We start from the raw sequence: 165,256 nt of genomic DNA on the forward strand, positions 1-165,256 counted from the left end.
CAGTGTGCTCTCAAGGTCTTTGTTCAACATAGGCACCTCCCCTAAAAAACTGCGGTGTCCCGTTGCGGCGGGTGTTTACTTATTCCTGCTCCATGGTGCACAACAACGGATGTTCATGCATACGGGCAAACTTGTTCACTTGCGCTACCTTGGTTTCTGCGATGTCTGCGGTAAACAGACCGCAGACTCCTTTCCCCTGATAATGAACCGCCATCATCACCTGCGTGGCCTTGTCCATATCCATTACAAAGAATTTTTGCAGCACCTCCACCACAAAATCCATGGGGGTGTAATCGTCATTGTTCAGGATGACCTTGTACATAGGAGGGGGCTGCAGCGCAGTTTCTTCCACCTCTTTTAACTGATCACCATCGGACTGCTGTGTTCTCCTGCTCATACATTTACTCTAAATCACTGTTCCAAATCGCGCTACAGAAGTCGACTCCGGATTTGGTGCCGCTGCCTGCAGCCGTTCCAGGCAAGGGCCTGAGGCCGGCCAGTGTCATCAGGATATCAGGAACACGTTATCGAGTCTTTCCTTCACACTACCGCTTACGCTGCCGCTGTCAACCGTCTTTACCATGGCGTAATGCGATAACAAACAAACGCTTGACTCGCCCCGATGATTGACTAGAGTGAGCGATAGGTGACCATTGAATTAAGTGCTGCATGGCGCCTTGCATTCAGGGTCACCGCATCCGGCAGGTAACCGCCTGTCGTTGAAATTGGCTGCTGCCAATTACTCAATGTTGTTTTGGATGTTTGAGCAAAAGGATGCAGATGCATGACGACCGGTACGGTGAAGTGGTTTAATAATGCTAAGGGATTTGGCTTTATCTGCCCGCAAGAAGGCGGCGATGATGTGTTCGCACATTTCTCCACCATTCAAATGGACGGATACAGAACCCTGAAAGCGGGCCAGTTGGTACAGTATAAGATTCAGGCAGGACCCAAGGGTAACCATGCGGTAAGCATAGTTCCCTGCGACTCATAATAAACAAGCACGGATACACAGTATCTAGAAAACAAGGCGCTTCGGCGCCTTTATTGTATCTGCGGCCACGCCACCCACCTTACCCAGTCAACCACCAGTTCAGACCATAACCGAGCAATGCCATTGCCAGCAGGGTCAACCCCAATGGCCGGGCATGACGGCGAAACAGCGTCATCGCCTGCTCGCCGAACAACTGCACCAGCACCGCCAGACCGAAATAGCGAATTCCCCGTGCCAGTGTCGCCGCCAGCATAAAGCTGGTCAGCGGGTAGTCGGCGGCGCCAGCCGCCAGCATCGCAACCTGAAACGGCACCGGCGTCACACCGACCACCACTATCGCCATAAAGCCCTCATTCGCCAGGGTCTGTACAAAACGATCATAGGCATCGGTCGCATCCAGAACCTCAAGCAGCCATTGTCCCAGGCTGTCGAACAGCCAGTTGCCAAACCAGTAACCCAGCAGGGCGCCGCACAAGCATCCGGCCAGTGCGACCGAGGCCAGCAGCCAGCGCCGTCGAGGCTCCAGCAGCAACAACGGGATCAGCATCAGCTCAAGGGGAATGGGAATGATGATTGCCTCCAGCAAGGCGGCGCAGAACAGCACCGGCAGCAAATACCCCGACCCGACCATACGGCGAATCCAGCTTGGCAACTCGGCAGGGGCTGGCGTCATGGTGAACTCCAAACAGATTGACCACCGCCATGATAGCAGTGAAACGGGATTGATCGCCCCTCCTCCACCGATGGATCTGCTTCCCCACTCGAGCCGACTTTGTTAACGTAGGCCTTTACCGTACACAAGGATTTTTTTCTCTATGGATGCCAGCCTGCTTGCCCCGGCCCTGCTCGATCCCGCCGATCTGACCTTGCCCAAATGCAAGGAAATACTGGCTCGCCTGCAAGACTGGCTGGAGCAGCGCTTCAACGCCGGCGACGATATCATGGAGCTGGTGGTGACCCGCTCTCAGCACATGGACCAGCTGCTGACCGGACTGTGGCAACGGCACGAACTGGATAAAGCCTCGCAACTGGCGCTGGTGGCCGTGGGCGGCTACGGCCGGGGCGAGCTGCACCCCTATTCGGATATCGATTTGCTGATCCTGAGCAATGGTGCCCCGGATCCGGCTCTGGATGAGCGCATCGGCAGCTTCGTCACCCTGTTGTGGGATCTGCGCCTGGAAGTCGGCCACAGCGTGCGTTCGGTGGCAGAGTGCATCGAGGAAGGCAAAAAAGACATCACCGTTGCCACCAACCTGATCGAAGCCCGGTTGATCACCGGTTGCTACGATACCTTTGCCGAGCTGAACCAGGCGACGCAGCCGGATAAATTCTGGCCCAGTCAGGCCTTCTTCGAAGCCAAGCGTGAAGAACAGGAGAACCGGCACCGGCAGTTTCAGGACACCAGCTACAAACTGGAGCCGGACATCAAGAGCAGCCCCGGCGGCCTGCGCGATATCCAGACCATCAGCTGGGTCGCCCGTCGCCATTTTGGTGCCGCCACCCTGAGTGAAATGGTCAGCCACGGCTTTCTCAGCAAGGCCGAATACCGCGAGCTGCTCGACTGTCAGAACTTCCTGTGGAAGCTGCGCTTCGCCCTGCACATGTCGATCCACCGCCCCGACAACCGGCTGTTGTTCGACCGCCAACGGGCAGTGGCCACCGCGCTGGGCTTTGCCGGCGAGGGCAACGGGCCGATAGAACAGATGATGAAGCACTTCTATCAGACGATACGCCGGGTAGCCGAGCTCAACGAAATGCTGCTGCAGCTGTTCGATGAAGCCATACTCGGCCATATCGCCATGGACGTGAAGATGCTCACGCCCGAGTTCCGCCTGCGCGGACGACTGATCGATGTCATCAGGCCAGAGCTGTTCCGGGAAGAGCCCGCCGCGATACTCCGACTGTTTTACCAGATTGCCGCTCATCCCCAGATCACCGGCATCTACTCTACCACCCTGCGCCAGCTGCGGGATGCCCGCCGCCGGCTGACCGGCTTTCTGTGCGAGCGAGCCGATTGCCGCCGGTTGTTCATGATGCTGATGCGCCATCCGGGAGGGTGTGACCTGGCGCTGACCCTGATGCATCGCTACGGTATTCTCGCCGCCTATTTTCCCCAGTGGAGCAAGATCGTCGGCCAGATGCAGTTCGACATGTTTCATGCCTATCCGGTCGACGAGCATACCCACCGACTGCTGAAAAACATTTATCTGTTCCGCAAGCCAGACGCCAAACGCAGCCACCCGCTGTGCTTTGACATCTGCAGCCGGTTGCGCAAGCCCGAGCTGCTCTACCTCGCCGCGCTGTTTCACGACATCGCCAAGGGCCGGGGTGGCGATCACTCCGAACTCGGGGCGGAAGACGCGCTGGCATTCTGCCTGCAGCACGATCTCGACAAGTCAGACGCCCGTCTGGTGTCCTGGCTGGTGCGCCAGCACCTGCTGATGTCGGTCACCGCCCAGCGCCGTGACATTTATGACCCGGATGTGATCAGCGAATTCGCCACCCAGGTCCGGGACGAGCTGCGTCTGGACTTCCTCTACTGTCTGACCGTGGCCGATATCTGTGCCACCAACGATCACCTGTGGAACGACTGGAAAGGCAGCCTGCTGCGCGAGCTCTACTTCGCCACCCAGAAAGCGCTGCGCCGGGGCCTGGAAAATCCGCCGGATCTGCGCCTGCGCATCCGCGAGAACCAGCGCCAGGCCCGCCAGATCCTGGAACAGCTGGATACCCCCTTCGAACGGATAAAACCGCTGTGGGTACGCTTTACCGCCGATTATTTTCTGCGTCATACCCCGGAGCAAATCGCCTGGCACAGCCGTCATATTCTGGTCCACGACGACGACCGACGGCCCTTGGTACAAATCAGCCAGCAACCAGGCCGGGGGGGCAGTGAGCTGTTCATCTACAGCCCCGACTCCCCCAACCTGTTCGGCCGGGTAGCGGCGGCACTGGATCAGAAGAATCTCACCATTCACGATGCCCAGATCATGACCTCCAGAGACGGTTATGCCCTGGACACCTTCATCGTACTCGAACCCGATGGTCAGCCGGTCAGTGGCGATCGACTCGGCGATCTGTGCCAGAGCCTGAGCGAAGTGCTGCTAATCCCGGCTCCGCCCATGGTGCGCATCCGCCCTCCTTCGCGCCGGCATCGGGAGTTTACCGTGAATACCCAAGTGAATTTTCTGCAGCCGCTGCGACCGACCAAACGCTCCCTGATGGAGCTGGTGGCACTCGACACCCCCGGTCTGCTGGCCCGTATCGGGGCCATATTCAGCCGACTGGGACTGAACCTGCATGCCGCCAAGATCACCACCATCGGTGAGCGGGTAGAAGATTTCTTCAGCCTGACCAACAGCGAAAACCGGCCACTTAACGAGCAGGAACAGGCCTTGTTGCGAGAAAAAGTGGTCGAGGAGCTCAACCAGGACGGCAAAATATGATAAAAGATGCGTCAGATTTGAATCAATAAACAGGAAAGGCGTGTTGGATGTCTGCACGGCAAACCATTATTCAGACCGCCTTTGAGCCTCGCGATACCATTCTCGCTGAACGATTCAACAAACCGTCAGGCTCGTCCTGCAACTGATTGACACCCGGCTGGCCGCCCTGCGCACCAGCCGATTACCAATTCAAACCAAATTAACGGAGTTACCACGATGGCAAACTTTGCTTTCGGTCTGGGTGTGGGCACCAAGTCCGCCAAAAATGAATGGCTGGAGGTTTACTACAACCTGCCGCTGCTGAACGCGGATGACGCACTGATTAACGCAGTTGCTGCCAAGATCGGTTACGAAGGCGGCAACGCGGCAATCGAAATCGGCACGGCACAGCTGAACGATCTGCAGGCGGCCTTTCTGTCCGTGGGCGCCGCAGATCAGGCCGAGATCGCCGACACTCTGGCCGGCACCAGCCAGCCATTGGTGGTGACCATTCTGGAAACCGATGCGGCACCGGCAAGCACTGCCGAGGTTTACCTGAAACTGGCGCTGCTGTCTCACCGTCTGGTCAAGCCGCACGGCCTGGATCTGTCCGGTATGTTCGGCCTGCTGCCCAACGTGGCCTGGACCTCTGAAGGGGCCATCGCGGTAGACGAACTGGCCAAACGCCAGCTGGCCGCCCGAGCACAGGGTCGTACCATCAGCGTCAACTCTGTCGACAAATTCCCGAAAATGACCGACTACGTGGTACCGGCCGGCGTGCGTATCGGTGATGCATCCCGCATCCGTCTGGGCGCTCATGTGGGCGAAGGCACCACCGTCATGCACGAAGGTTTCATCAACTTCAACGCCGGTACCCTGGGCGTCAGCATGGTTGAAGGCCGCATCTCTGCCGGTGTGGTGGTCGGTAACGGTTCCGACCTGGGTGGCGGTTGTTCCACCATGGGTACCCTGTCCGGCGGCGGTAACATCGTCATCTCGGTTGGCGAAGGCAGCCTGCTGGGCGCAAACGCCGGCCTCGGTATCCCGCTAGGCGATCGCTGCACCATCGAGTCGGGCCTTTACATCACCGCCGGCGCGAAAGTGACCGTGCTGGATGATCAGAACCAGGAAGTGCAGACGATTAAAGCCGCCGAGCTGGCCGGTAAATCCGACCTGCTGTTCCGTCGCAACTCCCAGAATGGCCGCATCGAGGTGAAAACCAACAAGTCTGCCATCGAGCTGAACGCCGAGCTGCACAAACACAACTAAATTCGTATCAGCCAGTCTCGCACCGCCGAACAAGCGCGAGGCCAGGCTTCACCAGTTAAAACGGCGCTGTCTGGTACAGCGCCGTTTTTTGTTGCTCCTGCATCGGGCCAAAAAAACGCCACCCACGCCGCTTTTCTGCTATGATGCGGCCCCGCCTGTGAGCGACCCTATTTATCTGATATCAAGAGCTTCTCCGTGACCAACACCGAATTTTCCACCCTGTCCCTGGACCCGTCCCTGATCGCCAACCTGACCAGCCTGGAATACACCCGGATGACCCCCATTCAGGCCCAGAGCCTGCCGTTAATGCTGACAGGCAAGGACGTCATCGCCCAGGCCAGCACCGGCAGTGGCAAAACCGTGGCCTTTGGCCTGGCTCTGCTGGCCCGGCTCGACGTCAACCGGTTGGGCGTACAGACCATGGTGCTGTGCCCCACCCGCGAACTGGCCGATCAGGTCGCCCGCGAGCTGCGTCGTCTGGCCCGGGCCATGGCCAACGTCAAGCTGGTGGTGCTCTGTGGTGGCTCCCCCACGGCGGCACAAACCGCCTCGCTCGAATTCGGTGCCCACATCGTGGTCGGCACCCCGGGCCGCATGCTCAAGCATCTGGAACAGGGCAGCCTGGTGCTGGACGATCTGAACACCCTGGTGCTGGACGAAGCGGATCGCATGCTGGACATGGGCTTTACCGACGACATTCAGCGTGTGGTCGCCTTTGCCCCCAAACAGCGCCAGACGCTGCTGTTCTCGGCCACCTATCCCGAAGGCATCGCCGACCTGAGCCGCGGCCTGCAGCAACAGCCGGAGCGGGTATCGGTCGCCGATGAGTTTCGTGCCGACACCATAGTGCAATTGCTGTTCGAAGTCGTACCCGCTCAGCGCAAACAGGCGCTGGCCACCCTGCTGGCCCACTATGCGCCGCGCTCGGCGGTGGTATTCTGCAATACCAAACGCGCCTGTCAGGAAGTGGCCGATCACCTGACCACCCTCGGCTTTGCCGCCCTGGCACTGAACGGTGATCTGGAACAGCGGGAGCGGGATCAGGTGCTGGTACGCTTCGCCAACGGCAGCGCCAATATTCTGGTGGCCACCGATGTGGCGGCCCGCGGCCTGGATATCAAGGAACTGGCGGCGGTAATCAATTACGACATCACCCAGGATCCGGAAGTACATGTACACCGGGTCGGCCGTACCGGTCGTGCCGGCCAGCAGGGCCTGGCGCTGAGCCTGTACAGCCCGCAGGAAGCCTACCGGGTCAACATGATTGAAGAATACCAGCAGGCGCCCATCGTGCAGGGATCCCTGGCCGAGCTGAACGGCAACATGGCGCCGCTGCAGCCGGAAATGGTGACCCTCAATATCGCCGGTGGTCGCAAAAGCAAGATCCGCGCCGGCGATATTCTCGGCGCCCTCACCGGCGAGGCCGGCATTGCCGGTGCTCAGGTGGGCAAGATTAATATCTCCGAGATGCAGTCTTATGTGGCGGTACACCGCGATGTAGCCAAGCAGGCGCTGAAGCATCTGCAACAGGGTAAAATCAAGGGCCGTACCGTCAAGGCACGCCTGATAGGCTGAACGATGGCATGTCCTTTTACGCCAGGCGTGAAGGGACATGACTTGTTTCAACGAGGCGGGTTCACCGGATAACGCTCAGGCATCGCCGTCGTTGAAGTGCCGGTGAATATAATCGATCTTCGCCATAAACTGCTCCTTCAGCGTGTTATTGGCATAGTCGAACCGATAACTCTGGTGAAAATTCAACTGCAGCGTGACACCACTGCCCGATAACACCACGCTGTAACCGTCAAAATCACTGCTCGCCACTATTCCTTCCAGCATATGCCCATCTTCGTGAGGCTCGCCAAAACGCTGAATCTTGTCGAACACCTCCAGTATGGTTTTGTTTTCCAGTTCGTTTTGCATCGTCGTTTCCTCATTGTCACTCGTATCTCAAAGCGGCCACACCCATAGCAGCATGGGGATGCTGACCAGCACCACCAGCAGCTCCAGCGGCAGCCCAAGACGCCAGTAGTCACCGAAGCGGAAGCCTCCCGGCCCCAGGATCAGGGTATTGTTCTGGTGCCCTATCGGCGTCAGAAAGGCGCAGGAGCCGCCGATGGCCACCGCCATCAGGAAGGGATCCATGCTCACACCCAGCTGGCTGGCGGTGCCGATGGCAATGGGGCACATCACCGCCGCCGTCGCCGCGTTATTCATCAAATCCGACAGCGTCATGGTCACCACCAGAATCAGCACCAGGGCGACAACGGCATGCCCCTGGGCCACGCCGTCCAGCAGCAGGCCGGCGATCAGCTCGGCGGTGCCGCTGGACTCCATCACATCGGCCACCGGGATCAAGGCGCCCAGCAACACCACCACCGGCCAGTCGACGGCGGTATAGACGGAACGGGGCGGCACGGTACGCAGTACCATGGACGCCAGCACCCCGGCGGCGAAAGACACCGCCGCCGGCAGCAACCCAAAGGCAGCGGTGGCGACCGAGGCTGCCATGATGCCGGTGGCCATCACCGCCTTGCGTTTATCGGGAATGCGCAGGTCTCGCTCGGCCAGAGGCACGCATCCGGTACTGGAGGCAAACTCGGCTATCGCCTCCGGCCCCCCTTGCATCAGCAGCAAGTCACCGGCCCTGAACGCCAGGGCCCGCAGCCGCTTGATCGAACGCTGGCCCTGACGGGAGACCGCCAGCAGATTGACACCGTAACTGGTACGCAACTGTATCCCTCTGGCCGTACGTCCCAGCAATTCGGAACTGGGCAGAATAACCAGCTCCATCAGCACGATTTCATCGGACGTATCGACATTGCTTGCTTCCGAGCTCTCCTCTTCCTCTGTGGCCTTCTCGACCGAACTCTCGGTCTCGACAGGCTCTTTCGTTTTTTCCTGCTGTACTTCTTCTTTCGTCGCCCTGGCCTTTTCTTTCTGTACTTCTTCTTTCGTTGCCTTGGCTTCTTCCAGTTTCAGGCCGAGGCTGGACAGCGCATGAGACAGGGTTTCTGCTTCGGCTTCCAGCATCAGAATATCACCGGCCCGGGTCCGCCGACGCGGGCTGGGTGGCATCACCCGCACTTCATTGCGCACCAACCCCAACACCTGGGCATCGGCCTCCACCAGCGCCTGCTCTATTTCTCTCAGGGTCAGGCCTTCGGCCTTGCAGCCAGCCGGCACCCGCGCTTCGGTGATATAGGCGCCGGAGTCGAAGCCCTCCACCCCGGATTGCTTGCGTCCCGGCACGATGCGCCAGCCAATCAGGGCGACAAAGCCCACTCCCAGTGCCGCCACCGCCAGGCCGACCGGAGTGTAATCGAACATGCCAAAACCGCTGCCGCCGCTGGCCTGCCGAAAGCCGGCAACAATCAGGTTGGGTGGGGTACCAATCAAGGTGGTCATACCGCCGAGTATGGTGCCGAACGCCAGCGGCATCAGCACCTTGCCCGGTGGTAATTGCTGGCGTCTGGCCATCTGAATCGCCACCGGCATCAGCAGCGCCAGGGCACCGACGTTGTTCATGAAGGCCGACAGAATGGCCCCCAGACCGGTGAGGGCGGCAATGGACAGGGTGGGACCGGCCTGGGAGGGCAGCAGATGACGGGTCAGCACATCGACGGCCCCGGAATTCTGCAAGCCTTTGCTCAACACCAGCACGCAAGCCACGGTGATCACCGCCGGGTGGCTCAGGCCGTCGAAGGCGGCGTCGGCCGGCACCAGGCCGGTCAGGATACAGGCCAGCAAGGCCCCGGCCGCTACCATGTCATGACGCCACCGCCCCCAGAGAAACATCAGGACGGTAGCAACGAGAATAACGACAATGGTGATTTGTGGCTGGTTCATGCTATTTTCGGCTCCTGAACATGGACGGGAGTAGCTGTGCGGAAGTGTGCATTGTGGCCCAGCCAGAATCACGCGTTGCGTTTCTCCTGCCAACGCGGCCGCTCAGCCCTCCGAGTGTAGCAGTCTTTTTGCTTTGTCTTGCAACACAGACCTTATAATACATTGAATTTAAAAGCTTAACTCCATATTAAGTGCCCGAAGCGCTCATGTAACAACAGTGGTCTTTGTCGCCCGGGCAGGCTAAGATCGATTCTTTTACGAATACGGTAATGCTCATGATCAAGCTTGGCGATAACAACACCCTGCCCCTGCTGCGACTGGACGATAAAGGCGGCTGGCTGGACGCCGGTGAATATGGCGAGGCGTTCATGCCCCGCCGCCAGTTACCCGCCGGTTGTCAGCCCGGTGATGAGATAGCGGTATTTATCTATCTGGACTCGGATCAGGAACCGGTGATCACCACCGACAAGCCCAAGGCGCGGGTGGGTCAGTTTGCGTCACTGAAAGTGGTCACCACCAACCGGCTCGGTGCCTTCCTCGACTGGGGCATGAAAAAAGACATCTTCGTCCCCCAGCGCAGCCAGTCCCGCCCGATGCAGGAAGGTCGCAACTACGTGGTCTATCTGTATCTGGATCATGAGGGCCGCATGGTGGCCAGCAGCAAACTGGACAGCTTCCTCAGCCGGGAGCTGCCGCCCTACCGCCCCGAACAGGAAGTGGATCTGCTGATTGCCGAGCACACCCAGCTCGGCTTCAAGGCGGTGGTCGACAACCGCTTCTGGGGTCTGCTGTTCAAGTCCGACATTTCGGGCCGGGTGCCGGTAGGTCTGGCCACCAAGGGCTATATCAAGCAGGTCCGTGATGACGGCAAGATAGATCTGACCCTGTTCAAGCCCGGCCCGGCCAAGGTGGACGCCGCCGCCCAGGCGGTGCTCGACCGACTGGAGCTGGCCGGTGGCTTCATGCAGGTCAGCGACAAGACCGATCCCGACACCATCTTTCGCATGTTCGGCATCAGCAAAGGCACCTTCAAGAAGGCCATCGGTGGCTTGTACAAGCAGGGCAAGATCCTGATAGAGGCAGAGGGTATCCGCAAGCAGTAAGCGGTAAACCACGCCATACAAACAAACACGGCGCCGTTTCTGACGGCGCCGTGTTTGTTCTGGTCGCGGGCGGTTTACTAAATCTGCGCCATCCAGCCTTTCAGCCAGGCCAGCGCCGGCTCTTCCGGCTCCAGGGTTTCGGTGGCATCCACCTGCAGCCGCGGGGTGACCGCCTGCGCCTGCAGCTCCTGCAGCAGTTCATCGACCTGGCGGCCGGCACCGCAGAAATTATCGTAACTGCTGTCACCCAGGGCCACCAGCGCATAACGCAGCTGCGGCATGGGAGGACAGCACTCTCGCATCTCTTCAAACAGCGGCACCAGGTTGGGCGGTATGTCACCCTGACCGGTAGTGGAGGTGACAAACAACCAGAAGCGGTCCTGGTCAAGATCCGCCAGCACCGCGTCCTCATGCAACCGCACCTGATGACCGGCCTCGGTCAGGGCCTGCTCCAGCGTCTCGGCCACCAGCACTGCCGAGCCGTATACGGTACCGATAATAATCTCTACTGCTGCCATTGTTACTCCTGTCAGAAAAGTCGTAAATCCAGGGACCGGGACAATTCTTCCAACGCCCAGATCCCCGCCACCGAGTTGCCGTAACCATTCAGCTCGGGTGACCAGACACACACGGTGAAGCGCCCCGGCACCACCGCCACTATCCCCCCGCCTACCCCCGATTTGGCGGGCATTCCCACCCGGTAGGCAAAATCGCCGGCCGCATCGTACAGACCGGAGGTAAACAGCAGGGCATTCAGTTGCTGGGTCTGCAACCGGGACAGCCACTGCTCGCCGGTCACCACACAACGGCCGCCGTTGGCCAGAAAACTGAGGCCCGCGCCAGATCCACACAACTCATGGACAGGGCACAGTAGCTGAAATAGGCCTTCAGTACCTCATCGACTTCGTTATGAAAATTGCCGAAGCTCTTCATCAGGTTGGCCATGGCCGCATTGCGAAACCGGTGCTCGTACTCGGAGTTGGCCACGCGATGATCGATGCGGATGGCCGGGTTGCCCGCCCGCAGCCGCATGGCCTCGAGCAAGGCGTGTACCGGCGCCGACAGCCGCGAGCTGAGCGCATCCACCACCACCAGCGCCCCCGCATTAATAAAGGGGTTGCGCGGCATGCCCCGTTCGAACTCCAGCTGCACCAGCGAGTTGAAGGCATGGCCCGAGGGCTCCTTGCCCACCCGTTGCCAGAGATCATCGCCGTAGCGCTGCTGGGCCATGGCCAGGGCAAACGCCTTGGAAATACTCTGGATGGAAAAGGACTCGGCGGCATCGCCGCTGCAGTACAGCTCGCCTTCCAGGGTGCAGATGGCCATGCCGAAGCGGTCGGCAGGCACCCGCGCCAGCGCCGGAATATAATCCGCCACCGCGCCCTGGCCAAAGCGAGCCCGGGCTTCCTGATTGATTCGGTCGAGTAGGGGCTGAAGTGTCACAGAATACATCTAACCTGCTGAAAAGGAGGATCTTAACCCGAGAGGCCCGGATGAATCGAGCGCCATACGCCAATCAAAGTCGTCGAGCAATCCTTGCCAGTGTCTGTCCAGACCGGCCTCCAGCGCCAGGGGGGCACCGCTGAGCGGATGGGCCAGCGTCAGTCGGTTGGCATGCAGCATCATGCGCTCGCAACCGTATTGCTGACGAAAGAAGCGATTATGGCGACCATCACCGTGACTGGTATCACCGACAATGGGATGGAACAGGTGAGCCATGTGCCGTCGCAGCTGGTGTTTGCGGCCGGTTTCCGGGGTGAGCCGCACCAGGCTGTAACGGCTGGTATCGTGTTTTTTCGACACCGCAAAAGGCAGTTCGATTTGCGCCAGCGTCTGCCAGTGGGTCACCGCCGGCTGGGCCGGCTTGTCCGCATCGGCAAACTTGTCGGCGATGTCATCCAGCTGGTGACTCAGGGCATAGTCCAGCGTGCCCTGCGCCGGCATATAGCCGCGCACCACCGCCAGATAGTGCTTGTCGACCCGGCGTTCGCCAAAAGCCTCGGTCAGGGTGCGGGCCACCCCGGCGCTCTTGGCAAACAGCAGGACGCCCGAGGTCGGGCGGTCGAGCCGGTGTACCGGAAATACATGACAGCCCACGGCGTCCCGGGTCAGCTGCATGGCGAAACGGGTTTCGCCCTTGTCCAGCCAACTGCGGTGTACCAGCAAACCGGCGTCCTTGTTGATCGCCACCAGTGACTCGTCTTCATAGATAAGTTCGACGCTCATGCTTCGCGCTGCACCGGCTGGCCAGACAGGCGTTCATCCAGCCGGGCGATGGCCTCTTCCAGGCCGGCCGTGTCTTCCGGCAGCGGTTTGAAGCTTTCCACCGCCATGGGGTAGATGGATATCCGGCTCGGCAGGGGAGCACCGGCATCGAGCAGCGCCTGCATCCGTGGCAGCAGCACAAACTGCAACCACTGGGGGAAACTCAGGGTATCCAGGCAAAACGGCTCGGTGCTGGCCAGGGCCCGGGCGGACGGCGGCACACTTTCCCACCAGGACAAGGCTTTCAGCTCACGCTCAATGGCATGCAACAGTATTTGGGGTTCGGCAGACATCGGCAACTTCCTCTTAAAACTCGCCGCACTATACCATCTTGGTCTTTGACTCCCTATAATTCGCCCCTGTTCGACAGGAGAAGCCGATGCAAATAGATACCTTGAGTGAATTTTTAACCCAGGCAGGCACCGAGTTTCGCCTCTACGATCTGGGCCGCCGTCTGCAGCCTCTGAGCCAGCAGGACTTTGCCGCCATCGAGGCCGGGCAACGCCCCTACCCCTGGCCGCTGCAGCGCCATGCCTGGCTGGCAGTCTGCTACTGGCAGCAACAGGCGCCGCAACAGCAATATATCTGGTTCCTCAAGATCCCGCTGGACGAACGTGGCCTGTTCAACAATGCCGCGGTCAAACACTTCCTCGCCGCCCTGGTCGAGCAACTGGGCCAGGATCCGAGTGCACCGCTCAGCGACGAGCAGCAACGGCGACTGGCCGAAACGCCTTTTACCTTTCAGCCAACCCAGGACAAGCTGGCCGCCTTTCATGCCCGGCTGGGGGTCGAGCTGGGCCTGCCGCCCTCCGCCTTCTACCAGCAGGTTCTCGACTATATTGCCGCCCCCGGGCAGCACGACTGGCAGCAACTGGGTCTGCAGGGCCTGGCCGATCTGGCGGCACGGCTGCATCAGGATCTCCCGTCAAGCGAACAGCTGGCAGCCCGGCTGTTCAGCCTGCCCCAGCCGGTTCAGCAAGCACTGCTGAGCCAGTGCGAGCACCATCCCCTGCCTTCGTCTCTGGCCGAGTTACTGCTGAGCGGCATCAACACCGAACTGGAACGGCAGAGCCCGGATGAAGAACGCATCGCCCTGCTGCTGCGTGCCACCGCCGGCTGCCCCCCTTAACGCCCGCCATCAGAAAGTCGCCACCCTGCTGACCCTGAATCCGGGGCAACCGCTGATGCTGAGCCTGGCCGCTCGCCTGTGGCAGGAGCTGACCGACGAAACCTTGCTGCTTTCCTATCTGGAGCAGCTGGCCGGCCGGCACGGCGAGCTGTTCAACGGCCTCTTTGCCGAGCTGGTGTCGATCCCGGCCTTGCGGCCACTGCTCCTCACCAACCTGCATAATCCGACGCTGTCTCCCGCGCTGAAAAGCGCCATCGGCAACCTGTTTGCGAACGACCGTGGCTGAGCTGCTGGGGCTGCTGGCCATCTGCCTGCTGGCGGCCGGCTACTGGCAAGTCCGGCGCCAGAGCGAGTTTGCCCGCCACTGGCTGGAACGCTATTGCCGCCAGCAGCAGTTTCAGCTGCTCAGCGTCTATCGCTATCGTTATGTCTGGCAGAAGGGACGACTGTTGGCACAGTTTCGATTCGAATTCAGCCACGACGGCCTGCAACGCGATGAAGGCGATCTCTGGCTGCACAGCCTGACCGTGCTGAAAGTGTCGCTGCCGGTGTTGCGCGAACCCCCGTCACCTATGCTGTAATGCATGGACGCCCATCGTTACCGGTAAAAGTTACCTGTAATAGCTACCCGTAAGCAATTTGTCGGTCAAAAAGGAGACGGTTATGGAACACATCACTCACCCTTTCAGTGAACTGTTCGAGCAGTTGGGGCTGGACGCCAGCCATGAAGGCATTGCACATTTTCTTTCTGCCCACCGCCTGCCCCCCGAGGTCGAGCTGGTGGATGCGCCCTTCTGGAGCAAATCCCAGTCCAACTTTTTGAAAGAAGGACTGCAAAACGACTCGGACTGGGCCGAAATCATCGACCAGCTGAACAGCAGCCTGAGATAACACACACGGAGACACCATGTCCCAGCAGGATATTATCAACGCCATTCACAGCCTGGTGCGGGAAGGCAAGTCCATCTCCACCGCCGCCGTCAAGGCCCGGCTCGGCGGCCCCGTCAACATGGCGCAGTTGCTGCAGCTGATCAGCCGCTATAAACAGTCACCGGATTCACTGCCACCGGCCGAGTCCGCCGCCCCCGCCATCGAGCCGCAGGCCGAAACGGATCTCGCCGGACGCGTGGCCGAGCTGGAAGCCCGAGTGGCCCGGCTGGAAACGCTGCTGGCCCAGTCGGCTGCCCGGTCACCGGAGCAACAAGGCTGATGTGGGTCTGTGAACTGAGCTTTGACTGTTATCAGGATATCGAACTGGCGGATGCCGAGCCGGCCATTCGCCAGTATCTCGATGCCCTGCGCTATAACGGCCAGATCCTGGGCCGGGAGTTTCCCACCGCCATGCATCAGGGCTGGCTCGGCAGCCGGGTGGTCTGTCCGGAAAAAGACAGCCTGCACCCCCGCAATCACAGCCGCCAGGTCACGCTTGCCATCGAGCAACTGCATAAAGTGGGGCTGACCAGCCCCAAGGTGCAGGTTCGGGGACAGGATCTGAATTCGGATACCACCGACCCTTGCGATGAACGCCGCTGGCAGCTGTTGTATACCAGTTACCTGCATACCTGCTCGCCACTGCGCTGCGGTGATCATTTCACCCCGGTGCCGCTGTACCGGATCCCCCCGGTCGCCAATGGCGACTTCAAGCAGGTGCTGAAATGGCAGGAAGACTGGGAAGCCTGCGATCAGTTGCAGATGAACGGATCCATTCTGGAACACGGCGCCGTGACGGAGCTGAGCGAGCACGACAGTCGGCTGACCCGCCGCGGTCGGGATCTGGCCAAGCGCATCGAATACCTGACCAAGATACCGACCTTTTATTATCTGTATCGGGTTGGAGGCGACAGCCTGGAAGCCGAACTGAACCGGCCCTGCCCCGGCTGTGGCGAAGACTGGCGACTGGCCGAGCCGGTACATGACATTTTCGACTTTGTCTGTGAGCCCTGCCGGCTGATCTCCAACCTGTCCTGGGATTTCAAGAATTGATATGGCGTGAGGTGTGAGGCGCGTCAGCCACAGGGCTCCAGCCGGCGCAGAAAGTGAGCCAGGTTTGGCGCCAGTACGCCGATGCGGCCCTGGCCCAGTCGTTCCAGCAACACCTCGCCGCTGCTGTTGTCCAGGGTCACCAGCCGTTGCTCGTCGCGGCAGCTGGCCAGAAACCAGCTGGCCGGCAGCTTCAGCTTCTGCAACATCAGCTGATGGCCTATCTGGTTTTGCTGCAGTCGTTCGAAATCCTGCTGATTCCATGGCTGCAACAGCGTCAGAAACAGCCCCTTGAAACAACCCGGTACATTGCCCGCATAATAATGGCCGAAAAAGGCGCTGATATCCGCATGCAGCGGCATCTTCAGGGCGGCAGCAATATTGTTGAAGTCTCCGGGCTCGGGTCGCCGCCAGGGTTGCCAGCCGACCCGACCGCCCTGAGCCGGCAACAGCTCGGCCGGAGAAGGAAAATCGGCATCATACGCCACCAGCGGAATGCCGCCGAGCCGCCGATAACGCTCAAACAGGTCGGCCAGCGCCATCACCACTTGATCTTGCATGTCAAAGTCTCACAATAGGCCTAATGCCCCGCATTCTACCAACTGGATCCCGAAATGACACCAGAGCAGAAATACCAGTCCAGCTCAGCGCTGGACGCCTTGCCCCTGGGCAAACAAAGCAGCTATGTCTGCGAGTACGATGCCGGCCAGCTGCAACCGGTGCCCCGCGCCCTTAACCGGGATGATCTGGGACTCAAGGCCGATGCCCTGCCCTTTGCCGGCGAGGATCTGTGGAACCTGTATGAACTGTCCTGGCTCAATGCCAAAGGCAAGCCCAGGGTCGCCATGGGCGAGGTACGGGTGCCCGCCACCAGCATCAATCTCATCGAATCCAAGTCGTTCAAACTCTACCTGAACAGCTTCAATCAAAGCCGTTTCGACAGCCTGGAAGAGGTCGAGGACATCCTCACCCGAGATCTGTCGTTGTGTGCCCAGGGCCAGGTCAAGGTCAGATTGTACGAGTTGCACTCGGCCCCGAGCCAGTTTGGCATGCTGCCCGGCGATTGCATCGATGACCTCGATATCGAAGTCAGCCAGTATCAGCCGGATGCCGGCTTGCTGGATGACGCCGTCCATTCCGACGACGTCAGCGAAACCCTGCACTCCCACCTGCTCAAGTCCAATTGTCTGGTCACCGGCCAGCCGGACTGGGGCAGCATCATGATCCGCTATCAGGGCCCGCGCATTCGCCGGGAAGTGCTGCTGCGCTACCTGGTGTCTTTCCGCCAGCACAACGAGTTTCACGAACAGTGCGTGGAACGGATTTTCATGGACCTGATGCAGCATTGCCGCCCCCGGGAACTGACCGTCTATGCCCGTTACACCCGCCGTGGCGGTCTGGACATCAATCCCTATCGCAGCAATGTGGCCGGCAAGGCCGCCAATGTCCGTCTGCATCGCCAGTAACATGTGAGTCCAGGTCATCAATGGCGCAGGATCGCGTCATTGACTGGACTCGCTCCGGCCAGCTCCGTAAACTGACGCGTCATCCGCATATTATCGGGTATTCATTATTGTGATTTTGTCTGTTGCCGTCCTGGTATCGCATCTGGCGGGCGCCCCCGCGCTGTCGCCGTATCAACCCGATCCCGTTGAACTGCAACGGGCACGGCAGCTGATGCTGAGCCGTCCCGGCGAATGTGTGGCACTGACCAATTTTTTCCTGCAACGCAAGGAAGTCGATCCGGCGCAGATGATCAACTCACGGCAGGACTTCGATCATCAGGAGCTGGCCAGACGCTATCGCACCCGTGAACAAACTCAGGCCGCCTGGCAGATCCAGGCCCTGTGTCAGGCCAATGACGGCCTGCCGCTGCCCGCCGATGCCAGTATCAACAAGGCCATAGAACTCGCCAGACGCTACCGTCAGGCCGATGCCGAAGCCAGCGGCCTGACCATCAAGGCCAAACTTGCCCTGGCCCGGCAGGATCCCGAACAGGCCAGAGCCCTGCTCGACGAAGCCGACGCCCTGCTGACGGAAAATTCTCCCGTTTCCCTGACCTCGGCGCTGCCCTTGCTGCAGGCCAGCGCCTTGCTGTATCAGCATCGCTTCGATGAAGCCCGCCAGGCCTTCGAACATATCCGGGTGCAGGCCCAGCAACGAGGCAGGCATCTTCAGCAGGCCTGGGCCAATTATCTGCTGGGGGGCTATTACCAGTTGCTGCAACAGGATGAACTGGCCCTGTCGCATTATGTGGAAACCCTGAGCCTGCTGGGCAAGCGTCGTCAGTACTATCTCAAGGCCATCGCCGCAGAGAAGGCCGCCAGCCTGTATGCCGCCTTGAACAAAGGCGAACAGGCGGTGCACTACGCCAACATGGCGACCACCGAGTTTGAATTACTGGGCAACCCCACCTTGTTGATTGGCTCCCTGCTCAATCTGGGCCGAGTCACCCGCGCCGGTAATGACGCCAACCTGGCGCTGGTGTATTTCTTCAATGCACTCGATCTGGTCAAAACCCAGGGCGATAGCGAGCTGATGGCTCGCCTTTATCTGGAGATAGGCCATTGCTACCGGCAACTGGACAACGCCGCCGAAGCGCGCCACTACCTGACCCTGGCCCGCACCAGCTTCAAGCGTAGTCAGGATATTCCACGCCAGATCGATACCCTGTTGCAGCTGGGGCAACTGCATCTGGAGCAGCAGGAACCGGGACTGGCGCTGCTGCAGCTCGATCAGGCCCGTCAGCTGGCAGAACAGCGGGATGACGTACCGCACCTGATTGAAAGTCATCGGCTGCTCGCCCTGCTGTTTGAAACCAGCGGTAACCCCAGCCAGGCGCTGGTACATCAGAAAGCCTTTCATGACTACTATGAGCGCGCCAGCCAACTCAACCGACTGCTGACCCAGAGTCTGGTTCAGGACAGCGATCAACAGCTGCAGCAAGAGCGGGAACTGGCCGGTCTGCGTCAGCAAAATGCACAACTGCAACAGGACAAGCAGCGCTTTACCCTGCTCGCCACCAGCCTTGGCCTGATATCTCCGCTGCTGCTCTATGGCCTGCTCCGTAATTATATTCGCAGCCGCCGCCTGCAGCATGACAATAGCGCGCTGCAGCATTCGCTGCTGGTAGAGCCCAGAACCGGTTTACCCAACTGGCGCCAGCTGATGCAACGCCTGCCTCAGGAAATGGCCAAACGTCAGCAACGCTCCGAGCAGTGGTATCTCAACGAAGCCGAAGCTCAGCCGTTTAACGACAAAATCTATTATTTGTTGCTGCATGTTCCTTTCATGGTCGACCTGAGCGAACGGATAGGACTGGCCCATGCGGCCGACCTGCAGAAAAAACTGGGCGATTACCTGCAGGGTCGTATTCACCCCAAGGCCCGGCTTTATGATCTGCGTGAAGGGCAGTTTATTTATGTAATTTCCCAGCGTCAGGTGGTCGATCTGCAGCAGACGCTTGCCAGCCTTGAACGCATGTTTGCGGAATTTCCCAGCCAATTTGAGTTGGATCAACGACTTGCCATCGGTATTATCGGACATCCATTCCTGCCCAAGGCCCCTCATGCACTGGATGATATGCGCCTGGGTGATATTCTTTACCTTGCCATGGCCGCCGCACACCAGTTAACGGAACAAACCGGAGAGCGCGCCTGGGTAGAGCTGCTGGCGGTGGATTGCCAGCAGGCAGCTTTTTTTAATGGTGACATTCGACACTGCTGCGTACAGGCTATTCTGAAAGGACTGGTCAAGGTCAACAGTTCACATAAAAAACAACAAATTGACTGGCATGCTTTGGCTCCGGAGCCAGCCGCCACACTATAATTTTACAGGCCCGCCTGCGCTAGGCTGTAATGGTGAACCATGGAAAATCTCGACGACAAACCGATGTTAAAGGAACTGGCATCCGTTATTGACAGGCTGGAAGACCTGCTTGCAGATCTGCAACAACAGGAAACTCCATCACCTGGGCGCGTTTTTTCCAGTACCACTCCCGAACCCATCAGTCGGCTGGTCAACCACTGGCAAAAGCTGTTTGTCGGCCAGTCCGGACCCGCTCCGTCCGCCCTCCAGCCAGCGGCAGCTTCCGGCACCAGCCGGTGGGTAGAAGAACTGGAGCACCTTCTGATCCGGCTACGGCACGGCCACAAACGACTGCACCAGGTACAGCAATCAACCTCGAACAGGCTGCGCCAGACGACCCTGTTGCTGCAGCAGTCGGACTTCTCTCCTCCCGAGGCCGACGCCCTGTTGAGCGAACTTGAAGGACCCGATGCCGGCCATCAGGAACAGCTGTGGAAATTGATCGATTGCTATCAGGCCGCGCTGGCACTCTGTACCGAACGGCACACCAACATCAGCACCAGCTATCACGAGCTGCGGGTCAGGCTGCAACTGCTGATCGATGAATTGCCTTTCTCCGGCGACATCGCCTCCGAACTGAACAAGATAAAACGCCAGCTGTTGCAGCTGGTAGACGATAACCTTCTGCCCGGACTCTGCCTGCAACTGATTGAACTCACCATCGAGGGCTGTCGGCAGGAGCGACATAATTCGACCCTGTTTCTGGCTCAGCTCAACAACAACCTGGGAGAAATGCACCATCACTTCGCCATTTCCCTGAGTGAAGGCGAGGCGCTGTTCGATGCCCGCACCCATCACGGTCATCACATCGCCGGCGAACTCAGGGCCATCGGCGAGCACCTGGTCAGCCAGGACAATGCGCCGCTCAAGGAAGAAATCGAGCTGCGTATGCGCAGCATCAGCCATGTGTTGGTGCAGCATGAACGCTTGCAGGAGCGGGAGCGGTCCCTGCTCAACCGGATGAATGCCATGGAGCAGCAGATCCAGTCACTCAAGCGTGAAAGCAACAATTTCAAGCAGCAGCTCAGCGCACAGAATGACAAGCTGTTTATCGACAACCTGACCCAGATTTACAATAGAGCCGCCATGGAAGAGCGGTTGGCAGTTGAATATCGCCGTTGGCTACGCTACCAGACCCCCTTGTGCGTGGCCCTCCTGGACATCGATTATTTCAAGGACATCAACGACAGGTATGGCCACCTGGCGGGAGACAAGGCGTTGCGCCTGATCGCCAGAACAATACAGAAATCCCTGCGGGACAGCGATTTCGTCGCTCGTTACGGCGGCGAGGAATTCCTGATCCTGCTGAACAACGTCAACCCGGAGCATATCCGGATCCCCCTGGAAAAACTGCGTGAGCAGCTTAAGAAAATTCCATTTCGCTTTAAAAATGAACGCGTTACCATCACCGCATCCATCGGTGCCACCCTGTTCCTGCAGGGTGATAACACCACTTCAGCCCTGGAGCGCGCCGATCAGGCCCTCTATCGCGCCAAGCACGAAGGACGCGATCAGATAATCATTGCCTGACCCCATAACCATTTTCACGGGAGTGATTATGATCACCCATATCAATCCGGTCGGCAGCATGAACCTGCTGTCGCAAGTAGAAGTCGATCACCTCAAGCAGTCCGCCTCCGGCGCCCTGTACCAGCTGTTTCGCAACTGTGCCCTGGCGGTACTCAACTCCGGCAGCAAAACCGACAGTTCCAAGGAAATACTCGAGCGTTATAAATCTTTTGATATCAACGTGATCCGCCGAGAACGCGGCGTCAAGCTGGAACTGTTCAATCCACCGGATCACGCCTTTGTGGACGGGGAGATTATCCGCGGCATTCAGGAGCACCTGTTCTCGGTGCTGCGCGATATCATCTACGTCAACAGCAAGCTGCAAAACGAAAACCAGCTGAACCTGACGTCCTCTCTGCACCTCACCGATCTGGTGTTTTCCATCCTGCGCAATGCCCGGGCCGTCAGCCCCGGCGCCGAGCCCAACCTGGCGGTATGCTGGGGCGGCCACTCCATCAATGCGCAGGAATATCAGTATACCCGCGAGGTCGGCAATGAACTGGGCCTGCGGGAAATGAACATCTGCACCGGCTGTGGCCCCGGCGCATGGAGGGCCCGATGAAAGGCGCCGCCGTCGGCCATGCCAAGCAGCGGGTCACCGGCAGCCGCTACATCGGCCTGACCGAACCCTCCATCATCGCCGCCGAGCCGCCCAACCCCATCGTCAACGAACTGGTGATACTACCGGATATCGAAAAACGCCTGGAAGCCTTCGTACGCCTGGGCCACGGTATCATCATCTTCCCCGGCGGCGTGGGAACCGCCGAAGAAATCCTCTACATCCTCGGCATCATGATGCACCCGGAAAACCGGCATCAGCCCATTCCCATTATCCTCACCGGCCCCAGGGAGAGCGCCGACTACTTCCGCAGTGTGGACGAGTTTATCGGCAACACCCTGGGCCCCGATGCCCAGTCGCTGTACCAGATCATCATCGACGATCCGGCAGAGGTGGCACGACGAGTCAAAAACGCCATGCCGCTGGTGCGTGACTATCGCAAATCGGTGGGTGATGCCTACTCCTTCAACTGGTCACTGAAGATAGAGCCGGAATTCCAGATGCCTTTTATCCCGGATCACGAAAGCATGGCCAACCTGAACCTGAGCTGGGAGCAGCCCCCGCAACAGCTGGCAGCCAACCTGCGCCGGGCTTTTTCCGGCATTGTGGCCGGCAACGTCAAGGAAGGTGGCATCAGAGCCATCGAGAAGAAGGGTCCCTTCCTGCTCAACGGCGAGCCCAAGATGATGAAGATGATGGACAAACTGCTGCAGCAGTTTGTAGAGCAACAGCGGATGAAGCTGCCCGGCTCGACCTATGTGCCCTGCTATCGCATCAACCGATAAGCCAGAGAGATAGAGATACCCCGTCAGATGCAGTTATTGATCATCGACGCCCTGAACCTGATCCGCCGATTGCATGCGGTTCAGGCTCAGCGGCATCAGCACGAACAAAGGGCCCTGGCCGCCACCGGTGCGGCTCTGAGCCACGCCGCCGGCCGACTGCTCGGTCAGTTCAAACCCAGCCATGTGGTCGCCGTGTTCGACGGCGCCCCGGTCGGCTTTCGTCATCGCCTCTATCCCGAGTACAAAGCAGGTCGCAAGCCCATGCCCGAGGCACTGGCCAATTACCTCGGCGAGTTGCAACAGCAGTTGTGGCAACTGGGTATCGATGCCCTGCTGTCCGACACCGACGAGGCCGACGATCTCATCGCCACCCTCACCACCACCCTGGCCCAGCACCGCAAGCGCAGCATTATCGTCTCCACCGATCAGGGGTTTTGTCAGCTGCTCGGGCCTCACACCCGCATCTGGGATCATTTCAATCAGCGCTGGCTGGATGAGGAGCTCGTGCAACAACAGTATGGGCTCAAGGTTAGCCAGCTGGTGGATTACTGGGCCCTGACCGGGGTATCCGGCAGCCAGATCAAAGGGGTGCCGGGCATTGGCCCCAAACGGGCAAAAGCCTTGCTGCAACAGTTCGGCTCGCTGGACCAGCTGCTCGCCGCCAGCCCGGGGACCAAAGAAGAAAACACCGTACATCATCATAAACACGATGCCTTGCTATCGAGGCAGCTGGTAAAACTGGTGGATGATATTGAATTGGGCTTTAACCTGCAGGATCTCCGTTATCCACCCCCGACTAAAGGGTCATAGAAAAAAAGTGACATAAATGGTATAAACGAGGGGCAATGACACTTCCCCTCGACCTATAACTAAAAAACGGAACGCTGCCCATGAACAAACGCAGTATTACCGTGATCCCCGGTGATGGTATCGGCCCCAGCATTATCGATGCCGCCCTGAAAATACTGGATCACGCAGGTTGTAACTTCCATTATGACTATGCCGACGCCGGCCTGATGGCCCTGGAGAAACACGGCGAACTTCTCCCCCAAAGCACCCTCGACCTGATAGCTCAAAACAAGATTACTCTCAAAGGCCCTCTGACTACCCCGGTCGGCGGTGGCTTCACCTCCATCAACGTCTCTTTGCGTAAACACTTCGGTCTGTACGCCAACGTGCGTCCTGTGGTGTCCTTTGAAGGTACCAAGAGCCGGTTTGAAAACATCGATATCATCACCATTCGGGAAAACACCGAAGGCATGTATTCCGGTGCCGGCCAGAAGCGCTCCGAAGACAACAGCAGCGCCGAGGCGATGAGCATCATCACCCGCGAAGGTGCCGAGCGCATCACCGTGTTCGCCTATGAGCTGGCCCGCAACGAAGGCCGCAAACAGGTCACCATCGTCCACAAGGCCAACATCCTGAAGTCCACCTCCGGTCTGTTCCTGGACGTGGCCCGGGAGGTGGCTCAGCGTTACCCGGACATCGAAACCAACGAGATGATTGTGGACGCCGCCTGCATGAATCTGGTGATGTATCCCGAGCGTTTCGACGTCATCGTTACCACCAACCTGTTTGGTGACATACTGTCGGATCTCTGTGCCGGTCTGGTCGGCGGGCTGGGCATGGCCCCGGGCGCCAATATCGGTAAAGAGGCAGCCATCTTCGAAGCGGTACACGGTTCGGCGCCGGACATTGCCGGCCAGAACATCGCCAACCCCTGTTCGGTGATCCTGGCCTCCATTCAGATGCTGGAACATCTGGGCATGCAGGACAAGGCCCGGCAGATCCGTGAAGCGGTGCGTAAAACCATCGCCGAAGGCAAGACCGTCACCCGGGATCTGGGCGGCAATGCCAGTACCACCGAGTTTACCCAGGCGATCATCGACAACCTGTAATCGCCGGACGAATCGATCAAAGGGCCGACAGGCCCTTTTTTATTTGACATCGGTTTCAAGTGGGACTAGACAGGTAATAACGTGACTCCGATCACTCATTCCTGACTATAGTTAGGGATATTGATGGAGGAACCGCCTCATGGAAGCCCGACAAATACTGCTGCTGGCGCTGCTTCCCTTGCCGTTTTTAATCTACATAAAGCCGAGCTCAGCCTACGAGCCGCCGATACCCGCCTTCCAACGATCCGGCACGACCAACGAACAGCCCCTGCGTTTTACCCTGCCCTCCCCCAGCATCATGACCGATCTCCCCAGCCGTTACGGGCTCGATATCGAATTGAATCCCACGGCGGACGGAAATCAGCGCCTGACGGCCTATCCCAGCCTGAAGCTGACACCACAAAGTTCGGTCAGTCTGTCACTGAAAAATTTCCGCCCCCGCCTGAATTTCGAGCGCGGAGGTCTTAAAACCTCACTGCGCCTGCGGGGCGACGGCATCAAGCTGAACATTCGTCCTTCCGACCCGGAAACCCGGCTGGAATTCGACATCAAGATCACCGACGACGAGTCCAGACTGGATTGCAAATACCGGTTTTAAACGAAAGATGACATCTCCAACAAACAGCTCCGAATCATGAAAGAGTCAACAGAGAGGACAAAGGGCTTGCTATGACAATCGAATAGAACGGTTGTTTGATGAGACAGGTATTACTCTACTTTTAAACCAGCGGTAACGAAGAAAGGGCCCGAAGGCCCTTTCTTTACTCGTTCACGTCACGAGTCCTGGTTGACCAGGCAGACCGGTTTATTCCTTGGGTTGCAGCTTGGCGACCTTGCGTGGCTGGTAAACGTGCACGGTAATTTCTTCCCTATCATGATACAGCTGCTTGGCCTGCACATGAAAACCGCCCAGCTCTGCCAGCTTGTCCTTGAGCTGCTGCAGGTTATACACCGCCTCGCCATAGCGTTTCTTCATCGGCAGCTTCAGGTTGAACATCGCTTCCTGGCAGTCTTCGTTCACCAGCCAGTCGGCCATGGTCGCCACCACCCGCGCCGGCTTCTCGACCATGTCGCACACCAGCCAGTAGGTATTCTTGCGGGCCGGGCGCCAGGTGAAACCATCTTCCCGATAATGTTTGACCTGGCCGGTGTCCATCAGACTCGGGCTCATGGGGCCGTTATCGATGGCCGTCACCATCATGCCGCGGGACACCAGCTGATAGGTCCAGCCGCCGGGTGCAGCACCCAGATCCACCGCCTTCAGGCCCGAGGTCAGGCGGGTTTCCCACTCTTCCCGGGGAATAAACACATGAAACGCTTCTTCCAGCTTGAGGCTGGAGCGGCTGGGTGCATCGGCCGGAAAGCGCAACCGGGGGATCCCCATGTGGAAGGGCGAATTATTGAAGGAATAGGAATAACCCAGAATGACGTGATTATTCGCCATAAAAAACAAGTGCAGCACGGGACGGTGCCGGGTTTCATGACGGGTCAGCAATCCCTTGCCGCGCAACGCCTGGCGCATCGGCACGGTAAACTTGCGGCAGAAACGGGACAGCTCTTTGCCGTCGTTGGTATCCGGGGTTTCGACCCGAATATCACCACACAGCTCCATGCCTTCGGCCGCCTCCAGCAAGGGGCTGATACGATCATCCAGCGGCAAATCATCCAGCTCGGCCCAGACCACCAGCATCTGGCGGGCGAAAATCAGCTCGCGGAACAGCAGCTTGCGTGCCAGCAAATCGGCATCGTCCGGCTGGAAGCACTCGTATATCACAAAGCCACTGTCGTCCTTGGCTCGAGCAAACCCCGGGCAACCGAACTGCCCTGCCCTGTCCTGAATTTCCGCTGCCGCCTCTTTCTCGAATCCGGGACGACAATATATCAATAACTGTTTCATCAAGACCTCAACCAGGTACGACCGGCCAGCAATACGCTTAACCAGCCCACCATAAAACACACTCCCCCCAGGGGAGTTAACCAACCAATACCCTTGGTGCCAAATAGCACCAAAGCATAAATACTGCCACAGAACAACAGGGTGCCCAGCGCAAAAAACGCCGCCGCCACATGCAGCGACCTGACCGGCCTGAAACGCCAGGCCAACACCACCAGCAACAAGGCCAGGGCGTGATAAAACTGATATTGCACCCCGGTGTTGAAAGCTGTCACCAGGGATGCAGACAATCCTCTGGCGGCCAGACCATGGGCACCGTAAGCCCCCAGCGCCGTGGCACTCAGCCCCAGCAGGGCCGCCAGATAGAACCAGAGATTAACGAGCAAGAATGAATCTCCTCATGCCGGTCACTATCGCCGCCAGATTACGCTCCAGCGTGGTGCCCGACGCCTTGCGCGGGCAGAAGCCGTGATCGCCGTCTTTCACCCACAAGGTGTTCACGCCCGGAGCCAGATCATAGCCGGCCACCGCCTCCCGGTTACCGAAGTTGTCCCGCTCGCCCTGCACCAGCAAGGTTGGCGTGGCGATAGTGGCCAGATGCTGACCACGAAACCGCTCCGGCTTGCCCGGCGGCGTAAAGGGGAACCCCAGCAGAATGAGACCGGCCGGTGTCAGCTCATCGGCCACCAGTGACGCCATGCGCCCGCCCATCGACTTACCCGCCAGAAACAGCCGCGGGTGGGCAAACTCGGCCACCATGGCCCGCCAGCAGTCCAGCAGTGCCGGCTCCCGATCCGGTGGTCGCTTGCGCCCGTCGGCCCGGGTTTTCTGCATATAGGGAAACTCGAACCGGACAACCTGGATTTGTTCATCGGCCAGCTCCGAGGCCAGAGTATTCATCACCGCATGTTCCATACCGGCCCCGGCTCCGTGGGCCAGCAGCACCCGATTTGGAGCGTTATCGGCTCCGTTTATCAACACATGACTCATCCGTTCAGCGCCTTCTGCTTCTCTTCTGTGATCACCAGCGCCAGCATCCACTCCCTGAAGGCCGCAATCTTGCCCAGGGCCGCCTGGGATTCATGACACACCAGATAGTAGGCATTCTTGGACATCAGCACCTGCTCGAAAGGACACACCAGCCGGCCCGCATCGATCTCCGGCTGGGTCAGAACACTGTGCCCCAGGGCCACACCCTGACCGTGAATCGCCGCCTGGATCACCATGGAAGAGTGACTGAAGATGGGCCCTTGATTGACATTGGCCGCCTGAATATCGAGCTGCTTGAACCAGGCTTTCCAGTCCCGCCGCGAGGTATCGTGCAGTAGCGTATGCCGGGTCAGATCTTCCGGCGTTTTCAACGGCTTGACGCCCATCAGCAGCATCGGCGAGCACACCGGGATCAGATACTCCGCATGCAGCTTGTCGGCCCGCAGACCCGGCCAGTTACCCCGACCATAATAGATAGCCACGTCCACATCGTCGGTGAGCGAACCTTCATCCAGATCCACCGCCTTGATACGCACATCGATATCCGGGTGCACTTCGCTGAAACGCACCAACCGAGGCACCAGCCACTGAATGGCAAAGCTCGGCTGCAGGCTCACCGTCAATGCGCCCTTGGCACTGCGCGCCAGCAGCCGCTCGGTCGCATCGGAAATGGCAGAAAAGATATCTTTTATTTCGAGAAAATAGCTCTGCCCTTCTTCGCTCAACAGCAGAGAACGGTTGCGTCGCCGAAACAGCTTGATGCCCAGGTATTCCTCCAACCCTTTGATTTGATGGCTGATCGCCGCCTGGGTAACGAACAGTTCTTCCGCCGCCCGGGTAAAGCTCAAGTTACGGGCGGCGGCTTCAAATGCCTTGAGGGCATTGAGCGGGGGGAGTCGCCGGGACATCGATACCTCGATAAGGTTTTCTAATGGCGGGGATTATAGGTGTCCGGCGAACGACAAGCCAGTGTCGCCACCATAAAGCCGGACAATTGTTACCCAACCGGGCCCACCACCGCATATCGCCAGGCCCATGTTCATTTTATGCCATCGCCTCTGCTACACTGTTCGCCGCTTTCTTTTCTCTCATTCAGGCCACCCATGACTGACTTGCTCCCTGTTTCCCTGCTCGACTGGCTGATGTTCAGCCTGGTGCTGTTGCTGGTTTTGCTGGTTCTGTTCGGCCTGCTGCGCCGGCTGTGGCGGGGAAGCCCCAAACAGCCCTATCAGCAGAAGCTGCTGTTCAGCCCCGAGTCCGCCGCCGCCCTGCGGTTACTGGACGAAGCCATGGGAACGCAACTGCGGGTCTTTGCCGCCGTCAGCATGAGCGAACTGCTGGAACTGAACCCCAAGCTGAAAAAGGCCCACCGCGAGCAGGCCTGGCACGATATCTACGGCGAAAAAATGGATTTTGTACTCTGCTCGCCCAAGGATCTCAAGGCCAGAGTCGTGGTCGCCCTGATCGACGACAGCCTGAGCAAAAGCGATGGCCGCCGACGTCAGCAGCTGCTGCAACACATTCAGGATACCGGCCTGCCGGTGGTCCACCTGTCACCCAAAGACGGGCTCTCTGCCGCCGACTTGCGTGCCGAGATCCTCGACACCCTCAAGCAGCCTCGCGCCATCACCGCCCCGACCGGGCAAGGCCGCGTAGAGCCGGTACTCAGCCTGCCGGGCGAAGAAGCGCCCGATGATCACGACGAACCGCGCTTTCGGCTCTAATCCCCATCACACCCACAGGTCGCCGATCGGTGTATCCGGGCTGAAATGATGGGCGATCTGCGCCTGCAACAGTTCGGCGGTGGCCAGGGCATCGGTCTGGGCATGATGTGGATGATAAAACGGCAGATGATAACGGCTGCGGCTGTCGGCCAACCGAATCGAGACCGGCTTCCTGCCCCGTAACCGGGCCCACAGCCCCAGCGGCTTGTGACGGTGCAGGCGGGCCTCCAGCTCCATGGTGTCCACCACCGGAAACACGATGCCTTCGTTCAGCCGCGCCTTCAGCGCCCGGTCCAGAAAGCCGCGTTCGATGGTTCTGTGATGTACGACCACGACTCGCCCGGCCAGAGCGGCGAGTAGATCGTCCAGCACCAGCAGCAAGTCCGGTGCCGACTTCACCTCCGAATGGGTAATACCATGGATCACCACCGACTCCTCCGCCATCGGCTTATGGGGATTCAGGATCCAGTGTCTGGACTCCCGGCAGCGGATACGCTGCAGATCGAAGGGCACCAGCCCGATGCTGACAATGGCGTCTTTCTTCAGGTTGAGCCCGGTCGTCTCGAAGTCCATGGCCACAAAAGGCACCTCGGACAGCGGCGTGTCGGCATTGACGGCACCGGCACGATAAAACCGCTCCAGCCGATAATCCCGGGCATGACGCGCCAGCTCGCCGAACAGCGACGGCCATTTGGGTACCTCGGTGTCCTTGCGGATATCATCGGGTCTTAAATAAAACATGATGCTTCCTTATCCCCGGTTCGGCTGATAGCGAAACTTCAGAAACTTCTGGGCATTGCTGAGGATCTGAAAGGCATCCTTCAGGTTGCGACGCTCGAAATCCGACAGATTCTCTGGCTCGATATTGTTGTCCGGCTCGGTCCCCGCCTCGACATCGAACGCCTGATGCCGAATACGCACCGTGGCGATAAATTCCATGGCATCGCGCAAGTCCGGCCCCCGCCCCTTGGGCAGGATGCCCGACTCGATGACGTCGTTCAGCCGATCGAAGGAATTGTGTGCCTTGGAGCCTACCGCCAGCGCATGCACCCGGATCAGATCCGCCAGTGGCGCCGTGCCCCGCCGCTTGAGATTGATGGAGTTGTTGTGCTTGCCATCCTGCTCCATCACGAACTCCTTGAAAAAACCGAGCGGCGGCGTACGCCCCAGGGCGTTGCGTGCCATGCTGGCCAGAAAGCGCGGGCTGCGCTTGGCCCGGCGCGAGATCAGGGCATTCAATTGCTCGGCCCACTCGGTTTTGCCATAAACCCCGTCCAGATCGAAGAATATCGAACTGTTAAGCAACGTCTGGGGGCTGGGGTTATCAATCCAGTCGCTGAAACACTGCTCCCACTGGCGACGAGTTTTCTGCCATTCCACATTGGTCGCCATGATCCCCCCGGTGCAATAGCTGTAGCCACAGGCAGCCAGACCGTCACACACCTGTTTGGCCAGGGCAGCAAAATAAGGGCCGTGCAAGGCGGCGTCGTAGCTATTATCGAGAATAATGGCGTTATCCTGATCGGTCACAATCAGCTGCTCATCCCGCGCCATCGAGCCCAACGCCAAAAAGCAGTAAGGCACCGGCGGCGGCCCCAGATCGGCTTCAGCCAGCTCCAGCAGTCGCTGCTTGAAGCTGCGACCGATACCGGCCATGGCGCTGCCAATCATCTGCGAGTTGGCGTCTTCATTCACCATGCGCACGAAGCAGGCTTTCACATCATCGGCAATGGCCGCCAGCTCGCCGGCGTTTTGCGCCCGAAAAATATGCCGCACCACAAAGAGGCTGCTGCGCGACTCGTGGCGCATCACATCCGACAGCGCAATCACACCCACCGGCTTGCCCTTGTGCAAAATGGGCAGATGGTGCAGGTTATAGCGCAGCATGAGCAACATGGCTTCAAACACGAACTGGCCGCTTTCCAGCGCCACCAGCTCCGCCGACATCACCTCCTCCACCCGGGTCTGGGCCGACAGGCCCGCCGCCAGCACCCGGGTGCGCAAATCCCGATCGGTCAGAATGCCGACCACCAGCTCTTCATCGCTCCGGGGACTGGGGTGCAACACCAGAATCGAAGACACCCCTTCTTCGGTCATCTTCTGCGCCGCCTCGAATACCGATGCCGACAGCGGTATGGTTACCGGCTCACGGGAAATCAGCTCCCGTACCGTAGAGGTCAGCAACTCATCCCCCCCGGCCTGTCGGGAAACCGCCTGCCGCAGCCGGGTTCTGTCTTCCACTTCCACGAAGTCGGCAAAGGTTTCGAAACCATCACACAGCTCGTTGAACAGGGCCTCGGGCAGGCAGTAGACCAGGGTGTCTTCCAGTGCCGTGGCCGACATCCGCACCCGGTTGTTCATCAACAGTCCCATCTGACCGAACAGGCTGCCTTCGCTCAGCCGGTTATGCAGCTCGCCGCTGCGGCGATGCATCTCGACCGCTCCGCTGCGGATCAAATACAAATCATGCACCCGCCCCCCGTAATTCAGGATCACGGTACCGGCCCGGTAATAGGCAATTTCTATCTGCCGGCGATATGCTCGAGGGTCTCCTCCTCCAGCGTATCGAAGGGGGGAAAGCGGCGAATAAACCCCAGAATCTCAAGTTGCTCTGCTTCCATAACCTGACTCACTCAACGCAAAAAACGAAAAAGGCAGACGGGATATCCCCGTCTGCCTTTATAACATGGGTTAACTCCGGGCTCAGCTTGCCCTCGGCTCCGACGCCAGTCCCTTGAGCAGGGACACACAGGATACCAGCAACACTATGGTGAAGGGGAAGCCGGTCGATACGGCCATTGCCTGCAGCGCAGTAAGGCCGCCACCCAGTATCAGCGCAATGGCTACCAGTCCCTCAAAGGTACACCAGAACACCCGTTGGGGCTTGGGCGAATTGACCTTGCCGCCCGAAGCGATGGTGTCGATAACCAGCGAGCCGGAGTCGGACGAGGTCACGAAGAACACCACCACCAGAATGATGCCGATAAAGGAGGTGATCTGCGCCAGCGGCAGTGCATCCAGCATGGTGAACAGCTGCAGCGGCACCGCAGCCTCGGCCACCGCCTGATAACCGTCGTTCACCAGCTGGCTGATGGCGGTGCTACCAAAGGCGGTCATCCACAACACACAGGCCGTAGAAGGCACCAGCAGTACCGACACCAGGAATTCGCGTACGGTACGGCCACGAGATACCCGGGCGATAAACATGCCGACGAAGGGTGACCAGGAAATCCACCAGGCCCAGTAGAAGGCGGTCCAACCCTGGGAGTAGTTGGCGTCTTCACGCTCGAACGGCATCGACAGCGCCGGCAGATGTTCCAGATAAGAGACAAGGTTGGTGAAGAAGCCACTCAGAATCAGCAGGGTCGGCCCAACGAAAATCACGAACAGCAGCAGCAAGGCGGCCAACGCCATGTTGATCTCGGACAGCCGTTTTACCCCGGCATCCAGTCCGGCCAGTACCGACACCAGAGCAATGGCGGTAATAATGATGACCAGCACGATTTCGGTGGTGACGCCCTGCGGCAGACCAAACAGATAGTTCAGGCCGGCGCTGGCCTGAGCGGCACCAAGCCCCAGTGAAGTGGCCAGACCGAACAGGGTCGCCACCACTGCCAGAATATCGATAAGGTGGCCCGGCCAGCCCCAGACCCGCTCGCCCAGCAGCGGATAGAACACCGAGCGCACCGTCAGCGGCAGGCCCTTGTTAAAGGAGAATATCGCCAGCCCCAGTGCCAGTACCGCATAAATCGCCCAGGGATGCAGCGCCCAGTGATAAATGGTGGCGGCCATACCCAGGCTTATGGCGGCATCCGGATCACCCAGCGCCGCGCCCAGCGGTGCCCAGTCGGTGCGGACACCGTTTTCGACGCTGGTACCACCAAGGGAGCTGCCAAAGTGAGACAAGGGCTCGGACACACCATAGAACATCAAACCGATGCCCATGCCGGCGGCAAACAGCATGGAGAACCAGCCGATATAGGTAAAATCGGGGGTGGCTTCGGTGCCGCCGATACGCACCTTGCCGAGAGGAGACACAATCAACCCAAGACACACCAGCACGAAAATATTACCGGCGCCGAGAAAAAACCAGTCCAGGTTGGAGGTCAGCCAGCTACGCAGGTCACCGAACAACGGCCCGACCTGATTCTGAAACGCCAGCGTCAGGAACACGAAAGCGACGATGGCCAGGCCGGAGATCATGAATACCCGGTTATGGATATCCAGCCCGAAAGGACCAATCTGCAAGGCGATGTTGTCCTGCCCCACCTGATAGTCGGTGTTGATGGGATTCACCTTGCCTTGCGGGGCGATCACATCATGATTGTCTTTGTCTGTCATTGCTCAGATCCCTTGCACCCTAATTCATTAGAGTCGTAATGAAACACCCGGTAAAGGTAACACAAAAAACCCGATAAATTCTTGAACACGGGGTTAACTGGCTACTTTACAATCATTATGGAGCGAAATATAACTTCAACGAGCCCATTCTCTTGCCGACTCGATATTGTCAAACGAGCCCTTTATATAACATATGGTTACTTCAGGATAGCGGAGAAAACAGGATCAGATTGGGTCGGCACTGGGAATTGAGCAAGATTTACCGGGGCGGGTGTCGTCATCTCCGGTACACGGCATTCTGCCGTGACCGGCAACAGACAGGATGCCAGGCGCATAAACCGGATATCTGCATGGTTTGTCGCCTGGCTTTTGCCGTTTTTACCTGTTTATTTTCGGTCGGTTGTTCAGCGTGCTTGCGCCAGAATATTGTCGATATCCGCTGCCGAATGACGCTCTGCCAGCATTTCCCCGGGCTCTCCCCAGGTGCGATTGACAATGCGACCCCGTTGCACTGCCGGGCGCTTCGCTATCTCCCGGGCCCAGCGCAGCACGTGCTTGTAGCTGGCGGCGTCAATAAACTCGGCGGCGTCATAGGCCTTGCCCAGTACCAGGTTGCCATACCAGGGCCAGATGGCGATGTCGGCAATGCTGTATTCGTCACCGGCAATGAAAGGCGTCAGCGCCAGTTGTTTATCCAGCACATCCAGCTGACGTTTGGCTTCCATGGTGAAACGGTTAATCGCGTATTCGATCTTTTCGGGCGCATAGGCATAGAAATGGCCAAAACCGCCCCCCAGATAGGGCGCGGAGCCCTGTAGCCAGAACAGCCAGTTGAGCACCTCGGTACGTTCCGTCACATCACGAGGCAAAAAATGACCAAATTTTTCGGCCAGATAAAGCAGGATGGCACCGGACTCGAACACCCGGAGCGGATGTTCGCCCGAATGGTCGACCAGCACCGGAATTTTGGAATTGGGGTTTGCCTCGACGAAGCCGCTGGAAAACTGATCCCCCTCGCCTATGGCGATCAAATGCGCATCGTACTCCGCAGCCTGCATTCCCCGGGCCAGCAGCTCCTCCAGCAATATGGTTACCTTCTGGCCATTGGGTGTGCCCATGGAATAAAGCTGAAGCGGGTGTTCACCCACCGGCAAGGTAGCCTGATGAGTGGCCCCGGCAACGGGTCTGTTGATCCTGGACCAGGTTCCACCATCTTCACCGGGGGCCACCCACACTTTGGGTACTCGGTATTCGCTGCTCATACTTGCTCCTGTTAATCGTCAAACTCTCGTTAGTTTCGCGTTGGCACCAAGGCTCAAGAATAAAGCATGATGCGGCCAAACGAGGAAACCGCAGTATTGTTATTTTTCCCAGGCAAATTTCTGGAAGACGTTATCCACCGGCGTTTGCGCCAGATGATTCACATAGTTGCTGATCACCTTTTGCGAGATACCCAGAATGATTTCCAGCAGTTGACGCTGCTCGTAGCCTGCCGCAAAAAAGGCGTTCACTTCGGCCTCGCTCAGGTGACCGCGATTGCGGACCAGAGCAAGCGTTGTATCGTGCAGTACCTGCAGTTTTTCGCTCGGCATGGGTGCCCGGGTGCGCAATGCTTCGGTCAAATCCGGATCAACCTTCATCGAGTGGGCAATGCCGGTATGCGCGGGCACGCAATAGTGGCACTCGTGCTCTACGTTGATGGTTTGCCAGACCACGGTCAGCTCTGCTTCGTTGAAGGATGAATCCATAAACAGCTGGTGCAAGTCCTGATAGGCTTCGAGCACTCCGGGTGCCTGAGCAAGGACCCCATGCAGGTTGGGGATCATGCCAAATGCCTTGAGTGACTTATCCAGCAACGGCTTGCTGTCGGTGGGGGCAGAGTCCAGATCATGAATAGTGAAAGAAGTCATAATATCTCCAGATTAAACAGTTGCTGATTTGTTTGCGGATTAAGAGCCTTCCGCGCAAGTGACCAAAACATGATGAACGATCGTTCAAGTCAGGAACAGCATAGCTGGATATGAACGACCGTTCAAGATATAATTGAACAATTGTTCAAGATCTATTCGAGGATTCCATGGCCAAAACCGCCAGGTATGAACGGCAGGAAATAGTCCAAAGGGCCACCCATCTCTTCTGGAGCAAGGGCTTTCATGCGACCTCCATGCGCAATCTGCAGGACTTTATCGATATGCGCCCGGGCAGTATCTACGCCAGCTTTGGCAGCAAGGAAGGTCTCTTCCGTGAAACCTTGCGCTGCTATGCGGATGCGAGTCTGGCCCGTTTGTCTGCCTGCGCAGAGGCCGCACCTTCCCCCTTGGCGGCATTGAGACATTTCGTGCAACTCGTTGTGGTTGATGATCAGGAGTCGGCACCCAGTGACCTCTGCATGCTGGTAAAAACCATAGCGGAATTGACCGAAGACAATGCCGAGCTGATAGCCGACGCCAGGCTGCTGTTAAAAGAAATAGAAAATGCCTTCATGCAGTTACTGGTGCAGGCACAAAACGACGGCGAGCTTGATGCCGGCAGAGATCCACGGCGGCTGGCCCGCTTTTTACAGATGCAACTGATGGGCCTGCGTACCTATGCACGAGCCAACGACAACGACGATGCCATCCATGAAATGATTGATGAGCTGTTCTTCTGCCTGCAGCAACCCGCAGAAGAGAAGGAAAGTCCCCGACAGAAAAGGTAACGCGACGACTGATGCTGGTGCACCTTCTCCGGCTCATCCCCGCAGGTGTGGAGAACACGTCATGCGGTATAACTGTCTGCCAAGAGACTCACCAGCTTAATTCATTGATTTACCGGCACATATCCCCCTTCCCTCATCAAGAGACCATGGTGTGCTCTTTGCCAGATAAAGGGCCGGCGTTCAACACTTTAATGCTGACCTCTTCCACCAGGGAGCTGACCGCCTCCTGATAGCTTTTCATGTGCGCGGTGGCCAGGTGCGCCTCCAGGTGCGCCACCGACGCCCATTGCTCCAGCACGATAAGGGTGTCTTTAGCGGGTATTTCCTGAATCGAAATATCGGTCGCAATGCTCTCGACGGGATCATATTGGTAGCATCCTTCTTCATCCAGCACCGCAGGTCGAATGCGCAGCAGCTCATTCAGCACCTTTTCCCGTTGCCCCGCCTTTGCATTAATGGTGGCCATGACATAAATCATGTTATTTGTCTCCTTGGCATAATCACCTTGTGCACCATGACAAACGGGAGCCGACGCTCCCGCGTTGTTATCAGGCTTCCGTCAGCGCTGCCAGGGTGGGGTAATCGTTATAACCCTCCACTCCCTGGCTGTAAAAGGTGGTCGGATCGGGCTCATTCAGCTCGGCACCGGCCTTAAGGCGCTCCACCAGATCCGGGTTGGCAATAAAAGGTACCCCAAAGGCAATGCCCTGTGCCTGACCGGACTGCACAGCAGCATTGGCTTCTTCACGGTCATAGCCCATGTTCAGGATCAGGTTGCCCCGATAGTGTTCGCGGGCGGGGGTGACCACATCGCCCTGCTGCAGCCCCAGCACGTCGCCGCGCATCAGGTGCAGATAGGCCAGGTTGTAGTCATTCAGCCGCTGCGCCATCCAGGTGATCAAACCGACCGGATCGCTGTCTTTCATGCTGTTGAAGCTGTTCAGCGGCGACAGGCGCACGCCCACCCGATCACTGCCCCAGACACCCACCACGGCATCCAGCACTTCCAGCAGCAGGCGAGCACGATTTTCTATCGGACCGCCATAAGGACCGGTGCGCTGATTGCCACCGTCACGCAGGAACTGATCCAGCAGGTAACCATTGGCACCGTGCACTTCCACGCCATCAAAACCGGCGCGTTTGGCATTTTCGGCGGCGATTTTAAAACCTTCAACAATGGCCGGAATCTCGTCATCGCGCAGTTCACGGGGCACCGTGTAGGCCTTTTTCCCTTCCGGGGTATGCACTTCATCATTGGTAATGGCCACCGCACTGGGCGCCACCGGCACACGGCCGTTGTTCAACAGCGGGTGACAGGCACGACCACCGTGCCAGATTTGCAGGAAAATCTTGCCGCCGCCGGCATGCACGGCATCGGTGACCTTTTTCCAGCCGGCCACCTGGGCGTCAGAATAGATACCCGGCTCACGCCTGAACGCCGAATTGCCTTCCATCGCCATGGTCGCTTCGGCAATCAGCAGACCGGCGGACGCGCGTTGGGCATAATGCTCAACGATAAGATCGGTAGGAACATGGTCGGCATCGGCGCGAATACGTGTCAGCGGGGCCATCAGCACCCGGTTATTCAATTCAACGGCGCCGAGCCGAATCGGCGTAAAGAGATCTGTCATTGGAATCCTCGCTATCGTTGCAGGCAGAGCCTGACTGGTCATGGACACGGGCGTATTGCGCCAGAACCTGCCTCGACTGTGTAGTCATGTCGGCTTTGGAATCATCATGAGTAAAAGTTGAAACCAAAGCCGATGTCACTTAGCCCAGCTCAATACAGTATTTAAGGGCCTTACGGTTGTTCTTGAACTCCAACAGGGCAGCATCAAGGCGCTCAAAGGATTCAACCAGCATGTCGGGGCCTTTCAGGCTGCCCTGATACTGCTGATGCACCAGTCGCTCACCCTCACGGGCGAAGCGTTGCCATTGGGCGTCGGAGCCTGTGCCATGAAGGGCATTGAGCGCCACTTCGTGCTGTGAAATTGCTGTTGAGAACGGCGGCACCACGGCCTTTTCCAGCCGCCCCATGATACAGATGAGGTGGCCGTTGGCTTCAACATAAGAGGCCAATGTTTCGGCATGGGCCGATCCCACGGTGTCGAATACCGCGAAATAGCGCTCTTCCAGCTGATTGGCCGACGCCACACAACGGTGGGCGCCCAGCTCCATCAGACCGTCATGTCTGGCACCGGAGGCGATGAGGGTGATGCGGAAACCACGAGCCCTGGCCAGCTGGACCAACACCCGCCCAACGGCGCCGGAGGCGCCTGAAATCAGGATCTCCGCATCCAGCTGTGCCGGAATTTTTTCAATGGCCTGCCAGGCCGTCATCACCGGGCAGGGAAAGGCAGCCGCCTCACTCCAGGACATGCGTTCAGGCATGCGAATGACGGTGCGGGCGTCAATGGCGGTATATTCGGCAAAACTGCCGTTCCTGTGCAGGGATTGGTGGTAACACACCGGTACCCCCAGCCAGTGGCGAAGAGATTCATCGCCAACCGCCACGACCACGCCGGCCCCGTCCACGCCGGGAATGTGCCCGTCGGACCACTGCTCCCCCAATGCCGCCTCAACAAACTTCCAGTCGACCGGGTTCAGTCCGATCGCCTTGTTGGCGATCAGAACATCCCCCGGGCCGGGCTCGGGCATGGCCTGAGTGGCAAGGGAGATGGCACGTTCGGATTTGGCCCAGACCCAGGCCTGCATGCTGCCGGGCAAGGATCCCATCGTGAGCATGTTGTTCAGTCCCATTGCGGTGCAAAGTCAGGGTTGGCAATGCGCTCGCCTTGCTCCAACCGAGCAATCTCGGCCATGTCGTCGGCGCTCAGCTCAAGGCGCAGGGCATTCAAGTTGGTTTCCAGATTCACCCGCTTGGTGGAGGAAGGATGGTGACCAGACCCTGCTGCAGTTGCCAGGCCAGCACCACCTCGGCCACCGACACCTCGTGGCGCTCGGCAATGTGTTGCAGCACGTCGTCCTTCATCACCTTGCCAACGGCCAGGGGCATATAACCGGTCACCTGAATATTTCTGGACTGGCAGTGTTCGATAACACGACGATTTTGCAGGTAAGGATGCACCTCGACCTGATTGGTCAGGATCTTGCCCTCACCCAGAATCTCAATGGCCTGGTTCAGCTGCGCATTGGTAAAGTTGGACACACCGATGAAACGGGTCAGCCCGCGGCGCTGGGCCTCGGCCAGCTGCGGCAGGTAGGTTTCCATCGCCACCTTGCCGCTGACATCCGGCCAGTGGATCAGCAATAGATCAACGGCCTCGACCTGAAGCTTGCGCAGGCTTTCTTCCACGCTGGCGATAAAGGCATCTTCACCCAGATTTTCCAGCCAGACCTTGGTGGTCAGAAAGAGCTCATTCCGTGCAATGCCGCTGTCGGCAATCGCCCGGCCCACTTCGGCTTCATTGCCGTAAATCTGTGCGGTATCGATATGACGGAACCCGGTCTCAAGCGCCATGCTGACCGCGTTGTAGGCATCATCCCCTTCCAGACGAAAGGTTCCCATTCCCAGAGATGGCATCATATTCATTACAGGTAACTCCTGTTATTGCGAGTGAAAGTTATTGCGAGTGAAACAAGGGCAAAACACGTTCGCCGATGTCATGAAAGGTGTCATCCAGCGACCGCTGGTTGCGACGAAAATGCAGACCGATATGATCGACCCCGGCGGATTTCATGGCTTCCAGCTCCTGGATCAGGCCGTTGACGCCGGTGCTGATCCCGAAATGATGGCGCCGTATGGGTGCATTCGGATCTTCCACCAGATCCAGGTGAATAAAGCTGACATAAGGCTTGTTGCCGGCCACCTGACGCCAGAGACCAACCCGCTTGACGTGATCTTGCGGTGTGCCCGGGTACGCCAGCCAGCCCTGCATCTGCTCCCCCACCCAAGCCGGGCTTTGTTGCGCCAGCCCCGCCACCAGCAGGGGCGGCTGCGGCGCCCTGGGCAACACCTCCATGCCGCTTGCCAGCCGGTGATCCTGCTCGCCACGGATCACGTTCACGGCATCACGAAAAAGTTCACCCCGGCCGGGAAAGTCGACCCCGAATACCGGATATTCACTGGGCCGGTCGCCGCTGGCGACCCCCAGCAACAGGCGATCGCCACTCAACGTCTGAACCGTGGCGGCGGCCTTGCGTACCAGCCAGGGCTGGCGCAGTGGCAGCACCACGGCGGCGGTGCCCAGCAGAATATTTTGCGTATGCGAGGCCAGATAACCCAGATAGGTAAAGGTCTCGAACACCTGGGCGGCATCGCCAAAGCTCGGATCGTACAGCGGCACATCGCGTACCCAGGCCGCCCGAAAACCGAGCCGGTCGGCCAGCTGGATCAGCTCGCCATGCCGTTGCATGTCCGGCACGCCAAAGGGGCGGCCATCCTGGCGGCGACGGGCATCCCCCGCGGCGGACCAGTCATTGTCGAGCGGCAATTCCACGCCGATGGAAAAACCACCTTGGGTCAGTTTTTCAATACTCATTGGAAAGTCTCCCGGGCGAAGCCTCGCTTCGCCCTTGTTGCGGTGTCAGCCTCAGGCGATCTGGGCCTGGTTTCGTTTGTCGAGGGAGCCGGACAGTCGGGTCAGTACCAGCGCCAGCAGCACGATCAGGGCACCGATCCAGGCGGTATCCATCAGCGACATGCTCTGGATAATGACACCACCAAGCACAGAGCCCAGGGCGATGCCCACGTTGAACGCCGCTATGTTCAGGCCGGACGCCACGTCCACCGCCTCCGGGGTGTATTTTTCGGCCAGTTGCACCACATACACCTGGAGCCCGGGCACATTACCAAAGGCAAAGGCGCCCCAGACCAGAATGGTCAGCACCGCGGCTACCGGATGAACGGCGGTAAAGGTGAAGGCGAGCAGGATCAACGCCAGTGCCGTGAAGATGATGTACAACGCCTTGATGGGGCCCAGACGATCCGCCATACGGCCACCCCAGATATTACCCACCGCCACCGACACGCCGTAGACCAGCATGATGAGACCAATGGCCCCGGACTCGAAGCCGGACACTTCCTCCAGGATCGGTGCCAGAAAGGTAAAGGCGGTGAAGGTGCCACCATAACCTACCGCGGTCATGGCATAGACCAGCAGTAATCGCGGCTGGGTCAGTACTTTCAGCTGCTGGGAAATGCGCGCCGGCGGCGCCTGCTTGAGGTTTTTCGGTACCAGCAAGGCACTGCCGATCAGGGCAATCAGCCCCAGTGCCGCCACCACCATGAAGGTGGCGCGCCAGCCGAAGCTCTGGCCAATCCAGGTGCCCAGCGGCACCCCAGTCACCAGCGCCACGGTCAGGCCGGTGAACATGATGGCAATGGCACTGGCCTCCTTGTCTTTGCTGACCAGGCTGGTCGCGATGGTCGAGCCAATCGAGAAAAACACCCCGTGGGCCAGACCGGTCAGGATGCGCGCCGCGATCAGCGAGTTGTATCCCGGCGCCATCCACGCCAGCAGGTTGCCAATAACAAACAGCGCCATGATGGTTATCAGCACGTTTTTACGCTGCCAGCGTCCGGTCAACGCCGTCAGTACCGGCGCGCCAATCGCCACGCCGAGGGCATAGAGGCTGACCAGCAGGCCGGCCGATGGCAGGGATACGCCCAGATCCTGGGCAATGGTGGGTACCAGTCCGACAATCACAAATTCGGTGGTACCAATTGCAAATGCGCTGAGGGTCAACGCAAAGAGGGCAATAGGCATAACAATCTCCGCTACAAGTTAAGGTTGCAGCGCAGTATGCCGACTGGTATTTTTTACAGAAACAGCAACAACCACAAAATACCTTTGCAAATATGGCAATAGTTTCCCGTACCGAAGACCTGGAGATCCTGCTGGCTGTTATTGACAGCGGCAGTTTTTCGGCCGCTGCACGCAATCTGGATATTCAGGTGGCCCGAGTATCGCGGGCCGTGAGCCGGCTGGAGCAGGAGCTGGACTGCACCCTGCTGAACCGCACCACGCGCAAACTGGAACTGACCGAGGAAGGCCGCCAGTTCAGCGAGCAGGCGCGAGCAGGCCTCGACCGGCTGGCGGAGGCGGAAGAAAACATCAGGGCATTGCGGGGCATACCGGCGGGGCGGCTGCGGGTGGATGCGGCCACACCCTTTATGTTGCATCAGCTGGTGCCCCTGGTGCCGGGCTTTCGGGAACGTTACCCGCAAATCAAGCTGGAACTGGTCGCCAGTGAAAGCATCATTGACCTGATAGAACGCCGGACCGATCTGGCCATTCGCATCGGTGCCCTGCAGGACTCCAACCTGCACGCCCGCTTTCTGGGGCGCAGCCCGCTGCATATTGTCGCCTCGCCGGACTACCTGGAAAAGCACGGCACGCCGCAAGGGCCGGAAGCACTCGGCCGGCACCAGATCATCGGCTTTGTCGATGCGCCCCACCTCAACCGCTGGCCACTGTCCCCACCGATGACGGTGATCCCCAGTCTTTCCAGCAGCAGCGGCGAAACCATTCGCCAGCTTTGCCTGGACGGTCAGGGCCTGGCGCTGTTATCCGACTTCATGATTTGTGACGATCTGGCCAGTGGCCGGCTGATCAAGGTGCTGGATGAGCGGATAACCACGCCCAACAACCGGGAGCTGGTACACGCGGTTTACTACCGCAACACCACACTTTCCAGCAGGATCACGGCATTTCTCGACTACATTGGTCCACGACTCAGGCTGGGGTGACAACCTGACATGCCAATATGCTAGATGTAGAAACACACTCGGAGTGGGCACAAACTCACGCCGAGCGTTGGCCTAATTAATTATCCGGGATTAGTTGACCACTACACTTCTCACCACTCTTTTATGAAGCCACAGAGTCCGAAAGCGCACAAGAAAAGTTACTTCGCTGGACAAACACTATGACCTCCGGTCAAAACAGCGTCCAGGTCACAAAATGGTCACGAAGGATAATTTGACAGATTGAGGAAGGTTGATTTCACTGACGATAGAAAAGCAAAAAGCCCTTAGCTTTCAAAAAGCTAAGGGCTTCTTTAAATTGGCGGAGCGGACGGGACTCGAACCCGCGACCCCCGGCGTGACAGGCCGGTATTCTAACCAACTGAACTACCGCTCCAGAGTCTGAAGCAGTTCGCTTCAGACGGGGTAAATCATAATGTCGGCCGAGTACGGGGTCAAGACTAAAACGTACCTTTTAGTACCGTTCGAGCGTTTTTTATACGCAAGCATCAATAATATGCGGTTAACCTGTCGGTTCCGAGGTGTTTTTCCGCTTGTTGAGTGCTCGCTTGCGCAAAAACCATACCGCGGCCAGTACCGCCGCCAACAGCAGGCTCAGTGCGCCCAGCAGGTAAAACAGGGGGAAGTCACTGCCGGCTGGTCGAGCCTCAAGCACGGCCGTGCTCACCGGGGGACTGACCCGGACCACCTGCTTCGCCAGATTAAGCTGGATTTCCCGCCCCTCCCGGGTAGTGGCAAAGGCGCGCCCCTGCCAGTAATAATTGCCGGACTCGAGGGCATCGGGCAGGGTAATGGTACTGCCTGTGCCCGACACGGCGATGATCTGCTGCAACGGTGTCGTCAGCTCCCCCATCACCACCAGCGAGTCGGCGACCAGCTCACCCTTGACGGCCAGCTCCAGCTGCCACTTTCTCTCGGCATCGGGGGTAGAAAATCTCACGCCGAGTGGCATGGGGTAGATCAGTACATTCTGCTCATGGGTGGGCGCCAGCACCCGATTGCTGATTTGGGCCTGAAACAGATACTCACCCGGCAAGGTATCGATGATGGCTTCCGCCGTCAGACTGCCGTCACCGGGGTAGACGTCCAGCCCGATGCCATCATCACGAAAGTCACCGACGACCAGCGGATCCGGAGCAAGCCGGGACTCGTTACCGTTATGCAGCTTAACCAGCTGCGCCTTCAGGGGTAAATCCTGCAGATAATAACCGGCGTCCAGCCGGATATCACGATGATGCAGCTCGGCGTTGAGCTTGAGTACTTCCTGCTGATAAAGCCGTTCTGGTAGCGGTGATACCTGCAATTCGAACACGCTGACCAGTGATATGCCACCGTGCTCCTTGATTTTTCCGGTCGCCTGCCAGGGGCCGGGTTCCGGCTGCCACAGGGTAATCACATCCCGGCTGGGCGTCGCAGCCCAGCTGACCTCGTCCGGATGTTGCTGGTAGTAATATTTACTGCCATCGGGACGGATCAATACCACCGGAGTGCTGGGAGTCTCCCGCTCGATAAGCAGAGTAACGGATGAAATGGACGAGTCGATACGGAAGGTGTTACTCAGCCAGCGCGCCCGCTGTTCGGTGGCCTGGGTCGCCGACACGGCAAACAGTAACGACAGCGAGAACAGGAATGCACCTATTCTCCGCGCCATAGACAACTGCCCCCTTTTTTCATCACCAGATCCAGCCGCGCCTCGTGGGCCTGCAGTTCCTGCTCACCGGCCCGGATCACTCGCAACGGTGCCCGCTCGGCACTCAGGCGACGGATGCCCTGGCCACTGTCCCCCTCCTGCTGGCCATTATCATTCTGCAGGTTGAGCTTGGTCTGGCCACCGGTCATCAGCAGATAAACGTCGGCCAGGATTTCGGCATCGAGCAAGGCGCCGTGCAGGGAGCGATGGCCGTTGTCTATGCCATAGCGGTCGCACAATACATCCAGGTTGTTGCGCTTGCCGGGAAAGATCTTGCGCGCCAGGGCCAGGGTATCGGTGATCTTGCACAGGGCGGCCATGCGTTCGGGCCGTCCCAGCAACTCCATTTCATAATCGAGAAAGCCGACGTCGAAGGGCGCGTTGTGCGCCACCAGCTCGGCACCGGCGATAAACTGGAGAAACTCGTCTACCTTGTCGGCAAAAGGCGGTTTGTCGGCGAGGTACTCATCGGTAATGCCGTGTACCCGAATCGCTTCTTCATCCACCTTTCGATCCGGTTTGAGGTAGACGTGGAAATGCCGGCCGGTCAGGCGGCGATTCACCACCTCCACACAACCGATTTCGATCACCCTGTGCCCGATATAGTGAGGACCGGTATCCATATTCATACCAGTGGTTTCTGTATCCAGCACTATCTGCCGATGATGGCTTTGCTGACTCATCGCTGCTTCCTCTACTCAATCCGGGCGTCAGTATAAATAACTGCCACCATCGGCGCCACCGGGTCCGGTCTCCTGGTGTTCCCGGGGCCGGGCCGCTGGTGGGCAAGGCTCAGCTATGGCAGACTTCCGCTTTATGTTTTTGCTCACGGGTAACGATGAAACAGATCCAGTTGTATACCGATGGTTCCTGCCTGGGTAATCCGGGTCCGGGCGGCTATGGCGCCGTGCTTGTCTACAAACAGCACCGCAAGGAGCTGAGCGGTGGCTACCGGCTGACCACCAATAACCGCATGGAGCTGATGGCAGCCATCGCCGGGCTCGCCGCCCTCAGCGACGACTGCGAAGTGGATCTCACCACCGACAGCCAGTATGTGCGTCAGGGCATTACCCAGTGGATCACCGGCTGGAAGCGCAATAACTGGAAAACCGCCGCCAGGGCACCGGTCAAGAATGTCGATCTGTGGCAGCAACTGGATGAACTCTGTCAGCGCCACCAGGTGCGCTGGCACTGGGTGAAAGGACATTCCGGCCACCCGGAAAACGAACGTTGTGACGAACTGGCGCGGGAAGCGGCACTGAACGATGCCAATCAGGACGACACCGGTTATTCGCGCTGACGTGCCATGCCCGGCTGCAGCGCAGCGGGCACCGGCTTGAGCTGGCGAATGGGGGTCAGCGGATAACGCCGTTTACGCGCCATGATGACATAGACCGCCGCCAGCGAGGGGCAATAGCGGGGGCAGAGCCGACGGCGCCATTGCCCCAGCACCGGCAAGTCGATTATGCCGCTCAACCCGAAGTAATCCCGTTCAATCACCTCAAAACCCAGCAATTTCAGCCAGTCTTCCAACCGTCCCGGCGCCAGCATTCGCTGCCAGGGGGGCAACCGACGGCGTAACGCCGGTATCAGACAGGCTAAGCCGGCGCTGCTGTAGGGATTGAAACCGGTGATGATCAGCCAGCCGTCGTCGCGCAGCACCACTTCGGTTTCGCGCAGTATGGCGTGGGGGTGTTCGCTGTAATCCAGCACATGAGCCAGCAGACAGGCATCGAGGCTGCCGGGGGCGAAAGGCATTGCAGTGGCATTTCCCTGCAGCTCCATCCCTTCGAAGCCGGACTGTCCCATCAGCACCGCATGCCGCAGCCGGCTCTTGCTCAGCGACAGCGCCGCGGCCAGGGCATCGACTTTGAGCAGATTGAAGCCGAACAATGACGGCGCCCATTCGTCCAGACGCAATTGTAATTGCCCGGCAATATGACGACCGCGCAACAGTTGTTGCCAGCTGTCCGGCGTACTGGCTGATTTCATGGCGCCTCTGATAAGCTATTGCACAACATGACCATAAGGACAGTCCCATGCCTAACATTAGTCCCATCCCGGCGTTTCAAGACAACTATATCTGGCTGATAACGAATAACAACCATGCGGTGGTGGTCGATCCCGGCACGGCGGCACCGGTTGAACGGGTACTGGCCGAGCGCCAGCTCACCCTGGACGCCATTCTGATCACCCACCACCACCATGACCATACCGGTGGGGTCGAGGCTCTGCTGGCCCGGTGGCCCCAGGCCCGGGTTTATGCCCCTGCCGCCGAGCCGATGCCGGCCGCGAACGGCATCGCCCTGCACGACGGCGACAAGGTCTCGCTGCCCGAACTGGCACTGGAGATCGAGGTGATGGCGGTACCCGGTCACACCCTGGGGCATATCGCCTACTACGCAGCAGCTCAGGATCAGGCAGCACCAGGCCTGCCACTGCTGTTTTGCGGCGATACCCTGTTTTCGGGCGGTTGCGGTCGTTTGTTCGAGGGCACACCGGCACAGATGCACCACTCCCTCGGCCGCCTTGCCCGACTGCCGGACCAGACCCGGGTGTATTGCACCCACGAGTATACTCAATCAAATCTGGCGTTTTGCCATGCTGTGGAGCCAAATAACCCCGAGTTGAAGAAATACCTGCAAAACGTGGCCAAATTACGCCAGCAGGGCGTGCCGACGCTGCCCAGTTCCATCGGCCTAGAAAAAGCCGTCAATGTCTTCCTGCGCGCCCATCTGGCGGGGGTTCGCGCCGCGGCCCAGATGCATCAGGGAGCGGAGTTGAATGAAGACATCGAGGTATTCGCCGCACTTAGGCGCTGGAAGGACGATTTTTAACGAACTTGATTAAGCTGCTCACAAAGCATACACTGGCCGCCGTTTTTGTGAGACGCAGACACCATGAGAAGACTCTGTATTTTATCCAGTGCCTTGCTCCTGGCGGGCTGCCAGGCGATGTCGACCGATTCGGCACGACATCCCTATGGCCATCAGGAAACAGCTGGAGAGCAGGCAAATAGCCAGCTCTACCCTAAATCAGCGACCTATTCGTCGCTACGGATACAAAGCAAAACCACCAACAGTGGTCGTGCCTACAGCACCGTATCCCATTCATCAACCAAGCGACAGCCTCGCCAACAGGCCGAAGCTCAGCAGCAGAACCTGTGGCTCGAACTGGCCGACAGCATGCAGCTTGATATCCCCCTGGATCATCCCAGGGTCGTGGCCCAACGGAAATGGTACCTCAAGCACCCGGCATATATGCGTTCCGTATCCGAACGCGCCAGACCGTTTCTCTATCTCATCAAGGAAGAGATAGAGAAACGGAACATGCCCATGGAGCTGGTCCTGTTGCCGGTGGTCGAAAGCACCTTCGATCCGCGTGCTTATTCCCATGGCCATGCCGCAGGTCTGTGGCAGATGCTGCAGGGCACCGGCAAGCAGTTCGGGCTGCATTACGACAGCTGGTATGACGGTCGTTACGATGTCATGGCCTCGACCCGGGCCGCACTCGACTATCTGGAATACCTGAACGGTTTCTTCGATGGTGACTGGGTGCTGGCACTGGCGGCCTACAATTCGGGCGAAGGCCGGGTGCAACGCGCCATGAAAGCCAATCGTCGTCAGGGCAAGCCGACCGACTACTGGTCGCTGTCGTTGCCGAAAGAGACTCAGAATTACGTGCCCAAGCTGTTGGCGTTGGCCGATATTCTGATGCACCCGGATCACTACGGCATGGATGTGCCACCGGTGCCCAACCGTCCGCAGCTGGCGGTGGTGGAAGTGGAAGGTCAGGTCGATCTGAACATGGCGGCCGATCTGGCGGGCATGAACCGCAAGCAGCTCAAGCACCTGAACCCGGCTTTCAAGCGCGCCGCCACCTCGCCGGCACGCAATGCCGAAATCCTGGTGCCGGTGGCCCATGCCCAGGGCTTCGAGATCGCCATGGCCGATCTGCCTGAGCAGGAACGCAAGGCCTATCAGCGTTATCAGGTACAGGGCGGTGACAGCCTGGGCAGAATCGCCCGCCGCAACGGCACCAGCATCGAGGCCATCCGGCAGGCGAATAATCTGCGCGGTACCACCATTCGGGTAGGCCAGACCCTGATGCTGCCGACGGCAGGCCGGGCCTCTGCGCCCTCGCTTTCCGACGGTGTTTATCAGGTGCAGGCCGGAGACTCCCTGTCGACCATCGCCAGCCGTTTCAGTGTCAGCATTACCGATTTGCTGCGCTGGAACCAGCTGACAGATAAAAACAGCCTGCGCGCCGGACAGAGCCTGATCGTGACCGCCAACGCCGGGTAATCAACAAGGCGTTACGCCATTGGCTTTCAGCGATGAGTGAACACCAGGAGCCGCCATCATCGAGATGGCGGCTCTTTTTTATGCTGTAGTCGCCCGGTTATGCGACCTGCGCGGTCAGTCCCATCGGAATGGACGGTCGGAATACAGATTCCACCGCCACTGAAGTTTACCCGTGCGAGTTTATCTGACCGGGTTTACTCGAGCGGGTTTGCCTTCCCGCCGCCAGCCTGGGGGGTATCGCTGCCCTTCACCCTGAAACTGACTTTGAGCGGCCCGTGATCCGAGGCCTCGGAGCGCATGCTCTGCGCCTGTTCCAGCGTGAGTCCCCGATAAAACACCGCATCCAGCGGATAGCCGATGAAACGGGTGCGATGATCCGGCGTGGGCACCGCCTCGCTCAGTTGCTCCCGTCCGGCCCAGAGCCGCAGCAGGCGCTCCCGTCGCGGGTTCCAGCGGTTAAAGTCGCCGGCCACGATCACCGGGCCGCCATAATTTTCGATGAACCCGCTGATACGATCCAGCTGCTCCTGATAGGTCCTGCCCCGCAGCGAAAAATTCACCGCATGCAGATTCACCACCAGCAGTTGCTGACTGGCCCCTTCGAGCGAGTAATAACTGAACAGCAGTGATTTGGGGATCCGTGTCGCCGGCTCCCTTATTCGTTGCCCGCAGACCCGGGAGGCCTGCCCCGTCGAGGCGGTCAGCACGCCGTTGGCTTTCTGCTCCCAGTTGAATGCGGCCACCTGAAACCAGTGATAATGCCGCTGCTGCAACCAGTGGTGCAGCTCTTCACTGCTCCGTGCTTCCTGCAACAACAGCAGATTGCTGTCACCGACCCAGCGGTTCAGCTCCGTTTGCCAGTCCCCCTGCTGCTTGTAGATGTTCCAGGTCAGCAGCGAGAAGGTCGATGGCAACGGCTGACTGCCATTCACCGAGGGATGCAGACATTCGGCGGTCATGGGGGCGAAGCCATCGCTCAGCAGCATGGTTTCCGGCACCTCGGGACAGCCGCTCAGCAGCAGCGCCGAAGCCAGCAGCCCGGCTTTAAACGGAAGCTTGAGCGGCACGGGGGCGTCCGTTCTCGTCGATGGCCACATACACAAACTGCGCTTCCGCCACCTTGTAACGAGGCCCGCTTTCCGGCACCAGCACCGGCTTGACCCAGACCTCTACCCGTACAGTCATGGAACTGCGGCCCAGTTTGACCATTTCGCCGTAACAGCACACCACATCCCCCACCTGTACCGGACGCAGAAAGGCCATGTCGCTCACGGCCACGGTACACACCCGCCCCATGGCGATCTCATTGGCCAGCAGGCTGCCCCCCAGATCCATCTGCGACATAATCCAGCCACCGAAGATATCGCCATTGGCATTGGTGTCGGCCGGCATGGCCATGGTGCGCAACAGCAGTTCTCCCCTGGGGGGTTGTTGGTCGGTCATAGCGCTGAAGTCTCCCATCGAATAAGTAAAGTGGCATAATAATCAGCCGGCTCGTCAGCCGCAATTTTCAACGTCAAAAGGTGTTTCATGAAGGTAGTAGTGGCATCACTCAATCCGGCCAAAATCGAAGCCGCCCGCCAGGCGCTGGCGCTGTTGTTCCCGGACCGGGACTGTCAACTGAGCGGCCTGGCCGTGCCGTCCGGCGTTGCCGAACAACCGATGAGCGATACGGAAACCCTGACCGGTGCCCGCAACCGGGCGCTGGCGGCCCGCGCGGCCCGGCCCGAGGCAGAGCTGTGGATTGGTATGGAAGCCGGCATCGAACGGTTGCAGCAGCAGAGCATCACCTTCGCCTGGCTGCAGGTGCTGGGTCACGGGCTGGATAACGCCGCCCGCAGCGCCAGCCTGACCCTGCCCCCTTTCGTCGCCCGGGCGGTCGCCGAGGGAGAAGAACTGGGCCAGGCCATGGACCGCTTGTTCAACCTGAGCAACTGCAAACAGCAGGGCGGGGCCATCGGGGTCCTGACACACAACCTGTTGGACCGACGCCGGGTCTACCGGGACGCCCTGATCCTGGCGCTGGCCCCCTTGATTAATCCCGAGCCTTACGCGCGGCCAGCCACGCAAACCAGTCCGTTACCCAATAATCGAGACCCAGCCAGCCACTGAGGGCACTGCCGTCGATGCACTTGCCCTCGCCGCCGCCGTCGAATTGCGGCGGCGGCAAGTCGCGCAACAAGGCCGCCTCGGTATAAAAGTCGCGCCGGCTGGGGTGATGCGGCGCACTTGCGTTGAGCACCGCCGGCCAGTCCTCACGGGCCAGAATGGCGGGGATGAAACGCAGCAGATCTTCCTGCGCCACCAGATTGACCGGCTCGTCACCGCCCTCGAAACGGCGCCCGGCCAGGAAGCGACCCGGCTCCCGGCTGCCGCCGACCAGCCCCGACAACCGCAGACACAGTACCTGTGCAATACCGCTGTGGCGTACCGCCTGCTCCGCCGCCAGCATCCGCTCGCCCCGGGGGGAGTCCGGAGCGGCATCGGCCTCGGTCTTGTTGCCGAGACCGCCATAGACCGAGGTGGCACTGGTAAACAGCAGTCGCTGCACTCCCGCCTCGGCGGCCAGGGCCGCCACCCGCCCCAGGGTGGTGGCGTAATCATCCACCTTGCCTGGCGGCACGCACAGCACCAGGGTCTGTGCCGCCAGTGCGGCCGGCCAGGCCTGCGGCAGGGGCTCGTTGATGTCCCACACCTGTACGCCGATGCCCGCTCGGCGCAGGCGTTCGGCCTTGGACTCTGAGGTGGTGGTACCGGCCACCCGATAGCCCTGGGCCTGCAGTGTCTTCGCCAGCGGCTCCCCCAGCCAGCCCAGCCCCAGAATGACAATACGCTCAGTAGACATCACCCAGCTCCTTCGGAGTCAGAAATACCTTCGGCTGCCCCAGCATATCCTGATAAATCACCGAAAATGCCAGCACATTCTGCACATAACCCCGGGTTTCCCGGTAAGGAATGTTTTCTACCCACACATCCAGCGGGCGACTGCCGCTCTCCTTCAGCCAGCGATTGATGCGGCCCGGGCCCGCATTGTAGGCGGCAATGGCCGGCACCCGGTTGTTGTTGTAACGGCCCAGCAGCTCCTTGAAGTAGCTGGAACCCAGCTGTACGTTCACCTCGGGGCGATACACATCGGCCGGATATCGATAGTCATCGATGCCGTGCTTGCGGGCGGTTTCTTTGGCGGTTGCCGGCATCAGCTGCATCAGGCCACCGGCGCCCACCGGCGAGCGGGCCTGAGCATAAAAGGCACTTTCCTGGCGGGCGATGGCAAACAGTGTGGCTTCATCCAGCCCCAGCCGCCGGGCCTGGCGCTGGAATAGTTCCCGGTATACCACCGGGAAACGCAGATCAAGATGATCCCAGGCGCGGATCTGGATGCTGGCCACGATGGATTTATCGTACCAGCCCCGACTCAGGGCGAGGCTGCCCAGCGCCAGTCCCTCGGCTTCGGTGACCCGGCCCAGCAGGTGGTACCATTCGGTGCGTGCCGCCGTCTTGTCGCCCAGCGCCAGCCATTCTTCCACCCGTGACACCGCCGGCCACTGCAAACGGGCCTGACTCGGAGACGGCGCCGACACCAGGGGTTTCTTCTGCAATGAGTACTGATGTCGCCCCTGCTGCGCCGCCAGGAAGCCATAGTAGTCCCGGTTACCGGCCGCCTGCTGCCAGGCCTTGTCGCCCTCGGCGTGACGGTTTTGCGCCTTCAGCGCCCGGCCTCGCCAATATTGCCAGCGGCTGTCCTGCTGCGCGGATGCCGGCAGGCGGTCAATCCAGCCGGGCAGGCTGCCCCAGTCCTGCTCCCAGATCGCCAGCCGGGCTCGCAGCTCGAACAAATCTGCATCGCCCACGACCGGCAGACGGCTGTCGAGCCAGCTGCGGTAATCCCGGGTGCGATTAAACATCAATCTCCGGGCCAGTTGCCGTTCAATGCCGGCAACCAGCTGCTGGCTCAGGCCGGCCTGACGCTGATATTTGGGGTAAAGGCTCATCACCAGCTCGGGTTTGCTGTCCGCCAGCCGGGTCAGGGCCGAGGCCACTGCCGTCTTGCGGCGCGTATTGTCGGCGCCGAGCAGCCGGGAGCCAGCCAGTTGCTCGGGATCCTTGTCGAGGGACAGCAGAAACTCCCCGTCTGGCCGGGCGGAGGTGCTCAACTGGCGGCCAAGGTAACTCAGCAGGCCATCCTGACGGTGCTCAAATGCCAGCAACATTCGCTGCCAGATGTGTTCATCGCTACGCCCACCTATGCTGCTCCAGGCATCAAACAACGGGTTGCAGATATCGGGGCGGGAATAGCCGTGCAACCACAGCCGCTCGGCACCGGCGATGGCCGTGGCCCGGTCACCCGTTGCCCACTTGGCCCGGTAATGGGCGCACTGCAATTCGATGCTGTTGGGCAAGGCAGGATAGAGTGCCAGAAACTCCTGCCAGCGCTGCTCCCGCGCCAGCCGGAACAGGTAGCGGCGTTCGAGTCGGTCTGCCAGCAAGGAATCGGAATGCCGACTCATGAACTGGGTGAGCTGCGCCGTGGTCAGCTGTGCCATCCGGTCATCCAGATATTGATAATCCAGATAAACCGTCAAGGGATAAGCATCCAGTCCCTGGCGCAGCCGTTTGTAGGCGGCAATGTCGTTACTTTTCAGCGCCTGCTCGGCCTGCCGGTACTGCTCGCGCAATGGCGAGGCCTGAACGCTGACACCCAGGCTTAACAGCAACAGTCCCACTCCCAACCAGCCTTTCACGGCGCACTCCCTAATATGGCGTTGTAGAGCGCTATCCTAAGGAATAGTGGCAACACTGCCAATGGGGGACGAGAAATTCTCTGTTCGGGCGGAAGATTCAGGCAAGACGGTGTCAGGCAGGACAACTATACCGGGGTAAATCGGGAGAATCCGTTGGCAGGGAGAGAGACTTATCCGATCGAGTCTGACCTGTTTCACCGCTCCCTGACAAGGGGTTTGTGGCGGTAGCGGCGTTCCGATCACAGATTTTGGCCGCGACGGGGGATGGGCCATGAAAAGTTGACACAGATCACAAAATTAAATCGCTGCCGGGTTAATCTGAAGCCGTACACAAGAAGTGGTACACATACCAAGCAACACTCAGGGGGTCTTTATGTCCATTACCATTACCAGCAACGTTATCGACATTTCTCCCGCTATCCGTGAACGGATTGAAAGTCGCTTCGAGAAGTTGAACCGGCGCCAGGTTGCGCTAATCAACCCCCATGTGATCATTCAGAAAGAGGGACAAAACTATCTGGTGGAGGCGAACGCCGGTGTCCCCAACGATACCCTCTTTGCCCAGGCAGAAGATGAAAACCTGTACGCGGCCATCAAGGAACTGGGACAACGGCTGGAACGCCAGCTGAACCGTTATGCCGACAAACCGCTGGCCCAACGTACCCACGCCGCTCAGCCGGTCGTCGTGGAAGAAGAAGAGTAACCCACCCGGCTCGGGAGCTGTGTTGCCCCTCCTGATCCGCTGATATCTGAACCGGAACCGCAATAGGCGGTAAGTGGCAAAACGACCATTTACCGCCTTTTGCCTGCCTGTCACGCCTCTTTGCCAAAAATTCCCGAAAAGGCTTGCCAGCGCCATCGCTTTTCAGTATTCCTATCAGGGTATTTACCAATTTTGAGAACTGCCGTGTCCGTATCCCTGTTTTTCTTTCGCTTCTTTTTCGCATCCTGCTTGTTTGCATCATAAACGGGGCGGCATCTGGTCTGGCAAGAGATAAGCAAAAGACGAACAGACAAGCCTCCCACCGGGAGGCTTTTTTATTAGGTGACACTTTTTCGGTGATACTTTTTTAGGTAATAAGGGAAGCCCTATTCATGAATCTGGATGAGATCAGAACCAACATCAGCCGCCTGGACAAGGAACTGCTGAGCCTGCTGGCCAGACGCAAGGCCCTGAGCCTGGACGTGGCCCGCAGCAAACTGGAGAATCCGAGACCGATACGGGATCAGGTACGTGAGCAGGCGCTGCTGGTGGAGCTGATCAATCAGGGCCGACAACTCGGCCTGGATGCCCATTACGTCACCCGGCTCTATCACACCATCATCGAAGATTCGGTGCTGTCGCAACAGGCGCTGCTGCAGGATCTGCTCAACCCGCAGGACAAGGTACCCGCCATCAGTGTGGCCTTTCTCGGCCTGCGGGGGTCCTACTCCAACATGGCCGCCCGCAACTATCTGTCCCGTTTTCAGGCGCCGCTGGTCGAACACAACTGCGAGACCTTTCAGCAGATTTTCGACACCGTCGAATCCGGTCAGGCCCAATACGGCATACTGCCCATCGAAAATACCAGCTCGGGTGCCATCAACGACGTCTTCGATCTGATGCAGCACACCAGCCTGTCCATCGTCGGCGAACTGACGCAGCCGATAGAGCACTGCCTGCTGGTGGCGGTAGATACCGATGTCAGCAAGCTGAAGACCCTTTACACCCATCCTCAGGTATATCAGCAGTGCTCCCAGTATCTGAAGACACTGCCGGGCGTCAAGGTCGAATTCTGTGCCGCCTCCTCCAACGCCATGGAGCTGGTGGCAGAGCTCAAACGCGCCGATATCGGTGCCATGGGCAGTGCCGACGGCGGTGAGTTGCACGGTCTCAAGCCCCTGGTACGCGGCCTGGCCAACCAGAAGCAGAACATGACCCGCTTTATCGTGGTGGCGCGCAAACCGGTGGAAGTGGCGGCACAAATTCCCGCCAAAACCAGCTTCATCATGTCGACCGGCCAGCAAAGCGGCGCCTGGTGGAAGCCCTGCTGGTGCTGCGCAGCCATCACATCACCATGACCAAACTCGAATCCCGCCCCATTATCGGTAATCCCTGGGAAGAGATGTTCTATGTGGACGTGGCCGCCAATGTCAACAGTACCGAGATGCAGGCGGCACTGAAGGAGCTGGGGCAGATCACCCGCTTCATCAAGATCCTGGGCTGCTATCCCAGTGCCGAGGTGGCACCTACCCGCCTCTCCTCCAAGGCACTGAGCCAGGGGAGCCTCACTCCTCCGTCGACAGAAGCTCGCCACCGGGACGACAGGCGTACGGCGGCCCCGTTGCAGGTAGGCCGCTTCTGCCTGAGCCGGCAGGAACCGCTGCTGGCAGCCATGTTGCCGGCCTGGCCCGAGCACCCTTCCCTGACGGAAGAGGCTCGTCGTCTGAAGGAACACGGCGGTCAGGTGCTGGCAGCCCCCTGTTTCGACTCGGGTGACAGTCAACAGCAACAACAGCATTTGCAGCAACTGCGCGAAACGGCGGCCCGCTTCGATCTGGCCGCCATGACCACGGTCCACACTCCGGAACAATTGGGCCGGGCGGCAGAATCACTCGATGTACTGCTGCTGCAGCCCATCGAAGGCCGGCGCGACGAACTGCTGACTGCCGCCGGCCGCTGCACCCGGCCGGTGTTGCTGCCGCTGGCAGACAGCCTGGAGCAGACCCTGGCCGAGGCCGAGCAGATCCTGGCCGAAGGCAATCAACAACTGGCGCTGCTCGATACCCGGAGTCTCGCCCTGCCCGAATTGCTGCATCTGCAGCAACAGACTCACCTGCCCCTGCTCAGCCGGCTACAAGGTCAGGACAGCCTGCTGCCCGAGCTGGGCCACGCCCTGAAAGAGGCCGGCGTCCTGGGGTTCTGCATTACCCTGAACGAAAATGACGGCATGGCCCCGTTGCAGCAACTGGCTCAACGCCTGTATCGGGATTAAGGATCAAAAACGGCGCCGATTGCTCGGCGCCGTTTTTAGTTTCAGGCTTCGGCGCTTCCCCTTACGCCTCACACCTAACCCCTCACATACCTTTCACACCTTGCACCATCAATCCGCATGATGGCGGCTGTCGTTGGCCTGGGCCAGCAACATGCGGCTTTCCTTGAGGAAGGTACCGGCATAATCGCCGAAAAACTCGCTGACGGTGGCAAACTGCTGCACGAAGGCATCGCGCTTGCCCTGCTCCAGTTGCTCCAGCAGCTCACCGAAGCGACGATGATAGCGGCGGATCATCTCCAGGTTGCCGGGCGACGACAGAATGATGTCGGCATAGAGTACCGGATCCTGGGCAAACAACCGACCCACCATCGCCAGCTCCAGCCGGTAAATGGGCGAACTCAGCCGCAACAGCTGCGCCAGATCCGCCTGCTCGGCACAAAGGTGGGCACCGTAGGCAAAGCTGGTGAAGTGGCGCAGCGCCTGTACCAGGCTCATGGCCTTGTCGTGCTCTTCGGCATTGACTGCCTGCAGGCGGGCGCCCCAGATGCGCATCTGGGCCAGCAGCCATTCATACTGCTCACCTCCGCGGCCTGCACTGTAGATGATCACCTGTTTGGCCAGGCTGGACACATCGGGTCCAAACATGGGATGCAGTCCCAGCACGGGGCCGCTGTGCACCTTCATCATGGTCGCCAGCGGCTCGGCCTTGATGCTGGTCAAATCGACCAGCAGGCAGTCGTCGGCCAACCTGGGCAGACGCTCGATCACCGCCACCGTCTGGTCGATGGGGACCGCTACCACTACCAGGCCTGCGCCGGTCAGCATCTGCTCGGCCCGCGCCCAGTCGTCTTTTTCCAGGATCTCCACCGGATAGCCGGACAGGGTCAGCAGGTGCGCGAACAGGCCACCCAGCTGACCGGCGCCACCGATCACCACCGCCTTGTTCAGTTCGGGGTTCATGCACTTGAAGCCGGTGTCTTTTTCACTGGCGTATGACTCGCGCATGGCCCGGCGCAATACATCTTCAATCAGGTCCGGCGGCACGCCCCGCGCTTCGGCTTCGGCCCGGCGTCGGGCCAGCATGGCCGCTTCCCGGTCGGGCGCATAAATCGGCACCCCCTGACGGCTCTTGACTTCACCCACTCCCGCCACCAGCTTCAGCCGGCGGGCAAACAGCTCGACCAGCTGCTGGTCAACTTCGTCTATCTGATCCCGCAGGACAGCTAATTCATCTACCATTGATCCCATCCCAATTACAAAAGCACCGGCCCTTCCCGGACACGGTGCTCCATTATGCCTGTGAACCACCAGCGGGGACAGTCACCGCTGGCCGTCAAACGGCACTATTTAATCACTCAGACACGCACAACAGAGCGGCATTCAGCCGATCCGGGCCTTCAGGGGCCCGGCCAGCTGCTGATAGCAACCGGCCAGCAGTTCGGCGGTAGTATCCCAGTCGATACAGGCATCGGTGATCGACACCCCGTAACGCATTTCGCTACGCGGCTGTTCGCTGGACTGATTGCCCTCATGCAGATGCGACTCCAGCATGATGCCGAGAATGGACTTGTTCCCTTCCTGGATCTGATGCACCACGTTTTCGGTGACCAGCGGCTGCAGGCTGTAATCCTTGTTGGAATTACCATGCTGCAGTCCACCACCAGACTGGGGGCCAGGCCGGCAGATGTCATGGCCTTTTCCGCCAGAGAAACATTGACCGAGTCGTAGTTGGGCTGCTTGCCGCCGCGCAGTATCACATGACCGTCCGGGTTGCCCTGGGTGACCAGCAAGGCGACCTGTCCTTCCTGGTTGATGCCCATGAAGGCATGGGATTCCGCCGCCGCCTTCAGAGCGTTGATGGCGGTACCCAGATTACCATCGGTCCCGTTCTTGAAGCCCACCGGCATCGACAGGCCGGAGGCCATTTCCCGGTGAGTCTGGGATTCGGTGGTGCGGGCGCGATGGCCGACCAGGAGAACAGTTCGGCCAGGTACTGGGGACTGATCGGGTCCAGCGCTTCGGTGGCCAGCGGCAGTTCCAGCTCGGCCAGCCAGCACAGCAGTTCGCGAGCCTTGTGCAGGCCCTGTTCGATGTCAAAGCTGCCGTCCAGGTGAGGATCGTTGATAAAGCCTTTCCAACCGACGGTGGTGCGCGGCTTTTCGAAATAGACGCGCATCACGATATAAAGGCTGTCACGGTAGTCATCATGCAGTTTCTTGAGGCGGGTTGCGTACTCTTTGGCTGCGTCGATATCGTGAATGGAGCAGGGACCACAGATCACCAGCAGGCGATGATCCTTGCGCTGAATAATATCTGAAATAGTCTGCCGGGACTGACCGACGAATTCCAGTGCCTGGCTGGAAATCGGCAGCTTGGCTTTCAGCTCCGCCGGGGTGATCATCACCTTCTCGGATTGGATATGGATATTATTCAGTGTGTCTTTCTGCATGATGACATCCTCACTTGTAAACAAAACATTACAACCAAATAAAAAGAAAAACAGAGACAAATTTGACATCCAGTTATTTCTTTCTTACGCAACCGCTTTCACCTTACCAAGGCCGGGCCGCCTTGCAAAGCCTGATATCACGCAAAAATCGGTTATTTTATGCGGTGGGGGCCAAGTGCGTATAAAAGAGCCAGAAAAGCACTGCCGCGGCGTATACTTGATACCAGCGAGGAGCAACCATGAACCAACACGAATACCAGCACCTGGTCACCAGCTTTCGGCGTATTCTCGACTACTACGCCGTCGATTATCGCCAGAGTCCGCCGTCCTATAATCACGACACCCTCTATGATCACCAGTGCCGGCTGATTATCGATGAGGTAGGCCAGAGCTGGGCACGGCATTATGGCTACCGGCCCAGCGCCATGCTGCTGCACAAGGCACTGTTTGCCGCCGAACAAAGCCGGAAATTCAGACCGCCCTGGCATCGCAGATGGTGGTGCTTCTTTCGTCGGCTCAACGGCGGTCGCTAACCCCCCGGCGAGGCACGACTCAGCCTGACATCAGGCCGTTATTTTCAGCTGTCATTCCTACCCGGATCTGCCATGATGCTCGCCCCTCTTGCCGGAGCCCATCGATGCAACGACTTCTCCGTTTTTTCTTTCAGGGTCTGCTGATCCTGCTGCCCTTCGTGTTGACGGTGTATCTGGTTTACCTGATTTTCACCATGCTCAACCAGACCCTGTTTTCGGCTCTGGGCTCGCTGCTGCAAACGGTATTTCCGGCACTGGAAGCCGGCTGGATCGCCGACCTGGCCGGTGGCTTGCTGACTCTGGCGGTCATTATCCTGACCGGCATGTTCGCCTCTTTCTATCTCGGTCGTTTCTTTTTGTCGCTGTTCGACAGCGTGCTAACCCGGATCCCGCTGGTCAAGATGCTGTACAACTCGCTGCGAGATCTGTTCAATGCGCTGATCGGGGATAACAAACGCTTCAACAAGCCGGTGGCGGTCAGCCTGATGAATGGAGAGGTGCAACTGCTGGGCTTTATTACCCGGGAAGACATGACAACATTCGGACTGCCGGGCAAGGTCGCCGTCTACCTGCCCCAGTCCTATAATTTCGCCGGCAACCTGCTGATCGTCGACAAGGACAAGATCCAGCTGCTGGACGTCGCGGCCAGCAAGATGACCACCTTTATCGTCAGCGGCGGCATCACCGGAAAGCCCTGAAAGAGAAGTGAGGGGTAAAGAGTGAGGGCAAGGAGTAAGGCCTGGCTTTTACCGCTTCCCCCTCACCCTTCCCCCATGTGCTTTTACCCGTCAATCTCGTCCATGAACGCATCCAGCTCTTCGTCGGAGGCGGGTTCGAATTCCTTGCCTATCTTGGAGTCCTGATACTGCAGATAGAGATCCTTGGTCAGGGCATAGGGATCCAGCGAATTATCGATAATGGCTTCACGCTCTATCAGCTCGCTGCGCTGATAGAGGCCGTCGAGCACCCACTTGCCGGTACGCAGGGCCAGACTCATCACGTCATAAGGGAAATAGAGGCTGTCGACCATGTCACCGGACAGCTGACGCAGGGTAGTCGGACCCATGGCCGGGACCATCAGGAAGGGGCCGTCGCCGACGCCCATCTGACCCAAGACCTGACTGAAGTCCTTGCTACGGCGCGACAGGGTCATTTTCTCCGCCACATCGAAATAACCCAGCACACCGACGGTGCTGTTCACCCCGAAACGCGCCAGGTTGGTACCGGCGCCGGGCAAGTCGCCGGTCACCAGATGGTTGACGAAGCTGGCCGGTTCTTCCAGGTTCAGCACCACGTTCTGCAAGCCGTCTCTGACCGGCTTGGATACGTAATCCGCATAGGCATGCGCTGCCGGGCGCACCACATAGGGGTCCAGTACATCGTAGTTGATGACCCAGCTGGCACGGTTGACCGGCTCGAAGGGATCCCGGGCATCATTCGCCGTCGATTTGGCATAATCAGCCGGTATCGCCGGAGCAAAGGGGTCATGGGTCCGTGGCACATCCACGCCCTCATGGGCGGCACAGCCGGTCAGCGTGACTCCCGCCGTCACAATCAATATTCGCCACATAATTTCAGCCTTATCGCTTTTGTTATTATCTTATTATCACTCATGACAGAGCGGCACAACCGCGCTGTTGGCGTTACAGCGGCGTGTCGATGATCACCGACAGCTGACGGTCTTCGCTGGTATCGAGTATTCCACTGCGCCCTTCCCAGGCATCGGTGGCATCGGCCACGTTGCCGCTGGGCGCGATGCGGGCCTTGATGACCACCGTATCCCGGCCGCTCAGGTTATTGCTGGCCACCATGGCGTCCGCATTGGACAGGGTCACGGTAAGCGGAAACGAGGGCTGCTCGATGCGACGGGCCACCAGCGGCATGTCGCCCCCCTGGGCGTCCACCGCATACACGAACAGCACGGCGCCCGGATGATAAGGCACGGCGCTGGCGGCATTGACCTCTACCTCGAAACGCGGGCCGGTTACCGGTGCCGCATCGGTTTCCGCCAGCCGCCGCTCGGCAAAGGCCACCGAACGTTCAATCATGGCATAGCGGGGGCTATCCGGTGACATCCGTTGCAGGATCTGCTGCCAGCGGGCAATGGCGGCGGTCAGATCGTCCTGCTGCAGCGCCATGAAGGCAAACACCGACCAGGCTTCCAGATTGTCCGGGGCCCGGGTCAGCAGTTCCTTGATCATGTTCTCGGCCCGCAGCGTCTCTCCGGTCATGGCCAGTGCCTCGGCGTAAGGCACTATCACCGTATCCGGGTTATCGGTCAGTTTGAGTGCCTTTTCCAGCGCATCGCGGGCGGTTTCACCGTCGCGCATCTCCAGGGTCAGTCGCCCCAGCAACAGCCAGCCACGGAAGTCATCACCGTCCCGATGCAACTTGGTCCGCAGAGACTGGATCAAATCCTTCATGTCCTGCTCGGTCACCTCGCCATCGGGCTCGATCAGTACCTTGCGCGACAACTCGCTCAACCGGGCGGCATTATCCTGCCATTGCACTACCTTGGGGTAGGCCCCGAGCTGCCAGTAACCCGCATAGGCCACGACCGCTGCTATCACTATCGCCGGCAGCCACAACCAGACACCGCTGCGGTATCGTTGCGGGGTTTCGGTCACCACATCATCCAGCAGGCTTTTCTGCAGCTCCTGGGTGGCCGACTCCCCTTCTTCCAGCAGGCCCTGTTCCCGGTCCTGCTCCAGCTCCTGCAGCCGTTGCCGATACAGCTGGGTATTGAGTTCGTTACGGCTGCGGCTGGACTCGGCCCGGCCACGGGTCAGGGGCAGTATTATCACCAGCGCCAGCAGCAGGGTCAGCAGGCCGCTGAGGATCCAGAATAAGGTCATATCAACTCTCTTTGTCTTTGTTCAGCAGATCCGCCAGGCGCTCACGCTCCTGTGTGCTCAGGCTCTCGTCGGCGTCGTTGCGCTTTTTCTTGCGGGTGCGTACCAGCACGATGACCAGTCCCAGCAGCATCACCAGCACGGGGCCGAACCACAGGATCAGGGTGGAGGCCATCACCGGTGGCTTGTAGAGAATGAAGTTGCCGTAGCGGGCCACCATGTAATCGATGACCTCCTCCTTGCTGCTGCCCTCGCGCAACATGCTGTAGGTCTTGTCACGCAGATCCTTGGCCAGTTCGGCGTTGGAGTCGGCAATGTCCTGGTTCTGACACTTGGGGCAACGCAGCTCCCGGGTCAGCTCACGGAAGATCTCTTCCTGTTGCGGAGAGTCGAATTGATACACATCGATGGCGGCCATGGCCGGCGGCAACCAGAGCCCCGCCAGCAATATCAGCACAAAGCACAAACGCATCGTCTTACTCCATCCGCTCGAAAATGGGTTTCAGGGTCTGTTGCCATACCTGCTCGTTCACATCGCCCACGTGGCGGTAGCGGATCACCCCCTGACTGTCTATGAGAAAGGTCTCGGGGGCACCGTACACGCCCAGATCCAGACCCAGCATGCCGCGGGGATCGTACAGATCGATGGCATAGGGATTACCCAGGTTCTTCAGCCAACGCAGCGCCTTTTCCCGCTCGTCCTTGTAGTTCATGCCCACGATGTAGATGCCCTCTTTCGCCTTCAGCTCGTTGAGGTATTCATGCTCGGCATAACAGGTCGGACACCAGGTGGCCCAAACGTTGAGCAGCATCGGCTTACCGGTGAAGATCTCCCGGGTAAACTGCCGGCCGGGATCCTGCAGCGACGTCAGCGCAAACTCCGGCACCGGTTGATCCAGCAAGGCCGACTCCAGCTTGCGCGGGTCCGAAAACAGTCCCTTGTACAGGAAAATGCAGCCCCCCAGAAAGACCAGCAGGGGAATGGACAGGATCAGGACTCGACGATTCATACGGCCTCCCGCATTTTTTTACCACCAAAACGATAGCGCTTGTCGACCATGGCGATAACACCGCCGATGGACATGAGCACGGCACCAAACCAGATCCAGCGAATAAAGGGCTTGTAATAGAGCCGCACCGCCCAGGCACCGTCATTCAGCTCCTCACCCAGCGCCGCATAGAGATCGCGGGTAAAGCCGGCGTTGATGGCGGCTTCGGTCATCGGCATGCGCTGCACCAGATAGAGGCGCTTTTCCGCCTTGAGCTTGCCCAGCTCCCGGCCGTTTTTGGTCACCGCAATCACGCCCTTGAAACCTTCGTAGTTGGGGCCATCGGCCTGACGGGTACCTTCGAAGGTAAAGGTGTAACCGGAAAAGGTGACGCTGTCGCCGGCAGACATCCGCACGTCCCGCTCTATGCTGTAGAGCTGGGTGCAGCTGATACCGATAATGGTGACCGCCAGGCCGATATGACCGAGGATCATGGCCCAGTGACTGTTGCCCAGCTTGCGGATGCCCGTGCCAAACGAATGGCGGTGGGTGGCCCGTACCCAGGTTTCCTGCAGGCTGGTGATCACGATAAAGACGCCCAGCCCCAGGCCGACCGCCGCCCAGACTTCGAACTTGTCGGCAAAATACCAGGCAAAAACGCCCCGATGGCCGCACTGGCCAGCACCGCAAACAGCAGCTTGCCGTTGATTTCCTGCATGCTCTGGCGGCGCCAGCGAAACAGGGGGCCGGCGCCCAGCAACAGGGCGAAGGGAATGATCAGCCAGGCATAGAGACTGTTGAAGAAGGGCGCCCCTATGCTGATGCTGCCCAGCCCCAGTTCCTTGTGTACCAAGGGCAGCAAGGTACCGATAAAGACCACCACCAGGCCGGCCATCAGCACGATGTTGTTGCCGAGCAGCATGCTCTCGCGGCTGGCCAGCTCATGCTTGCCATGACTCTTGACCTCGGCGCCCTTGATGGCGTAGAGCAGCAGCGAAGCGCCGATCACCAGCATCAGGAACACCAGAATAAAGAGTCCGCGGGTTGGATCCGAGGCGAAGGCATGCACCGACACCAGCACCCCGGAGCGCACCAGAAAGGTACCGAGCAGGCTCAGCGAGAAGGCCATGATCGCCAGCAACACCGTCCAGGACTTGAAGGTGGCCCTCTTCTCGGTCACCGCCAGCGAGTGGATCAGCGCGGTACCGGCCAGCCAGGGCATGAAGGAGGCGTTTTCCACCGGGTCCCAGAACCACCAGCCGCCCCAGCCCAGCTCGTAATAGGCCCACCAGGAGCCCAGTGCGATACCCAGGGTCAGGAAAATCCAGGCGGCCATGGTCCAGGGCCGGGACCAGCGGGCCCAGGCCGAGTCCAGCTTGCCGGTCATCAGCGAGGCAATGGCGAAGGCGAAGGCCACGGAGAAACCCACATAGCCCATGTAAAGCATGGGAGGATGGAAAATCAGTCCCGGATCCTGCAGCAGCGGGTTCAGGTCCCGGCCATCGACCGGAAAGAACGGCAGGGTGCGTTCGAAGGGGTTGGAGGTGATGATCACGAACAACAGGAAGCCGACGCCGATCATGCCCATCACGCTCAGCACCCGGGCTACCGCATCCAGCGGCAGTGCCCGGCTGAAGCGGGCCACGGCGGCGGTCCAGCCGGCCAGGGTCAGCACCCACAGCAGCAGGGAGCCTTCATGGGCGCCCCACACCGCAGAAATGCGGTACTCCAGTGGCAACAGGCTGTTGGAGTTGGAGGCCACATAGAGCACGGTAAAGTCGTGATCGATGAAAGCCCAGGTCAGGCAGCCGAACGACAGCAGCAAGAAGCCGAACATGGCGTAGGACAGCGGCCGCGCCAGCAACATCATGCCGACGTTGCCGCGAGTGGCGCCGAGCAGCGGATAAATACTCAGTATCAGGCTCGCCGCCAGGGCGAGGATCAGGCTGAACTGACCTATTTCTGGGATCATGAACGACTTCCTTTCAGCTGCTCCTGGGAATATTCGGGTTTGACGTGCTCTATTCCCTTGAGCGCTTCTGCCACTTCCGGCGGCATGTATTCTTCATCGTGCTTGGCCAGCACCTCGAAGGCGGTGATGGTACGCGCATCGTCCAGATGGCCCTGGGCGACGATGCCCTGCCCTTCCCGGAACAGGTCCGGCAGTATGCCGTCGAAGCGTACCGTGATCACCTCACCGCCGGCATCCACCAGGTCGAAGCTGACCTTGAGACTCTGCTGATCCCGGCTGACCGAGCCCGGTACCACCATGCCGCCGATACGCAGGCGCTGACCCACTTCCGGTTTGACCCTGGCCTCCCCCTTGCCCTGTACCAGCTCGGTGGGGGTATAGAACAGGTCGATATTCTGCTGCAGGGCATAAAGTACCAGCCCGGTCATCACCGACAGTCCGAGCACCACCGCCAGCAGCAGGGTCATGCGCTTTTTACGTCTGGGGTTCATAAGGTATTCTCCAACTTTTGGGCGGCTTTACGGCGGGCCGCCCGGGCCTGTTTCTGTTTCACTGCACGCAGCAGGCTTTTTCTGGTGGACCGGGTCGATATCACCAGTCCCACCAGCGCCAGAATGGTCACGCCAAAGGAAAGCCACACATAAAAGCCGTAGCCGCCCATGGCCCAGAATGCGGACCAGCTATCAAATTTCATCCTGTTCCTCCGCCAGTTTCAGCACCCAGGGACGATGGGATTCGCGCCGGATCAATTCGTTGCGCAGCCGCATCAGGGTCAGGGCCCCCAGAAAGCAGCTGAAGGCCAGTATCATGATCAACAGCGGCCAGAGCATGTCGTTGGAAATAGACGGCCGGTCGAATTTGGTAATGCTGGCCCCCTGATGCAGGGTGTTCCACCATTCCACCGAGTAGTGAATGATGGGCAGGTTGATCACCCCCACCAGCGCCAGAATACCGGCGGCACGGCCGGCCAGCACCTTGTCGGAAATGGCGTTGTAGAGCGCGATGACGCCCAGATAGAGGAACAGCAGGATCAGCTCCGAGGTCAGGCGGGCATCCCACACCCACCAGGCCCCCCACATGGGTTTGCCCCAGGCGGCACCGGTAAAGAGCGCGATGGCGGTAAACACCGCGCCCACCGGGGCGATGGCCGCCACCGCCATGTCGGCGGTCTTGATCTGCCACACCAGCCGATAAAGGCGGCGATGGCCATCGAGGAATAGGCGCCCATGGAGAGAATGGCGGAGGGCACATGAATATAGATGATGCGAAAGGCGTCACCCTGCTGATAATCCGCCGGCGCGAAGGCCAGCCCCCAGGCCAGGCCGACGATAAAGGACACCATACTGAACACGGCAAACCAGGGTAGCCACAGGCCGGCCAGCCGGTAGGCTTGCTCCGCCTTGGCGTAGGGATGTAACCATTTCCACATGTTGCTCACAGACCTTTTTTTGTATTAAACGTTGTTTACATAAACTTGCTTAACAAGAGCTCAAGATATCCCAAATTCATCGTTCAAGACACCTTGACGTCCGTTAGTTGACACTCACTCTCAGCGCCGATGCGATGGCAAAAGGCGCCAGGGTAATGCTGCCCACCAGCATGGCCGCCAGAATCGCCAGCTGACCGTCGTACGGCGCACCGAAGGCCGCCGCCTCTATGGCCGAAGTGGCGAAGATCAGCACCGGGATATACAGCGGCAGCGTCAGCAGACTCAACAGCACGCCCCCCTTGCCAATGCCCACGGTCAGCGCCACCCCGATGGCGCCGAGCAGGCTCAGGATCGGCGTGCCCAGCAACAGGGTCCAGAACACGGCCTGAAAACCCACCATGTCCAGGCTCAGCAGCACCGCCACCAGCGGCGACAGCAACAACAGCGGCAAACCGGTCAGCAGCCAGTGCGCCAGTACCTTGGCCAGCACCAGTACCCCCAAAGGACAGGGCATCAGCATTAATTGTTCCAGAGTACCGTCAATAAAATCGTCCCGGAACAATCGCTCCAGCGCCAGCAGCGACGACAACAACGCCGCCACCCAGACGATGCCGGGGGCGATACGGGCCAGCAGGGTCGGCTCGGGGCCGATACCCAGCGGAAACAGGGTGATGACGATAATGAAAAACCACAGGGGATTGAGAATGTCGGCTCGCCGCCTCAGGGCCGAGACCAGCTCGCGACGCAGTACGCCGGTAAACATGGATCTCATGCCGGCTCCTCCTGATAAGGGGTCAACTGCAGGGTGCGCACCCGCCCGGCACAGAGGGACAGGTCCTGATGGGTGGTGATCAGCACCATGCCGCCGGCATCGGTATGTGCCAGCAACAGCTGCTCCAGCACCCGGACGCCGTGCTTGTCGATGGCGGTAAAGGGTTCATCCAGAATCCACAGCCGGGGACCGCCCAGCCACAATCGGGCCAGCGCCACCCGCCGCTTCTGGCCGGCAGAAAGCTGACCGGCAGGCTGATCTTCCAACCCGGCCAATCCCACTGTAGCCAGGATTTCCCACAGGTTGGCGGTGCTCCGGGCATGATGCATGCGGCGGAAAAAGGCCAGGTTCTCGAAGGCGGTCAGTTCGTGTTTGATGCCGGCCTGATGGCCGAGATAGAGCAGATCCTGGTGATAGTCGTCTCTCTGCTGCTCGATATTGTCGCCCTGCCAGCACACCTCGCCGCCATAGGGCCGGGACAGGCCGGCCAGCAGTCGCAGCAGGCTGGTTTTACCGACGCCGTTGGGCCCGGCCACCTGCACCAGCTCGCCGGGCGCCACCGTCAGTGACAAGTCACTGAACAAGGTACGCTCTTCACGAACACAGGTTAAGGATCTGGCTTCAAGCATAGTGGGGATTCAGACCATTAAAAAATGGGCGCCAGTCTAGCACATGGCACCCATTTTTGCAGAAAGAAACATCGACCGGCATAAGGGGGTGATGAGTCAGATGTGAGAGGGAACCGAACAAAAAAACCGACGTCGGTATCGGGGCTGCATTTACTTTTCCCCAGACGGCTCACGCCTGCCCGTTAACGAGACATCTTATTTCCGGTGCAGGGACAGCAGCAGTTCGGCCTCCGCCCTCGGCATTTCGCACTCGGCCATGATCTCGTCGATATCGGCGCCCAGCTGCACCATGCGGGTGGCCCGGCTATAGAGCTTGCCCTGAGGGTCTTTCAGCGCCAGTTCCTGCTGTTGCTCGCTGAGCTGCCCCAGCTGACGGTGCAACTCGCTCACCTTGTTGCCGAGGCCGATATTGACCGCCTGCAGCTCTTCTATCTGCTTGCGGTAGCTGTCCCTGGTACGCGTCAGCTCGCGCATCAGGCGGCTCATGGCTTCCAGCTTGCGCTGACTCTGGCGCCACATGGTCCAGGACACCAGCAAGGCGATCATGGCCAGCATCAGTGCCAGCAGCGCCAGTATAAACGCCGGCTGCAGCCACATTACAACTGTCCCAACTCGTCCCATTCATCGTCGGACAGCAGCTTGTCCAGATCCACCAGGATCAGCAACTCCTGCTCCCGGTTACAGACGCCCTGAATGAATTTGGCGCTTTCGCTGGTGCCCACATGAGGGGCGTTTTCGATTTCTGACGACTTGAGATAAACCACCTCGGCCACGCTGTCGACCAGAATGCCGATCACCTGCTTTTCCGCCTCGATGATCACGATGCGGGTATTGTCGGTCACCTCCGCCGGCTGCAGGCCGAAACGCAGGCGGGTATCGAGTACCGTCACCACGTTGCCACGCAGATTGACGATGCCCAGCACGTAATCCGGGGCGCCCGGCACCGGTGCGATGTCGCTGTAGCGCAGTACTTCCTGGACCTGCATGACATTGATACCGTAGGTTTCGTTATCCAGACGGAAAGTGACCCACTGCAGTACCTCGCCCTCGGCAAGATTCTCGGCTACATTGCGATGACTGTTCATAGACTTACCCTTATGCCTGCTCAGACTTGTTGTCCGTCGATATTCTTACCCTGCTCCAGCAGCCCGATCAAGGCATCCACATGCAGCAGAGCGCACATTTTCTCTTTTACCATGCCCGCCAGCCAGGGCCGTGAACCCGGGATAGCGCGCCATTTTACCTGATCCCGGCTCAGCAGGGCGGTGCCTTTGAGCTGATGACAACCCAGTCCCCAGTTACTTTCACCCAGGGTCACCAGGTACTGATATTCTTCTTCGGCCAGATGCCCGGGCATGGCCCAGCGGGCGGTATCCACCACATAGAGCTGGCGCTGGCGTTCGGTCATCACACCGGCAAACCAGTCCGGTTTGCCGAACAGGCTGGTCAGTCTGGACACCTGATAGATGCCCCCCAGGTGGGTCAGCGGCACCGCGAACGTCATGCCCGCCACCTCGAAAAACAAGGCCTGAAAGCTGCTGCCGGTGTCCATGTTGCGCCAGGCGGCAGCCGCCTCCTCGGCAGCCACCGGCGGTGTGGGGGCCGCCGGGACCGGTTCGTCCACGACCGGTGCCGCCATCGGCTCGGTCGGCACCGGCTCTGGCGGCATCACAGGCGCCGGCTCGGGTTCCGCCAGCAGCGGCGGCAGCGGTTCTTCTTCTTTGTCTTTCAGCTCGGCCACCCGGGCCAGCAGGGCTTCCAGCCCCTGACGCCGCGCTGCCTCCTCCGGTTCGGCAAAGACGGTTGTCGTGACCGGTTCAGCCACTGCCGGTTGCGGCCGTGGCTGCGGACTCTCTTCTTCCAGCAGGGCGCCAAAATAATGGTCGAGTGCGTCAAATTGTCGTTGATTCATAAGGCCTGTTCTACGCCATCGAGCTGCCACAGGTAACGCAGCAGGGTCTGATAGGCGTAAACCCCCCGGCTGCCCTGGGCGAAATAGGAAGGAGGTTCATGGCGCAGGCTGGCATCGCGGAATTTGGTGTCCACTGGAATCACCGAAGGCCAGAGGCGTTCACCATACTGTTGTTGCAGGCTGTCCAGGCTTTGCACCGAGGCCCGGGTACGCTGATCGTACATGGTCGGTACCACCGTGTAGTTGAAGCCGTCTTTTCTGGCCTTGTGCATCAGTCCAAAGGTGCTGACCATGCGCTCCAGCCCCTTGAGAGCCAGAAACTCGGTCTGTACCGGCACCAGTATGCGATCACAGGCGGCCAGGGCATTGACCATCATCACTCCCAGCACCGGCGGGCAGTCGATGATGGCGACATCGAAATCATCCTGCAGCTCGGCCAGCAAGCGTTTCAATACCAGCCCCATGCCTTCCCGGCTGCTGGAGGTACGCTCCAGCGTCGCCAGAGAAATGGATGCCGGTAACAGCGTCAGTCCCTCGAAGCGGGTCTTGAGGGCCACCTGCTCGAACAAGGCCCGCGTGGGCCGTGGCGCCTGGAACAGGTCGAACAGGGTGTGCGACAACGCATCCGATTCATAATCGAGATAGGAGGTCAGGGAACCGTGCGGATCGGTGTCGATCAACAGTACCCGCTTGTGACGCTGCGCCAGCAAACCGGCCAGCGCCACCACCGTCGTGGTCTTGCCAACGCCACCTTTCTGATTTGCTACTGTCCAAACAATCACTGATTAGTCCTGTGTTGTACTGATGCGTATCCCGCCGCCGGGCAGCTCGTAGCGGCGCAACGACAGACTCTCATCGGTCGTCAGCGGCCGGGACGGCAGGGCCGTTGGGGGCTGCCACTGCTGTGCCGAGATGGCGATTTCGACCCGCCGGTTGCGCGCTCGCCCCCGCTCGCCCAGCTGCCGGTCCTTGGGGTGAAATTCGCCGAAGGCTTCCAGCGCCAGCCGCGGAGCGGCGATGCCCCGATTAAGCAACCATTCCAGCACCCCGCGCGCGCGCTCGGCAGACAACTGCCAGTTGGAGGCATAGAGTTCGTTGCTGACCGGCAGGTTGTCCGCATAACCGCGCACCCGGATAAAATGATTCACCGGTGCCAGCACCGGCATGATGCGGCTCAGTACCGGATCGGCGTTCGGCCCCAGCAAGGCGCTGCCGCTGGCAAACAGCAGCTTGCCGTCAAAGCTCAGGGTCAGCCAGTCGCCCTCGCGCTCCAGCTCCACCCGCTGTTGCTCGAGCAAGGGCGCCAGTGCCGAGGCCAGCTCGGCGTTCAGCCTGGCCAGGGCCGCCTCTTCGGGCGAGGTCGGCGGGTCGGTCACGATGGCGGCAGACGCGGCAGACACCGTCACCGCCGCCAGCACCGCCTGCTCGGGCAGCGCCTCACCACTCAGGCGCACCATCGCCTGCTGCATGCCGTCCATCAATGGCTGCTGAATCTCGGTTTTACTGGCATGAATGGCATACAGCACCACAAACAGCGCAAACACCAGGGTCATGTAATCCGCATAAGACACCAGCCAGCGATCCAGACCGGCGCTGTACTGCCCCCGGGTCAGGGAGCGCCGCTTCAATGCCGCTGCCCCTGATACTGAGCCAGCTGGCGGCCGACCGCCAGGCTGCCGTCACCGCGGGCGATGGCCAGCAGGCCGATGGCGGTCAGCTCCCGGTAGCGCAACTCCAGCCGGTAGATGGCCCGCAACCGGTTGGCCAGCGGCAACAACAACAGGTTGGCCAGTCCCACCCCGTACAGGGTGGCGACGAAGGCCACCGCAATACCCGTGCCCAGCTGGCCCGGGTCCTCAAGGTTCGACATCGCCTGGATCAGCCCCAGCACCGCGCCGATGATGCCGATGGTCGGGCTGTAGCCGCCCATGGCCTCGAACACCCGGGCTTCCAGCTCTTTCTGTTCTTCGATACGGTCCAGCTCATTATCCAGCAGTTGTTCCAGAGCCGCAGGCTCGGTGCCGTCTACCAGCCACTGCAGTCCCTGGCGGGTAAAGTCGTCCAGCGCGTCATGCTCCAGCTGGGGCTCTAGGGCCAGAAAACCTCCCTTGCGGGCTTCGTTCGACCAGCGCAGCAACCGCGCTGCCTGCTCGTGAAACGGCCAGGCCGGTTGGCCAAACAGGGCCGTCAGTGCCTTGAGCGCACTCTTGCACTGAGGCCAGGGGGTTTGCAGCAGCACCGCGCCCAGGGTCCCGCCGCAGACAATCAGCAAGGCAGGGCCGTCCAGCAACCCCCACAGGCTGCCACCGTGCCACCACTGGGCCAGGGTGATGCACACCAGAGCCAACAGCAACCCGGTCAGCGCCATATCAGTGGCCCATTTCGTTGATGATGGCCTCGCCGATAAGCGGCAACGGCAGCGATTCGGTGGCGATGCCGGCCTTGGCTACCGCCTGGGGCATGCCATAGACCACGCAGCTTTCTTCATCCTGGGCCCAGACGCTGGCGCCCTGATCTTTCAACAGCCTCGCCCCTTCGCGTCCGTCCGCGCCCATGCCGGTCAGCACCACCGCCAGCACCTTGCCACCGTAGGTCTTGGCAGCCGAGGCGAAGGTAATGTCGACACAGGGTTTGTAATTGACCTTGTCGTTGCCTTCGATAATGCGCAACCGGGCGGCACCGGGGCGACCTTCAAACATCATCTGCTTGCCGCCGGGCGCCAGATAGGCATGACCCGGGCGCAACTGATCCCCGTCTTGAGCTTCCTTGACCCGGATCTGGCACAGACCGTCGAGCCGGGCAGCAAAGGCGGTCGTGAAGGTACCGGGCATGTGCTGGATCAGCACGATGGGATGGGGAAAATTGGCCGGCAACAGGGTCAGCACCTTCTGCAGCGCCACCGGGCCACCGGTGGAGGTGCCGATGGCCAGCAGCTGATAACTCTTGCCACTGCGCCGGGGCAGACTGCGCCGCTCCAAACCGGGCACTGCCGGCGCCGGAGTGGTCGGCGCGGCAGTATGCAGAGGACGACTGCGCTCCCCCGCCAGCGCCGACAAGGGCCGACCAGGGCTTGCCGACACCCGGGGCGGCACCACGGCACGACGACGGGCAATGGCCTTGACCCTTTGCTGCAACTGCAGAATGGCCTCTTCCTTGCTGCGGGCAATGTCCTCGAAACGCTTGGGGAGAAAGTCCATGGCGCCGGCATCCAGCGCATCCAGCGTGGCCTGGGCCCCCTCATGGGTCAGGGAAGAAAACATCAGCACCGGTGTCGGGGTCGCTTGCATGATGGCACGCACCGCGGCGATGCCGTTCATGACCGGCATTTCGATATCCATGGTGATCACGTCAGGACGAACCGAACGTGCTTTTTCCACCGCTTCCTGGCCGTTGGCGGCGGTATCCACCACGGTCAGCAGGGGATCCTGCTCCAGGATCTCGCTCACCCGGCGCCGAAAAAAGCTCGAATCATCAACCACTAACACTCTAATAGCCATTGTTATTCTCGTGCTCCCTTGTTGTTACCCGGCTTAATTGTTATCTGGCCCAGTGGTTATCAGGCGTAGCGCCGGGCATAGGCCTTGATCAGGCCGGCCAGATCCAGGATCAGCGCGATGCCGCCGTCACTGGTAATGGTGGCACCGGCCATGCCGGGGGTGCCGTGCAGCAGCCGATCGAGCGGCTTGATCACCACTTCTTCCTGACCAATCAACCCATCGACCACAAACCCCACCTGCTGGTTACCCACCATCACGATCACCACGTGCCCCTTTTCCTTGCGGGCCCGGCGCGGACCTTTGAGCAGCCAGTCCTGCAGATAGAACAGGGGAATGGCGCTGTTGCGCACCACCACCGTCTGCTGGCCGTCCACCATGCTGGTGCGAGTCAGATCGAGATGAAATATTTCGTTGACGTTGGTCAGCGGCAAGGCAAAGGTCTGCTCACCAACCAGCACCATCAGGGTCGGCAATATCGCCAGGGTCAGCGGTACCTTGATCTGCAGCCGGGTGCCCTTGCCTTTTTCGGAGTCGATAAAGATGGAGCCGTTGACCGAGGTGATGCCGGTCTTGACCACATCCATGCCCACGCCACGGCCGGACACATCGGTAATTTCCTTCTTGGTGGAAAAACCGGGTGCGAAGATCAGGTTGTAGGCCTCGTTGTCGCTCATGCGGGCGGCACCGTCCGCATCGAGAATGCCCCGCTCCATGGCGATACCCTTGAGCTTTTCCGGATCCATTCCGGCCCCGTCATCCTCGATGCCGAGCAGAATATGATCCCCTTCCTGAGAAGCGGTCAGCCGGATCACCCCGGCCCTCGGCTTGCCGGCCGCTTCCCGGACTTCGGGCAGTTCCACCCCGTGATCGCAGGAGTTGCGCACCAGGTGCACCAGAGGATCGGCCAGCGCCTCCACCAGATTTTTATCAAGATCGGTGTCTTCACCGACCATCTCCAGGTTGATTTCCTTTTTCAGGCTGCGGGCCAGATCCCGTACTACCCGCGGGAAGCGGCCGAAGACCTTCTTGATCGGCTGCATGCGGGTTTTCATCACCGCCCCCTGCAGATCGCCGGTCACCGCATCCAGATTGGCGACCGTCTTGGAAATCTCTTCGTTCTCGTGGCTGGCATCCAGGCTGAGCAAGCGGTTGCGCACCAGCACCAGCTCACCCACCATGTTCATGATGTTGTCGAGGGTTCTGGTGTCCACCCGCACCGTGGTATCCGGCGGCGCACTGTGATGCGCCTGGGCCTTGGCCGGCGCCTTGTCGGTTACGGTAGTGGCGGTAGCCGCGGCTGGCGCCGCCGGTGCAGACACGGCCGCCGAGGGGCCCTTGCCGGCGCCGTGCAGTTGATCGAGCAAGGCCTCAAACTCGAGATCGTCGATCAGGTCATCGCCGCTTTTCGCCGCCTGGCCGGACACCTCGGCCGGCGGCTCCGGCTCCTGCCGGGGGACGCCGCCGTGCCGACCGGCGCCGTGCAGTTGATCGAGCAGGGCCTCAAACTCGAGATCGTCAATGGTGTCATCGTTGCCGTCCGCCGCCGTCCCGGGCACCTCGGCCGGCACCTCCTGGCTCTGCTGAGGAACGCCGCCGTGCCGACCGGCGCCGTGCAGCTGATCGAGCAGGGCCTCGAATTCATCATCGGTAATATCATCGCCCGACTGCCCGGACGCGCTGTCCGGCTCGAGCGCATTCAGCATCTGCCGGTATTCGGTTTCACCGAGGTGGGCGATGGGAGCGTCCATCTTCACCGGCTCGGGTACCGCCATCACCGGCGCCATCGGCTCGTCTGCCGTGACCGGCTGGCAATAACGCTCCAGTTCTTCGAGCAACTGCGGCTCGGCGGCCGTCGGCTCCTCCCGGTTCTGAATTTCGGCGAACATGCTGTTAACGGTATCCAGCGCCCGCAGGATCACGTCCATCAGCTCGGAGGTGACCCGGCGCTGGCCGGTACGCAGAATATCGAACACGTTTTCGGCTTTGTGGCAGGTTTCAACCAGTGCATTCAGTGACAGAAAACCGGCACCGCCTTTAACGGTGTGAAAACCGCGAAATATCGCGTTGAGCAGGTCTTTGTCGTCCGGCTGTCGTTCCAGCGTCACCAGCTGTTCCGACAACTGCTCCAGGATCTCCGATGCCTCAACCAGAAAATCCTGCAGAATATCCTCGTCTACCTCAAAGCCCATGTTCTCTCCTTAGAATCCCAGACTGGACAGCAGATCGTCGACGCCGTCCTGATCCGAGACCACATCATGACGATGCTCTTTATTGATGATCGGGCCTTCGGCGGCAATGCCCGAAGCCGGTGCGCGCGGCGGCTCACCGGACGGGTCTTCCATGCCGGGCAGGCGACCGAAGACCGACAGAATGGCCACCAGCTTGGCTTCCACCTCGTGCACCAGGTTGATGACCCGGCGGATCATCTGACCGGTCAGATCCTGATAATCCTGAGCCATCAGAATTTCGGTCAGCAGTTGCCTTAACTGATCCGCATCCTGCTCGGAGCCCTGCAGAAAATCGTCGAGCTGAAAACACAGTGTCTTGAATTTATCCAGCTCCAGCTGGCGCTGCATCAGCTCGCGCCAGCCCGGCATCACCTGCTGGATCCGCTCATTGAGACGGTCGGCAATAGGCAGACAGGTTTCCACCGCATCCATGGTTCTGTTGGCGGCCTTGTCGGTCATGTCGATGACATAACTCAATCGCTCTCTGGCATCGGGAATTTCACTTTCCGCCAGCTCGGGCAGACGGGGATCGTTGCGAAACTCCTGCAGTGCATCGTGCAGCTGACGGGTCAGCTGACCTACCTGCTCGACCAGTTCTTTCGCCTGAGGCATACACACGTCGGTGAGATAATGGTCGGCCCCACTCTGATCACCACTTTCCAGCATCGCCACCAGCTGACGGGCCTGCTCCAGGGTGATCATTCCTTTCTGTTGTGCCATCTCGCTGCCTTTTTATCCAATTCGCTCGAAAACCTTTTCGAGTTTTTCCTTGAGTGTGGTGGCGGTAAAAGGCTTGACCACATAGCCGTTCACACCGGCCTGAGCGGCGGTGATGATCTGCTCGCGCTTGGCTTCCGCCGTTACCATCAGTACCGGCAGGTGCTTGAGCTTGTCGTCGGCGCGGATGGCTCGCAACAGATCGATCCCCTGCATGCCGGGCATGTTCCAGTCGGTGACCACAAAATCGAAGTCGCCGCTCTTGAGCATGGGCAAGGCGGTGGTGCCATCGTCGGCTTCGTGGGTATTGTTGAACCCGAGATCTCTGAGTAGGTTTTTAATGATCCTGCGCATGGTTGAAAAATCATCCACGATGAGGATTTTCATGTTCTTGTTCAAGCATTTCCTCCTATCAGCCAGACCAACAGCCGCTGAACATGGCAAGTATCTTAACTATATCGACCCTGTGTGCCTTAACTTAAATCGTATATAGCGGTATCAGGGCAATAAAATATGCCTAAAGCTTCAAATTTGATTGTTTAGTAAACGCAATGACGCGGCGGACCCGTCTGTTAAGCACACGCCTTTTGTCTGGTCATCACCTGCCGAGAGGCGGCAGGGTTGCCTATTCATGCAGCAAACCGGCTCGAGCCCGTAAAGACGGGCTGCCCGCCTGTGGTTTTCCGTTAACCCTTCCATTCTTTCAGTTTGGCGCGCAGCCGGTGCATGGCCTGACTATGGATCTGGCTGACCCGGGATTCACTGACCTCGAGCACCTGACCGATGTCCTTCAGGTTGAGTTCTTCGTCGTAATACAGGGACAGCACCAGGGCTTCCCGTTCGGGCAATGATTTGATGTGGCGAGACAGCTCGCCGAGAAAACGCCCCCGGGCCATGTCTTCGAAGGGGCTGGCCACCAGGCTCCCCTCCTCGGCGTGATGGTCGATGCCGGCGTCAAAGTCGTCCATTTCCAGAATCTTGCCGTTGCTGGTGTCGCGCAGCATGGAAAAATAGCTGTCCAGGCTCACCCCCAGCTCTTCGGCAACTTCCCGGTCTTCGGCGTTACGCCCTTCCCGACGCTGCACGGCGGCAATGGCGTCGGCTATCTGACGGCTGTGTTTGTGAACCGAGCGCGGCACCCAGTCGCCACGGCGAATTTCATCGAGCATGGCGCCACGAATGCGAATACCGGCAAAGGTCTCGAAACTGGCGCCCTTGCCGGCATCGAAGTTACGGGCCGCTTCCAGCAACCCCACCATACCCGACTGGAGCAGATCGTCCAGCAGGACGCTGTCCGGCAGCCGCGCCAGCAGATGATGGGCGATGCGCCGAACCAACCACGCATGACGCTCTACCAGCTGGGCGCCTGCTGCCTGGTATATACCAGTGCCTTATTCACTCCAGACATTCTGCTCTGCCACCGGTGGATTCAACAGCTTTTCGATAAAGAACTGCAAATGCCCTCCCGCATGCTGGGGGGCCGGCCAGCTCAGCGCCTTGCTGGCGAGCAGTTTAATCGCCATGGCGGAGGGCGAGGTGGGATACTGATTCACCACCAGCGTCTGGCGGCGTACCGCCAAGCGCAGGTTGCCGTCGAAAGGCACACAGGCTACCAGCTCCAGCGCCGCATCGAGAAAACGATCGGTCACCCGGGTCAGCTTGGCAAACAGCTCCTGGCCTTCCCGCTGGCTGCGCACCATATTGGCCACGATCTTGAAGCGGAACACCCCATAGTCACGGGACAGGATCTTGATCAGGGCGTAAGCATCGGTAATGGAGGTCGGTTCGTCACAGACCACCACCATCACCTCCTGGGCTGCCCGGGAGAAACTGAGCACCATGTCGGAAATACCGGCGGCGGTATCCACCAGCAGGATATCGATGGGTGTCTGCATTTCGCTGAAGGCGCGGATCAGGCTCACGTGCTCCAGCGGCGACAGCTCGGTCATCGACTGGTTGCCGGAGGTCGCCGGGATGATCTTGATGCCCTGGGGGCCTTCCACCAGTACCTCGTCCAGGGTGCATTCGCCCCGCAGCACATGAGACAGGTTGCGCGTGACCCGAATGCCCAGCAGCACATCGACGTTGGCCAGCCCCAGATCCGCATCCAGCACCATGACCCGCTTGCCCTGGGCCGCCATGGCCGAGGCCATGTTCAGGGTGATGTTGGTTTTGCCCACCCCGCCCTTGCCGCCGGTAACCGAAATAACCTGTACCCTGCTTGTTTTTTGCATGCGTCGCAGCCCACTCGCCTGGTCCTGAAACCAATTATTCATAAAAACGCGCATCCTCTTCGTCGGACTCGGAAGATTCCCAGTAGTAGGGATCTTCCCGACGCTGCTCCATGGTGCCCAGCGCCTGTTTGACCAGCTCGAAGGCATCGGCCAGCCGCAGGTCTTCCGGCACCCGCTGTCCATCGGTGATGTAGCTGATGGGCAGGCTGTTCTGAATGCTGATATCCAGCACATCGCCCAGCGCCAGACTTTCGTCCAGCTTGGTCAGGATGCAGCCGGCAAGGGGAATGCGGCGGAAATGATCCACCGCTTCCTGCAACACCCGGCGCTGGGCCGTGGCCGGCAGCACCAGATAATTGCGGATCTTGATCTGCTTGTCGCCCACCAGGGTATCGAGCTGCTCGTTGAGCCGCAGATCCCGCTGGCCCATGCCGGCGGTATCGATCAACACCAGCCGCCGATGACGCAACTGATACAGCGCCTGGGCCAGCTCCTGATAGGTGCGCGCCTGCTTGACCACCACTCCCATGATGCGACCATAGGTCTGCAACTGTTCATGGGCGCCGATGCGGTAGTGATCCGTGGTCACCAGCGCAATCTGGTCGGCACCGTAACGAGCGGCAAATCGGGCCGCCAGCTTGGCGATGGTGGTGGTTTTGCCGACACCGGTGGGGCCCAGCAGCGCCACAGCCCCGCCCTGACGCAATATTTCGTCTTCGCCGGTCATCAGTTGCTGACTCAGGGCGGCTTCAATCTGGCTCCAGGCCTCGTGTGGCTGCGCCCGTTCGTTGACCCGCATCGCCAGCTGATCGGCAAAGCCGTCACTGAAACCCAGTCCGTTCAGTTGCTTGATCACCATGGCGCGCACCGGCTCGCGGCGCTCGACTTCCTGCCACATCAGGCCGGAAACCTGATGTTCGAGCAGGCTGCGGATGCTGGCAATTTCCTGACGCATGGCGTTCAGTTCCTTGTCCTTGGCGCCTTCCTTGCGTCGGTGCTCGCGAGCATCATGCAAAGGAGGTGGCGGTGTCAGCGGTTCCCGCTGGCCCAGACTGGGTTCTTTGCGCGCCTCCCTGGCCGAGGCTTTGTTCAATCCGGCCCCGGCCCAGCTGCCCTGTTCGGCCAGGGTCTTGGGAGACGCCTCGCTTCGGCCGCGCATCAACAGCGATTGCAGGGTCTCCGACTGCTGCTTGTCGTCCAGCGGGGAAATAAATTGACGGGCCTGCGACGAAATTCTGACATTGTCCTCCCGCAGGGGGCGTTGTGCCGGCGCAACCGGCGTGTCGTCTTCATCCACCGCCGCCACTATCTCGATGCCGCCCGAGACTTTTTTATTGGACATGATCACCGCGTCCGGGCCGAGGACGTCTTTCACCTCGGCCAGGGCGGCCCTCATGTCCTTGGCAAAAAACCGTTTTATCTTCATTCAAGCTCCACCCTGCTACTGCTGACCGACAGACGCCACAATGCGGATTTGACGGTCATCAGGCACTTCCTGATAAGACAACACCCGCAGACTGGGAATAGTGTGTTTTACAAAGCGCGCCAAGGTGGTACGCAACATGCCGGAGGTAAGCAAAATAGCCGGTTGCCCCTCCATTTCCTGATTGGCCGCCGCCTGTGCCAGCGATTGCTGCATGCGCTCGGCCAGACCGGGCTCGATGCCGCTGCCCTGAGCGCCGCCGGCCTGCAAAGAGTTCTGCAATATCTGTTCCAGTTCTGGTGCCAGGGTGATCACCGGCAGTTCGCGCTCGGTACCGGCAATCTCCTGCACCATGAACCGGCGCAGGGCGATACGACAGGCGGCGGTCAGCACCTCCGGATCCTGACTCTTGGACGCATACTCGGTCAGGGTCTGCAATATGGTGCGCATGTCGCGGATGGTCACGCCTTCGTGCAGCAGGCTCTGCAGCACCTTGGTCACCAGCGCCAGATTCATGGTGTTGGGCACCAGCCCCTCCACCAGCTTGGGCTGTGTGCGCCCTATCTGGTCGATCAGATTCTGTACTTCTTCGTGTCCCAGCAACACCGAGGCGTGATTGGTCAGCAGCTGGCTGAGGTGCGTCGCCACCACCGTGGCCGCATCCACCACCGTGTAGCCCAGGCTCTGGGCCTGTTCGACCTGATCCCGGGCAATCCAGGTCGCTTCCAGATCGAGGCCGGATCCCGGGTATCGATGCCCTGCAAGGGCCCGAAGACCTGGCCGGGATTGATGGCCAGCTCCCGGTCCGGGTAAATGTCGGCCATCCCCGAGCTCACCCCCATCAGGGTGATCTGGTATTGATTGGGTCCCAGCTCCAGGTTGTCGCGAATGTGCACGGCGGGGATCAGAAAGCCCAGCTCCTGCGAGAGCTTCTTGCGCACTCCCTTGATCCGGCTCAGCAATTCGCCGCCCTGAGCCTGATCGACCAGGCTTATCAGCCGGTACCCCACCTCCAGGCCAATGGTGTCTACCTGGGCCACATCGTCCCAGCTCAGCTCTTTCACCTCGTTGCCCGCCACCGCCGGGGCCTGCTCGTCGGTCTCGGCCTGCTGCTGCAGCCGGGCGTTGCGTTTGACGGTCCACCAGGCGGCGAAGGCCGCCAGCCCCCCCAGCAGCAGAAAGGCGAAATGGGGCATGCCCGGCACCAGTCCCATGGTAATGAGAATGCCGGCGGCAATGGTCAGCGACTTGGGATTGTCGAACAGCTGCCCCAGCATCGCCTGGCCCATGTCTTCCCGGGTATTCTGGCGGGTCACGATAATGGCGGCGGCAATCGACAGCAGCAGCGAGGGTATTTGCGCCACCAGACCGTCACCGATGGTCAGCAGGGTATAGATTTCGGCCGCCTCGCCGAACGGCAGCCCGTGCTGGGCCATGCCGATGATGAAGCCGCCGATGATATTGATGAACAGGATCATGATGCCGGCGATGGCATCGCCCTTCACGAACTTGGAGGCACCGTCCATGGAGCCGTAGAAGTCGGCCTCGCGGGTCACTTCGTCCCGGCGCAGCCGCGCCTCGTCCTGATTGATCAGCCCCGCATTCAGGTCCGCATCGATGGCCATCTGCTTGCCCGGCATGGCGTCCAGGGTGAAACGGGCACTGACTTCCGAAATACGCCCCGCGCCCTTGGTGACCACTGCGAAGTTGATGATCATCAGGATCAGAAACACGATAAGGCCGACCGCGTAGTTACCGCCGATCACCACGGAGCCGAACGACTCGATCACGTTACCGGCCGCATTGCCGCCCTCGTGCCCCTCCAGCAGCACCACTCGGGTCGAGGCCACGTTCAGCGCCAACCGTAGCAGGGTCGCCACCAGCAACACCGTCGGAAAGGCGGCAAAGTCCAGCGGCCGCTGGCTGTACACCGCCACCAGCAGGATCACCAGCGCCAGGGAAATATTGAACGAGAACAGCACATCCAGCAGCAGGGCAGGAATGGGCAGCACCACCATGCCCAGCGCCGCCAGCACCAGCAGGGGGGTCCCCAGCCCTTTGTGAAACCAGGAAGACCAGGGGCCCACCTGTACCTGTAGAAGCTTGTCCTTGAATGCCATTACCGCTGCTGTACTGCCGAAGATTGATGCATCTTGTCATGCAATAAACAGGCCAGAATAAACAGCAAGGTGCAGGGTGCGATTACACCCGGTATTCATCCGGTATCGGCAGTTCATCCTTCAGCGGCACGGGCTTGCGGCCCTGCCCCTTGCGCCAGGCGTTCAGCTGGAACACATAGGCCAGCACCTGGGCCACGGCCACGAAGAGACCGTCGGGAATTTCCCGATCGAGTTTGGTGGAGTGGTACACCGCCCGCGCCAGCGCCGGCGACGAAATTACCGGCACCTCATACTCCCGGGCAATCTCCCGGATCTTGAGCGCGATTTCATCCAGTCCCCTGGCCACCACCACCGGCGCCGAGCCGGGCTTGCCCTTGTCATACCGCAGGGCCACAGAATAGTGGGTCGGGTTGACCACCACCACATCGGCGGTGGGGACTTCTCCCATCATGCGGCGATTGGCCATTTCCTGCTGCAAGCGACGAATGCGTCCCTTGACCTCGGGCTTGCCCTCGGTGTTCTTGTATTCGTCCTTGATTTCCTGCAGCGTCATCTTCAGCTGACGGGTGTGATTCCAGATCTGAAAGGGCACATCGATGGCCACGATGGGCAGCAGCGCCATGCACAGCAGCAGGCCCATGCGCAGCAGCAGCTCGAGGGAGCCGACCATGGCGGCAGGCAGGGTTTCATCGCTCAGGCGCAGGATGTTGTCGAACTGCCCCCACAGCAGCCAGATGGCCAGAGTGGCAATCAATACCACCTTGGCGATGGACTTGAGCAGCTCCACCAGCGCCTGCATGCCGAACATCCGCTTGAACCCCTTCATCGGACTCATGCGTTCGAGTTTGGGCATCATCGCCTGGGTACTGAAGTTGAAGCCACCGAGCAGGCTGTTGCCGATCAGCGCCGCCACCAGCACGATGGCAAAAAGTCCGAGCAAGGGCCACAGCAACCCCAGCAGCGAGTCACGCAATGCCGGCATCATGGCCTCGGGATCGAACAGGGTCGCCCGCTCCACCCGGAAGTTACGCTCGAACACACGAGACATGGCCAGGCCCAGCGAGTCGCCGACCATCATCAGCCCCAGGGCCGCGCTTAACAGCACCGCGGCGGTGCCCAGTTCCTTGGAACGGGGGATCTGGCCTTTTTCTCTCGCCTGGCGAAGGCGTTGTTCCGTGGGCTGTTCTGTTTTTTCCTGACCGTCCGACTCCGCCATTCAGCCTCCTTCACAGGTCAGGTTAAGGGTGTTGCACATCACCCCCTGCAGCCGCAGCCACTGATTTTCGAAATGCCCCAGAAAGCCGCCCAGGGTCAGCCACAGAATGAAGAGGCCACACACCATGCTCACCGCAAAACCGACGCTGAAGATATTCAGCTGGGGCGCGGCCCGGGTCATGATGCCGAAACTGAAGTTGATCAACAGCATGGCGACGATGGCCGACAGCGACATGGCCACCGCCGCCTGAAACAGCAGGCTGAGCAGGCCGGCCAGGTTTTCCCAGCTGGACACCGTGATGCCGTTCATCGACACCGGCAGGGTATCGAAGCTCAGCACGATGGCTTCAATCATCACCAGGTGGCCGTTGAGGGCCAGAAACAGCAGGGTACCCAACATCAGGTACAACTGCCCCACCACCGGGGTGGACTGGCCATTGAGCGGGTCCACCATGGAGGCAAAGCCCAGGCTGGTCTGCATGGCGATGATCTGGCCGGCGGTCACGAAGGTTTGCAGCAGAAACTGGGACAGCAGGCCGATAACGGCACCAATCAGCACCTGCTGCCCGGTGATCAGAAAGCCTCCGGCGGAAAACAGCGCCACCTCGGGCATGGGCGGCAGCACCGGCGCCACCGCCAGGGTGGTGGCCACCGCCAGCAGCAGCCGGTTGTAAACCGGCGTCAGCTGAGCGCCAAACATCACCATGGTCATCATCATCCCGGCAATGCGGCACAGCGGCCACAGGTAACTCGCCAGCCAGATCAGGATTTGCTCGGTGCTGTAGTTCAAGCGTCGTTTCTCGCCGTGGTTGAAAAGCGTGAGCGGTGTTACCCAATCAACTGCGGGATCTGGGACACCAGCTCATAAAAGAAGTCCATCAGCATATCGAAGCCCCAGTGCGCCCCCACCGCCAGTGCCCCCAGGGTCACCAACAGGCGGGGCAGAAAACTCAGGGTCTGTTCGTTAATGGAAGTGGCGGCCTGAAAGATGGACACCAGCAGACCGACGGCCAGACTCGGCAGGATCACCGCCGACACCAGCACCGTTACCAGCCAGAGCGCGCTGCGGAAAATGTCGACGAAGGTTTCCGGGCTCACTATCCCGCCCCCAGACCGAAGCTGTTGGCCAGGGTGCCCATGATCAGGTTCCAGCCATCCACCAGCACGAACAGCATCAGCTTGAACGGCAGCGAAATCAGCATCGGCGACAGCATCATCATCCCCATCGCCATCAGGATGCTGGCCACCACCAGATCGATGACCAGGAAGGGCAGAAACAGCATGAACCCGATCTGAAAGGCCGTTTTCAGCTCGCTGGTAACGAAGGCCGGTATCAGCACCCGTAGTGGTACCTCGGCTTCGCTGTCGGCCTGAATGTCCGCGATGTTGAGAAAGGTATCGAGATCCTTGACCCGGGTCTGGGCCAGCATGAAGTCCCGCACCGGCAATTCGGCCCGGGCCAGCGCCTCTCTCGAGTCGATCTCTTCCGCCAGATAAGGCTGCAGGGCGTCCGCGTTCACCCGGTCCAGCACCGGCGACATGATGAAGAAGGACAGAAACAGGCTGATGCCGATCAACACCTGGTTATTGGGGCTCTGCTGCAACCCCAGGGCCTGACGCAGGATGGACAGCACGATGATGATACGGGTAAAAGAGGTCATCATGATCACGATGGCCGGCAGAAAAGACAGCGCCGTCATCAGCGCCAGCACCTGCAGCGTCAGGCTGTATTCCTGGCTGCCGTCCGCATTGGTGGTCACCGTCACCGCCGACATGCCCTGCTGAGCCAGGGCCGGCGTGGCCAGCAGCAACACCGGCACCATGAACAGCCAGCCGTTAAGGTTTCGCATCATGACGCCTCGCCAGCAAGGGGCCGGCCTGCTCCGCAACCAGCGGCTGCTCCAGCTTGCCCAGATCGGAAATCTGCTGGGCGGTGACCCCCAGCAGCCGTTGCTCCTCGCCCACCTGTACCACCAGCAACCGCTCCCGCTGCCCCAGGGTCAGCGAGGCCACCACCTTGAGCTGGCGGCTGCCGCCAAACATCTGCGCGCCACGCAACCGGCGCAACAACCAGCCCAGCAGCAGAATAACGCCGATCACCAGCCCCGACGACAACGCCCAGGAATCCCAGCGGATTTCCGGTCCCTGGGCCAGCGCCGTGGCCGGCAGCCACAGCCATACCAGTAACAGGCGCATTACTTCAGCTTTTTGATGCGTTCGGTCTGGCTGATCACATCGGTCAGCCGGATACCGAATTTGTCGTTGACCACCACCACCTCGCCGTGGGCGATCAGGGTGCCGTTGACCATCACGTCCAGCGGCTCGCCGGCCAGCCGGTCCAGCTCCACCACCGACCCCTGGTTCAGCTGCAGCAGATTGCGGATGCTGATCTGGCTGCGCCCCACTTCCATCGAGATGGTGACCGGAATATCCAGAATGGCGTCAAGTTTACGTCGCTCATCACCCGACAGCGGGGCGGCATCGCTGTCGCCGAAATCGTCCAGCTCGACCCGCTTTGCCGATGCCGGTTCTTTTTCTCCGTCCCGGGACGTCTGCTCGGCCATGGCCTCGCCCCACACATCATCCAGCTCGTTCTGCTCATCACTCATGACGCATCCTCAATGGTTCTTTCCAGTTCTTCCAGCTCGGCCTCGCCGTCGATACGCACCCCGCGGCGGGTGACATGATGCAGCTCGGTTTTCACCGTTTCCGGCTTCTTGATTTTCTCGGTGATCCGCACCGCCATTTTATCGCCGGCACGCCCCAGCTGGCCGCGGAAGCTCGGCAGCTCTTCCACCGACACCAGCAAATGCTCGGGCATATCCACCGGGATGATATCGCCGGCCTGCAGTTCCATGATGGCGCGCAGGGTCAGCTCTTTTTCCAGCAGCTTCACCGACATATCCACCCCCACATCGAGGATTTCGTCGCGCAGCGCCTTGCCCCAGCGCAGATCGTTTTCGCCCTTGTCGCTTTGCACCCCCGCATCCAGCAGTTCGCGAATGGGTTCGAGCATGCCGTAGGGCAGGGTCACGTGAAAATCGCCGCCCCCGCCGTCCAGCTCGATATGGAAGGAGCTGACCACCACCACCTCGGTCGGGCTGACGATATTGGCCATGGTCGGGTTCACTTCCGAGTCCAGGTATTCGAACTCCACGTCCATCACCGGCGCCCAGGCATCCTTGTAATCCTCGAACACCAGCTTGAGCAGCAGCTGGATCACCCGCCGCTCGGTCGGGGTGAATTCCCGGCCTTCAATCTTGGCATGACGACCGTCACCGCCGAAAAAATTGTCCACCAGAATAAATACCAGCCGGGCTTCCATGGTGACCAGGCCGATGCCCTTGAGCGGCCGGAAACGCACCATGTTCAGGCTGGTGGGGAGAAACAGCGAGTGCACATATTCGCCGAACTTCAGCATCTGCACCCCGTTGACGGACACCTCGGCGGTGCGGCGCATCATGTTGAACAGGCTGATGCGCATATGACGAGCGAAGCGTTCGTTGACCATTTCCAGCGTCGGCATCCGTCCACGGACGATGCGATCCTGGGAAGAGAAGTCAAACATGGACACGCCGCTGCCATCGCTGACCGGCGTTTCATCTACATCGTCCACCCCGTGTAACAGGGCATCGATTTCATCCTGGGATAACAGATCGCTCACGATTCACCTATTGCATTACGATGCCGGTAAAGAGCACTTTTTCTATCGCCGGTACTCCCAGCTCATCCGTCAGCTCGGCGTTCAACTCGTTCAGCGCCTCCTGACGAACCATGTTCTTGCTCTCGGCGGTAAGATAGTTATCCGCACTCTGGCGGCTGAACACCGTCAACAGAGTACTTTCCAGCAAGGGCAAGTGGCGGCGCGTCCGGCTCTCGTTTTCGGAACCTCGCACCATCAATTGCACCTCCACCTGCACCAAACGATCCCGGTTGCCGGCCTGCACCGAAAAGACCACCGGCCGGGACAGACCGACATAGAACACCTGCGTGTCCACTACCTGCTCCGCTTCCGGCGTGCCGGAGGGTTTCAGCACCCACCAGGCGGCGCCCCCACCCACGGCGACCACCACCACCAAAACCACTATCCAGAGCAGCTTGCGCTGATACCATGCCGCCTTGGGCATGATCAAATCATCGGCCATTATGTACCTTTACCATTAACGAAAAACGGGCGATTCACCCATTTGAATCATGCAAAAAAATCAATACCGCCATGCTCTGGCGCCCGCCGGCCGGGCCACTCCGCTTCTCTGACCTCAAGTCGCTCCGTTTCCTCGAGGGCGGCTTCACCGCCTCGCGGTCCTTGCTCCTGGGTGCCAGCCTGCTGCCGATCACCCTGATGAAGCGCGCCCTGCTGACCCTGACTCAGGTTCAGTCCCTGTTGCCCCAGCATCTCTCGCAGCCGGGGCAGAGCCTGGTCGAACAACTCCCGGGCCTGAGGCTGGCTGGCCAGAAACTGCACCTGAACCTCTCCCTGCTCCATCTTCACCTGGATCCTGAGTCCGCCCAGCTCCGAAGGGCTGAGCCGGATGTCCGCTGCCTGCAGGTTCTGGTTCACCATCACCTGCACCTGCTGCGCCAGCTGCTTCGCGCTCTGCTCGGGGGAACCGAGCAGAGACAGAGAGCGTTCCGGCGACAAGAGACGCTCATTCGATAACGGCGTCTGTGCGTCCCGGCTAAATGCGGGAGTCACGTTTATTCCATCGTCACCTGTCGATGACAAGGCAACGCCGGCGTCTTCTCCGGCAGCGGCGGCCAACGCCACATTCGCCTCCGGTGGCAAATCATTGCCGCTTTCGGCCGCGGTGGCCTGCAACAGACGCCGACTGTGCGCTATCTGTTCCAGCCAGTCGCCCGTTGGCTCATCCGAGCTCAGCGCTGTCGCATCCCGCTCCGGCTCTTGCCGCCTGGCGGTCCGTACCGGCTGCTCGGCTCCATCGGCGTCGGCGTCAACCTCACCGGCTTCCACTTCCATAGCCTTCTCTGCCCGAGCGGCCTTGAGCTGGTACTCCCTGGCGACCCGCTCATCCTGGAGAGCGTCGGCTTCGCCATCGGCAGCCGTCGCCGCCGGAGCTGCGCCGGTCTCATCGTTCACGGCGGCATCTCCGGCCCCCAGTGCCGCCCTTGCTTCCGGGGCTACCGGCGCAGACTGGCTGGCCAGAAAGGGAGCGCCAGCCTCGTCCTCCCGGTCATCCGCCCGGGTTTGCTCCTGCTGTTCCTCGCGGGCAGCATGACCGGGTGCCTGGTTCGAAGGCCGGCTCGCGCTGTTGTCATCGGCAACGGCAGCAGCCTGCTGCCCGGACAACAACTCGGCAAAACCGGCATCGCCCTTTTCGGCCGCCGCCAGCCCTCCGGCCTTTGCTCCCGCTCCCGTCGTGGCCGTTACCGTGCCTATCATCATGCCCACTCCCCGTTCATGCTGAGACCATAGCGCGCCCGAACCGGCGCACAACAGTAACAAGCAAAACACATACCAACTGTTAAATACTTTTCTTGTGGAAGCGATAGATGGCCAGGTTATCCAGCATCTTCTGCTCCTGCCGGCTGCTGTCGAGCCGCTGCCGTTCGGCCTCACGCTCCAGCAGCTTGTCGATGGCCTGTTTGCGGGTGCGCACCGCCATCCAGGCGCTGCGGTTTTGCTCCAACCGTTGCCGGGCCTGTTGCAGGCCCTGCTGTTGCTGTTGCCGGGTCTGTTCCAGCTTGTCGATAAACCCCTGAAAGTGGCCGAACTGGTGGGCGCTCAGACCCTGCTGGCCCCGGTTGTTGAATTCCTGCGCGTAATGGCGCTGATACTGGCTCAGGGTCTGCTGCTGTTGCTCGAACTGCTGCAACTGCAACCGTGCGGCGTTCAGCTCCGCCGCCGCCTTGCGTTCCTGAGTCTCGAGTTGCTCCAGCAACAGCCGCAACGCCCGGCTCATCAGCCGGCCCTCAGCAGAGGCTGACTGATCGCCTCTAGTTCACCCAGGCACATGGGCAGCGTAATCACCTCTTTCATGCTCTGGGTCAGAAAATGATCCAGCCGGGGACGGATATGAATGGCCATGTCCAGCCGGGGATCGGCACCGGACTGATAGGCGCCGAGGTTGATCAGGTCGTGATTCTGCTGATAGAGGGCATAAGCCTGCTTGATGGCTCTGGCCTGCTGCTGATGGGCCTCGGTAGTCACGGCGGTCATCACCCGGCTGATCGACTTTTCGATGTCGATGGCCGGGTAATGGCCGCTGTCCGCCAGTTGCCGCGACAGCACGATGTGGCCATCGAGAATGGCCCGGGCCGCGTCGGCGATGGGATCCTGCAAGTCGTCGCCTTCGGTCAGCACGGTGAAGAAGGCGGTAATGCTGCCCTGGCCCTCGGCGCCGTTACCGGCCCGCTCGACCAGCGCCGGCAGCCGGGCAAACACCGAAGGCGGATAGCCCTTGCTGGCCGGAGGCTCTCCCACCGCCAGCGCGATTTCACGCTGGGCCTGGGCATAGCGGGTCAGCGAGTCCATCAGCAGCAGCACATTGAGCCCCTGATCCCGAAAGTACTCCGCCAAGGTCAGGGCGGTTTCACAGCCCTTGAGCCGCATCAGGGGCGAGGCGTCGGCGGGGGCCGCCACCACCACGGCCCGGGCCCGGCCCTCCTGGCCCAGGATGACGTCGATAAACTCCTTCACCTCGCGGCCCCGCTCGCCAATCAGCCCCACTATCACCACATCGGCCCTGGCGCCACGGGTCATCATGCCCAGCAGCACACTCTTGCCCACCCCGGAGCCGGCAAAGAGCCCCATGCGCTGGCCCTGGCCGACGGTCAGCAAGGCATTAATGGCGCGCACCCCCACGTCCATCGGTGCCTCGATGGGCTTGCGCGTCATCGGGTTCAGCCGCTGGGCGGTAAAATCGGCGGTGGTACTGGTCATGATGGGCCCCAGCCCGTCCAGCGGCTGGCCGATGCCGTCGATCACCCGGCCCAGCAGCTCCATGCCCACCGGTACCCCGGCGCCCTGCCCGACCGGCGTGACCCGGGCGCCGGGAATGACCCCCTTGAGCGACTCACTGGGCATTAAAAACAGCCGGTCGTCGGCAAAGCCGACCACTTCGGCATCCATCTCGCCGAACAGCGTCTGGATCCGGCACTGGCTGCCCACGGCGGCGGTACAGCCCACCGCCTCCAGCGTCAGTCCCACTACCCGGGTCAGCTTGCCGCTGGCCGCCATGGCCGGCATCAGCCCCCGGGTCTGATAGGCGGCCAGTCGTTCAGGAAGCGTCATGGAAGCGATGCCAGTTGGCCTTGATGAAGTTGGCCATCAAGTCGTCGATGCGGCGCGCCAGGCTGACATCCAGCTCGGACAGGGCGGTTTTCACCCGCAGATCTCCCCGTGCCTGACCGGGTTCGCTCACCAGCTCCCAGCCCCGTTTCTGACGGCTCTGCTCGTCGAAATGCTGCTCGAGCAACGCCAGATCATCCGGGTGCACGAACAGGGTGACGCCGCCGTCATGGCCCGGCAAGGCATCCACGGCCTCGCGCACCGTGGCCAGCAGCAGCTGTGGCGAGGTGCTCGCCTCGGTTTTCAGCAGGTTGCGGGCCAGCTCCTGAGCCAGGGTCACCAGGCTCTGTTCCACCACCTTGTCTATCTGTGCCAGCGGCGTCTGCAACCGTTCGACCAGCTGCTGCCATTGCTGCAGCTGCCGGTCGATTTTTTCCTGCCCTTCGGTCAGCCCCTGTTCCAGCCCTTGCTGCAAGCCGGCCTCGTGCCCCTGCTGCAGGCCGGTGAGCCGTCCCTCTTCCTTGCCGGCCTCGAAGCCCTGTTCCTTACCTTCTTCATATCCGGCCTCGAAGGCGGCCTGACGAATGGCTTCGAGGGCCTCGGCGGTCCAGGGCTCGGGCGCGGACGGCGCGTCCGACGCCGGCGTCGGGGGGGAGACCTCGGCGCGAGACTTGATGTTCAGCGCCCGCTCTGGCGGCCTACTCCGGGGCTGGGACATATCCGGCCAGGGCCAGTGCTCGGCCTCGCCGTCATCACGGGAACCATGGCTCATATGAAGTCATCACCCCCGCCCTTGGCCAGCATCAGCTCGCCGCTGTCCGCCAGACGCCGGGCGATGGCCAGAATTTCTTTCTGTGCCAGTTCCACGTCGCTCACCCGCACCGGGCCCATGGCATCCAGATCGTCCTGCAGCATTTCGGCGGCACGCTTGGACATGTTCTTCAGGAACTTGTCCTTGAGCTGATCATCCGCCCCTTTCAATGCCCGCTGCAACAGCTCGCCGCTGACCTCACGCAGCAACAGCTGGACTCCCCGGTCGTCCACATCGATCAGGTTCTCGAACACAAACATCAGATCCTGGATCTTCATGCTCATCTCTTCGTCCTGATCGCGTATCGCATCCATCAGGACCCCTTCTACCGTGGTATCCAGATAGTTCATGATATTGGCGGCCGCTTTCAGGCCGCCCATCTTGGCCGCCTTGGCGCCACTCTGGCCGGCAAACTGTTTTTCCATGATGTCGTTCAGCTCCTGCAGTGCCGCCGGCTGCACTTCTTCCAGCTCGGCAATGCGCATCACCAGATCCAGCCGGACCGGCTCGGCAAACTGCTGCAGGATTTCGGCGGCCTGCTCCGGCTCCAGATAAGACAGCACTATGGTCTGTATCTGCGGGTGCTCGTTATGGATGATGCTGGCCACCTGGCGCGCATCCATCCATTTCAGCGAGTCCAGGCCACGGGAGCCGGCCCCGGCCGAAATCTGGTTGACCAGGCGCCCGGCCTTGTCTTCTCCCAGCGCCGCCACCAGGGCGTTGCGCACGAAGTCCTGACTGCCGACGCCAATCTTGGTGAAACGCTGAATATCCTCGATAAAGAGACGGTGCACCGCGCCGACCCGGTCGGGGCCAAAATCGCCGACCGAGGCCATTTTCATGCCCAGCCGCTGCACCTGCTTGGGGTCCAGATGACGAAAAATCTGCGCCGCATCTTCTTCACGCAGGCTCAGCATCAGCAGGGCGGCCTTTTCGGTGCCGGTCATGCTGTCGAGCAGCTGGCGCTGCTCGTCGGTAATCATCAGTTCCTGCGCATCAGTCATCGATCTTCACCCAATCTCTTATCACCTGTGCCGCCAGATCCGGTTCGTTGGCCACCAGCGCCCGCACCGCCGACAGCACATCTTCATCCTTGTGCAGATCGGGGAGCCGCAGTCGCCCTTCGCGAATACCGAACATGCTGTCGTCCTGCTCGGCCTGCTGGGCCAGCAGCGTCAGCTGCTCGTTGCCCGACAGCGCATTCTGCCCGTCCAGATCGACTTCGCCCGGCATGTTGTCATCGGTGCCCAGCAAGCGCCGGACCATGGGCCGTACCAGGGTCAGCAGCAGGACAATCAGCACGATAACGGCGCCGAGAATGCGGGCCAGATGCCAGAACCAGGGCTGTTCGTAGAAAGGTACGCCGGCAATATCGTCCATCTGGGGGCGATTGAACGCCACCGCGACCACCTCGATGGCATCCCCCCGGCTCACATCGAAGCCCAGGCCTCCCCGCAACAGGCGATCGATGCGGGTCAGTTCTTCCGGCGTCAGCGGCACCCGTTCGGTGGTGCCATCCGCGTTGCTGATGGTCTTGTGATCCACCGCCACCGACACCGTCAGGCGACGCACATCACCGGTGGCGCTCTGGGTATGGCTGATGGTGGTGTCCAGCTCGAAGTTTCGGGTCGATTCCCGGCGAGAACGTTCATTGCTCCGCTTTTCCTGAGCCAGGCCGTCGGCCTGCTCGGGAATATCCGACTCGGTCGGCGGCTGATTGCTCAGCGCACCGGGAATGCCAATGGCCCCCAGCCCGGCGCTGGTATCTTCCATCACCATTTCCGAACGTACCGCCGGCAGATCGGGGTTGAACGACTTGACGGTCTGTTCCTTGCGGCTGAAGTCCAGGCTGACGTCCACCTCGGCGGTATAGTTGCCCAGCCCCAGTACCGGACTCAGAATGGCGTCAATTTTCTGGCGATATTCGGCTTCCTGCTTCTGCTGCAGCTCAAATTCCCGACGGGTACGCGCCGACAGCGGGTCCTGCGAGCCGGAGTTGAGCAGGCGCCCGTTCTGATCGGTCACCGTGACCCGATCCGGGGTCATGTCCGAAACCGCCGAGGCGACGGTATCCACGATGGCGTCCACTTCTTCCTGACGCAGGCTGCCGCCCCGGCGCAGGTTCAGCACCACGGTGGCGCTGGGCTTGCGCTTGTCGCGCACGAAGACGTTTTCACGGGGAATGGCCAGCAGTACCTGGGCCTGGGCCACGCTGTTGTACTGCTCTATCACCCGCGCCAGCTGCCGCTCGCGGCTGAGGTTCAGCCGCTCCCGCTCCAGCCGTTGGCTGATGCCGAAACCGGGATCGGACAACAGGATACTGTCGCCCTGGGGCGGGCTCTGACTCAGGCCGGAGCGGCGCAGATCAAGCTGAATGTCGGCAAATTTGTCGGCCCGCACCAGCACGGTGCTGCCATCGATGGTGTATTCGACTTTCTGGGCATCGAGAAAGTCGAGGGTTTCGATCAGTTCCTGATTGCTGTAGACGCCAAGGGGGCGCATCTGCGGCTCTTTACCCCACAGCAGGATAAATACCGCCAGTGCCAGACAAATGGCCAGCGCCAGCACGATGATGACCTGACGCAGAATATCGGTGTTGCCCAGCAGGGCGAAAGGGGTGCTTTTCTGCTCTTCCGCCTCCAGTGAGTTGGCCTCGCTGGTGGCCAGGGCAGACTTGTCGGTCTTGACCAACGGATTATCAGCCACCAATCAGCCCCTCATACCGGCATGTTCATAATGGTTTTGTAGGCATCCACCACCTTGTTGCGCACCTGCACGGTGGCGTCGAAGGCGATGCTCGACTTTTGCGCGGCGATCATCACCTGCTCCAGGCTGACCGCGTCGTCACCCAGCTCGAAACGGGTGCGCAGGGCATCGGTGTCTTGCTGCAGGCCATTGACGTTGTTCACCGCCTGGGTCAGCAGCGCGGAAAAGTCCTGTTGCGGGGCTATGCTGTTGGGCGGCGTCGGCGGTTGCATCTCGCCTTTTATCGCCTGCATTTCCGATATTAATGCAGCGGCCTTGATATCCATGACAGTGGCTCCCGTATCAGTAAATTAACTCGAGGATCATAATGCAAACAACGGGCCAGTCTATCTTTATCTACCCGCAGGCGCCACCGCCGGTGAGCACGTGGCCTGCCCCCGGCGAATTAGCCCGGCACGCTGATGCCGGCTTCGCGCATGCGCGCCAGTTTATAGCGCAGGGTGCGCGGGCTAATCCCCAGCTTTTCCGCCACCTGCTGGCGACTGCCGGCATGGGTTTGCAGGGCCTGCAGAATAAGCTGATGCTCCTGAGTGGCCAGCTCCCGGCCCAGATCACGGCAGGGGTCACCACCCGGCTCGTCAGCCGGCATGGCGGCCGGTTCGGTCCGGGTCGGCGCTGCTGGCGGCGGAGGCGCGGAGGCGGGTGATGAGGGGTCCAGCAGAATATCGGCCGCCGCTATCACCTCGCCGGGCGCCAGGATCAGCGCCCGCTGCATTACGTTATCCAGCTCGCGCACATTGCCGGGCCACTGCCAGCCCTGCAGCCGCGTCCGGGCCGGCTGGCTCAGCGCCACCTCGCCGCGCCCCAGCGCCCGGGCATGGCGTTGCAGCAGGTATTCGGCCAGTGGCACTATGTCGCCGGGCCGCTCGACCAGCGCCGGCCAGTGCAGCGGAAACACGTTCAGCCGGTAATAGAGGTCTTCCCGAAAGCGCCCTTCGGCCACCGCCTGCCGCAGATCCCGGTTGCTGGTGGCCAGTACCCGCACATCCAGCATGATGGTCTTGCGCCCGCCCAGGCGTTCCACTTCCCGCTCCTGCAGCACCCGCAGCAGCTTGGCCTGCAGGTTGAGATCCATCTCGGTAATTTCATCCAGCAGCAGGGTGCCGCCGTGGGCCTGCTCGAACTTGCCGGGGCTGGCCTGCACCGCACCGGTGAAGGCACCCTTTTCATAACCGAACAGGGTGGCTTCCAGCATGTTGTCGGGAATGGCGGCACAGTTGATGGCCACGAAGGCGCCGTCGGCCCGTTCCGAACGGCGATGAATAAAGCGCGCCAGCACCTCTTTGCCGGTGCCACTGGGGCCGCTGATCATCACGCTGGCCCCCGACTCGGCCACCCGGCCGGCCAGCTGCAGCAGCCGGATGCTGCTGGCATCCCCCACCACCGGATCACCACTGGCCTGCGGCTGTTGCGGCACATGACGCGCCACCACCGCCAGCAGGGCATCGGGGGTGAAGGGCTTGGCCAGATAATCCACCGCCCCGGCGCGAATGGCGGCCACCGCCCCCGCCACCTGGGCATGGGCGGTGATCACCAGCACCGGCAAGCCGGGCAGGCGGCGATTGATCCACTCCAGCAACCCCAGGCCATCCATGCCCGCCATCTGCACATCGGTGATCACCAGCCGGGTGCTGTGCTGCTGCAACCAGAGCATGGCCGACTCGGCGCTGTTGACCGCATCACAGGAAAATCCCGCCAGCAGCAGCGTGTCCTGCAACGCCTGCTGCAATCCCGGATCGTCTTCCACGATGAGAAGGTCATGATTCATGCTGAGGCTCCTTGTTCCTGATTACCGCGAGAGGCCGCCAGGGGCAGCCACAGGCTGAAACAACTGCCCTGCCCCGGCACCGATTGCACCGTCACCCGGCCCTGATGGGCCCGCATCACCGCGGCCACCGCCGCCAGCCCCAGGCCGGTACCCTGACTGCGGGTGGTAAAAACGGGGTGAATATCTGACCGAGCAGGGCACCGTCCATGCCCTTGCCGTTATCCTGCAGCCGGATTTCGACTTCATTATCCGGCGCCGCCACCATCGCCAGACCGATCCGGGTCGCCCCGGCCTCGGTCGCATTTTCCAGCAGATTCAGCACTATCCCCTTGAGGGCATGGGCGTTGCCAAGCACCGTGGCCGGCGCCGATACCGATGCCGAGACGATCAGCTCGGCACCACGGCTCGCCAGCATGGGCGCGGCCGCCTCGGCGCATTGGTGCACCAGTGCGCCCAGCTCCAGCTCATCGGCCAGCGGGGCCTGATCCGGCCGGGCAAACATCAGGATGTCGCTTATCTGGCGCTCGATGTCGTCCAACCGCGCCATCAGCCGCTGCTGAAACTGGCCGCGTTGTGCCTCGTTCAGGCCGGGGGCAGACAAATTGGCGCCATACAGCATGGCGGCGGAGAGGGGGGTGCGGATCTGGTGTGCCAGGGTGGCGGCCATCTGCCCCAGTGCCGTCAGCCGCCGGGCATGGCCCTGCTGCTCTACCCAGGTGCGGGTCGGGGTCATGTCGGTCAGCTGGATCAGCTGACCGGGCCGCCCTTCGACGTGGGCGATGGCCAGCTGAATGCGCCGGCCGTCTTTCAGCGACACCTGCAAACCATCGTCCGGCTGGGGGGCGAACACCCGGCCAATGACCTCGGCCCAGGGCTGCTGCAACAGCGGTTCGCCCAGGATCTCCCGCGCCGCCGGGTTGGCCAGCGCCACCCGCCCCCGACCGTTCAGCCAGACCACCCCGCTGGGCATGGCATTCAGCAGCGACGCCATGCTCAAGGAAGTATCTGACGGTGCTTGCGGTATCGGGGAGAGATCACTGCACATTAAGATGCGACGATTGAGGAAGTAGTCATGGGGTTATTCAATAAGCATGCCAGATAAACCGTGAGGAGCCACGCCTCACGGTTTTCTCTTCATACCCCGCGATTAATGCCGTATTTCTTCATTTTTTCGACCAGGGTGGTGCGACGCATGCCCAGATGCTCGGCGGCTCTGGCCACCACGCCTTCGCTGGCGTCCAGCGCTTGGCCGATGAGATCCATTTCGATATTGGCCAGCATTTCCTTGAGGTTGATGCCCTCCGGGGACAACGAGCGCACGGCCGCGTCCGGTTCTTGCCGGTCGCCGGCCGGTTCGAGCGACTGAAAGTCGAAAAAATCGGCTTCTGCGCTGGCCGGCTCCTCACCGGACTGAAAGATCGCCGACAGTGCGTCCCGTTCGTCCAATTCGTCAAAAGGCCGTTCGGCCAGTTGCTGGTCACTGATAAAGCGGTATTTTTCCGGCAAATGCTCCGGCTGCACCTCCTGATTGGGGAACAGAATAAACATCCGCTCCACCAGATTGGACAGCTCGCGCACGTTGCCCGGCCAGTGCCAGGCCTGCAGCGAGGCGATGGCCGACGGCGAAAAGGACAGTTCGGCGCCGTGGGTCAGCCGGTGGCGGTCGATCAACTCGTCCAGCAACAGCGGCAGATCCTCCCGCCGCTGGCGCAGGGCCGGCATCTCGATCGGAAACACATTGAGCCGATAGTAGAGATCTTCCCGAAAGCGCTGCTCCCGGATCATCTGCTCCAGATCCCGGTGGGTGGCGGCAATCACCCTTACCCTGGCGCTGATGGAACGGGTGCCCCCCACCCGTTCGAAGGTACGCTCCTGCAACACCCGCAGCAACTTGACCTGCATCGGCAACGGCATGTCGCCGATTTCATCCAGAAACAGGGTGCCGCCCTCGGCCAGCTCGAACCGCCCCTTGCGCGCCGACACCGCCCCGGTGAAGGCGCCTTTTTCGTGGCCGAACAGTTCGCTTTCGAGCAACTCGGCCGGAATGGCGCCGCAATTGATGGGCACGAAGGGTCCCTCGGCCTGCTGCGACAAGGCGTGAATGGCGCGGGCGATCACCTCCTTGCCGGTGCCCGACTCCCCCAGCAACAGCACATTGGCCGGCTTGGCGGCGACCTGCCGCACCAGGCTCTTTACCGCCTGCATCGGCGCACTGGTGCCCGTCAGCAGCTGTTGCAGGCTGGCATCCTGTTCATCGGACAGCCGGGCCGGCTGCCACTGCTGCGCCTGGGCCAGCAGCGTGGTCAGCCTGGCATAGGTCAGCTCGCTCAGCGTGCCCTGCAGGTTGTCGGCCTGGCAGGTCGTTTTTTCGAGGCTGATAAACGCATGGTGAGGAAAGGTGTTCAGTAATTCGGACAGGGAATCTTCGATGTCTCCCGCCAGTACCGTCAGTGGTTGAGGTTGGCTCCGCAACCAGGCCAGCTCCTTGGCCGGGTTGCCACTGCGCCATTCTACCTGCATGAAGGAAAGGATGGCTTCGAGCCTTGACCGTCGTTCCTGGTTATCATCCATTATCAAGACGCAGCCATTAAAGCCCATAGGGTACATATCCTTGCTGTTCGATTGGTTATTCTTGGTATTTTTTGTGCCGTTACCGGCCCTCTCACAGGGTCGGCGGTCAGGCACAAGTCGTAATTCTGACACAGGCGTCAAAATAACTCGACGCAGAGCGCCGTATAAATCACAACATCGTTGACCGGGATCAAATTTACCGGGCGAAATGGCGATTTATTAGTCATCACAAGTGGTTATGGACAAGCATACCGGAGAAGACTGGCAAATTTATGACACCGGGGCGGCTTTGAAGAACAGGGTGCTGGCATATCGCCGGGGAGTGATGGGCAAAAAAACGGGGATGGGGCCCAAGGCCCCATCCCCGTTTTTTTGTGCGCCGGTCGTTTAGGCCGGCACCTGCTGCTGGGCGGCGGGAATGGCGTCCCAGCTTTCCTTGATGTTCCGCAGCAGCCGGCTGACCCCTTCGAGCCGTTCGCCGTTGTTTTCGCTGTTGGCCAGCATCAGCTCGCGCACCATGAAGTCGTACAGGTTATCGAGGTTGACGGAAATTTCGCCGCCGGCGTCCATATCCAGCGAGGCCTGCAACTGCTGCACGATGGCGATGGTGCTGCCTATCAGCTCGCCGCGCTGGCTGACGTTCTGCTGCTCGATGGCCATTTTGGCCCGGGCCAGTCGTTCCAGGGCACCGGCCAGCAGCATCTGCACCACCCGGTAGGGGCTGGAGATGTCTTTCTGGCTGTCTACTGCTACCGATTTATAGGCTTTAAGCGAGCCGCGCATGCTTTACTCCTGATTAGTTTCTTTTAACATTCTGATAGGCCCGCACCGAACGCCGGCCTTTTTTCAAACCGGCCAGCTTTTCTGCCAGCAGGGTGCGGCCGTGCTCCGCCTCTTGGATCAACCGCCGTGAACGCTCCACCAGCTCCGCCACCTGGCCGGCGTCGAACGTTTCTGTGTCCTTTGACTCAATAATCGAGCGCAACAACCGGGCCCGCTCCGCCAGCCGCGCGCCCATCGTTTCGGCCTGCAGTTGCTCGGGGTCGGCAAACTCCGCCAGTAGGCTCTGGTCCAGCGCCTGCAACTGTTCGAGCGGACTCATGAACTGCTACTGCCGAAAGTGGGCATGTTCTCGAAGGCGCTGATCACCGAGCTGAGCTGCTGGTTCATCTGGGCGATGAGAATATCCATGGCGGAAAACTGCTTGTAAATCCGCTCCTCATAGCTGGTCATATATTCGGTAAAGGCGTCGGCTTCATCTTGCAGCTTTTTCATCTGCGCGTTAAGGGACTCGTTCTTGCTGGTCAGGATGCCCTCTGTACCGACATAGTCTTCCATCAGGCTATCCAGCTTGGTGCTGACCCCGTTTTCCGATGAAAACAACAGGCCCACCTTGGCGAAGTTGTCGGCCACCTGCTTTTTCAGCAAGTCGTCATCCAGCTCGATGGTGCCGTCCTGCTTGGTGGTAATGCCCAGCGCGGTCAGGCTCTTGACCGGCGCGACGGCCCCCTCTACCGATTCACTCAGCAGCTGGCGAATTTTCGAGGTCAGGTTACGGGTGCTGCTGTCGCCGCTGAGCGGGCCGGAGCTTTCCGTTTCCGCATCGTAGGCACTCAGTTGCTTGATGGTGCTAATCACCTTGTTGAAAGACGTAACAAAGCTTTTGAGGTTGGTTTCCACCGCACTCTTGTCGTAGCCGATGGTCAGGGTGGTGGTGGGTTTGTCGCCGGCGGCATCGTTGATTTTTTTTACATTCAGGGTCACGCCGGCGATGGCATCCTTGATTTCGTTGCTCTGGCTGGTCACGGTGGCGCCGTCGATGGTGATGACGGCGTTTTTGGCGGCCTGAAGCTCGGTCGTCGTGCCCAGTGCCGCCAGGCTGTTGCCGTCTTCTCCGTCGTTGTTGCTGCTGGCGCTCACGGTAATCTGGCTATCGGTGCCGGTGTTATCGGCAAAATACACCAGTCGCGAGCCGCCATCGTCGGTAATGACCGTGGCGCGCACGCCCTTGTTGTCTTCCGCATTGTTGATGGCGGCGGCCACCTCGGCCAGCGAGCTTTTGCCTTTCGTTATATTCACGGTAAAGGATTCGTCCCCCACCCCCAGGGTCAGGCTGCCGGAGCCCAGCTGCTTGTCGGTGGCCACGGCGCCTGAGGCCAGTTTGTGGGCCTGGGCCAGCTGGCCCACTTGCAGGGTATAGCTGCCGGCCACCGCGTTCTTGTCCGCCGTGGCGGTCACGAAGCCACTTTCACTCAGGCTGGCCGAGCGCTTCTGAAAGGCCTCTTCATCTCCCAGCTTCTGGAGCGAGGTCTTGAACTCCTCCAGTACACTTTTCAGTCCGCCATAGGCGGAAAGCTGCACCTCGATGGAGTTGGCCTGGCGCGCCAGTTGCTGTTCCTTGGGCGTGCGTTCGGCCTGCACCGTAATATCGACGAAGCTTTGGATGTCGAAGCCCGAGCCCACGCCGGGGAGTTTAAGAGTGGCCATGGTGCTGGCTCCTATGCCTGAATATCGAGCAGGCCGCCGCTGGCCTCGTTGAGGCGGGCGATAACATCGAGCAGCTCTTCGGTGGGGATCTGGCGCACCACATCGCCGGTGTCGCCATCCAGCACCGTCACCACGTTGCGGCCCGAATCTTCATCCACCCGGAACTGCAGGTTTCGATTGATACTGCCGATGAAATTTTGTATCTCGCCGGCCATTTGCTCCAGTTGCTCGGGCGCCAGGGCCAGGGCCTTGCCCTGATCGGTGGCCTGCACCGCCTGTGCGGTTTGGGTGGCCTCAGCCTGACGGGGCATGGCCGGCTCTCGGGGCCGGCCCCCAGCCTCGGCCGGCAAGGGCTGAGCACGGGGAATCAGTGGTGACGTATCCATATCAATCTCCTTTTGGTGCATGGAGCAACTGAATAACAAAAAGCCGTAAGCGGCAGGGGTGACACCTAAATAAAAATCACGCCTGCGCTTGCAGCCTCGGGTTGTCCCGACACACAACATACCGGCTCTCGCCGTGTTGTACTCACAGTTGTGTAGATGACAGTTATGTACTCACTGTCATGTACAAGAGGGGCCTTGTTGCCCCTCTTTAACGACGCTAGTGATAACGCCGTGAGTCAGCCGGTTAGCCCAGCAGCGACAGCGCGGCTTGGGGGATCTGCTTGGCCTGGGCCAGAATGGAGGTACCCGCCTGCTGCAGAATCTGCTGCTTGGTCAGGTTAACGGTTTCCTCTGCGAAGTCCACGTCCATGATGCGGCTCATACCGGCAGAGGCATTCTCGCGGATGTTGGCCAGGTTGTTGATGGTGCTGTCCAGCCGGTTCTGGAAGGCGCCCAGATCGGCCCGTTGATCGTCAATCTGCCCGATAGCGGCATCGATCACGTCAATCGCGCTTTGTGAGCCGCCCGCCGAAGAAATATCAATTGCAGACACATAACTGGTTCGAGCGGTGCTACCCACGGTGACTGCACCAGCCCCTAAAGCACCAGCCGCCGTCACGGTGACTGCACCGTAGTCGTTATCCAGAATGGCATTGCTGAAGTCAAGCTGACCCGTTATCACTCGACTTTGGGCTCCGTCAGTATCTGCAATTGTAAATGCAGCGCCAACATCAGCACCTGCTATATCGACCATCTGTAAAGCGATTGTACCACCTTCAGTTGCACCCGCCGTAACAGAAGCTGAAATGTTGATATTATCGCCATTGGCATCCTTAAAAATAACACCTTCATTATTAACAACTTCGGTGGTTATTCCTTTATCACTCAGTGCATCAAGTGTCGACTGATCAAGAGCAGCGGTAAGGTTATCTTCGGTGGTAGCGGCATCCGCCCCCATAGCATAAGAAATTTCTACTCCCTGGACATTAAGCGCCACAGTGTCCCCCGCGTTGGTATTAGCAGAAAACTCAACTTTCACTCCAGTAAAACCACTAACACCAGAAAGACCACTGACACTGTTGTACTCTCCGGCCAGATCGGCTGCGGACATGCCATCTCGCAGCGCAACCTGCTTGGTAGAACTACCAATCTGCACCGACAACGAATCGCTGGTACCTTTGGTATAACCACTTGCGCTGATACCACCAAACCCAGTCAAGGCAGTAGCGCTCAGTGACTTGCCTTCCAAACCAATCTTATTGGCAGATACATCAGATAAGGTCATATTAATCGCTTCATTAGATTTGGAACCAACCTGAAACGCTCTTGAACCAAAACTACCGTCCAGCAGCTTCTGGCCACCGAAGGAAGTGGTTTCTGCAATACGGGTCAATTCAGACTGCAGCGAGCTGATTTCCTTCTGCATGGCGGCACGATCATCACTAGTGTTGGAGCCGTTGGCAGACTGCAGCGCCAGATCCCGCATCCGCTGCAGAATGGAGGTGGACTCCTGCATGGCACCTTCGGCGGTTTGCGCCATCGAGATGCCGTCGCTGGCGTTTTTCATTGCCACGCCCAGGCCACGAACCTGAGAGTTCAGCCGGTTGGAAATCTGCAGGCCGGCGGCATCGTCCTTGGCGGAGTTGATGCGGCTACCGGTAGACAGCCGCTCCATGGACGAGGCCAGGGCATTGCTGGAATTGGTCAGATTGCGCTGGGCGCTCATCGCCGAAACGTTGGAGTTAACAGTAATCGCCATAATCGAATCTCCGTCAGGGTTCAGTGCCGGCGTACCGCCGGTGTGCTTGCTTGTCTTCGTTAAACAGGATATCGGCGGGGTTTTCGGCAACTTTAGTCTTTTTGTGCGCGGTTTTTGATGTTGTCGCTATACCGCTGAAAAGGCCGCTGAAAGTCCAACCGGTTACAAATGGGTATCGGCGGAGAGCGGGATAGCTTTAGGGGAAATGTAATTTCAAGCACATTAAACAATCGAACCGTTTGATCTTTATATCAACTCCGGACAAAGGGCCCGCTCCCCCGACTCGCCGTAAACCCATCCGTGGGGGCTCCGCCGCGCCCTCCCTGGCGCGGAGGGTCGGCTGAGCAGATCCCTTTGTCCTCCTTTATGCACCGGCATCGCCTGCTGGCGCCGTCTGCGGACGACTCGGAGCTATCGCAGAGGCTGCAGAGAACGCCTCCCACGACCGTGACATGCCAGGGATGGCATGTCCGAGCTTACAGGGATGTACTCGTAGCGTGTCGAGGGAGGCGGCTCTGTGGCCTCTGGTGCCTCTGGTGCCTGAGGACCTTTGTCCGATGATAAGCCGCCATGCCTGAAAGCCCGATTTGATCTGGTAATGAGTTTGCGCCGCATCAATGGCCGCCTGCGGGGGCCAGAGTTTGCCATGACAAGACGTACGTTCGGCGTCACCAGTCTTGGATTCCCGCCTTCGCGGGAATGACAAGAGAAGGCTCTTGGGTATGACGACAGAACCGCAACGGTTATGCAGCATGACTTAACGCGGTAGAGTAAATTCGCCCCTTACGCCTTATTCGTCCCTCACGCTTCTCTGTTATATGTAATTGAACAGGCTCATGCCCTGCAGCTTGCCGAACACGCTCTGGCTGGCCTCCAGCGCCACCATGGTCTGGTTGAGCTCGCCGATGGCCTGGGCGTAATCCAGATCCTCCATGCCGCTGCGCACCTTGTCCAGGGTCAGGCTCATGTCGTCGTGGGTGGCCCGCTGGTTGTCCAGCCGCTGCAGCCGAATGCCGGTATCCGCGCGCACCCGGGTAAAGTGACTGCCTACGGCGTCCAGCTCGGCGAGGATATCGGCCAGTTCGCTCTGCTCGCCGGCGGTGTTGCCGTCACCTTCCAGCCAGCTTTTGGCCCGGTTCAGGGCATCGAACACCGACAGGGTATCCTGACCGGTGCCGTCGGCAGAACTGGCATCCAGGGTGATTTTGTCGCCGGCCCTGGCCTCACCGGTCAGGGTGAGGGTCATGCCGCCGGCCTCGATGGACTGCCCCGGCTGATAGGACTGGGGCGTCAGCGCAATGCCGTCCTTATCGGTGAGCGCATTGCCGTCCTTGTCGGTGAGCAGCACCTCCACCACCCCGTCGTTATCGCTGAACACCACCTGATAGGGCTGGGCCCCGTTATCGAAGGTGGCCATATTGCTGATGGCCGCCCGTTCCACCACCAGCCCGGGCTCGCGCACCCCGCCCTCAAGCGCATAGCCGACGGTGACGTCACCTTTGGGATTGGGCACCTGGCCAAACACCATGAGGCCGTCGTGATTGAGCCCCACCTTGACGTTGTTGCTGATGGCCAGCTCGCGCTGGCCACCGTCGCCCTGGTAGCTGACGCTGCCGTCGGGCTGGCGTACAAAGGGTGCCTTGTCGGTCTGAAAGCCGCCAAACACATACTGGCCGAATTCGTCGCGGCTGTTGGCCAGATCCAGCAGTTCATCGATACGGCTGCTCAGCTCGGCGGCCATGGCCGACTTGTCCTGGGTGGTGTAAGTGCCGTTGTTGGCCTGCAGCATCAGTTCCTTGACCTGCTGAGTCAGGGTTTCGGCGCTGGTGAGCAGGCTTTCTTCCCGCTGCAGCCGGTTTTCGGCCAGGTCGATGTTGTTCTGGTAGCGGGCAATGCTGCTCAGCTCCTGCTTGTAACCGAGAATGCTGTTGGCGGCCGCCGGATCGTCGGCGGCGGTTTGCACCCGCACCCCGGACGACAGTTTGTCCAGCTGCTGGCTGGCCTGGCCGTTTTTGCTGCTGATGTTGTTCAGGTTGTTCTGATAAAACTGAAAGGTAGACAAGCGCATGGAGGCTCCTTAGCGGATTTGCAGCAGCGTATCGAACAGCTCGTTGGCCACCGTGACCACCCGGCTGGAGGCCATGTAGGCCTGCTGAAAACGCAGCAGGTTGGCGGCTTCTTCGTCCAAGTTGACCCCCGAGATCGACTGCATGCGATTTTCCGCCTGGGTCAGGGCGGCAGCGGCGGCGGTGGCCTTGATGCTCTGGCTCTGGGTCTTGCTGCCCACCGCTACCATGGTCTGGTTAAGGCTCTGTTCCAGGGTCGCGGTGCCACCATTGAGCCACTTTTTCTGTTTCAGCTCGCCAAAGGCCTGGGCATTGACGTTGTTGCCGGCACCGCTGGCCTGGTCTATCTGAAACTGATCAAAGGGCTTGGCACTGCCGCTGAGCGTCAGTTCCACATCGTTAAAGGTGAACTTGCCGTCGGCATCGGGCACCACCGCCGAGAGCAAGGTGCCGCCCTGATCGTACAGGTTGTATTGCGGTACCCCCGTGGTCGCGTCGGTTTCCACCTTGAGACGGAGCGGATAACTGGCGTTGTCCACCCTGGTGGTGGCGTCGTTATTCAGGGTGGCATTCAGCGCGGCGGTGCCGGTGTTGTTGCCATTGGCCGTGGTCATCAACTGGCTGGAGGCGGCCAGCCCTTCGGGCTGTTGCAGGCTGACCGCCAGATTGGCGGCGCCGTTGCGGCTGGGGCGGATCAGCATGCTGTCGCCATTGGTGGGCGTGCCGGTCAGGGTTAACGAAAAGCCATCGAAATTTAGTTTTCCGTCGGCATCGGGCACCAACGCGGTGCTCTTGCCCGAGCCAAGATCGGTAATGGAGTAAGCACCGTCTTTAACGTCCAGCCGGTATTCACTGCCGGTCAGGGCGCCGGTATCGGTGATGGTGACCTCGCCGCTGACGGCGGTGTTGCTGGTAAAGAAGCGACCGGCCAGGGCCTCGGGGGCATTGATGTCGGTAAACAGGTCCAGCCCCGGCACGCCACTCAGATCCACGCCCTGGCGCTGCACCTGGTTGAAGGCGTCGGCCAGACCCATGGCGGTGCGGCCGATGTCGCTCATGGTGGGCGCCAGCACCTGATTGCGAAACTCCACCGTGGCCCCCAGCGTGCCGCCCAGCTCGCTGCCGTTGAGCCGGGTGGCCGTCTCGGGCCGGGCCGGGTCACCCAGATACAGTTCGGTCTGCTGCGGGTCGGGACTGCCGGCTCTGACCTGCAGGCCGAGTGCACGGCTGCCGCTGACCAGCGTATCGCGCCCGCCCAGCATGACCGACACCGCGCCGCTGGGCTCGGTCAGGGTGGTGATGTGCACCTCCTGCCCCAGTTCGCCGATCAGTTTGTCGCGCTGGTCCAGCAGATCGTTGGGCGAGCCGTTTTGCCCCGCATTCATGATCTCCTGATTGAGCGCGGCAATGCCGGCCGCCAGTTCGGTCACCCGGCTGGCGCTGCTGACCATGCTCTGGCTATTGGTTGAATACTGCTGGTTCAGGTTGCTATACATGGCGTTGAAGCCGGCCGCCACGTCCCCGGCATACGCCAGAAACAGCTGACGGTTGCCCAGATCGCCGGGGTTATCGGTCACGGCGTCGATGGCGCCATAGAGCGCGTCCAGGCTTTGGCTCATCGCGGTGCCCATGTTGTTGACGCTGTCATTCAGGTAGCTGAGCTGTTCGTACAGTGTCTGGGTGCCCGCCTGTTCGGTGCTGCTGACCAGTACATCCCTGAAGGCATATTCCTGATACATGCGGGTGACATCGCTGACCCGGGTACCGGTGCCATAAAACTGACCGCCGGTATAGAGGCCACCAGCGGTCATCTGCTCCGCCCGCTGGCGATTAAAACCCTCGGTGTTGACGTTGGCAATGTTATGACCGGTGGTGGCCAGCTGGGCCTGGGCGGCCATCAGACCACTGACCCCGGTTTGATACATATCAACAGCCATGTTGTGTCCTTATGCTTGTGATACCAGTCGGGTCACGGTATTGAAAATCGAGCTCAGCTTGTCGGCATAGTTCGGATCGGTGGCATAGCCCGCCTCCTGCAAGGCGTTGAAATACTGCCGGGGCGAGTCCGTTTGCTGCAGGGCATCGCCGTAACGCGGATTGTCGTGCAAAAACTGCACATAGTCGTCAAAGCTGTCGTTATAGGAGCCGTAGCTGCGAAACGGCGCCTGCACCTTTACTGCGATGCCCTGCTCGTATTCCAGGGTGCTGACCCAGGTTTTTGCCTGCTTCCAGCTGTTATCGGCCTTGATGCCGAAAAGATTATGGCTGGAGTCGCCATTTTTCTGGTTAATCACCTTCTTGCCCCAGCCGGTTTCCAGCGCCGCCTGGGCCAGCATGGCCTCGGCCGGCAGGCCCAGCCGCTTGCTGGCCTCGGTGGCGGCAGGCAACAGGCGACGCACAAAATCCGCCGGTGAGCGGAACGGCTCGCTGGCACTGTGGGTGACGGTGGTCTGGTTGCCGGCGGCCCGTAACGGCGGCGAGGATGACGCCATGGCCGCATTCCGGGGGCTGTCGTCGGCACTGGCGGCCGAACCGGCGTCTGCCGGACGAATCACCTTGCCCTTGATTCGGCGCACCCCGTCGAGATCGAAAAAGCGGGCCTCGCTCTCGGGCGCAGTATCGGAAAGACCGCCCAGCTGCTTGACCACCATGTCGGCCAGCCCCAGGCTGCCCTGACGGCTGAGCTCGGCAGACATCTGCTGGTCGTGCATGTCTTGATAATACTGGGTGTAACGGCTGTTCATCGGGCTATCGGCTTTAAACACCTCGTTGGCGGCACGCATCGACTTGAACAGCTGCTGGGTGAACAGGCTCTCGAACTGGCGCGCGGCTTCGTCCAGCGCCTGGCCACGGTCCTGCTCGAAGCCCTGCTGGCGCAGCCGGTCCAGGCCCTGAATGTCGTTGGCCAGCAGGCTGTTACCAAATGAGTCGATGGGTTTCATTCCGTTACTCCTCACGCTCGTTAAATAATCACCAGTTCGCCCTGAATGGCGCCGGCCTGACGCAGGGCCTCGAGAATGGCCACCAGATCGCCGGGGGCCACGCCCACCTGATTAACCGCACGCACCAGCTCGTCCAGGGTGGTGCCGGTGTCCAGCTTGAACATGCGGCCGTCCTGCTGCTCTACGTTGATGTTGCTGTTGGGCACCACCACGGTTTCGCCCCCGGCCAGGGCATTGGGCTGGGATACCTGCATGTTTTCCGAGATGGTAATGGTCAGGCCACCGTGGGTAATGGCGGCCGGTTTCAATTGTACCTGCTGACCGATGACCACGGTGCCGGTGCGCGAATTGACGATGATCTTGGCGGCTTCGTCGGCCACATCCAGGGTCAGGTTTTCCAGAGTCGACAGGTAACTCACCCGCTGGCCCGGATCGCGCGGCGCATACACCTGCACCGAGGTGGCATCCAGCGCCTGGGCATTATTGGGCCCCACCAGATCGTTGATGGCCTCGGCCATGCGTTTGGCGGTGGTAAAGTCGGGCCGGTGCAGATTGAAGGTAATGGTATCGCCACGGCCGAATGAACTGGCGACCTCACGTTCCACCATGGCGCCAGCGGGGATGCGGCCCACGGTGGGGGTATTGATCATGATCGACGAACCATCTGCGCCTTCTGCCCCCAGGCCGCCCACCACCAGACTGCCCTGAGCCAGGGCATAGACCCGGCCGTCCACCCCCTTGAGAAAGGTTTGCAGCAGGGTGCCGCCGCGCAGGCTCTTGGCCTCGCCGATGGCGGACACGGTGATGTCGATGGTCTGCCCCGGCTTGGCAAAGGGCGGCAGCTCCGCATGCACCGCCACCGGGGCCACGTCGTTCATCTTGGGTCGCAGATCGTCGGGTACGGTAATGCCGAAGTTGTTGAGCATGGTGCGAAAGGTCTGGGCGGCAAAGGCGTTGTTACGCTCGCCGGTGCCGGGCAGGCCCACCACTAGGCCATAGCCCACCAACTGGTTGGCGCGCACCCCGGCCACCGAACTGATGTCCTTGATGCGGGCGGCCTGGGCCGGCAGCAGTAACGCCGGCACTAACAGGGTGCTCAAAAAAAAGACCGTGAGCCGTTTCATGTGTTTCTCCTTTGGTCGAATGAAGGCGACCCTGCCGTATTGGTCATTCCCGCGTCGTATTGGTCATTCCCGCGCAGGCGGGAATCCGGTCAACACCGGTCGAATGCCTCACTCCACTCCACTCTCGCTTGATGATTAAAACGGCAGCCAGGGGCTGTTGAAGAACTTGGCCAGCCAGCCGCGGGTCTGGGTGTTGGCGAAGTCGCCGGTACCGCCGTAATAGATGCGGGCGTTGGCGACCCGGGTAGACTCAATCCGGTTGTCGGAACCGATATCCTGGGGCCGGATCATGCCGCTGATGCGCACGTATTCTTCGCCGGTGTTGAGCATGATCCACTTTTCACCCTGTACCATCAGGTTGCCGTTGGCCAGCACCTGCGCCACGCTCACGGTGATACTGCCCTGCAGGCTGTTGCTCTGGTTGGTGTTGGCATCGCCGTCGAACTCGTTGCCGCTCGACATGGAGGCCTGCAACGGGTAGCCCCCGATGTTGACCGGCGAGCCACCCAGGCTGAGCGGATCGATATTGACGCTGGAGTCCTTGCTCTGCTGGGTGGTGGCGCTCTTCTGGGCTCGGGTCGACTCGGACAGGTCGACGGTAATGATGTCGCCAACCGGTGCGCCTTGATGTCGGAATAGAGGTTGTTGGCGTAGTTGTCCTTGAAGATGGCGCCGTTCGGTTCCAATTGCTGCTCGCTCAGGCTGGGGATCACCGGCGCAAAGGCCGGATCATCCGGCTTGGGGGTATGGGGGGTGCTGGTGCAGCCCGCCAGTAGTCCCACCGCCAGCACCAGCTGGCCGAAGGTCGCCATTATGCTACGCATCACACTATTCCTGTTCGTTCGCCGGTTACAGTTGCTGATTGACGTAGGCCATCATTTCGTCGACCGACGAGATCACCTTGGAGTTCATCTCGTACACCCGCTGAGCCTGGATCAGGTTGACCAGCTCTTCGGTGACGTTGACGTTGGAGGTTTCCAGCATGCCCTGCTTGATGGTGCCATAACCGTCGGCCCCGGCAATGCCCTGCAGTGCCGCGCCGCTGGACTGGGTTTCCAGGTAGAGGTTTTCTCCCTTGGGCTGCAGCCCGGTCGGGTTGGCAAAGTCGGTGATGATGATCTGGCCGATCACCTGGGACTCGGCCTGACCGGCCAGTTGCACCGACACCTCGCCGTTGGTGGCCACGCTGATGCTCTGGGCATTGTCGGGGACCTGCATTTCCGGCTGCAGCGGATAACCATTGCCGGGACTGACAATAACTCCCTCTTCGTTCAGCACAAACTGACCGTTGCGGGTATAGCCGGTAGTGCCATCCGGCAGCAGCACCTCGAAGAAACCGCGGCCGTCGATCATCACGTCCAGGGCGTTGTCGGTGGTCTGCACGCTGCCCTGGGTAAAGGTTTTCTGGGTGGCGACCACCTTGCTGCCCGCCCCCAGCATCAGGCCGGAGGGCAGATTGGTGTCGGCGCTGGCACGGCCGCCAGGCTGATGGATGTTCTGGTAGAGCAGGTCTTCGAAAATGGCCCGGCCCTTCTTGAAACCGACGGTGCTGGCGTTGGCCAGGTTGTTGGAGGTGACCGAAATATTGGTCTGCTGGGCATCGAGGCCGGTTTTGCTAATCCACAGTGCTGGGTTCATCGCAATCTCCTTTAACCGATACGCAGCAGTTGCGCATGGGCTTTGTCGTTCTCTTCGGCGTGATTCATCATCTTCAACTGGGTTTCGAAACGGCGCTGCAGGTCGATCAGGTGGGTCATTTCGGCCACCGGATTGACGTTGCTGCCTTCCAGCGCACCGGCAATCAGCTGCACCTGAGCCGAGGGCGGCTCGGCCTGGCCGTCTTTACGACGAAAGAGGCCGTCCAGCCCCTTGTCGAGGTCGCCGTTATCGGGCAGCACCGTCTTGATGCGTTGCAGCTCGGCACCGCCGTTGGCCGGCTCGCCTTCCAGCCGCGCAAAGATGGTGCCGTCTTTGTTGATTTCCATTTTTTCCAGCGGCAGCGGCAGAAAAATAGGCCCACCGTTGTCGTCTAGCACGTTGAGACCGTTGCCGGTTTGCAACAGGCCCTCGGGAGACACCTGCAGGCTGCCGGAACGGGTGTAGGCCTCGGAGCCGTCTTTGGACTCCACCGCCAGCCAGCCGTCACCGGCCACGGCAACGTCAAGTTCCCGACCCGTGGTTTGCAGGGGGCCGGCGGCAAAACTTTGCCCCGGCCGCTCGGTCATGGCAAATACCCGGCTGGGCAGCCCCTCGCCAAAGGCCTGCATGGCCCGGGCCTGCTCCATGTCCGCCTTGAAGCCGGTGGTGTTGGCATTGGCCAGATTATTGGCGCGCAAGGCCACGCTGTTCATGTTTTCTTTGGCGCCGGACATGGCGATATAAAGCAAATGATCCATTTCAGCTCCGTCGACTGTGCTGTCGCATAAGTACTGATTGATGCTGATGGTCAGCGGTGGTACGAACGATATTGCAAAACCAATACAAAACTAATGCAAAATTAGTGCCATCAAAATACCGTGAGGGGTCAGGTGGGAAGCATGAGAGGAAGCAGACAACAGATTAACAAACGGCGCCGAATATTCAGCGCCGTTTGTTGGCATGAGAGCCGGGTTTACCGGTTATCGGTGGGCGACGCTCTCACCATTTGAGTTAGCGGATTTGCAGCACGGTTTGCATCAGGGTGCTGTTCACTTCCAGTGCCCGGGAATTGGCCTGGAAGTTGCGCTGGGCGGTGATCAAATCCACCAGCTCGGTGGTCAGGTTGGTGTTGGATTGCTCCAGCTTGGAGGCATCGATTTTACCCAGGGTACCGGTATTGGGCTGGCCGACCAAGGCCTCACCCGACAGCAGCGATTCGCGCCACTCGGTATCGCCGGTCTGGGTCAACCCCTGATCGTTGGGAAAACTGGCCATGGCTACGATGCCCAGCTTTTCGATGATACCGTTGCTGTAGGTCGCGGCCACGGTGCCATCGGTCCCGATATTTATATTGGTCAGCTTGCCCACGGTGGCGCCATCCTGGGTCAGCCGGCTCACTTCGAAGGAAGACGCAAACTGGGTAATGCTGTCGAAGCCGATATCGATGATCTGTGCCGTATTGGAACCATTACCGAAATTCAGGGCATCGGTGTCGATACGAGCCGGCGTTGGGGCCGATATCTTGCCATTCACGTCAAAGGTCAGATCCAGTGTACGCCGAGTCGTCGAGGTCAGATCGGCCGGATCCGTTAACACAGGGTCACCGGTCGCTGGATCGGTAACGACCCCCAGTGCATCTTTTCCATCCACATAGGCGAACATTTTCCATTCGTTATCGGCGCCGGTCGCATCTTTGACGAAATACTGGGTCAGAGTATGGGGCTCACCCAGTGAGTCGAAAATGGTCACCGAGGTGGATGAGGTGTAGGTACTGGCAACCGTCGGATCAAAATCGGCAGGATCCAGCCCGGTCGCATTGGCCGGCAGGTTCATGCTGCCGTCAACGGTTTCGGTTTGGGTCGGAGTACCGGCCTTGGCGGGTATCTGCAACGGTTTGGTGGCATTCAGGGACAGTGAGGTCGGGGCACCGTTTTCATTGACCGCGAAGGTCTGCAGGTAACTCCCCTGGGAGTTCACCACAAAGCCATTGGAGTCCAGGCTGAAGGCGCCGGCCCGGGTAAAGGTTCGGTCTGTCGAGCCGTTCTCACTGGACATCACGAAAAAGCCATTGCCGTTGATCGCCATGTCCAGCGCATTATCGGTGGACAGCAGCGACCCCTGATGGAACTGCTGAGCCACCGCCGCCGTCTGCACGCCGCCCCCCACCTGTGTCCTGGCATTGGAAAACAGCGAATTGGAATAAATATCGGCAAACTCGGCCCTGGACTCCTTGAAACCGACCGTATTGACGTTGGCAATGTTGTTGGCGGTGACGTCCAGATCTTTCTGGGACGCGTTGACACCACTGAGTGCGATATTGAAAGACATCTTTGCTCCTTAATTCGTGTTACGACCACCAATCTCGAGTACCTGACTCAGCGCCACGCCCCCCAGACCAGACAGGTTGACCAGGGTCGGTGTGTCGACGCTGCTCAGGGTGACGCTGTCTACCCGGGCAAACATCAGGGCATTGATATCTTCCCGCTGGTTGTCTACCAGCGCACTGACCTTGAATTGATAGGTGCCTGTTGCCGCCGGCTCGCCATTGTCCTTGAGACCATCCCAGCTGAAGGGCACGTTGCCGCGCTTGGAGCCTTCCAAGGTGATTTCACGGATCAGCTGACCCGTGCCGTCCTCCACCCGCACCTTGACGTTGTCCGCTCCCTCCCCGGCCACGATCACCCCATCAACCGCGTCGGACTGGTCCCAGTATGCCTCATTGCTGGGCAGCAGTACCTTCTGCCCGACCAGCGTCGAGGCCTGCAACGCCTGATTGGAGGTCATGACTTCATTCAGGCTTGCCAGCTGAGCCGACATGCTGTTGATCCCTTCGGAGGTGGAAAAAGACGTCATCTGCGACACCATTTCCGAGTTATCGGCCGGCTCGAACGGATCCTGGTATGCCAGTTGCTGGGTCAGCAGGGAAAAGAAGTCTTCCTGGGTCAGGGCGGTAGAATTACTTTCCGCCGTCTGGCTGGTACTGGTCTGACTGGCGCCGATGAGACCGTTAAAATAATCGCTATTAACCTGCATGGCTTATTACCCCTTGCCCAGCCGCAGAGTCTGCTGCAGCATCTGCTTGGCGGCGTCGGCCACCTGTACGTTGGTCTGGTAGTTGCGCGAGGCGCTGAGCATGTCGGTCATCTCTTCCACCACGTTGACATTGGGCTTGTAGATAAAGCCGTCCTGATCCGCCATGGGGTGATCGGGCCGAAATTCCTTTTGCAGCGGCGTGTCGGTTTCGACGATGCCCGTCACCTTGACGCCGACGCTTTGCTGACGGTCGGACAACGCCTGATCCAGATCGGCGGCAAACACCGCCTTGCGGGCGCGATAGGTTTCGTTGAGGCTGGAGCTGACGCTGTCGACGTTGGCCAGGTTGCTGGCGGTGGTATTGAGCCGCACCGACTGGGCGCTCATGGCACTGCCGGAAATATCAAATACCTTGAACAGGCTCACATTGATTCTCCTTTGATTGCCTTCAGCAGGCCGTTGATCTTGCCGTTGAGAAATTCCAGCGAGGCCTGATACTGCAGGGCGTTTTCCATGTAACTGTTGCGCTCGGTCTGCACGTCCACGGTGTTACCGTCACCGGTATCCGGTTGGCTGGGGACGCGAAACTGCACCACCCCCGGCGACGGCAGCTCTACGGCAAAGTGTTGCTGGTTGGTACGGCTCAGGGAAGCATGCTGGTTATTCTGTGCCTGGCTCAACGCCGACTGAAAGTCCATGTCGCGGGCTTTATAACCGGGGGTGTCGGCATTGGCCAGATTACCGGCCAGCAGCTCGGCCCGCTCGGAGCGGGCCACCAGGGCGTGTTGATGAATACCGAAGGCTTTGTCGAATGAAATCGTCACCGCGCTCCTCCTGCTTTATGTTGACGCCATCTCATGGCAGACATTGCGGCCACTATTTTATGCGAAAATAAAAGCAAGTATTGTGCCAGACGTTATTTCAAGCGGTAGATAATGCCCGGGTTGCAGCGGATCATCTCGAACTTGTCGGACAAACCGGTGAGGGACTCAGAGGCCCCCAGCAACAGGTAACCGCCTGGATTCAGGGCCGCGGCAAACTGCTTCAGGATCCTGGATTTATTCTCGGGCGAGAAGTAAATCAACACATTGCGGCAGAAGATCAGATCGAACTTGCCCAGCAGGCTGTAGCTGTCCAGCAGGTTGAAGGCACGAAAACTGACCATGTTCCTGATCCGGGGCTGCAATTGCATCTTGCCGTCTGCCAGCGGGGTAAAAAACTGCTTCCGCCGTTCGGGAGACAGGCCCCGCGCCAGCGACAGGCTGTCGTAAATGCCGCTTTTACACTGTTCCAGCATGCCGGTGGAAATGTCGGTGGCAACAATTTGCAGCCCCGGCAAACTCCCCGGCCGCCGGGCCTGATATTCCTGGGCCGTGATGGCGATGGAGTAGGGCTCCTGGCCGGAAGAACTGGCGGCGGACCAGATTTTCAGGCTCTTGCCCGGCTTCGCCAGCTCCGGAAATAGTTTGTCTGCCAGCAGGGTAAAAGGATAACCATCGCGAAACCACAGGGTTTCGTTGGTGGTCATGGCGTCGATCACCGCGGTTTTAAGCTCGCGCTCCCGCACCGACATGGCCCTGTCGATCAGCTCACCGAGCGACGCTATCTGAAAGCGGGCCAGCAGCGGAGACAACCGACTTTTAACCAGATACTGCTTGCCGTCACTCAGTACTATGCCGGTACTGGTTTCAAGAAACTGGCAAAATATCCGGTACTGCTCATCGGTAAAATTCTTCATGCGTATTCTTTACACCCTTTAAAGTGCACTTTTCACCGCCGATGCCAACTCGTCCGGGTTGAATTTGGCGATGAAGTTATTTGCCCCGACCTTTTCCACCAGCGCCTTGTTGAACACGCCGCTCAATGAGGTGTGCAGGATCACATGCAGATCTTTAAGGCCGGAGTCGTTGCGAATTTCCGCCGTCAATGTATAGCCGTCCATCTCCGGCATTTCCACATCGGAAATCACCATCGACAGCTGCTGTTCGATGGGGCCGGCGGCGGCCATCTCCCGGAGTTTGTTCAGCGCCAGCTTGCCGTTTTCTGCCACGATGCATTCCAGGCCCAGGGTTTCCATCGCCTTCTGGATCTGACGGCGAGCCACGGAGGAGTCATCGGCAATCAGTATCGGTTTCTGGGTCTGCGACTTCAAATGAGCAACCTGCTCGACGATGTCTGCGTTCACCCTGGTACTGACCGGTGAAATTTCATCGAGAATCTTTTCCACATCCAAGATCTCCACCAATTCGCCGTCAATCTCGGTTACCGCCGTCATGTAGTTGAAACGACCCGCGCCGCGGGGTGGTGGCAGTATCGATTCCCAGTTGACGTTGATGATGCGCTCTACCGAATTCACCAGAAAGCCCTGCACCGAACGATTGTATTCGGAAATAATGGCGAAGCTGTTCTCGGTCTGCGCGATGGGGCGACCGCCCATGGCCTTGCTGAGGTCGATAATGGAGATGGTTTGTCCACGGATATTCGCTACCCCGGTAATCATCGCGTTACGTTGCGGCAACGCCGTCAGTCTGGGACACTGCAACACTTCCTTGACCTTGAACACGTTAATGCCAAATCTTTGACGCCCGTTCAGCTTGAACAACAGCAGCTCCAGCCGGTTCTGACCGACGAGTTGCGTCCTTTGGTTTACCGAGTCGAGTATCCCCGCCATTACCGTTTCTCCATTAATATCATGGCATGCTTTATGCTTTCATTTATTCGGCGCTAGCTTAGCACCCGCCAGAGGAAGGCGCCAACTGCGGCCAGCTTACGTGCTTTATCGGCCATGAGGTAGTAATGCTTAAGATAATTTCCCCACACATTTCATCCGGGTTAGGCCGACATTCGCTGGCCAGCGCCGGCTATTTGCTCTGGCTGCTGGTCGCGACGCTGCTGCCGACTCTGGCGCTGGGCGCGGTGCATGACGACATCCGCCGCTATGCCGAGGACCATGTGCGGGATCTGGTTGCCCTGCAGCCAGGTGACCGCCTGGAGGTGAATGCCGTCAGCATCGATACCCGACTGCAGCTGACCGAATGCCTGGGCAAACTGACCGCCGATATTCGTGGTGACGGCGAGGTGCGGCGTAATACCCATGTTTACCTGCAGTGCCACGAACAGCCCGGCTGGGAGCTGTTTGTGCCGGTGCGGATAAAAGTGCTGAAACCGGTGGTGACCGCCGCCGATCCCGTCGCGCGCAATACCCTGTTGCAGGCCCGGCACCTGACGGTAGATTATCAGGACGAGGTGTTGCTGCGCGGTGATGTGTTCAGCGACCCGGGTGAGCTGATCGGTACCCGCAACAAGCGGGATCTGCGCCCGGGCCAGCCCATTCGCAGCAGCCAGTTGTGCGTGGTGTGCAAGGGAGACAAGGTGGCCATTGTGGCGCAATCGGGCGGCCTGATGCTCAAGACCGAAGGGCTGGCTCAGGAAGACGGCGCCTTCAACGACAGCATTCGGGTGCGTAATATCAACTCCGGGCGTGAAATTACCGCACGGGTGACGGCCGCCGGTCAGGTGCAGGTCAGGCTGTAAATTCTGCTAAAGTTATGGCCAGCAAGGCCGATACTCCCTTTACGCAGCAGCAACATCAGGATTTGAGCATCATGGCGATCGATAAACTCCCCCCCGGTCTCGGCAACAGCTCGCCGTTGACCGGCAGCAACAAATACAAGTCACCGGCCAGTACCGATGCCACTGCCGGCAGCCATTCGACGCCGGTCGGTCAGGATGCGGTGATCCTGACCCCTCAGCCAGGCGCCTCAGCCAGGTGCAGCAGTCGCTCGCCACCGCCCCTGCGCCGGACAACAGTGCACGGCTGGACGCGCTCAAGCAAGCCATCAACGACGGCAGCTATCGGGTGGACAGCGAGCGACTGGCGGCCAGTATCTCCCGCTTTGAACAGGATTTAGAGAGTATCTGACATGTCCCTTGATGTGCTGCTGAACCATCAAAAATCACAACTCGAGCTGCTGCTGGATATTACCGGCCAGGAGCTCGACCTGATTGTCAGACGCCAGGCGCTGGAACTGCCCCCGCTGACCGAGCGCAAACAGACGCTGTTGCGCGAGATCCAGGCTACCGATGCCGAGCTGGCCGGCCATCCCGAACGGGAACGGCTGAAGGGCGATTACCGCGAACAGGTTGCGGCGCTACGCCACCTGTTGCAGCAATGCCAGGAGCAGAATCAGGTGACCGAACAACTGCTGGAACAATCTCTCAACGGCATTCGCCAGCTGAGCAATATTCTGAGCCGGCTGCACGAGCGCCAGAGCATGACCTACGACCAGAAGGGCCACACCAGAGGCATCAACAAAGGCGTGGGCTTCAAGGTCTGAGCCCGCCCCGCAGCTTGTTGTAGGTATCCAGGTTCAGCTCCAGTTCGGTGACGTACATGTCGCCATCCGGGTAACTGTTGACGACCCGGGCCCCCCTTACCACCCCCCGACTGCTGTTACTGACGGTGCCATCCTGCAGCACATGGCTGTTCATGGTGCTGGAGCTCGAGGTCATCACCCCTCCCAGCTGCTCGGTCAGTTCACGATAGGCATCCATCTTCGAGGCCCGCATGGCATGCAGCAGTTTCTGCTGATAATCGGCGGGGCGCTGCAGGCTGATGGGGGCGTAACCCACCGCATAAAGGTGATTTTTGGCCGAACCGGACTGGCCGGCGCTGCAGCCAGCCAACGCCAGCAACAGCCAGGCCCAGAGATTATTTCGCATAGCGGCTCCTTTGTTCCGGGGTCATGATGACCTGAGGGCCCTGCGCCTTGAGCATCCCCGCCACCAGATATTCGGGAATGAACTGCTGGGCGCTGGCCACCAGACTGTTGTCCCCCATCGATACCAGCCGCGCATTGACCAGGCGCCCGCCCGTGGTTTCACTGACGGTGCCATGCAACAGATAACGGGCGCCGAGGCGTGAGCTCAACTGGCGGTAGTCCCGGCTGGTGCTGATATCCCCCTGGGGGGTAATGCGAATAAAAGGCAGTGTCTTGAAATCGACCACCCGCAGGCCGTACTGATTGAGCTGAAACATCATGCTTTCCGACAGCAGGCGGCCGAAGTCATCCTGGGTATGATAGTCCTGCTGATCGACAAAGCCGCTGACGGCAATGCCGGACTGACTGTCCAGCTGATGGGCGCTGGACACCAGCCGGTAAGCCAGCGCCGACATATGCTGCTGCAACTGGGTCTGCCCTCCCACCATCGAAGGCCCGGCGGCAGGCAGATAGGCGCTGCGGGTGCCGGCGCTCATGCGCATGGGCACGCCGTCCTGGCTGTGCCGGGGTGATGCCTGCGGCTGTGGCGAGGCTCCCGGCGGCTCGCGATTGATATAGTGGGACGCGTGATCATGGGGCAGGTAATGATGCCGATCATCAAACTGCGACTCCCTCGTTCCCGAACAAGCCGTCAGGCCCAGCACGGCAACAAGGAAAAAGGCTCTATTCATGCACCGACTCCCACCAAATCAAATGAAATACAAACAGTTATCGGCCACGGGCCGAAAAACTTTACCCTGTCGACGGCAAAACGACGATGAACCGTGCCGGGAAAGACGGCACGGCATTTTCGGCGTTGTCCGCCTGGTCACGACGTTATTACCATACCAGGCAAGGTTTTTGCATAAATCCTGCCAATAATTGGCCGCGGCTATCATTTTATCTGGCCGCCGTGTTCACACAGGATGCCCCGTGTCGATAAAAGCCCTTCTACCTTCATTATTTCTGCTGCTGCCACTGGCGGCCCAGGCCGACTGGTATCAGGCCGAAGGCTCGGCCCCCCTCGGCCTGGGCGCGGAAACCGCCCGCCAGCAGGCGCTGGAGCAGGCACTGACCGATGCCCTGTTGCAGGCCGGCGCCTCCCTGACCACGGTGCAATCGGTGACCGATGGCACCCTGTCCGGCCAGCGGCTGGATATTGCCGCCCAGGGTGAACTGATGGACTACGTTATTCTCGACGAACGCCGTTCGCAGGGCCGCCTGTGGCTGACCCTGAGAGCAGATATCTGGCCCAATGAGCGGGTGCAGCCCCAGTGTACCGGCCGCTATCGTCCCGGCCTGACCCTGAGCGCCTTTCCGCTGTTGCGGCCCGAACAGGGCAGCATCGGCCAGATTTTTGAACTGGGCACGGCGGTCACCGCCCGATTGGCTCAGCACCTGGCGACCAGCGTCAATTTGATGACACAGCTGCCTCATCAGCTGACCACGGATTCTCGTTTGCCTCGCAGCCCCGGCCTGCGCCAGGGCAGCGATGTGCTGGCTCAGCAGCAGCAATCCCGACTGCTGTTAAGCGGGGTGATCGACGATATCAGCATGGCCGAGGGCAACTGGATGGAATGGCGCTTCTCCGAACTGCCCCGCCAGTTTGGCCTGTCGGTGACCCTGGAAGACAGCCTGACCGGTGAACGCCTGCTGCAACAGCACTATCAGGCCACCTCGCCCTGGTCGTTCGACAAGCACGCCAAGGTGCGGGTGCATGAACAGGGCTTCTGGCAATCGGCTTACGGCCAGTCGGCCGATCAACTGCTGAAACGCGTCGCCCGTGATGTGATCAACGCCCAGTCGTGCATGAAGGCCATCGGCCATATCCTGCAGCAATCCGAAGAAGGCATCCTGATGGATCTGGGCCGCCAGGCCGGCATTCAGCCCGGCGATCGTTTTACCCTTATTCACCGCCGCCAGCTGCAGCCCGGCTACTACAGCGAGACCTCTTCCCAGGCCCAGTTTGTGGTCCAGCAGAGCCACACCGATTACAGCCTGCTGACCCCCGCCGATGCGGTTGCCCGCCAGATCAGGATCAGCCCGGGCGACATGCTGACCAGCGTCAAATAATGTGACTGCCGGTTTTATACGCACTTGTTTCGGAGCGGGTTCTCATTCGGGCGCGAGTTATATATACTCACGCCCGTGCTCCCATAGCTCAACAGGATAGAGCAGCCGCCTCCTAAGCGGCCGATCCAGGTTCGAGTCCTGGTGGGGGCGCCATTCCAAGTATTTCCCCTTCTTGCAGCATTCGGCGACAACAGGCAGAGTAACCATTTCGTTACTCGGGTGTCATTCATGTCCAAAAACGTTCTGATCACCGGCTGTTCTTCCGGCATTGGCCATACCGCGGCCCACTTTCTCCAGCAGCAAGGCTTCCGGGTTATCGCGTCGGCCCGACAAGTCGACGATGTGGCCGCACTGACACAACAGGGACTGGACGCGGTGCAGCTGGATCTCGCCGATGAAGCCAGTATCGAGGCGGCGGTGGAGCAGACGCTGGCGCTGACCGGCGGCACTCTCTATGGCCTGTTCAACAACGGCGCCTACGGCCAGCCCGGAGCGCTGGAAGATCTGCCGACCACTGCCCTGCGCGAGCAGTTCAACACCAACCTGTTCGGCACCCATCACCTTACCCGGTTGATTCTGCCCGTCATGCTGAAGGCCGGCGAAGGTCGCATCATTCAGAACAGCTCGGTACTGGGGCTGGTGGCCATGCCATTCCGGGGCGCCTATAACGCCTCCAAGTTTGCGCTGGAAGGCTATACCGACACCCTGCGCCTGGAGCTTGCCGGCAGCGGGGTGCATGTCAGCCTGCTGGAGCCCGGCCCCATCGAGACCCGTTTCCGGGCCAACGCCGAAACGGCTTTTTTACGCCATATCGATGCCGAACACAGCCGTCACCGGCAAGGCTACCGGCAAACCCTTGCCAGGCTGCAACGGCCGGGGCCCAGCTCCCGCTACAGCCTGGAGCCACAGGCCTGCATGGCGCCGCTGCTGCATGCCCTTGACAGCCGACGGCCCAGAATCCGCTATCCGGTGACCCGGCCTACCGTGATGATGGGCTGGCTGCGCCGCCTGCTCAGTGCCCGGGCCCTGGACCGGCTGTTACTCAAGGCCGGAGGCTGAGCCTTCAGCCGAAGTGGCTGCCGTTTTCATAGTACTGACGACCATTCAGCCAGGTGAACATCACACAGATATCCTGCGCGGCGCCCACCTGCGCCCGCAGTGCCATCGTTATCTGCTCTGCCACCTTGTCCTGTATCTCCAACGGACGCTCAAGCCAGAGTACCTCTACAATAGGGTAACCGCCGACGACCTGCCCCTGATGCACAAACTCGGAGGGAATGAATTCCAGGGTAAATTGATCCGCCGGACTGGCGACCAGTGGGGACAGGGTGGCGACCAGCGGTTTACTGATCTGTTTGACCGTTTCCCGGGGCAGGCCGCGAAAGCGTAAATGGGGCATGATGAGTTCCTTTCTTCAGGATAAATGGCAATTCCGGCATCATAGTCAAAGCCGGGCAACAAAACAGTGGGGGCTTATGAAAATATTACCTTTTTTAGTCTTGTGGCTCTGGTGCAGTCACAGCCTGGCGGCACCCGCGCTATGGTCGGCAACCAAGGCGGGGCAACAGCTGTGGCTGTTTGGCTCCATTCATCTTGCCGACCAGCGCCTGAGCTCTCTGCCACCGGCGCTGCTGCATTCCCTGCAACAAAGCGAACAACTGTTTCTGGAAGTCGATCCGGGCACCATTTCGCCGGCCACCCTGGCCCCTTTTCTGAGTATGCCACCCGGTGACAGCTGGCATTCCCGGCTGGGTGCCCCTCTGGCCGATGAACTCGAGCAGGCCATCGACGACATGGCCCTATCGCCACTGAAACCGCTGCCGCCCTGGTTTGCCGTCCTGCAGCTGACCCAGGCCCGGGCCCAACGCCTCGGCTTTGCCAGTGCCCGGGGCGTCGATATGCAGATGATGGAGCTGGCCAGGCAACAGCATATTCCGGTACTGGGGCTGGAGTCGCCCGGCCTGGTGTTCGGCCTGCTGGCCTCCCTGCCCGAACGGCAACTGGAAGCAGACTTTGTGCGCCATACTCTGGATGAGCTCGACGACCTGCAACAGCATCTCGATCAATTGCTGGCCACCTGGCAGGCCGGTGACGAGCAGGCCTTGCTGAGCCTGTTGCGCACCGAGCAATCCCCACCCCTGAACCGCTTTATCGAACAGGACCTGCTGCTGTCCCGCAACCGGTTGTGGCTGGAGCATTTGAAAAACCAGGCTCCGCAAAAAGCCTTGCTGGTGGTGGGCGCCCTGCACCTGTACGGCGAGCATGGCCTGATCCGGTTGCTGGAGCGAGACGGTTATACCCTCAATAAAATTGAGGATACGCCGCTTTATTGATCGGGATCAGCATGGCCACGGGCCGTCTCGCTAAGATGCCTCCATAACGCATACGAAAGGAGACAACCTATGACATTCTGGCTTGATTTGATGTTCGGGAGCGCTGTCGGCTTGATGTCCATGCTGGTGATTATTGCCACGACCCTGCTGCTCAGTTTTTATGCCGGCTACTTTATTTACAAAGTCAGCAAAGCCGGTCCCGACGAGTAACCGAACGACACCGGCTCCTTCTTCGGCGTCCCTCCTCAATAACGACAGGCCCTCACCTCCTCCCTCGGGTCTGTCGTTTCCTCTTGCTGTTCAACTTGCTTATACTGCGGCTATTCAGACCCCTGCGCTGTCGGATCTGCAGTTTGCCATGGCCGTGCTTTTCGGTTGACCCATACCGGCCGCTGGCCGCCCCGTCGCGCCATTCATTCAAGGAAGCGTCCATGTCTTATACCGCCCTGAGTCAGCACTTCGAACAACTGCATCATCTGCAACACCTTGGCGCCATCTGTGGCTGGGATCAGGCCACCATGATGCCGGCCGGCGGCAACGAAGCCCGAGCCGAAGCCCTGAGCACCCTGGCGGTGCTGTGCCACCAGCAACTGCAGGACCCGCGGTTGTCCGACTGGTTTGACGCCGCCGGGCAGGAATCGCTGGATCGGGAACACAGCGTCAGCCTGGCCGAAATGCGCCGCCAGTGGCGTGATGCCACCCTGCTGCCGGCCGATCTGGTACGCGCCATGTCGCTGGCCGGTTCGCGCTGCGAACACGCCTGGCGCAGCCTGCGTCCGGCCAACGACTGGGCGGGTTATCTGCCGCTGTTTGAAGAGGTACTCAACCTGTCTCGTCAGGCCGCCTCGGCCCGTGCCGAGGCGCTGGGCCTGTCCCGTTACGACAGCCTGCTGGAACAATATGAGCCGGGCATGCGCAGCGCCCGGCTCGATACCCTGTTTGACGATCTGAAAAGCTGGCTACCGGGGCTGATCACCCGGGTACAGGACAAACAGCGTGACGAGCCGTTGCTGCTCCCTCAGGGGCCCTTCGCCACCGAGCAGCAACGGGCACTGGGACTGGAGGTGATGGCGCTGCTCGGATTTGACTTCGAACATGGCCGGCTCGATGTCAGTGCCCACCCCTTCTGCGGCGGCGTCAGCGAAGACGTGCGGCTCACTACCCGCTATAACGAGCAGGATGTGGCCCAGGCGCTGATGGGCATCATTCACGAAACCGGCCATGCCCGCTATGAGCAGGGCCTGCCCGGCCGCTGGCGCCGGCTGCCGGCCGGCCAGGCCAGATCCATGGGCGTACATGAATCCCAGAGCCTGTTTTTCGAGATGCAGCTGGCCCGCCATCCCGCCTTCATCGCCCGGCTCGCACCCTTGCTGGAGCGCCACTTCGGAGCCCAGCCGGCCTTTTCACCGGATAACCTGGCCAGATTTTATACCCGGGTCACTCCCGGTCTGATCCGGGTAGACGCGGACGAAGTAACCTATCCGGCCCATATCATGTTGCGCTATGAAATCGAACGGGACCTGATTGAGGGCAAGATGGAAGCCCGGGATCTGCCCGAGCGCTGGGATCAGCTGATGCAGCGTTATCTGGGGCTGAGCACCAAAGGTAATTACAAGGACGGCTGCCTGCAGGACATCCATTGGACCGATGGCAGCTTCGGCTATTTCCCCAGCTATACCCTGGGCGCCATCTATGCCGCCCAGCAGGCGGCGGCCATGCAGCAACAGCAGGGACCACTGGAGCAGTTGATTGGCACTCAACTGCCGACCGTGTTCGAATGGCTGCAGCAGCATATCTGGCAGCATGGCAGCCTGCTGGAAACCGACCACCTCATCCGCCAGGCCTGTGGCCAGCCCCTGGATGCCGCCGTGTTCAGGCAGCACCTGCAACAACGGTATCTGGCTGATGCCGTCTATGCTTAACATCAGATCCCAGGGACGGGATCACCATGTCAGGGAGGGCCTGGTGATGCACAGGAAAAAAGACCACCACAAGCTGGTGGTGTTTTACGATGGCAGCTGCGAGGGCTGCATCAAGGACAGGGCCCGCTATGAACGCTGGGCCGGAGACGACGGTGACGATATTTACTGGTTTGACATCACCGGCCGGGAAGATGTGCTGCTGAGTCTGGGTATCAATCCCTACAAGGCATTGCGCGAGCTGCACATACAAACCGCAGACGGAGAGGTGTTATCCGAGCTGGACGCCTATATTCTGCTGATGCAACGCATCCCCCGACTCAAGCCGCTGGCCTGGCTGATTGGACTGCCGCTGATCAGACCCAGCCTGTCCTGGCTTTATCGCACCTGGGTGCAACAGCGGCTGCAGCGGCAAGGACGGGGGTAAATCCGCGCTCGCCGACGGTAGCGACTCCTCGCCTCGAGCCAAGCTGCCTGGGCATGACACCTCAAAATGGCCAAGGCATAATCGGCCTTGTTTCCCTTAATCGAAAGCAGGGCCTGTTATGCGTTATGCCAATATTACCGGCTGGGGAAAGTGCCTGCCCCCCGCCGCCCTGAGTAACGACGATCTCGGCACCTTTCTCGATACTTCCGATGACTGGATTTACAGCCGCACCGGCATTCGCTCGCGCCGCATTTCCCATGTAAGTACTTCGGCCCTGGCCACGGTGGCGGCTCGCCATGCCCTGGCTGCCGCCGGCATGACAGCCGACCGGCTGGACTGCATCATCATGGCCACCGCCAGCCCGGACAGCCTGGTCCCCAGTGCCGCCTCGGCGGTGCAGCAGTCACTGGCGGCAGGACGAGCCGCGGTATTCGATATCAACGCCGCCTGCACCGGCTTCATTTACGGCCTGAGCGTGGCCAGCGCCCTGATCAAGGCCGGCAGCATGCAGCGGGTGCTGGTGGTTGGCGCCGAGCGACTGACCCACTACCTGGACTGGACCCAGCGGGATACCGCCGTGCTATTCGGTGACGGCGCCGGTGCGTGGTGCTGGAAGCCAGCGACCAGCCACTGGGACTGATTGCCGACAAGCTCGGTTGCGATGCCGAGGCCAGGCACATTCTCGCGGTCCCCGACTCGGGGACCGACCGTGGCCGTTTCGAGCATATCGACGGCCTGTTCGAGATGAATTTCGAAGGCAAGGAGATCTTCAAGCGTGCGGTCAGGGGCATGGGCGATGCCGCCGTCGATGTGCTAAAGCAGGCTGGCGTCGGCGGGCAGGATATCGACTTGCTGTTGCCCCATCAGGCCAATATTCGCATCATCGAAACCCTGGCCAAACAGATGGCGCTGCCACCGGAAAAGGTGATGGTCAATATAGAGCAATACGGCAACACCTCTGCTGCCACCGTGCCCATCGCCCTGTGCGATGCGCTGGAACAGGGCCGGATCAAACCGGGCGCCCTGCTGCTGACCGCGGCCTTCGGCGCCGGGCTGACCTGGGGAGCCGGCGTGATCCGCTGGGGCGATCGCGTGACCCCGCTGAACAAATCCGACGCCATGCTGGCACCCTGCGAGCACAGTGCCCTGGAGTTACTGGCACCGGCCATTGCCGGCTGCCGGCAGGCACATGAAAGCCGGGTCAGGCCATCGCCTTGACCGCATTCAACACCTCCAGCATGCGCGCGGGCTGTACCGGCAGCCCGGTATTCAGCTCGCCGGACAACCGCGCCAGGGTGCGTGGATTCAGGTTGCCACTGACTTCGGGCGGCAGCAGTTCGTTGCTTGCCCGCAACGGCTCGGCCCGCATCGACAGCAACAAGCGCAGACTGTCCTGCTGCAAGCCACCGGCCAGCGCCGACAACTGCGGCGCCCTGATACCGTCCTGTTCATTCGCATAGAGCGGGTTTTGCTCCGGCAGCCCGAAATATGCTCGCCAGTCCGGCTGTCCCTGCTCACTTTTCGGCTCCTCGATACGCGGCAGATCCCGGGCATCTTCGGAAATCAGCGCCAGCAGCAAACCAAAATCGCTACGACGGCCATCAATGACCGCCTGATTGAGGTGGTCTCCGAGTTGGCTGTCGTTGACGAGCAGGTTGGCATTAAGTTCTGGCAGCATAAAAAGTGCAAATATTAGGCATTTGAATGGTTATCGGCAGCAAGTCCGGTTTTTTTAGCAAAAAATTACCCCTCAGGGGTTCACAAGCCTCATCTTTTTGGTAGTATGCGCCCCACAAAGTGTGGAGGGGTTCCCGAGTGGCCAAAGGGATCAGACTGTAAATCTGACGGCTCAGCCTTCGCTGGTTCGAATCCAGCTCCCTCCACCATCCTTTGAAATCCGGTGCTCAGCACCGGATTTTTTTATGCCTGAAAACCACCTGCGCCCCGCCCCTCGGCGTTTCCATGCCAGAGGTGACAATCTGGTACGGGGCACCATAAAGCCGCCTTTGCTCACACCCTGTTCACTCCTTCCTTTCTGCCCGGGATCCAGGCACTTATACTGAGCCAAAAGGGAGGGGGAATTATGGAGCAAGATGAAAGCAACGCCTGTGCGCTGGTGCTGACCGGTGGCGGTGCCCGGGCGGCGTATCAGGTAGGAGTCATCAAGGCCATTGCCGAGTGCTACCCCCGTGGCCAGCCCATTCCTTTTCCCATTCTCTGCGGTACCTCGGCCGGGGCCATCAATGCCACCGCCCTGGCCTGCTATGCCTCCTGTTTTCACCTGGGGGTGCGCAAGCTGGAATACGTTTGGCGCCATTTGCATACGGGTCAGATTTTGCGGCTGCAAGCCCGAAAAATCATCACCCACTCGCTCAAGAGTCTGCTGCTCGGCGTCATCGGCCGCCCCACCCAGATGGCCCTGCCGCTGTTCGACAACGGACCACTCGAGCGGCTACTGGAACAGCTGATCGACTTTCAACGCATCGACAACAACCTGCTCTACGGGGCGCTGGAAGTGCTGGCGGTAACCGCGTCCAACTATAACACCGGCGACTCCACCACCTTCTTTCAGGGCCGACCTTACCATCAACCCTGGGCCCGGGCCGGACGCTCCGGTCGCTCGGCCATTATTGCGCCGCCGCACCTGCTGGCCAGCAGTGCCCTGCCCTTTATTTTTCAGCCCTGCCAGTTGCAGAATCATCACTATGGTGACGGCTCCATTCACCAGCTGAACCCCCTGAGCCCGGCCATCCATCTGGGTGCCAACCGTATCCTGATCATCAGCCTGGCATCAGACGAAGCCGAATCGGGTATCCTGCCAAGCGATCCCAGCAGTTCCGACATTGCCGGCCATTTGCTCGATACCATCTTCACCGACGCCCTCACCTCGGACATAGAGCGACTGCAGCGCATCAACAGCACCATTCGGATGGTGCCGGAGCGCAAGCGGGCGCAGCTGTCGTTGCGCCATATCGACAACCTGGTACTGAAACCCAGCAAAAATCTGGATGTGCTGACCCAGAAGCATTTTCACAAACTACCGTTCAATATTCGCGCCCTGCTGCGGCTGTTTGGCGTCGATGCGGGGGACGCCACCGGCCTGACCAGCTTCCTGTTATTCGAGCAGGATTATTGCCGCGAGCTGATTGAGCTGGGTTATCAGGACACCCAGTCCCGTCTGGAAGAAGTCTGCCACTTTCTGGCCGTAGAACCGAGGTTGAAGAAGACCGGATAATCACCGGCAAGGGGCACAGGACCACTGTCAGTCGGCCAAGGGTTGTACTCCCCGGCATTTCTACTCAGGCAGCCACTCCAACTGCCAGCCGGGCTGGTCCGGTTCCGGAGTATGGTCGCGAGTGACGAACAACCCGGGGACGGCAACCAGTTTGGTCCCCTGCATCAATAACGGAATATGGGGCCGCTGCCAGGGAGGGATACCGTATTCCTGCCACAGCTTTTTAAGTGGGCGAGAACCCGCCCGGCCGGCAGGTTGTGCACGCAAGCCGGCGACCCCGAAGGCGAGCTGTAATTCGCCAGGATCCAGTTCGGTAATGAGATCGGCGCCCCGAGTCACCGGGCTGAGTCGCAGCTGGCCCACACCGCAATGCAGCCATTTTCCGGCTTTCAGGCTGTCCAAGGGCCGGGGCCTGGCGCCCTCCCTCGGCAGATAGAGGAATCCCTGGTACCGGCGAATACTGCGCTGGCCCAGACGAACTTCCGGCTCCGCATCCATTCGGGCCAGCGCCAGCTCCTGCCAGATAGCCTGCAGCTGGCTGCGGCTGCAATGAATTTGATGCTGCTGCAGCCAGTGACGCAGCACATTATGCCGCCGGGCCCGGCTCAGCGCCTGCAAACCGGTGACCGACAAACCTCCGGCCGGGTTCAACAGGTCGGGGAGATCCTGCTCGGCCAGCTCCAGCGCCAGTTCCATCTGCTCGGCGCACAGTTCGGCGCTGCGAGCGGCGGTCCGGTTGAACGAAGGCCACTGCGCCAGCAACGGCGGCAGGATGCGGTTGCGCAGAAAGTTGCGGTCAAAGTCATCGGCGGCGTTACTGGGATCCTCCACCCAGCTCAGCCCCTGCTCCCGGCCGAACGTTTCCAGCACTTTACGAGAGCAGGTCAGCAAGGGCCGCCACTGCTGACCCGGCCCAAACTTCTTGTGCATGGGCATGGCCGCCAGCCCCGCCACCCCCGCACCGCGCTTCAGCGCCAGCAGCAGGGTCTCGGCCTGATCATCGAGGTGATGGCCGGTCAGCAGTATCTCGCCCTGCGCCATCGCCTCGGCCAGCGCCCGGTAACGCGCCTCCCGCGCCGCCGCTTCCAGACTGATGCGGGACCCCAGCGCGACCTGTACGCCGATGGTCTGACAATGAATACCCAGCGTCGCCGCCACCCTGGCACAGTGGGCCGGCCAGGACTCCGCCGCCGGTTGCAGCCCGTGGGCGATATGCACCGCCCGTATCGTCAGTCCCCGCTCCCGGGCCAGGCGCGCGGCCAGTGCCAGCAGTACGGTGGAGTCCAGACCGCCGCTGAAGGCCACCAGCAACGATTGCCCCGGCCTCACCCCGGCGGTATGTCGGCAAAAATCGGCGTATAAGTCCATGAATTGGCTCTGCTCGTTGGGGAGGAGTGAAATGACGGATTTCCCCTCACGCCTTCCCCTCACCGCTAAGACTTACCGGCAGTTGGAGTTTGCCGCCGCTTCTCTGGCCAGCTCAATGCGCTTGGAGGTGGCCGGATGACTGGAGAAGAGGCCACCGCCGCTGCCGGCGTGCTGCATCAGTTTTTGCTGAGCACGCATGGCGGCGTAAGGATCCATGTTCAGCTGACACAGCACCTCTACCCCGTAGGCGTCGGACTGCAGCTCGTCTTTCTGGGAAAACTGGGCGCCAAGAAACTGGGTGCCGATCTCCGCATACTCGGAGGCGGCCAGGGCCCCGACGGTACCACCGGCCGCCGTGGCGGCCTGGCGGGCAGCACTGGTCAGATAGGCCGTCTTGTAGCGGCTGAGGGAATGCTCGAATTTGATATGACCGACTTCATGACCGATCACCGCCATCAGCTCGTCGTCCTGCATCACGTCCATCAGCCCCGAATATACCCGCACGGTACCGTCCGGCATGGCAAAGGCGTTGATTTCATCGTCCAGATACACCTGAAAATTCAGTGGCGTACCATCGATGCTGGTCAGGCCGCGGGTCAGGCTGCTCAGGCGCTGGCTGTAAGGGTCACTGGCCGGCGCCAGTTTGTTTTCTGCATCCATCTGTTTGGCAGACAGGCTGGCCTCGGCCTGCAACTGGCTCTTGCTCAGGGTCAATCCCTGCAGCGCCGTCAGCCCGGCCCCCAGCAGCGCGTCGTTGTTGCTGGTCGCACAGCCACTCAGGCCCAGGCTGAACAGGGCGGCGGCAATCAGTGTGTTTTTCATGTTGGACCCGTATAAATGTTTGATATCGGTTGAGGCGATATCAAAAAGGAAAAAGAGGACGGAGTCAATGCAGGGTGCATGGCCTCAATGCCCGTTATTGCGTACCGGCAAGGCTAACGCCCGGTTACGGCCCTCGGCGTTGGCCTGACACCGGGCATTGCCGGCCCGGGAAAGCAGTTTGTCTTCATCGATGGCGCTGGCGACCTGCGCCAGACCCCGACCGATCGTCATCCCCCGCCGCAATCGGCAGGAACAAAAAAGGGTCGACGTCATTTACTCGTTGAATGACGCCGACCCCGTTCCGGATTTCAATGGTCCGGGCTGACTCAGCAGTAACCGTAACCCATCAGGCGCTGGTAGCGCTGTTCGAGCAGGGTATCGATATCAAGCTGATCCAGGTTGTCCAGGTCGGTCAGCAGGCGCGCTTTCAGGTTTTCGGCCATCTGCAGCGGATTGCTGTGGGCGCCGCCCATCGGCTCTTCCACCACGTTGTCGATCAGCTTCAGCTCGTGAATCCGCTGGGCGGTAATGCCCATGGCTTCGGCGGCCAGCGAGGCCTTGTCGGCGCTCTTCCACAGGATGGAGGCGCAGCCTTCGGGCGAAATCACCGAGTAGGTGGAATACTGCAGCATGTTGACTCTGTCGCCCACGCCGATGGCCAGGGCACCGCCGGAGCCGCCCTCACCGATCACGGTGCAGATGATGGGGGTCTTGAGGCCGGCCATCACTTTCAGGTTGCGGGCAATGGCTTCACTCTGGCCCCGCTCTTCGGCACCCACGCCCGGATAGGCACCGGGAGTGTCGATGAAGGTCAGGATCGGCATCTTGAAGCGTTCAGCCATTTCCATCAACCGCAACGCCTTGCGGTAGCCTTCGGGACGCGGCATACCGAAGTTGCGACGGATTTTTTCCTTGGTTTCGCGACCCTTCTGCTGACCAATCACCATCACCGGGCGGCCCTCGAAACGGGCGACACCACCCACGATGGCCTTGTCGTCCGCATAGGCGCGATCGCCGGCCAGTTCGTCGAACTCACCGAACATCATCTCGAGATAGTCGAGGGTATAGGGACGACGCGGATGGCGGGCCAGCTGGGAGATCTGCCAGGGCCCCAGGTTGTTGAATACCTTCTTGGTGAGCTCGTCGCGCTTGCCTTCCAGACGCTTGACCTCTTCACCCAGATCGATGTCGAGGCCATCGCCCTCACTGACATGACGGAGTTCTTCAATCTGGGCCTGCAGCTCAGCAATGGGTTGTTCAAAATCCAGAAAATGGTGGCTCATAGGTCCCCTCTATTCAAAAATTAGTTCGACTTTATCCTGACCCAGCAGCTGCTTCAGCGACGCCAGCATCTGGTCGGTGGGGGTTACCCGCCACTCGGTTCCCAGCGTAAGCTGCGCCCGTGCTCCCGGTCGATAATAGGTCACTCGAACAGGACAGACTCCCGCCCGCACGGGGGTGAGTATGTCCAGCAATTGGGTAAAAAAGCCCTGGTCTACCTGGCTCTGACTGATGTTCAGCACCAGACCACGGGCGAAACGCTCACGGGCGTCACTGATATCAAGCACTTCTCGTGCCGACATTTTAAGGCCGCCGGAAAAATCATCAAAGCTGACCTGTCCGCTGATGACCAGGATTTTATCCTTTTCCAGCAAAGACTCATAGCGTTCCAGTGCCTCCGAGAACAGGGTCACGTCCAGGCGGCCGGATCTGTCATCCAGAGTAAGGATGCCCATGCGGTTGCCCCGCTTGGTAGTCATCACCCGGGCCGCAATCACCAGGCCGGCGGCGGTGGTGATTTTATCACGGCTGGTAGCCTGCAATTCTATCAGCCGGCCACTGGTATAGTGACGCAGCTCTTTCGCATACTGGTTGATCGGGTGCCCGGTCAGATAGAGCCCCAGAGTGTCGCGCTCGCCGTCCAGCCAGACGTTGTCGGGCCAGGCCGGCACATCCACGAAGGCGTGCTCGGTCTGCGCTTCTTCCACCAGTACGCCGAACATGTCGCCCTGGCCCAGGGCCTCGGCCTTGGCGTGCTGCTCTGCCGCCTTCATCGCCTCGGGCAGGGTCGCCATCAGCGAGGCCCGGTGCGGACCCAGCCGATCCATGGCGCCGGACAGGATCAACTTTTCCATCACCCGCTTGTTCAGCTTCTTCAGATCGACCCGGTTGCAGAAGTCGAACAGATCCCGGAAGGGACCGCCCTGTGCCCTCGCCTCCAGAATCGATTCTATCGGCGCCTCGCCCACGCCCTTGATGGCACCGATGCCGTAGACGATGTGGCCTGCTTCGTTGACGGTGAAACGATAGCGGCCGGAATTCACATCCGGCGGCAGCAGGGTCAGCCCCATGCGCTGACATTCGTCGACCAGGGTCACCACCTTGTCGGTGTTGTCCATGTCGGCGGTCATCACCGCCGCCATGAACTCGGCCGGATAATGGGTTTTCAGCCACAGGGTCTGGTACGACACCAGCGCGTAGGCGGCGGAGTGGGATTTGTTGAAGCCGTAGCCGGCAAATTTTTCCACCAGATCGAAGATCTTGATCGCCAGTTCGCCATCGATGCCGTTGGCCACCGCGCCGGCCTCGAAGCCGGCCCGCTGCTTGGCCATCTCTTCCGGCTTTTTCTTGCCCATGGCCCGCCGCAACAGATCGGCGCCACCTAGGGAGTAGCCCGCCAGCACCTGGGCTATCTGCATCACCTGCTCCTGATAGAGGATGATGCCGTAGGTGGGTTCCAGAATGGGCTTGAGCGATTCGTGCTGCCAGGTTTCGTCCGGGTAGGACACCGCCTCGCGACCGTGCTTACGGTCGATGAAGTTGTCCACCATGCCCGACTGCAACGGGCCGGGCCGGAACAGGGCCACCAGGGCGATCATGTCTTCGAAGCAGTCGGGTTGCAGCCGCTTGATCAGATCTTTCATGCCCCGGGATTCGAGCTGGAATACCGCGGTACTTTCGGCTCGCTTCAGCAGCCGGAACGAGGCGGGGTCATCGATGGGGATGGCGGCAATATCGACCGGTGGCTTGCCTTCTTTCTCAAGCCTGGGGTTGATCATGCCCAGGGCCCAGTCGATGATGGTCAGGGTGCGCAGGCCGAGGAAGTCGAACTTGACCAGACCGGCGTATTCCACGTCGTTCTTGTCGAACTGGGTCACCGGGTTGCGGCCGTGCTCGTCGCAGTAGAGCGGCGAGAAATCGGTGATGCGGGTCGGCGCGATGACCACGCCCCCGGCGTGCTTGCCGGCGTTGCGGGTCACCCCCTCCAGCGCGCGCGCCATGTCGATCAGCGCCCTGACTTCCTCGTCCTGATCGTACATTTCGGGCAGCTTGGGCTCGACCTCGAAGGCCTTGCCCAGGGTCATGCCCGGATCCGGCGGTATCAGCTTGGAAATGCGATCCACAAAGCCGTAGGGATGGCCCAGTACCCGGCCCACGTCACGTACCACCGCCTTGGCGGCCATGGTGCCGAAGGTGATGATCTGGCTGACCGCATCGCGGCCGTACAGCTCGGCGACGTGATCGATCACCTCGTCGCGTCGGTCCATGCAGAAGTCGATATCGAAGTCGGGCATCGACACCCGTTCCGGGTTGAGGAAACGTTCGAACAGCAGGTCGAATTCGAGCGGATCCAGATCGGTGATCTTGAGCGCATAGGCCACCAGCGAGCCGGCACCCGAGCCGCGGCCCGGCCCGACCGGAATGCCGTTATCCTTGGACCACTGAATGAATTCCATCACGATCAGGAAGTAACCGGGAAACCCCATCTGGTTGATCACTTCCAGCTCGATTTTCAGTCGCTCGTCGTACTCTCCCCGTTTGTCGGCGCGTACGGCCGGGTCCGGAAACAGAAACGCCAGCCGGTCTTCCAGCCCTTCCTGTGAGCATTTGACCAGGAAGTCTTCGATGCTCATGTCACCGGTGGGAAAGTCGGGCAGGAAGTATTCACCCAGCCGCACCGTGACGTTGCAGCGTTTGGCGATTTCCACGCTGTTTTCCAGCGCCTCGGGAATGTCGGCGAACAGCTCGGCCATTTCGGCCGGGCTTTTCAGATATTGTTCGGGACTGTAGCGCCGGGGACGGCGCTTGTCGTCCAGGGTATAACCGTCGTGAATCGCCACCCGGATCTCGTGGGCATCGAAGTCGCTCTTGTCGAGAAACACCACCTCGTTGGTGGCCACCACCGGCAGGCTCTCGCGCTCGGCCAGGGCCACCGCCATGTGCAGGTAGCTTTCTTCATCCGGCCGTTCGGTGCGTTGCAGCTCGAGATAATAGCGGTCGGCAAAATGCTGCTGATAGAAGCTCAGACACTGGCTGACCAGCGCCTCGTTGCCCTTGAGCAGACCGATGCCCACATCCCCTTCCCGGCCGCCGGACAGCAGGATGATCCCTTCGTTGAACTCGACCAGCCAGTCCTTGTCGACCAGGGGCCGGTGCTGCACATGACCACGCTCGTAGGCCTTGGAAATGATCCGGGTAATGCTCTGATAGCCATTGTTGTCCATCGCCAGCAGGGTGAGACGAAACAACTGCTCGCCGAGCTCGTCGCTCTGCACCCAGATGTCGGTGCCGACGATGGGCTTGAGCCCCTTGCCGTGGGCATCGCCATAGAAGCGGACCAGACCGCAAAGGTTCATCTGATCGGTCAGCGCCAGCGCCGGGTAGCCCAGCTCGCTGGCACGCTTGTTGATGGGGCCGATCTTGGCCACCCCATCCACCATGGAAAAATCCGAGTGAATGCGCAGGTGGACGAAGGGGGTACTCATTTCTCCACCACCGACGCGATGGCGGAGGCCAGCAGGGCCACCACCGGCTTGAAGCTGCGCCGGTATTCCGGCAGCACCCCGTGTTGGGCCAGCGCCGCCAGATGATCCTTGGTGGGATACCCCTTGTGGCGGGCAAAACCGTACTGGGGATGTTGCGCGTCCAGCGCGATCATTTCCTGATCCCGCGCCACCTTGGCCAGAATGGAGGCGGCGCTGATCTCGGCCACCCGGCTGTCACCCTTGACCACCGCCTGGGCCGGCATCGGCAGCTCGGGGCAGCGGTTGCCGTCGATAAACACGAAGCCGGGGGGGACCGACAGCGCCGCCACCGCCCGGCTCATGGCCAGCATGGTGGCCTGCAATATGTTGAGTTCATCGATTTCGGCGGGCGAACAGCGGCCGATAGCCCAGGCCAGGGCGCGCTCACGAATAAGCGGCGCCAGCTGTTCGCGCTTTTTCTCGCTCAGTTTCTTGGAGTCACCCAGGCCGGGAATAGGGTTGTCGGGGTCCAGGATCACCGCCGCGGTCACCACATCACCGACCAGGGGGCCGCGGCCCACCTCATCGACGCCGGCCACCAGCACCCCCTGGGGATAGACTATTTCTGACATGATCTTCTGGTCAGCTCAAGCACCGCCAGCGCGGCCTGTTCGTCGGCGTTGCAGCGGATCTGTTTATGCAGTTGGGTAAAGTGTGCCACCAGTTCGCTGGTGTCGTTATCCAGCAGCTTGCCGACCTCGTCCACGATATGGCCGGGGGTACATTCGTGCTGGATCAATTCCGCCACCAGCGTCTGATCCGCCAGCAGGTTGGGCAGCGAAGCATAGGCGGTATGCACCAGCTTGTTGGCCAGCCAGTAGCTGACCGGCTTGAACTTGTAACCCACCACCATCGGCTTCTTGGCCAGCATGGCTTCCAGCGTCGCGGTGCCCGAGGCCAGCAGTATTACGTCGCTGGCCGTCATCACCTCCCGCCCCCGGCCTTCCACCAGGGTAATGTCGAGGTTGGGGGCCACCTGCTGTTTGATGGCCAGAAACTCTGCTCTGCGCTTGGCACTGACCAGCGGCACCACAAACTCCAGCTCGGGGTGACGCACCTTGAGCTGCTTGCAGGCTTCCAGATACACCGGGCTGAGCAGGGTCACTTCCGCGTGACGGCTGCCGGGCAACAGGGCCAGGTAACGACCGTCGGGCTTGAGCCCCAATCGCTCACGGGCGCCGAGGGTGTCGGGCACCAGCGGCATCTGATCGGCCAGGGTATGGCCGATGAAACGGCAAGGGGCATCGAAGCGGTCGTAGAAGGCTTTTTCGAACGGCAGAAAGGCCAGCACCATGTCGGTGGCGGCCTTGATCTTGTGAATACGGTTCTGGCGCCAGGCCCACACCGAGGGGCTGACGTAATGCAGGGTGGCCAGGCCACGCTTGCGCAACTTCAGCTCGACGCCGATATTGAAGTCCGGTGCATCGATACCCACAAACACGTCCGGCGGGTTGTCGATGAAGTGGCGGATGATCTGCCTGCGAATGGCAAGGATACGCGGCAGCCGGCCCAGCACCTCGACCAGGCCCATGACCGCCAGCTCGTCCATCTCGAACAGGGCGGTGCAGCCCTCGGCCACCATCTGCGGCCCGGCAATGCCTTCGAACACCGCATCGGGGTGCCGCGCCCGCAGCTCGCGGATCAGGCCGGCGCCCAGGGTGTCGCCGGAGACTTCACCGGCGACGATACCGATACGCAGGGGACGGGCTTCAGGCACGAATGATACCGCGCTCGTTGGTCTTCAGGAATTCGACCATGATGCCCACTTCCGGCTGCTGCTTGTTCAGCTCTTCCAGCTCGGGAATCACTTCGTCCACGGTTTTGCCGCTTCTGAAAATGATCTTGTAGGCCTTCTTGATGGCCGAAATACCTTCGGCGGAAAAGCCCCGGCGACGCAGGCCTTCGGAGTTGATGCCGAAGGGTTTGGCATAGAGACCGGCGGCCATCACATAGGGCGGCACGTCCTTGTTCAGGGCGGCGCAGCCGGCGATAAAGGCGTGGCTGCCGACCCGACCAAACTGGTGAATGGCGGCATGCCCCCCGAAGATCACATGAGAGCCGATATGCACGTGCCCAGCCAGGGTGGCGTTGTTGGCAAAGATGCAATCGTCACCGATACGACAGTCGTGAGCCACATGCACGTTGACCATGAACAAGTTGCGGCTGCCGACGCGGGTCAGGCTTTCATCCTGAGAAGTCCCACGGTGAAAAGTGCAGGACTCGCGGATCACGTTATCGTCGCCGATCTCCAGAACGGTACGCTCGCCGGCGTATTTCTTGTCCTGACAGTCTTCCCCGATGGAGCAGAACTGGAAGATGCGATTACGCTGGCCGATACGGGTCGGCCCCTTGATCACCACATGGGGACCTATCCAGCAGTCGTCGCCGATTTCCACTTCCGGGCCGATCAGGGTCCAGGGGCCGATTTCGACTCCCTTGCCTATTTTGGCATCCGGATGGACGATGGCGGTTTCATGGATTACTGCACTTTGCTCCGTCACACTCAACCCTCGCGTTTGGCACACATCAGTTCGGCGGTACAGACCACTTCGCCGTCGACGGTGGCAACACCGGTAAATTTGGCGATGCCACGACGTTCTTTAAGATAAACCACGTCCAGTACCAGTTGATCTCCCGGCACCACGGGGCGCTTGAAACGGGCGTTGTCGATGGAAGCGAAGTAGTACAGCTCGTTGGGCTTGGGCTTGCCTACCATCTTGAACGCCAGAATGCCGGTGGCCTGAGCCATGGCTTCCAGGATCAGCACCCCCGGAAACACCGGCTTGTTCGGAAAATGACCGGTGAACATCGGCTCGTTGAAAGACACATTCTTGATGCCTCTCAGGGTCTTGCGCTCAGGGCTAATTTCATAATGTGCCACCTTGTCTACCATCAGAAAGGGGTAGCGGTGCGGCAACAGTTCCAGAATTTCCTGGATATCCAACTGATTCTGTTCGTTATTCAGTTCGTTAGTCAAAATGTAACCCTACCAATAGCTTAATTTTTTTTGTCTGACTGCTTTTCAAGCCGGTTTAACCGCTTGTGCATATCGTCGATGCGCATCACCCGCGCCGCCGTTTTACGCCATTCTTTATTGGGCTGCAACGGAACACCGGAAGAATAGATACCAGGCTCGGTGATGGGCCGCATTACCATGCTCATGCCGGTGATGGTCACCCCATCACAGATCTCGATATGGCCATTGATGACCACGGCGCCGCCAATAATACAATATTTACCGACTTTTAGACTACCTGCCATCACGGTGCCGCCGGCCACGGCGGTGCCATAGCCGATTTCCACGTTGTGAGCTATCTGGCACTGGTTGTCGATAATCACGTTATCACTGATACGGGTATCGCCCAGGGCACCCCGATCGATGGTGGTGCAGGCGCCGATTTCCACCCGGTTGCCGATGACTACGTTGCCGAGCTGGGGGATCTTGACCCACTCGCCCTTGTTGTTGGCATAGCCGAAACCATCGCCACCAATGACGGCGCCCGATTGTACCAGACAGTCTTCACCCAGGGTGACTCTGTGATACAGGGTCACATTGGCCCACAACCGGCTGCGGGCACCGAGCCGGGTATCTTTACCGATGAAACAGCCGGGGCCGATCACGACACCGTCGCCCAGTACCACACCGGACTCGATCACCGCGTTGGCGCCGATGGCCACGCCTTCACCCAGGGTCACATCGTCGGCAATCACCGCGCTGGGGTGAATATCCACTGCCGGCTGCGGGGTGGTGTCCAGGGCCTGGGCGGCCAGGGCAAAGCCGAGATACGGGTCGGCCATCACCAGACTGGCCACCGGACACAGCGCCTGGTCGGCGGCGGTGACAATCACCGCACCGGCCCGGGTGTTTTCCAGCAGGTGGTGATACTTGCCGTCCGACAGAAAAGCCACTTCGTCCGGGCCGGCCTTGTCCAGGGTGTTGACCCGGCGAATGATCAGCGCCGGATCGCCGTTGAGCTCGGCACCCAGATGCCCGGCCAGTTCTTGTAACGTGATAGTCATAACCAGATTCTCATCAAAACCAAACTTTTACTTGCTGACCTTGCCGATCACCTGCTCGGTGATATCCAGGGCCGGTGAAACATAGATAACGGCGCCCCGCTCGATAACCAGATCCAGGCCTTTGGCCTTGGTGATCTCGTCGATGGCGGTCTTGATGCGCGCCAGCATCTTCTGACGTTCTTCGTTTTCACGGCGGGCCTGATCCTGCTCCAGTGCCCGGCGCTTCTGTACATAGGCGCTCTGCATTTCGTTCAGTTTTTTCTGGGCCTCGGCCTTCTGCTGATCGTTCATGAACGCCATGTCTTTTTGCTGTTTTTCGATGAAGCTGCGGCCATCGGCTTCCATCTTCTGCACTTCCTTGACCCGGCTGCCAAACTCGCTTTCCAGCTTGCTGGCCACCGCCTGGCGCTGGGGCATTTTCTGGAACACGGCGGCGGTGTCCACCACCGCAATCTTGCCGCTCTGGGCCTGGGCCAGACCGGCGGTCAGCATCAGGGCAATAACACCAAAAATTTTAACCATCTGTTTCAAGGCAAAGCTCCTGTTTAAGTAAATATGGGGAGTGAAGGGAGAGGCGTGAGGGGAAATACCCCCTTACTCCTACCCAACCTCCCCCTACACGGGTGTTAGAACGTCCGGCCGATGTTGAAGTTGAAGACCTCGGTTTGATCCCCTTCCACTTCCTTCAGCGGTGCCGCCAGCGAGAACACCAGCGGGCCCAGCGGCGACAACCACTGCATGCTGACCCCGGCCGAAGCCCGGAAGTTGGACGGATCGCCGAAGTCGTAGATCAGGTCACAGCTGTTGCCATATGTACAGTTACTGGCGTAGTCCGCCGAGTACTCGGTGTTCCATACGGTACCGACGTCCAGGAAGACGCTGGTACGCAAAGAGCGCTGCAGATCCTCGCCGGCGAACGGCGTGGGCACGATCAGCTCGGCCGAGGCTGCCACCAGGGCGTTGCCGCCGATGGTGCTGTCGTCGCCGGTGAAGGTGCCGTCATCGTTTTTATATACCGCCCGCGGGCCCACCGAATTGCTCTTGAAGCCCCGCAGTACTGAAGCCCCCGGCGTAGTAGTTTTCGAAGAACGGCAGCCCCTGGCTGCCATTCTCGGCATCACCATAGCCGTCACCGTAAGAGGCGCGGAACTTGCCGTACAACACCCAGTTATGCTCCCGGTCGAGCGGGAAATAATGGGCATCGTCGAAGCTGGTCTTGTAGTACTGCAGATCCGAGCCTGGCACCGTTACCTTGAGCGACAGGCTCTGACGGTTACCGGCGGTCGGGAAGTAGCCCCGGTTCAGCGTATTACGGGTCCAGCCGGAGGTGATGTCGAAGGTATTGAAGCTGATATCGTCGTCGGTGCCACCATGCAGATCCCAGAAATCGTCCAGCTGTACATAGCTGTCATCGTCATCGGGTCTGCCCAGGGTAGTGTGCTCGAAGCCGGTGCTGAAGTTCAGGCTGTTGGTTTCGTTGATGGGGAAACCGCTCAGCACCCGGGCACCGTAGACGGTGCTGTCGTAATCGGCCAGGTTGGCGTCATCGGCCTCGAAATCCCGGTAATACAGACGGCCACCCAGGCTGACACCATCGACGGTGAAGTAAGGATCGGTGTACTCCAGCGACACGTCCTTGGAGTAGTCGTTCATCTGGGAACTGATGCCCACCCGGTTACCGCTGCCGAGGAAGTTATCCTGCTCCAGACCGGCCTGAATGCTGAAACCGGAGTCGGTACCGAAGCCGACCCCGAAGTTGATGGAGCCGGCGGGCTGTTCCTTGACGTTGACGTCCAGATCCACCAGATCCTCTTCACCGGGAACACGACGGGTTTCCACCTCGACGGTTTCGAAGAAGCCCAGACGATTCAGGCGGGTGCGGGACTGCTCCACGTCTTCGCTCGACAGCCGGGCGCCTTCCATCTGGCGCATTTCACGGCGCAGCACCTCGTCTTTGGTAATGACGTTGCCACCGAAGTTGATGCGGCGGACATAGACCCGGTTGCCGGGGTCGATGTTGACCACCAGCTCCACTTTCTTGCTCGCTTCATCGATCTGCGGGAAGGTGGAAATTTTGGGATAGGCATAACCGAAGCGGCCGAGGAACTTGGACAGTACCTCTTCCATGTGCGCCACATCGGCGGCGGAGTAGAGATCCCCGGCCCGCATCGGGATCAGGGCATTCAGTTCCGACTGCCGGTCGATCAGGTTGCCCCTCAGGTTAACGCCAGACAGGGTGTATTTTTCTCCTTCGGTGACGTTGAGGGTGATATAGACCCCTTCCTTGTCCGGCGACATGGACACCTGGGTAGAAGTCACTTCGGCCTTGAGATAACCCCGGTCCCGGTAGTAGGAACGCAGGGTTTCGATATCACCGGCCAGCTTCTGCTTCTGATAGCGCTGATCGGCCATGAAGTTCCACCAGGGCACACTGTCGGACAGCTCCAGCTGATCCAGCAACTGCTCTTCGCTGAACGCCTGGTTGCCGACGATGTTGATCTGCTTGATCTCCGCCGCCGGGCCTTCCACGAATTCGAATTTCAGATCGACCCGGTTGCGCGGCAGCGGCGTCAGAACCGCCTTGACCTCGGCGGAATATTTGCCCACGCCGTAGTAGAAGTCTTCCAGCCCCTGCTCGAGCGAGCTCAGGGTGGTGCGATCCAGCGGTTCACCCACGCGCACGCCGGCCCCTTCCAGGCTCTGCTTGAGCTGCTCTTCCTTGATCTCCTTGTTGCCGCTGAAGCTGATGCCGGCAATGGTCGGGCGTTCGGTGACCTGCACCACCAGCACTCCGCCGTCACGCAGCAGCTGCACATCTTCGAAGTTGCCGGAGGCATAAAGGCTCTTGATGGCGTCGGACAGACGAGCGGCATCCACTTCTTCACCGACCCGTACCGGCAGGCTAAGCAGGGTCGCCCCCAGGGTGACGCGCTGCAGCCCCTTGATCTGAATATCCTGCACCACAAAAGGACTCATGGTTCCCTGTGCCTGGGCCAGCATGCTGGCGCCCAGCAGGCAGGACGCGACCAGCGTTTTTTGAACCGCTCTTCTTTTAACTGCCCTTTCTTTAAATGCCATGGTGTGACTTTATCCTTGTGTCGGTCGCCCTAGAGGCGAGCAAAATCATTAAACAGCGCCAGTCCCATCAACATCATCAATAGCGCAGCGCCAATCTTGAAACCGATTTCCTGTATTTTTTCCGGCACCGGTCGCCCGGTCACCGCTTCTATTACATAAAACAGCAGGTGGCCACCATCGAGTACCGGCAGTGGCAACAAATTGATGATCCCGAGGTTTACGCTGACCAGCGCCATGAAGCTGAGAAAATAGACCAGTCCGTAGTCGGCACTGATGCCGGCCCCCTTGGCGATGGAGATGGGGCCGCTCAGGTTGTCGACCGAGACGATGCCGGTCAGCAGCTTGCCGATCATCTGAAAGGTCAGTACCGTCAGATCCCAGGTCCGGCTGATACCTTCACCGATGGCCGCCAGCGGGCCATAGCTGAGCTCGAAGCGGTACTGATCGGCCACCGGCATCACTTCCGGTGCCACGCCCGCATAGCCGATCACCCGGTCACGACTTTCACGCCGCTCCGGCGTCAGCGTCAGACTCAGGCTCTGACCATCACGGATCACGTGAAGTTCCATTGGAATCTCGGGAGACGCCTGGATCAGCGTGACCAGCTGTCGCCAGTCTGACAGTGGTTCACCGTTCAGGGCCGCCAGGGTATCACCGGGCTGCACACCGGCGGCCGCGGCAGGGCCATTACCGATCACCTCGGCCACGGTCAGGGTCAGCTGCGGCCCCACCGGCACCAGCCCCAGGGCGGTGATGGGAGAGATTTCATCCGGATTGAACTGCCATTCGGCCAGCGGAATACGGGCCTCACGACGCTGGCCCGCGCTGTCCTGCACCTCAAACAGGGTATCATCCTCGCCGAGGCGGCCGAGCAGGGCAAAGTTCACCTCTTCCCAGGTGCGAACCGGCTTGCCGTCGATGGCCAGAATTTCCATGCCCGGTGCCAGGCCGCCTTCGGCCGCCGGCGAGGACAGAGTCACCTCGTTCAGCACCGGCTTGACCGCCGGCACGCCAATCAGAAACATCAGCCAGAAGGCAAAGATGGCAAAGGCGAAGTTGGCCATGGGGCCGGCCACCACTATCGCCATTCGCGCCCATACCGACTTGCGGTCGAAGGCCTGATCCCGCAGATGTGCCGGCACCTCATCTACCCGCCCGTCGAGCATCTTGACGTAACCGCCCAGCGGGATCATCGCCAGCACATATTCGGTGCCGTCCCGGCCCATGTGTCGCCAGATGGGCTTGCCGAAACCGATGGAAAAGCGCTCTACCTTGACGCCATTGCGCCGGGCTACCCAGAAATGACCGTATTCGTGTACCGCGACCAGGATCCCCAGCGCGACAATGAAGGAGCCCAGATTCCACAAGATGTCACCCATTAGCCTTTCCTTATCAATGCTGTGGCACAACGACGCGCCTGATCATCCAGCGCGATGATTTCGTCCAGACTCGTCACCCGCGTACTGCCCAGCTGCTGCACGACCGCCTCGTTGACCGAGGCTATCGCCATGAAGTCCAGCCTGCCGGCCAGGAATGCCGATACCGCCTCTTCATTGGCGGCATTGAGCGCCGTGGTGGCCCCCTGCCCGCTGGCACAGGCCTCGATGGCCAGTTGCAGACAGGGATAACGCGCCATGTCCGGCGCCATGAAGCTCAGTTCGCCGAGCTTGCAAAAGTCCAGCGGCGCCACTCCCGACGCGATACGCGCCGGGTAAGCCAACGCATGGGCAATGGGAGTCATCATATCCGGCTGGCCGAGCTGAGCCAATACCGAACCATCCGAATACTGCACCATGGAGTGGATCACCGACTGCGGGTGAACCAGCACCTCCAGCTGAGCGGGAGCGGCATTGAACAACCAGCGCGCCTCGATGTATTCCAGTCCTTTGTTCATCATGGTGGCGGAATCGACCGAAATCTTCGGCCCCATCGACCAGTTGGGATGCGCCACCGCCTGGGCCGGGGTTACACCTGCCAACTGCTCCACCGGGGTATAACGGAAGGGGCCGCCGGAGCCGGTCAGCAGTATCTTGCTGACCCCCGACTCCGCCAGGCTGCCCCGCCCCGGGTTTTGCTGTAGCTCCGCGGGCAGGCACTGAAAAATGGCGTTGTGCTCGCTGTCGATCGGCAACAACTGGGCACCACTGCGGTGCACCATGTCGATAAAGAGCTCACCGCTCATTACCAGCGCTTCCTTGTTGGCCAGCAATACTCGTTTGCCGCCTTTCACCGCCGCCAGCGTGGGCAGCAGACCGGCGGCGCCGACGATGGCTGCCATCACGGTCGTGACCTCCGGCTCCGCCGAGACCTCGCACAACGCCTCGGCACCGCTCAGCACCTGGGTGTGACCGCCCTGCTCCGTCAGTTGCCGGCGCAGCTCCCGCGCCGCCGCGTCATCCACCATCACCGCATAGAGAGGCTGGAATTCCAGACAATCGGCCAGCATGCGCTCGACCTGCCGATGCGCGCTCAGCGCAAACACCTGAAAACGATCGGGATGCCGACGCACCACCGACAGCGTGCTTTGACCGATGGAGCCGGTGGCCCCGAGTATGGTAAGGAGTTCCATCAGCTTAGCAACCTGACGACCACGATGAACACCGGCAGGGCGGCGGTGAGGCTGTCGATGCGGTCCATGATGCCACCATGACCCGGCAGTATCTGGCCGGAATCCTTGATGCCCGCCTCACGCTTGAACATGCTCTCCACCAGGTCGCCCAGCACCGAGGCAAACACCGCCACGATGGAGGCCACCAGCAGTACCAGGCTTTCGTACAACGGCAACGATATGGCCTGAGTCACCGCCAGCGCCAGCAGGCTGGCCGTGACCACGCCGCCCAGCATGCCTTCGAGGGTCTTGCCCGGGCTGACCCGGGGACACAGCTTGCGCCTGCCGAACGCCTTGCCGACAAAGTAGGCCCCAGTGTCGGCCATCCATACCAGCGACATCACGAACAGCAGCAACCAGGCACCGAAATAGGGATCCTGTTCATACTGATAACTGCGCAACGCCAGCAGCGCCCAGAAGAAGGGGATCAGGCTGAACAACGCAAACAATGCCTTCAGCCACAGATGATCCCGCCAGCATGCGGCACTGCGTGGGTAAACCAGCACCAGGACCAGCGAAACCAGCCACCAGGCGGCCCCGCCATGGAGCACCCATGACACGGTACTATCGAGGCCGGAAGCCCAGATTTGTTCGGGGGGGACCATGGCCATCAACCCGATCAGCACCAGGGCCAGCGAGACCATCACCACATTGGCTTTGCGGGGGTCGATGAAACGTCCCCACTCCCTACCGGCCAGCAGAAACACCCCGCAGGCAAAAAGCGAAAAATACGTCAGGGGTAACAGGAAAATGGCGCCCAGCACCAGGGGGATCAGGCACAGAGCGTGATGATTCTAAGCTTTAACAAGAAATATCCTCTCTTATTGAAGTGAGGGATGATGTGTGAGGAGTGAGGGGTAACCACCCGACTCTTGTTCTCCTCACGTTTCTCCCCTTACGCTTTTTCACTCCTCACCACGCCCGGCCAGCGCGCGAATTTGCGCACCGGTGCAGCCAAAGCGGCGCTCTCGTCCCACAAAGGCGGCTATCGCCTCGCTGAAGGCCGTTTCATCAAAATCGGGCCAGAGTACGGGAGTAAAGTGCAGCTCGGCGTAGGCCAGCTGCCACAGCAGAAAATTGCTGATGCGCTGCTCGCCGCCGGTGCGGATCAGCAAGTCTACCGGTGCCAGCTCGGCCATGGTCATCAGGCTGCCCAGATGCTGTTCGGTAATGTCGGCGGGGTCAAGCTCGCCGGCCGCGACCTGTTCGCCGAAGCGTCGGCAGGCCTGGGTGATGTCCCAACGACCGCCGTAGTTGGCGGCGATGTTGAGGGTCAGGCCGGTGTTGGCGGCAGTGAGTGCTTCGGCATCGGCAATTTTGCGTTGCAGATGCTCGCTGAAACCGCTGTGATCGCCGATCACCCGCAGCCGGATGTTGTTACGGTGCAACTTGCGCACTTCCGAACCGAGCACCGCAATGAACAGGCTCATCAGGGCACTGACTTCATCTTCGGGACGGCGCCAGTTTTCACTGGAGAAGGCGAACAGGGTCAGGGCATCCAGCTTGAGTTGATGGGCGAAGCTGACCGCCGCCCGCACCGATTTTACGCCGGCCTTGTGACCACTGACCCGGAATTTTCCGCGCTGCTCGGCCCAGCGACCGTTACCATCCATGATGATGGCGACGTGACGGGGGAGCTGGGATGGATCGTCGAATGCTGCCATGGTTTGGCTCGCTGGCATTGAAATCACTCCTGCACAAAGACAAACGCCGTGCAGGCAGCTACACGGCGTCGGCTACTATACCTGATGTAAGTATCAGATTTCCATTAACTCTTTCTCTTTGGCGGCAAGCGCATCGTCCATCTGTTTGATGTAGAGATCGGTCAGTTTCTGGATGTCGTCCTGGGCGCGGCGATCGTCGTCTTCGGAAATCTCCTTGTCTTTCAACAGTGCCTTGAGGTCACCGTTGGCATCGCGACGGATGTTGCGAATCGCCACCCGACCCTGCTCGGCTTCGTGACGCACCACCTTGATCAGGTCTTTACGACGCTCTTCGGTCAGGGGGGGCAGCGGAATACGGATCATGGTGCCGGCGCTGGACGGGTTCAGGCCCAGATCGGAACTCATGATGGCTTTTTCTACCGCCTTCATCATGGAGCGATCGAACACGGTCACGGCCAGGGTGCGGGAGTCTTCGGTGGTGATGTTACCGACCTGCTTCAGCGGCGTGGCGGTACCGTAGTAATCCACATAAATAGTGTCCAGCAGGCTGGGGTGGGCCCGGCCGGTACGAACCTTGTTCATCTGGCCCTTGAGTGATTCAACACTCTTTTCCATCCGCGTTTTGGCGTCGTTCTTAATCTCGTTAATCACGGTCTTTATCCTTTGGCTATGGCGTGAAGGGGCAGCGCCCGCTGTCTCAAATATAAGGTAGCCGTAAAGTGCTTTATTTACGGCTGATGAGGGTACCTTCGGTCTCCCCCATGACCGCGCGCCGCAAAGCACCCGGTTTATTCATGTTAAACACCCGGACCGGCAGGTTGTGATCCCGGGCCAGGGTAAAGGCGGCCAGATCCATCACCTTGAGCTCACGTTCGAGCACGTCATCATAATCGAGTTGACTATACAGCTCGGCATCGGGATTTTTCATCGGATCGTCGCTGAATACACCGTCCACCTTGGTGGCCTTCAATACTACGTCGGCTTCAATTTCGATGCCACGCAAACAGGCGGCAGAATCGGTAGTGAAAAAGGGATTGCCGGTACCGGCAGAGAAAATCACCACTCTGCCCTTGCGCAACAGGCTGATGGCATCGGCCCAGTTATAAGGGTCGCACACGCCTTCCAGGGTGATAGCAGACATCAGACGGGCATTCACATAAGCACGGTGCAGGGCATCGCGCATGGCAAGGCCGTTCATCACGGTCGCCAACATACCCATGTGGTCGCCCACCACGCGGTTCATGCCCGCCTGGGCCAGGCCCGCACCACGAAACAGGTTACCGCCGCCGATCACCAGGCCGACCTGAACACCCAGTTCAACCAGTTCTTTGATTTCCTGAGCCATACGTTCGAGTACGGCGGGATCAATACCAAAGCCTTCTTCACCTTGCAGCGCTTCGCCGCTCAGTTTAAGAAGAATGCGTCTGTATGCGGGTTTAGGATTGGTACTCATGCTTTTCTATTCCTGGTCATAGAAAGACCGCGACGGGTGTCGCGGTCTGGATAGCACTGAAACAGCGGGAATTAACCCTTGGAAGCAGCGATCTGCGCCTGAACTTCGGCTGCGAAATCTTCTTCTTTACGCTCGATACCTTCACCCACTTCAAAGCGGACGAAACCGATGGCATCGGCGCCTTTCTGCTTGAGCAGATCGGCAACGGAGATAGAAGGATCCTTGACGAACGGCTGACCGGTCAGGGAGATCTCGCCGGTGAACTTCTTCATGCGACCTTCAACCATCTTCTCGGCGATTTCTTTCGGCTTGCCGGAGTTGATGGCGATGTCGACCTGAATTTCGCGCTCTTTGGCCACGACTTCTTCAGATACGTCTTCGGGCTTGACGAACTGCGGGTTGGAAGCGGCAACGTGCATGGCAACGTCTTTGGCCACTTCTTCGTCACCGCCTTTCAGGTTGGCGATAACGCCGATACGAGTGCCGTGCAGGTAAGTGGTCAGGTTGTCACCTTCCACCAGCACGATACGACGCAGGCTCATGTTCTCACCGATCTTGGCGATCAGGTTGGTCAGCGTGGTTTCCACGCTCTCGCCATTTTCGTATTCGGCCGCCTTCAGGGCGTCCAGATCGTTGATCTTGTTCGCCAGGGCGATGTCGGCAATCTTGTCACCGAAGGCGCGGAAACCGGCGTCTTTGGCCACGAAATCAGTTTCGCTGTTCAGTTCGATCATCACGGCAGTGCTGCCGGCCTGACGCATCAGGATGATACCTTCGGCGGCGATACGACCGGCTTTCTTGGCGGCTTTGGCCTGGCCGGATTTGCGCATGTCTTCGATGGCCTGCTCGATGTCACCATTGGCTTCGGTCAGGGCTTTTTTACAATCCATCATGCCGGCGCCAGTGCGCTCACGCAGTTCTTTTACCAGGGCGGCGGTAATAGTTGCCATGTTTAATATCCTCGGTCTTGGTCTACAAGAAAACAGGGGCGCAAGGCCCCTGTTAACCCATTACTTTCGTATGGTTAATAAAGGCTGAAGCCTGGGCTTCGACTTTATTATTCTTCTACGACGTAGTTGTCTTCGGCTTGCACGGCCAAGTCTTGTGCACGGGCAGCAGTCACGGCGTCAGCGGCGGCGTTCAGGTACAGCTGAACGGCGCGGATGGCGTCATCGTTACCGGGAACGATGTAATCGATGCCGTCCGGGTTAGAGTTGGTGTCCACGATGGATACCACGGGAATGCCCAGGTTGTTGGCTTCCTTGATGGCGATGTGCTCGTGGTCAGCGTCTACTACGAACAATACGTCGGGCAGACCGCCCATGTCCTTGATACCGCCCAGAGACTTCTCCAGCTTTTCCATTTCGCGAGTACGCATCAGCGCCTCTTTCTTGGTCAGCTTGTCGAAGGTGCCGTCTTGAGACTGGCTTTCCAGCTCTTTCAGGCGGTTGATGGATTGACGTACGGTTTTCCAGTTGGTCAGCATGCCACCCAACCAGCGATGGTTGACGTAGAACTGATCACACTTGGTAGCGGCTTCTTTAACGGCTTCAGAGGCTGCGCGCTTGGTACCAACAAACAGGATTTTACCCTTCTTGGAAGCCACGTTGCCCAGGTAGTTCAACGCATCGTTGAACATGGGAACGGTTTTTTCCAGGTTGATGATGTGAACCCGGTTGCTGGCGCCGAAAATGAACGGCTTCATCTTGGGGTTCCAGTAACGAGTCTGGTGACCAAAGTGAACGCCGGCTTTCAGCATGTCGCGCATAGATACTTGTGCCATGATTTCCTCAAATAAGTGTATTGGGTTAGGCCTCCACACATCCCATGACTCCGACCCCGAAGGGCACCCTGGAGCATGTGCCGATGTGTGTGTGTGTTAAATAAAGTGAATGTATGTGACCGCACAAACCCGCAGGCATACCGCAGATACAGCTATCACGGCGCGCTTTATACCATAAAGACGGGAGCCGCACCAGTGCGGCGATTCATCAAACCACTGCAAACACGACTCCCTCACTGGAAGTTGGGCGCGCTTGGCGTTACAATTTTTGCCCTTTTATCGGCATGACCGATAGCCGCCCTGCGAGACGCAACGCAACCCCCACTCGGGCGCCAACCCACAGAGACAGATATGAGCATAGTCATAAAAACCCCGGAAGAAATAGAGAAGATGCGTGTGGCAGGCCGTCTGGCCGCCGAAGTGCTGGAAATGATCGAACCGCACGTCAAGGCCGGCGTGACCACCGACCAGCTGAATCAGATCTGCCATGACTATATCGTGAACGAGCAGCAGGCGATTCCGGCACCGCTGAACTATCACGGTTTTCCCAAGTCGATCTGTACCTCGGTGAACCACGTGATCTGTCACGGCATTCCGGCCGACAAAAAGCTCAAGGAAGGCGACATCATCAATATCGACATCACCGTGATCAAGGACGGCTACCACGGCGACACCTCGAAGATGTTCATGGTCGGCAAGCCCAGCATCCTGGCCGAACGGCTGTGCCGGGTGACCCAGGAGTGCATGGAGCTGGGCATCAAGATGGTGAAGCACGGGGTACGCCTGGGCGACATCGGTGCCGCCATTCAGCAGCACGCCGAGGCGCACAACTATTCGGTGGTGCGGGAATACTGCGGCCACGGCATCGGCGCGGAGTTCCACGAAGAGCCTCAGGTACTGCATTACGGCAAGCCGGGCACCGGTGAAGTGCTGGAAGCGGGCATGTGCCTGACCATAGAGCCGATGATCAACGCGGGCAAGCGCCAGAGCAAGATGCTGGGCGACGGCTGGACCGTGGTAACCAAGGACCGCAGCCTGTCGGCCCAGTACGAACACACCCTGCTGGTGACCGAAGACGGCTGTGAAGTACTGACCCTGCGCAAGGACGACAACCTGCCGCGGGTGATCAAGGCCGTAGGCTGACAGCGAGAAGGCAAACCACCGCCGCTGGCTAACGGTTTGCCCAGACTACGTTGACGGGTTCAGCTCAGCTGGAATAGGTGAACCCGCCTTGCAACTGTTCACCGTAACTAACTTGACGGGTTCAACTCGGCTGGAGAGAGTAGCCCGTTTTCTCCAAACAGGCTCTCGCCCCGGTATGGTATCGGTGCTGCCCGTAAGCCAGCCTGTACCGGTCGTCTCAACATGGCATAAATGGCGACTACCGTCAGCGCATAACTACCCGATAACACATTCCCTTGCAGTGGCGCCTCACTCAAGCCGTAGATCATGAATCCGGCAATAAAGACAACACCGGTCGCCGCCAGCGCCTTTTCTTTTCCTTCCGTGCTCGAAGCCCTTCGTAAAAAAATGACACCCGGAACCAGAAACAACATCATCAGGGCAATTACCCCCAAGCTCCCCCGGCCAGCCAGAACTTCAAAATATTCACTGTGGGCATGACCACGAGATACTGTCAGCACCTGAGGGATCACCACTCCCTCTTCTACCAACTCGGCATTAAGGGCTTCCCGCTGATTGTAATTAAGGCCATAAAGCGGATTTTGCTTAAACGCGGCCATCGCTGCTGTCCACAGTTCAAGCCTCAAGCCACTGGAAGAATATGCCTTGCCGGCATCACCGCTTTCATAGCGATTCAGCTCATTAAACAGCGTATCAAAACGCTGCTGCACCTGAGGAACAGCCATATAGCTGGCTACCGGCGTGGACAAGGTAGCCGCAATAACCAAAAATAAGAGTCGTGCCCCAAGCTCTTTTCTGTAAATAAAGACGAAAATGGCAATCAGTGCCGGCACGGCGATAAATGCCCCCCGGGTGCCGGTGAGTAACATCGCCACAATTGCGGCCACAAACCCGATCAGAGCCCCAATTTTAAAACTGGGCCGTTCGAAAAAAAGTGATGCCCGATAAAGCCAGAAACGCCAGTGTACAAGCCAGGTAGCCAAAGTTGATGCTGTACAAAAAGCCATCCACACGTGGCATTCCAACATAAACATACTGATATACCGCCAGACCAAACGCGGTTACTCCGCCTGCAATGGCTCCTGCCAGCAACCATGCAGCTCGTGGCGGAGTGTAAATTAACAACAGCAAAATGGGCACGGCAAGTAAATAGCGCAAGGAAAGGTCAAGATAGCGCCCGCGAAAATCATCCGAGATAAAGGAGGGAAGCACCGTTAAAAACATAAATACCAGGGTAAATATCAGCAGCTTGTCCATGCTATTCAATTCTGGCTTGTTTTTTTCCTTGAACAGGTAAATTAAAGAAACCAGCAACAGAATAGCAAAGGCAGCTACAGAGCCTCCAGGCGTAGACAGCGACAAAGCCAGTGAAAAAAAGATCATCGCCGACATAAAATTGTTGTTTTCAATTAACTTACTGACATTCATCAATAATTCCCAAACTATCTTAATTGTACCGTTAAAAGACATGGCAGCAGAATGTGTATCGACTCCTCTGCTTAGCCGAAGACCATTTATTAACCTGCTTCAACAATCCACGGGTTGCACTAGTGTGTCCGCTGGTAACACCGCATAATAAAACCTTACCGCACTAACGCCACCACCGGTTTTATAGCTTCAATCTCGGTAACAGACGTCGAGCCTGATTTCTGCTCATCTTGCCATACCAGATCGCAAATACCATCCTGCGGATTGAACGCCGCGGGAGCATCCAGCAGTAACTGCCTTATCCATTCCTGGTTGTAGGCCGCGCAGGCAGTATCCAGATCGTCCAGCAGGTTGGCGACGTCATCCCAAGGCAGATGAACCTCGTTGGCGGTACGAATACGCGGGTGAGCGGTAGGAGCCTCGTTGCCGCCGATCAACAGCTCTTCATAGAGTTTTTCACCCGGGCGCAGGCCGGTGACTTTTATTTCGATATCCCCATCCGGATGCTGTTCGTCTTTTACATCGAATCCCATCAACCGGATCATCTTGCGAGCCAGTTCAATAATGCGTACCGGCTCCCCCATGTCCAGTACAAACACATCACCGCCCTTGCCCATGGCACCGGCCTGGATCACCAGCTGAGCCGCCTCGGGAATGGTCATGAAATAACGGGTGATATCTTCATGAGTAACGGTGATGGGGCCACCGGCACGAATCTGCTGCTTGAACAACGGTACCACGGAGCCGGAAGATCCCAATACGTTGCCAAACCGCACCATGCAAAAGCGGGTGTTGCTCTGGCGCAGAGCCAGTCCCTGCAGCACCAGTTCGGCCAGTCGCTTGCTGGTCCCCATCACATTGGTGGGTCGCACCGCCTTGTCGGTAGAGATCAGCACAAAGGTCTCTACCCCGCAGTTGATCGCCGCCTCAGCCGCCCGCCAGGTGCCAAACACATTGTTGCGCACCCCTTCCACCACGTTATATTCCACCATAGGTACATGCTTGCAGGCGGCGGCGTGATAAACGGTTTGCACCCCAAAGGTGCTCATGACTGCTTCCAGCCGATTTTGCCGTTGTACCGAGGCCATGATCGGCACAATACGCACCGGATAACCCGCATCCCGGCATAGGCCGACCAGCTCCTGGTCGATCTGATAGAGTGCGAACTCCGACATTTCGAACAACACCAGGGTAACAGGCCCCTGCTGCACGATTTGCCGACACAACTCGGAGCCGATCGAGCCACCCGCACCCGTCACCATCACCACCTTGTTCTTGATGTTGGCAGCAATCAGCTCGGGAAACGGCGCTACCGGATCCCGGCCCAGTAAATCTTCAATACTGATTTCGTGCAGCTCGTTTACCTTGGCTTTGCCACTGACCAGATCGACCATGCCGGGAATGGTAAGAATATCGAGCGACAACGCCTCCAGTCCTTCCACAATCTCGCGCCGACGCTGACGCGAAATGCTGGGCATGGCCAGCAGCAGCTTCTGAGCACCATAACGCTCCACCAACCAGGCCAGCTCATTGGCAGGATATACGGTAAGGCCCTGCAGCAAGACATTATGCAGGCCGGGATTATCATCGACAAAGGCCACGGCACGATATTCACTGCTGCATGCCAATGAAGTATTGAGCTGACGGCCGGATGAACCGGCACCATAGATGATCACCGGCGTTTTCTGCTTTTTGGTACTCTGGTTATAAAGAGCTCTCGCCATGGTACGGGCACCACCGCACAGCAGCAACGCCAGCACACCGTAAATAATGGGCACGGAACGCGGCAGAAAAGCCCCGAAATAGTAAGCCGCCAGCACCATGGTAACGGCAGAAACGGCCACCCCCGCCATCATGGTTACCGTAGCGTGATAGCCCAGATAACGCAGCACGGCCCGATAAAGCCCAAAACGAATGAAGCACAGCAAGGTAACCGGCAACATGGTTACCAGTACCAGCCAGTGTTTGTAAGAAGCCAGCAGATAGGAGCTATCCAGCCGCAGCAAAAACGCAGCCCAAAAGGCCAGTGAAATAAACAACGTGTCCAGCAACAGGCTGATAATACGCTTGACCGAGCGAGGCTGCTGAAAGAGCCAGTTAATGGTGTGATTCATGGTCTGTGCTCGTATACATTTTTATTATTGTTAAAAGCAAAAATACCTACCTTTTAACCCGATCGCCGGCGCCTTTGCCCATTACCGTCATCAAAATATAGCGAAAGTAGTCACTTATCGTCATGTTCCCGATCATCTGCTGATCGGTTTCAGCCAACAACTCAGGGGTAGACATATCAATCTCGCTCACCTGTGCCAACCCGGTAATACCTGGCCGGGCATCATAGACCCCCCGCTTTACGCGCTCAATCGTCAACTCTTGCTGATTAAACAAGCCCGGACGAGGCCCTACCAGACTCATTTCACCTTTCAGCACATTCCACAACTGTGGCAGTTCATCCAGCTTGGTACGGCGCAAAAAATGGCCAAAGGGTGTGATGGAAGAGGCGCTGGCCAGGTGAGAAGCAACAGAAGCGGTATCTACCTTCATGGTGCGGAACTTGACCAAGGTAAACGGCTTTTGATAACGCCCTACCCTCATCTGACGAAAAATGGGTGAACCTGTATCGAAAAAGCCGATAACCGTTAGCAGCAACAGTACCGGAAAACCGCACACCAGCCCCAACAACGAAAAAACAATATCAAACAACCGAATCATCAAAACACCTCTTTAGCCCCTGCTCTACCGTGAATGGTGGCGTCCAGCCCAGTAGCTCACGAGTTTTAGTAATATCGACTTGTAAGGATCCCAGCAAGCGCTGCGCCATAGCCTTTTTACCCAGTATGGTTGCTGCAAACTGCAGCAAACCGGCCGGTACAGGAATGAGCCGAGAGGGCTTGTCCATGGCCTTGGCTACACCACGCAACAACTCGGTGGTAGACAGATCTGAGCCGTCTCCCGCCAGAAAAACCTGATTAGCGGCAGCAGGATGATCGATGCAGGTGATGATGAGATCAACCAGATTATCGAGTGCAACCAGCGAGCGCTGGTTGTGAATAGCCCCTAAAGGCAACGGCAGACCCTTTGCTACCAGTCGGTTCATACTGGCAAAGTTACCTTTAACACCGGGTCCGTAGACCAGTGGCGGGCGGATAATAACGACCTCCATCCCGGTTTCCGCAGCCAGTTGCTGCAACCCCTGCTCGGCTTCCCACTTGGAAATGCCATAGGCATCTTCGGGTGCAGGTGCATCTTCAGCCGTAAAGGGCTTGCCAACAGGCGTTTGCTCACCGTTCACCTTGATAGAGCTGATAAAGATAAAGCGTCTTACCCCAGCCTCGGCCGCCTGGCGAGCAAGATTGAGTGTTCCCCCCACGTTGACCTTGCGGTACTCGCCCAAAGGATCGGCAAATTCATCTTTCATGATATGAGCACGGGCGGCAGTGTGGATGACTGTTTTTTGATCAGCAAGAGCTGATGACCAGTCAGTTTGATCGGTAAAATCTCCAACCACGCGTGCAGAACAAGAATCGAATCTCGTATCTGAGCGAAGCGCTACCGTGACAAAGTGACGCAAATTCTGAAGCAACTGCCCCACCAACACCTGCCCTACGAATCCGGTAGCTCCTGTCACCAACACATTGCTTTGTCCCATCATGGTTTAAGAAGCTCCTGATAAATATCCATATGCTGCTCAACGATCTTTTCAATCGCAAAAGCATCTTCAGCCAAAGCCCTGCCGGCTTGCCCCATTCGCTTACGCAGGTCAGGAGAATCAATCAATGTTTCAATGACATCGGCCAGAGCCACAGCATTTTTTACCGGCACTAAAAGTCCGGTTTTATCAGGTATAATTGCATCTCTGCATCCTGGTACATCTGTGGTCACAACGATACGGCCACTGGCAGCCGCCTCAACCAGGCTCTTTGGCAAACCTTCACGATACGATGGCAAACAGACAATGTTAGCCGCTGCATATTGCTCTGCAATATCCTTACGGTAACCCAAGAATTCAACCTGGCCTTCGGCAGCCCACTGATCCAGTTCCTGCTGGTTCACACTGGTAGGGTTACCCGGATCAGGCGAGCCAATCATCCGCATTTCTACCGACACACCGCGCTGTTTCAACAGCCTTGCGGCCTCTACAAACTCAAACACACCTTTGTCCTTGAGCAGGCGCGCCGCCATCACTACGACAGGTTTACCCTCGGGTTCAGGCACATACGAATAATCTGACAACGTAACTCCAGAGCCACGTATCATGCGAGCCTGCTCAGGCATCAAGGCTTTAAGCGTTAGCAAAGCATCACGATCATCCGGGTTCTGAAAAATAACCGCCAGGTGACTCTGCTTAAATGCAGAACGATACATCACGGTTACCAGCCAACGGCGCAAACGAGCAGCTGCCGACTCTGCCAGAAAAACCGTTCCCAAACCAGAAACGGCGCTCACCACGGATTTAACCCCGGCCAGCCGTGCAGCAATACCACCATAAAGTACCGGTTTAATGGTAATAAGATGTACCAGTGAAGGTTTTACACGCCGGAATAGTTTGGTCAGGCACAGCAGTGTGCCCAGTTCATTAAGCGGATTCTGACCACTTCGTGCAAAGGGCACTACATGATGGATAAAGCCCTGAGCTTGAATACGCTCGATATCGGGGCCTTCAGCTGTTGCAACATGCACCTCGTAGCCGGATTTTTTCGCTGCGACAGCCAAAGGAAAACGGTGGGACAGAAAGAACTCCGGCGCATTCACCACGAAAAGGATAACGTTTGATTGGTTAGACAAATTTCGTTTATCCTACATTCTCAATATACCAAGGCATAGCCTTGGCTATGCCGTCCATGATGCGGTATTCCGGCGCGTAGCCCAATTTGCCGGTGGCCTTACCGATATCCGCCTGCGAATGACGTACATCGCCGGCACGGAAGTCACGATACACCGGTGCATTTTCATAAGGCTTGCCGTTTTCAGCCAAGGCAGCCTGCAGGGCACCGTAAAGATCATTCAGCGTAGTGCGATCACCCAAGGCCACGTTATAAACTTCGTTTTTAGCATCTTCACCTGCAGTGGCTGCCAACAAATTAGCTTGCACAGCATTCTCGATAAAGCAGAAGTCACGGCTGGTTTCACCATCACCGTTGATGAACACCTCATCGCCTTGAATCATGGCGGCAGTCCACTTCGGGATTACCGCGGCGTAGGCACCGTTCGGATCTTGGCGCTTGCCGAACACGTTGAAATAGCGCAGACCGATAGTATTGAAGCCATAAGTTTTGGCGAACACATCGGCGTACAGCTCGTTGACATACTTGGTCACCGCATAGGGCGACAACGGCTTGCCGATATTCTCTTCCACCTTGGGCAGGGCCGGGTGGTCACCGTAGGTAGAGCTGCTGGCAGCGTAGGTGAAGCTCTTTGCCCCGGCATCACGCGCAGCCGCCAACATATTCAGAAAACCGCTGATGTTGGTGGCATTGGTGGTGATGGGATCATTGATGGAGCGCGGTACCGAGCCAAGTGCGGCCTGATGCAACACGTAATCCACCCCGGCACAGGCTTTATTGCAATCGTCCAGGTTACGGATATCACCTTCGATGAAGGTAAACCCCGCCCACTGTTCCGGGCTGACCAACCGCTGCACTTCATCCAGGTTGTACTGATGGCCGGTAACGAAGTTGTCCAGGCCCACCACGCGCTGGTTCAGTTTAAGCAGGTGCTCCAGCAGGTTGGAACCGATAAAACCGGCCACACCGGTGATAAGCCAATTTTTTGGGTTGGCAGGTAGAGTTTCAAGCAATTGTGAGTAGGCAGTCATAGTCCATACGCCCGACCAAGGGCGCCCTTAATTATGCTTTAAAGAAGACAGTTACAGGCGAAGATCGCTGGCGTCAGCCGGCAAGATGTACTTCAAATCATAAAGTATATGCTCAGGCCTGCACAAGGCTCGGATCTGCTCAACGCCCATGGTGGAAAATTGGTTATGTGCCACCGCCATTACAACAGCATCATATTCTCCCGCTTGCGGCTGCTCGATCGGTGTAATGGCATATTCATATTCGGCTTCTTTCGGATTGATCCAAGGATCATAGCTGTCCACCTTAACACCGTAATCCTGCAGCTCGCTGATGATATCAACCACCTTGGTATTGCGCAGATCCGGACAGTTCTCTTTAAATGTAAGCCCCATTACCAGAACCTTGGCTCCTTCCACATGGATTCGCTTTTTTAGCATAGCCTTGACCAACTGGCTGGCAACATAAGCGCCCATACCATCATTTAACCGACGACCCGCCAGAATAATTTCGGGGTGATACCCCACCGACTGCGCCTTGTGAGTAAGGTAATAGGGGTCAACTCCAATACAGTGACCTCCTACCAAACCCGGGCGAAACGGAAGAAAATTCCACTTAGTACCAGCTGCTTTCAGCACCTCTTCGGTATCTATTCCAAGCTTGTTGAAGATCAGCGCCAGTTCATTGATAAGGCCGATATTCACATCACGCTGAGTGTTTTCTATCACCTTAGCGGCTTCTGCTACTTTGATGGAGCTGGCCTTGTATGTACCTGCCGTGATGATGGAGCTGTAAAGCTTATCAACAATTTCGGCAACTTCTGGTGTTGATCCTGATGTCACCTTGAGAATATTGGTTATTCGATGATCTTTGTCACCGGGATTAATCCGTTCTGGGCTATAACCGCAGAAAAAATCCTGATTAAACTTAAGACCAGATACCCGTTCCAGCACCGGAACACAGTTTTCTTCCGTAGCTCCCGGGTAGACGGTGGACTCGTAAATAACTATATCGCCCTTTTTAAGAACCAGTCCGATGGTTTCACTGGCCTTGAGCAGTGGAGTGAGTTCAGGCTGTTTGTGCTCATTAATTGGTGTAGGAACAGTCACGATAAACACATTACAGGCTTTAAGATCATCTAGTAAGCTGCTGTATGAAAGGTGTTTGGCCCCAGCCAACTCTTCATCTTCAACTTCCAACGTACTGTCGTGGCCCTGCTGGAGTTCAGCCAAGCGTGCAGCATTAATATCAAAACCCAGTGTGGGGTATTTTTTACCGAACTCTACAGCAAGGGGGAGCCCTACGTAGCCAAGGCCGATGATGGCGACTTTTTGAATCAATGCGGTAACCAATTTAAAATTCTCCATATGCACTCGCATGGAATAAATGCAATTATTTCTGTCTGTAAACATCTAGATAACGTTCAGCCATTTGTTCCAACGTAAACTTTTCAGCCTGCCGTCTTGAGGATTGGGCAATGTGGCTTATTCCAAGTCTATTCAGATCAACAACAGCCTTGCGAATGCCAGCAACCCACTCATCAACAGAATCTGTTTGGTTAATTAACGTCACTGATGGATTCGACTCATCAAGCACTTCACACAAGCCAGCAACATTGGATGCCACCACAGGTAACCCTGTTGACATACCCTCAACAGCAACCAATCCGAACCCTTCCCAAAGTGATGGAATCAATTGAATATCTGAGGCATGAAGATGCGCTTCAATTTCATCTGACCAGCCAGCCAATTGAACCTTATTATCCAGTCTCTCACTTTTGATGATCTGCTCCAACCGACTGCGTTCAGGGCCTTCACCGATGATGGTATAGCCCTCGACTTCGTCCCGTAGCTGTGCAATGGCACGTATGGCCGTTGCAAAATTTTTTTTTTTTGATGTTAATGAACCGACTGAAACCAAGCGCGGCAAACGATCATGCAGGCTATGCCGGTTAGCCTGTGTGTAGATACGTGACCCATTAGGTATGGTAACCAAACGCTGCGCAAGGTATGGGCCTAGCCATTTCGCCAACGATTCATGAACACCGTGGCTGATGCAAATGATCTTGGAGTAGCGTGAATACAGTAGGCGCTCGAATAACCAGAACAGAGGAATTCTGCGTCTCTTGTTAGTCGTGTTGTGCTCAGTGTAAATCAACTTTATGTTGTTTAAACCAAGTGATGCTAACGTAACATAGAAAAAAGGCCAAGTTAGATGAACATGAACAACTAGATCATCGTTGGCACATATTAACATTTTTTTCAACAGCGACCTAATGCGAAAGATATTGAAAAGACTACGTGGATTTACACCCATAATCATTTCATTTTCTACTAAACCATCAGCACTATTGTTAAAATATATTGTAGTGGTATCTGCGCTGTATGAAAAAAATATTTTATGTAACTCGTGAACAAGAAGTTCGGCGCCGCCACCTTTATTTGAAGAAATAAAACTTATTATCATTTTACAAAACCACCAATTGGCCTTTACTATCAACGAATGAAAATTAAGTCGGATGTAGCGTGCAACATTAAACCCTTCCCGGAACAAATCAAAAGCATTAGAAGGTATAGTGACGACGATGAACAAGTTAAGTTAGTTATTTTGGATAATTAAAACCTAACAGCTTCACCACCACTTCCTACTTTTTAACACTAAGCCGATATAAAAAATTCAATCTATATCATTGCGTTACCGATCACAACCCTGCCTATATTCAACGATCGACTTAAATATAGTCAAAATAGAGATAGCTTAGTATAAATATATGAATACAGGGAAAATAAAAAATAAAAAAACATCAACAAGCACACTTTCAACAAGAATACTTATTCCCGTTCACACTTTGCACCTACAAAGACAAATAACGCTTCAAAAAACTGTATTATTTTTATATAAAAAAGAACTATAAAACATTTAACTTTAATGCTAATGGTGCTTTTTTTTCAAAAAAAAGAATTTTCAACCTAACCAACGGAGGCATCATTGCCAAAAATATACCTTTAAACTTATTTTGATAAACCTTCCCACCCGACAATCGCTTTGCCTTAACAATCAGATCTTTGAAATTATTCCTGAGAGGGTGATTAACATAACTACTTTCACTAAAGTTGAATTTTATTCCTTTATTTATTGCTCGTTTGCAAAAGTCAATATCACCACCGGAAAACATGTCAGAACGAAACCCGTCATTTAAAAAAAAACTCTTCAGAAGTCACGCTCAAATTCGCTGTCGCTGCCACTTTACTTCTCTTGTAAATCTCTTGATTTATACCAAAAATGTAATCATAACTTTCTGTAAAATTAAGTTTATTGTTAGCTCTCATACTAAACATAATGACGGAGCCTGACAAAATCCCTTTATTATATGAATAATGAGATGCTATTTCAGAAAGCCAATTCTTATCAGGTATACAATCTGCATCTGTAAAGCTAAAAACTTTCCCTTTTGCATGTGAAGCCCCTTTGTTTCTGGCAGCATAAGACCCAGATTTAGACTCGACAACAACAGAGCAATTATTCGGCCATGTCATTCCGCTGGGAAAATCTAAAGGGTCATTATTTACAACTATTATTTCAAATTTTTCTTTTGGGTATGATTGTGTATCTATCGCGTCCAAGCATAATTGCAACCGTTGCCAATCATGATAAGTAGGTATGATAACACTAATAAAGGGATGTTTTAAATTCACTATACTATCCAAATATAAAAACAACTACTAAAAAAGTAAAAGAATACAAATACAACCAATAAATATAGGGCAGGACAAATCACGAGCCCCTAATGTGCATTCTCATTTGATGTATAAAGCCTAACTCGCTCCCCTTGTTGCATTTGGGGTAATCGCTGACAAGAACACTACTGGCTACGAAACAATCAATGAGAACTAATTAAGGATCTGCTGCCAGGTAAAGAAAGCAAGCTGAAGAAGGCTGTAAGCATCAGCGCCGTTTCAATGGTACTATCGCTGTATTGGAAACAACGTCCACTGCAGCCATGGTGCTCATGGCAATGCCACTGATTGATAGCCTGTTTATCGATCCAGAAGATGAGTGAACCGCGATTAATCAAGGCTCGATTGTACTGCCGCCAGTTACTGATGTTGTGTCGTGCCTTGCCCATCGTTCTGCTCCTGAGTCCGTTCGTCAGGAGATCGGATCACGGGAGAAGCAGATAGTTCTCTGATTTAGGAAACAACGCCGTTGGCCTTCGTTAAAGGCGATATCCAGCGTCCAGTGCAGCAGGTGGTGAGTAGAGCGTGCTCAGCTATATTTCCTCTTAATAGCAAGCTCGGGGTCAATCAAAATATATCCACGGCACCAACCCACAAACCATCCCCCCATAAACCAGCGCCAGTGGCAGCCCTGTGCGAACGTAATCCATATAGCGGTAGTTACCAGCGCTGTATACCATCAGGTTAGTTTGATAACCGTAAGGGGTTAAGAACGACGCACTTGCAGCGAAGGCGATGGTCAGCAGCAAGGGTTTGGCATCAACCTGATATTGCTCGGCTATGGCAATGCCAATGGGAAACGCCAATGCAGCGGCGGCGTTATTGGTAATCAACTCGGTCAACAGCCAGGTGGTGAGGTATAAGCCCACCAGTGCTCCCCATAATTCCCACTGAGAAAACAGGTCAATAATCTGCTCCGCCATGATATTTGCCAGTCCGGAGTTCAGCATGGCCTGGGCTACACCCAGCGCACAGCCAATGATAAGTGCCAGCTCAACCGGAGCCCGCCGGCGAATTTCCGATGCTGACAATACGCCAGACATCAGATAAACCAATAACAGTAGCATCATGGCATCCAGCAGGCTGAGTACACTCGTGGCGGCCAGTAACAGCGCTGAAAAGAACCCCACTACTATGCTGGTACCACGCCATCCGCCGTTCTGAGTGCTGTCTGGCATGCCACTTACCATGACAAAATTACGGGCAAGATTCGGCCTGGTATTAAAGTCATCTCCAACTGCCAGCACCAATACATCACCCGGGCGCAATGCCAGCTTGCCCAGCCCTCCCGCAAGGCGTTGGCTGCCACGGCGCACGGCCACTACGGCAGAGTCGAACTGGCTGCGAAATGCCGCATCACGAATGGTGCTGTTAACCAGGGTTGAAGACGGGCTTATCACCACTTCTACCAAGTTACGCTGCAACAAACCGGATTGACTATGAGCAAGCTCAAGGCCGGGTAGTGCCAGCAGTTTATTCACCTCGGCCATATTGCCGGAAAACACCAACCTGTCTTCTGCCTGCAAAGCCTCGGTGGGCTTAACAGGGGACATCAGGCTCCCGTCTCGCACCAGTTCTACCAGAAACAAGGATTCAAGCTGCCTTAGCCCGGCTTCAGCCACGGTTTTACCCACCATGGGGGCAGCTGTACACAGCCTGAGCTCGGTAAAATAATGCTCGTTGATACTGTGCTCTGAAACGCCATTTTCAGGCAACAGCTTGTAGCAAAGCAGAAGCACCAACAGGCCGCCCACAAATACCGGAGCCCCCACCAGAGTAAAGTCAAAAAACGAAAACCCCGGCAAACCGGCATTTCTGGCCAGACCATCAATAATTAGGTTGGTTGAAGTGCCTACCAATGTAAGCACACCGCCCAGAATGGCAGCATAAGAAAGTGGGATCAACAACCGGCTGGGTGCCATTACTCGATTACGCTTTATTGGCCCCATCAAGGTAGCAACAACGGCGGTGTTGTTGGTAACGGAAGAAAGCAGCCCTGCTCCACTCATCAGCTTTAGCAGCACCTTTCGTTCACTGCCTTTTAACAGCCAGCCAGCCAGATCATGCACCAGGCTGGTTTTTTCCAGTGCCAGTGAGGCTATCAAAAGCAGAAACAGGCTGAGCAGTGACTCGTTAACAAAATTCAGCAACAGCTGTTCTTTACTGAGCAAACCACTGAAATAAAAAATCAGCATGGCACCGCCAAAGGCATACAGTGGCCTGATACGAGTGAAAACTAATGTCGTAATCAGAGCAGCCAGCACGCAGGCAACAACAGCTTCACTCATTCAAAAACAGAGCCCAACAAAACACCCTTTTCTTTAAGTAATTGGATCACTTCATCGGCTGCTTCGTCGGCACTAAGCCGCGTGGTATCCAGGTGGATTTCCGCCGCTTCCGGCTGCTCGTAGGCCGAGTCGATGCCGGTGAAGTTTTTCAGCTCGCCGCGACGGGCTT

General features: G+C 59.1%; 160 protein-coding genes, 3 tRNA genes, 13 pseudogenes and 1 other annotated feature (1 of these 177 running past the window's edge). Of the genes and pseudogenes, 43 read left to right on the forward strand and 133 right to left on the reverse strand.

The features are described 5' to 3' along the window. Both clpA and clpS read right to left on the reverse strand, forming a co-directional pair. Positions 1 to 30 carry the beginning of an ATP-dependent Clp protease ATP-binding subunit ClpA gene (clpA, locus tag BFR47_RS11785; RefSeq protein WP_071473248.1) on the reverse strand. 2,226 nt of this gene lie to the left of the window's left edge, so only the first 30 of its 2,256 coding nucleotides appear in the window; it begins with the start codon at positions 28 to 30; the stop codon falls past the left edge of the window. Positions 31 to 79: 49 nt separating this feature from the next. Beyond that, positions 80 to 397, reverse strand: coding sequence for an ATP-dependent Clp protease adapter ClpS (gene clpS, locus BFR47_RS11790; RefSeq protein ID WP_071473249.1), 318 nt, complete (start codon positions 395 to 397; stop codon positions 80 to 82). Between the two features lie 387 nt (positions 398 to 784). On the opposite strand from clpS, the gene cspD reads away from it, so the two are divergent. Beyond that, positions 785 to 994: a cold shock domain-containing protein CspD gene (cspD, locus tag BFR47_RS11795; protein ID WP_071473250.1), complete on the forward strand. Its 210-nt coding sequence runs from the start codon at positions 785 to 787 to the stop codon at positions 992 to 994. Between the two features lie 79 nt (positions 995 to 1,073). Here the strand turns inward: cspD and BFR47_RS11800 are convergent, their stop codons facing one another. Beyond that, complete coding sequence (locus BFR47_RS11800; RefSeq protein ID WP_071473251.1) at positions 1,074 to 1,667, reverse strand: YqaA family protein; 594 nt, start codon at positions 1,665 to 1,667, stop codon at positions 1,074 to 1,076. 142 nt (positions 1,668 to 1,809) lie between these two features. Here BFR47_RS11800 and glnD point away from each other — a divergent pair, with 142 nt between their 5' ends. The 3 genes from glnD to dbpA all read left to right on the forward strand — a co-directional run bounded on the left by glnD (position 1,810) and on the right by dbpA (position 7,263). Further along, positions 1,810 to 4,440, forward strand: coding sequence for a bifunctional uridylyltransferase/uridylyl-removing protein GlnD (gene glnD / locus BFR47_RS11805; protein WP_071473252.1), 2,631 nt, complete (start codon positions 1,810 to 1,812; stop codon positions 4,438 to 4,440). Between the two features lie 216 nt (positions 4,441 to 4,656). Beyond that, positions 4,657 to 5,688 (forward strand): 2,3,4,5-tetrahydropyridine-2,6-dicarboxylate N-succinyltransferase, encoded by a 1,032-nt coding sequence (dapD, locus tag BFR47_RS11810; RefSeq protein ID WP_071473253.1) that lies wholly within the window; start codon positions 4,657 to 4,659, stop codon positions 5,686 to 5,688. 195 nt (positions 5,689 to 5,883) lie between these two features. Continuing rightward, positions 5,884 to 7,263 carry an ATP-dependent RNA helicase DbpA gene (gene dbpA, locus BFR47_RS11815; protein ID WP_071473254.1) on the forward strand — a complete coding sequence of 460 codons (1,380 nt, stop codon included), beginning with the start codon at positions 5,884 to 5,886 and terminating at the stop codon, positions 7,261 to 7,263. Positions 7,264 to 7,338: 75 nt separating this feature from the next. On the opposite strand, the gene BFR47_RS11820 is transcribed toward dbpA, so the two are convergent. Next, on the reverse strand, positions 7,339 to 7,611 hold the full coding sequence (locus tag BFR47_RS11820) for a DUF3081 domain-containing protein (protein ID WP_071473255.1): 273 nt from the start codon (positions 7,609 to 7,611) through the stop codon (positions 7,339 to 7,341). A 27-nt stretch (positions 7,612 to 7,638) separates the two neighbouring features. Then, complete coding sequence (locus BFR47_RS11825) at positions 7,639 to 9,537, reverse strand: SLC13 family permease (RefSeq protein WP_071473256.1); 1,899 nt, start codon at positions 9,535 to 9,537, stop codon at positions 7,639 to 7,641. A 275-nt stretch (positions 9,538 to 9,812) separates the two neighbouring features. Here BFR47_RS11825 and BFR47_RS11830 point away from each other — a divergent pair, with 275 nt between their 5' ends. Beyond that, positions 9,813 to 10,640 (forward strand): CvfB family protein, encoded by an 828-nt coding sequence (locus tag BFR47_RS11830; RefSeq protein WP_071473257.1) that lies wholly within the window; start codon positions 9,813 to 9,815, stop codon positions 10,638 to 10,640. A 77-nt stretch (positions 10,641 to 10,717) separates the two neighbouring features. Here the strand turns inward: BFR47_RS11830 and BFR47_RS11835 are convergent, their stop codons facing one another. The 4 genes and pseudogenes from BFR47_RS11835 to BFR47_RS11850 form a co-directional block, all read right to left on the reverse strand. Next, on the reverse strand, positions 10,718 to 11,158 hold the full coding sequence (locus tag BFR47_RS11835; RefSeq protein WP_071473258.1) for a flavodoxin: 441 nt from the start codon (positions 11,156 to 11,158) through the stop codon (positions 10,718 to 10,720). 11 nt (positions 11,159 to 11,169) lie between these two features. Beyond that, positions 11,170 to 12,092 (reverse strand): annotated as a pseudogene (gene glsB, locus BFR47_RS11840) (glutaminase B). After that, positions 12,093 to 12,866: a tRNA pseudouridine(65) synthase TruC gene (truC, locus tag BFR47_RS11845; protein ID WP_071473259.1), complete on the reverse strand. Its 774-nt coding sequence runs from the start codon at positions 12,864 to 12,866 to the stop codon at positions 12,093 to 12,095. Further along, entirely contained in the window at positions 12,863 to 13,198 is a 336-nt protein-coding gene (locus BFR47_RS11850; RefSeq protein ID WP_071473260.1) for a YqcC family protein, read from the reverse strand. Before BFR47_RS11850 ends, truC begins: the two co-directional genes overlap by 4 nt. Positions 13,199 to 13,284: 86 nt before the next feature. On the opposite strand from BFR47_RS11850, the gene BFR47_RS11855 reads away from it, so the two are divergent. The 6 genes from BFR47_RS11855 (at position 13,285) to BFR47_RS11875 (ending at position 16,017) form a co-directional block, all read left to right on the forward strand. Further along, entirely contained in the window at positions 13,285 to 14,034 is a 750-nt protein-coding gene (locus BFR47_RS11855) for a DUF3549 family protein (protein ID WP_281245968.1), read from the forward strand. Next, positions 13,982 to 14,320: a DUF3549 family protein gene (locus BFR47_RS19150; protein WP_281245969.1), complete on the forward strand. Its 339-nt coding sequence runs from the start codon at positions 13,982 to 13,984 to the stop codon at positions 14,318 to 14,320. Before BFR47_RS11855 ends, BFR47_RS19150 begins: the two co-directional genes overlap by 53 nt. After that, positions 14,313 to 14,615 (forward strand): DUF3301 domain-containing protein, encoded by a 303-nt coding sequence (locus BFR47_RS11860; RefSeq protein WP_071473261.1) that lies wholly within the window; start codon positions 14,313 to 14,315, stop codon positions 14,613 to 14,615. Before BFR47_RS19150 ends, BFR47_RS11860 begins: the two co-directional genes overlap by 8 nt. A gap of 82 nt (positions 14,616 to 14,697) precedes the next feature. Then, entirely contained in the window at positions 14,698 to 14,925 is a 228-nt protein-coding gene (locus BFR47_RS11865) for a DUF2789 domain-containing protein (protein WP_071473262.1), read from the forward strand. Positions 14,926 to 14,941: 16 nt separating this feature from the next. Then, positions 14,942 to 15,244: a hypothetical protein gene (locus BFR47_RS11870; protein ID WP_071473263.1), complete on the forward strand. Its 303-nt coding sequence runs from the start codon at positions 14,942 to 14,944 to the stop codon at positions 15,242 to 15,244. After that, entirely contained in the window at positions 15,244 to 16,017 is a 774-nt protein-coding gene (locus tag BFR47_RS11875) for a Zn-ribbon-containing protein (protein ID WP_071473264.1), read from the forward strand. Before BFR47_RS11870 ends, BFR47_RS11875 begins: the two co-directional genes overlap by 1 nt. A gap of 23 nt (positions 16,018 to 16,040) precedes the next feature. Here the strand turns inward: BFR47_RS11875 and syd are convergent, their stop codons facing one another. Then, the gene (gene syd, locus BFR47_RS11880; protein ID WP_071473265.1) at positions 16,041 to 16,574 is read right to left on the reverse strand and encodes a SecY-interacting protein; all 534 of its coding nucleotides are present in this window, start codon (positions 16,572 to 16,574) and stop codon (positions 16,041 to 16,043) included. A 54-nt stretch (positions 16,575 to 16,628) separates the two neighbouring features. Here syd and queF point away from each other — a divergent pair, with 54 nt between their 5' ends. The 7 genes and pseudogenes from queF (at position 16,629) to BFR47_RS11915 (ending at position 25,290) form a co-directional block, all read left to right on the forward strand. After that, positions 16,629 to 17,480 carry an NADPH-dependent 7-cyano-7-deazaguanine reductase QueF gene (gene queF / locus BFR47_RS11885; protein WP_071473266.1) on the forward strand — a complete coding sequence of 284 codons (852 nt, stop codon included), beginning with the start codon at positions 16,629 to 16,631 and terminating at the stop codon, positions 17,478 to 17,480. 109 nt (positions 17,481 to 17,589) lie between these two features. Continuing rightward, entirely contained in the window at positions 17,590 to 19,842 is a 2,253-nt protein-coding gene (locus BFR47_RS11890) for a tetratricopeptide repeat protein (protein WP_071473267.1), read from the forward strand. Positions 19,843 to 19,881: 39 nt separating this feature from the next. Next, positions 19,882 to 21,411, forward strand: a complete 1,530-nt coding sequence (locus BFR47_RS11895) for a GGDEF domain-containing protein (protein WP_245748912.1) — start codon at positions 19,882 to 19,884, stop codon at positions 21,409 to 21,411. Between the two features lie 28 nt (positions 21,412 to 21,439). Then, positions 21,440 to 22,794, forward strand: a pseudogene (ppnN, locus tag BFR47_RS11900) (nucleotide 5'-monophosphate nucleosidase PpnN). 27 nt (positions 22,795 to 22,821) lie between these two features. Beyond that, the gene (gene xni / locus BFR47_RS11905; protein ID WP_071473268.1) at positions 22,822 to 23,604 is read left to right on the forward strand and encodes a flap endonuclease Xni; all 783 of its coding nucleotides are present in this window, start codon (positions 22,822 to 22,824) and stop codon (positions 23,602 to 23,604) included. An 80-nt stretch (positions 23,605 to 23,684) separates the two neighbouring features. After that, positions 23,685 to 24,692 carry an isocitrate dehydrogenase gene (locus BFR47_RS11910; protein ID WP_071473269.1) on the forward strand — a complete coding sequence of 336 codons (1,008 nt, stop codon included), beginning with the start codon at positions 23,685 to 23,687 and terminating at the stop codon, positions 24,690 to 24,692. Positions 24,693 to 24,831: 139 nt separating this feature from the next. Then, positions 24,832 to 25,290 carry a hypothetical protein gene (locus BFR47_RS11915; RefSeq protein ID WP_071473270.1) on the forward strand — a complete coding sequence of 153 codons (459 nt, stop codon included), beginning with the start codon at positions 24,832 to 24,834 and terminating at the stop codon, positions 25,288 to 25,290. 207 nt (positions 25,291 to 25,497) lie between these two features. On the opposite strand, the gene rlmM is transcribed toward BFR47_RS11915, so the two are convergent. The 4 genes from rlmM to BFR47_RS11935 are packed head-to-tail and all read right to left on the reverse strand — an operon-like array spanning position 25,498 to position 28,484. Further along, positions 25,498 to 26,589: a 23S rRNA (cytidine(2498)-2'-O)-methyltransferase RlmM gene (gene rlmM, locus BFR47_RS11920; RefSeq protein ID WP_071473271.1), complete on the reverse strand. Its 1,092-nt coding sequence runs from the start codon at positions 26,587 to 26,589 to the stop codon at positions 25,498 to 25,500. Continuing rightward, positions 26,589 to 26,972, reverse strand: coding sequence for a DUF423 domain-containing protein (locus BFR47_RS11925; protein WP_071473272.1), 384 nt, complete (start codon positions 26,970 to 26,972; stop codon positions 26,589 to 26,591). The genes rlmM and BFR47_RS11925 overlap by 1 nt, the downstream gene beginning before the upstream one ends. Then, positions 26,962 to 27,576 carry an alpha/beta fold hydrolase gene (locus BFR47_RS11930; protein ID WP_071473273.1) on the reverse strand — a complete coding sequence of 205 codons (615 nt, stop codon included), beginning with the start codon at positions 27,574 to 27,576 and terminating at the stop codon, positions 26,962 to 26,964. The genes BFR47_RS11925 and BFR47_RS11930 overlap by 11 nt, the downstream gene beginning before the upstream one ends. Further along, entirely contained in the window at positions 27,573 to 28,484 is a 912-nt protein-coding gene (locus tag BFR47_RS11935; protein WP_071473274.1) for a transcriptional regulator GcvA, read from the reverse strand. Before BFR47_RS11935 ends, BFR47_RS11930 begins: the two co-directional genes overlap by 4 nt. 195 nt (positions 28,485 to 28,679) lie before the next feature. On the opposite strand from BFR47_RS11935, the gene BFR47_RS11940 reads away from it, so the two are divergent. Beyond that, a complete protein-coding gene (locus BFR47_RS11940) occupies positions 28,680 to 29,300 on the forward strand; it encodes a DUF2726 domain-containing protein (RefSeq protein ID WP_071473275.1) in 621 nt (206 codons plus the stop codon). Between the two features lie 6 nt (positions 29,301 to 29,306). Here the strand turns inward: BFR47_RS11940 and BFR47_RS11945 are convergent, their stop codons facing one another. From BFR47_RS11945 to BFR47_RS11965, 5 genes are all read right to left on the reverse strand, one after another. After that, complete coding sequence (locus tag BFR47_RS11945) at positions 29,307 to 30,041, reverse strand: 3'-5' exonuclease (RefSeq protein ID WP_071473276.1); 735 nt, start codon at positions 30,039 to 30,041, stop codon at positions 29,307 to 29,309. A gap of 9 nt (positions 30,042 to 30,050) precedes the next feature. Further along, the gene (locus tag BFR47_RS11950) at positions 30,051 to 31,796 is read right to left on the reverse strand and encodes a DUF294 nucleotidyltransferase-like domain-containing protein (protein WP_245748913.1); all 1,746 of its coding nucleotides are present in this window, start codon (positions 31,794 to 31,796) and stop codon (positions 30,051 to 30,053) included. Between the two features lie 207 nt (positions 31,797 to 32,003). Continuing rightward, positions 32,004 to 33,641: a BCCT family transporter gene (locus BFR47_RS11955; protein ID WP_071473277.1), complete on the reverse strand. Its 1,638-nt coding sequence runs from the start codon at positions 33,639 to 33,641 to the stop codon at positions 32,004 to 32,006. 404 nt (positions 33,642 to 34,045) lie between these two features. Next, the gene (gene yghU / locus BFR47_RS11960) at positions 34,046 to 34,903 is read right to left on the reverse strand and encodes a glutathione-dependent disulfide-bond oxidoreductase (protein ID WP_071473278.1); all 858 of its coding nucleotides are present in this window, start codon (positions 34,901 to 34,903) and stop codon (positions 34,046 to 34,048) included. Between the two features lie 99 nt (positions 34,904 to 35,002). Next, on the reverse strand, positions 35,003 to 35,551 hold the full coding sequence (locus BFR47_RS11965; RefSeq protein WP_071473279.1) for a carboxymuconolactone decarboxylase family protein: 549 nt from the start codon (positions 35,549 to 35,551) through the stop codon (positions 35,003 to 35,005). A 167-nt stretch (positions 35,552 to 35,718) separates the two neighbouring features. Between BFR47_RS11965 and BFR47_RS11970 the strand changes: the two genes are divergently transcribed. Beyond that, a complete protein-coding gene (locus tag BFR47_RS11970) occupies positions 35,719 to 36,339 on the forward strand; it encodes a TetR/AcrR family transcriptional regulator (RefSeq protein ID WP_071473280.1) in 621 nt (206 codons plus the stop codon). Positions 36,340 to 36,475: 136 nt separating this feature from the next. Here BFR47_RS11970 and BFR47_RS11975 read toward each other — a convergent pair whose 3' ends face one another. The 6 genes and pseudogenes from BFR47_RS11975 to BFR47_RS12000 form a co-directional block, all read right to left on the reverse strand. Then, positions 36,476 to 36,817 (reverse strand): putative quinol monooxygenase, encoded by a 342-nt coding sequence (locus tag BFR47_RS11975; protein ID WP_071473281.1) that lies wholly within the window; start codon positions 36,815 to 36,817, stop codon positions 36,476 to 36,478. Positions 36,818 to 36,887: 70 nt separating this feature from the next. After that, on the reverse strand, positions 36,888 to 37,970 hold the full coding sequence (locus tag BFR47_RS11980) for an alkene reductase (RefSeq protein ID WP_071473282.1): 1,083 nt from the start codon (positions 37,968 to 37,970) through the stop codon (positions 36,888 to 36,890). A gap of 139 nt (positions 37,971 to 38,109) precedes the next feature. Further along, the gene (locus tag BFR47_RS11985) at positions 38,110 to 39,084 is read right to left on the reverse strand and encodes an alcohol dehydrogenase catalytic domain-containing protein (protein WP_139215170.1); all 975 of its coding nucleotides are present in this window, start codon (positions 39,082 to 39,084) and stop codon (positions 38,110 to 38,112) included. A gap of 5 nt (positions 39,085 to 39,089) precedes the next feature. Beyond that, positions 39,090 to 39,892, reverse strand: a pseudogene (dkgB, locus tag BFR47_RS11990) (2,5-didehydrogluconate reductase DkgB). A 31-nt stretch (positions 39,893 to 39,923) separates the two neighbouring features. Next, positions 39,924 to 40,841, reverse strand: coding sequence for a TIGR03571 family LLM class oxidoreductase (locus tag BFR47_RS11995; RefSeq protein WP_071473283.1), 918 nt, complete (start codon positions 40,839 to 40,841; stop codon positions 39,924 to 39,926). A gap of 51 nt (positions 40,842 to 40,892) precedes the next feature. Then, positions 40,893 to 42,068 (reverse strand): MFS transporter, encoded by a 1,176-nt coding sequence (locus BFR47_RS12000; RefSeq protein WP_071473284.1) that lies wholly within the window; start codon positions 42,066 to 42,068, stop codon positions 40,893 to 40,895. Between the two features lie 92 nt (positions 42,069 to 42,160). On the opposite strand from BFR47_RS12000, the gene BFR47_RS12005 reads away from it, so the two are divergent. After that, entirely contained in the window at positions 42,161 to 43,051 is an 891-nt protein-coding gene (locus tag BFR47_RS12005) for a LysR family transcriptional regulator (RefSeq protein ID WP_071473285.1), read from the forward strand. A 317-nt stretch (positions 43,052 to 43,368) separates the two neighbouring features. Here BFR47_RS12005 and BFR47_RS12010 read toward each other — a convergent pair. The 3 genes from BFR47_RS12010 to dnaQ all read right to left on the reverse strand — a co-directional run bounded on the left by BFR47_RS12010 (position 43,369) and on the right by dnaQ (position 45,442). Next, positions 43,369 to 43,445, reverse strand: a tRNA-Asp gene (locus tag BFR47_RS12010). Between the two features lie 126 nt (positions 43,446 to 43,571). Next, positions 43,572 to 44,720: a hypothetical protein gene (locus BFR47_RS12015; protein WP_071473286.1), complete on the reverse strand. Its 1,149-nt coding sequence runs from the start codon at positions 44,718 to 44,720 to the stop codon at positions 43,572 to 43,574. Further along, entirely contained in the window at positions 44,705 to 45,442 is a 738-nt protein-coding gene (gene dnaQ, locus BFR47_RS12020) for a DNA polymerase III subunit epsilon (protein WP_071473287.1), read from the reverse strand. Before dnaQ ends, BFR47_RS12015 begins: the two co-directional genes overlap by 16 nt. A 155-nt stretch (positions 45,443 to 45,597) precedes the next feature. Between dnaQ and rnhA the strand changes: the two genes are divergently transcribed. Further along, positions 45,598 to 46,059, forward strand: coding sequence for a ribonuclease HI (gene rnhA, locus BFR47_RS12025; protein ID WP_071473288.1), 462 nt, complete (start codon positions 45,598 to 45,600; stop codon positions 46,057 to 46,059). Here rnhA and BFR47_RS12030 read toward each other — a convergent pair. Continuing rightward, entirely contained in the window at positions 46,047 to 46,751 is a 705-nt protein-coding gene (locus BFR47_RS12030) for a methyltransferase domain-containing protein (protein WP_071473289.1), read from the reverse strand. The two genes, rnhA and BFR47_RS12030, sit on opposite strands and share 13 nt — an antisense overlap. A 47-nt stretch (positions 46,752 to 46,798) precedes the next feature. Between BFR47_RS12030 and gloB the strand changes: the two genes are divergently transcribed. Together gloB and BFR47_RS12040 are read left to right on the forward strand one after the other, a co-directional pair. After that, positions 46,799 to 47,596, forward strand: coding sequence for a hydroxyacylglutathione hydrolase (gene gloB, locus BFR47_RS12035; protein WP_071473290.1), 798 nt, complete (start codon positions 46,799 to 46,801; stop codon positions 47,594 to 47,596). 63 nt (positions 47,597 to 47,659) lie between these two features. Continuing rightward, positions 47,660 to 49,063 carry a LysM peptidoglycan-binding domain-containing protein gene (locus BFR47_RS12040; RefSeq protein ID WP_071473291.1) on the forward strand — a complete coding sequence of 468 codons (1,404 nt, stop codon included), beginning with the start codon at positions 47,660 to 47,662 and terminating at the stop codon, positions 49,061 to 49,063. Between the two features lie 194 nt (positions 49,064 to 49,257). On the opposite strand, the gene BFR47_RS12045 is transcribed toward BFR47_RS12040, so the two are convergent. Then, positions 49,258 to 50,130 carry an endonuclease/exonuclease/phosphatase family protein gene (locus BFR47_RS12045; protein ID WP_175514106.1) on the reverse strand — a complete coding sequence of 291 codons (873 nt, stop codon included), beginning with the start codon at positions 50,128 to 50,130 and terminating at the stop codon, positions 49,258 to 49,260. Next, positions 50,108 to 50,506, reverse strand: a complete 399-nt coding sequence (gene yciA, locus BFR47_RS12050; RefSeq protein WP_071473293.1) for an acyl-CoA thioester hydrolase YciA — start codon at positions 50,504 to 50,506, stop codon at positions 50,108 to 50,110. The genes BFR47_RS12045 and yciA overlap by 23 nt, the downstream gene beginning before the upstream one ends. A gap of 87 nt (positions 50,507 to 50,593) precedes the next feature. Here yciA and yjjX point away from each other — a divergent pair, with 87 nt between their 5' ends. Continuing rightward, entirely contained in the window at positions 50,594 to 51,175 is a 582-nt protein-coding gene (yjjX, locus tag BFR47_RS12055; protein ID WP_071473294.1) for an inosine/xanthosine triphosphatase, read from the forward strand. Here the strand turns inward: yjjX and BFR47_RS12060 are convergent. Both BFR47_RS12060 and BFR47_RS12065 read right to left on the reverse strand, forming a co-directional pair. Next, on the reverse strand, positions 51,099 to 51,908 hold the full coding sequence (locus BFR47_RS12060) for an NAD(P)H-binding protein (RefSeq protein ID WP_071473295.1): 810 nt from the start codon (positions 51,906 to 51,908) through the stop codon (positions 51,099 to 51,101). The genes yjjX and BFR47_RS12060 overlap by 77 nt on opposite strands. After that, on the reverse strand, positions 51,898 to 53,805 hold the full coding sequence (locus BFR47_RS12065) for a transglycosylase SLT domain-containing protein (protein ID WP_245748914.1): 1,908 nt from the start codon (positions 53,803 to 53,805) through the stop codon (positions 51,898 to 51,900). Before BFR47_RS12065 ends, BFR47_RS12060 begins: the two co-directional genes overlap by 11 nt. Before the next feature lie 373 nt (positions 53,806 to 54,178). Here BFR47_RS12065 and hpf point away from each other — a divergent pair, with 373 nt between their 5' ends. Further along, positions 54,179 to 54,508, forward strand: a complete 330-nt coding sequence (hpf, locus tag BFR47_RS12070) for a ribosome hibernation-promoting factor, HPF/YfiA family (RefSeq protein WP_071473297.1) — start codon at positions 54,179 to 54,181, stop codon at positions 54,506 to 54,508. A 203-nt stretch (positions 54,509 to 54,711) separates the two neighbouring features. After that, positions 54,712 to 54,848, forward strand: a sequence feature (Phe leader region). A gap of 52 nt (positions 54,849 to 54,900) precedes the next feature. Beyond that, positions 54,901 to 56,039: pseudogene (locus BFR47_RS18720) on the forward strand (chorismate mutase); the annotation flags it as partial. Positions 56,040 to 56,888: 849 nt separating this feature from the next. Here BFR47_RS18720 and tyrA read toward each other — a convergent pair. Beyond that, a complete protein-coding gene (gene tyrA / locus BFR47_RS12080; protein ID WP_071473298.1) occupies positions 56,889 to 58,019 on the reverse strand; it encodes a bifunctional chorismate mutase/prephenate dehydrogenase in 1,131 nt (376 codons plus the stop codon). A 141-nt stretch (positions 58,020 to 58,160) separates the two neighbouring features. Further along, positions 58,161 to 59,229, reverse strand: a pseudogene (locus BFR47_RS12085) (3-deoxy-7-phosphoheptulonate synthase). Positions 59,230 to 59,468: 239 nt separating this feature from the next. On the opposite strand from BFR47_RS12085, the gene BFR47_RS12090 reads away from it, so the two are divergent. After that, positions 59,469 to 59,762: a hypothetical protein gene (locus BFR47_RS12090; RefSeq protein WP_071473299.1), complete on the forward strand. Its 294-nt coding sequence runs from the start codon at positions 59,469 to 59,471 to the stop codon at positions 59,760 to 59,762. A gap of 104 nt (positions 59,763 to 59,866) precedes the next feature. Next, positions 59,867 to 60,460 carry a DUF502 domain-containing protein gene (locus BFR47_RS12095; RefSeq protein ID WP_071473300.1) on the forward strand — a complete coding sequence of 198 codons (594 nt, stop codon included), beginning with the start codon at positions 59,867 to 59,869 and terminating at the stop codon, positions 60,458 to 60,460. A gap of 83 nt (positions 60,461 to 60,543) precedes the next feature. Here the strand turns inward: BFR47_RS12095 and BFR47_RS12100 are convergent, their stop codons facing one another. From BFR47_RS12100 to BFR47_RS12395, 61 genes and pseudogenes are all read right to left on the reverse strand, one after another. Further along, positions 60,544 to 61,332 (reverse strand): MlaA family lipoprotein, encoded by a 789-nt coding sequence (locus BFR47_RS12100; RefSeq protein WP_083399118.1) that lies wholly within the window; start codon positions 61,330 to 61,332, stop codon positions 60,544 to 60,546. Between the two features lie 73 nt (positions 61,333 to 61,405). Next, positions 61,406 to 62,617: a c-type cytochrome biogenesis protein CcmI gene (gene ccmI, locus BFR47_RS12105; RefSeq protein ID WP_071473302.1), complete on the reverse strand. Its 1,212-nt coding sequence runs from the start codon at positions 62,615 to 62,617 to the stop codon at positions 61,406 to 61,408. Between the two features lies 1 nt (position 62,618). Further along, a complete protein-coding gene (locus tag BFR47_RS12110; protein ID WP_071473303.1) occupies positions 62,619 to 63,086 on the reverse strand; it encodes a cytochrome c-type biogenesis protein in 468 nt (155 codons plus the stop codon). A gap of 4 nt (positions 63,087 to 63,090) precedes the next feature. Further along, positions 63,091 to 63,624, reverse strand: a complete 534-nt coding sequence (locus BFR47_RS12115) for a DsbE family thiol:disulfide interchange protein (protein ID WP_071473304.1) — start codon at positions 63,622 to 63,624, stop codon at positions 63,091 to 63,093. Further along, positions 63,621 to 65,575 (reverse strand): annotated as a pseudogene (locus BFR47_RS12120) (heme lyase CcmF/NrfE family subunit). Before BFR47_RS12120 ends, BFR47_RS12115 begins: the two are co-directional and overlap by 4 nt. Next, entirely contained in the window at positions 65,572 to 66,066 is a 495-nt protein-coding gene (gene ccmE, locus BFR47_RS12125) for a cytochrome c maturation protein CcmE (RefSeq protein WP_071473305.1), read from the reverse strand. The pseudogene BFR47_RS12120 and the gene ccmE overlap by 4 nt, the downstream one beginning before the upstream one ends. Beyond that, positions 66,063 to 66,269 (reverse strand): heme exporter protein CcmD, encoded by a 207-nt coding sequence (gene ccmD / locus BFR47_RS12130; protein WP_071473306.1) that lies wholly within the window; start codon positions 66,267 to 66,269, stop codon positions 66,063 to 66,065. Before ccmD ends, ccmE begins: the two co-directional genes overlap by 4 nt. Then, positions 66,259 to 66,917 (reverse strand): annotated as a pseudogene (locus BFR47_RS12135) (heme ABC transporter permease). Before BFR47_RS12135 ends, ccmD begins: the two are co-directional and overlap by 11 nt. 190 nt (positions 66,918 to 67,107) lie before the next feature. Continuing rightward, a complete protein-coding gene (gene ccmB, locus BFR47_RS12140; protein ID WP_071473307.1) occupies positions 67,108 to 67,776 on the reverse strand; it encodes a heme exporter protein CcmB in 669 nt (222 codons plus the stop codon). Beyond that, positions 67,773 to 68,405 (reverse strand): cytochrome c biogenesis heme-transporting ATPase CcmA, encoded by a 633-nt coding sequence (gene ccmA, locus BFR47_RS12145; RefSeq protein WP_071473308.1) that lies wholly within the window; start codon positions 68,403 to 68,405, stop codon positions 67,773 to 67,775. The genes ccmB and ccmA overlap by 4 nt, the downstream gene beginning before the upstream one ends. A 195-nt stretch (positions 68,406 to 68,600) precedes the next feature. Next, on the reverse strand, positions 68,601 to 69,002 hold the full coding sequence (locus tag BFR47_RS12150) for a DUF2802 domain-containing protein (RefSeq protein ID WP_071473309.1): 402 nt from the start codon (positions 69,000 to 69,002) through the stop codon (positions 68,601 to 68,603). Beyond that, complete coding sequence (locus tag BFR47_RS12155) at positions 69,002 to 69,490, reverse strand: chemotaxis protein CheW (RefSeq protein WP_071473310.1); 489 nt, start codon at positions 69,488 to 69,490, stop codon at positions 69,002 to 69,004. The genes BFR47_RS12150 and BFR47_RS12155 overlap by 1 nt, the downstream gene beginning before the upstream one ends. Positions 69,491 to 69,510: 20 nt before the next feature. Next, entirely contained in the window at positions 69,511 to 70,317 is an 807-nt protein-coding gene (locus tag BFR47_RS12160) for a chemotaxis protein CheW (protein ID WP_071473311.1), read from the reverse strand. After that, positions 70,314 to 71,099 carry a ParA family protein gene (locus BFR47_RS12165; RefSeq protein ID WP_071473312.1) on the reverse strand — a complete coding sequence of 262 codons (786 nt, stop codon included), beginning with the start codon at positions 71,097 to 71,099 and terminating at the stop codon, positions 70,314 to 70,316. Before BFR47_RS12165 ends, BFR47_RS12160 begins: the two co-directional genes overlap by 4 nt. A 3-nt stretch (positions 71,100 to 71,102) precedes the next feature. Then, a complete protein-coding gene (locus BFR47_RS12170; RefSeq protein WP_071473313.1) occupies positions 71,103 to 71,945 on the reverse strand; it encodes an OmpA family protein in 843 nt (280 codons plus the stop codon). Next, positions 71,942 to 72,685, reverse strand: coding sequence for a flagellar motor protein (locus BFR47_RS12175; protein WP_071473314.1), 744 nt, complete (start codon positions 72,683 to 72,685; stop codon positions 71,942 to 71,944). The genes BFR47_RS12170 and BFR47_RS12175 overlap by 4 nt, the downstream gene beginning before the upstream one ends. 1 nt (position 72,686) lies before the next feature. Continuing rightward, complete coding sequence (locus tag BFR47_RS12180) at positions 72,687 to 73,814, reverse strand: protein-glutamate methylesterase/protein-glutamine glutaminase (RefSeq protein WP_071473315.1); 1,128 nt, start codon at positions 73,812 to 73,814, stop codon at positions 72,687 to 72,689. A 59-nt stretch (positions 73,815 to 73,873) separates the two neighbouring features. Continuing rightward, on the reverse strand, positions 73,874 to 76,003 hold the full coding sequence (locus BFR47_RS12185) for a chemotaxis protein CheA (protein ID WP_071473316.1): 2,130 nt from the start codon (positions 76,001 to 76,003) through the stop codon (positions 73,874 to 73,876). Positions 76,004 to 76,012: 9 nt separating this feature from the next. Beyond that, positions 76,013 to 76,762 (reverse strand): protein phosphatase CheZ, encoded by a 750-nt coding sequence (locus BFR47_RS12190; RefSeq protein ID WP_071473317.1) that lies wholly within the window; start codon positions 76,760 to 76,762, stop codon positions 76,013 to 76,015. A 12-nt stretch (positions 76,763 to 76,774) separates the two neighbouring features. Beyond that, complete coding sequence (cheY, locus tag BFR47_RS12195) at positions 76,775 to 77,146, reverse strand: chemotaxis response regulator CheY (protein WP_425434012.1); 372 nt, start codon at positions 77,144 to 77,146, stop codon at positions 76,775 to 76,777. A 299-nt stretch (positions 77,147 to 77,445) separates the two neighbouring features. After that, the gene (locus tag BFR47_RS12200; protein ID WP_139215171.1) at positions 77,446 to 78,141 is read right to left on the reverse strand and encodes an RNA polymerase sigma factor FliA; all 696 of its coding nucleotides are present in this window, start codon (positions 78,139 to 78,141) and stop codon (positions 77,446 to 77,448) included. Between the two features lie 9 nt (positions 78,142 to 78,150). Continuing rightward, the gene (locus BFR47_RS12205) at positions 78,151 to 79,035 is read right to left on the reverse strand and encodes a MinD/ParA family ATP-binding protein (protein WP_071473320.1); all 885 of its coding nucleotides are present in this window, start codon (positions 79,033 to 79,035) and stop codon (positions 78,151 to 78,153) included. After that, positions 79,028 to 80,419 (reverse strand): flagellar biosynthesis GTPase FlhF, encoded by a 1,392-nt coding sequence (gene flhF / locus BFR47_RS12210; protein WP_071473321.1) that lies wholly within the window; start codon positions 80,417 to 80,419, stop codon positions 79,028 to 79,030. Before flhF ends, BFR47_RS12205 begins: the two co-directional genes overlap by 8 nt. A 15-nt stretch (positions 80,420 to 80,434) precedes the next feature. Next, positions 80,435 to 82,536 (reverse strand): annotated as a pseudogene (flhA, locus tag BFR47_RS12215) (flagellar biosynthesis protein FlhA). Positions 82,537 to 82,618: 82 nt separating this feature from the next. Then, positions 82,619 to 83,752: a flagellar biosynthesis protein FlhB gene (gene flhB / locus BFR47_RS12220; RefSeq protein WP_071473322.1), complete on the reverse strand. Its 1,134-nt coding sequence runs from the start codon at positions 83,750 to 83,752 to the stop codon at positions 82,619 to 82,621. Further along, on the reverse strand, positions 83,753 to 84,541 hold the full coding sequence (fliR, locus tag BFR47_RS12225; protein WP_071473323.1) for a flagellar biosynthetic protein FliR: 789 nt from the start codon (positions 84,539 to 84,541) through the stop codon (positions 83,753 to 83,755). 38 nt (positions 84,542 to 84,579) lie between these two features. After that, complete coding sequence (gene fliQ / locus BFR47_RS12230; RefSeq protein WP_071473324.1) at positions 84,580 to 84,849, reverse strand: flagellar biosynthesis protein FliQ; 270 nt, start codon at positions 84,847 to 84,849, stop codon at positions 84,580 to 84,582. Further along, on the reverse strand, positions 84,849 to 85,604 hold the full coding sequence (gene fliP, locus BFR47_RS12235) for a flagellar type III secretion system pore protein FliP (RefSeq protein WP_139215172.1): 756 nt from the start codon (positions 85,602 to 85,604) through the stop codon (positions 84,849 to 84,851). The genes fliQ and fliP overlap by 1 nt, the downstream gene beginning before the upstream one ends. Beyond that, positions 85,588 to 85,947, reverse strand: a complete 360-nt coding sequence (fliO, locus tag BFR47_RS12240) for a flagellar biosynthetic protein FliO (protein WP_071473325.1) — start codon at positions 85,945 to 85,947, stop codon at positions 85,588 to 85,590. Before fliO ends, fliP begins: the two co-directional genes overlap by 17 nt. After that, positions 85,947 to 86,360 carry a flagellar motor switch protein FliN gene (fliN, locus tag BFR47_RS12245; protein WP_071473326.1) on the reverse strand — a complete coding sequence of 138 codons (414 nt, stop codon included), beginning with the start codon at positions 86,358 to 86,360 and terminating at the stop codon, positions 85,947 to 85,949. Before fliN ends, fliO begins: the two co-directional genes overlap by 1 nt. Then, complete coding sequence (gene fliM, locus BFR47_RS12250; protein WP_071473327.1) at positions 86,357 to 87,415, reverse strand: flagellar motor switch protein FliM; 1,059 nt, start codon at positions 87,413 to 87,415, stop codon at positions 86,357 to 86,359. Before fliM ends, fliN begins: the two co-directional genes overlap by 4 nt. A gap of 7 nt (positions 87,416 to 87,422) precedes the next feature. Continuing rightward, entirely contained in the window at positions 87,423 to 87,896 is a 474-nt protein-coding gene (locus tag BFR47_RS12255) for a flagellar basal body-associated FliL family protein (protein ID WP_071473328.1), read from the reverse strand. A 47-nt stretch (positions 87,897 to 87,943) separates the two neighbouring features. Then, entirely contained in the window at positions 87,944 to 89,155 is a 1,212-nt protein-coding gene (locus BFR47_RS12260) for a flagellar hook-length control protein FliK (RefSeq protein WP_139215173.1), read from the reverse strand. A 79-nt stretch (positions 89,156 to 89,234) separates the two neighbouring features. After that, positions 89,235 to 89,672, reverse strand: a complete 438-nt coding sequence (gene fliJ / locus BFR47_RS12265; RefSeq protein WP_071473330.1) for a flagellar export protein FliJ — start codon at positions 89,670 to 89,672, stop codon at positions 89,235 to 89,237. Beyond that, entirely contained in the window at positions 89,672 to 91,003 is a 1,332-nt protein-coding gene (gene fliI, locus BFR47_RS12270; RefSeq protein WP_071473331.1) for a flagellar protein export ATPase FliI, read from the reverse strand. The genes fliJ and fliI overlap by 1 nt, the downstream gene beginning before the upstream one ends. Next, positions 90,990 to 91,772 carry a flagellar assembly protein FliH gene (gene fliH / locus BFR47_RS12275; protein ID WP_071473332.1) on the reverse strand — a complete coding sequence of 261 codons (783 nt, stop codon included), beginning with the start codon at positions 91,770 to 91,772 and terminating at the stop codon, positions 90,990 to 90,992. The genes fliI and fliH overlap by 14 nt, the downstream gene beginning before the upstream one ends. Next, complete coding sequence (gene fliG, locus BFR47_RS12280) at positions 91,769 to 92,815, reverse strand: flagellar motor switch protein FliG (protein WP_071473333.1); 1,047 nt, start codon at positions 92,813 to 92,815, stop codon at positions 91,769 to 91,771. The genes fliH and fliG overlap by 4 nt, the downstream gene beginning before the upstream one ends. Further along, positions 92,808 to 94,517: a flagellar basal-body MS-ring/collar protein FliF gene (fliF, locus tag BFR47_RS12285; protein WP_071473402.1), complete on the reverse strand. Its 1,710-nt coding sequence runs from the start codon at positions 94,515 to 94,517 to the stop codon at positions 92,808 to 92,810. The genes fliG and fliF overlap by 8 nt, the downstream gene beginning before the upstream one ends. Positions 94,518 to 94,528: 11 nt before the next feature. Continuing rightward, positions 94,529 to 94,843, reverse strand: coding sequence for a flagellar hook-basal body complex protein FliE (fliE, locus tag BFR47_RS12290; protein WP_071473334.1), 315 nt, complete (start codon positions 94,841 to 94,843; stop codon positions 94,529 to 94,531). A gap of 119 nt (positions 94,844 to 94,962) precedes the next feature. Next, positions 94,963 to 96,345, reverse strand: coding sequence for a sigma-54-dependent transcriptional regulator (locus tag BFR47_RS12295; protein ID WP_071473335.1), 1,383 nt, complete (start codon positions 96,343 to 96,345; stop codon positions 94,963 to 94,965). After that, positions 96,342 to 96,461, reverse strand: coding sequence for a hypothetical protein (locus tag BFR47_RS18725; protein WP_245748920.1), 120 nt, complete (start codon positions 96,459 to 96,461; stop codon positions 96,342 to 96,344). The genes BFR47_RS12295 and BFR47_RS18725 overlap by 4 nt, the downstream gene beginning before the upstream one ends. Continuing rightward, a complete protein-coding gene (locus BFR47_RS12300; RefSeq protein WP_245748915.1) occupies positions 96,461 to 97,336 on the reverse strand; it encodes a sensor histidine kinase in 876 nt (291 codons plus the stop codon). Before BFR47_RS12300 ends, BFR47_RS18725 begins: the two co-directional genes overlap by 1 nt. Positions 97,337 to 97,479: 143 nt before the next feature. Next, entirely contained in the window at positions 97,480 to 98,952 is a 1,473-nt protein-coding gene (locus tag BFR47_RS12305; RefSeq protein WP_071473336.1) for a sigma-54 dependent transcriptional regulator, read from the reverse strand. Positions 98,953 to 99,303: 351 nt separating this feature from the next. Next, on the reverse strand, positions 99,304 to 99,699 hold the full coding sequence (gene fliS, locus BFR47_RS12310) for a flagellar export chaperone FliS (RefSeq protein ID WP_071473337.1): 396 nt from the start codon (positions 99,697 to 99,699) through the stop codon (positions 99,304 to 99,306). Positions 99,700 to 99,712: 13 nt separating this feature from the next. Continuing rightward, complete coding sequence (locus BFR47_RS12315) at positions 99,713 to 100,018, reverse strand: hypothetical protein (protein ID WP_071473338.1); 306 nt, start codon at positions 100,016 to 100,018, stop codon at positions 99,713 to 99,715. Beyond that, a complete protein-coding gene (fliD, locus tag BFR47_RS12320; RefSeq protein WP_071473339.1) occupies positions 100,015 to 101,403 on the reverse strand; it encodes a flagellar filament capping protein FliD in 1,389 nt (462 codons plus the stop codon). Before fliD ends, BFR47_RS12315 begins: the two co-directional genes overlap by 4 nt. Positions 101,404 to 101,414: 11 nt before the next feature. Further along, entirely contained in the window at positions 101,415 to 101,789 is a 375-nt protein-coding gene (locus BFR47_RS12325; RefSeq protein WP_071473340.1) for a flagellar protein FlaG, read from the reverse strand. A gap of 244 nt (positions 101,790 to 102,033) precedes the next feature. After that, positions 102,034 to 103,548 carry a flagellin gene (locus BFR47_RS19155; RefSeq protein WP_071473341.1) on the reverse strand — a complete coding sequence of 505 codons (1,515 nt, stop codon included), beginning with the start codon at positions 103,546 to 103,548 and terminating at the stop codon, positions 102,034 to 102,036. Positions 103,549 to 104,362: 814 nt separating this feature from the next. Then, positions 104,363 to 105,616, reverse strand: a complete 1,254-nt coding sequence (flgL, locus tag BFR47_RS12335; RefSeq protein ID WP_071473342.1) for a flagellar hook-associated protein FlgL — start codon at positions 105,614 to 105,616, stop codon at positions 104,363 to 104,365. 9 nt (positions 105,617 to 105,625) lie between these two features. Further along, entirely contained in the window at positions 105,626 to 107,551 is a 1,926-nt protein-coding gene (gene flgK, locus BFR47_RS12340; RefSeq protein ID WP_071473343.1) for a flagellar hook-associated protein FlgK, read from the reverse strand. A gap of 9 nt (positions 107,552 to 107,560) precedes the next feature. Continuing rightward, positions 107,561 to 108,556 carry a flagellar assembly peptidoglycan hydrolase FlgJ gene (flgJ, locus tag BFR47_RS12345; protein ID WP_071473344.1) on the reverse strand — a complete coding sequence of 332 codons (996 nt, stop codon included), beginning with the start codon at positions 108,554 to 108,556 and terminating at the stop codon, positions 107,561 to 107,563. 20 nt (positions 108,557 to 108,576) lie between these two features. Next, positions 108,577 to 109,680 (reverse strand): flagellar basal body P-ring protein FlgI, encoded by a 1,104-nt coding sequence (locus BFR47_RS12350; protein WP_071473345.1) that lies wholly within the window; start codon positions 109,678 to 109,680, stop codon positions 108,577 to 108,579. Between the two features lie 135 nt (positions 109,681 to 109,815). After that, a pseudogene (gene flgH, locus BFR47_RS12355) lies at positions 109,816 to 110,492 on the reverse strand (flagellar basal body L-ring protein FlgH). A gap of 37 nt (positions 110,493 to 110,529) precedes the next feature. Further along, positions 110,530 to 111,318, reverse strand: coding sequence for a flagellar basal-body rod protein FlgG (flgG, locus tag BFR47_RS12360; protein ID WP_071473346.1), 789 nt, complete (start codon positions 111,316 to 111,318; stop codon positions 110,530 to 110,532). 11 nt (positions 111,319 to 111,329) lie between these two features. Further along, positions 111,330 to 112,076: a flagellar basal-body rod protein FlgF gene (flgF, locus tag BFR47_RS12365; RefSeq protein WP_071473347.1), complete on the reverse strand. Its 747-nt coding sequence runs from the start codon at positions 112,074 to 112,076 to the stop codon at positions 111,330 to 111,332. Between the two features lie 253 nt (positions 112,077 to 112,329). After that, positions 112,330 to 113,646, reverse strand: a complete 1,317-nt coding sequence (gene flgE, locus BFR47_RS12370) for a flagellar hook protein FlgE (protein ID WP_071473348.1) — start codon at positions 113,644 to 113,646, stop codon at positions 112,330 to 112,332. Positions 113,647 to 113,655: 9 nt separating this feature from the next. Beyond that, positions 113,656 to 114,351, reverse strand: a complete 696-nt coding sequence (locus BFR47_RS12375; protein WP_071473349.1) for a flagellar hook assembly protein FlgD — start codon at positions 114,349 to 114,351, stop codon at positions 113,656 to 113,658. Between the two features lie 6 nt (positions 114,352 to 114,357). Beyond that, positions 114,358 to 114,777: a flagellar basal body rod protein FlgC gene (gene flgC / locus BFR47_RS12380; RefSeq protein ID WP_071473350.1), complete on the reverse strand. Its 420-nt coding sequence runs from the start codon at positions 114,775 to 114,777 to the stop codon at positions 114,358 to 114,360. Further along, complete coding sequence (gene flgB / locus BFR47_RS12385; RefSeq protein ID WP_071473351.1) at positions 114,774 to 115,175, reverse strand: flagellar basal body rod protein FlgB; 402 nt, start codon at positions 115,173 to 115,175, stop codon at positions 114,774 to 114,776. Before flgB ends, flgC begins: the two co-directional genes overlap by 4 nt. A 92-nt stretch (positions 115,176 to 115,267) precedes the next feature. Continuing rightward, positions 115,268 to 116,089 (reverse strand): CheR family methyltransferase, encoded by an 822-nt coding sequence (locus BFR47_RS12390; RefSeq protein ID WP_071473352.1) that lies wholly within the window; start codon positions 116,087 to 116,089, stop codon positions 115,268 to 115,270. 18 nt (positions 116,090 to 116,107) lie between these two features. Further along, positions 116,108 to 117,022: a chemotaxis protein CheV gene (locus BFR47_RS12395; protein ID WP_071473353.1), complete on the reverse strand. Its 915-nt coding sequence runs from the start codon at positions 117,020 to 117,022 to the stop codon at positions 116,108 to 116,110. Between the two features lie 125 nt (positions 117,023 to 117,147). Here BFR47_RS12395 and flgA point away from each other — a divergent pair, with 125 nt between their 5' ends. From flgA to BFR47_RS12405, 3 genes are all read left to right on the forward strand, one after another. Continuing rightward, positions 117,148 to 117,885 (forward strand): flagellar basal body P-ring formation chaperone FlgA, encoded by a 738-nt coding sequence (gene flgA / locus BFR47_RS12400; RefSeq protein ID WP_083399119.1) that lies wholly within the window; start codon positions 117,148 to 117,150, stop codon positions 117,883 to 117,885. Positions 117,886 to 118,120: 235 nt separating this feature from the next. Then, positions 118,121 to 118,273, forward strand: a complete 153-nt coding sequence (locus BFR47_RS18740; protein ID WP_245748916.1) for a flagellar biosynthesis anti-sigma factor FlgM — start codon at positions 118,121 to 118,123, stop codon at positions 118,271 to 118,273. Between the two features lies 1 nt (position 118,274). Then, on the forward strand, positions 118,275 to 118,688 hold the full coding sequence (locus BFR47_RS12405; RefSeq protein ID WP_071473354.1) for a flagella synthesis protein FlgN: 414 nt from the start codon (positions 118,275 to 118,277) through the stop codon (positions 118,686 to 118,688). Here the strand turns inward: BFR47_RS12405 and BFR47_RS12410 are convergent. Next, complete coding sequence (locus BFR47_RS12410; protein WP_071473355.1) at positions 118,678 to 119,073, reverse strand: LPP20 family lipoprotein; 396 nt, start codon at positions 119,071 to 119,073, stop codon at positions 118,678 to 118,680. The two genes, BFR47_RS12405 and BFR47_RS12410, sit on opposite strands and share 11 nt — an antisense overlap. After that, positions 119,063 to 119,803: a FlgO family outer membrane protein gene (locus BFR47_RS12415; RefSeq protein ID WP_071473356.1), complete on the reverse strand. Its 741-nt coding sequence runs from the start codon at positions 119,801 to 119,803 to the stop codon at positions 119,063 to 119,065. Before BFR47_RS12415 ends, BFR47_RS12410 begins: the two co-directional genes overlap by 11 nt. A 241-nt stretch (positions 119,804 to 120,044) precedes the next feature. Between BFR47_RS12415 and BFR47_RS12420 the strand changes: the two genes are divergently transcribed. From BFR47_RS12420 to BFR47_RS12430, 3 genes are all read left to right on the forward strand, one after another. After that, on the forward strand, positions 120,045 to 121,184 hold the full coding sequence (locus BFR47_RS12420; RefSeq protein ID WP_245748917.1) for a flagellar assembly protein T N-terminal domain-containing protein: 1,140 nt from the start codon (positions 120,045 to 120,047) through the stop codon (positions 121,182 to 121,184). 77 nt (positions 121,185 to 121,261) lie between these two features. Next, positions 121,262 to 121,337, forward strand: a tRNA-Arg gene (locus BFR47_RS12425). 75 nt (positions 121,338 to 121,412) lie between these two features. Further along, positions 121,413 to 122,243, forward strand: a complete 831-nt coding sequence (locus BFR47_RS12430) for an SDR family oxidoreductase (RefSeq protein WP_071473357.1) — start codon at positions 121,413 to 121,415, stop codon at positions 122,241 to 122,243. A gap of 4 nt (positions 122,244 to 122,247) precedes the next feature. Here the strand turns inward: BFR47_RS12430 and BFR47_RS12435 are convergent, their stop codons facing one another. After that, positions 122,248 to 122,583, reverse strand: coding sequence for a DUF1904 family protein (locus BFR47_RS12435; RefSeq protein ID WP_071473358.1), 336 nt, complete (start codon positions 122,581 to 122,583; stop codon positions 122,248 to 122,250). A gap of 76 nt (positions 122,584 to 122,659) precedes the next feature. Between BFR47_RS12435 and BFR47_RS12440 the strand changes: the two genes are divergently transcribed. The 5 genes and pseudogenes from BFR47_RS12440 to BFR47_RS12460 all read left to right on the forward strand — a co-directional run bounded on the left by BFR47_RS12440 (position 122,660) and on the right by BFR47_RS12460 (position 127,081). Then, entirely contained in the window at positions 122,660 to 123,517 is an 858-nt protein-coding gene (locus BFR47_RS12440; RefSeq protein WP_071473359.1) for a TraB/GumN family protein, read from the forward strand. Positions 123,518 to 123,586: 69 nt separating this feature from the next. Next, complete coding sequence (locus BFR47_RS12445; protein ID WP_071473360.1) at positions 123,587 to 123,727, forward strand: DUF3149 domain-containing protein; 141 nt, start codon at positions 123,587 to 123,589, stop codon at positions 123,725 to 123,727. 221 nt (positions 123,728 to 123,948) lie between these two features. Further along, complete coding sequence (locus BFR47_RS12450; protein ID WP_071473361.1) at positions 123,949 to 125,439, forward strand: carboxypeptidase M32; 1,491 nt, start codon at positions 123,949 to 123,951, stop codon at positions 125,437 to 125,439. Positions 125,440 to 125,485: 46 nt separating this feature from the next. After that, on the forward strand, positions 125,486 to 125,863 hold the full coding sequence (locus tag BFR47_RS12455; protein WP_071473362.1) for a thiol-disulfide oxidoreductase DCC family protein: 378 nt from the start codon (positions 125,486 to 125,488) through the stop codon (positions 125,861 to 125,863). A 118-nt stretch (positions 125,864 to 125,981) separates the two neighbouring features. Then, positions 125,982 to 127,081: pseudogene (locus BFR47_RS12460) on the forward strand (beta-ketoacyl-ACP synthase 3). Here the strand turns inward: BFR47_RS12460 and BFR47_RS12465 are convergent. Beyond that, positions 127,065 to 127,541 carry a VC2046/SO_2500 family protein gene (locus BFR47_RS12465; protein WP_071473363.1) on the reverse strand — a complete coding sequence of 159 codons (477 nt, stop codon included), beginning with the start codon at positions 127,539 to 127,541 and terminating at the stop codon, positions 127,065 to 127,067. The pseudogene BFR47_RS12460 and the gene BFR47_RS12465 overlap by 17 nt on opposite strands. Positions 127,542 to 127,664: 123 nt before the next feature. Between BFR47_RS12465 and BFR47_RS12470 the strand changes: the two genes are divergently transcribed. Next, positions 127,665 to 127,749: transfer RNA gene (locus BFR47_RS12470), tRNA-Tyr, on the forward strand. A 197-nt stretch (positions 127,750 to 127,946) separates the two neighbouring features. Next, positions 127,947 to 129,098, forward strand: a complete 1,152-nt coding sequence (locus BFR47_RS12475; protein WP_071473364.1) for a patatin-like phospholipase family protein — start codon at positions 127,947 to 127,949, stop codon at positions 129,096 to 129,098. Between the two features lie 60 nt (positions 129,099 to 129,158). On the opposite strand, the gene tilS is transcribed toward BFR47_RS12475, so the two are convergent. From tilS to rpsB, 20 genes and pseudogenes are all read right to left on the reverse strand, one after another. Then, entirely contained in the window at positions 129,159 to 130,466 is a 1,308-nt protein-coding gene (gene tilS / locus BFR47_RS12480) for a tRNA lysidine(34) synthetase TilS (protein WP_071473365.1), read from the reverse strand. A 72-nt stretch (positions 130,467 to 130,538) separates the two neighbouring features. Further along, positions 130,539 to 131,288: a M48 family metallopeptidase gene (locus tag BFR47_RS12485; RefSeq protein ID WP_071473366.1), complete on the reverse strand. Its 750-nt coding sequence runs from the start codon at positions 131,286 to 131,288 to the stop codon at positions 130,539 to 130,541. 84 nt (positions 131,289 to 131,372) lie between these two features. Next, positions 131,373 to 131,519 carry a hypothetical protein gene (locus BFR47_RS18040; protein WP_175514107.1) on the reverse strand — a complete coding sequence of 49 codons (147 nt, stop codon included), beginning with the start codon at positions 131,517 to 131,519 and terminating at the stop codon, positions 131,373 to 131,375. Between the two features lie 95 nt (positions 131,520 to 131,614). Then, a complete protein-coding gene (gene accA, locus BFR47_RS12490; RefSeq protein WP_071473367.1) occupies positions 131,615 to 132,571 on the reverse strand; it encodes an acetyl-CoA carboxylase carboxyl transferase subunit alpha in 957 nt (318 codons plus the stop codon). Between the two features lie 9 nt (positions 132,572 to 132,580). After that, complete coding sequence (gene dnaE / locus BFR47_RS12495; protein WP_071473368.1) at positions 132,581 to 136,054, reverse strand: DNA polymerase III subunit alpha; 3,474 nt, start codon at positions 136,052 to 136,054, stop codon at positions 132,581 to 132,583. Next, positions 136,051 to 136,665 (reverse strand): ribonuclease HII, encoded by a 615-nt coding sequence (gene rnhB, locus BFR47_RS12500; RefSeq protein ID WP_071473369.1) that lies wholly within the window; start codon positions 136,663 to 136,665, stop codon positions 136,051 to 136,053. Before rnhB ends, dnaE begins: the two co-directional genes overlap by 4 nt. Continuing rightward, a complete protein-coding gene (gene lpxB, locus BFR47_RS12505; RefSeq protein ID WP_071473370.1) occupies positions 136,653 to 137,810 on the reverse strand; it encodes a lipid-A-disaccharide synthase in 1,158 nt (385 codons plus the stop codon). The genes rnhB and lpxB overlap by 13 nt, the downstream gene beginning before the upstream one ends. Then, entirely contained in the window at positions 137,803 to 138,594 is a 792-nt protein-coding gene (gene lpxA, locus BFR47_RS12510) for an acyl-ACP--UDP-N-acetylglucosamine O-acyltransferase (RefSeq protein ID WP_071473371.1), read from the reverse strand. The genes lpxB and lpxA overlap by 8 nt, the downstream gene beginning before the upstream one ends. Before the next feature lie 2 nt (positions 138,595 to 138,596). Then, a complete protein-coding gene (gene fabZ / locus BFR47_RS12515) occupies positions 138,597 to 139,058 on the reverse strand; it encodes a 3-hydroxyacyl-ACP dehydratase FabZ (protein WP_071473405.1) in 462 nt (153 codons plus the stop codon). A gap of 32 nt (positions 139,059 to 139,090) precedes the next feature. Further along, positions 139,091 to 140,113: a UDP-3-O-(3-hydroxymyristoyl)glucosamine N-acyltransferase gene (gene lpxD, locus BFR47_RS12520; RefSeq protein ID WP_071473372.1), complete on the reverse strand. Its 1,023-nt coding sequence runs from the start codon at positions 140,111 to 140,113 to the stop codon at positions 139,091 to 139,093. Between the two features lie 27 nt (positions 140,114 to 140,140). Continuing rightward, a complete protein-coding gene (locus BFR47_RS12525; protein WP_071473406.1) occupies positions 140,141 to 140,635 on the reverse strand; it encodes an OmpH/Skp family outer membrane protein in 495 nt (164 codons plus the stop codon). Between the two features lie 104 nt (positions 140,636 to 140,739). Continuing rightward, a pseudogene (bamA, locus tag BFR47_RS12530) lies at positions 140,740 to 143,191 on the reverse strand (outer membrane protein assembly factor BamA). A 29-nt stretch (positions 143,192 to 143,220) separates the two neighbouring features. Beyond that, a complete protein-coding gene (gene rseP, locus BFR47_RS12535) occupies positions 143,221 to 144,570 on the reverse strand; it encodes a sigma E protease regulator RseP (protein WP_071473373.1) in 1,350 nt (449 codons plus the stop codon). Further along, complete coding sequence (gene ispC / locus BFR47_RS12540; protein ID WP_071473374.1) at positions 144,570 to 145,760, reverse strand: 1-deoxy-D-xylulose-5-phosphate reductoisomerase; 1,191 nt, start codon at positions 145,758 to 145,760, stop codon at positions 144,570 to 144,572. Before ispC ends, rseP begins: the two co-directional genes overlap by 1 nt. Continuing rightward, positions 145,760 to 146,563: a phosphatidate cytidylyltransferase gene (locus BFR47_RS12545; RefSeq protein ID WP_425434011.1), complete on the reverse strand. Its 804-nt coding sequence runs from the start codon at positions 146,561 to 146,563 to the stop codon at positions 145,760 to 145,762. The genes ispC and BFR47_RS12545 overlap by 1 nt, the downstream gene beginning before the upstream one ends. A gap of 141 nt (positions 146,564 to 146,704) precedes the next feature. Next, positions 146,705 to 147,463 carry a polyprenyl diphosphate synthase gene (gene uppS / locus BFR47_RS12550; RefSeq protein ID WP_071473376.1) on the reverse strand — a complete coding sequence of 253 codons (759 nt, stop codon included), beginning with the start codon at positions 147,461 to 147,463 and terminating at the stop codon, positions 146,705 to 146,707. Positions 147,464 to 147,556: 93 nt separating this feature from the next. Beyond that, the gene (gene frr, locus BFR47_RS12555) at positions 147,557 to 148,114 is read right to left on the reverse strand and encodes a ribosome recycling factor (RefSeq protein ID WP_071473377.1); all 558 of its coding nucleotides are present in this window, start codon (positions 148,112 to 148,114) and stop codon (positions 147,557 to 147,559) included. Between the two features lie 73 nt (positions 148,115 to 148,187). Next, positions 148,188 to 148,916 (reverse strand): UMP kinase, encoded by a 729-nt coding sequence (pyrH, locus tag BFR47_RS12560; RefSeq protein WP_071473378.1) that lies wholly within the window; start codon positions 148,914 to 148,916, stop codon positions 148,188 to 148,190. A 71-nt stretch (positions 148,917 to 148,987) separates the two neighbouring features. Next, positions 148,988 to 149,866, reverse strand: a complete 879-nt coding sequence (gene tsf / locus BFR47_RS12565) for a translation elongation factor Ts (RefSeq protein ID WP_071473379.1) — start codon at positions 149,864 to 149,866, stop codon at positions 148,988 to 148,990. Between the two features lie 107 nt (positions 149,867 to 149,973). Beyond that, positions 149,974 to 150,699, reverse strand: a complete 726-nt coding sequence (gene rpsB / locus BFR47_RS12570; RefSeq protein WP_071473380.1) for a 30S ribosomal protein S2 — start codon at positions 150,697 to 150,699, stop codon at positions 149,974 to 149,976. A 351-nt stretch (positions 150,700 to 151,050) separates the two neighbouring features. Between rpsB and map the strand changes: the two genes are divergently transcribed. Continuing rightward, positions 151,051 to 151,842, forward strand: coding sequence for a type I methionyl aminopeptidase (map, locus tag BFR47_RS12575; protein ID WP_071473381.1), 792 nt, complete (start codon positions 151,051 to 151,053; stop codon positions 151,840 to 151,842). A gap of 107 nt (positions 151,843 to 151,949) precedes the next feature. On the opposite strand, the gene BFR47_RS12580 is transcribed toward map, so the two are convergent. The 13 genes and pseudogenes from BFR47_RS12580 to BFR47_RS19450 form a co-directional block, all read right to left on the reverse strand. Then, positions 151,950 to 152,825: an O-antigen ligase family protein gene (locus BFR47_RS12580; RefSeq protein ID WP_175514108.1), complete on the reverse strand. Its 876-nt coding sequence runs from the start codon at positions 152,823 to 152,825 to the stop codon at positions 151,950 to 151,952. Continuing rightward, positions 152,752 to 153,270 carry a hypothetical protein gene (locus tag BFR47_RS18045; protein WP_175514109.1) on the reverse strand — a complete coding sequence of 173 codons (519 nt, stop codon included), beginning with the start codon at positions 153,268 to 153,270 and terminating at the stop codon, positions 152,752 to 152,754. The genes BFR47_RS12580 and BFR47_RS18045 overlap by 74 nt, the downstream gene beginning before the upstream one ends. Before the next feature lie 155 nt (positions 153,271 to 153,425). After that, positions 153,426 to 155,384, reverse strand: coding sequence for a polysaccharide biosynthesis protein (locus tag BFR47_RS12590; protein WP_071473384.1), 1,959 nt, complete (start codon positions 155,382 to 155,384; stop codon positions 153,426 to 153,428). A gap of 46 nt (positions 155,385 to 155,430) precedes the next feature. Beyond that, a complete protein-coding gene (locus BFR47_RS12595) occupies positions 155,431 to 155,982 on the reverse strand; it encodes a sugar transferase (protein WP_071473385.1) in 552 nt (183 codons plus the stop codon). Continuing rightward, positions 155,966 to 156,922 (reverse strand): UDP-glucose 4-epimerase family protein, encoded by a 957-nt coding sequence (locus BFR47_RS12600; protein ID WP_071473386.1) that lies wholly within the window; start codon positions 156,920 to 156,922, stop codon positions 155,966 to 155,968. The genes BFR47_RS12595 and BFR47_RS12600 overlap by 17 nt, the downstream gene beginning before the upstream one ends. Next, the gene (locus BFR47_RS12605; RefSeq protein WP_071473387.1) at positions 156,919 to 158,055 is read right to left on the reverse strand and encodes a glycosyltransferase family 4 protein; all 1,137 of its coding nucleotides are present in this window, start codon (positions 158,053 to 158,055) and stop codon (positions 156,919 to 156,921) included. The genes BFR47_RS12600 and BFR47_RS12605 overlap by 4 nt, the downstream gene beginning before the upstream one ends. A gap of 7 nt (positions 158,056 to 158,062) precedes the next feature. Continuing rightward, complete coding sequence (locus tag BFR47_RS12610) at positions 158,063 to 159,085, reverse strand: NAD-dependent epimerase/dehydratase family protein (RefSeq protein WP_071473388.1); 1,023 nt, start codon at positions 159,083 to 159,085, stop codon at positions 158,063 to 158,065. A gap of 51 nt (positions 159,086 to 159,136) precedes the next feature. After that, entirely contained in the window at positions 159,137 to 160,429 is a 1,293-nt protein-coding gene (gene tviB, locus BFR47_RS12615; RefSeq protein WP_071473389.1) for a Vi polysaccharide biosynthesis UDP-N-acetylglucosamine C-6 dehydrogenase TviB, read from the reverse strand. 25 nt (positions 160,430 to 160,454) lie between these two features. Then, entirely contained in the window at positions 160,455 to 161,654 is a 1,200-nt protein-coding gene (locus BFR47_RS12620; RefSeq protein ID WP_139215177.1) for a glycosyltransferase family 4 protein, read from the reverse strand. Positions 161,655 to 162,253: 599 nt separating this feature from the next. Beyond that, entirely contained in the window at positions 162,254 to 162,757 is a 504-nt protein-coding gene (locus tag BFR47_RS17545; RefSeq protein ID WP_175514110.1) for a glycosyltransferase family 2 protein, read from the reverse strand. A 227-nt stretch (positions 162,758 to 162,984) separates the two neighbouring features. Next, positions 162,985 to 163,188, reverse strand: a pseudogene (locus BFR47_RS17550) (transposase); the annotation flags it as partial. 174 nt (positions 163,189 to 163,362) lie between these two features. After that, positions 163,363 to 165,087 carry an SLC13 family permease gene (locus tag BFR47_RS12625; RefSeq protein WP_071473391.1) on the reverse strand — a complete coding sequence of 575 codons (1,725 nt, stop codon included), beginning with the start codon at positions 165,085 to 165,087 and terminating at the stop codon, positions 163,363 to 163,365. Positions 165,088 to 165,172: 85 nt separating this feature from the next. Further along, positions 165,173 to 165,256: pseudogene (locus BFR47_RS19450) on the reverse strand (adenylyl-sulfate kinase); the annotation flags it as partial.

The organism is Oceanisphaera psychrotolerans (genome assembly GCF_001870485.1).
Taxonomy (GTDB): Bacteria; Pseudomonadota; Gammaproteobacteria; order Enterobacterales; family Aeromonadaceae; genus Oceanimonas; species Oceanimonas psychrotolerans.

What these genes read in the sequence shown, in the direction of transcription:
- clpS (WP_071473249.1), bottom strand. Translation starts at nt 397, where the DNA reads ATGAGCAGGAGAACACAGCAGTCCGATGGTGATCAGTTAAAAGAGGTG.
- cspD (WP_071473250.1), top strand. Translation starts at nt 785, where the DNA reads ATGACGACCGGTACGGTGAAGTGGTTTAATAATGCTAAGGGATTTGGC.
- BFR47_RS11800 (WP_071473251.1), bottom strand. Translation starts at nt 1,667, where the DNA reads ATGACGCCAGCCCCTGCCGAGTTGCCAAGCTGGATTCGCCGTATGGTC.
- glnD (WP_071473252.1), top strand. Translation starts at nt 1,810, where the DNA reads ATGGATGCCAGCCTGCTTGCCCCGGCCCTGCTCGATCCCGCCGATCTG.
- dapD (WP_071473253.1), top strand. Translation starts at nt 4,657, where the DNA reads ATGGCAAACTTTGCTTTCGGTCTGGGTGTGGGCACCAAGTCCGCCAAA.
- BFR47_RS11820 (WP_071473255.1), bottom strand. Translation starts at nt 7,611, where the DNA reads ATGCAAAACGAACTGGAAAACAAAACCATACTGGAGGTGTTCGACAAG.
- BFR47_RS11825 (WP_071473256.1), bottom strand. Translation starts at nt 9,537, where the DNA reads ATGAACCAGCCACAAATCACCATTGTCGTTATTCTCGTTGCTACCGTC.
- BFR47_RS11830 (WP_071473257.1), top strand. Translation starts at nt 9,813, where the DNA reads ATGATCAAGCTTGGCGATAACAACACCCTGCCCCTGCTGCGACTGGAC.
- BFR47_RS11835 (WP_071473258.1), bottom strand. Translation starts at nt 11,158, where the DNA reads ATGGCAGCAGTAGAGATTATTATCGGTACCGTATACGGCTCGGCAGTG.
- truC (WP_071473259.1), bottom strand. Translation starts at nt 12,866, where the DNA reads ATGAGCGTCGAACTTATCTATGAAGACGAGTCACTGGTGGCGATCAAC.
- BFR47_RS11850 (WP_071473260.1), bottom strand. Translation starts at nt 13,198, where the DNA reads ATGTCTGCCGAACCCCAAATACTGTTGCATGCCATTGAGCGTGAGCTG.
- BFR47_RS11855 (WP_281245968.1), top strand. Translation starts at nt 13,285, where the DNA reads ATGCAAATAGATACCTTGAGTGAATTTTTAACCCAGGCAGGCACCGAG.
- BFR47_RS19150 (WP_281245969.1), top strand. Translation starts at nt 13,982, where the DNA reads ATGAAGAACGCATCGCCCTGCTGCTGCGTGCCACCGCCGGCTGCCCCC.
- BFR47_RS11865 (WP_071473262.1), top strand. Translation starts at nt 14,698, where the DNA reads ATGGAACACATCACTCACCCTTTCAGTGAACTGTTCGAGCAGTTGGGG.
- BFR47_RS11870 (WP_071473263.1), top strand. Translation starts at nt 14,942, where the DNA reads ATGTCCCAGCAGGATATTATCAACGCCATTCACAGCCTGGTGCGGGAA.
- BFR47_RS11875 (WP_071473264.1), top strand. Translation starts at nt 15,244, where the DNA reads ATGTGGGTCTGTGAACTGAGCTTTGACTGTTATCAGGATATCGAACTG.
- syd (WP_071473265.1), bottom strand. Translation starts at nt 16,574, where the DNA reads ATGCAAGATCAAGTGGTGATGGCGCTGGCCGACCTGTTTGAGCGTTAT.
- queF (WP_071473266.1), top strand. Translation starts at nt 16,629, where the DNA reads ATGACACCAGAGCAGAAATACCAGTCCAGCTCAGCGCTGGACGCCTTG.
- BFR47_RS11895 (WP_245748912.1), top strand. Translation starts at nt 19,882, where the DNA reads ATGGAAAATCTCGACGACAAACCGATGTTAAAGGAACTGGCATCCGTT.
- xni (WP_071473268.1), top strand. Translation starts at nt 22,822, where the DNA reads ATGCAGTTATTGATCATCGACGCCCTGAACCTGATCCGCCGATTGCAT.
- BFR47_RS11910 (WP_071473269.1), top strand. Translation starts at nt 23,685, where the DNA reads ATGAACAAACGCAGTATTACCGTGATCCCCGGTGATGGTATCGGCCCC.
- BFR47_RS11915 (WP_071473270.1), top strand. Translation starts at nt 24,832, where the DNA reads ATGGAAGCCCGACAAATACTGCTGCTGGCGCTGCTTCCCTTGCCGTTT.
- rlmM (WP_071473271.1), bottom strand. Translation starts at nt 26,589, where the DNA reads ATGAAACAGTTATTGATATATTGTCGTCCCGGATTCGAGAAAGAGGCG.
- BFR47_RS11930 (WP_071473273.1), bottom strand. Translation starts at nt 27,576, where the DNA reads ATGAGTCATGTGTTGATAAACGGAGCCGATAACGCTCCAAATCGGGTG.
- BFR47_RS11935 (WP_071473274.1), bottom strand. Translation starts at nt 28,484, where the DNA reads ATGTCCCGGCGACTCCCCCCGCTCAATGCCCTCAAGGCATTTGAAGCC.
- BFR47_RS11940 (WP_071473275.1), top strand. Translation starts at nt 28,680, where the DNA reads ATGACTGACTTGCTCCCTGTTTCCCTGCTCGACTGGCTGATGTTCAGC.
- BFR47_RS11945 (WP_071473276.1), bottom strand. Translation starts at nt 30,041, where the DNA reads ATGTTTTATTTAAGACCCGATGATATCCGCAAGGACACCGAGGTACCC.
- BFR47_RS11955 (WP_071473277.1), bottom strand. Translation starts at nt 33,641, where the DNA reads ATGACAGACAAAGACAATCATGATGTGATCGCCCCGCAAGGCAAGGTG.
- yghU (WP_071473278.1), bottom strand. Translation starts at nt 34,903, where the DNA reads ATGAGCAGCGAATACCGAGTACCCAAAGTGTGGGTGGCCCCCGGTGAA.
- BFR47_RS11965 (WP_071473279.1), bottom strand. Translation starts at nt 35,551, where the DNA reads ATGACTTCTTTCACTATTCATGATCTGGACTCTGCCCCCACCGACAGC.
- BFR47_RS11970 (WP_071473280.1), top strand. Translation starts at nt 35,719, where the DNA reads ATGGCCAAAACCGCCAGGTATGAACGGCAGGAAATAGTCCAAAGGGCC.
- BFR47_RS11975 (WP_071473281.1), bottom strand. Translation starts at nt 36,817, where the DNA reads ATGATTTATGTCATGGCCACCATTAATGCAAAGGCGGGGCAACGGGAA.
- BFR47_RS11980 (WP_071473282.1), bottom strand. Translation starts at nt 37,970, where the DNA reads ATGACAGATCTCTTTACGCCGATTCGGCTCGGCGCCGTTGAATTGAAT.
- BFR47_RS11985 (WP_139215170.1), bottom strand. Translation starts at nt 39,084, where the DNA reads ATGCTCACGATGGGATCCTTGCCCGGCAGCATGCAGGCCTGGGTCTGG.
- BFR47_RS11995 (WP_071473283.1), bottom strand. Translation starts at nt 40,841, where the DNA reads ATGAGTATTGAAAAACTGACCCAAGGTGGTTTTTCCATCGGCGTGGAA.
- BFR47_RS12000 (WP_071473284.1), bottom strand. Translation starts at nt 42,068, where the DNA reads ATGCCTATTGCCCTCTTTGCGTTGACCCTCAGCGCATTTGCAATTGGT.
- BFR47_RS12005 (WP_071473285.1), top strand. Translation starts at nt 42,161, where the DNA reads ATGGCAATAGTTTCCCGTACCGAAGACCTGGAGATCCTGCTGGCTGTT.
- BFR47_RS12015 (WP_071473286.1), bottom strand. Translation starts at nt 44,720, where the DNA reads ATGGCGCGGAGAATAGGTGCATTCCTGTTCTCGCTGTCGTTACTGTTT.
- dnaQ (WP_071473287.1), bottom strand. Translation starts at nt 45,442, where the DNA reads ATGAGTCAGCAAAGCCATCATCGGCAGATAGTGCTGGATACAGAAACC.
- rnhA (WP_071473288.1), top strand. Translation starts at nt 45,598, where the DNA reads ATGAAACAGATCCAGTTGTATACCGATGGTTCCTGCCTGGGTAATCCG.
- BFR47_RS12030 (WP_071473289.1), bottom strand. Translation starts at nt 46,751, where the DNA reads ATGAAATCAGCCAGTACGCCGGACAGCTGGCAACAACTGTTGCGCGGT.
- gloB (WP_071473290.1), top strand. Translation starts at nt 46,799, where the DNA reads ATGCCTAACATTAGTCCCATCCCGGCGTTTCAAGACAACTATATCTGG.
- BFR47_RS12040 (WP_071473291.1), top strand. Translation starts at nt 47,660, where the DNA reads ATGAGAAGACTCTGTATTTTATCCAGTGCCTTGCTCCTGGCGGGCTGC.
- yciA (WP_071473293.1), bottom strand. Translation starts at nt 50,506, where the DNA reads ATGACCGACCAACAACCCCCCAGGGGAGAACTGCTGTTGCGCACCATG.
- yjjX (WP_071473294.1), top strand. Translation starts at nt 50,594, where the DNA reads ATGAAGGTAGTAGTGGCATCACTCAATCCGGCCAAAATCGAAGCCGCC.
- BFR47_RS12060 (WP_071473295.1), bottom strand. Translation starts at nt 51,908, where the DNA reads ATGTCTACTGAGCGTATTGTCATTCTGGGGCTGGGCTGGCTGGGGGAG.
- hpf (WP_071473297.1), top strand. Translation starts at nt 54,179, where the DNA reads ATGTCCATTACCATTACCAGCAACGTTATCGACATTTCTCCCGCTATC.
- tyrA (WP_071473298.1), bottom strand. Translation starts at nt 58,019, where the DNA reads ATGGTAGATGAATTAGCTGTCCTGCGGGATCAGATAGACGAAGTTGAC.
- BFR47_RS12090 (WP_071473299.1), top strand. Translation starts at nt 59,469, where the DNA reads ATGAACCAACACGAATACCAGCACCTGGTCACCAGCTTTCGGCGTATT.
- BFR47_RS12095 (WP_071473300.1), top strand. Translation starts at nt 59,867, where the DNA reads ATGCAACGACTTCTCCGTTTTTTCTTTCAGGGTCTGCTGATCCTGCTG.
- BFR47_RS12100 (WP_083399118.1), bottom strand. Translation starts at nt 61,332, where the DNA reads ATGTGGCGAATATTGATTGTGACGGCGGGAGTCACGCTGACCGGCTGT.
- ccmI (WP_071473302.1), bottom strand. Translation starts at nt 62,617, where the DNA reads ATGACCTTATTCTGGATCCTCAGCGGCCTGCTGACCCTGCTGCTGGCG.
- BFR47_RS12110 (WP_071473303.1), bottom strand. Translation starts at nt 63,086, where the DNA reads ATGCGTTTGTGCTTTGTGCTGATATTGCTGGCGGGGCTCTGGTTGCCG.
- BFR47_RS12115 (WP_071473304.1), bottom strand. Translation starts at nt 63,624, where the DNA reads ATGAATCGTCGAGTCCTGATCCTGTCCATTCCCCTGCTGGTCTTTCTG.
- ccmE (WP_071473305.1), bottom strand. Translation starts at nt 66,066, where the DNA reads ATGAACCCCAGACGTAAAAAGCGCATGACCCTGCTGCTGGCGGTGGTG.
- ccmD (WP_071473306.1), bottom strand. Translation starts at nt 66,269, where the DNA reads ATGAAATTTGATAGCTGGTCCGCATTCTGGGCCATGGGCGGCTACGGC.
- ccmB (WP_071473307.1), bottom strand. Translation starts at nt 67,776, where the DNA reads ATGAGATCCATGTTTACCGGCGTACTGCGTCGCGAGCTGGTCTCGGCC.
- ccmA (WP_071473308.1), bottom strand. Translation starts at nt 68,405, where the DNA reads ATGCTTGAAGCCAGATCCTTAACCTGTGTTCGTGAAGAGCGTACCTTG.
- BFR47_RS12150 (WP_071473309.1), bottom strand. Translation starts at nt 69,002, where the DNA reads ATGTGGCTGCAGCCGGCGTTTATACTGGCGCTGCTGGCACTGATGCTG.
- BFR47_RS12155 (WP_071473310.1), bottom strand. Translation starts at nt 69,490, where the DNA reads ATGAACAGTCATCGCAATGTAGCCGAGAATCTTGCCGAGGGCGAGGTA.
- BFR47_RS12160 (WP_071473311.1), bottom strand. Translation starts at nt 70,317, where the DNA reads ATGAATCAACGACAATTTGACGCACTCGACCATTATTTTGGCGCCCTG.
- BFR47_RS12175 (WP_071473314.1), bottom strand. Translation starts at nt 72,685, where the DNA reads ATGGCGCTGACCGGGTTGCTGTTGGCTCTGGTGTGCATCACCCTGGCC.
- BFR47_RS12180 (WP_071473315.1), bottom strand. Translation starts at nt 73,814, where the DNA reads ATGGCTATTAGAGTGTTAGTGGTTGATGATTCGAGCTTTTTTCGGCGC.
- BFR47_RS12185 (WP_071473316.1), bottom strand. Translation starts at nt 76,003, where the DNA reads ATGGGCTTTGAGGTAGACGAGGATATTCTGCAGGATTTTCTGGTTGAG.
- BFR47_RS12190 (WP_071473317.1), bottom strand. Translation starts at nt 76,762, where the DNA reads ATGGCACAACAGAAAGGAATGATCACCCTGGAGCAGGCCCGTCAGCTG.
- cheY (WP_425434012.1), bottom strand. Translation starts at nt 77,146, where the DNA reads ATGAAAATCCTCATCGTGGATGATTTTTCAACCATGCGCAGGATCATT.
- BFR47_RS12205 (WP_071473320.1), bottom strand. Translation starts at nt 79,035, where the DNA reads ATGAATAATTGGTTTCAGGACCAGGCGAGTGGGCTGCGACGCATGCAA.
- flhF (WP_071473321.1), bottom strand. Translation starts at nt 80,419, where the DNA reads ATGAAGATAAAACGGTTTTTTGCCAAGGACATGAGGGCCGCCCTGGCC.
- flhB (WP_071473322.1), bottom strand. Translation starts at nt 83,752, where the DNA reads ATGGCGGAGTCGGACGGTCAGGAAAAAACAGAACAGCCCACGGAACAA.
- fliP (WP_139215172.1), bottom strand. Translation starts at nt 85,604, where the DNA reads ATGATGCGAAACCTTAACGGCTGGCTGTTCATGGTGCCGGTGTTGCTG.
- fliO (WP_071473325.1), bottom strand. Translation starts at nt 85,947, where the DNA reads ATGCGCCTGTTACTGGTATGGCTGTGGCTGCCGGCCACGGCGCTGGCC.
- fliN (WP_071473326.1), bottom strand. Translation starts at nt 86,360, where the DNA reads ATGAGTGATGAGCAGAACGAGCTGGATGATGTGTGGGGCGAGGCCATG.
- BFR47_RS12255 (WP_071473328.1), bottom strand. Translation starts at nt 87,896, where the DNA reads ATGGCCGATGATTTGATCATGCCCAAGGCGGCATGGTATCAGCGCAAG.
- BFR47_RS12260 (WP_139215173.1), bottom strand. Translation starts at nt 89,155, where the DNA reads ATGATGATAGGCACGGTAACGGCCACGACGGGAGCGGGAGCAAAGGCC.
- fliJ (WP_071473330.1), bottom strand. Translation starts at nt 89,672, where the DNA reads ATGAGCCGGGCGTTGCGGCTGTTGCTGGAGCAACTCGAGACTCAGGAA.
- fliI (WP_071473331.1), bottom strand. Translation starts at nt 91,003, where the DNA reads ATGACGCTTCCTGAACGACTGGCCGCCTATCAGACCCGGGGGCTGATG.
- fliH (WP_071473332.1), bottom strand. Translation starts at nt 91,772, where the DNA reads ATGAGCCATGGTTCCCGTGATGACGGCGAGGCCGAGCACTGGCCCTGG.
- fliG (WP_071473333.1), bottom strand. Translation starts at nt 92,815, where the DNA reads ATGACTGATGCGCAGGAACTGATGATTACCGACGAGCAGCGCCAGCTG.
- fliE (WP_071473334.1), bottom strand. Translation starts at nt 94,843, where the DNA reads ATGGATATCAAGGCCGCTGCATTAATATCGGAAATGCAGGCGATAAAA.
- BFR47_RS12295 (WP_071473335.1), bottom strand. Translation starts at nt 96,345, where the DNA reads ATGAATCATGACCTTCTCATCGTGGAAGACGATCCGGGATTGCAGCAG.
- BFR47_RS18725 (WP_245748920.1), bottom strand. Translation starts at nt 96,461, where the DNA reads ATGCGGGCCCATCAGGGCCGGGTGACGGTGCAATCGGTGCCGGGGCAG.
- BFR47_RS12300 (WP_245748915.1), bottom strand. Translation starts at nt 97,336, where the DNA reads ATGGCGTCGCTGCTGAATGCCATGCCCAGCGGGGTGGTCTGGCTGAAC.
- BFR47_RS12305 (WP_071473336.1), bottom strand. Translation starts at nt 98,952, where the DNA reads ATGTACCCTATGGGCTTTAATGGCTGCGTCTTGATAATGGATGATAAC.
- fliS (WP_071473337.1), bottom strand. Translation starts at nt 99,699, where the DNA reads ATGCGCGGCTCGCTTAAAGCCTATAAATCGGTAGCAGTAGACAGCCAG.
- BFR47_RS12315 (WP_071473338.1), bottom strand. Translation starts at nt 100,018, where the DNA reads ATGAGTCCGCTCGAACAGTTGCAGGCGCTGGACCAGAGCCTACTGGCG.
- fliD (WP_071473339.1), bottom strand. Translation starts at nt 101,403, where the DNA reads ATGGCCACTCTTAAACTCCCCGGCGTGGGCTCGGGCTTCGACATCCAA.
- BFR47_RS12325 (WP_071473340.1), bottom strand. Translation starts at nt 101,789, where the DNA reads ATGGATACGTCACCACTGATTCCCCGTGCTCAGCCCTTGCCGGCCGAG.
- BFR47_RS19155 (WP_071473341.1), bottom strand. Translation starts at nt 103,548, where the DNA reads ATGGCGATTACTGTTAACTCCAACGTTTCGGCGATGAGCGCCCAGCGC.
- flgL (WP_071473342.1), bottom strand. Translation starts at nt 105,616, where the DNA reads ATGCGCTTGTCTACCTTTCAGTTTTATCAGAACAACCTGAACAACATC.
- flgK (WP_071473343.1), bottom strand. Translation starts at nt 107,551, where the DNA reads ATGGCTGTTGATATGTATCAAACCGGGGTCAGTGGTCTGATGGCCGCC.
- flgJ (WP_071473344.1), bottom strand. Translation starts at nt 108,556, where the DNA reads ATGAAACCCATCGACTCATTTGGTAACAGCCTGCTGGCCAACGACATT.
- BFR47_RS12350 (WP_071473345.1), bottom strand. Translation starts at nt 109,680, where the DNA reads ATGAAACGGCTCACGGTCTTTTTTTTGAGCACCCTGTTAGTGCCGGCG.
- flgG (WP_071473346.1), bottom strand. Translation starts at nt 111,318, where the DNA reads ATGAACCCAGCACTGTGGATTAGCAAAACCGGCCTCGATGCCCAGCAG.
- flgF (WP_071473347.1), bottom strand. Translation starts at nt 112,076, where the DNA reads ATGGATCATTTGCTTTATATCGCCATGTCCGGCGCCAAAGAAAACATG.
- flgE (WP_071473348.1), bottom strand. Translation starts at nt 113,646, where the DNA reads ATGTCTTTCAATATCGCACTCAGTGGTGTCAACGCGTCCCAGAAAGAT.
- BFR47_RS12375 (WP_071473349.1), bottom strand. Translation starts at nt 114,351, where the DNA reads ATGCAGGTTAATAGCGATTATTTTAACGGTCTCATCGGCGCCAGTCAG.
- BFR47_RS12390 (WP_071473352.1), bottom strand. Translation starts at nt 116,089, where the DNA reads ATGAAGAATTTTACCGATGAGCAGTACCGGATATTTTGCCAGTTTCTT.
- BFR47_RS12395 (WP_071473353.1), bottom strand. Translation starts at nt 117,022, where the DNA reads ATGGCGGGGATACTCGACTCGGTAAACCAAAGGACGCAACTCGTCGGT.
- flgA (WP_083399119.1), top strand. Translation starts at nt 117,148, where the DNA reads ATGCTTAAGATAATTTCCCCACACATTTCATCCGGGTTAGGCCGACAT.
- BFR47_RS12405 (WP_071473354.1), top strand. Translation starts at nt 118,275, where the DNA reads ATGTCCCTTGATGTGCTGCTGAACCATCAAAAATCACAACTCGAGCTG.
- BFR47_RS12410 (WP_071473355.1), bottom strand. Translation starts at nt 119,073, where the DNA reads ATGCGAAATAATCTCTGGGCCTGGCTGTTGCTGGCGTTGGCTGGCTGC.
- BFR47_RS12415 (WP_071473356.1), bottom strand. Translation starts at nt 119,803, where the DNA reads ATGAATAGAGCCTTTTTCCTTGTTGCCGTGCTGGGCCTGACGGCTTGT.
- BFR47_RS12430 (WP_071473357.1), top strand. Translation starts at nt 121,413, where the DNA reads ATGTCCAAAAACGTTCTGATCACCGGCTGTTCTTCCGGCATTGGCCAT.
- BFR47_RS12435 (WP_071473358.1), bottom strand. Translation starts at nt 122,583, where the DNA reads ATGCCCCATTTACGCTTTCGCGGCCTGCCCCGGGAAACGGTCAAACAG.
- BFR47_RS12440 (WP_071473359.1), top strand. Translation starts at nt 122,660, where the DNA reads ATGAAAATATTACCTTTTTTAGTCTTGTGGCTCTGGTGCAGTCACAGC.
- BFR47_RS12445 (WP_071473360.1), top strand. Translation starts at nt 123,587, where the DNA reads ATGACATTCTGGCTTGATTTGATGTTCGGGAGCGCTGTCGGCTTGATG.
- BFR47_RS12450 (WP_071473361.1), top strand. Translation starts at nt 123,949, where the DNA reads ATGTCTTATACCGCCCTGAGTCAGCACTTCGAACAACTGCATCATCTG.
- BFR47_RS12455 (WP_071473362.1), top strand. Translation starts at nt 125,486, where the DNA reads ATGCACAGGAAAAAAGACCACCACAAGCTGGTGGTGTTTTACGATGGC.
- BFR47_RS12465 (WP_071473363.1), bottom strand. Translation starts at nt 127,541, where the DNA reads ATGCTGCCAGAACTTAATGCCAACCTGCTCGTCAACGACAGCCAACTC.
- BFR47_RS12475 (WP_071473364.1), top strand. Translation starts at nt 127,947, where the DNA reads ATGGAGCAAGATGAAAGCAACGCCTGTGCGCTGGTGCTGACCGGTGGC.
- tilS (WP_071473365.1), bottom strand. Translation starts at nt 130,466, where the DNA reads ATGGACTTATACGCCGATTTTTGCCGACATACCGCCGGGGTGAGGCCG.
- BFR47_RS12485 (WP_071473366.1), bottom strand. Translation starts at nt 131,288, where the DNA reads ATGAAAAACACACTGATTGCCGCCGCCCTGTTCAGCCTGGGCCTGAGT.
- BFR47_RS18040 (WP_175514107.1), bottom strand. Translation starts at nt 131,519, where the DNA reads ATGACGATCGGTCGGGGTCTGGCGCAGGTCGCCAGCGCCATCGATGAA.
- accA (WP_071473367.1), bottom strand. Translation starts at nt 132,571, where the DNA reads ATGAGCCACCATTTTCTGGATTTTGAACAACCCATTGCTGAGCTGCAG.
- dnaE (WP_071473368.1), bottom strand. Translation starts at nt 136,054, where the DNA reads ATGAGTACCCCCTTCGTCCACCTGCGCATTCACTCGGATTTTTCCATG.
- rnhB (WP_071473369.1), bottom strand. Translation starts at nt 136,665, where the DNA reads ATGTCAGAAATAGTCTATCCCCAGGGGGTGCTGGTGGCCGGCGTCGAT.
- lpxD (WP_071473372.1), bottom strand. Translation starts at nt 140,113, where the DNA reads ATGACTATCACGTTACAAGAACTGGCCGGGCATCTGGGTGCCGAGCTC.
- BFR47_RS12525 (WP_071473406.1), bottom strand. Translation starts at nt 140,635, where the DNA reads ATGGTTAAAATTTTTGGTGTTATTGCCCTGATGCTGACCGCCGGTCTG.
- rseP (WP_071473373.1), bottom strand. Translation starts at nt 144,570, where the DNA reads ATGGGTGACATCTTGTGGAATCTGGGCTCCTTCATTGTCGCGCTGGGG.
- ispC (WP_071473374.1), bottom strand. Translation starts at nt 145,760, where the DNA reads ATGGAACTCCTTACCATACTCGGGGCCACCGGCTCCATCGGTCAAAGC.
- uppS (WP_071473376.1), bottom strand. Translation starts at nt 147,463, where the DNA reads ATGGCAGCATTCGACGATCCATCCCAGCTCCCCCGTCACGTCGCCATC.
- pyrH (WP_071473378.1), bottom strand. Translation starts at nt 148,916, where the DNA reads ATGAGTACCAATCCTAAACCCGCATACAGACGCATTCTTCTTAAACTG.
- tsf (WP_071473379.1), bottom strand. Translation starts at nt 149,866, where the DNA reads ATGGCAACTATTACCGCCGCCCTGGTAAAAGAACTGCGTGAGCGCACT.
- rpsB (WP_071473380.1), bottom strand. Translation starts at nt 150,699, where the DNA reads ATGGCACAAGTATCTATGCGCGACATGCTGAAAGCCGGCGTTCACTTT.
- map (WP_071473381.1), top strand. Translation starts at nt 151,051, where the DNA reads ATGAGCATAGTCATAAAAACCCCGGAAGAAATAGAGAAGATGCGTGTG.
- BFR47_RS18045 (WP_175514109.1), bottom strand. Translation starts at nt 153,270, where the DNA reads ATGAATGTCAGTAAGTTAATTGAAAACAACAATTTTATGTCGGCGATG.
- BFR47_RS12590 (WP_071473384.1), bottom strand. Translation starts at nt 155,384, where the DNA reads ATGAATCACACCATTAACTGGCTCTTTCAGCAGCCTCGCTCGGTCAAG.
- BFR47_RS12595 (WP_071473385.1), bottom strand. Translation starts at nt 155,982, where the DNA reads ATGATTCGGTTGTTTGATATTGTTTTTTCGTTGTTGGGGCTGGTGTGC.
- BFR47_RS12600 (WP_071473386.1), bottom strand. Translation starts at nt 156,922, where the DNA reads ATGATGGGACAAAGCAATGTGTTGGTGACAGGAGCTACCGGATTCGTA.
- BFR47_RS12610 (WP_071473388.1), bottom strand. Translation starts at nt 159,085, where the DNA reads ATGACTGCCTACTCACAATTGCTTGAAACTCTACCTGCCAACCCAAAA.
- tviB (WP_071473389.1), bottom strand. Translation starts at nt 160,429, where the DNA reads ATGGAGAATTTTAAATTGGTTACCGCATTGATTCAAAAAGTCGCCATC.
- BFR47_RS12625 (WP_071473391.1), bottom strand. Translation starts at nt 165,087, where the DNA reads ATGAGTGAAGCTGTTGTTGCCTGCGTGCTGGCTGCTCTGATTACGACA.